General features: G+C 59.7%; 209 protein-coding genes, 2 tRNA genes, 8 pseudogenes and 1 riboswitch (2 of these 220 running past the window's edge). Of the genes and pseudogenes, 89 read left to right on the top strand and 130 right to left on the bottom strand.

The window, feature by feature from the left end; all coding sequences use genetic code 11:
- From WDN02_RS02440 to phaZ, 5 genes are all read right to left on the bottom strand, one after another.
- Positions 1 to 141 carry the beginning of a hypothetical protein gene (locus WDN02_RS02440; protein WP_337291993.1) on the bottom strand. It extends 369 nt beyond the left edge of the window, so 141 of the gene's 510 nt are visible here — the first part of the coding sequence; it begins with the start codon at positions 139 to 141; its stop codon lies off the left edge, out of view.
- A 13-nt stretch (positions 142 to 154) separates the two neighbouring features.
- Positions 155 to 376, bottom strand: a complete 222-nt coding sequence (locus WDN02_RS02435) for a hypothetical protein (RefSeq protein WP_337291992.1) — start codon at positions 374 to 376, stop codon at positions 155 to 157.
- 68 nt (positions 377 to 444) lie between these two features.
- Positions 445 to 1185, bottom strand: a complete 741-nt coding sequence (aqpZ, locus tag WDN02_RS02430; protein WP_337291991.1) for an aquaporin Z — start codon at positions 1183 to 1185, stop codon at positions 445 to 447.
- Positions 1186 to 1553: 368 nt separating this feature from the next.
- The gene (locus WDN02_RS02425; RefSeq protein WP_337291990.1) at positions 1554 to 2018 is read right to left on the bottom strand and encodes a cupin domain-containing protein; all 465 of its coding nucleotides are present in this window, start codon (positions 2016 to 2018) and stop codon (positions 1554 to 1556) included.
- A gap of 45 nt (positions 2019 to 2063) precedes the next feature.
- Complete coding sequence (gene phaZ, locus WDN02_RS02420; protein WP_337291989.1) at positions 2064 to 3278, bottom strand: polyhydroxyalkanoate depolymerase; 1215 nt, start codon at positions 3276 to 3278, stop codon at positions 2064 to 2066.
- A gap of 84 nt (positions 3279 to 3362) precedes the next feature.
- Here phaZ and WDN02_RS02415 point away from each other — a divergent pair, with 84 nt between their 5' ends.
- Together WDN02_RS02415 and WDN02_RS02410 are read left to right on the top strand one after the other, a co-directional pair.
- On the top strand, positions 3363 to 4019 hold the full coding sequence (locus WDN02_RS02415; protein WP_337291988.1) for a glutathione S-transferase family protein: 657 nt from the start codon (positions 3363 to 3365) through the stop codon (positions 4017 to 4019).
- Between the two features lie 351 nt (positions 4020 to 4370).
- Complete coding sequence (locus WDN02_RS02410) at positions 4371 to 5609, top strand: tlde1 domain-containing protein (RefSeq protein WP_337291987.1); 1239 nt, start codon at positions 4371 to 4373, stop codon at positions 5607 to 5609.
- A 16-nt stretch (positions 5610 to 5625) separates the two neighbouring features.
- On the opposite strand, the gene WDN02_RS02405 is transcribed toward WDN02_RS02410, so the two are convergent.
- Entirely contained in the window at positions 5626 to 6003 is a 378-nt protein-coding gene (locus WDN02_RS02405) for a hypothetical protein (RefSeq protein WP_337291986.1), read from the bottom strand.
- A 122-nt stretch (positions 6004 to 6125) separates the two neighbouring features.
- Between WDN02_RS02405 and WDN02_RS02400 the strand changes: the two genes are divergently transcribed.
- Positions 6126 to 7436, top strand: coding sequence for an MFS transporter (locus WDN02_RS02400; protein ID WP_337291985.1), 1311 nt, complete (start codon positions 6126 to 6128; stop codon positions 7434 to 7436).
- A 10-nt stretch (positions 7437 to 7446) separates the two neighbouring features.
- On the opposite strand, the gene WDN02_RS02395 is transcribed toward WDN02_RS02400, so the two are convergent.
- Positions 7447 to 7650, bottom strand: a complete 204-nt coding sequence (locus WDN02_RS02395) for a hypothetical protein (RefSeq protein ID WP_337291984.1) — start codon at positions 7648 to 7650, stop codon at positions 7447 to 7449.
- Between the two features lie 75 nt (positions 7651 to 7725).
- Positions 7726 to 8166, bottom strand: coding sequence for a YkgJ family cysteine cluster protein (locus WDN02_RS02390; protein WP_337291983.1), 441 nt, complete (start codon positions 8164 to 8166; stop codon positions 7726 to 7728).
- Positions 8167 to 8243: 77 nt separating this feature from the next.
- On the opposite strand from WDN02_RS02390, the gene WDN02_RS02385 reads away from it, so the two are divergent.
- The 3 genes from WDN02_RS02385 (at position 8244) to WDN02_RS02375 (ending at position 9297) form a co-directional block, all read left to right on the top strand.
- Positions 8244 to 8798 (top strand): GNAT family N-acetyltransferase, encoded by a 555-nt coding sequence (locus WDN02_RS02385; protein ID WP_337291982.1) that lies wholly within the window; start codon positions 8244 to 8246, stop codon positions 8796 to 8798.
- A gap of 64 nt (positions 8799 to 8862) precedes the next feature.
- Positions 8863 to 9099: a DUF1902 domain-containing protein gene (locus WDN02_RS02380; RefSeq protein ID WP_337291981.1), complete on the top strand. Its 237-nt coding sequence runs from the start codon at positions 8863 to 8865 to the stop codon at positions 9097 to 9099.
- Positions 9100 to 9297: a type II toxin-antitoxin system HicA family toxin gene (locus tag WDN02_RS02375; protein ID WP_337291980.1), complete on the top strand. Its 198-nt coding sequence runs from the start codon at positions 9100 to 9102 to the stop codon at positions 9295 to 9297. It begins immediately after the preceding gene.
- Between the two features lie 12 nt (positions 9298 to 9309).
- On the opposite strand, the gene WDN02_RS02370 is transcribed toward WDN02_RS02375, so the two are convergent.
- The 8 genes from WDN02_RS02370 to rplU all read right to left on the bottom strand — a co-directional run bounded on the left by WDN02_RS02370 (position 9310) and on the right by rplU (position 15745).
- A complete protein-coding gene (locus WDN02_RS02370) occupies positions 9310 to 10077 on the bottom strand; it encodes an alpha/beta hydrolase (protein ID WP_337291979.1) in 768 nt (255 codons plus the stop codon).
- 73 nt (positions 10078 to 10150) lie between these two features.
- Positions 10151 to 10966 carry an LssY C-terminal domain-containing protein gene (locus WDN02_RS02365; RefSeq protein WP_337291978.1) on the bottom strand — a complete coding sequence of 272 codons (816 nt, stop codon included), beginning with the start codon at positions 10964 to 10966 and terminating at the stop codon, positions 10151 to 10153.
- Positions 10967 to 11001: 35 nt separating this feature from the next.
- Positions 11002 to 11922 carry a restriction endonuclease gene (locus tag WDN02_RS02360; RefSeq protein ID WP_337291977.1) on the bottom strand — a complete coding sequence of 307 codons (921 nt, stop codon included), beginning with the start codon at positions 11920 to 11922 and terminating at the stop codon, positions 11002 to 11004.
- Positions 11923 to 11925: 3 nt separating this feature from the next.
- Positions 11926 to 13080, bottom strand: coding sequence for a glutamate 5-kinase (gene proB, locus WDN02_RS02355; RefSeq protein ID WP_337291976.1), 1155 nt, complete (start codon positions 13078 to 13080; stop codon positions 11926 to 11928).
- On the bottom strand, positions 13068 to 14108 hold the full coding sequence (obgE, locus tag WDN02_RS02350; RefSeq protein ID WP_337291975.1) for a GTPase ObgE: 1041 nt from the start codon (positions 14106 to 14108) through the stop codon (positions 13068 to 13070). Before obgE ends, proB begins: the two co-directional genes overlap by 13 nt.
- A 49-nt stretch (positions 14109 to 14157) precedes the next feature.
- Positions 14158 to 14826 carry a GNAT family N-acetyltransferase gene (locus WDN02_RS02345; RefSeq protein ID WP_337291974.1) on the bottom strand — a complete coding sequence of 223 codons (669 nt, stop codon included), beginning with the start codon at positions 14824 to 14826 and terminating at the stop codon, positions 14158 to 14160.
- A 176-nt stretch (positions 14827 to 15002) separates the two neighbouring features.
- Positions 15003 to 15278: a 50S ribosomal protein L27 gene (rpmA, locus tag WDN02_RS02340; RefSeq protein ID WP_337291973.1), complete on the bottom strand. Its 276-nt coding sequence runs from the start codon at positions 15276 to 15278 to the stop codon at positions 15003 to 15005.
- Between the two features lie 158 nt (positions 15279 to 15436).
- Positions 15437 to 15745: a 50S ribosomal protein L21 gene (gene rplU, locus WDN02_RS02335; protein WP_337291972.1), complete on the bottom strand. Its 309-nt coding sequence runs from the start codon at positions 15743 to 15745 to the stop codon at positions 15437 to 15439.
- A gap of 380 nt (positions 15746 to 16125) precedes the next feature.
- On the opposite strand from rplU, the gene WDN02_RS02330 reads away from it, so the two are divergent.
- The 4 genes from WDN02_RS02330 to WDN02_RS02315 all read left to right on the top strand — a co-directional run bounded on the left by WDN02_RS02330 (position 16126) and on the right by WDN02_RS02315 (position 21015).
- Positions 16126 to 18111: a M23 family metallopeptidase gene (locus WDN02_RS02330; protein WP_337291971.1), complete on the top strand. Its 1986-nt coding sequence runs from the start codon at positions 16126 to 16128 to the stop codon at positions 18109 to 18111.
- Positions 18112 to 18310: 199 nt separating this feature from the next.
- Entirely contained in the window at positions 18311 to 19054 is a 744-nt protein-coding gene (locus WDN02_RS02325; RefSeq protein WP_337291970.1) for a hypothetical protein, read from the top strand.
- Between the two features lie 46 nt (positions 19055 to 19100).
- Positions 19101 to 19802, top strand: a complete 702-nt coding sequence (locus WDN02_RS02320; RefSeq protein ID WP_337291969.1) for a hypothetical protein — start codon at positions 19101 to 19103, stop codon at positions 19800 to 19802.
- Between the two features lie 253 nt (positions 19803 to 20055).
- Positions 20056 to 21015, top strand: a complete 960-nt coding sequence (locus WDN02_RS02315; protein WP_337291968.1) for an IS5 family transposase — start codon at positions 20056 to 20058, stop codon at positions 21013 to 21015.
- A 134-nt stretch (positions 21016 to 21149) separates the two neighbouring features.
- Here WDN02_RS02315 and WDN02_RS02310 read toward each other — a convergent pair whose 3' ends face one another.
- The gene (locus WDN02_RS02310) at positions 21150 to 22292 is read right to left on the bottom strand and encodes a type III PLP-dependent enzyme (protein ID WP_337291967.1); all 1143 of its coding nucleotides are present in this window, start codon (positions 22290 to 22292) and stop codon (positions 21150 to 21152) included.
- Positions 22293 to 23004: 712 nt separating this feature from the next.
- On the opposite strand from WDN02_RS02310, the gene WDN02_RS02305 reads away from it, so the two are divergent.
- Positions 23005 to 23718, top strand: coding sequence for an RDD family protein (locus tag WDN02_RS02305; protein ID WP_337291966.1), 714 nt, complete (start codon positions 23005 to 23007; stop codon positions 23716 to 23718).
- 3 nt (positions 23719 to 23721) lie between these two features.
- On the opposite strand, the gene WDN02_RS02300 is transcribed toward WDN02_RS02305, so the two are convergent.
- On the bottom strand, positions 23722 to 24531 hold the full coding sequence (locus tag WDN02_RS02300; RefSeq protein WP_337291965.1) for a creatininase family protein: 810 nt from the start codon (positions 24529 to 24531) through the stop codon (positions 23722 to 23724).
- A 125-nt stretch (positions 24532 to 24656) separates the two neighbouring features.
- On the opposite strand from WDN02_RS02300, the gene WDN02_RS02295 reads away from it, so the two are divergent.
- The 7 genes from WDN02_RS02295 to lptB all read left to right on the top strand — a co-directional run bounded on the left by WDN02_RS02295 (position 24657) and on the right by lptB (position 30501).
- Positions 24657 to 25652 (top strand): ABC transporter substrate-binding protein, encoded by a 996-nt coding sequence (locus tag WDN02_RS02295; RefSeq protein WP_337291964.1) that lies wholly within the window; start codon positions 24657 to 24659, stop codon positions 25650 to 25652.
- Positions 25649 to 26404 carry an ABC transporter ATP-binding protein gene (locus tag WDN02_RS02290; protein WP_337291963.1) on the top strand — a complete coding sequence of 252 codons (756 nt, stop codon included), beginning with the start codon at positions 25649 to 25651 and terminating at the stop codon, positions 26402 to 26404. Before WDN02_RS02295 ends, WDN02_RS02290 begins: the two co-directional genes overlap by 4 nt.
- Positions 26401 to 27177 (top strand): ABC transporter permease, encoded by a 777-nt coding sequence (locus tag WDN02_RS02285; protein WP_337291962.1) that lies wholly within the window; start codon positions 26401 to 26403, stop codon positions 27175 to 27177. The genes WDN02_RS02290 and WDN02_RS02285 overlap by 4 nt, the downstream gene beginning before the upstream one ends.
- Before the next feature lie 61 nt (positions 27178 to 27238).
- Positions 27239 to 27853 carry a ribonuclease D gene (locus WDN02_RS02280; RefSeq protein ID WP_337294843.1) on the top strand — a complete coding sequence of 205 codons (615 nt, stop codon included), beginning with the start codon at positions 27239 to 27241 and terminating at the stop codon, positions 27851 to 27853.
- Between the two features lie 214 nt (positions 27854 to 28067).
- Positions 28068 to 28778: an LPS export ABC transporter periplasmic protein LptC gene (gene lptC, locus WDN02_RS02275; protein WP_337291961.1), complete on the top strand. Its 711-nt coding sequence runs from the start codon at positions 28068 to 28070 to the stop codon at positions 28776 to 28778.
- Entirely contained in the window at positions 28778 to 29407 is a 630-nt protein-coding gene (locus WDN02_RS02270) for an LptA/OstA family protein (RefSeq protein WP_337294842.1), read from the top strand. Before lptC ends, WDN02_RS02270 begins: the two co-directional genes overlap by 1 nt.
- A complete protein-coding gene (gene lptB, locus WDN02_RS02265; RefSeq protein ID WP_337291960.1) occupies positions 29404 to 30501 on the top strand; it encodes an LPS export ABC transporter ATP-binding protein in 1098 nt (365 codons plus the stop codon). Before WDN02_RS02270 ends, lptB begins: the two co-directional genes overlap by 4 nt.
- A 54-nt stretch (positions 30502 to 30555) precedes the next feature.
- Here the strand turns inward: lptB and dapE are convergent, their stop codons facing one another.
- The 10 genes from dapE to rpmH form a co-directional block, all read right to left on the bottom strand.
- Positions 30556 to 31716 (bottom strand): succinyl-diaminopimelate desuccinylase, encoded by a 1161-nt coding sequence (gene dapE / locus WDN02_RS02260; RefSeq protein ID WP_337291959.1) that lies wholly within the window; start codon positions 31714 to 31716, stop codon positions 30556 to 30558.
- A 32-nt stretch (positions 31717 to 31748) separates the two neighbouring features.
- Positions 31749 to 32069, bottom strand: coding sequence for a DUF805 domain-containing protein (locus WDN02_RS02255; protein ID WP_337291958.1), 321 nt, complete (start codon positions 32067 to 32069; stop codon positions 31749 to 31751).
- Positions 32070 to 32151: 82 nt separating this feature from the next.
- Positions 32152 to 32637, bottom strand: coding sequence for a hypothetical protein (locus tag WDN02_RS02250; RefSeq protein ID WP_337291957.1), 486 nt, complete (start codon positions 32635 to 32637; stop codon positions 32152 to 32154).
- A 127-nt stretch (positions 32638 to 32764) separates the two neighbouring features.
- A complete protein-coding gene (gene dapD / locus WDN02_RS02245; RefSeq protein WP_337291956.1) occupies positions 32765 to 33619 on the bottom strand; it encodes a 2,3,4,5-tetrahydropyridine-2,6-dicarboxylate N-succinyltransferase in 855 nt (284 codons plus the stop codon).
- A gap of 49 nt (positions 33620 to 33668) precedes the next feature.
- Complete coding sequence (locus tag WDN02_RS02240) at positions 33669 to 34385, bottom strand: pyrimidine 5'-nucleotidase (protein ID WP_337294841.1); 717 nt, start codon at positions 34383 to 34385, stop codon at positions 33669 to 33671.
- 71 nt (positions 34386 to 34456) lie between these two features.
- The gene (gene argB / locus WDN02_RS02235) at positions 34457 to 35353 is read right to left on the bottom strand and encodes an acetylglutamate kinase (RefSeq protein ID WP_337291955.1); all 897 of its coding nucleotides are present in this window, start codon (positions 35351 to 35353) and stop codon (positions 34457 to 34459) included.
- Positions 35354 to 35476: 123 nt separating this feature from the next.
- Positions 35477 to 36130: a ribosome biogenesis GTP-binding protein YihA/YsxC gene (yihA, locus tag WDN02_RS02230; RefSeq protein WP_337291954.1), complete on the bottom strand. Its 654-nt coding sequence runs from the start codon at positions 36128 to 36130 to the stop codon at positions 35477 to 35479.
- A gap of 135 nt (positions 36131 to 36265) precedes the next feature.
- Positions 36266 to 38089, bottom strand: coding sequence for a membrane protein insertase YidC (yidC, locus tag WDN02_RS02225; RefSeq protein WP_337291953.1), 1824 nt, complete (start codon positions 38087 to 38089; stop codon positions 36266 to 36268).
- Positions 38090 to 38099: 10 nt separating this feature from the next.
- Positions 38100 to 38504, bottom strand: a complete 405-nt coding sequence (gene rnpA, locus WDN02_RS02220) for a ribonuclease P protein component (protein ID WP_337291952.1) — start codon at positions 38502 to 38504, stop codon at positions 38100 to 38102.
- Positions 38505 to 38556: 52 nt separating this feature from the next.
- A complete protein-coding gene (gene rpmH, locus WDN02_RS02215) occupies positions 38557 to 38691 on the bottom strand; it encodes a 50S ribosomal protein L34 (protein WP_337291951.1) in 135 nt (44 codons plus the stop codon).
- A 287-nt stretch (positions 38692 to 38978) separates the two neighbouring features.
- On the opposite strand from rpmH, the gene WDN02_RS02210 reads away from it, so the two are divergent.
- Positions 38979 to 39221 (top strand): hypothetical protein, encoded by a 243-nt coding sequence (locus tag WDN02_RS02210; RefSeq protein WP_337291950.1) that lies wholly within the window; start codon positions 38979 to 38981, stop codon positions 39219 to 39221.
- 45 nt (positions 39222 to 39266) lie between these two features.
- On the opposite strand, the gene WDN02_RS02205 is transcribed toward WDN02_RS02210, so the two are convergent.
- From WDN02_RS02205 to rsmI, 7 genes are all read right to left on the bottom strand, one after another.
- The gene (locus WDN02_RS02205) at positions 39267 to 41630 is read right to left on the bottom strand and encodes a TonB-dependent receptor (protein WP_337291949.1); all 2364 of its coding nucleotides are present in this window, start codon (positions 41628 to 41630) and stop codon (positions 39267 to 39269) included.
- Between the two features lie 281 nt (positions 41631 to 41911).
- Positions 41912 to 42763, bottom strand: a complete 852-nt coding sequence (nadC, locus tag WDN02_RS02200; RefSeq protein ID WP_337291948.1) for a carboxylating nicotinate-nucleotide diphosphorylase — start codon at positions 42761 to 42763, stop codon at positions 41912 to 41914.
- Positions 42763 to 44274, bottom strand: a complete 1512-nt coding sequence (locus WDN02_RS02195; RefSeq protein WP_337291947.1) for an L-aspartate oxidase — start codon at positions 44272 to 44274, stop codon at positions 42763 to 42765. The genes nadC and WDN02_RS02195 overlap by 1 nt, the downstream gene beginning before the upstream one ends.
- 10 nt (positions 44275 to 44284) lie before the next feature.
- On the bottom strand, positions 44285 to 45268 hold the full coding sequence (gene nadA / locus WDN02_RS02190) for a quinolinate synthase NadA (protein ID WP_337291946.1): 984 nt from the start codon (positions 45266 to 45268) through the stop codon (positions 44285 to 44287).
- Positions 45269 to 45327: 59 nt separating this feature from the next.
- Positions 45328 to 46428 carry a hypothetical protein gene (locus WDN02_RS02185; RefSeq protein ID WP_337291945.1) on the bottom strand — a complete coding sequence of 367 codons (1101 nt, stop codon included), beginning with the start codon at positions 46426 to 46428 and terminating at the stop codon, positions 45328 to 45330.
- Between the two features lie 75 nt (positions 46429 to 46503).
- The gene (locus WDN02_RS02180; RefSeq protein WP_337291944.1) at positions 46504 to 46902 is read right to left on the bottom strand and encodes a YraN family protein; all 399 of its coding nucleotides are present in this window, start codon (positions 46900 to 46902) and stop codon (positions 46504 to 46506) included.
- A gap of 51 nt (positions 46903 to 46953) precedes the next feature.
- Entirely contained in the window at positions 46954 to 47868 is a 915-nt protein-coding gene (gene rsmI, locus WDN02_RS02175) for a 16S rRNA (cytidine(1402)-2'-O)-methyltransferase (protein ID WP_337291943.1), read from the bottom strand.
- A 227-nt stretch (positions 47869 to 48095) separates the two neighbouring features.
- Between rsmI and WDN02_RS02170 the strand changes: the two genes are divergently transcribed.
- A complete protein-coding gene (locus tag WDN02_RS02170; protein ID WP_337291942.1) occupies positions 48096 to 49355 on the top strand; it encodes a penicillin-binding protein activator in 1260 nt (419 codons plus the stop codon).
- A 1-nt stretch (position 49356) separates the two neighbouring features.
- Here WDN02_RS02170 and hemW read toward each other — a convergent pair whose 3' ends face one another.
- A complete protein-coding gene (hemW, locus tag WDN02_RS02165; protein WP_337291941.1) occupies positions 49357 to 50520 on the bottom strand; it encodes a radical SAM family heme chaperone HemW in 1164 nt (387 codons plus the stop codon).
- Between the two features lie 293 nt (positions 50521 to 50813).
- Between hemW and WDN02_RS02160 the strand changes: the two genes are divergently transcribed.
- Complete coding sequence (locus WDN02_RS02160) at positions 50814 to 52145, top strand: glycosyltransferase (protein WP_337291940.1); 1332 nt, start codon at positions 50814 to 50816, stop codon at positions 52143 to 52145.
- Here the strand turns inward: WDN02_RS02160 and WDN02_RS02155 are convergent.
- Positions 52096 to 52923 carry an AraC family transcriptional regulator gene (locus tag WDN02_RS02155; RefSeq protein ID WP_337291939.1) on the bottom strand — a complete coding sequence of 276 codons (828 nt, stop codon included), beginning with the start codon at positions 52921 to 52923 and terminating at the stop codon, positions 52096 to 52098. The genes WDN02_RS02160 and WDN02_RS02155 overlap by 50 nt on opposite strands.
- Before the next feature lie 409 nt (positions 52924 to 53332).
- Complete coding sequence (locus tag WDN02_RS02150; RefSeq protein WP_337291938.1) at positions 53333 to 54226, bottom strand: AraC family transcriptional regulator; 894 nt, start codon at positions 54224 to 54226, stop codon at positions 53333 to 53335.
- A 167-nt stretch (positions 54227 to 54393) separates the two neighbouring features.
- Here WDN02_RS02150 and WDN02_RS02145 point away from each other — a divergent pair, with 167 nt between their 5' ends.
- On the top strand, positions 54394 to 54834 hold the full coding sequence (locus tag WDN02_RS02145; protein ID WP_337291937.1) for a MarR family transcriptional regulator: 441 nt from the start codon (positions 54394 to 54396) through the stop codon (positions 54832 to 54834).
- A 59-nt stretch (positions 54835 to 54893) separates the two neighbouring features.
- Here WDN02_RS02145 and WDN02_RS02140 read toward each other — a convergent pair whose 3' ends face one another.
- Positions 54894 to 55931 carry a zinc-binding alcohol dehydrogenase family protein gene (locus WDN02_RS02140; RefSeq protein WP_337291936.1) on the bottom strand — a complete coding sequence of 346 codons (1038 nt, stop codon included), beginning with the start codon at positions 55929 to 55931 and terminating at the stop codon, positions 54894 to 54896.
- Positions 55932 to 56043: 112 nt separating this feature from the next.
- Here WDN02_RS02140 and WDN02_RS02135 point away from each other — a divergent pair, with 112 nt between their 5' ends.
- On the top strand, positions 56044 to 56442 hold the full coding sequence (locus WDN02_RS02135; RefSeq protein WP_337291935.1) for a nuclear transport factor 2 family protein: 399 nt from the start codon (positions 56044 to 56046) through the stop codon (positions 56440 to 56442).
- A 43-nt stretch (positions 56443 to 56485) separates the two neighbouring features.
- Entirely contained in the window at positions 56486 to 57364 is an 879-nt protein-coding gene (locus tag WDN02_RS02130) for a hypothetical protein (RefSeq protein ID WP_337291934.1), read from the top strand.
- Between the two features lie 13 nt (positions 57365 to 57377).
- On the opposite strand, the gene WDN02_RS02125 is transcribed toward WDN02_RS02130, so the two are convergent.
- From WDN02_RS02125 to WDN02_RS02110, 4 genes and pseudogenes are all read right to left on the bottom strand, one after another.
- A complete protein-coding gene (locus tag WDN02_RS02125; RefSeq protein WP_337291933.1) occupies positions 57378 to 58484 on the bottom strand; it encodes an alpha/beta hydrolase in 1107 nt (368 codons plus the stop codon).
- A 193-nt stretch (positions 58485 to 58677) separates the two neighbouring features.
- Positions 58678 to 59826 carry an ABC transporter permease gene (locus WDN02_RS02120; RefSeq protein WP_337291932.1) on the bottom strand — a complete coding sequence of 383 codons (1149 nt, stop codon included), beginning with the start codon at positions 59824 to 59826 and terminating at the stop codon, positions 58678 to 58680.
- A gap of 14 nt (positions 59827 to 59840) precedes the next feature.
- Positions 59841 to 62659, bottom strand: a pseudogene (rbbA, locus tag WDN02_RS02115) (ribosome-associated ATPase/putative transporter RbbA).
- Between the two features lie 147 nt (positions 62660 to 62806).
- On the bottom strand, positions 62807 to 63790 hold the full coding sequence (locus WDN02_RS02110; protein WP_337291931.1) for a secretion protein HylD: 984 nt from the start codon (positions 63788 to 63790) through the stop codon (positions 62807 to 62809).
- A gap of 1083 nt (positions 63791 to 64873) precedes the next feature.
- Between WDN02_RS02110 and WDN02_RS02105 the strand changes: the two are divergent.
- Together WDN02_RS02105 and WDN02_RS02100 are read left to right on the top strand one after the other, a co-directional pair.
- Positions 64874 to 65941: pseudogene (locus tag WDN02_RS02105) on the top strand (IS630 family transposase).
- 195 nt (positions 65942 to 66136) lie between these two features.
- The gene (locus WDN02_RS02100) at positions 66137 to 66577 is read left to right on the top strand and encodes a nucleoside deaminase (protein WP_337291930.1); all 441 of its coding nucleotides are present in this window, start codon (positions 66137 to 66139) and stop codon (positions 66575 to 66577) included.
- A 1-nt stretch (position 66578) separates the two neighbouring features.
- On the opposite strand, the gene WDN02_RS02095 is transcribed toward WDN02_RS02100, so the two are convergent.
- The 3 genes from WDN02_RS02095 to WDN02_RS02085 all read right to left on the bottom strand — a co-directional run bounded on the left by WDN02_RS02095 (position 66579) and on the right by WDN02_RS02085 (position 68649).
- Entirely contained in the window at positions 66579 to 67076 is a 498-nt protein-coding gene (locus WDN02_RS02095) for a flavin reductase family protein (RefSeq protein ID WP_337291929.1), read from the bottom strand.
- Between the two features lie 715 nt (positions 67077 to 67791).
- Positions 67792 to 68052: a hypothetical protein gene (locus tag WDN02_RS02090; RefSeq protein ID WP_337291928.1), complete on the bottom strand. Its 261-nt coding sequence runs from the start codon at positions 68050 to 68052 to the stop codon at positions 67792 to 67794.
- Positions 68053 to 68379: 327 nt separating this feature from the next.
- Positions 68380 to 68649: a hypothetical protein gene (locus WDN02_RS02085; protein ID WP_337291927.1), complete on the bottom strand. Its 270-nt coding sequence runs from the start codon at positions 68647 to 68649 to the stop codon at positions 68380 to 68382.
- Positions 68650 to 68859: 210 nt separating this feature from the next.
- Here WDN02_RS02085 and WDN02_RS02080 point away from each other — a divergent pair, with 210 nt between their 5' ends.
- Together WDN02_RS02080 and WDN02_RS02075 are read left to right on the top strand one after the other, a co-directional pair.
- A complete protein-coding gene (locus tag WDN02_RS02080) occupies positions 68860 to 69516 on the top strand; it encodes a hypothetical protein (protein WP_337291926.1) in 657 nt (218 codons plus the stop codon).
- A gap of 54 nt (positions 69517 to 69570) precedes the next feature.
- Positions 69571 to 70353 (top strand): STN domain-containing protein, encoded by a 783-nt coding sequence (locus WDN02_RS02075; RefSeq protein WP_337291925.1) that lies wholly within the window; start codon positions 69571 to 69573, stop codon positions 70351 to 70353.
- A gap of 37 nt (positions 70354 to 70390) precedes the next feature.
- Here the strand turns inward: WDN02_RS02075 and WDN02_RS02070 are convergent.
- A pseudogene (locus tag WDN02_RS02070) lies at positions 70391 to 71951 on the bottom strand (ISL3 family transposase).
- 166 nt (positions 71952 to 72117) lie between these two features.
- Between WDN02_RS02070 and WDN02_RS02065 the strand changes: the two are divergent.
- Positions 72118 to 72534: pseudogene (locus WDN02_RS02065) on the top strand (IS630 family transposase); the annotation flags it as partial.
- 4 nt (positions 72535 to 72538) lie between these two features.
- On the opposite strand, the gene WDN02_RS02060 reads toward WDN02_RS02065, so the two are convergent.
- Positions 72539 to 73786: a HipA domain-containing protein gene (locus WDN02_RS02060; RefSeq protein WP_337291924.1), complete on the bottom strand. Its 1248-nt coding sequence runs from the start codon at positions 73784 to 73786 to the stop codon at positions 72539 to 72541.
- A complete protein-coding gene (locus WDN02_RS02055) occupies positions 73779 to 74111 on the bottom strand; it encodes a helix-turn-helix transcriptional regulator (protein ID WP_337291923.1) in 333 nt (110 codons plus the stop codon). Before WDN02_RS02055 ends, WDN02_RS02060 begins: the two co-directional genes overlap by 8 nt.
- Positions 74112 to 74357: 246 nt before the next feature.
- Here WDN02_RS02055 and WDN02_RS02050 point away from each other — a divergent pair, with 246 nt between their 5' ends.
- The 5 genes from WDN02_RS02050 to WDN02_RS02030 all read left to right on the top strand — a co-directional run bounded on the left by WDN02_RS02050 (position 74358) and on the right by WDN02_RS02030 (position 78107).
- Positions 74358 to 74513 (top strand): hypothetical protein, encoded by a 156-nt coding sequence (locus WDN02_RS02050; protein ID WP_337291922.1) that lies wholly within the window; start codon positions 74358 to 74360, stop codon positions 74511 to 74513.
- A gap of 400 nt (positions 74514 to 74913) precedes the next feature.
- On the top strand, positions 74914 to 75720 hold the full coding sequence (locus WDN02_RS02045; RefSeq protein ID WP_337291921.1) for an exodeoxyribonuclease VII large subunit: 807 nt from the start codon (positions 74914 to 74916) through the stop codon (positions 75718 to 75720).
- Entirely contained in the window at positions 75705 to 76499 is a 795-nt protein-coding gene (locus tag WDN02_RS02040; protein WP_337291920.1) for an exodeoxyribonuclease VII large subunit, read from the top strand. The genes WDN02_RS02045 and WDN02_RS02040 overlap by 16 nt, the downstream gene beginning before the upstream one ends.
- Before the next feature lie 66 nt (positions 76500 to 76565).
- On the top strand, positions 76566 to 76796 hold the full coding sequence (gene xseB, locus WDN02_RS02035; RefSeq protein ID WP_337294840.1) for an exodeoxyribonuclease VII small subunit: 231 nt from the start codon (positions 76566 to 76568) through the stop codon (positions 76794 to 76796).
- 480 nt (positions 76797 to 77276) lie between these two features.
- Positions 77277 to 78107: an AAA family ATPase gene (locus WDN02_RS02030; RefSeq protein WP_337291919.1), complete on the top strand. Its 831-nt coding sequence runs from the start codon at positions 77277 to 77279 to the stop codon at positions 78105 to 78107.
- 275 nt (positions 78108 to 78382) lie between these two features.
- On the opposite strand, the gene WDN02_RS02025 is transcribed toward WDN02_RS02030, so the two are convergent.
- A complete protein-coding gene (locus tag WDN02_RS02025) occupies positions 78383 to 83140 on the bottom strand; it encodes an autotransporter domain-containing protein (protein WP_337291918.1) in 4758 nt (1585 codons plus the stop codon).
- Positions 83141 to 83503: 363 nt separating this feature from the next.
- On the opposite strand from WDN02_RS02025, the gene WDN02_RS02020 reads away from it, so the two are divergent.
- From WDN02_RS02020 to WDN02_RS02010, 3 genes are all read left to right on the top strand, one after another.
- The gene (locus tag WDN02_RS02020) at positions 83504 to 87280 is read left to right on the top strand and encodes a tetratricopeptide repeat protein (RefSeq protein ID WP_337291917.1); all 3777 of its coding nucleotides are present in this window, start codon (positions 83504 to 83506) and stop codon (positions 87278 to 87280) included.
- A gap of 170 nt (positions 87281 to 87450) precedes the next feature.
- Positions 87451 to 88281 carry an IS5 family transposase gene (locus tag WDN02_RS02015; RefSeq protein ID WP_337291686.1) on the top strand — a complete coding sequence of 277 codons (831 nt, stop codon included), beginning with the start codon at positions 87451 to 87453 and terminating at the stop codon, positions 88279 to 88281.
- A gap of 388 nt (positions 88282 to 88669) precedes the next feature.
- Entirely contained in the window at positions 88670 to 89311 is a 642-nt protein-coding gene (locus tag WDN02_RS02010; protein WP_337291916.1) for a DUF4239 domain-containing protein, read from the top strand.
- A 314-nt stretch (positions 89312 to 89625) separates the two neighbouring features.
- Here WDN02_RS02010 and WDN02_RS02005 read toward each other — a convergent pair whose 3' ends face one another.
- On the bottom strand, positions 89626 to 89835 hold the full coding sequence (locus WDN02_RS02005) for a cold-shock protein (RefSeq protein ID WP_337291915.1): 210 nt from the start codon (positions 89833 to 89835) through the stop codon (positions 89626 to 89628).
- A gap of 390 nt (positions 89836 to 90225) precedes the next feature.
- On the opposite strand from WDN02_RS02005, the gene WDN02_RS02000 reads away from it, so the two are divergent.
- Both WDN02_RS02000 and WDN02_RS01995 read left to right on the top strand, forming a co-directional pair.
- Entirely contained in the window at positions 90226 to 90453 is a 228-nt protein-coding gene (locus tag WDN02_RS02000; protein WP_337291914.1) for a hypothetical protein, read from the top strand.
- Positions 90454 to 91037: 584 nt separating this feature from the next.
- Positions 91038 to 91310: a hypothetical protein gene (locus tag WDN02_RS01995; protein ID WP_337291913.1), complete on the top strand. Its 273-nt coding sequence runs from the start codon at positions 91038 to 91040 to the stop codon at positions 91308 to 91310.
- A 126-nt stretch (positions 91311 to 91436) separates the two neighbouring features.
- On the opposite strand, the gene WDN02_RS01990 is transcribed toward WDN02_RS01995, so the two are convergent.
- Positions 91437 to 91868: a hypothetical protein gene (locus tag WDN02_RS01990; protein WP_337291912.1), complete on the bottom strand. Its 432-nt coding sequence runs from the start codon at positions 91866 to 91868 to the stop codon at positions 91437 to 91439.
- A gap of 77 nt (positions 91869 to 91945) precedes the next feature.
- A complete protein-coding gene (locus WDN02_RS01985; RefSeq protein WP_337291911.1) occupies positions 91946 to 92248 on the bottom strand; it encodes a helix-turn-helix domain-containing protein in 303 nt (100 codons plus the stop codon).
- Positions 92249 to 92327: 79 nt separating this feature from the next.
- Between WDN02_RS01985 and WDN02_RS01980 the strand changes: the two genes are divergently transcribed.
- A complete protein-coding gene (locus tag WDN02_RS01980; protein ID WP_337291910.1) occupies positions 92328 to 92519 on the top strand; it encodes a hypothetical protein in 192 nt (63 codons plus the stop codon).
- Positions 92520 to 92559: 40 nt separating this feature from the next.
- Entirely contained in the window at positions 92560 to 92877 is a 318-nt protein-coding gene (locus WDN02_RS01975; RefSeq protein ID WP_337291909.1) for a hypothetical protein, read from the top strand.
- 231 nt (positions 92878 to 93108) lie between these two features.
- On the opposite strand, the gene WDN02_RS01970 is transcribed toward WDN02_RS01975, so the two are convergent.
- From WDN02_RS01970 to mnmA, 4 genes are all read right to left on the bottom strand, one after another.
- Positions 93109 to 93185, bottom strand: a tRNA-Met gene (locus WDN02_RS01970).
- Between the two features lie 106 nt (positions 93186 to 93291).
- A complete protein-coding gene (locus tag WDN02_RS01965) occupies positions 93292 to 94914 on the bottom strand; it encodes an L-lactate permease (RefSeq protein ID WP_337291908.1) in 1623 nt (540 codons plus the stop codon).
- A 154-nt stretch (positions 94915 to 95068) separates the two neighbouring features.
- Entirely contained in the window at positions 95069 to 95809 is a 741-nt protein-coding gene (locus WDN02_RS01960) for a class I SAM-dependent methyltransferase (protein ID WP_337291907.1), read from the bottom strand.
- Complete coding sequence (gene mnmA / locus WDN02_RS01955) at positions 95809 to 97026, bottom strand: tRNA 2-thiouridine(34) synthase MnmA (protein ID WP_337291906.1); 1218 nt, start codon at positions 97024 to 97026, stop codon at positions 95809 to 95811. Before mnmA ends, WDN02_RS01960 begins: the two co-directional genes overlap by 1 nt.
- 381 nt (positions 97027 to 97407) lie before the next feature.
- Between mnmA and WDN02_RS01950 the strand changes: the two genes are divergently transcribed.
- A complete protein-coding gene (locus WDN02_RS01950; protein WP_337291905.1) occupies positions 97408 to 97683 on the top strand; it encodes a DUF1153 domain-containing protein in 276 nt (91 codons plus the stop codon).
- A gap of 30 nt (positions 97684 to 97713) precedes the next feature.
- Here WDN02_RS01950 and WDN02_RS01945 read toward each other — a convergent pair whose 3' ends face one another.
- Together WDN02_RS01945 and WDN02_RS01940 are read right to left on the bottom strand one after the other, a co-directional pair.
- Positions 97714 to 98778 carry a UPF0104 family protein gene (locus WDN02_RS01945; RefSeq protein WP_337291904.1) on the bottom strand — a complete coding sequence of 355 codons (1065 nt, stop codon included), beginning with the start codon at positions 98776 to 98778 and terminating at the stop codon, positions 97714 to 97716.
- A 191-nt stretch (positions 98779 to 98969) separates the two neighbouring features.
- On the bottom strand, positions 98970 to 99377 hold the full coding sequence (locus WDN02_RS01940) for a flagellar export protein FliJ (protein ID WP_337291903.1): 408 nt from the start codon (positions 99375 to 99377) through the stop codon (positions 98970 to 98972).
- Between the two features lie 340 nt (positions 99378 to 99717).
- Here WDN02_RS01940 and WDN02_RS01935 point away from each other — a divergent pair, with 340 nt between their 5' ends.
- Complete coding sequence (locus tag WDN02_RS01935; protein ID WP_337291902.1) at positions 99718 to 100419, top strand: response regulator transcription factor; 702 nt, start codon at positions 99718 to 99720, stop codon at positions 100417 to 100419.
- 53 nt (positions 100420 to 100472) lie between these two features.
- Here the strand turns inward: WDN02_RS01935 and WDN02_RS01930 are convergent, their stop codons facing one another.
- The 6 genes from WDN02_RS01930 to WDN02_RS01905 all read right to left on the bottom strand — a co-directional run bounded on the left by WDN02_RS01930 (position 100473) and on the right by WDN02_RS01905 (position 106350).
- Positions 100473 to 101327, bottom strand: coding sequence for a protein-glutamate O-methyltransferase CheR (locus WDN02_RS01930; RefSeq protein ID WP_337291901.1), 855 nt, complete (start codon positions 101325 to 101327; stop codon positions 100473 to 100475).
- The gene (locus WDN02_RS01925; protein WP_337291900.1) at positions 101324 to 101980 is read right to left on the bottom strand and encodes a CheB methylesterase domain-containing protein; all 657 of its coding nucleotides are present in this window, start codon (positions 101978 to 101980) and stop codon (positions 101324 to 101326) included. Before WDN02_RS01925 ends, WDN02_RS01930 begins: the two co-directional genes overlap by 4 nt.
- A 54-nt stretch (positions 101981 to 102034) precedes the next feature.
- The gene (locus WDN02_RS01920) at positions 102035 to 102412 is read right to left on the bottom strand and encodes a response regulator (protein WP_337294839.1); all 378 of its coding nucleotides are present in this window, start codon (positions 102410 to 102412) and stop codon (positions 102035 to 102037) included.
- Positions 102413 to 102454: 42 nt separating this feature from the next.
- Positions 102455 to 102946, bottom strand: coding sequence for a chemotaxis protein CheW (locus tag WDN02_RS01915; protein WP_337291899.1), 492 nt, complete (start codon positions 102944 to 102946; stop codon positions 102455 to 102457).
- Between the two features lie 2 nt (positions 102947 to 102948).
- Positions 102949 to 105477 carry a hybrid sensor histidine kinase/response regulator gene (locus WDN02_RS01910; RefSeq protein ID WP_337291898.1) on the bottom strand — a complete coding sequence of 843 codons (2529 nt, stop codon included), beginning with the start codon at positions 105475 to 105477 and terminating at the stop codon, positions 102949 to 102951.
- A 201-nt stretch (positions 105478 to 105678) separates the two neighbouring features.
- On the bottom strand, positions 105679 to 106350 hold the full coding sequence (locus tag WDN02_RS01905; RefSeq protein ID WP_337291897.1) for a histidine phosphotransferase family protein: 672 nt from the start codon (positions 106348 to 106350) through the stop codon (positions 105679 to 105681).
- Positions 106351 to 106685: 335 nt separating this feature from the next.
- On the opposite strand from WDN02_RS01905, the gene cysQ reads away from it, so the two are divergent.
- From cysQ to WDN02_RS01885, 4 genes are all read left to right on the top strand, one after another.
- Positions 106686 to 107540, top strand: coding sequence for a 3'(2'),5'-bisphosphate nucleotidase CysQ (gene cysQ / locus WDN02_RS01900; protein ID WP_337291896.1), 855 nt, complete (start codon positions 106686 to 106688; stop codon positions 107538 to 107540).
- 123 nt (positions 107541 to 107663) lie between these two features.
- Positions 107664 to 108260 (top strand): DUF1134 domain-containing protein, encoded by a 597-nt coding sequence (locus WDN02_RS01895; RefSeq protein ID WP_337291895.1) that lies wholly within the window; start codon positions 107664 to 107666, stop codon positions 108258 to 108260.
- 124 nt (positions 108261 to 108384) lie between these two features.
- On the top strand, positions 108385 to 109554 hold the full coding sequence (locus WDN02_RS01890) for a hypothetical protein (RefSeq protein WP_337291894.1): 1170 nt from the start codon (positions 108385 to 108387) through the stop codon (positions 109552 to 109554).
- Between the two features lie 55 nt (positions 109555 to 109609).
- Positions 109610 to 109685, top strand: a tRNA-Glu gene (locus tag WDN02_RS01885).
- Here the strand turns inward: WDN02_RS01885 and WDN02_RS01880 are convergent.
- The gene (locus WDN02_RS01880; RefSeq protein WP_337294838.1) at positions 109645 to 110211 is read right to left on the bottom strand and encodes a tyrosine-type recombinase/integrase; all 567 of its coding nucleotides are present in this window, start codon (positions 110209 to 110211) and stop codon (positions 109645 to 109647) included. The two genes, WDN02_RS01885 and WDN02_RS01880, sit on opposite strands and share 41 nt — an antisense overlap.
- A gap of 261 nt (positions 110212 to 110472) precedes the next feature.
- On the opposite strand from WDN02_RS01880, the pseudogene WDN02_RS01875 reads away from it, so the two are divergent.
- Positions 110473 to 111698: pseudogene (locus WDN02_RS01875) on the top strand (IS3 family transposase).
- A gap of 415 nt (positions 111699 to 112113) precedes the next feature.
- Here the strand turns inward: WDN02_RS01875 and WDN02_RS01870 are convergent.
- The 3 genes from WDN02_RS01870 to WDN02_RS01860 form a co-directional block, all read right to left on the bottom strand.
- Positions 112114 to 112380, bottom strand: coding sequence for a hypothetical protein (locus WDN02_RS01870; RefSeq protein ID WP_337291893.1), 267 nt, complete (start codon positions 112378 to 112380; stop codon positions 112114 to 112116).
- A gap of 213 nt (positions 112381 to 112593) precedes the next feature.
- Entirely contained in the window at positions 112594 to 113001 is a 408-nt protein-coding gene (locus WDN02_RS01865) for a hypothetical protein (RefSeq protein ID WP_337291892.1), read from the bottom strand.
- A gap of 40 nt (positions 113002 to 113041) precedes the next feature.
- Complete coding sequence (locus WDN02_RS01860) at positions 113042 to 113236, bottom strand: hypothetical protein (protein WP_337291891.1); 195 nt, start codon at positions 113234 to 113236, stop codon at positions 113042 to 113044.
- Positions 113237 to 113733: 497 nt separating this feature from the next.
- Here WDN02_RS01860 and WDN02_RS01855 point away from each other — a divergent pair, with 497 nt between their 5' ends.
- On the top strand, positions 113734 to 114567 hold the full coding sequence (locus WDN02_RS01855) for an SMR family transporter (RefSeq protein ID WP_337291890.1): 834 nt from the start codon (positions 113734 to 113736) through the stop codon (positions 114565 to 114567).
- Between the two features lie 352 nt (positions 114568 to 114919).
- Here the strand turns inward: WDN02_RS01855 and WDN02_RS01850 are convergent, their stop codons facing one another.
- The 3 genes from WDN02_RS01850 to WDN02_RS01840 form a co-directional block, all read right to left on the bottom strand.
- Positions 114920 to 115219: a hypothetical protein gene (locus tag WDN02_RS01850; RefSeq protein WP_337291889.1), complete on the bottom strand. Its 300-nt coding sequence runs from the start codon at positions 115217 to 115219 to the stop codon at positions 114920 to 114922.
- Positions 115220 to 115391: 172 nt separating this feature from the next.
- Entirely contained in the window at positions 115392 to 115601 is a 210-nt protein-coding gene (locus tag WDN02_RS01845; protein WP_337291888.1) for a hypothetical protein, read from the bottom strand.
- 162 nt (positions 115602 to 115763) lie between these two features.
- Complete coding sequence (locus WDN02_RS01840) at positions 115764 to 116864, bottom strand: IS5 family transposase (protein WP_337291887.1); 1101 nt, start codon at positions 116862 to 116864, stop codon at positions 115764 to 115766.
- A gap of 126 nt (positions 116865 to 116990) precedes the next feature.
- Here WDN02_RS01840 and WDN02_RS01835 point away from each other — a divergent pair, with 126 nt between their 5' ends.
- Together WDN02_RS01835 and WDN02_RS01830 are read left to right on the top strand one after the other, a co-directional pair.
- A complete protein-coding gene (locus tag WDN02_RS01835) occupies positions 116991 to 117236 on the top strand; it encodes a DUF3761 domain-containing protein (RefSeq protein ID WP_337291886.1) in 246 nt (81 codons plus the stop codon).
- Between the two features lie 31 nt (positions 117237 to 117267).
- Entirely contained in the window at positions 117268 to 118149 is an 882-nt protein-coding gene (locus WDN02_RS01830) for a nucleotide-binding protein (protein WP_337291885.1), read from the top strand.
- 539 nt (positions 118150 to 118688) lie between these two features.
- On the opposite strand, the gene WDN02_RS01825 is transcribed toward WDN02_RS01830, so the two are convergent.
- The 4 genes from WDN02_RS01825 to WDN02_RS01810 form a co-directional block, all read right to left on the bottom strand.
- The gene (locus WDN02_RS01825) at positions 118689 to 118964 is read right to left on the bottom strand and encodes a hypothetical protein (RefSeq protein WP_337291884.1); all 276 of its coding nucleotides are present in this window, start codon (positions 118962 to 118964) and stop codon (positions 118689 to 118691) included.
- Positions 118961 to 119197: a hypothetical protein gene (locus WDN02_RS01820; RefSeq protein ID WP_337291883.1), complete on the bottom strand. Its 237-nt coding sequence runs from the start codon at positions 119195 to 119197 to the stop codon at positions 118961 to 118963. Before WDN02_RS01820 ends, WDN02_RS01825 begins: the two co-directional genes overlap by 4 nt.
- A gap of 682 nt (positions 119198 to 119879) precedes the next feature.
- Positions 119880 to 120731, bottom strand: coding sequence for an oxidoreductase (locus WDN02_RS01815; RefSeq protein WP_337291882.1), 852 nt, complete (start codon positions 120729 to 120731; stop codon positions 119880 to 119882).
- A 443-nt stretch (positions 120732 to 121174) separates the two neighbouring features.
- Entirely contained in the window at positions 121175 to 121612 is a 438-nt protein-coding gene (locus WDN02_RS01810; protein WP_337291881.1) for a Spy/CpxP family protein refolding chaperone, read from the bottom strand.
- Positions 121613 to 122115: 503 nt separating this feature from the next.
- Between WDN02_RS01810 and WDN02_RS01805 the strand changes: the two genes are divergently transcribed.
- Positions 122116 to 123675, top strand: a complete 1560-nt coding sequence (locus WDN02_RS01805; RefSeq protein WP_337291880.1) for an FAD-dependent oxidoreductase — start codon at positions 122116 to 122118, stop codon at positions 123673 to 123675.
- A 179-nt stretch (positions 123676 to 123854) separates the two neighbouring features.
- On the opposite strand, the gene WDN02_RS01800 is transcribed toward WDN02_RS01805, so the two are convergent.
- The 5 genes and pseudogenes from WDN02_RS01800 to WDN02_RS01780 all read right to left on the bottom strand — a co-directional run bounded on the left by WDN02_RS01800 (position 123855) and on the right by WDN02_RS01780 (position 127921).
- On the bottom strand, positions 123855 to 124850 hold the full coding sequence (locus WDN02_RS01800) for an SDR family oxidoreductase (protein WP_337291879.1): 996 nt from the start codon (positions 124848 to 124850) through the stop codon (positions 123855 to 123857).
- Positions 124851 to 125098: 248 nt separating this feature from the next.
- Entirely contained in the window at positions 125099 to 126904 is a 1806-nt protein-coding gene (locus WDN02_RS01795; RefSeq protein ID WP_337291878.1) for a molybdopterin cofactor-binding domain-containing protein, read from the bottom strand.
- Positions 126901 to 127080 (bottom strand): annotated as a pseudogene (locus WDN02_RS01790) (2Fe-2S iron-sulfur cluster-binding protein); the annotation flags it as partial. The gene WDN02_RS01795 and the pseudogene WDN02_RS01790, both read right to left, overlap by 4 nt.
- Before the next feature lie 12 nt (positions 127081 to 127092).
- Positions 127093 to 127296, bottom strand: a complete 204-nt coding sequence (locus WDN02_RS01785) for a 2Fe-2S iron-sulfur cluster-binding protein (RefSeq protein ID WP_337291877.1) — start codon at positions 127294 to 127296, stop codon at positions 127093 to 127095.
- Between the two features lie 13 nt (positions 127297 to 127309).
- The gene (locus tag WDN02_RS01780; RefSeq protein WP_337291876.1) at positions 127310 to 127921 is read right to left on the bottom strand and encodes a nitroreductase family protein; all 612 of its coding nucleotides are present in this window, start codon (positions 127919 to 127921) and stop codon (positions 127310 to 127312) included.
- An 881-nt stretch (positions 127922 to 128802) separates the two neighbouring features.
- Here WDN02_RS01780 and WDN02_RS01775 point away from each other — a divergent pair.
- Together WDN02_RS01775 and WDN02_RS01770 are read left to right on the top strand one after the other, a co-directional pair.
- Positions 128803 to 132222 carry an autotransporter domain-containing protein gene (locus tag WDN02_RS01775; protein ID WP_337291875.1) on the top strand — a complete coding sequence of 1140 codons (3420 nt, stop codon included), beginning with the start codon at positions 128803 to 128805 and terminating at the stop codon, positions 132220 to 132222.
- Between the two features lie 233 nt (positions 132223 to 132455).
- Positions 132456 to 133799: pseudogene (locus WDN02_RS01770) on the top strand (IS5 family transposase); the annotation flags it as partial.
- A gap of 874 nt (positions 133800 to 134673) precedes the next feature.
- On the opposite strand, the gene WDN02_RS01765 reads toward WDN02_RS01770, so the two are convergent.
- Positions 134674 to 135288 (bottom strand): hypothetical protein, encoded by a 615-nt coding sequence (locus tag WDN02_RS01765; protein WP_337291874.1) that lies wholly within the window; start codon positions 135286 to 135288, stop codon positions 134674 to 134676.
- A gap of 461 nt (positions 135289 to 135749) precedes the next feature.
- Here WDN02_RS01765 and WDN02_RS01760 point away from each other — a divergent pair, with 461 nt between their 5' ends.
- The gene (locus WDN02_RS01760; protein ID WP_337291873.1) at positions 135750 to 136775 is read left to right on the top strand and encodes a lipase family protein; all 1026 of its coding nucleotides are present in this window, start codon (positions 135750 to 135752) and stop codon (positions 136773 to 136775) included.
- 246 nt (positions 136776 to 137021) lie between these two features.
- Here the strand turns inward: WDN02_RS01760 and WDN02_RS01755 are convergent, their stop codons facing one another.
- Entirely contained in the window at positions 137022 to 137579 is a 558-nt protein-coding gene (locus WDN02_RS01755; RefSeq protein ID WP_337291872.1) for a cytochrome P460 family protein, read from the bottom strand.
- Between the two features lie 308 nt (positions 137580 to 137887).
- Between WDN02_RS01755 and WDN02_RS01750 the strand changes: the two genes are divergently transcribed.
- Positions 137888 to 138640: an acetoacetate decarboxylase gene (locus tag WDN02_RS01750; protein ID WP_337291871.1), complete on the top strand. Its 753-nt coding sequence runs from the start codon at positions 137888 to 137890 to the stop codon at positions 138638 to 138640.
- Positions 138641 to 139015: 375 nt separating this feature from the next.
- Here the strand turns inward: WDN02_RS01750 and WDN02_RS01745 are convergent, their stop codons facing one another.
- Complete coding sequence (locus WDN02_RS01745; RefSeq protein ID WP_337291870.1) at positions 139016 to 139597, bottom strand: hypothetical protein; 582 nt, start codon at positions 139595 to 139597, stop codon at positions 139016 to 139018.
- A gap of 35 nt (positions 139598 to 139632) precedes the next feature.
- Positions 139633 to 141597: a TonB-dependent receptor gene (locus WDN02_RS01740; protein WP_337291869.1), complete on the bottom strand. Its 1965-nt coding sequence runs from the start codon at positions 141595 to 141597 to the stop codon at positions 139633 to 139635.
- A 105-nt stretch (positions 141598 to 141702) separates the two neighbouring features.
- Positions 141703 to 141893, bottom strand: a riboswitch (cobalamin riboswitch).
- A 111-nt stretch (positions 141894 to 142004) separates the two neighbouring features.
- Here WDN02_RS01740 and WDN02_RS01735 point away from each other — a divergent pair.
- Positions 142005 to 142145, top strand: a pseudogene (locus WDN02_RS01735) (DUF1289 domain-containing protein); the annotation flags it as partial.
- An 18-nt stretch (positions 142146 to 142163) separates the two neighbouring features.
- The gene (locus WDN02_RS01730; RefSeq protein ID WP_337294988.1) at positions 142164 to 142910 is read left to right on the top strand and encodes a hypothetical protein; all 747 of its coding nucleotides are present in this window, start codon (positions 142164 to 142166) and stop codon (positions 142908 to 142910) included.
- A gap of 25 nt (positions 142911 to 142935) precedes the next feature.
- Here WDN02_RS01730 and WDN02_RS01725 read toward each other — a convergent pair whose 3' ends face one another.
- Complete coding sequence (locus WDN02_RS01725; RefSeq protein WP_337291868.1) at positions 142936 to 145317, bottom strand: PAS domain S-box protein; 2382 nt, start codon at positions 145315 to 145317, stop codon at positions 142936 to 142938.
- Positions 145318 to 145726: 409 nt separating this feature from the next.
- Between WDN02_RS01725 and WDN02_RS01720 the strand changes: the two genes are divergently transcribed.
- On the top strand, positions 145727 to 146053 hold the full coding sequence (locus WDN02_RS01720) for a hypothetical protein (RefSeq protein ID WP_337291867.1): 327 nt from the start codon (positions 145727 to 145729) through the stop codon (positions 146051 to 146053).
- A gap of 288 nt (positions 146054 to 146341) precedes the next feature.
- Positions 146342 to 149803 (top strand): pyruvate carboxylase, encoded by a 3462-nt coding sequence (gene pyc, locus WDN02_RS01715; RefSeq protein WP_337291866.1) that lies wholly within the window; start codon positions 146342 to 146344, stop codon positions 149801 to 149803.
- Here the strand turns inward: pyc and WDN02_RS01710 are convergent.
- The 6 genes from WDN02_RS01710 to WDN02_RS01685 all read right to left on the bottom strand — a co-directional run bounded on the left by WDN02_RS01710 (position 149761) and on the right by WDN02_RS01685 (position 157431).
- A complete protein-coding gene (locus WDN02_RS01710; protein ID WP_337291865.1) occupies positions 149761 to 151326 on the bottom strand; it encodes a DHA2 family efflux MFS transporter permease subunit in 1566 nt (521 codons plus the stop codon). The genes pyc and WDN02_RS01710 overlap by 43 nt on opposite strands.
- 160 nt (positions 151327 to 151486) lie before the next feature.
- A complete protein-coding gene (locus WDN02_RS01705; RefSeq protein ID WP_337291864.1) occupies positions 151487 to 153778 on the bottom strand; it encodes a TonB-dependent receptor in 2292 nt (763 codons plus the stop codon).
- Positions 153779 to 154062: 284 nt separating this feature from the next.
- Positions 154063 to 155187, bottom strand: coding sequence for an FAD-dependent monooxygenase (locus WDN02_RS01700; protein WP_337291863.1), 1125 nt, complete (start codon positions 155185 to 155187; stop codon positions 154063 to 154065).
- Positions 155184 to 155906, bottom strand: a complete 723-nt coding sequence (locus tag WDN02_RS01695) for a methyltransferase domain-containing protein (protein WP_337291862.1) — start codon at positions 155904 to 155906, stop codon at positions 155184 to 155186. The genes WDN02_RS01700 and WDN02_RS01695 overlap by 4 nt, the downstream gene beginning before the upstream one ends.
- Entirely contained in the window at positions 155906 to 156979 is a 1074-nt protein-coding gene (locus WDN02_RS01690; RefSeq protein WP_337291861.1) for a type III polyketide synthase, read from the bottom strand. The genes WDN02_RS01695 and WDN02_RS01690 overlap by 1 nt, the downstream gene beginning before the upstream one ends.
- 29 nt (positions 156980 to 157008) lie before the next feature.
- Positions 157009 to 157431: a hypothetical protein gene (locus tag WDN02_RS01685; RefSeq protein ID WP_337291860.1), complete on the bottom strand. Its 423-nt coding sequence runs from the start codon at positions 157429 to 157431 to the stop codon at positions 157009 to 157011.
- A 199-nt stretch (positions 157432 to 157630) separates the two neighbouring features.
- On the opposite strand from WDN02_RS01685, the gene WDN02_RS01680 reads away from it, so the two are divergent.
- Both WDN02_RS01680 and WDN02_RS01675 read left to right on the top strand, forming a co-directional pair.
- Entirely contained in the window at positions 157631 to 158323 is a 693-nt protein-coding gene (locus tag WDN02_RS01680) for a response regulator transcription factor (RefSeq protein WP_337291859.1), read from the top strand.
- Positions 158310 to 159716, top strand: a complete 1407-nt coding sequence (locus WDN02_RS01675) for a HAMP domain-containing sensor histidine kinase (RefSeq protein ID WP_337291858.1) — start codon at positions 158310 to 158312, stop codon at positions 159714 to 159716. The genes WDN02_RS01680 and WDN02_RS01675 overlap by 14 nt, the downstream gene beginning before the upstream one ends.
- 13 nt (positions 159717 to 159729) lie before the next feature.
- Here the strand turns inward: WDN02_RS01675 and WDN02_RS01670 are convergent, their stop codons facing one another.
- Positions 159730 to 160566 carry a uroporphyrinogen-III synthase gene (locus WDN02_RS01670; protein ID WP_337291857.1) on the bottom strand — a complete coding sequence of 279 codons (837 nt, stop codon included), beginning with the start codon at positions 160564 to 160566 and terminating at the stop codon, positions 159730 to 159732.
- Between the two features lie 125 nt (positions 160567 to 160691).
- On the opposite strand from WDN02_RS01670, the gene WDN02_RS01665 reads away from it, so the two are divergent.
- The gene (locus tag WDN02_RS01665; RefSeq protein WP_337294837.1) at positions 160692 to 162134 is read left to right on the top strand and encodes an NAD-dependent succinate-semialdehyde dehydrogenase; all 1443 of its coding nucleotides are present in this window, start codon (positions 160692 to 160694) and stop codon (positions 162132 to 162134) included.
- A 4-nt stretch (positions 162135 to 162138) separates the two neighbouring features.
- Here the strand turns inward: WDN02_RS01665 and WDN02_RS01660 are convergent, their stop codons facing one another.
- Entirely contained in the window at positions 162139 to 162411 is a 273-nt protein-coding gene (locus WDN02_RS01660; protein WP_337291856.1) for a phosphopantetheine-binding protein, read from the bottom strand.
- A gap of 243 nt (positions 162412 to 162654) precedes the next feature.
- On the opposite strand from WDN02_RS01660, the gene WDN02_RS01655 reads away from it, so the two are divergent.
- Entirely contained in the window at positions 162655 to 163878 is a 1224-nt protein-coding gene (locus tag WDN02_RS01655; RefSeq protein WP_337291855.1) for an acyl-CoA dehydrogenase family protein, read from the top strand.
- On the top strand, positions 163875 to 164807 hold the full coding sequence (locus tag WDN02_RS01650; protein ID WP_337291854.1) for an amino acid--[acyl-carrier-protein] ligase: 933 nt from the start codon (positions 163875 to 163877) through the stop codon (positions 164805 to 164807). Before WDN02_RS01655 ends, WDN02_RS01650 begins: the two co-directional genes overlap by 4 nt.
- Before the next feature lie 10 nt (positions 164808 to 164817).
- On the opposite strand, the gene WDN02_RS01645 is transcribed toward WDN02_RS01650, so the two are convergent.
- From WDN02_RS01645 to WDN02_RS01635, 3 genes are read right to left on the bottom strand one after another with little or no spacing between them, the layout of a single operon-like run.
- Entirely contained in the window at positions 164818 to 165552 is a 735-nt protein-coding gene (locus WDN02_RS01645) for an SDR family NAD(P)-dependent oxidoreductase (RefSeq protein ID WP_337291853.1), read from the bottom strand.
- Entirely contained in the window at positions 165545 to 166927 is a 1383-nt protein-coding gene (locus tag WDN02_RS01640) for a fatty acid--CoA ligase family protein (protein WP_337291852.1), read from the bottom strand. The genes WDN02_RS01645 and WDN02_RS01640 overlap by 8 nt, the downstream gene beginning before the upstream one ends.
- Positions 166911 to 167159, bottom strand: coding sequence for an acyl carrier protein (locus tag WDN02_RS01635; protein WP_337291851.1), 249 nt, complete (start codon positions 167157 to 167159; stop codon positions 166911 to 166913). Before WDN02_RS01635 ends, WDN02_RS01640 begins: the two co-directional genes overlap by 17 nt.
- 76 nt (positions 167160 to 167235) lie before the next feature.
- On the opposite strand from WDN02_RS01635, the gene WDN02_RS01630 reads away from it, so the two are divergent.
- Positions 167236 to 168129, top strand: a complete 894-nt coding sequence (locus tag WDN02_RS01630; protein WP_337291850.1) for an acyl-CoA acyltransferase — start codon at positions 167236 to 167238, stop codon at positions 168127 to 168129.
- Positions 168126 to 169790: a thiamine pyrophosphate-binding protein gene (locus WDN02_RS01625; RefSeq protein ID WP_337291849.1), complete on the top strand. Its 1665-nt coding sequence runs from the start codon at positions 168126 to 168128 to the stop codon at positions 169788 to 169790. Before WDN02_RS01630 ends, WDN02_RS01625 begins: the two co-directional genes overlap by 4 nt.
- Here the strand turns inward: WDN02_RS01625 and WDN02_RS01620 are convergent.
- The gene (locus tag WDN02_RS01620; protein ID WP_337291848.1) at positions 169787 to 170659 is read right to left on the bottom strand and encodes a branched-chain amino acid aminotransferase; all 873 of its coding nucleotides are present in this window, start codon (positions 170657 to 170659) and stop codon (positions 169787 to 169789) included. The two genes, WDN02_RS01625 and WDN02_RS01620, sit on opposite strands and share 4 nt — an antisense overlap.
- Before the next feature lie 104 nt (positions 170660 to 170763).
- On the opposite strand from WDN02_RS01620, the gene WDN02_RS01615 reads away from it, so the two are divergent.
- On the top strand, positions 170764 to 171693 hold the full coding sequence (locus WDN02_RS01615; RefSeq protein WP_337291847.1) for an alpha/beta hydrolase: 930 nt from the start codon (positions 170764 to 170766) through the stop codon (positions 171691 to 171693).
- Here the strand turns inward: WDN02_RS01615 and WDN02_RS01610 are convergent.
- Complete coding sequence (locus WDN02_RS01610) at positions 171668 to 173449, bottom strand: long-chain-acyl-CoA synthetase (RefSeq protein WP_337291846.1); 1782 nt, start codon at positions 173447 to 173449, stop codon at positions 171668 to 171670. The genes WDN02_RS01615 and WDN02_RS01610 overlap by 26 nt on opposite strands.
- Positions 173450 to 173661: 212 nt before the next feature.
- Here WDN02_RS01610 and WDN02_RS01605 point away from each other — a divergent pair, with 212 nt between their 5' ends.
- Positions 173662 to 174957, top strand: a complete 1296-nt coding sequence (locus tag WDN02_RS01605) for an O-acetylhomoserine aminocarboxypropyltransferase/cysteine synthase family protein (RefSeq protein ID WP_337294836.1) — start codon at positions 173662 to 173664, stop codon at positions 174955 to 174957.
- Entirely contained in the window at positions 174954 to 175916 is a 963-nt protein-coding gene (locus WDN02_RS01600) for a homoserine O-succinyltransferase (protein ID WP_337291845.1), read from the top strand. Before WDN02_RS01605 ends, WDN02_RS01600 begins: the two co-directional genes overlap by 4 nt.
- A 5-nt stretch (positions 175917 to 175921) precedes the next feature.
- Here WDN02_RS01600 and WDN02_RS01595 read toward each other — a convergent pair whose 3' ends face one another.
- Both WDN02_RS01595 and WDN02_RS01590 read right to left on the bottom strand, forming a co-directional pair.
- Positions 175922 to 176545, bottom strand: coding sequence for a MarC family protein (locus WDN02_RS01595; RefSeq protein WP_337291844.1), 624 nt, complete (start codon positions 176543 to 176545; stop codon positions 175922 to 175924).
- A 93-nt stretch (positions 176546 to 176638) separates the two neighbouring features.
- On the bottom strand, positions 176639 to 176896 hold the full coding sequence (locus WDN02_RS01590; RefSeq protein WP_337291843.1) for a GlsB/YeaQ/YmgE family stress response membrane protein: 258 nt from the start codon (positions 176894 to 176896) through the stop codon (positions 176639 to 176641).
- Between the two features lie 340 nt (positions 176897 to 177236).
- Here WDN02_RS01590 and WDN02_RS01585 point away from each other — a divergent pair, with 340 nt between their 5' ends.
- From WDN02_RS01585 to WDN02_RS01575, 3 genes are read left to right on the top strand one after another with little or no spacing between them, the layout of a single operon-like run.
- The gene (locus WDN02_RS01585) at positions 177237 to 178121 is read left to right on the top strand and encodes a Ku protein (RefSeq protein WP_337291842.1); all 885 of its coding nucleotides are present in this window, start codon (positions 177237 to 177239) and stop codon (positions 178119 to 178121) included.
- Positions 178122 to 178135: 14 nt separating this feature from the next.
- Complete coding sequence (ligD, locus tag WDN02_RS01580; RefSeq protein ID WP_337291841.1) at positions 178136 to 180754, top strand: DNA ligase D; 2619 nt, start codon at positions 178136 to 178138, stop codon at positions 180752 to 180754.
- Positions 180755 to 180813: 59 nt separating this feature from the next.
- Positions 180814 to 180996 (top strand): hypothetical protein, encoded by a 183-nt coding sequence (locus tag WDN02_RS01575; protein WP_337291840.1) that lies wholly within the window; start codon positions 180814 to 180816, stop codon positions 180994 to 180996.
- A gap of 69 nt (positions 180997 to 181065) precedes the next feature.
- On the opposite strand, the gene WDN02_RS01570 is transcribed toward WDN02_RS01575, so the two are convergent.
- Positions 181066 to 181446 carry a calcium-binding protein gene (locus tag WDN02_RS01570; RefSeq protein ID WP_337291839.1) on the bottom strand — a complete coding sequence of 127 codons (381 nt, stop codon included), beginning with the start codon at positions 181444 to 181446 and terminating at the stop codon, positions 181066 to 181068.
- A gap of 420 nt (positions 181447 to 181866) precedes the next feature.
- On the opposite strand from WDN02_RS01570, the gene WDN02_RS01565 reads away from it, so the two are divergent.
- Complete coding sequence (locus WDN02_RS01565; RefSeq protein ID WP_337291838.1) at positions 181867 to 183036, top strand: alpha/beta hydrolase; 1170 nt, start codon at positions 181867 to 181869, stop codon at positions 183034 to 183036.
- On the opposite strand, the gene WDN02_RS01560 is transcribed toward WDN02_RS01565, so the two are convergent.
- From WDN02_RS01560 to WDN02_RS01520, 9 genes are all read right to left on the bottom strand, one after another.
- Complete coding sequence (locus WDN02_RS01560; protein ID WP_337291837.1) at positions 183037 to 184329, bottom strand: c-type cytochrome; 1293 nt, start codon at positions 184327 to 184329, stop codon at positions 183037 to 183039. It lies immediately after the preceding gene.
- A 41-nt stretch (positions 184330 to 184370) separates the two neighbouring features.
- Entirely contained in the window at positions 184371 to 186527 is a 2157-nt protein-coding gene (locus WDN02_RS01555) for a molybdopterin cofactor-binding domain-containing protein (RefSeq protein WP_337291836.1), read from the bottom strand.
- Between the two features lie 10 nt (positions 186528 to 186537).
- Entirely contained in the window at positions 186538 to 186990 is a 453-nt protein-coding gene (locus WDN02_RS01550) for a (2Fe-2S)-binding protein (RefSeq protein WP_337291835.1), read from the bottom strand.
- Positions 186991 to 187052: 62 nt separating this feature from the next.
- Entirely contained in the window at positions 187053 to 187577 is a 525-nt protein-coding gene (locus WDN02_RS01545) for a DUF302 domain-containing protein (RefSeq protein ID WP_337291834.1), read from the bottom strand.
- A 201-nt stretch (positions 187578 to 187778) separates the two neighbouring features.
- Entirely contained in the window at positions 187779 to 187913 is a 135-nt protein-coding gene (locus WDN02_RS01540) for a hypothetical protein (protein ID WP_337291833.1), read from the bottom strand.
- A gap of 145 nt (positions 187914 to 188058) precedes the next feature.
- A complete protein-coding gene (locus tag WDN02_RS01535) occupies positions 188059 to 189111 on the bottom strand; it encodes an NAD-binding protein (RefSeq protein WP_337294835.1) in 1053 nt (350 codons plus the stop codon).
- Positions 189112 to 189511: 400 nt separating this feature from the next.
- On the bottom strand, positions 189512 to 189658 hold the full coding sequence (locus WDN02_RS01530) for a hypothetical protein (protein ID WP_337291832.1): 147 nt from the start codon (positions 189656 to 189658) through the stop codon (positions 189512 to 189514).
- A 179-nt stretch (positions 189659 to 189837) separates the two neighbouring features.
- Positions 189838 to 191280, bottom strand: coding sequence for an aldehyde dehydrogenase family protein (locus tag WDN02_RS01525; RefSeq protein ID WP_337291831.1), 1443 nt, complete (start codon positions 191278 to 191280; stop codon positions 189838 to 189840).
- 112 nt (positions 191281 to 191392) lie between these two features.
- Positions 191393 to 192976, bottom strand: a complete 1584-nt coding sequence (locus tag WDN02_RS01520; RefSeq protein WP_337291830.1) for a carboxylesterase family protein — start codon at positions 192974 to 192976, stop codon at positions 191393 to 191395.
- 417 nt (positions 192977 to 193393) lie between these two features.
- Between WDN02_RS01520 and WDN02_RS01515 the strand changes: the two genes are divergently transcribed.
- The 6 genes from WDN02_RS01515 (at position 193394) to WDN02_RS01490 (ending at position 199074) form a co-directional block, all read left to right on the top strand.
- Complete coding sequence (locus WDN02_RS01515; protein WP_337291829.1) at positions 193394 to 195052, top strand: UbiD family decarboxylase domain-containing protein; 1659 nt, start codon at positions 193394 to 193396, stop codon at positions 195050 to 195052.
- Positions 195049 to 196023, top strand: a complete 975-nt coding sequence (locus WDN02_RS01510; protein ID WP_337291828.1) for an ABC transporter substrate-binding protein — start codon at positions 195049 to 195051, stop codon at positions 196021 to 196023. Before WDN02_RS01515 ends, WDN02_RS01510 begins: the two co-directional genes overlap by 4 nt.
- A 104-nt stretch (positions 196024 to 196127) precedes the next feature.
- On the top strand, positions 196128 to 197099 hold the full coding sequence (locus tag WDN02_RS01505) for a carbon-nitrogen hydrolase family protein (protein WP_337291827.1): 972 nt from the start codon (positions 196128 to 196130) through the stop codon (positions 197097 to 197099).
- Positions 197100 to 197113: 14 nt separating this feature from the next.
- The gene (locus WDN02_RS01500; RefSeq protein WP_337291826.1) at positions 197114 to 197899 is read left to right on the top strand and encodes an ABC transporter ATP-binding protein; all 786 of its coding nucleotides are present in this window, start codon (positions 197114 to 197116) and stop codon (positions 197897 to 197899) included.
- Positions 197900 to 198736 carry an ABC transporter permease gene (locus tag WDN02_RS01495; RefSeq protein WP_337291825.1) on the top strand — a complete coding sequence of 279 codons (837 nt, stop codon included), beginning with the start codon at positions 197900 to 197902 and terminating at the stop codon, positions 198734 to 198736.
- Positions 198737 to 198867: 131 nt separating this feature from the next.
- Positions 198868 to 199074, top strand: a complete 207-nt coding sequence (locus WDN02_RS01490) for a hypothetical protein (RefSeq protein ID WP_337291824.1) — start codon at positions 198868 to 198870, stop codon at positions 199072 to 199074.
- Between the two features lie 27 nt (positions 199075 to 199101).
- Here WDN02_RS01490 and WDN02_RS01485 read toward each other — a convergent pair whose 3' ends face one another.
- Genes WDN02_RS01485 through WDN02_RS01450 form a run of 8 tightly spaced genes read right to left on the bottom strand, consistent with a single transcriptional unit; the run spans position 199102 to position 207015 of the window.
- Positions 199102 to 199965, bottom strand: coding sequence for a fumarylacetoacetate hydrolase family protein (locus WDN02_RS01485; protein WP_337291823.1), 864 nt, complete (start codon positions 199963 to 199965; stop codon positions 199102 to 199104).
- Positions 199966 to 200013: 48 nt separating this feature from the next.
- Entirely contained in the window at positions 200014 to 200940 is a 927-nt protein-coding gene (locus WDN02_RS01480; protein ID WP_337291822.1) for an ABC transporter substrate-binding protein, read from the bottom strand.
- On the bottom strand, positions 200937 to 201947 hold the full coding sequence (locus WDN02_RS01475) for an ABC transporter substrate-binding protein (protein WP_337291821.1): 1011 nt from the start codon (positions 201945 to 201947) through the stop codon (positions 200937 to 200939). Before WDN02_RS01475 ends, WDN02_RS01480 begins: the two co-directional genes overlap by 4 nt.
- A complete protein-coding gene (locus WDN02_RS01470) occupies positions 201947 to 202894 on the bottom strand; it encodes an MBL fold metallo-hydrolase (RefSeq protein ID WP_337291820.1) in 948 nt (315 codons plus the stop codon). The genes WDN02_RS01475 and WDN02_RS01470 overlap by 1 nt, the downstream gene beginning before the upstream one ends.
- Positions 202891 to 204303, bottom strand: coding sequence for an amidohydrolase family protein (locus WDN02_RS01465; protein WP_337291819.1), 1413 nt, complete (start codon positions 204301 to 204303; stop codon positions 202891 to 202893). Before WDN02_RS01465 ends, WDN02_RS01470 begins: the two co-directional genes overlap by 4 nt.
- A 13-nt stretch (positions 204304 to 204316) precedes the next feature.
- Positions 204317 to 205345, bottom strand: a complete 1029-nt coding sequence (locus WDN02_RS01460) for an ABC transporter substrate-binding protein (RefSeq protein WP_337291818.1) — start codon at positions 205343 to 205345, stop codon at positions 204317 to 204319.
- 35 nt (positions 205346 to 205380) lie between these two features.
- Positions 205381 to 206199 carry an ABC transporter permease gene (locus WDN02_RS01455; RefSeq protein ID WP_337291817.1) on the bottom strand — a complete coding sequence of 273 codons (819 nt, stop codon included), beginning with the start codon at positions 206197 to 206199 and terminating at the stop codon, positions 205381 to 205383.
- On the bottom strand, positions 206200 to 207015 hold the full coding sequence (locus tag WDN02_RS01450; RefSeq protein WP_337291816.1) for an ABC transporter ATP-binding protein: 816 nt from the start codon (positions 207013 to 207015) through the stop codon (positions 206200 to 206202).
- Positions 207016 to 207203: 188 nt separating this feature from the next.
- On the opposite strand from WDN02_RS01450, the gene WDN02_RS01445 reads away from it, so the two are divergent.
- On the top strand, positions 207204 to 208715 hold the full coding sequence (locus WDN02_RS01445; protein WP_337291815.1) for a PLP-dependent aminotransferase family protein: 1512 nt from the start codon (positions 207204 to 207206) through the stop codon (positions 208713 to 208715).
- A 29-nt stretch (positions 208716 to 208744) separates the two neighbouring features.
- Positions 208745 to 209149: a RidA family protein gene (locus WDN02_RS01440; RefSeq protein ID WP_337291814.1), complete on the top strand. Its 405-nt coding sequence runs from the start codon at positions 208745 to 208747 to the stop codon at positions 209147 to 209149.
- Positions 209150 to 209184: 35 nt separating this feature from the next.
- Here WDN02_RS01440 and WDN02_RS01435 read toward each other — a convergent pair whose 3' ends face one another.
- The 4 genes from WDN02_RS01435 to WDN02_RS01420 are packed head-to-tail and all read right to left on the bottom strand — an operon-like array spanning position 209185 to position 213980.
- Positions 209185 to 210828 (bottom strand): asparaginase domain-containing protein, encoded by a 1644-nt coding sequence (locus WDN02_RS01435; protein ID WP_337291813.1) that lies wholly within the window; start codon positions 210826 to 210828, stop codon positions 209185 to 209187.
- 26 nt (positions 210829 to 210854) lie between these two features.
- Positions 210855 to 211532, bottom strand: a complete 678-nt coding sequence (locus tag WDN02_RS01430; protein WP_337291812.1) for a hypothetical protein — start codon at positions 211530 to 211532, stop codon at positions 210855 to 210857.
- A 43-nt stretch (positions 211533 to 211575) separates the two neighbouring features.
- A complete protein-coding gene (locus tag WDN02_RS01425; protein ID WP_337291811.1) occupies positions 211576 to 212787 on the bottom strand; it encodes an FAD-dependent monooxygenase in 1212 nt (403 codons plus the stop codon).
- The gene (locus WDN02_RS01420) at positions 212784 to 213980 is read right to left on the bottom strand and encodes an amidohydrolase family protein (RefSeq protein ID WP_337291810.1); all 1197 of its coding nucleotides are present in this window, start codon (positions 213978 to 213980) and stop codon (positions 212784 to 212786) included. The genes WDN02_RS01425 and WDN02_RS01420 overlap by 4 nt, the downstream gene beginning before the upstream one ends.
- Before the next feature lie 452 nt (positions 213981 to 214432).
- On the opposite strand from WDN02_RS01420, the gene WDN02_RS01415 reads away from it, so the two are divergent.
- The 3 genes from WDN02_RS01415 to WDN02_RS01405 all read left to right on the top strand — a co-directional run bounded on the left by WDN02_RS01415 (position 214433) and on the right by WDN02_RS01405 (position 217969).
- Positions 214433 to 215815, top strand: coding sequence for an NAD-dependent succinate-semialdehyde dehydrogenase (locus WDN02_RS01415; protein WP_337291809.1), 1383 nt, complete (start codon positions 214433 to 214435; stop codon positions 215813 to 215815).
- Positions 215816 to 215901: 86 nt separating this feature from the next.
- On the top strand, positions 215902 to 217326 hold the full coding sequence (locus WDN02_RS01410) for a UbiD family decarboxylase (RefSeq protein ID WP_337291808.1): 1425 nt from the start codon (positions 215902 to 215904) through the stop codon (positions 217324 to 217326).
- A 37-nt stretch (positions 217327 to 217363) separates the two neighbouring features.
- A complete protein-coding gene (locus tag WDN02_RS01405; RefSeq protein ID WP_337291807.1) occupies positions 217364 to 217969 on the top strand; it encodes a UbiX family flavin prenyltransferase in 606 nt (201 codons plus the stop codon).
- Between the two features lie 18 nt (positions 217970 to 217987).
- On the opposite strand, the gene WDN02_RS01400 is transcribed toward WDN02_RS01405, so the two are convergent.
- Entirely contained in the window at positions 217988 to 218677 is a 690-nt protein-coding gene (locus WDN02_RS01400; protein ID WP_337291806.1) for a GntR family transcriptional regulator, read from the bottom strand.
- Positions 218678 to 218991: 314 nt separating this feature from the next.
- Between WDN02_RS01400 and WDN02_RS01395 the strand changes: the two genes are divergently transcribed.
- Entirely contained in the window at positions 218992 to 219576 is a 585-nt protein-coding gene (locus WDN02_RS01395) for an amino acid synthesis family protein (RefSeq protein ID WP_337291805.1), read from the top strand.
- Positions 219577 to 219602: 26 nt separating this feature from the next.
- On the opposite strand, the gene WDN02_RS01390 is transcribed toward WDN02_RS01395, so the two are convergent.
- Positions 219603 to 220217, bottom strand: coding sequence for a MarR family transcriptional regulator (locus tag WDN02_RS01390; RefSeq protein WP_337291804.1), 615 nt, complete (start codon positions 220215 to 220217; stop codon positions 219603 to 219605).
- A gap of 178 nt (positions 220218 to 220395) precedes the next feature.
- Between WDN02_RS01390 and WDN02_RS01385 the strand changes: the two genes are divergently transcribed.
- Genes WDN02_RS01385 through WDN02_RS01375 form a run of 3 tightly spaced genes read left to right on the top strand, consistent with a single transcriptional unit; the run spans position 220396 to position 223486 of the window.
- Positions 220396 to 221889 (top strand): 4-hydroxyphenylacetate 3-hydroxylase N-terminal domain-containing protein, encoded by a 1494-nt coding sequence (locus tag WDN02_RS01385; protein WP_337291803.1) that lies wholly within the window; start codon positions 220396 to 220398, stop codon positions 221887 to 221889.
- A 4-nt stretch (positions 221890 to 221893) separates the two neighbouring features.
- On the top strand, positions 221894 to 222424 hold the full coding sequence (locus tag WDN02_RS01380; RefSeq protein ID WP_337291802.1) for a flavin reductase family protein: 531 nt from the start codon (positions 221894 to 221896) through the stop codon (positions 222422 to 222424).
- A gap of 60 nt (positions 222425 to 222484) precedes the next feature.
- Positions 222485 to 223486 (top strand): LysR family transcriptional regulator, encoded by a 1002-nt coding sequence (locus WDN02_RS01375; protein WP_337291801.1) that lies wholly within the window; start codon positions 222485 to 222487, stop codon positions 223484 to 223486.
- Here the strand turns inward: WDN02_RS01375 and WDN02_RS01370 are convergent.
- The 5 genes in view from WDN02_RS01370 to WDN02_RS01350 are tightly spaced (at most 25 nt apart) and all read right to left on the bottom strand, a layout consistent with a single transcriptional unit that may run on beyond the window.
- Positions 223460 to 224500: an AbrB family transcriptional regulator gene (locus WDN02_RS01370; protein WP_337294834.1), complete on the bottom strand. Its 1041-nt coding sequence runs from the start codon at positions 224498 to 224500 to the stop codon at positions 223460 to 223462. The two genes, WDN02_RS01375 and WDN02_RS01370, sit on opposite strands and share 27 nt — an antisense overlap.
- A gap of 25 nt (positions 224501 to 224525) precedes the next feature.
- The gene (locus WDN02_RS01365) at positions 224526 to 225887 is read right to left on the bottom strand and encodes an amidase (RefSeq protein ID WP_337291800.1); all 1362 of its coding nucleotides are present in this window, start codon (positions 225885 to 225887) and stop codon (positions 224526 to 224528) included.
- A complete protein-coding gene (locus WDN02_RS01360; RefSeq protein WP_337291799.1) occupies positions 225880 to 226077 on the bottom strand; it encodes a hypothetical protein in 198 nt (65 codons plus the stop codon). The genes WDN02_RS01365 and WDN02_RS01360 overlap by 8 nt, the downstream gene beginning before the upstream one ends.
- On the bottom strand, positions 226064 to 226807 hold the full coding sequence (locus WDN02_RS01355) for an Asp/Glu racemase (RefSeq protein WP_337291798.1): 744 nt from the start codon (positions 226805 to 226807) through the stop codon (positions 226064 to 226066). Before WDN02_RS01355 ends, WDN02_RS01360 begins: the two co-directional genes overlap by 14 nt.
- Positions 226808 to 226830: 23 nt before the next feature.
- A protein-coding gene (locus WDN02_RS01350; RefSeq protein ID WP_337291797.1) for a hypothetical protein crosses the window boundary here: on the bottom strand, positions 226831 to 227066 show its final stretch. 649 nt of this gene lie beyond the right edge of the window; only the last 236 of its 885 coding nucleotides appear in the window; its start codon lies off the right edge, out of view; the stop codon is at positions 226831 to 226833.

Genomic DNA, 227066 nt, shown 5'->3' with positions numbered 1-227066 from the left:
CGTGGCGAGCAGCGTCTTCTCATGGTCGAGCGGCCATTTGAAATGGTCGCAGCCCGTTGGCTCCGCGGCCAAAACGGGCAGGCTAGCGGGCAGGGCGGCAAGCGCAATGAGCGCGGTGGCGAAACTGCGGAATGTCTGCATGGAAATTGATGCCTCAGGCCGGTCCGGACTCTTGTTTCATGCGGTGATCGAACCAGGCCTGCACGTCTTCCATCGGCACGGTTTCTTCATCCGGCCCTTCGACGGCGGTGATCTCGATCCCGTCCTGTTGCGCGAGGTTCCACGCATCTTCCAGCGCTTCTTCCTCGGTTGTCCATTCCTGCGACAGCAGCTCGTGCTTCAGCGCCTGATCAATGTAACGAACGTGCCAACCCATAACGCACTTCCCCCGACAAGATGGGCATCACCGCTGTGGACCCGGCGGTGATGCCCGGAGTGCATATATTAGGCGACGCGGCGCTCTTCCACCACAATCGTATCGGCGATGCTTTCAGGCTCATAGAGCCAGCGCGCCAGAAGTCCGGCGATGACGGCGCCCGCGAGCGGCGCCAGCCAGAACAGCCAGAGCTGCGAAATATAGGCGCCGCCGGCGAAGAGCGCCGGTCCGGTGCTGCGTGCCGGATTCACCGACGTGTTGGTGACCGGGATCGTAATGAGATGGATCAGCGTCAGGCCAAGGCCGATCGGGATGCCGGCAAAGCCCGCCGCGGCACCCTTCGATGTCGAACCGATGATGATGAACAGAAAGAAGAAAGTCGCAAGGAATTCTGTCAGGGCGGAGGCCCCCAGGCTGTACTTGCCAGGGCTGAGATCGCCGTAGCCATTGGAGGCGAAACCACCCGCCACCCAGCCGGCTTGACCCGATGCGATCACATGCAAAACCGCCGCCGCGGCGATCGCACCGAGAACTTGCGCGATAATATAGGGCACGACCGTATCGGGGCCGACCCGGCCGGCCGACCATAGGCCGACCGTCACGGCCGGGTTGAAATGGCCGCCGGAAATGTGGCCGACGGCATAAGCCATGGTCAGAACCGTGAGACCGAAGGCGAAAGCAACACCGACGAAGCCGATGCCGGTATGCGGAAAGGTTGCGGCAAGGACGGCTGCGCCGCAGCCGCCGAAGACGAGCCAAAACGTGCCGAAGAATTCGGCGGTGACGCGCCGGACGAGATCGTTTTGCATAGGCTACCTCGTGGAATCGCTGGAGACGTTGCATCTCTGCCGGTTTGCAAATCCGGTTCTGAGACGGGGAATTTTCTTATGACAATCTGCGAAGCGTACAGACTCAGCCTCGCGGCGCGGAGAATGCTTCGCGTCCGGACCCAAGTCGAGTCACAGACGCTTCAAGACGCGGTCGCGCTCAAGCATGGCGCTCTCAAAAGTTGCGTTGGGGAAGCTGTTTGCCGCTCTGAGTGAAGGCGCCATGCGGCGTGAAGAATGCCGCAGAAAAACCTGTGGAATCCGCGGCGTTAACCGTGATTCACGGCGAAGCCGGCCGTCAGTGCCGGCCGGCTTCAAAAAGATCGGCGATGATCGCGAAAGAGCGCCGCCTATTTCCACGGGGTCGGTGCCGGCACCTCGGCCGCGGCGGGCGCCTCGACAGTGCCGAAATCCGCCGGGCCGACGATTTCGAGATATTCCATGTCCGGCGAATAATCGAACAGGTAATGCGTGATGCCGGGACGCTGGTGCACGACATCGCCAGCCTCGACGAGCGTTTCCTTGTCCTCGTACATGAATCTCGCCCAGCCTTTCGTCATGATGACGATCTGGAAATCGGCGATGTGCTTATGCCAGCCCGTGCCGGTGGTCGGCGGCATATTCGCCTTGACCAGATGCGCGATCACCTGGCCCTTTGTCGCTTTGGCGACGCCGAGGTCGCGATAAAGGAAGAAGTCACGCAGGCCCGACCCCTTGAACTCGGTGTCACCCGGTTTGACGTGCGAGAACTCGGTTTCGTGCTCTTTTGGCGGCACGAAATCTTTTTCTAAAACGGCAGCATGTCCCTCTGTCATATCTAACCTCCTGCGTTCGACATGTCCGCGGCCCATTGGGCCAACTCAATTCATTGCGAGAACCAGATTGCGGATTTGCGGGTAGATCTGGCCGTTCCAGCGCCGGCCGCTGAATGTGCCGTAGTGACCTACGCCGACCTGATAATGATGGCGCTTCAGATGCGGCCGCAGACCATCACAGAGCAAATGCGCGGCGGCCGTTTGGCCGACAGAGCAGATGTCGTCCCGCTCGCCCTCAACGGTAAGAAGCGCCGTGCGGCGAATGGCGCGCGGGTTCACTTTCTTTCCGCGATAGGTCAACTCGCCTTTTGCCAGCGAGGCGTCCTGGAATACGGTCTTGACCGTCTCGAGATAAAATTCCGCCGGCAGATCGAGGACGGCGAAATATTCGTCGTAGAACGCCATGATCGCCTTGGCTTCGGCCTCGCGCCCGGCGCTGAGATGTTCGTAGAGATCGCGATGCGCCTTGAGATGGCGTTCCGGGTTCATCGACACGAACGCGGTCAATTGCACGAAACCCGGATAGACCCGTCGGCCACCGCCCGGCAGGTGATCCGGAACATGGGCGATCAGATTGTCTTCGAACCATTGCATGGGCTTCGACGTCGCAAGCTCGTTCACCTTCGACGGATTGACGCGCACGTCGACCGGGCCTGCCATCAGCGTCATGCTGCGCGGCTCGGCGGGGTTGCGTTGTTCGGCCATGATCGAGACGGCGGCGAGGGTCTGAACGCAAGGCTGACAGACAGCGATGACATGGGCGCCGGGGCCGATCAGCTCCAGACAGCGGATGACGTAATCTACATAATCGTCGAAGCCGAAGGGCCCCTCCGACAAAGGCACGTCACGGGCGTTCTTCCAATCGGTGATATAGACCTCGTGGTCGCGCACCAGGGTGCGCACCGTCTCACGCAGCAGCGTCGCGAAATGGCCGGAGAGGGGCGCGACGAGCAGCATTTTCGGCAGCGGTAGGGCGCTCTCTTTACGAAAGCGCACGAGGTTGCAGAAGGGAAGCGAAGCGGCGATATCCTCGTGAACCGGCACCTTCTCGCCGTCGATCGTCACGCTCTCGACGCGATAGTCCGGCCGAGCGTGCGACAATCTGGTGCGGGAAATCAATTCCAGCGCCGCGGTGAAGTGTTTGCCGTAAGTGGCTTCACTGAAGCCGGTAAACAGCGGGCCAAGGCTCAAGCCAGCGCGCGCCATCATCCGCATCGGCTCAGAGGCTTCCGAATAAGCCTGGTATGCGCGGTACAACATGTGCTTCAAGGCTAAAGTCTTTCGTTTTGCGCCGCAATATCGGCGTGTGCTTAAAGTTTAACCCGTTCGCGTCCAGGAGCGGTCATGTCGCGTCCCGTTCTCACCATCTCAAGCAAAAACTACTCCTCTTGGTCCCTCCGCGGCTGGCTGCTGTGCCAACTCGCCGGATTAGAGGTTGAAGAGCAGGTCATCAGCCTCGACGATCCGTCGAACCGGGCCGAATTGCTGCTGCTGGCGCCGTCGGTGCTGGTGCCGCGGCTGTCCGAGGGCGACGTGAGCGTGTGGGACACGTTGGCGATCGCCGAATATCTCGCGGAGCGAAACCCGGAAGCGGGCATGTTGCCCAAAGATAAGGCGGCGCGCGCGCATTGCCGTTCGATCTCGGGTGAAATCCATTCCGGCTTTCATAATCTCCGCTCGGCCCTGCCGATGAACCTGAAAGCCCAACACTCGCATTTCAAAGTCTTTGCCGGCGCGCAGCCAGACATCGACCGCGTGCAAACGATCTGGCAGGAATGCCTGACGCGGTGGGGCGGCCCATTTCTTTATGGCGCGACGCCGACCATTGCGGACGCGATGTACGCGCCCGTCGCGACGCGATTCCTTACCTATGGGGTCCCGCTCAACCCGGCCGCCAAAGCCTATTGCGCGACGATCATGGATTGGCCGCCGATGCAGGCGTGGGTCGCCGACGCCAAGGCCGAACCCGAGGAAATGGCCGAACTCGAAGTCGAATTCTGACTTCGAGACCCCCTCATCGATTGTTGCATCAAAGCCGCGGCGGGGCCGGATTCGGTCGCGCGACCCACGGATTCTGCCGTTCCGGGCTTGTCCGCGCGATTTTTTTTTGGAAGGCTGCCGTGGAGAGCGAAGGCAAGAATAATCAACGAAAATAATCGCCAGCCTTAGGACCGCAGGGGAATTGCCCTGCCAATGCCGCAATCGGCACTATTCTGAAAGAGAAGGTCATTAATCGGCATTTAACTAAAAACGTCCTCAAATAAAGGCCTCGGCATTCGGGCAACACCTCAGGGTGGTCAAGTCCCGGCAAGCCAGAAGGCGTAAATTGTAGCGCACAGGACGCGGGGTGGGATGACATACTGGACTTACGCGCCGCAGGATTTTGCCTCGTACGGTCATAAACGGGGTTTCTTCCGCAAACTTCTTTCCGAGGCCGCGCCGGGCGCGGTTGTCCTTGGACTCGCGGTTTTAGCGGGCGCGTGGATCGTCTACGTACACCCCGATGCGCAAATAAAAGTCGTCGAGATGCCGGCCGAACTGCCGACTCTCGAAGCCCCTACACTCCTCAAGCCGCAACTTGCTCAGGCAGTTGAGGTTCCCGCTCCCGCCCCGCATGTCGCGGCGAATGTCTATAGCCCCTTCATCGACCCGACCTTTTCGCTGAAAGCCGCGCGGGAATCTTTTGCCGAGAGCGCGCCGCTGGCGCCGACCTTCGGCGCTGACCCAGAAGCCGCATCGCCGGCCCAAGTCGCCGCCATGCCGACGCAGGTCGCCTCGGTTCCGCTGCCCCCCGTCGAGCCGCAAGCCCTGACCGCGCGCATTCCAGGCGATGAAGTCGCCTCGGCGCAGGATGAAACCCCGGCGAAAGACAACGTCCTGCCGATGACGGGGGACGAGGATCTCGCCGCCAGCGCACCGCTGCCGCCCTCGTCGCGTACGGTCGCGAGTGTGCCGCTGCCGGCACCGCGCCCGACCGGTCTCGAAGTTCCCGAGGCCGAAGATCATGCCCGCGTCGCCGTTCGCCAGGCGCCGCAGCCCCCACAACAGACAGCCGAAGTCGCCTCAGAGCCGCCGTCACCGCCTCCGCCGCACAATTCGTTCTTTGACAAGCTCTTTGGTGGCATCAACCATCAAGGACAGGCGCTCGCCTATGCCGAAACGGAAGATGGCGTCGTCGAAGGCACGCGCCCGTCCGCGGCGGTCGTGCCTTACGATCAATATACGGCGGTCTATAATATCTCGACCCACACCGTTTATTTGCCGAACGGGCGCCGCCTTGAGGCGCATTCGGGCCTCGGCGACGCCTTCGACGATCCGCATTACGTACGCGAGAAAATGCGCGGACCGACACCGCCCGGCATCTATGATCTGCAGCCGCGCGAGCAACTCTTCCACGGTGTCGCGGCGCTGCGTTTGCTGCCGGTCAACGGCGATCCTTATGGCCGCGTTGGTCTCCTCGCTCACCGGTTCATGCTTGGGCCGCGCGGCGATTCCAACGGCTGCGTCTCCTTCCGCAATTACCAGGCCTTCCTCGATGCCTATCGCGCCGGCCAGGTCAAACGCCTGGTTGTCGTCGCCGGGATGAACTGAGCGGCCAGCCGCCTTATCAAACCTCCCGCTGATCGGGATTGCGGCGCAAAGCGTAAACCGCCGCGAATTGCAGGATTGCGAGCACAAGCGGACCAAGCGCCTTTCCGGCGTCGTGCTGGGCGACGCCGACGAAGAAATCCAGAAACTGGATTGTGCCGGCGAGGATGCCGAGGACGATCAATGTCTGCCGCCAGTTTTTGAAAATCGCGATCAGCACGAAGATGGCGAGCGGAAGCGTCCGCGCCGCGGCATACACGGCAAAGATCGCCGAGCCCGGCGTCGGAGCTTCACCCGCCGGCAAAACTGCTTGCGGATGAAAGAGACCGGCCAGCGCAAAGCCGCTTGCAACCAGCACATCGAGCGCGGTGATCGCCTTGGCGACCGAAGAAGACATGCGTATCAACCGATTCCCTTCCTTGTCGTTTGCGCTGATATAAGCGCCGCAGCCCGGTGCTGACAGGCAAATGTCAGAGAGATGCGGTAACGCCTGAATGTTGAGTCGCCGGATCGAGGCCGATGCAGGAACAAGCTCTCCCCGCAAATTCGTCAACCGCGCGGTCGCTGCGCGATCTCGCCGCCGATCCGCGCATCCGCGCCATGCTCGGGCTCGGCTTCAGCTCAGGCATCCCGTTTCTGCTCGTCTACATCACGCAATCGGCGTGGCTGTCGGAAGCCAACGTGCCGCTCGGCATTGTCGGCCTGATGAGCGAACTGACGCTCGCCTATAAGTTCAAATTCGTCTGGGCGCCGTTTCTCGATCAATATGACGCGCCGATCTTCAGCCGCCTTCTCGGCCGCCGGCGCGGCTGGATCATCGTTTCGCAGATCGGCGTCGCTCTTGCGCTCGCCGGCGTCGCCTTCGGCAATCCGGCGCATTGGCTCGCCTGGACGATCGTCTTCTCGCTGACGTTGGGTTTTGCCGGCGCGACGCAGGATATCGTTATCGACGGCTGGCGCATCACCGTCGCGCCGCCGGAACGCGCTGGCCTCATGTCGTCATGGTCGGAGATCGGCTGGCGCATCGGCAATCTCGTCTCCGGCGCTGGCGCGCTTTACCTCGCCGATGCCTATGGCTGGCGCGCGGCCTATCTCTGCATGGCGGCCTGCATGGGGCCGGGCATGATCGCCGCGCTCATGGCGCCGGAGCCGCCGTCCGATCTCAAAGCGCATGTCGCGCAGGGCAATTTCGTCGAGACGATCTTCACGCCGATCAAGGAATTGCTCACGCGGCTTGGGACGATGGGTATCCCGATCCTGCTGCTCGTCGCTGGTTTCCGCATGCCCGGCTATGTGTCGAGCGCGATGGCATTCCCTTTGTTCAAACACTTACACTATTCGGATTCGGATATCGCCACGGTCACGAAGCTTTTCGGCTTCTGGGTCGCGCTGGGCGGCACATTCCTCGCGGGCCTCGTCATCACGCGCATCGGGATCATGGCGACGCTGCTCATAGGGACGGTGTTCGCCTCGGCCTCGCATCTGGCGCTCGCCTATCTCGCGGCGCGCGGCGGCCACGGCCATGACTTCTGGCTCTTCGCCACGACAGTAAGCATCGACAGTTTTGCCTATGCGTTCGCCTCGATCGTGCTCATCACTTACATGTCGACGCTGACCTCGACCGCATTTGCGGCGAGCCAATATGCGCTTCTGACGTCGCTTTGCGCGTTGCCCGGCAGTTTTCTCGCCGGCACGTCAGGCTTCATCATCGATCGATTGGGCTTCACCAACTTCTTCGTCGCGACATCGTTCATCGGTGCGCCCGTCGCGCTGCTTGCCTGGTACGTTTGGCGGAAACATCTGATCGAGAAGGTCGAGGCCGCAGCCTAACGCCGGCGTCTTACTTCTTGTGCAATTCCTTGTCGGCCTTGGCGTCGATTTTGGATTCTTCGGCCTTGCTCATGCGGCCGGCTTTGACGGCCTGCGAGGCACGGGCCTTGGCATTGCGCGCATGGGCGGCATCCTCGACCGGATAGGAGCGGCCGGGGCCGGCAAAGTTCTTGGCGGGCAGCGAATCGCGGCCCTTGCTCGAAAGTTTGCTCATCGGATCATCCTCCTGTTCGCGCCGCGCGATGAGGCACCCAAGGAAATGCGGCACGGCGCAGCTTTGTTCCGCAAGTCAGGCGCGTTTGACTTCGAGCGTCTCGCCCGGCCGCACGATAAAGGTGCGGTCGCCGCGGAAGATGCGCACCAACGTACGCGGGTAGGCGGCGAGGCGTTCGAGGTCGCCGATATAGGGCTCGCGCCGCCAGGGATCTGCCGCGGCCCGCTCGACGTGCACATCGACGAACTGGTCGTAATTCGCGTCCTGGACGGTGACGACCTGCACCAGCATTTTCGCCTTCTGCGGGAACCAATGCTCGCCAAAGCTCGCATCCGCGAGCCAATGACAGGAAAAGCTGCGGCAAGGCTCGGGCCGCGTCTCGTAGATCGTGCAGCCGCCAGCGCCCGGCCGGCAATGCACGCACCAGCGATCGTGCGGCTTGTCCAGCGCGGCGATCGGCAACAGTTTGCAGCAGAGCGAGCAGGCGCCGCAGGCGCGGGGCAGGGTTTCGGCCATGCGACGAACCTAACACGGATGGCCGGTGCGATTTGCCCAATATCGGTGTCCGGCCCGGCTTGGTATGACCAGTTCGCATGTGCGAGAAGCTGACCGATTTTTCAAAACTGTCGCTGCCGGTCATCCTCGATGACGGCACGCCTGTCACATTACGCGCCGTGCGCGATGACGACGCGCCGAAAATCCGCCGCGCTTTCCACACGCTCGGGCCGGGGACGATTCATGCGCGCTTCTTCGATCAACGCGCGGAAGTCACCGAGGCGGAGCTTCTGCACATCATCGGCGTCGATTTCCGTCGCGACGCCGCGCTGCTGGTCACGATCGGCGCGGGCGAAGACGAGATCGTTATCGGTGGCGTCAGCTATTTCGCGCTCGACGGCGGCGATCCGCCGCTTTCGGCCGAGCTCGCCTTCACCATCGTCGATGGCTATCAGGGCCGCGGCATGGGCAATCTGTTAATGCAACAGATCGTCGAGATCGCTCGCGCCAACGGGCTGACTTATCTCGAAGCCGACACGCTCGCCGACAATCTGGCCATGCTCCACGTCTTTCAGCATATCGGCCTGCCGATGGTCCAGCGCTGGGAGGGCGATACAGTGCACGTGCGGTTGCATGTGAAGGCGCAGCCGTGACTTTAGCCTAAGCCTCCCGCCGTTTCGCATAATGTGATAAATACCGGGAGTCGGAGTAAGCGAAATGTCAAAGCCGGTGATCTTTACGATTTCCTCTGTTTGGGACGATGAGGCGAAAGTCTGGAGCGGGCATTGCGACGATGTTCCGGCAGCCGCCGATGCGCCGACGCTCGACGAGCTGTTGGCTAAGATTTCTGCAATGACGCTGGATCTGCTGCCGGATAATCACCCCGGCATCGATCCGAAGGACGTGTTTCTGCAAATCACCGCCCTGCGCGAAGCTGAGCCGGCGATGGCCTGAGTGGCACCGCAATTTGATAAGCCGCTACGCGATTTGCTGCGCGAAGCAGGCTGCGTGCTCGTTCGGCAAGGCAAAGGCAGCCATGAAATCTGGCACAGCCCGATTACGCAGCGAAACTTTCCAGTGCCAATAGGCATTCCGAGCCGCCACACGGCCAATGCAATTCTGCGCCAAGCGGGATTGGCCAAGGCCTTTTGAGAAACCGTCTACCTAAACGTATCCCGCCGCCTCCAGAATGAGATCGGCGATGGCGTCGGGGTGCGAGATCAGCGACAGATGGCTCGACTTCAGCTCGATTGTCGTCGCCTTCATCCGCTTTGCCATGAAGCGTTCGAGATCGGGGTTGATCGTCCGGTCCTCGGTCGAGACGGCGTAGAAGCTCGGCTTCACGCGCCAGGCGGCGTGTTTGGTCTTTCCTTGCAGCAAAGCCTTATGAAACGGCTCCTGCACGGCGTAAAGCACCTTGGCTTTCGCCTCCGGCAGATCGCCGGCGAAATCCCGCAGGAACGCCGCTTCCGTCAGTCGGCCCTCATCACCATCGAAAACAATGCCGGCCGAAGCTGGCGGCGTCGGAAATTTCTTCGCCAGCGCCGGATAATCCTCGCCGGCGTCGGGCGCGCGCGCGGCGACATAGACCAAGGCCGTGACCTTCGGATGGACGCCAGCCTCGGTAACGATCATGCCGGAGAAGGAATGGCCGACGAGCACCGTCGGGCCGTCCTGCCGGTCGAGGACTTTCTGCGTTTCGGCGACCGCGGCGTCCAGCGTCGTCAGCGGATTCTGGACCGAGGTCACATTCAGGCCCTTCGGCTGAAGCCGCGCGATCACCTCCGACCAGCACGAGCCGTCCGCGAACAAGCCATGCACCATGACGATGTTCGTCGCGCGGGGGAGGGACGCCGCTCTCGCGCCGGCCGGGAGCAGAGAGGTAGCCGTCATGGCCGCGGCGGCCCCGGCAAAAGTGCGGCGTGTCATCATGTCAGGGCCTCCAAGCTTTATAATCGTCCCGAAGCGATTTTGGGCGGATGGGACTACATTATGACGACACGCTTCACGTTGGCGTCAGTTCGGCCAAGGCGACATCGCCGTCTGTGACGTAATGGTTCACCGGCAGGTGTTGGCCGGCCTTGTAGAGCATCGTATCGCCGATGGTGCCGCAGGCCGCCAGCGCGCCGATGATATAGGTGCGTTCCGCGTTAGTATCGGAATCGGTCGCATGGGTGATCTGGAAGGTCATCCGCGTCAGGGAAAATCCGGTGTCGCGCGTGGCGGCGCCGAGCCAGATGACGCGCTCGTTTTCATCCGGCCGATCCTTGTTGAGCCAGAAGCGCGACGATGTGACCTCCGCCTGCGTCTCAGCAAGGCTCTTGGCCCAGAAGCGCACATGATGCCGCTTGCGCGGACTATCGCCGATTGCCTGCTGGAAGCCCATGTCCAGGCTGCGGCCGAAAAGATAGAGCGGGCTGAACGGCGCCGTGGGATAGGGTCGATTGAAAACGAACGCCCGGACCATGCCCCACGAAGACTTGAGGTCGAGAGGGTCCGCGCCCGACCATCCGGCGGCGGCAAAAGCCGCGCGAAGCTGCGCCAGATCGCCAACGAGCGCCAGATTGACCGGATCGCCCGGCAAGCCATCGCCCGTGATCGTGTAGCGCGGCACATGCTTGCGATGCTGGATTTTCAGCCCCATGCGAACGGCATAGGGCAGGATGACATAAGCCGCCGCGAGATAGGTCGCGCTGAACGCGAGGATCAGCGGCAGTTTCTGATGCGCGAAACGGAAGATGACGAAGACGATCAGCCAGACCGCGAAGGCGCCGAGAGCCAGAATCGCTACGCGCTGCAAGAGGCGGATCAGGTGTCGCATGCGAATCCCATGATTTTGAAGTATTTGCTTCCAGACTAGGATACCTTTTCGCGTAGCCATGACAAAAGGCCGGCATCCAGTACCATCCGAGCAAGCTCCGCAGGCCCTACAAGAGTAATTCGTTTAGAAACTTCGCTGGCATCAATATTTCCACTGTGCCAGACAAAGAACATGCAATCAAAAGCTTCGGTGCTTTCGAAGCGTTCCGAATAATCTTGGAGACTGGAAGACCTTGCTTCAGATTTAATTTGCACAAACGCGCGTTGTGACGTTGTCGGTAGCATAAGTTCAATATCTACGGTCTTTTGCGTCCCTCCAACGCGACTAATTCGACGCCATCCGCTGGTTGAGAACACTAAGTCAACGAGCGACTCGAAGTCTTGCCAAGTGAGGAGGCGCATAAGTCCGACTATGGCGCTCCTAAGCTTACTCTCGGCCTCCTCAGCAACAACAATCTCGGGAGAAAGTTCGTCGTTAAGTTTTCTCAACAGGTAATCGAAGGGTCCAACTTTACAGATCGTGCCGCGAAACATTTGCACCTTTAGCAAATTTCCAGACAATCGATCCGTGGTTAGAAGCGTTCCGCCGACGCTCGTGTTATGCCATCCGTCGACAGTGCGTCTAATGCGACTTGCATCAGGCAATAATTCAATCGAGGTCCCAATTTTGCACCAGTACAAAAAACCGCCTGAAAAAGTAATGAAGAGCGTGTCGCTCGGCGCTTCATAAAAGGTCCGTATCTGGCTGACATCGCGAGTGGCGACGCCGCGGTTCCCACGCTTTTCCATCCAAATTTGCCGGATGGCTGCCCAATCGTCGTCGAGACAAAGATTATGCGGCGTGGCGTGGTAGCCAAATCGAAGCGTTCCGTCGCGTAGACACTCGCTCTCCCATTCACCTTTCTCGCCCAACTTGATGAAATAAGCTTCATCCTTGTCAGTTGGCGCGTCGGTCATCCCTCAATCCCCCTTCAGCACCATATCATCGCGATGAATGAGCGCCGCCCGTCCCGGCGTGCCGAGCAAGTTTTCGATCTCTGCTGAATTGTGCCCGGCGATTTTTGCGGCGTCGTCGGCGTCGTAATTCGCCAGACCGCGCCCAAGTTCGTGGCCGTCCGCATCGCGGATAATCACACAGTCACCCCGCGCGAATTCCCCTTCGACTTTGGTGACGCCCGCCGGCAGCAGGCTTTTGCCGGAGACGAGCGCCTTGGCCGCGCCGTCATCGACGCTGAGCGCGCCGCGCGCGAGAAGCGTGCCCGCGATCCATTTCTTGCGCGCCGTCACCGGGCTTGAGCCGGTGAGGAACCATGTGCAGAGGCCACCCTGTTCGATGCGCGCGACCGGATGCGCGATGCGCCCGTCGGCGATCAGCATATGCGTGCCGCCGCCGGTCGCGATCTTGGCCGCCTCAATCTTGGTGCGCATGCCACCGCGCGACAGGATCGACGCGGCGCCCCCCGCCATCGCCTCGATCTCCGGGGTGATGCGCGCCACGACGGGGATGAGCCGCGCGCCGGGATTGTCCGCAGGCGGTCCATCGTAAAGCCCGGCGACATCGGACAGCAGGATCAACAGATCGGCCGACGCCATCGTCGCCACGCGCGCCGCAAGGCGATCGTTGTCGCCGTAGCGGATTTCCGACGTCGCAACCGTATCGTTCTCGTTGATGACCGGCACGGCGCGCAGATCGAGCAGGCGATCGATGGTGGCGCGCGCATTGAGATAGCGCCGCCGCTCCTCGGTGTCGTGATAGGTGACGAGGATCTGCCCGGCCTTGATGCCGTGCGCGCCAAGCACTTCCGACCAGAGACGCGCAAGCGCGATCTGGCCGACGGCGGCGGCGGCCTGACTGTCTTCGAGTTTCAGCGCGCCACCTGGCAGGCCGAGCACGCTGCGCCCGAGCGCGATGGAGCCCGACGAGACGACGAGCACATCGGCGCCGATCTTGTGCAATTGCGCGATGTCGTCGGCGAGGCCCGCGAGCCAGTCGCGTTTCACTTCGCCGCGCGCCGGATCGACGAGCAGCGACGAGCCGACCTTGATCGTAATGCGGTGGAACTGGACGAGTTTTGGTGTGAGTTGCGCGGCGTCAGCGAGCGTCACGGCTGCCATTCCTCGGAAGGCAGCGCGGCGGCGGGGTCAGCCTCTTTGCGCTTCACGTCGATCTCTTTCAGCAGCGCGCGCAGAACCTCCTGCACATTCTGCCCCGTCGCAGAGGAGAGCGCGAAGGGCTTGCACTTCGCGGCGCGTTGCAGCTTCGCCATCTGGCTCTTCAGCGTCTCGGCATCGACGGTATCGACCTTCGAGAGCGCGACGATCTCGGGCTTGTCGATGAGACCGGCTTCATAGGCCTCTATCTCGTGGCGCACAGTCTTATAGGCATTGCCCGCGTGCTCGCAGCCCGCATCGACGAGATGCAGCAGGACCTGACAGCGCTCGACATGGGCCAGGAATTTATCGCCGAGGCCGACGCCTTCATGCGCGCCTTCGATGAGGCCGGGAATATCGGCCAGCACGAATTCGTGCCCGTCGCTGGCGACGACGCCGAGCTGCGGCGCGAGCGTCGTGAAGGGATAATCGGCGATCTTCGGCTTCGCGGCGGAGACGGTGGCTAAGAATGTCGATTTGCCAGCATTGGGCAGGCCGACGAGGCCGGCATCGGCGATGAGCTTCAGCCGCAGAATCAGCGTGCGCTCGATCGACGGTTCGCCGGGGTTGGCGCGGCGCGGCGCGCGATTGGTCGAGGATTTGAAATGCGTATTGCCGAAGCCGCCGTTGCCGCCTTTCAGGATGCGCACGCTCTGGCCCACTTCGGTGAGGTCAGCGATCAGCAGATCGTTGTCGGCATCGTAGATCTCGGTGCCGACCGGGACTTTCAGCACGGCGTCGGGGCCGCGCGCGCCGGCGCGGTTCTTGCCCATGCCGTGGCCGCCGGTCTTGGCCTTGAAATGCTGCTGGTAGCGATAGTCGAGCAGCGTGTTGAGGCCGTGGACGCAAAGCGCCACGACATCGCCACCGCGGCCGCCGTCGCCGCCGTCGGGGCCGCCGTATTCGATGAACTTCTCGCGCCGGAACGAGACGCTGCCGGCGCCACCGGCACCGGACTTCACATAAATCTTGGCTTCGTCGAGAAATTTCATGGGTGCGTTGACCAGCGGGACTTGGCTTTCGGCCAAATCCCGCCGTGGGTCAATATTCCAGCGCCTTTGCCTTTGGATCGGCCAGGGATTCGCTCAGTACGGCCGTCGCCGGCGCCTGCTGCGTCATCGCCGGCAGGGTGCGCAGGCCATGGAACGATGTCCGCCATTTCGCGCGGGTCAGCTCGAACCGGTCGCACGGGTGCAGTCCGCCGCGCGCTGGCAACAGGTCGAGCCCGCTGTCGATATAGACGAAGCCGGACTTTTCGAGCACGGCCCGCGAGCGCGGATTGTTGACACGCGCATTGGCGACGATCCGCCTTGCCTGGGTCAGCCCGAACACGGTGTCGATGACGATCCGCGCCGCCTCGCTGGCATAGCCTTCGCCCCACATCTCGGGCGCGATGATATAGCCGACCGCGATCTCCCCCGGCGCCTCGATGACCGCCGAGACGAGGCCGAAGACGGCGCGTGGGCCGTTTTTACGGGTGAGCGCGAAGTGCAGCGCCTTGCCCGCGGCATTCTCCGCCCGTGCGTTGAATATGAAACGGTCGGCCTCGCCCGCCGGGTAAGGGTGGGGGATGGCATCCGTCATCTGCGCCACTTCGGGCAGCGAGGCGAAAGCGGTGATCGCCGCCGCATCGGAGGCGCGCGGCCAGCGCAGCCATAGCCGCTCGGTTTCGAGGCGGAAGATGTCGTCGCGAGTCAGGTCCGGGAACATTTTAATCTCCGGGGGCCCTGCCGGGCCCAAAAATAAAGGGGAAAGTGGTCTCCCACTTCCCCCTATCAAAAACCCTGCCGGGTTTTTCGGGACCTGGCCCTTTGCCTTGCGGCGTGAAGGACAACGTCCACCGGGTTCACTGGGAGCCGGTGGAAGTCCTTCTCGGAAATCCACCGTTATTCGGCAGCCTCGGCGTGTTGGACCGGGACGACCGTCACGCTCGCGCGACAGGTCGCGCTCGATTTAAAGAGCACCGTTCCGTCGACGAGAGCGAACAAGGTATGATCCTTGCCGATGCCGACATTGGCGCCGGGATGCCACTTCGTGCCGCGCTGGCGCACGATAATGTTGCCGCTGATGACGGATTCGCCGCCGAACTTCTTCACGCCGAGACGACGGCCTTCCGAGTCGCGACCGTTGCGGGACGAGCCGCCTGCCTTTTTATGTGCCATCTACCTGGCTCCGAAATTTCTGTTCCAGACCGCCTGTAGGCGTCATCAAGGAACATGCTGATTCTAAAACTTTTCCGCCAATGGCGGAAGCGGTACTTTAGGTCAACTGTCACATAATTCTTCCCGAAAGGTCTGCAACCTCTCGGGAAATGATGCGATCAGGCGACGCTGGTGATCTTCACCCGGGTCAGATCCTGCCGGTGGCCGCGCTTGCGCTTCGAGTTCTGCCGGCGGCGCTTCTTGAAGGCGATAACCTTCGGACCGCGCTCGTGCGCGACGATCGTGCCGACGACCTTTGCGCCCTCAAGGAACGGGGCGCCGAATTTGGTCGTCTCGCCATCGACGAGCATCAGGACATTATCAAACGTCACGTCATCGCCGGGCTCGCCGGTCAAGGTCATGACGACAATCTCATCGTCGGCGGCGACGCTATATTGCTTGCCGCCTGTTTTAATCACTGCGAACATCTTTACCTCGTGTTCGACCCGGCTCGGAGCATTGTCCGGCCGGCTTTTTGGCAGTTAAGTGGGTTGGTTCATGGAAATCTGGCGAGCCGCCCAATTCCAATGAAAAAGCGCGGCATTAGCCGCGCGTTGGGCGAGAGAATTAGCCGCCGGCGGCTAATCTGTCAACCGCGTTCCGGCGAGACTTGCCGGGCGCGACCGCGCCGCATTTGGGCCATTTTCCGCAGGCTTCGTCGCCACCCTATGCAAATCTTTTATCCGGCGTAATAAAGTGTGACAGCCCGGCGCCGAATTTTGTCGTCGCGCCATGCAGTTGACGCAGCCACCGGATAGACGCAAGCCGCGCGCCGGCCTGCCAGCACGAGGGGAAACTTGTCAGGCATATGGATGCGCTGACCGCTCATAACCGCCTCGAAATTCTGCCGGCTGCCGGGGACCTCGGTCTGGAGCCTGCGATCGAGATCGGCGGCCATCGGCAAAGCCCCCTCGACCGGCGCCGCGTCTCGCTGCGATGGCTGGGCGGGACGATTTTGACCGCCTTCGCCGGGGCGGCGCTCATCGGCGCCTCGATCTATGCGGCGCTCGATTGGCAATCGAATTTTGCCGAAGCGCCGGTGCCGGCGCAATTGATCCATAAAGACGCGCAAACAGGCGTCGATCCAAGCAAAGGCGACCGGCTGGTCAAGGCCGTCGATATCGTCGCCGACAAGCAGTCCTTCAAAGAGCCGACAATCATCAAGGTCGGGGACAAGGAAGTCGTCCGCGTCCATTCCTTCACGCATGTCGCCACGACTCTGGTGACGGCGGAAGCCGGCTTTGCCGACGAGGTGCCGACCTACGATCCGCTGAAACTTCTTGCCGACGCCCGTACCCCGGTCAACGAACCCATCATCGCCGATGAGGGCGATTCCGATGTGTCCTTCACCATCCACGATCTGCCGACGGACAGACTCTCGCAAACGGCAGTTCTGTCGCTGTCGGACGTGCAGGCGGAGGTCACCGAAGAGGTAAATTCGGCGCAGGCGGCAAGCGGCGACCAATTGTCGTTGCCGCCGCAGCTTCTCTTGATGCACACGAGCCGCGCCGAAGGGATCGACGCGCTGCCCTACGCCAATCCCGACGATCCGCTGTCGTCGTCGCCGTTCTCGCAGATCCAGGTCCGGATGGTGCCGGAGAATGTCACGGTCGTCCCGCGTGCGCAGTCGCTCCAGCAGCCGACGGAAATGGAGGAGCGCCTGATCGTCATTCGCCACGATCAGACGCTGGAGCAGGCGCTTACGGGCGCCGGTATTGACGAAGCCACGGTCGCCGCCGTGGCAAACGCCTTTCAGCCGAAGCCCGGCCAGCCGGCTGTGCCGGAAGGGCGGCGCTTGAAATTGCTGCTGGCCGATCTCGATGGAACCGGCCACGGCCTGACGCTCGCGCGTCTCTCGGTCTATAATGACGAAACCTTGGAAGCGACCATCGCGATTACCGATACGCGCGATTACGTCCGCGTCGACAATGACGAGGAGGCTGACGAGAAGCCGGCAGACCAAAACAATGGCGACGACGAAGGCGGGATGCGGCTTTACGATTCGCTTTATGAGACCGCGCTCAAGCAGAACATTCCAAAGTCGATCATCGACGATCTGGTTCGCATTTTCGCCAATGATGTCGATTTCCAGCGGCCGGTGACGGGCGGCGATTCCTTCGAGGCCTTCTATGACAACGGCGAAGAAGGCGAGCAGCGCAACGAATTGCTCTACGCTTCGATCGTCGCGCGCAACGAAGTCTTCCGCTATTACCGCTTCCAGACGCCTGACGACAATGTCGTCGATTTCTACGATCCGAATGGCAAGTCCTCTCGCAAATTCCTGATCCGCACGCCGATCGTCGGCGCCCGGATGACGTCGCCGTTCGGAATGCGGTTCCATCCGATCCTCGGCTATACGCGATTGCACAGCGGCGTCGATTGGGGCGCGCCGATCGGGACGCCGATCTTTGCCGCCGGCAATGGCGTCATCGCCTCGGCCGGTTGGGATTCTGGCTATGGCCGGCGCGTCGTCATCCAGCATGCCAATGGCTACATGACGACCTATAATCATATGTCCGGGTTCGCGCGGGGCGTCACCGATGGCGAGCACGTCCACCAGGGGCAGGTGATCGGCTACCTCGGCGCGAGCGGCCTCGCGACCGGGCCGCATCTCCATTATGAAGTTCTGGTGAATGGCCACTTCGTCGACCCGATGCGTGTGCGTCTGGCGCGAACGCGCGAGTTCGACGGTCGCCTGCTCTCGCTCTTCGATCGCGAGCGCGACCGTATCGACGCGTTGATCGCCAAGGCGCCTAACGGCGGGGCCTTCGCCACGGCCCGCGAAGACAAGTAGGAATTTCCCCACTTTGCCCGCTAAGTTGCGGATACGGCACCATTAACTAAAATTCTGCTCTGATTGGCGCACCGGTAAAAGTGCTGTATATCGGCGTATGGCTCGCAAAATTAAATCTTTGAGGCGGGTGGCCCGAACGCAGCGACGAAAGCCGTCGGAAACCGCAACAGAGGCGCAAGATTCCGCGCGAGCACCGGGAATGGGGCACAACCAGATGAAGCCAACGCTGATCATGGTCGGCGCCGACAAAGGTGGGGTCGGCAAGACAACTGTAGCGCGCTCGCTCCTCGATTTCCTCGCAAGCAATAACGTCATCGTCCGCGCCTTCGACACCGAGACGCCGCGCGGCACGCTCCAGCGATTTCATCCCGAGATCACGCAGGTCGTCGACATCAATCAGACGCCGGATCAGATGCGTATTCTCGATACGCTGAACACCTCGCAGGTGAAGGTGACATTGATCGATACCCGCGCCGGGGCGCTGGCCTCAAGCCTGGCGGCGCTGCGCGATGTCGGCTTTCTCGATGCGGCGAAGGCGGGAGAGTTCAATTTCGTTCTCTTCCACATCCTCGGGCCGTCGATCGCATCGCTGTCGGAAATCAACGAAACCGCGCCCTATGTCGCGGACGCGCATTATTTCCTCGTCAAGAATTACGTCAACGACTCGACGTTCTTCGACTGGGATCCGGCGACGTTGCAGACCTATTTCGGCAAGGTGAAAAACGCGAACGACGTGACGATCCCGAAGCTCAACGCGATGGCGTATGAGCAGGTCGAACTTGCGGGCACGCCCCTATCGACGTTCGTCGCCGACAAGACTGCATCCGGCGAGCCGGCGAACCATTCTTTTACTCTGCGTGGCTACGTGCGTACATGGCAAAACAAGAATGCGGACGAGTTCAACCGTATCCGCTTGCTCGATCTCGTGAATGGCCGCGGCTAACCTGCGCCATTAAGACACTGCGCCTCGCTTTCGCGGTCATCATCCCATGACCGCGAGGACCTTCGTTTTTGTCGTTTGTTCGCTGTCCGGCCATGCCGGTAAGACGACTGCGGCGCGCCTCCTCGGCGATTACTTTCTTGCCAGCCGGCGCACATTTCGCGGCTTCGACACTGACGCGCACGAGCCGGATTTTGCCCGTCGCTTTCCCGACGAGGCCATTGTCGCAGATATCAGCACCATCCAGGGCCAGATGGCTTTGATCGATCCGCTGCTCGAGAACGATTCAATCCCTAAAATTATCGATCTCTGGCACCGCTCGTTCGAGGCCTTCTTCACCCTCATCGATCATACCGGCTTTATCACCGAGGCGCGGTCGCGCGGCGTCGAACCGATCCTGCTTTACGTCGACGACGGCTCGCCGCGTGCGGCAGATGTCGCGGCACGGATTGGGGAACGCTATCCCGGCCTGCAGGTCATAATGGTCCAGACTCAGATGACGAGTCCCGAGGCTGCGGACGAGCCGGGCGGGCCGGCCTTGCGGAGTTTCAAGATCGGCCGCATCGATCCCTTGCTTCAGGCGACGATCGACAAGCCCGGCTTCTCGCTTTCGCAATTCATGCGCGCGCCGCCCTCCGACATGTCGATCGTGCTGCGCGCCGGGTTGCGCGATTGGGTGTGGCGCGTGTTCTCGCAATTCAAGAGCTTCGAACTGCGCATGACGCTCAGCGAGAGCGAACATCTGGGCTGAAGGAAACTTCAATAAAAAGGGCGGAGATGTCTCTCCGCCCAAGGCATGCTTATATTTTCCATCGCATCGGACTTGTCCGAAAACCGCTTCGCACTTTTCGGTCCGATGCTCTCATTTCTTTTGACGCGTTTTCTTTACGCGAACTGGTTTCCACTTCGCTTGAAAACGCTTCAGATGAGACCTGTGCGCGGGTCGCTGGACGAGGGTTGGCATTTATGATTCCATTGGTCTGAACAATGGATTGAGGAATGCGATGGCACGTCGGCGCATTGGTCAGGAGAGATTTGGTTTTGCCACTGATCGCGACCAACGCTCCTCGCTGGATGATCTTGTCGAACTGATCGACTGGACGCCGATCGATTGTGCCCTGCGTGTGATTTCCTGTGCTGCCAAGGGAGAGCCGGCCTGGCCGCCACTGTCGTTGTTCAAGGCGATGCTGCTTTCAATCTGGTACGACTTGTCAGACGTCAAGCTTGCCGAGGCGCTGGATGACAGAGGCTCGTTCCGACGCTTCTGCGGATTTTCGGTTTCGGAGCCGACACCCGAGCGCACGGCTTTTGTGCGTTTCCGAAAGGCCCTTGTTGGCCATGGCTTGGACAGGATCCTGTTCGAGGAAATCACTCGTCAGCTCAAGGCAAAGGCGATCCGTGTGAAGACCGGCACGCTTGTCGATGCGACGATCATTGCCTCGACCAGCGAGGGTGACGGCGAAGCGCATTGGGTCAAACACAAGGGCAGACCGGCGGTTCATGGTTTCAAGGCCCATGTCGGCGCCGATGCCGATACTGCCCTTGTCGAGGAACTTGCCGTCACGCCTGCCAATGTCAACGATGGCAGGGCTGGCCCCGATGCTCTGCCGGCCAATCCCGGCGAGGTGTTTGCCGACAGTGCTTATCGAGGAAGCCATTTCGCGGCGGCCGTGCGTGCGAAGGGCGGGACGCCTCGTATCGTCGCCACCGGCATGTGGGGCCGTGACGAAGCCGAAACATCGGCACGCCTTCATGCCTGGAACCGGCCCATTCACCGCATCCGCGGGCGGATCGAGAAGATCTTCGGGACCTGGAAACGCAGCTACGGTCTTCGACGCATGCGATGGCGAAGGACTTGCCAAAGCTGCTGTGCAAATCCATTTCACCGCCATCGCCTACAATATGAAACGCACGCTCACGATCGCCGCCAAGGCTTGAATCAAAGGCTTGAATCAAAGGCTTGATCACAAGAAACCATCCTCAATCGAGGCTCAACGGCTGTAGCGGGACAACAGTCCGGCGGTCGAAAAGCGGAACAACGATAACCACGCCAAAAGTCAGCTAATTCAATAATAAAGGCTGCCCGCGCACAGGTCTCTCAGATGACGTACGACTTCAGCGGTGGAAAGCCGTTGAAGCCGACGGCCGAATAGGTCGTCGTATAAGCGCCTGTTCCCTCGATCAGCACTTTGGCGCCGATCTCTAGGCTGAGGGGGAGCGGATAGGGCTCCTTTTCGTAGAGTACATCGACCGAGTCGCACGATGGCCCGGCGATGATGCAGGGCTCCATCGTATCTTCGTCGAAGGCGGTACGAATCGGATAACGGATCATCTCGTCCATCGTCTCGGCAAGTCCGTTGAACTTGCCGATGTCGAGATAGACCCAGCGCATCTTGTCGTCGTCCGACTTCTTCGAGATGAGCACGACCTCGGCCTCGATCATGCCGGCGTTGCCGACCATGCCGCGACCCGGCTCGATAATCGTCTCCGGAATACGGTTGCCGAAATGCTTGCGCAAAGCCCGGAAGATCGCCTGGCCATAGGCCCGCACCGCCGGCACGTCCTTCAGGTACTTTGTCGGAAAGCCGCCGCCGAGGTTGACCATCTGGAGCGAGATACCGCGCTCGGCGAGATCACGGAAGATCGCCGCTGACGCCTGCAGCGCCGCGTCCCAGCTCTTCGGGTTGCGTTGCTGCGAGCCGACATGGAAGGAGAGGCCGTAGGCGACAAGCCCCAGCCGATGGGCGTGTTCCAGCACCCGCGCTGCCATCTCCGGCACGCAGCCAAACTTGCGCGATAGCGGCCATTCGGCACCGTCGCCGTTGCAAAGGATGCGGCAGAACACCTTCGCACCGGGCGCGGCGCGGGCGATCTTCTCGACTTCGGCTTCGCAATCGACCGCGAAGAGGCGCACGCCCAGCGCATAGGCGCGGGCGATGTCACGCTCCTTCTTGATCGTGTTGCCGAAACTGATGCGATCGGGCGTCGCGCCAGCGGCAAGCGCTTGCTCGATCTCGACAACGGAGGCCGTGTCAAAGCACGAGCCAAGGCTGGCGAGCAGCGAGAGCACCTGCGCGTCGGGATTCGCCTTGACGGCATAGAAGATGCGCGTGTCGGGCAGCGCCTTGTTGAACGCTGTGTAATTGTCGCGCACGACGTCGAGGTCGAGGACAAGGCATGGGCCATCCTCGATGCCTTTCTGGCGTCGATCACGCAGGAATTCTTGGATACGATCGGTCATCGCGGCATCCCCTCGAAGCGCGGTTCCCCACGCAGAAGCGAAACAAGCTTGGGATGATGACGAAGGTGGATCCTGGCGCATTGTGGAGACGCCACCGCTCACCGCTCCCGTCATCGCTGGATGCCACCCCGCGAGGAGACTCGCGTTGCGGAAACCAGATGCTGCGCCGTCGGCAATGCGGTTCGCACGGCAAATTGCCGTTATGAAACCTCATGGCCTTCGTTTGGAGATGGGATGGAGTCCCGCTCCGCACGCCCGGCAAGAAAGACTAGCCTCTTCGGTAAGCCAGTTTTGGAAGCTGGCAGAGACGAAAAAGCCCGGTCCGTCGTTGCTTTAAGTCGTGTCCCCCGTTTGGCGGGGTTCACCGGTTCGCTCCGGCTGCCGATTTTTGGCGGCGGTTAACCGGCCTCTTGTCCGGATCCCCGCCAATCGACACACGACCACAGGCACGTGCGATTTGGGCAAGCCCACAAATAAGAAGATTCGCGGGCTTTACAAGGATTTTTTTTGCCTGACGGGCCAGGAAACGACGGCGTGTGTCCGCGAGCAACTTTCACACTCAGTTAAGAACGTCTCGCGCTGGTGATGACGCTTCGCTTCCGGCGTCGCCGCGCGTCGTCTTATAATTGAAATGCATCGCCAAAATATTGCCTGCGTTGACTTCGCCGCGCGCGCGCCTGCTAGTTTGCTTCGAAGCTTCAAGGAGACATTGATGGCGTCCGATATTCCGCCGCCTATACCGCCGAAACATCCGTTCGAAACGAATTGGTACGTGCAGGGTCCGGCGCAAGCGGACGGTCCTTTCACGGGCTATGTGCTCAAAGACATGATCGCCAAGCGCGAGATTGGCGCCGAGACCCATGTCGCCGAAGTCGGTGCAACGGAGTGGCAACGGCTCGCCGACGTCCCGGTCTTCGCAGCTCTGCTGCCGCCTGCGCTGCCGGACGCCGGGGTCGCGGCCATCGGCGATGTCCAATATGCCGGCTTCTGGGTCAGGCTTCTCGCCTACATCATTGACGTGATTGTGCTTGAGCTCTTTTCTCTCGCCATCGGCGCGGTACTCGGCATCGTCCTGGCGCTTGCCGGCGTGCTCGGGAAGGTCCAGCCACCCGCGGGCGGCGCGCCGCTGCCGCATAGTTTCGTTGCGCTGTTCTGGATCGTCGGGTTTGCTCTGACGATCGGCTACAATGTCTATTTCAACGCCGGCACCTGGCAGGCGACGCCGGGCAAGCGCCTGCTTGGCCTGCACATCATTACCGTGACGGGCGAACCCGTCGGTCCTTGGCTCGCGTTCGGCCGCTGGCTCGCCTACATTCTCGACGGTCTTACGCTTTACGTAGGTTTCATGATGATCGGCTGGACGCGGGAGAAGACCGGCCTGCACGACATTATCTGCGGCACCAGAGTGGTCCACGGCAAACTCTAAGGATCAGTCCTTGCCCGGCGCATCGCGCAGACGTGCGAGGTCGAAGGCTTCGACATCCTGCAAAAGTTCGATGAAGGCGGTGACGCCGTAATCCGCCGAGGCTTCACCTTTTTCCGCCGTCGCTTCGGCCGCATTGCCCATGGCACCGGATGCCGACAAATCCTGCGACATCCAGCCGAAGCCGGTCGGCCGGCCGGTGCGTAGCCAGGTGAAATCAGATTCAATCGATTCAGCTGCCGAGGCGAAATTCTCGCGCTCTTCATCGCGCACGAGATCGGGACGGAAACTCAGCATCAGCGAGGTTTCAACGTCGCCGGCATGAATGCCGTACTTCAACTCCTCTTCGGAAAAGAGCCCGTCCGGGTAACCGAAGCGGTGCCACGTCGCCTTGACGGCGAGGAGACTATGCTTCGCGCGGAGATCCTGCGCAGCCATGTCGAGGAGGGGCACGTTGCCACCGTGCGAATTGAGCAGCACGAGCTTGCGTACGCCCGCGCGGGCAACGCTCGCGCCGATGTCGTTCAGAATGTTCAGAAGGCTTGCCGGTGAAAGGCTCAGCGTGCCGGGAAAATTTTCGTGCTCGGTCGAGACGCCGACAGGCTGAACCGGCAGAAACAGCACCGGCAGTTCGTCCGGCAGACGATCGACGACGCGCTCGATATAGCCTTCCATGAGCATCAGATCGACGCCAAGCGGCAGATGCGGCCCATGCTGCTCGACTGCGGCGACGGGCAGCACGGCAATGGTCTCCGCGATTTCCGGCGCCTGAAAATCGTGCCAGGTCATTTCCGCCCAGAAGCGTGTCGGCAGCATTCTTTCCTCAGCGCTTCGCCAAAACTACGCCGCTACTAGGCCCGAAGGCGAGCCGCGGGGCAAGCCCTTGCGCCACAACGCCGTCCGGGCGAAACATGCGGCCAGAGCGGAGGGGCCAAGCAGACATGAGACGGTTTTTGGCGGCGCTATGCGCGCTTCTCGGCTTTGCGGCGCCCGCTCTCGCTCTCGACAAGGTGACCTTCGGCACGAACTGGCGCGCCGAGGCCGAGCACGGCGGCTTCTATCAGGCGCTGGCTGACGGCACCTATCGCAAATACGGCCTCGACGTGACGATCCTGCAAGGCGGCCCGCAGAGCAACAATCGTCTGCTGCTCGCTGCCGGGCGCATCGACTTCGACATGGGCGCAAACATGATCCAGGCGTTCGATTCGGTTGCGCAGGACGTGCCGATCGTTGCCGTTGCGGCCATGTTTCAGAAAGATCCGTTCATTCTGATGTCGCATCCGAATGCGGGCTACGATCATTTCAGCGATCTGCCGAAGGCAACCGCCATCGTCGGCAATGACGCGCTTGTTACCGTCTATCAATGGCTGAAACTGACCTATGGCTTCAGCGAAGACAGAGTGAAGCTCTATACGTTCAATTCGGCGCCTTTCATCGCCGACAAGGCTTCGATCCAGCAGGGCTATGTGACATCCGAGCCCTATGCCATCGCGCAACAGGGTGGCTTCACGCCAAACGTCTTTCTCGCTGCCGACTTCGGCTATCAATCCTATTCGACGATGATTGAGACGCGGCGCGATCTGATCGAGAAAAATCCTGATCTTGTCCGCCGCTTCGTCGAGGCCTCGATCATCGGCTGGTATCATTATCTCTACGGCGATAATTCCAAAGCCAATGCGCTCATCCGGCAGGACAATCCCGACATCACCGACGCCCAGCTCGCCTATTCCATCGCGGCGCTGCGCAAATATGGCATCGTCGATTCCGGCGATGCGCTGAAACTCGGGATTGGCGCGATAACCGATGCGCGGATGAAGGCCTTCTTCGCGCAGATGGTTGCCGCGAAATTGTTCAAGCCGGACCTCGATTACAAAAAAGCTTATACGCTTTCCTTCGTCGATCAGGGTGTCGGATTGGACTTGCGCCCGAAGCCATGAGCGAGACGCTGGTCGCGCTCAGCGGCATCGCCAAGACTTTTCCCAACGGCACGCAGGCACTCGATGGCCTCGACCTCGCGGTCCGCGAAGGCGAACTGTTGACCCTGCTTGGGCCGTCGGGGTGCGGAAAATCCACAGTGCTGCGGCTGATCGCGGGGTTGGAACGGCCTTCATCCGGCGAGGTACAAGGCGCTGTCTGGCGTCCGGGCGATATCGGTTTCGTATTCCAGGAAGCGACGTTGATGCCCTGGGCTGATGTCCGCGCCAATGTTGAATTGCCGCTGCGTCTGCAAAGGCTGCCGAAGGCCGAGGCCCGTCAACGTTGCGACGAGGTTCTCGCGCTCGTCGGCCTTACGCAATTCGCCAAAGCGCTCCCGCGCGAATTGTCCGGTGGGATGCGGATGCGCGTTTCGATTGCCCGCGCCCTCGCGTCCCGCCCCAAACTGCTGCTGATGGATGAGCCGTTCGCCGCGATCGACGAAATCGGCCGGTTTCAACTCAACGACGACCTGCTGCGATTGAAGAAAGAATTGGCGACGACCATCGTCTTCGTGACGCATTCGATCTACGAGGCGGTCTATCTCGCGACCCGCGTCGTCGTGATGGCACCGCGGCCGGGCCGCATTGTCGAAGAGATGTCGATCGATCAGGGCTTTCACCAATCGCCGGAACCGCGGGCAAGCGCAGCCTATCTTGAAGATTGCGCGCGCGCCTCGAAAGCCCTGGCGCGCGCGGCGGGGGCGGTGCAATGACGTTCTTGCGTCGCGTCATGCCGCCAATTCTCGCCTTCCTCGGCTTTCTTGCCGCCTGGGAGACGATCGTCCATGTTTGGCATATCCCGCCTTATATTCTGCCGCCGCCGAGCGTCATCGGGGCGACGCTCGTCGCCGACCGCGCGATCTTGTTGCCGGCGCTCTGGGTCACTCTGTCGATCACGCTCGAAGGTCTTGTCGCGGCCACTTTGGGCGGCGTGCTCATCGCGATTTTGTTTGCGCAATGGCGATGGCTGGAACGGGCGTTTCTGCCGTTCGCGGTGATTTTGCAGGTGACGCCGATCATTGCCATCGCGCCGCTGCTGCTGATTTATTGCGCGCCGGCTTTGGCGGTGCTGCTTTGCGCCTTCCTCGTCGCCTTCTTCCCAATTCTCGCCAATACGACGCTCGGGCTTGCTTCGGCGGGGCGTAATTTGCGCGATCTCTTTGCTCTTTATGGCGCTTCACGCTGGCAGACCTTGTGGCGTCTCAAAATCCCGGCGGCGCTGCCGCTCTTTTTCGCCGGCCTGCGTATCGGCGGCGGTCTCGCCCTGATCGGCGCCATCGCTGCGGAACTGACGGCAGGCACACAGGGCGGCCAATCCGGCCTCGCTTTTCGCATCGTCGAGGCAGGCTACCGGCTGAATATTCCGCGCATGTTCGCGGCGCTGGCGCTCGTTGCGGTGACCGGCATCGCCATCTATGTCGCGCTCGCAGCCTTGTCGCATTGGGTTTTGCGCCGTTGGGATGAGCGTGCGTCCGACGCGACATGAGCTTGCTAAGCGTGACGCCGGATGCTACCCGGCGCTGACAATTCCCGCGCCGCTGAAGTCCATGACGATCAATTTCCATAAAGGTGATCTGCCCGACGGCCTGAGCTTCGGCGACAGCGTCGCGATCGATACCGAGACGCTCGGCCTCGTGCCGTATCGTGACCGGCTGTGCGTGGTGCAGCTTTCGGCTGGTGACGGCGACGCCCATGTTGTTCAGATCGCGGCGGGGCAGACGGCGGCGCCGAACCTGACGCGGCTCCTGGCCGATCCGGCTGTGACCAAGCTATTTCATTTCGCGCGTTTCGACATTGCGGTGCTTTATCGGGCCTTCGGCACAATGGCAGCGCCGCTCTATTGCACCAAGATCGCCTCGAAGCTGACCCGTACCTACACCGACCGTCATGGGCTGAAAGATCTCGTCCGGGAGCTTTTGGGCGTCGATCTCTCGAAACAGCAGCAATCCTCGGATTGGGCGGCCGACAGCTTGAGCGAGGCTCAGCTCGCCTACGCAGCCTCCGACGTGCTGCATCTGCACGCACTCCGCGGCAAGCTTGACGCGATGCTGGCGCGCGAGAACCGTACCGAACTCGCGGCATCCTGTTTCGAGTTTTTGCCAACCCGCGCCAAGCTCGATCTCGCCGGCTGGCCGGATTCGGACATTTTTTCACACGAATAGGCCTCCGCGCGGCAGTCAAGCCGCGTACGGATAGCCCCGCTTAAGCACCGTTCACGGGAATTCCCGTGGATTTGAAAGGGCATGGCGCCGCACCCATGCCATAGGATAGAATAGGCTAAGATTTGTGAGGAATACACCGGCCGCCGCCAGCCTTATCGGGCAGGGTCGTGAATTCGGCAAAATTGCCGCTTAGCCGCTGGACATGGATTTGCGGATGACGGATCTCACGCGGGCACCCGCGACGGGTACAAGCCGGCTCGATCTTTCTGCGGGCGCGTCACGCCATGCTGTGCGGCGTGCCCGTTGGCACTCGATCTTCGTTCGCTACCTGCGCCATTTCATTATCGCCGGCGCCGCGCTGGTTGTGCTGATCGTGGGTTTTCTGATCCTGTTCAATCCATTCCGGCAGCTTCAGAAAAATCTGACGAGCGGCGCCGTGGGGATCAACGGGACCATTGTCACCCTGTCCACGCCGAAGATGCAAGGCGTCCGCCAAAATGGGCAACCGTTCGAGCTGACCGGCGCCTCCGGCACGCAGGACATCCTGAACCCTTCCGTCATCAAGCTCGCCGGTGTCGATGCCAAGGTTGGGCTCGATGATCGCACCACGGCACGAATCACCGCCCTCTCGGGTGTTTATGACAGCACGCGTGACTATGTGTGGCTCAACCACAATGTCCGAATCAAGAATACCGACGCGGGCTACGACATGTTTACTCAGAAGGCCGAAATGGACTTCGTCTCCGGCAAGATGATTACGGATACGCCGGTTAAGCTTCTGCTTTCGGGCGGCAGCGTGGTGAATGCCGATCACATGGCGATTTCGGACGACGGCCACAAAATCTCGTTCCGCGGGCATGTCAATTCGGTCGTCGATCCTGGCGACGCCAATACTGGCGCGGCGGCGCCGGAACCGCAGCCGTGATGCAGCCATTGGCCCGCAATTTCCTTCGTCGTGCTGTGCTTTGCGGTTTCGCCGGCCTATGTGGGCTCGGCGGGGGCGGCGCTTTCGCCAATGCAGCTTTTGCCAAGAGCGCCGATCAAACGCCGATCAACATCGTTGCCGCCCAGCTCGATTACTTCGATAAGCAACAGAAAATGATCTACACCGGCGATGTCGTTGCGACGCGCGGCGATACGATTTTGAAGACGCCGAGGCTCACGGTCTTTCTCGCGCCCAAAGCGGGGGGCACGAATGCGCCGAAGACGTCCTCGTCGGATCGCGTCCGCCGCATGGAGGCGGTCGGCCCGGTGACCTTGATCTCCAAGGATCAGGTCGCAACCGGCGATTCCGGCATTTATCAGAAGGGCGAGAACAAGGTTTATCTTGACGGCAACGTCCGGCTCACCCAGGGACCGAATGTGACGCTGGGTGACCATATCGTCTATGATCTCAAGACGACACAGGCTGTGGTGACAGGCCATGTGCGTAGCCTGTTTATTCCTGACAGCGACAACAGCACGAGCAGCACCGATACAACCGATCCCGCGAAGCCAAAGCCGAAAAGATTGCATAGGGCCGGCGTTCACCGCCCGGAGTCTGCGGAACAATGACGACAGGTTCGGGGGGCGACTTTCGTGCCAATCCTAACTCCATGGCGACAACGGGCTCAGCCGCACATGAGGCGGGCGTGACGACTTGGCTGCGGGGCATTTTCGGCCGCCGCAATGGCGCGTCAGCGGCCGCGCCGGCGCATAGCGCGGAGGAATTGCTTTTCAACAGTCCGGAAGGCGCTGAAGCACAAGAGGCACTGTCACCGGACTGGCTGCCGCAAGACCTCGAAAACTGGGGCACGACATGGACCGAGCCGCCTGCGGCGCTCGATGAAGCGCCTGCGCCGCGCCGCGAGTCGTCAAACGCAGCGCGGCCACGGACTGCAGCGCCTGCTGCGTCGGCAGACAGGGAGGCTCACCCCCCGCGGCCGGACGGCTCACTCATCGTTCAGGGGTTGAGCAAGGCCTATCGCAAACGCCAGATCGTCAAAGATGTCAGCCTGATGGTCCAGCGCGGCGAAGCGGTTGGCCTGCTGGGGCCGAACGGTGCCGGCAAGACGACGCTGTTTTATATGATCACCGGGCTCATCCGGCCCGATTCCGGCCTGATCATGCTCGACGATTATGACGTGACCGCGCTGCCCATGTATCGTCGCGCCCGGCTCGGCATCGGCTATCTGCCACAGGAGGCGTCGATCTTTCGCGGCCTGACCGTCGAAGAAAATATTCGTGCCGTGCTCGAAATCACGCAGCCGGACAAGACGAAGCGCGCTGACGAACTCGAGGCGCTTCTCGCAGAATTCGACATTGCCCGGTTGCGTAAAGTGCCGGCGATCGCACTTTCCGGCGGCGAGCGGCGCCGCTGCGAAATCGCCCGCTCCCTTGCCGGCCATCCGTCCTTCATGCTGCTCGATGAGCCGTTCGCCGGTATCGATCCGATTGCCATCGGCGACATCCGCCAGCTCGTCCAGCATTTGAAGCGGCGCGGCATCGGCGTGCTCATCACCGACCATAACGTGCGCGAGACGCTCGATCTGATTGATCGCGCCTATATCGTCCACAGCGGCGGCATTCTGACCGAAGGCTCGCCCGAAGAGATCGTCGCCAATGCCGACGTGCGCCGCTTCTATCTCGGCGAGAGCTTCAGGATGTAGCATTGAACCGGAAAGCGGGAGCCGCCTTCGGATTCATTCGACGCATCAGAACAATCACGCGAAATAGCGATCCAGTATCTCGCGGTAGATCGCGGTGAGCGTATCAATATCGGCGAGCGATACATGCTCGTCGATCTTGTGCATTGTCTCGCCGACGAGACCGAATTCGATGACCGGGCAATAGGCGCGAACGAAACGCGCGTCGGAGGTGCCGCCCGAGGTCGAGAAATGAGCGATGCGCCCGGTATGTGCGGCAATGGCCTCGACGGCAAGATCGGTGAAATGATCGGCTTCGGTCACGAAGGCGAGCGCATTACAGGGATGGAAGCTCAGCTCGTAGTGGCCGCCATCCGTCACGGCCGTGCAGCGTCGCGCGATCTCGGCTTCCAAGGTCTCCGGCGTCCAAAGATCGTTGAAGCGAATGTTGAAGCGCGCATGTGCCTTTGCCGGAATGACATTCGTTGCCGGATTACCGACATCGACGGTGAGAATTTCGAGATGGCTCGGATCGAAACGCTGCGAGCCTTCGTCGAGCGGCGGTTCGGTCAAAGCCGCGAGCAGGCGCAGCATATGCGGGATGGGATTGTCGGCGCGCTGTGGATAAGCAACGTGGCCTTGCGTGCCATGGACGATCAATTCGCCGGTGAGCGATCCGCGCCGGCCAATCTTGATGGTATCGCCGAGCGCTTCGGTATTGGTTGGCTCACCGACAATACAATGGTCGAAACGCTCGCCTTGTCCGTCCGCCCATTGCAGCAATTTCACCGTGCCGTTGACGGCGGGTCCTTCTTCATCGCCGGTGATGAGAAGGCCGATCGAGCCTTTGAAGGCCGGATTTGCGGCGGCATAATCGAGCGCGGCGGCGGCGAAGGCCGCGACAGCGCCCTTCATGTCGGCGGCGCCACGGCCCCATACCTGACCGTCGGCGATCTCGCCCGAAAAGGGATCGAAACGCCAGGCGGCCGTGTCGCCCGGCGGCACCACATCGGTATGTCCGGCGAACACGAGGTAAGGCGCGCCCCTCCCGATCCGCGCGTAAAGATTGTCGATGTCCGGCGTGCCTGTCTCGGTGAACCGCAGCCGGTGCGTCGTGAAGCCTGCCGGTTTGAGGCGTTCTTCAAGCAGGCCAAGCGCGCCGCCGTCCTGCGGCGTCACGGAAGGGCAGCGGATCAAATCGCGCACGAGCTGGCGCGCGGTTTCGGAGTGTGGCGACATGCGAAACTTAGTGGAAGCGACAGCAACCGCCGTCAAGTCGGATCGTAGCGATTGGGTCCATCGGTGCCCGGCAGGAAACCTGCGTCGATCAGATACCAGAGTTCGCCGATAAGCGGGACCAGCACGATCAGCACCCACCAGCCGGATTTGTCGCGGTCGTGGAAGCGCTTGATGCTGATGTTTACAAAAGCGTAGAGCAGCGGCAGTTCGACGGCGAGAAAGAAGACATGACCAACGGAGCTATGGTGTCCGAAGACCAGCAGAAAGAACAGCCGCAGGACGAGAGAGATAATGAAAAGGACAATCAGGCCGGTCCAGAATGGCTGGCGGTCGAGCCGGCCAGCACTGCTCAAGAAAAGATCTCCCCAATCCATCGTCCCCTCCAAATTTTCTCAGAAGCTCAATGCGCCACGTTCGCAATTCACCGCAAAAGGGTCAACGCCGCAGTGCCGTAATGCGCGCACGAATATCGCCGAGTTCTATGACACTCCAAAGGAAAATACCGGCCAGGACGATGTCCGCGGCGACGATCCAATAATATGGCAGGTCCCCCTCGACGCGCGGTTCAAGCCAATAGAGCGCCGCGGTGATGGCGGCAGCCAAAGGCAGGATTCCGGCGAAACTCGACGGGCGGCCGAGATTGCGCCAGCGCTTGGCGCTAAGATTATAGAGGCAAATCAGCAGCAGCACGCAGATGAAGCCGTAGGCAAGGCGATAGAGATTGCCGGTCAATACGACGATCGTGCCGATGACAGTGGTCGCCAGGCTCTTGTCGGCAAAGGGCTCGATCAGGATCCAGCCGAGCGTGAGAACGGCAAAAATGCCGGTGAGCATCAAGGCGCCGCGCCACCAGGTCGCCGCATCGATCTCGCCTTCGTCCGAGCGATAGAGAAAAGAGAGGTCGGAGCGGTGGGTGTTCATATGAATCGCTCAACACCTTTAACTTTTTTAATCGCATCGGATTTATGCCGAAAACCGCATCGCTGGCGATCTATCGCAACAGCGAGATCGCAATGCACTTTTCGGTCCGATACTCTGGGTTGCGTCATCAATCTCTCAAAAGCTCGTTGATGCCCGTCTTGGCACGGGTCTTGGCATCCACCGTTTTGACGATGACAGCGCAGGCAAGCGAAGGGCCGGGCGTGCCATCGGGCAATGGCTTGCCGGGCAAGGCCCCGGGCACAACCACGGAATAGGGCGGCACGTGGCCGTAGAGGACATGTCCGGTGGCCCGATCGATGATCTTCGTTGAGGCAGAGATGAATGTCCCCATCGCCAGCACCGCGCCTTCGCCGACGACGACGCCCTCGACGACTTCGGACCGCGCGCCGATGAAGCAGTTGTCCTCGATGATCGTCGGATTGGCCTGCAACGGCTCAAGCACGCCGCCGATGCCGACGCCGCCGGAGAGATGCACGTTCTTGCCGATCTGGGCGCAGGAACCGACCGTCACCCAAGTGTCGACCATCGTGCCTTCATCGACATAAGCGCCGAGATTGATGAAGGACGGCATGACGACGACGCCCGGCGCCACATAGGCGGAGCGGCGCACGATGGCGCCCGGCACGGCGCGAAATCCCGCAGCCCCGAAAGCGGCGGCATCCCATCCCGCGAATTTCATCTCGACCTTGTCCCACCAGGTCGCCCCAGCGGGGCCGCCGGGGATCAGCTCTGAATCGTTGAGCCGAAACGACAGAAGGATGGCCTTCTTGATCCATTGATTGGTGCGCCAGCCCGCTTGGCCCGTCGCGCCCGGCACACGTGCAACGACCCGCAATTTGCCATGGTCGAGCCCATCGAGCACCGCCTCGACCGCCTCGCGAACCTCACCCTGGGTCGCGGCGCTGACGTTGGCGCGATCCTCGAAGGCGGTTTCGATAATCTTTTCGAGATTTTGGCTCATCGGTCACTCCGCAAAACGTGGCGAGGTTTCGGCCGTGCGGGCGGCGGAGTCAATGGCTCGCGCTTGCTCTTTCGGCAAGGATTTCGGCAAGGAACCCGCCAAGGTCGCTGGTGACGAAATGGACATGCGGCAACGCGAGCGAGCCAGGAATTTCAAACGGCTCGCGATGGTCTGTCTGGCCGGGCCTCGGCGTGACAAGCACCGTCTTCATGCCGCGCTGATGCGGGACGATGAGATTGCGCTCGATGTCTTCGAACATCACCGCCGTCTCAGGATCGACATTGTGTTTGTCGAAGAAGCGCTGGTAGGTGCGCAGCTCGGGCTTCGGCACAAGCTCGGCGTCGATAATGTCGAAAATGTCCTCGAAGCTGGCGCCGAGGCCAAGCGCTTCTGTCGTCAGCATGGCGTGTTTGCGCGACCCGTTGGTGAGGATCAGTTTGCGGCCGGGCAGGGCCGCAATCGCTGCAGCGAGTGGCGGGTTGGGCACCAATGTCGAGCGGTCAATGTCGTGGACATAGGCGAGGAATTCGACGGCGCTGACCCCGTGGTCTTCGATCAGCCCGCGCAACGTCGTGCCGTAATATTGGTAATAATATTTTTGCAGTGCACGCGCCGAAATGCCGTCGAGCCCGAAGAGGGCGATCATGAACTCGGTGATGCGATGATCGATCTTCGGCCAGAGATCGGAATCGGCGGGATAAAGCGTATTGTCGAGATCGAAAACCCAGGTCTCGATATGTCCAAAGGGGCCACCGCCGGGCGCCAATGCTTGCGGCCCGGCGCCGCCGAAAATCTCTTCCGGCGGACGCCGCGTCTTGTTCCTCGTGATCTTCGTTGTCACCTTTTGATCAGGGTTCCCGCGCCGTGGTCGGTCAGAAGCTCGATGAGCACGGCGTGCGGCAACTTGCCGTCGAGAATCACGACGCCTTCGACGCCCTGCTCCAGCGCATAGATGCAGGTCTCGACCTTGGGGATCATACCGCCCGTGATCGTGCCGTCGGCGATCAGCGCACGGATTTCATCCATCCGCAATTCATGGATCAGGTTACCATCGCGGTCGAGTACGCCGGGCACATCCGTCAGGAAGAGCAAGCGCTTGGCGCCGAGCGCGCCGGCGATGGCCCCGGCGAACGTGTCGGCATTGACGTTGTAGGTCTCGCCCTCGCTGCCTTGTGCGATCGGCGCGAGCACCGGGATCAATTCGCGGCCGAGCACCTGATCAAGAACGGTGGTGTCGACTTTGCTCGGCTCGCCGACGAAGCCGAGATCGACTTCCTCCGGCTCGCCGGTAAAGGGCGATTCAACTGTGTGGACGAATTTCCGCGCCGTAACCATGTTGCCGTCTTTGCCGGAGAGGCCGATGGCGCGGCCGCCTTGGGCATTGATGAAGCCGACGATCTGCTTGTTGATCGAGCCGGCGAGCACCATTTCGACGATCTCGACGGTGGCGCGATCCGTGATGCGCAGCCCGGCGGAGAACTCCGACTTGATGCCGAGTTTTTTCAGCATGGCGCCGATCTGCGGGCCGCCGCCGTGGACGACGACCGGATTGACACCGGATTGTTCGAGCAGAACCATATCGCGGGCGAAGCTGCGGGCGACGCTCTCGTCGCCCATCGCATGGCCGCCGTATTTCACCACGACGATCGCGTCGTCGTAATGCAGCATGTGCGGCAGCGCCTGCATCAGGATTTCGGCTTGCCGCTGTGCGCTTTCCTGCGCTGATTCTGACATCGTGCTCATCCGAGTTGGAGCGGCCTTTTAACGCCGGAGCGAAGGGAGGAAAAGTGCGAAGCGGTTTTCCGCGCTCATTCGATAAATCATCAGAACCCGTCGCTTAGACCGGGAGACGTGACCTTACGATGAATGTTCGGCCAGCAGTTTCGCGATCGCCCCGCGAAGGTCGGCAATTCCGGCGCCGGTCTCGGCCGAGGTCAGGATGATCTCGGGAAAGGCGGCTGGCCGCTTGGCAAGGGCTGCAATTGTGGCGGCGAGCCGTCGCTCCCGCTCGGAGATTTTAACCTCGTCCGCCTTGGTCAGGATGATTTGATAGGAGACGGCGGCCTTGTCGAGCTGGTCGAACATCTCATTGTCGATCGGCTTCAGACCATGACGTCCGTCAATCAGGACGAAGACGCGCATCAGATCGGCACGGCCGCGCAGATAATCGTGCATCATTCCGGTCCAGGCGGCGACCTTGGCTTTGCCCACCGCCGCATAACCATAGCCCGGCATATCGACGAGTCGCAGCCGCGGCGGCTCACCGAGCGCGAAGAAATTCAGGGCTTGCGTGCGTCCCGGCGTATTCGATGTACGGGCCAGGGCATTGCGGCGGGTGAGGGCATTGAGCAGCGAGGATTTGCCCACATTGGAGCGACCAGCGAATGCGATTTCGGGCGTGCCCGGCGGTGGCAATTGCGCGGCGTCGGTCGCGGCCCAGATAAAATCGCAAGGTTGCGCGAAAAGCTTACGCCCGGCCTCCTGAAAATCTTCGGTCTCGGCGTCGGGCATAGCTACACTTTGCGGGTTGCAGGTCATTGCGAGCGAAGCAATCCAGCCTTTATTTTCTGGATTGCTTCGCGCACTTGCGATGTCGCTGTTGCGAAACATCGCCAGCGACGCCTCGCAATGACGTTGCGCGAACGATCAGGTCGTCGCCTTCTTGCGGAATATATTGGCGAGATTGTCCCACAACTCGATTTTGACGCCCGCACGCGCCATGATCAGCGATTGCTGAAGCACGGACAACGAATTGTTCCAGGTCCAGTAGATCACGAGACCGGACGGGAACGAGCCGAGCATGAAGGTGAAGATCACCGGCATCCAGGTGAACATCTGCTTTTGCACCGGATCCGGCGGCTCGGGGTTCATCTTCATCTGGACGAACATCGAGATGCCCATGATCAGCGGCCAGATGCCGATGTTGAGGAAATGACCGACCAGCGGCAGCACCGTCGGATCGTAGTGGAGAAGACCGAACAGGGTGAAGATATTCGTCGGGTCGGGTTGCGACAGGTCTTTGATCCAGCCGAAGAACGGCGCCTGACGCATTTCGATGGTGATGAACAGCACCTTATAGAGCGAGAAGAAGACGGGGATCTGGATAATCATCGGAAGACAACCCGAAACCGGATTGATCTTCTCGCGCTTGTAGAGATCCATCAGCTCTTGCTGCTGCTTGATCTTGTCGTCGGCATAGCGCTCGCGGATCGCCGTCATCTGCGGCTGCACCGCCTTCATCTTCGCCATCGACAGATAGGAACGATTGGCCAGCGGGAAGAAGACGGCCTTGATCAGCACGGTGACGATCAGAATGGCGATGCCGAAATTGCCGACGACTTTGTAGATGCTGTCGAGCAGCCAGAACATCGGCTTGGTAATGAAGTAGAACCAGCCCCAGTCGATCATCAGCTCGAAGCGCTCGATGCCGAGGTCTTTCTGATAGGCGTCAAGCAGCCGCGTTTCCTTGGCGCCGGCAAAGACGCGCGAGGTCACATTGCTCGAAGCCCCCGCCGCGATTGTGATCGGATCGGCGCGATAATCGGCTTGATAATCCTTGTGGCCGTTGTCGTCCCAGGCGCGGAAGGCGCCTTGATAGTTGACGTGCTGGTCAGGAACGACAACCGCGCCCCAATATTTATCTGTGAAGCCGAGCCAGCCGCCCGTGCCGGACAGCGTCTGCGTCGCATTCGCTTCCTTGAGGATCGAATCGTAGGTTGGCTCCTGCACGCCGGAATCGCCGACAACGCCAACCATGCCTTCGTGCAGAACCGAATACCCTGATGTCTTCGGTTTGCCGTGGCGCGTGACGAGCGAATAGGGATAAAGCGTGACGGCCGCGCCGGTCTTGTTCTCGATCGTGTCGGTGACGGTGAACATGTAATGGTCATCGACGGCGATGCGGCGATGGAAGATCAGGCCGTGACCATTGTCGGCGGTCAGGGTTACCGGCGTCTCGGACGTCAGTTTGCCGCCGTCGGATTTCCAGACAGTCGTCGCGCCCGGCAGCGGCAGACCTGCGGTGGCGCTGACATAGCCTATCTCCGCATAATAGGGCGTGGGCGCGGAGGAGGGCGAGAGCAGGACGATGTTCGGGCTCTTGGGATTTGGCGTTTCGCGATAGGCCTTGAGCGAAACATCGTCGATCCGCGCGCCGGTGAGGTTGATCGAGCCGAACAAAGCCGTGCTGTCGAGCGGCACGCGCGTCGTTGCCGCGAGCGCCGCGTCGCGGGTCATGATCGCCTGCGGCGTTTCATTCGCCGGGCCGCCCTGCGGTGGGGCGTTGGGTGAACGCGGCGGCAAGGAATTGGGTGAGCCCGGCGCCTGTTGGACCGGCTGCCCCTGCTGTTGCGCCAGCTGGGCCGAATGCTCTTTCTGATATTGCGGGGCGGCGAAGAAATAATTCCAGCCGATGATCACGAGGATCGAGAGGGCCATCGCCAAGACGAGGTTGCGATTATTTTGCGGCATGGCGCGGAAACTAGTCCTTCATCAATGGCGTGCGGCGCTTGCGTGGCGGCGCGTGAATGTCGGCAATGGCCTGGCTGATCTGTAACTGCAACGCGGCGAAATCTTCGGTCAGCGCGGCTGGCTGCGCGAGGATTACATAATCATGGTCTGGACGTCCGGAAAGCGCCGCCCCGCGCCGCAGGGCTTCTTTCAGGCGGCGGCGAATGCGGTTACGTAGCACGGCATTGCCAAGCTTCTTCGTCACCGTGAAACCGAAACGCGGCGGTTGTGGCTCTGACAAGGCCGTCCGGGCCATCATCTGAAGGCTGAAACAAGGCGTGCGCAAGCGACGCCCCTTGGCGGTGCGGACGAACTCGGCCCGCGTCCTCAGCCGAGCTGGCGGATATTCGCGGCCGGCGATCTCGGACTTGTGCATGGGCCGTCCTGAGGCGGCATGCCTCAAAAATTGAGGAGCGGAGCGGCGCGGCTCAGGCCGAGAGCCGCTTGCGGCCGCGTGCGCGCCGGGTCGCGATCACTTTGCGGCCGCCGACCGTCGCCATACGGGCGCGAAAGCCGTGGCGGCGCTTGCGCACCAGCTTGCTGGGTTGATAAGTCCGCTTCACTTTTTCGCTCCGTCACGAATATTTGGCTGCGCCGTCAACGCGAAATCCGCCCGCCGGCAACGCCGGATCGGGAGATTAACAAGCGGGGAAGACACAGCCCTCAAGCATGGCCCTGAAAAATCGAAGACTTCTCAAAGTCGGCCCTGCATAAAACAGCCAAGCGCGGTTTATAAGGGCAACGCGGCCGGAAAGTCAATTTGCGCCAACGTCGCGCAATGCCTTTTTAGCGAACCAAGCTTATATTGAATACATTGCCAAGTTACGGAGTTGGATGGAAGGATCGCGCAATGTCCAGATGGGTTTTGGCTTTGGCTGCGGCTGCGTTGTTAGGCTCGGCGAGCATGGGATTCGCCCAGCAATCGACGAATGATTGGGCTTACCCACCGCTCCACGTCCATGGTCATCATCATTGGCATTCAGGCTACTACAATCGGCCCTGTTCGATCGACCAGCGCGACTATGCCTATATCAATCAGTGCGGCGAATTGATCCCGAGCATTTGGGACCGGACTCCGGTGATGGGCGGTTAGCGGAAAATAGCCCGCCACGGCTGAGGGGTTTGAGGCGGGGCTTCCTCAAAATGACAGTCTGAAGCCGCCGTAAAAGCCCCGTGGATTGCCCGCAAAGATCGATCCGGTATGTGCGGCCAATGTCGCGGCATCGCCAACTTGACCATTCGCCCCCAAGGTATCTGTGATGTTTGAGGCAGAGCCGACGTAGGTTTTGTTGAGCAGGTTCTCGACCTCGAAATAGATATGCACCTTATGGAGCGGACCGGCCTCCACAGGCGGGTCATAGTGAAGGCCGGCGTTGACGATTTCGTAGCCCGGCGCCTGAAGCAGGTTGGCGTTGTCGAGATAAAACGAGCTGCGGTAGACGAGTTCGACAAATCCGCCGGCGCCCTTGAGCGGGCCATGGTCTTCATCATAGAGGAAACGCGCGTCGAGGAAATGCGGCACCACGCCGGGAATTGCGTTGCCGTTGCGGCCAAAGCTCGCCGTCGTGGTTGCATTCGAGAGCGTGTCACTGAAGTTCGTGTAGATCTGGTTGTCGTAAAGATAGGACAATTGCAGGTGCGCCTCCGGCAATTGCTGCGGCAGCGGCTGCCAAAGTGCCGCAAGCTCGACGCCGCGATGCTGCGAGGCCGGCGCGTTGAACGTGAAATTCTGCAAGCCCGCGCCGGCGCTCTGCGTAATTTGCTCGTTACGGAAGAATTCGTAGAACCCGGTCGCCTGAATGCTCACGGAATGCAGAGGCGTCCATTGCGCGCCAAGATCGAACCCGACGTTCGACTGCGCCTTCAATTGCGTGTTGTTGCCAAATGTACCCTGCGGCGTGGTGAACAAGGCGTTTGGCTGCGGCGTGCCGTAGCCCGTGCCGACGCGGCTGTGCAACGTCCATTCCTGGTTGGGCGTGTAGATCAGCGAGGCTTCCGGCGCGAGATTGAAGAAGCTGCGATCGGCCGGGATGATGCTTGAGGCCGCATCGCTTGGCAGGCTCGTGTTGAAATTTGTTTCGGTGCCATTGATGTGGGTGAATTCGCCGCCAAGGCCGGTGACGAAATCCCAATTCTTTGCGAATTGCTGATCTTCCTGAAAGCGCGCGCTGGCGTTCCACTCGTGGCCGAACAATGTTTGCGACAGTGGGCCGACTGCGGCGTCGCCGGTCGGCAGCAAATTGTGGAAATGGTCACCGAAGTCGAGATAGTTGAAATCGATGCCGGCGAAGGATGTCAATGGCCGCGAGAAGACCGCGTTATTGTTCGTGATGTCCGAACGCACATCGACGGAATCGAAATTGCCAGCCTCCGACACCGCCGTATTCGGTTGATCGATCTTCAGCCGATCGTAAGTCACCTGCGTGCGCACGAGCGTATTGGCATCGATATCGTGTTCCCAGCGTACGCCTTCGAGCATGCGCCAGTCGTCGCGCCGCAATCCGGCCTGTTCAGGGCTGACATTGACCGTCGCGCCGGCGGCACCATTGCGAAGCAAGGTGACGCTGCCGCAGCCGGCGCTTTGCAGGCCGGCGCAGCCTTTCTGAAAGGGGTTGATCTCGAATTGATCAAGCGACAGGCGGACCGATTGATCGGTGATCGTATTGTTGTTGATGAGTTTGAAGATGAAGCGATCGGTGGGCGAGGCATCGACCCGCAGCAGGACGTTTTCCGTGGGCGTGTCATATCGCGTGTGCGCGATGCCGGTTTCGCCGCGCACGTCGCTGCCGAACATGAAGAGCTGATAGTTTTTGCCGGTCTCTCCGATCGTGACGTGATTGTTGATCGTTCCAAAGCTGCCGAAATCGCTGCCGATTTCGATGCCATTGATATCGGCCGGATTACGTGTGTGGAGGAAGAGCGCTCCACCCGTCGCGTAATTGCCGTAGAGCGTCGAGGCGGGCCCCTGGAAGGTGTCGATAGAGCCATAGGCATGCGGGTCGATCAGGTCCGCCCGGGCGCGTCCGTCCGGCTGAACCAGCGGGAAGCCGTCTTCGAGAATCTGAATGTTGCGGATGCCGAAGGCCATGTGGTCGTTGGAGCCGCGGATGGAGATCGAGAGGTCGCGCGGTCCGTTGCCGGTCTGAAATGTCACGCCCGGCGTTTGCGACAGCATGTCGCCGATAGTGAGCGCGGGCTTGTCGTCGTAGCTATCGCGTGACTGCGTGTAGATTGTTTCGCCGGCCGGCTGTTCGAGAGCGGGTTGGGGTGCGGGCGTTATCGCGCCCGTCGCTTGCGACGGCGCTGCATTGACATTGATTGTCGGCAGGGCGTCGGTGACAGCCGCGCCACTCTGAGCAGCGGCGGAATTTTGCCAGCCCGCGAGACCGAACAGAAAGGCAAACGCCCTTAAGCCATTGCGATCCAGATGAAGAGAATGGCCGCGATTTGCGCGCGCAGCACCGGACCGTGCCCACGATGGACACAGCATTAAAGATGACATCGAAATTTCCCCAAACCAGCTCGCAGCCGCGGAAACGGCTGCTTTGATACGGCGCCGAGCGTCGCACCCCCGATGCGATTGGCGGGTCTTAAAACCTTCCGATCCGAGCATTGGCAGGCGCCAATGCAGCTCGGTCCGATCGCTAAGATGATTCTTTATTTGCCGCCGATAGCAACCGCAAATGACTTATAAGTCATTGTTATAGATAGAACTATTCAAAAAGTATCATACTTCAGGTATAGTTGCGGGCGGCGCCGTTGGACGGTAATTGGCGCGATTGGTCAGTCGGGAAAATCAAGCCCGATATCGAGGGTCGGGGCGCTATGCGTGAGCCAGCCGATGGCGATGAGATCGACACCACTCGCCGCGACCGCCGCAGCGGTCTCTAGCGAGACGCCCCCGGACGCCTCGGTAATGGCGCGGCCATCAATGATCTTTACGGCCTCCGCCAATTGCGCGGGGGTCATGTTGTCGAGCAGGACGACATCCGGCTTTTCGGAGAGCGCCTCGCGCAATTGTTCGAGCGAATCGACCTCGATCTCGATTTTGACCATATGGCCGACATGCTGCTTGGCCCGCCGGAGCGCCGCCGTCACGCCGCCAGCGATGGCGATATGATTGTCCTTGATCAGAACCTCATCATAGAGGCCGAAGCGATGGTTCTGGCCGCCACCAGCGCGCACCGCGTATTTCTCGATTGCGCGCAGGCCCGGCGTGGTTTTCCGCGTGCAGACGATCTTCGCCTTGTGGCCTTCGACAGCTTTGACGAATTTAGCAGTTGCCGTGGCGATGCCGCTCAGATGGCCGAGAAAATTCAGCGCCACGCGCTCGCCGATGAGGATCGGCGCCGCCTTGCCGCTGACGGTCGCGATCGTCTCGCCAGCCGCGACATGTGTACCGTCGGGCTTCGCGACGGAAAAGGTCAGCGACGGATCAACAAGTTCGAGGCTGAGTTTCGCCAGATCGAGGCCGGCGACGACGCCCGGCTTGCGCGCGACGAATAGCGCCTGTGTTTCGACTTCGGGCGGCACGATCGCGTTAGTCGTGATGTCGCCGGCAAGGCCGAGATCCTCGACGAGCGCCGCGCGAACCAAGGGTTCGAGGATGAGCCGCGACAGGGGCGCCAGATTCATCAGGCGACGTCGGCGAGAGAAAGTTCACGCGCGACGCCAAAAGCCTGCGCAACGTCTATGTCGCGGGGCCATGTTGGCGCGGCGTCCTTCTGCGTAAAATCGAGCCGGTAATGTGCGCCGCGGCTTTCCTCGCGCCGCAAAGCGGCGGTGACGATCATCAACGCAACGAGGGCTGCATCATTGGTTGCGGCGAGCGGGTAAAGTTCGCCCGCGGCGCGGCGTAGATCTGTGCCATCGCGCAATACACCAGCCACGCGCGAGACGATGGCGCGAACCGATTGCAGATCGTTCGGGCGCATCGGCTGGGCAGCGGGCGTGGCCGGCGACGCCCGGCGCCGGGCCGCCTTGAGACTATCGGCAACGAAGCCCGCACAGACCAAAGCTTCGAGCAGTGAATTGCTGGCCAGTCTGTTTGCGCCATGAAGACCGGTGGCGGCGGCTTCGCCGACCGCCCACAGCCCATCGATATTCGTGCGGCCTTCGATGTCCACCTTGATCCCGCCCATATGATAATGCGCCGCCGGGCGCACCGGAATCGGATCGCGCACCGGATCGACGCCCACGGCGCGGCAATGCTGTGTCACACCGGGGAAGTGCGATGGCAGGTCCTCGATATTGCGCGCGTCGAGAAAAGTGCGATGTCCGGCGCGCAATTGCGCCCAGACGGCGCGGGCGACGACATCGCGGGGCGCAAGGTCCGCCCCGGCAACGCTGGCCATGAAGCGTTCGCCATCTTCGTTGACGAGGATCGCGCCCTCGCCCCGCACCGCCTCGCTGATGAGGCTGACTTGCGGCCCCGCGCCATCGAGCGCGGTCGGATGGAACTGCACGAATTCCATATCGCTCAATATGGCGCCTGCGCGCGCCGCAATCGCAAGACCCTGGCCCGAGGAGCCGACGGGGTTTGTGCCATGCGCGAACAATCCGCTGACGCCGCCGGTCGCAATCACGACACGGTCGGTGCGGAAGAAAACGGGTCCGGCGGCGCTTTCGGCGATGAGGCCCGACACCGCACCATCTTCGACATTCAAACGGCGCGCGGCAAAACCTTCGAGGATCGTAACAGATGGCGCTGAACGGACGGCGGCAGCCAAAGTCAGTGTGATCTCGCGGCCGGTCTTGTCGCCGCCGGCATGAATGATGCGGTGACGGCTGTGCGCGGCCTCAAGCCCGCGCCGTAAATTGCCGTTCGCGTCGCGATCGAACGGCACGCCAAGACGCACGAGGTCTGCAATCGCAACCGGGGCCCCGGCGATAATCTTCTGGACAACCGACGGGTCGCAAAGCCCATCGCCCGCGGCGAGCGTATCGGCCACTTGCAACGCCACGCTGTCGTCAGAGCCGATGCAAGCCGCAACGCCGCCCTGCGCCAGAATGCTCGACGTGTCTTCGCCGATGGGGCCGCGGCTCAATACCACACAAGGTTCGGGTGCAAGCTTCAGCGCCGTCATCAGCCCGGCGATACCGCCGCCGACGATCAGCACGCGCCCTTCGAGATCGCGAATGTCCATTAGCTTTGCCTTAAGAGACCGCCAACATGCGTTCGACCGAAAGCCGTGCCCGTACGGCGGTCGAAGGATCGATCTCCACCTCGTGCTGCATCGTCTCCAGCGAACGCCGGATGTTCGACAGCGTGATCCGCTTCATGTGCGGACAGAGATTGCACGGACGGATGAATTCAAGTTCCGGATAATGCACGGAGATATTATCGCTCATCGAACATTCGGTCAGCAGCGCAACTCGCTCTGGCCGCTTCTTCTCGACGTAATTGGCGATCGCCGCGGTCGAACCGGAAAAGTCCGCAGCCTGGACGACGTCGGGTGCACATTCGGGATGTGCGAGAATGACGACGCCGGGATAATCCTCGCGCAATTGCGCGACTTCCTCGGTGCCGAAAAGCTCGTGCACTTCGCAATGGCCCTTCCAGGTGATGATCTCGACGCCCGTCTCGGCGGCGATGTTCTTCGCCAGATATTCGTCCGGGATCATGATCACGCGCGGCACGCCGAGCGATTCGATAATCTTGCGCGCGTTGCCGGAGGTACAACAGATATCGGATTCAGCCTTCACGGCCGCCGACGTGTTGACATAGGTGACGACAGGCACGCCGGGATAGCGGCGCCGCAGTTCGCGCACGTTCTCCGGCGTGATCGAGTCCGCCAGCGAACAGCCGGCGGCCATGTCCGGGATCAGAACTTTCTTCTTGGGATTGAGGAGCTTTGCCGTTTCGGCCATGAAATGGACACCGGCGAGCACGATCACGTCGGCATCGACATCCACCGCCTCGCGGGCAAGCGCCAGGCTGTCGCCGACGATATCGGCGACGCAATGATAAATTTCCGGCGTCTGGTAATTATGCGCCAGGATCACGGCATTGCGCTCGCGCTTCAGCCGCTGGATCGCCTCGATGTCGCCGGAGAAGAACGGCCACTCGATCGCCGGAATCCGATGGCTCACCTTGGCGTAGAGCTCGTCGCTCCTTGTCAGCAAATCCATCTCGGCCATCAGATTATACTCCCTCTGAGCATTACTGAGTAATATGCTGGGGTTGAGCATAACGTTTGTCAAGACCGAGAAATGGGCAGTTTCGTTCCGACGAGGGCGCGCTCAAACAAAACTTCCCGGCGGAAGCGGAAGAGTTTTGCCGGCCGTCCGCCTGTCTCCTGGCTGGATTGCCCTGTTTCTTCAACGAGTTCCTGCTGTTCCACCAGGCGGCGGAAATTCTGTTTGTGGACGAGCCGGCCGGCGAGAGCCTCGACGCAGCGTTGCAATTGCAGCAGCGTGAAAGTGTCGGGCATCAGCTCGAACACGACCGGGTGGTATTTAATCTTGGCGCGTAGCCGGGCGATTCCCGTCGCCAGAATGCGGCGGTGATCGAGGCTCATGCTGCGGCCATGCACCAGAGCAGGATGCGAAAAAGTGGATGCCGGTTTTTCGCGTAAATCCCGCTCTGAATTTTCAGAATCGATCACGATGGCTTTGGATCGATCCAATCCAAAACCATCGTGATCTGGCGCGGCGCCCGCATCCGCCTCTCCTCGCCGCGCTTCGGGGATTAGGCCCGCTTCGTAGAGCAATTCGTAGCGCTGGAGCACGAATTCCTCGTTCCACGGGCGGCCGTCGGTGCCGAAGGTGGCGGCGATCCGATTGGCGCGGTCGTGCCGCAAGGCAATGTTGGGCGCGGCTTTGGCAAAAGCGCGTAGGGCGGGCAGGATCACGGCGTCGATCATAGGAGGAACGCCGACGCGGCGGTCTTCCCATGGCAGATAGAGATACCAATCCTGCCAGCTCGTCTGGTCGCCGGGGCCGGGCGGCCGCTCGCGGGTCAGACCGAGATAGCTGACAGAGATGACGCGTTGTTCGGGGCCAAGGCCGCGGTCGCGATCTGCGAATGTGTAGAGTTGTTCGACATAGCCAACGGGATGATGCGTCTGCCGTTCGACCCAGGCGCGCAGGCCTGATTGCAGAGACCGGTGCGTCAGCTCAAAAGCGCCGGAGGGCAACAGGCGCGCGTCCTGCAAGGTCAGCACACGCGGCTCGCCGCCCGTGACGGCGACGAGGACGGCGACAAGATCAGCCGCGATGCCGGCGGCCGATGCGACGCTCGGTTGGGCCGCTTCGCCGGCCGCGCGGGGAACCGTTGTGGCGGATTCGGCCGTGTTCATTCCCGTCATTTTCCTCGCCGCCGAAATTTGCGGCGGCTTTTCGCCGAATGTCTAAGGCGCAGATGCAACAATTATTCAATCGAAATCGAGCGCCACGGCGGCGATAGCATGGCGTGGCCATTGGCGCGGGGCGAGATAGACAGCGTCGCCGCGCAGCGTCAAGGCTGCCGCCCAAGGGTTGGCTGAGAGCCAGACGCGGGCGGCGCGCGAGACGCGCTGGCGTTTCCATGTGTCGATCGCATTCATCGCCGCGATCAGCGTCGGACGATATTTCACCTCGACAAAGACGATGTTCGATCCGCGCCGCACGACGAGATCAATCTCACCGCCGCGCACGCAATAGCCCCGCGCCAGGATCCGATAGCCTTTGAGCCGCAAATAGAGCGCCGCCCAATTCTCCGCGCGGCGCCCGGCAATACGGGCACGCTGGCGACGGGCTTCGGCTGTTATCGGTCCGCCGAGTTTGGCAACCATGATCGCTCTCGGTTCAATTCGCTCCGAATTTGCGCGCGTTTACGCTTTGCTTCAACGGTTACGGGCGGAGAGTTCCACAGCCCGTGCGTAAACTTTGCGTCGTGGTTGACCGGTTTCAACGGAAATGACGGTCGCCGCTTCCTTGACCGACAGGGTTTCGAGCGCCTTGGCGAGCCGGCGGTCGAGTTCTTCCGCGTCGATCTCAAGCGCGCCATCCTGTGGCGGCCCGACCAGAAGAACGATCTCGCCCTTCGGCGGCGGTTCGGCGGCAAAGGTTTCCGCAAGCTCCGGCAGCGTGCCGCGCCGGACTGTTTCGAAAACCTTGGTCAGCTCGCGCGCCAACGCCGCGTCGCGCGGTCCCAGAACCTCAGCCAGATCATGGAGCGTCTCGGCCACGCGATGTTGAGACTCGAAAAAGACCAGCGTGCCGGGAATCGGTGCGAGTACTGCGATCCGCTGCCGCCGGGCCGCGGATTTCGGCGGCAAGAATCCCTCGAAGAAAAATCGGTCCGTCGGCAGGCCGGCGACGACGAGGGCTGTGAGTACGGCTGAAGCGCCCGGAACGGAGGTCACGGGCAGGCCTTCGGCCAGCGTCGCGGCGACGAGTTTATATCCCGGATCGGAGATGAGCGGCGTGCCAGCATCCGAGACAAGGGCGAGCGCTGCGCCATTGGTGAGCCGGGCGACGAGGTGCGGGCGCATGACCGCGGCGTTGTGCTCATGATAAGCGACGAGAGGCGTCGAGATGCCGTAATGGGCGAGAAGCACTTTCGTGACTCGCGTATCTTCCGCAATCACTGCGTCGGCCGCCGCAAGTGTCGAGAGTGCGCGCAACGAAATATCGCCGAGGTTGCCGATCGGAGTCGCGACGACATGGAGTCCGGGCGATAATTTCACCGCCTCCGCCCGTAAGCCGAAGGCGGTGAACATGGGGGCGCCCTCTAGGGCGTTCTGATTTTCGCTCATCTTCCGCCGATGGTTGGAACGAGTGTTCTATATATCGTCCTAATATTCCATATATAGAACGCGCCAGAAGCCCGCAAGCTAGTGGCGGCTGCGGTCCAATTTCCGAGCCGCCTCAAATCAGATATAATGTGTTCCTAGTTAAACTGCCTTGGCTTATGCGGCCATGCCGCGAGCCCGCGAATTCCTGCAGAGCCGCTTATGGATATCGCGGCTGGAGGGGGTCTTTCTTGTTTCAGAGCTTCGGGCTTGCCCGGCATTTCGGCCGGCGCCTTGGCGCCAGGGTTGGCCTTGCGTTTACGCTGCTCGCGACGCTTGCCTTGGGCGCCTGCGAGGAGGTCAATCCCAGCGCCTCGAGCAATAACAATTCCGATTCGTTTTCGGCTTCGGCACCTGTGACGCCAGTCCAAACGCAGCCGCTTCCTGGTGCGCCGTCGGGGCCAGCGGGCAGCAGCAGTGTGCGTGTCGCGATGATTCTGCCGCTGACGCAGGCGTCGGGTGCCCCGAGCGTTGTCGGCGTATCGCTCAAAAATGCCGCCGATCTCGCGGTCTCCGAAAGCGGCGGCAATGCCGTGACCTTCTCCTATATGGACGATCATTCGACACCGGACGGCGCCAAGACGGCGGCGCAACAGACGATCACCGAGAACGACGATATTATTCTTGGGCCGCTTTTTTCCCCGAGCGTCCGTGCGGTCGGTGAAATTGCGCAGGCGGCGCATAAGCCGGTCATCGCCTTCTCGACCGACACGTCGACCGCGGCTCCCGGCGTCTATCTCCTGTCGTTCCTGATTGAGAATTATGTCGATCGCATCGTCGATTACGCGGCGAGCCAGGGAAAGAAATCCTTCGCCGCTCTGATCCCGAATAACGATTACGGCCGTGTCGCCTCGGCGGAGTTTCAGCAGATCGCCGCGCAACGCGGGCTGCGTGTCGTCGAGATTGAGAATTACACGCCGCAGACGCTCACGAGCGCCGTCGGCAAGGTCGCGGCCTTCGGCAATCAGATCGACGCGCTGTTCATCCCTGAACAGGCCGACGCGATGCCGGCCATGGCCCATGCGCTGCGCTCCGCCGGGCTCGATTCGCACAAGGCGCAGATTCTCGGCACGGGCCTCTGGAACGATGCCCGCGTGCTCGGCCTTGCGCCGTTGCAGGGGGCCTGGTTCGCGGCGCCGGACAATGGCGGCTTCCAGGCGTTCGCGCAGCGCTATCGTACCAAATATGGCAGCGATCCGACGCGGATCGCGACGCTCGGCTATGACGCGGCCTCACTCGTCATCGCGCTGGCGAAACGCGGTGGCGGCGACAAGTTTTCCGACAATGTGCTGACCAACTCGGGCGGTTTCAACGGCGCCGACGGCGTGTTCCGGTTCAAGCCGAACGGCCAGAATGAGCGCGCTCTGGCGATCTTCGAAATCGAGAGTGGCAGTGCCGTCGCACTAAGCCAGGCGCCGCGCAGTTTTGCGGGCAGAGGCTCGGCGACCTGATTTAAGCCGCCAAATCCGCCACGACGGCGTCGAGCACCGGAAAGCCTTCGGGGCTGACACGCAGCCGGCCGGCAGCGGTCATCTCCACCATGCCGTCGGCGAGGAGCGAGGCGATACGGCCGGGATCGAGTCGGCGTCCTGCGACCGCCTCGAAACGGGCCGGCTCAATTCCCTCCGAGAGCCGCAGCCCCATCAGCAGGAATTCGTCGCCCTGTTCCTCGGTCGATAGCAATTCGTCCTCGACGAGGGCATGGCCGTCCGCCTCGACGACGGTAAGCCACATTTCGGGATGGCGCTCAGTTGCGTGCGCCCGGCGCCCCTTGGGCGTAATGATCCGGCCATGTGCGCCGGGGCCGACGCCGGCATATTCGCCATAGCGCCAATAGATGAGGTTATGGCGGCTCTCGGCGCCGCGGCGTGCGTGGTTCGAAACCTCGTACGCGGGGAGGCTGGCCATTGCGGTCAGTTCCTGCGTCGCATCCCAGAAGGCGCGACCAAGATCGGAATCCGGTACGGCGAGCTTTCCGGCATTGTGAAGCCGCTCGAACATCGTGTCGGGTTCGATGGTGAGTTGATACAGCGAAATATGGTCGCGCACGCGGGTGAGTGCCGTCTTCAGTTCCGCTTCCCAGGCTTTCACGGTCTGGTTGGGCCGGCCATAGATCAGATCGAATGAATAGCGGTCAAAAACTTGCGCCGCGACATCGATGGCATTGCTCGCCTCGGCTGCATTGTGCAGTCGGCCGAGCGCCTTGAGGTCGGTATCGTTGAAAGATTGCACGCCGATCGAGACACGGTTGACGCCCGCGGCGCGATACTCGCGAAAGCGCGCCGCCTCGACACTCGACGGATTGGCTTCGAGCGTGACTTCGACATCGGGCGCCACCGGCCAATGTTTGGCGATGGCCTCCAACACCCCGGCGACGCTTTTCGCCTGCATCAGCGAAGGCGTGCCGCCACCGAAGAAGACCGAGCGAACGGTGCGGCCCTTGGTGAGGCTGGCGCGATGGGCGAGCTCAGCCGCCATGGCGGCAACAAATCGCCGTTCATCCACCGCCTGCGAGCGGACGTGGCTGTTGAAATCGCAATAGGGGCATTTCGAAAGGCAGAACGGCCAGTGGACGTAAACCCCGAAGCCCGGATCGGAAGCGGTTTGGCGTGCCATGCCGCCTTATGTCACGAGCAAGTGATTCGGTCATCAGGGCAGGGGCGCCTACCCACATTTTGTTGAGCGCGATGGTGAAGCCGCGTTTTTCGGGCAGAATTTGCGTTTTTTCCAGAAACGGCGTCCTGAAACTGCTTGCCACGGAGCGTATATGGCGCTCGTAACTCATCCATAGTCAGGTTTTGAAGTTTCGGAGGCCGGTCGCGGATGCTGCCGCGAACCTTTCGGCCTACATAGTTCTGGCGTAATGGCGCGCAGACTGGGCGCGCGTCTTTGAGATAGATCTCCTCGATATGGCCGGCACCCGACAATCGCATATCAAAGCGGCAGCGCGCAGCGATATCCTCCTCGTCAACGCGTTCCAGAAGCAGGGCGGTGCGGCCCGAGCTGCTTATCGCATCTTTGAAGGCATCAAGCGTTTTTATCCGAACGCGCATTATCTCACGCTTTTCAGGGACGATACCCGTAGCGATATTTCCGGGGTTCGCCGGCGCTCGCTGCTTGGCTGGCTTGCCGATCGCTTGTCGGTGATCGAGTCGCGCCCGGTGCGGAAATACCGCAAGCACAGCGAGCCGCGCTTCACGCCGGCGTTCTGGGCCAATCCGCTGCGCATTCCGCTCGCGCGTTTGAAGCCGCGTCTGGTGCATTTGCATTGGCTTGGCGCCGGCGTCGCGTCACTCGACGAACTCGCGCAACTCGATGTACCAGTGATCTGGACCTTGCACGACGCATGGCCTTTCACCGGCGGCTGTCATTATGCGGGCACCTGCAACGGCTACCAGCGGCACTGCGGCGCGTGTCCGCAACTCAGCAGCGCTGAAGTGGATGATCTCTCACACAGCGTTTGGCAGCTCAAACAGCAAGTCTACAAAAAGATTGCGCCGGTGATTGTTGCACCGAGCCATTGGCTGGCCGAGATTGCCGGCCAGAGTAGCTTGCTTGCCGGGCGCCGTATTGAGGTGATCGCAAACGGGCTCGATCTCAGGCTTTTCAAACCTGCGGATCGCGCGCGCGCACATTTTGGCCTGCAGGCAAACGAGACGATCCTGCTCTTCGGCGCGCATCAGCTAACCGATCCACGCAAAGGCGGCGATCTCTTGCAAGCCGCGCTGGAGCGCATCGACTTCCCTTGCCGTTTGGTGACGTTCGGGTCGGGGACGCTTTCACTCGCGTCGACGAAATATGTGACGGTCCAGGCATTAGCGCCTGTGGACGACGATGCCGAACTGGCTTTGCTCTATTCCGCGGCGGACGTTTTCATCTGCCCATCGCGCGAAGACAATCTGCCGAACATGGTGGCGGAAGCACTCGCCTGCGCGACGCCGTGTGTTGCCTTCGCAATCAACGGGATTCCAGAAATGATCTGTCACGAAAGGAACGGCTTTTTGGCGCAGCCTTTCGCTGTCGATGAATTCGTCGCCGGGATCAGATGGGTTGCCCAGCATCCATCGCCGCAGGCCTTGCGCGACGCGGCACGGCGCAAGGCTGTCGAAAGCTTCGATCAGGACAAAATGGCTGAACGCTATGCTGCGCTCTATAGCGAATTGCTATCCGCGCCTGCCGCACCACGTGCGGCTAGGGATTGCGAATATTCTGGCGCCAGCGATGCGGCGTGTCTCCGATAATTTTCTTAAAGACTTGCGTGAAATGCGCCTGGCTGGAAAAGCCCAGCAGCAGTGCAATGTCGACGATTGAGAATGCCTGATCGAGAAGCAATTGTTCGGCGCGTTCTACCTTTCGTTTGATGATGTAGGCGTGCGGCGAAACCCCTGTCGCGAGTCGGAATTGTGCTGCGAAATGCATCCGGCTCAGCCCCGCGGCTTCGCTCAAATCCGACAGGGATATTCTGTCTGAGAGGTGCGACTCGACATAATCCACCACCCGCTGCAGCCGCCACGGCGCCAAAGGCGTCCTCACGGTGGGCGACGGGTTCACGCGGCGATTCAGATGGAGCGCGACGAGGCGCGACGTCAGGGCCAGGCCGATTGAATCGAGGAATGTGGGGCCGAAGGGACCGCCGTCTTCATCAATTCCCACGAGGCTCATGGTGAGCTGGCGGACAATCCTGTCGCTCAAGATCTGTGGTTCAAACAGGATGATATCCGAGGGCGGCCTGTGCATTGTGAGTTCAGCGTAGCATTCCTCGATCAGGCCGTGCGGCAGATAAATCCTGAAAAACTGTGCCGGCCTGAAAAATATCCCGCGAAAGACGCCTCTGTTCGGTCCGGTGATCAGGATGCTCGAGGCTTCGATATGGCCCTGGTTCGGATTGACGCCCTCGAAGCTGAACTCTCCGCGCGAAGTCGTGAAAGAGAAGGTCAGGAGATGCGAGTCGCCGGGCGCGTCGGTGCTGACTTCGTAAGGGAATGCCGTCGCCGGCGTCGACCAATGAGTCAGGCTCATGCGCGGCGGAGCTTTATCCGCGGGCTCGATGAGCGCCGGCTTCTTTCGCCATTGTGTCTCGGGCAGTATGAGGGCTGTCCGCTGCTGACTTCCCACGCTGACGCGACTATCGGGAACGGAGTTGGCCTTGGTCTTAGACCGTGACACTTGAATACCGGTCAGAGTCGAGGATCATTCGAGACGATGGTTTCGGATCGCCGTCCAGACGCGCTGATATTGTCAACGACGTCCCATGTCTGCCATGTCTGGAGGGCTTGGATGTTTGGCGTTCTCGCGAGAGCCTCCCAACGGGTTGAAAGGCGACGCAAGTCGGCGCGATCTTATCGAAGCATCGCGCGCTTCGTTTGATCCGCATTGCCGTTCTTTTGATCGTACTTGCTATTTCCCTCATGCAGACGCGGGATGTCGGCTAGCGGACGAGCCGCCGGTATTCGCCCGGTGTCATTCCTGTTGCGCGGCGGAAGGCGCGCGAGAAGGCCGCTTGCGATGAAAAACGCGATTTGTGGGCGATCTCGTTCAAGGAGAATTTGTCGCGCGCCAGCATCGCCATTGCCGTCTCAAGCCGGCGGCGGCTGACATATTTGCGCGGTGGCTGACCCATGGCCGCGGTGAATAGCCGTGTGAAATGAAAGACGCTTAACGCCGCGACATCAGCAAGCGCTTCGACACTTATGTCCGTTTCAATATTCGCTTCGATATAGTCGAGCACGCGCCGCAGACGGGCGCCTTCCGGCCTTTCGCGGCCGCCGCCCGGTTTCAGCAGGTCCGCGCCGGAATAGCGATGTGAGAGCTGGGCGGCCAGCATGATCGACGCACTTTCCGCCAACATGCGGCTCGTCGATGTTTCTGCGAGCATTTCAGTGAGCAAGGCGATGCCAAGCTGGCGGATCAGCTCATCGTGCAGGCCGCCCAGATATTGCAGCGCTTGGCCTAGCGAGTGCGGAAGGTTGTATTCCTCCGCAAGGCGGCTGAATTGCCGTCCCGGCAAATAGAGATGCAGTGTTTCAGCCATCGGCGCGGTGAGGATGATTTCCTCGCTGCCGACGCCGATCGGCACAAGCCAGATCGTGCCTATGGAAGGCTGGCTTTGCTGCCGGCGTCCGGCACCGATCCGGGTGACGGAGCCCTGATCCGCGCCGCGCAATGCGATGACGATCTCGACGTTCTGCTGGACGGCGGAGGCGATATGGCCCGCTGGATGATCACGCAGCTCCGCATAAATCGTCGTCCAGCCGCGATTGGCGGATGAGGCGATCAATTTCGAATTTGGATATTTACGGGTTCCGTCAGCACGCAGATTCATCGGGCTTACCTCAGGCCGACAGTTTACGATTATTATCGTAAACGATTAGATCGTATACGATCAAATTAGGTGCTGCTTCCGCCTCGGTCAATATCTTGCGATCTAATCGCGTGCGATTTATCTAGGGATGCGCCAACTGGCCGCATTCATGCGCAGAAGGATGATTTATGGCCAGCAAAGCCCCAGTGCCTGACGATTTCATCTGTTTTGCGGTCTATTCGACCAGCCACGCGTTCAATCAGGTCTATAAGCCGCTGCTCAAAATATTGGGCGTCACCTATCCGCAATATCTCGTTCTCGTGTCGCTCTGGGCCAAGGACGATCAGACCGTCGGCAGCCTTGGTAATCTGCTTTTCCTTGAATCCAATACGCTGACGCCATTGCTCAAACGGCTCGAAGGTCTCGATTTGGTGATGCGTAACCGCGATCCCGACGACGAGCGCCAGGTGCGTGTCCAGTTGACGAAGAAGGGCGATACATTGCGCGACAAGGCGCGGGATTTCCCGTCCTGCGTCGATGGTGCGACGGGCCTCGCGCCGGACGCGCTTCGGCAATTGCGCGAGGCGATCATCTTGGTGCGCGCGACATTGCTCAAAGAGGCCGGCTGAATTCGCGCAGAGGAAGAGCTGGCGATACGCTCAAGTCGCGAGCGACCGCAGGGACTACTTTAGAGCGTCAGGATCACGCGGCCAAAGGGGCGCTCTTCGACGAGATAACGGAGGGCCTCCGGCGCCTCTTCGAGCGAAAAGGTCTTGGCGATGACGGGCACGACTTGGCCGCTCGCCAAAAGCGGAATGATAGTCGTCCAGGCTTTCGCCCAATCCGCCGGCGATTTGGAAAAGAGCAGAAAGCTTCTGATGCTCGCGCCTTTCCAGATGAGATTGGTGACGTCGATAGTCGATTTGCGGCCGGCCGAATAGCCGAGGCTCGTCAGGCTGCCGCCTTGGGCCAAAGCACCAAGCGCCTCGCTCAGGACGTCGCCGCCGATGCCGTCGATGACAATGTCGACGCCATAGCCGTCGGTCAGCCGGCGAATCCCATCGGCCAGGCTTTCCTTGCTGAGATCGACGATTTCATCGAAGCCTAATTCCTCCGCCTGCTTCGCCTTCGCCGGATTGGTCGTCGTGGAGATGGCATGTTTGGCGCCCATGGCGCGCGCCAATTGCGTCGCCGCATTGCCGACCGAGCCGCCAATCGCGGGAGCTAGGACAGATTTACCCTTTTCAAAGCCGGCATCGCTAAGCGCGAGATAAGCTGTCAGATAGGCGATGGGAAGGCCCGCCGCCGTCGTATCGGATATTCCTGCAGGAATCACGCAGAGATACTCCTTCTTGACGGCGACATACTCGCTGTAGGTGCCGTTCTCGAAGACGCCATACGGGCCGGTAAACATGACGCGGGTGCCGGTGGGGATCTCCTCGTCACCCTCTTCGACCACGCCGGCACCCTCGTTGCCGAGCACGAGCGGCGGATTGGCAAGTGGAAATTGACCCGACAAGATTGTGTGGTCGAGCGGCGTCACCCCGGCCGCGGTTATGCGCACGAGAACACGACCTTCGCCGGCGTTCGGCTTGGGAAGGTCGGTCAATTTTAAATCGGCATAGCCGCCAAAGGCTTTCGCCGTCATCGCGCGCATCTTGGCTGTCCTGGCATTCTTCGGGATGCGGACGTGACCGCACAATTCGCCCCAAAAAGAGCGCAACATCGCAGCCGCGTAATCCTATCCATTGGTATAGACGCGATCATGCCGCAGGCTGATGGAGTCGACCTGGTGCTCGTGCGACTGTCACGAGGACGTTGCGAAGCCCGAGGCAAAGATGATCGAAGCCGAAACCATCATCCGGCACTTTTATACGGCGTTGGCGCGCGGCGATAGCGCCGCCGCTTTCGCCTTGTTCAACCCCGCGATCGAGTGGACCAGCGCCGAGCGTTCACCCTATTATTCCGGAACTGTGACGGGCACCGAAGCGATCGTGACCAAAGTCTTCGCGCCGATCCGCCGCGACTTCGATGGTTTCGCCTGCACGCCTTCAGACTTCGTGTCACGGGACGATCGCACTGTGTCATTCGGTGTTTATACAGGCCGGGCTAGGAATGGCGACGGCGCGCTCAAAGCGCCGTTCGTTCATGTCTGGACCGTACAGGACGGGCGCATCATCCGCTTTGTTCAATATACAGAGTCGGGCGCCTGGGCCGAGGCGCTGGGAAAAGAATAGCGGAGTTCAACCGGCCAAAGCCGGCAAAACATCGGAGCTTGTCATGCATGACGGTCCAGTGAGAATTCTTCTGCAGACAACGATTCCTCCGACGGAGGACGATTGGTCGATCGCGCGCTTCAGCCGTCTCGGCGCCTTGCTGACCGCCGCGAAGGCGCCATCGGGCGATCCGATGTACGAGGTGACGATGCGGGACCGCGATCCGCTCGGCAGGCCTGACGGCGTTCTCTCCAAGCTCGACCAGAGCGACTATGACGAACTATGGCTCTTCGCCGTCGATATCGGCGACGGGCTTACGGAGTCGGATTGCGAAGCGATCTCAAGGTTCCGGCGCCAGGGCCGCGGGCTTCTGGTGACGCGCGATCATATGGACTTGGGTTCTTCAATCTGCGGCCTGGCGGGCGTCGGAAAAGCGCATCATTTCCATTCGCGCAATGTCGATCCGGTCGTGGAAAACTGTCGGATCGACGATCCCTATTCGACCAATATCAGCTGGCCGAATTATCATTCCGGTGCGAACGGCGATTTTCAAATCGTGGAGCCGGTATTGCCGCTGCATCCCGTATTGACGGACTCGGAGTCGTCCGACGGCTATGTGCAATTCTTGCCGACCCATCCGCATGAAGGGGCAATCGCGGCGCCAGATGACGAAGATGCGCGCGTGATCGCCAGAGGCAAAAGCCAAATATCTGGCCGCGTGTTCAATCTGGCGGTTGCATTCGAGGCGTCGAACAGATCGGGTCGCGCGATCGCTCAAAGCACATTTCATCATTTCGCCGACTATAACTGGGACACTTCTTCCGGATGCCCAAGCTTTGTCGACGAGCCGCCGGGCGATTCTCTTGCCCGGACGCCGACGGCCGTCGCTTCTACGCATCGCTATATGCTGAACGCCGCGGCCTGGCTTGCCGGCCGCGGCTGAATCAGAGACCGCCTTATTCTCCGATGTGCTTGCGGATGCTTCCCGCGACCTGATGGATCATCGCTTTGGTCGTCGGCAGATCGACGAGCGCGTCCAGCAAGCCAAAGTCGTGGATGGTTCCGTTGTAGCGAACGAAGACTGTCGGCACGCCCGCATCTTGCAGACGGTGACCATAGGCTTCGCCCTCATCCCGTAGCACGTCGTTTTCTTCGGTGATGACCAAGGTCGGCGGGAGGCCTTGCAATTCGCTCGTGCTGGCGCGCAGAGGCGAAACATACGGGTTTTCTCGTTCCTTCTCGGTCGGCGCATAACGATCCCAGCCATACTTCATAAACGCGCGGCTCAGGAAGCGGCCGTTGGCATATGTTTCGTAGGAGCACGTATCGACACCGGCATTGGTCGCCGGCCAGAGCAGAACCTGATAGCTGATCTTCGGCCCCTTCCGATCCTTGACCATCAGATTCAAGGCCGCGGTCATGTTGCCGCCGACCGAGTTTCCAGCCACCGCGATCCGGCTTCCGTCCGCGCCGAATTCCGATGCATGCGTGGCGATCCATTCAAGTGTCGCGTAAGATTGGTTCAGCGGCACCGGATACTTTCCGGCCGGAAGGTTTGTAATTTCGGGAAAGACGGCCGGCTGCCCGGATTCGACGACGAGATCGCGCACAAGCCGCTTATGATTTTCAAAGTTACCCGCAAGCCAAACGGCGCCATGGATAAAGAGAATGACGCCCGGATGCCCTTCGACATGATCGGGCTTCACGATAAACAGCTTTATCGTGCGACCATCGACGGTGAGCGATTTCTCCGAGATCGTCACGCCGGACATGTCGACCGGAGTCTGGTTCTGCAGATCGGTTACAACCTGCTGTGGTTTGGGCTGAGGCTGTTCCCAAAACGGGCTGGGGTCCTTGTCGAGCGGGATCAGAAATTTGCGGACCGCAGGATCAAGATTTGGATCATCGGCGATGTCGGCAGGGGCGACGGTGACATGCGTCGAGCAAGCTTTAGGCACATAAGGCGCAGCGGGATTACTTGCATCCTGGGCATAAGCTGCCGTGAGACTTAGGACAGGCGCCACGAAGGCGACGCTCGCCAACAAATTTCTCATTCTACGCATAATCGATCTCCAAGTGATCGCGATCGAATCCGGGCCTGATCAGACCGCACGAAGCTTCGATCTGGCGATGCACCCGGTTAGCGCATATTCGTTGCGCTCTCTTCCAGATCACTATGCCTGTTTACATAATCGCACGTTAGCCTTGTGCGGGCAAAAGTGGCGCGGATCTGACTGCGACGAAAATCCAGGTTCGTTACCCCGCCTGAACCGCCACCGTGCGAAAGCGCATGAGCGCGATCGCCAGGAATAGGCAGCCGACGAAGGCGACGAAGAGAAACTGCGGCCAGACAATGGAGAATCCCGCGCCACGAAAGAGGATTGACTGCGCGAATAATACGAAATGGGTTGAGGGCGAGAACATCATGATCGTGCTCAAAACCGGTGGCATGGATTCGAGTGGCGTGTTGCTGCCAGACAGGATATTCATAGGCATTGCGACGAGAATATAAAGCAGGCCGAGCTGCGGCATCGACCGCGCGATCGTCGCCAGAAAAATACCGATCGCGGTCGCAAAGAACAGATAGATGCTGACGCCGGCAATGAACAAAGGCACCGAGCCGGCGATCGGGATTTTGAGAACTTGCCGAACGACGATTTCGAGTGACAGGGCGGATGCCACGGCAATGACGAGGCCATTTGCCCAGATCTTGGACATGGCGATTTCAAACGGCGTGACCGGCATGACGAGCAGATGATCCATTGTACCATGCTCGCGTTCACGGACGATGGCCGCGCCTGCCAGGATGATCGCGAGCATCGTCACATTATTGACGATCCCCATGACGCTCGTGAACCAGGATGTCATGACATTTGGATTGAAGACGACACGCACGGAGAGCGTGATCGGAGTCTTTTGGACATTCTGAGACCGTGAAAGATACGTGCCCTCGTTGCGCGAAACGAAATTGTCGATCTCCGTCGTCAGGATTTGCTGAATATAACCGTAGCCAAGCCCGGCCGTGACCATGGCCGTCGCGTCGACATTGACCTGAACCTCGGGGCTGCGCCCGGCGAGAACGTCCTTCTCGAAATCCGGCGGTATCACGATGACGAATGTATAAGCCGCGGTATTCATCAAATGGTCGATATCGCTTTCGGAGATTGGAACCGGATGCTTGAAGTAAGGCGGCAGAAAAACCGCCATCATCCTGCGTGATAATTCCGATTTATCGTCATCCACGTAAGCGACGGAGCCGTTATATAATTCCTGCGCGTTGCTATGCCCCTGCACATAGATCGCAAAGGAAAACGTGTAGATCACAAGGCCGAGGAGCACGACGTCGCTGAAGAAGCTGCGAAGCTCCTTTGTGCCGAGCCAGAAAATATTGCTGAGCCTGCTCATTCTCGGGCTGCCTTCTAACTTTCCTGCTTGCGCAGAAAGACCAGGCTGAGAATCGTCAGGATTGGAATGAAGACGGCGACCTGCAGCAATGTCACGGAAAGATCCTGAAAGCCGAGCGCTTTGGTGAAGGTGCCGACGCTGATCTTCAAAAAGTAGGTCATCGGGAATCCGATGCCCATCAAGGCAGGTAAACCCGTGAGCGAAGAGACGGGCGTGAGCATTCCGGAGAACGTCGTCGCGGGCAGCATCGTGAGGATCGCCGCGCCGAACAAAGCCGCGATCTGCGTTTTGCAAAAGGAGGATATCAGCATTCCGATTCCGGTCGTCGCGGTCACATAAAGCAACGCGCCGATAAGCAGGACCAGGAAATTTCCCCTGATTGGAACACCGAATAGGAAAACCCCCATCAGGCAGAGAATCCCGAAATTGATCATGGCAATCATGATGTAGGGGATTTGTTTGCCCAACAGGAATTCGATGCGCGTGACAGGTGTCACATAAAGATTCGTGATTGAGCCAAGCTCCTTCTCGCGAACGATCGCGAGTGCCATCAAAATGGCGGGAATGATGACGAGCAGCAGAGCGATGCTGCCGGGAACCTGGGCATAGATGCTTTCAAAATCTTGATTGTAAAGAAACCTCGTTTCGATCCGGGCCGGTTCCGCGGGGTTTATGTTCGGAGTTTTGAACATTGAGATATTGTTATTACGCACGGCTTCGCGGATATCGTCCGGCGTGTCGTCGGCAGCCTTGCCGTTGCGGACCGCGTAATCGGAGAGAAATTGTTGATGCGCCGCCTGGAGATAACCGCGAATCGTTTCGGCGCGAAACGGCATAGCGCCGTCCACCCACGCGCCGACTTCAGTTGGCACATTCTTCTTGATGTCGCGCCCGAAGTCCGGGGGGATTTCGATTGCGGCCTTTATGTCCCCGGAGCGAAGGCGCTGTTCCATGTCGGCGGGCGTCGCGATCGGCGGCTTTTCGATAAAATAGCTCGAGCCGCGTAACTCTTCGAGATAAGCGCGGCTTTCGTGTGAATTGTCGCGATCGAGAACGGCGAAAGATAAATTATTCACGTCAGTCGATATTCCAGCCCCAAAGACGGCCATGAGAAAAGCGGTGCCGAGTAGGGCGAACCCCATACGGATGGGGTCTCGCAAGAGTTCCAGCCCTTCGCGGATGGCATAGGCGAAAAGGCGGCGCGGACTGAACCAGATTTTCGCTGGTCCGCGAGCATTGACTGCGGGCAGCGCCACTTTCGCTTGAACGGGCGCACCCGTTGGACCTTGCCCGGAGGCGCGGGTCTCGTTCGCTTCTTCGAGATAGGAGATGAAAGCCTCTTCGAGGTTGGAAGATCGGCGCGCCTCGATCAGGTCAGCCGGTGTTCCCATCGCGAGAACGCGCCCTGCATCCATCAACGCGATATGATCGCAACGGGCAGCCTCGTTCATAAAATGCGTGGAGATGAAGACCGTCATGCCGTCGTTGCGTGAAAGGTCGGCGAGGAGATCCCAGAAGGCGTCGCGCGCCAGCGGATCGACGCCCGATGTCGGCTCGTCGAGTATGAGGATCTCGGGCTTGTGGACGATGGCGACGGCCAGCGAAAGCCGCTGACGAATGCCAAGCGGAAGGTCGGCGGCGCGCTGGTCGAGATAAGGGGCAAGCCCGAAGCGGGTGACGAGCGCTGCTATGCGCTCATGGGCGTGCTTGCCGAGATGAAACAGATGTGCGTGGAGGCTAAGGTTCTGCCTGACGGTGAGTTCGGTATAAAGCGAAAAGGATTGCGACATATAGCCGACGCGAAACCTGGCCCGCATATCTGTGGTATCGATTGGCTTGCCGAACAGAAGCACTTCGCCGGCACTGGCGGGAAGGAGACCCGTCAGCATTTTCATCGTAGTCGTCTTGCCGCAGCCATTCGACCCGAGGAAGCCAAAAATCTCGCCGCGTTTGATCGCGAAGCTGACATTATTTACGGCGGTGAATATGCCGAAGCGGCGCGTCAAGTTGCGCGCGACAATGACCGGCATTTCGTCGTCAGCCACTCGTGGCGGAATCGAAAAAGCCTTGTGGCCGCGCCGCGTTTCTTCCGGGAGAAGCGCGATGAAACTCTCTTCGAGCGTTTGCGATCCCGTCTTCTCTTTAAGAGAGGACGGCGATCCGGCGGCGAGAACGCGGCCGGCGTTCATCGCGATCAGCCAATCGAATTGCTCGGCCTCTTCCATATAGGCCGTCGCGACGATGACGCTCATGCCTTCGCGCTCGGCGCGCATACGGGAAATGAGACTCCAGAATTGCCGCCGCGAGAGCGGGGTCGACGCCTGTTGTCGGCTCATCCAGAATCAGAAGATCTGGATCATGGATGAGCGCGCAACAGAGCCCGAGCTTTTGGCGCATGCCACCCGAGAGCTGGCTTGCGAGCCGATCTGGGAAACGGATCGAGCCCAGTCGCTTTCAAAAGCGACGCGATACGATAGTCACGCTCGCTGCGGGATTGGCCGAAGAGGCGGCCAAAAAATTCGATGTTCTCGCGCACGCTGAGATCGGGATAAAGATTCTTTCCGAGACCTTGCGGCATATAAGCGATCTGCGGACACACGGCGGCGCGATGGCGCGCGTCGCCGAGATCGCCGCCAAGAACATGGACCTCCCCGCTCTGGATGCGACGGGCGCCCGTGAGCAGCGCGAGGAGCGAGGATTTCCCGACGCCGTCGGGACCGATCAGCCCGACCATCCGGCCTTTCGGGATCGAGAGCGTCACGTCATCGAGCGCAATCGTCTTGCCGTAGCGCAGCGAAACTCCGCAAATTCTGCCGACCTCGGCGGCGAGCATCATTGCGCCGGGCCGGGCAGCGAAGCCGGCCAAATGGTCTTCCGGTCGACACGCACAAAGGCTCTGCCCGGCAGTCCGGTGCGCACGAGCGCGGCACGCGGAAGCAGAAACGCTGGATCGACGCGAACTTTGACGCGAAACATCAGCTTATCGCGTTCGTCTTCGGTCTCGACGGCCTTCGGCGTAAATTGCGCCTGCGTGGCGACAAACGAGACATGTGCCGGAATCATCACATTCGGATAGGAATCCAGCACGATACGGGCGTCCGCCGCCGATCCGCGCCCGCCCAGCTTCCACGGTCGGCAGGTAAATATCCATATAGACGTCCGTGAAATCCAGCATCGTAAACACCTTGCCGCCCGCCGGGAGAACTTCGCCGACGTTGGAAATGCGGTATTGGATGCGCCCGCTGGTGGGCGATACCAAAGTGTCGTCAGCGATGTTCACTTTATAAAGCTCGACATCATGCGTGGACGCATCGAGCGCCCGCTCGGCCTCTCCCACGCGGTCGTTGGCGGCGCTCAATGCGTCGTTCGCGCCATTGAGCGTTTGCTGGCGTTGATCCAGAAGTTCGTAGGTCGCAAAACCGCGCGCGACGAGGGCCTTCGTACGATCAAACTCCTGCTGCGCGAAGACGACTTCGGTCTGCTGCTGCGCGACATTGGCGTGGGCTTCGTCAAGGCTGCGCTTTGCCTCCTCAACCTGCGCCTGGGCCTTTCTGAGCGAAGCTTCGACATCGCGTATATCCATCCGTGCGAGGATCTGGCCTGGCACAACATAATCACCTTCGTCCGACAAGCAGCTGTGCAACCCGCTCAGCAAATTTCGCGTCGATGTCGATTTCTTGGGCTTCAATACGCCCGTTGCCGGAAACGATACCTGCCGGCAAACCCGCCGGACGCATATGCCACCAGTAAAACCCGCGCCTGCTGCGCCGAGTGCGACGAGCGCGATGGCGACAAGCCGCCAGCGCGATCTCTTGCGGATTGACGGATTATCGACTGGGACTAGCGCCGCCGACTGGGCAGCAACGAGAGCATTTGCGCCGGCCGGGAGGACTTCACCCTCGAGAGGTTGGGCTTTATCTGGATCATCGGACACAACCTTGATCTCAGGGTTGGAGCTGGTCACGGTCAGTACCCATCGGCTTGGTTGCAATATGCCAGGAGCACGCGGGGCCAACCGTGTGCACTGCACTCTAAATCAATAAATAGCGTCGAAGGGATGTGAACTACTTGATCTCGATCAACCGGGAACTAGCAACAGCCTCAGGGTGCGGTCAGGAATCGTCGACAGGAGTGTGTCTGAAGACAGATGCGCCAACGGCGGGAGGCCGGCGCGCTGACGATTGTTCGCGTCGTGCCCGCTCTGAACAAAGCCGGGCGTCTGCAGATCGCCGACGCCGCGGGCAACAGCGTTTTGAGTTAGCCGCGCAATTGATGAGTCAGCTCCTACGCTCGGGCGCCGATGAGGCATGGCGTGGTCGGCTAATTGATGTGCAAACCCCGGACAAAAAAAACGGCTCTCCAATTCGATGAGAGCCGTTGTTAGAAAAGTTAGCGCTGGGAGGCCAATGGCGTGCCTAAACGCAGATTATGAATGCCACAGATGTTCCTAAATAAAATTGCGAATATTAGGCTTCGTCCGGTAAAAGCTCCTCTTGATGCAGCGCTAGTTAGTATTAACTTTCCCAGATTAAAGGATTAGCATTCGATTGGGTGCGTAACCACGCTGCCTCAATTGGTCGACAGGGGTTCAATGATCTTCGGGAAGAGCCTAACGGCGGGGCGCGAAACGTAATAGGAGTTCACGGGATGGCGTGTCTGCCATGATAATACTCAGACGCCGAGCTATGGTGATCCTTCGCGATGTGCTTTGCGTCAGCGGCTGAAGTTAGCAAAAATGCCGAGCCAGTACCGATCAGGAATGCCAACGTAAGGTAAGTGATTTTGGATGTAATCATTTCCATTACCTCTTCCAAAGTGTGGTTGGCCACACTCATCAATTAGATCATGTCACCCTTAAGCCATCCTCGCAAAATAAAAGCGCGCCGGTTATAGCGGGCCCTTAACCGGCCTTCTTCCGTGAAGCCGGACGCGCGCTTCTTGCCCGCAGAACGGGTAATACCAGCGGCGCGAGGGGATGACTCGGGTGGGAATTCCCAAGGGTGCGAAATTCTGATTCGATCGGCGACGGTGGAATTGGAGGCGTGTGATGGCTGGGATTGCAGTGACTCGTCTGGATTTGTCAGCGTCCTGAGCTGCGGCAGGCGTCAGCGCGATCGAAGAACGCGGCGGCCGCACGGCGGATGCTGGCGCTGGCGCTGGTGATGGAAGGGGCGGATCGAACGACAGCAGCGCGCAATTGTGGGATGGATCGGCAGACGCTGCGCGATTGGGTTCATCGGTATAATTCGGACGGACTTGCCGGCCTGGAAAACAAGATCCCGCCGGGCCGCTCATCGAGGCTGACGGCTGAGCAGAAGCAAGGCCTTGATCGCGTTGGTGGAGGCGGGTCCGCAGGCCGGCAAAGACAAAGTCGTGCGGTGGGCGGCGCGCTGATTTGCGGGATCGGCTTAAGCAGGATTTCGGGCTCGTCTTGCACGAACGCACGGTTGGAAAGCTTCTCGACGCACTTGGCTATCGCCGGCTTTCGGTACGTCCATTCAACCCCAAGGCGGACCCGGCCGCGCAGGAGGTTTTTAAAAAGAGTTCGCAGCCAATGTAGCCGCGGCTTTACCCGAACACGCGCGCGGTAAGCCGATCGAGATCTGGATGCAGGACGAAGCGCCGGGTCGGACAACAAGGCACACTGACGCGGGTCTGGGCAAAGCGCGGCAGCCGTCCGCCTGCACCACGCGATCAGCGCAGGATCTGGGCCTATATCCTGGGTGCGGCGTGTCCGGCGAAGCGAGAGGCGGTGGGCGTGGTGCTGCCCTTTCTCAACGCTCGGTCTGTCTCGGTCCACCTCGATCTTATTGGTCGCAAAGTTGCGGACGACGCCCACGCGGTCCTGGTTCTCGACGGGGCCGGATTTCACATCGCAAAAGATTTGAATGTTCCGGCAAATATGACGCTGATGAAGCTTCCAGCCTATTCGCCCGAATTGAACCCGATTGAAAATGTCTGGGAATATCTGCGCGGCAACAAGCTTTCGAATACGGTGTACGAAACCTACGACGAGAGCGTATCTACGTGCTGCGACGCCTGGAACTTCTTTGCCAACGATCACGAACGGGTGGCCTCGATAACCACCCGGTCATGGGCAACGGTCAAAACCTAGGGCCGTTGGTATAAGTCGGTGAAGATGTTCATGGTGCGTGTTCCTAAGCGAGGCTGTATCTCGTCAAGCCGAAACGATCAGGAAGGTTGCAGAGTATTCGAGTCTTGCCGCCGATCGAAGCCGAGTTCGGGATGAGCGAAGGACCGCACGCAGCTTCATGAATGTCGCCGAGGCATCCGGCATATGGTGACTCTTATGGCGTCGATTCCCGAGGACGAAATTTTCATGCGAATGGCCATCGCCGAGGCCGCGCAAGGAGACTTGCCATTCGGCGCGGTCATTGTCGGCAACAAAAGGTCCTTGAGGTCGGGGCGCAACCTCGCCGAGACGACAAACGATCCGACGGCGCACGCGGAAATGGTGGCTATTCGAAGATTTGTGGCAACCCGACCTGCCAGCGACTTTAAGGGCGCCACCCTTTATAGCTCGGGCGAATCCTGCCCCATGTGCATGGGCGCTATTCTGTGGTGCGGCATCAGCCGCGTGGTGTTCGGCGCCTCGATCGACCAACTGTCCACAAAGATCGAACAGATCATGCTAACCGACCGGATGGTGGCGGAGGCTGCGCCTTTTGCTAAAATAGCTATCATGGGTGGCGTGCTGGCCGCTGAATCGATGGCCTTGTTTTCAAAGTGAATTATGACCACGACGCAGGATAGAGAGCAGACGCGCCATCCATGGAACCTGTTTCGCGATAGAGCATCGGCCCGGCTTCTGAGTCTAACATCTCGCCATTCATGACTTTTCCTAGCACCAGCACGTGGTCACCAGCAGGATGCTCACTCATGACCTCGCACGCGAACCAAGCTAGTGCTTCTCGCAGGTGGGGTAGGCCAGAACGATCAGCAATCCAATCGGTGGAGACAAATTTATCGGTTTGGGCCGGCCGGCCGTAATGTTCGGCCAGATCCAGGTGACGCTTCTTAAGCACGTTGACGCTGAACGACTGACCTTCCTTTAGCAGCCGATAGCAGGAATGGTTTGGGTTGATGCTCAAGGCAAGCAACAAGGGATCGAAAGAAACTTGCATGACCCACGCGGCAGTGAAAGCATTGCGCGTTTCGATATGGGCCACACCTATTACGTAAACACCTTGCGTCAGGCGTTGAAATAACGCTGCAGTGGGTTCGCTCATGTTCGCCCCCGCAAAAAATTGAGTATCGCTTAATCCTTATTCCCGCGCCCCCGGGTCAATGTGTATCTACCTCAAAACGAGTTGCTCACCTTCGCCTCCTCCTCAATTTCACACCCGAGGCCTCGCCGTCCTCGGGCGCGAAATAATGCGGAGGCCATCGCACCGTTTCATCTCGGCCCATGCCGGAGCCTTTCGATTTCCGATGCCGTGTAGATCGCGCCATCTACTCTAATCGTTGCTACTTCCTGGTCCCGGGAAGGCAGCTTGTGCCAGGCAATTATCGCTTCCTGGAGCGTGGGGTATGCTGTCGTCTCACCACTGATGTGCAGCGTGGCCGGCTGGCCGGCGTCGACATAAATTGGAACGTCATCCTCGGTCATTTGCAGTACCCTCGCCAAGGCGTAGCCGGGGATCATCACCCAAGCATCGGCTATACGGCAAGGGGAATGATTTAAGTCGAGTTCCCCAAGCGCACGACGCCAATCGCGGCGGTCGTTGTTGCTGACGAATTCAATGCCTGCGGATCAACATAACAATGCGGATCAACATAACAAAGTGCATGCGTCGCGCTGCGACGCGTTTGGTAGCGGAGGAGGGACTCGCTACGCCTAGCCCGTAAGTCGTTGAAATTACTGAATATAGAAACGCGCGGCTGACACGGAGAGATGTAGCATACCTCCATGACTTTGTCATCGGCAGCTTTAACGTTAACCGATTACTTCATACCCTCCGGACGCAGGCGAGGCTGCGACAAGTCGGGCTTCGGCGGGAACGGTTGTGCCGGACGCGCCGCACGGGGCGACTCATTCGGCGTTGCTGGCGTCGGGCCATTCGCCGAAGCCGTAGACTCCGGCGTCGGTGCGGCCGTCATGGTCGCGGCAGCCGTTTCGGCCTTGGCCTCGGTTGCGCGCTCGTCGGCGCGGCGCTTGGCCGACTCGGACTGCTTGGCGCTGGTCGCTTCGCGCTTGGTCTTCATCGTTCGTGGCCCAGCGGATCTAAACCGGTTTTCTTGATTGCGATTGGCGCAGGGTTTTGACTCATCAAGACTCACTCTTGGACGCATTGCTGGAATTGCCACGCCCAAGCTGACGCGCGCCTAGCAACGCGAGAATTCATTACGGGCACTGGTGCACGCGGAAACAGGCGGGGTTGATAGAATAGCAAGAGAAGAACGAGCGGCCATACATTCAGTTGCCAGATTGTCTAAGCGTCAATCGCTCTAGCCTGCGCTCATTCGGTGGGGGCTCCGAGACGCTCAAAGCACCGGATCGTCCTGCCGGGATGGCGTCTCCGGCGTGCCGATTTATTTTGCCTGAGCCTCATCATCCGACGTCACGACTAGCGCGCCGCTCATTTCGCTCGCATCGAGGAATTGCGCTTCCGCGTCTCTATATCCTCGGGTCGTCGACTGATCGACGACGAAAAGCAGCGACTGATCCGGCCAGTCCCGCTGGGCGGCGTCAATAAGTTGCTGCAGGGTACCGCAATCGAGCGGCTCGTCGTAATGCGGGCCGACTTCTGCCAGCCAACGACCGTCGGTATAGGCGACATCGACTTTGCGCGGCTCAACCATGCCGCAACAATGCCCTCGCCCTTCGCTTGGTTGCATCGAAAGTCTCACCTCAGCCCCGCCAGGCCGCCACCCTCGATTGCTTCCCCGCGGCACAGGTGAGCGAAAAGTTCGCGGCGATCTTATCTGCAACCGGCTCCAATGGCGGACATTTCAGGCAAATTTGGGTGCGCCGCTAACGTCGTGTTAGCCCGCTTTGTTCACGATGGGCGCATGAATATCGATCGTCAGCCCGATTTTGGGCGACGCGGACGTGAGATCTATGCTCGGGCCGCGCAAGCTGATCGCTCGCCAAGATCGGCGCGCGTTATCAGCCGCGTCCTGTGTCTGTTTGGTTTGACGAGCCTTTTACTGGCCGTCGTCGGAGCTATTTTCTGGACACTGCTGAATATCAAAACGCTCAATGCAGAAACTTCGCGCGCGGAGCAGGGAGTCATCGAAACTGTCAATCAGCCGATCGCGCATCTGCCTCGCTCCGGGCCGGTGGGTTTGTTTTCACCAGGCTGGTTTCACCCGGGCGCTATAAAGCCGGATTTCAACAGCGTTGATATCCGCGCCACGCAAGAGTTCCCGTATGACGGGTTCAACCATGTCACATCAGACATGAACCCCACCGAAATGTTCGTGGGAAGCGAACTCGAATTCAACTCGATGACCAAATATTTCTATACCGACCTAACGTTGCCGAAGAGGCGACTGTCCGATGCCGAAATGGTCGAGATTAACGGCCTCTATCGTGTTATCGGCCGGGATGAACAGGCGTTGTCCCACCCAATGGTTGACGATCGTGGGGCTGGTTGCGGCCGGCTTTTGTTTGGGATCCGTGGAGCTCCTGCTGATTTTAACGCGCTCTCGCCTGCTCGACGCTAAAAGAAACGGTAGTCTATAATTGGCTAATGCCCGAGGGGCCGTCCGCCGACCGGGATGATCGCGCTCGATTCATGCCTCGTTCGCGGCAACCCGCTTGTCCGTCTGATATTGCCCAAGGGCGCATTCATAAATCTGTCAAGACTCGGCGCCAAACCCGAAATCTCTCCATCGCGATTTTTTTGGAAAATGCGGCCAGTCCGGAATTCATTCTGTATCTTTATTGTCCTTGTTGAACTCTGTTGCGCCATATCGGCGGCACGAGCGGGCGAGGGCGCGTCCGCCGCTATGAAGTCGATGTTTTTCGATCTTCCAAGCGAACCCCTCGCACAGGCTCTGCAAGCCTATGGTGAAAGAACCGGGGTGCAGGTCCTTTATGAGAGCCACTCGGCAGCGCGCCGCAGGTCTGCCGCGCTCAAAGGCGTCTTTTCGCCAGATGTCGCTCTCGCGCGTTTATTATCTGGAACCGATCTTCAGGTACGCCATACCAGCGCGAACGCGATCACGCTGGCCCTTCGGCCGGATCAGGACGAATTGTCCCTTCCTTCGGTTCCGGGCAAAGCAGATTTGGAGCTCGGGACTTTGCTGGTGCATGGGGGCTCTGCAAACGACGACAATCAATCCCGTTTGCGGGATTATAGCGAGATGGTGCAGCTGGATGTTCAGAATGCGTTACTGAGAGATGTATCGACCCGTTCTGGTACTTACCGCTTCGTCGCGAAGCTCTGGATCAACAATAATCATCAGGTCACTCGCGCTGAGCTTTCGCAATCGACGGGCGATCATGATAGGGATGGCGCCGTGATCGACGCCTTGGAAAGCCTTGTCAATCGGCGTTGAACTTTGGCTCTGGCTCACTTTTGCTGAAGGCGATCAGTCATGTTGCGCCGGTCAACCGAGCCTGTAACAGATCAATTTTGGCGCGCCCGTACATCTGGCGCTTGATCAGCTTCAGGCGCGTGATTTGGCCTTCCGTTTGTCCGTTGGACCAAGGCGAAGTTATCGCATTCCGGACGGCGGCTAGGTCTTTTTCAACACCATTCGCGAAAGAGCTAACAAGGGTGTCCTTCGCAACTTGAAGCCAAGCTTCTAGCTTTGCGGCCGCCTTTGATCGGATCATGGATTGGAACTCCAAGATAGTCTCGCGAGCGGTGACGAGGTCCTGAACGTTTCCTTCAATGGCCGCGACGAGCATGGCTTCCGACCTTGTCAAGTCGTCGCGGGCGGATGTCATCAGGCGGGCGATGATCCGAGCTGACGGCGTTCGCGCCAGTCCGTTTTGGCCTGCCTTTTCGGCAAGGCGACGGCGTTGCACCCCATTGTGACACCACGCCACTTTGTCCAAGGAAGCCCGCTGCACGCATTTCGCGCCAAAGCGCCAGGGCATTTCGCTCTCCTTGCTCCCAGCGATCATTCAGCCATGGCGACCAACTATCTAACGAACTTGGTTTTGTCCGGAAAATATCGCTCCGCTGGCCGCGCAGAACATCGCGCACAAGCTTACGGCTATGTCCCGCCTCCCTCACAATTTGTCTGATCGGCGTTCCTTGCTTTGCCAATTTGAGAATGGCCTCATTCGTCTCCTGCCGCCGCAGGTATCCCTCGTACTGCAGCCGCTCAGCGTAAGTGAGGAGCTTGGGATCGATCACGCTGCTGCCGACAGCCCTTCTGATCTGCCGCATCGATTTGCCGACCGCATCAAGAAAGGCGCGGCTTGAGTTCTCCAGGAGATGCCAACGATCCGCGACTTGATCAGCGTGCGGCAAGCCTTTGGCGATGGCCTCGCCATAACCGCCGCCTCGATCTCGTGCGACCGTCCTTATCGAGGGGCGCTCAGCCAGCCACGCTCGAGACGTCTCCAGCGTCCTGTTCGGCAGCAAAGTCACAGGGCGACGGCGTACAAGATCGCAGACAATCGTTCCATAGGTCTGGCCACGTCGGAAGGCGAAGTCGTCGATGCCGATGACAGTGAGCTCGGATGCGCCAGTCTGAACGCTGCGGCGACGCACGACACGTAAAAGCGTGTCGTTGCTGATAGGCATCATCAGACGAAGGGCGAATGCCGCCGCGGGTCTGCCGCCCAGCGCCAGACCGAGATGGTGGACGATTGTCTCAAGCCTCCCAGTGCGCCGGCTGTAGGGAGAGAGGACACCAGACTCAAATCGCTCGCAGAAGATGCGGCGCACGCACAAAACCGCGTCGCACCAGAATCGGCGCGCAACGACGACCAGTTCGACTCGACGGCCGCCGAGCGGAAGGTCTGCGGGGCGGCGCAAATATCGGCTCTGAACCCGGCGACTTCGTCGACCGCAATCCGGACAACAACCAAACTGCTGGAGAGACCGCAACAAGATCTGGACGCGAGCGCCCTCGACCGTGACGCCATCAACCGCAAAACCATCTGGCGCCAGCCTGGCGCGCGGAAATTGCCGACCCATTGGTAGCTCCTCCGACGAATCGGAAGGAGCCTCGAGCCTAACCACAGCAAATCTGAGTCAGAGCCAATATTCCACGCCGGATCACACTTCCATCTCGGACGCCCTCCTTCAAGTGGCTCTCAAACGCCGCCACCTTGGCACATTGATGCCGTCGAGGGGGCGTCCACCCCATCACTGGAAGACGACAACCTTTACCGCCGGATTGCGCTCGGATGCTCTTGTCGCGCCGCTTGTTCTGGACGGTCCCATGGATGGCGAGGCTTTCCTGGCCTATGTCGAACAATTACTCGCGCCATCGCTGCGGCCGGGCGACACCGTCATCTTGGACAACTTGCCCGCTCACAAGGTCCATGGCGTGCGAGAGGCCATTCAAGCCGTCGGAGCAAGCCTGCTCTATCTCCCGCCCTACAGCCCGGACTTCAATCCGATCGAAATGGCCTTCTCTAAATTGAAAGCGCTGTTGCGTGCCGCTGCCGCGCGGACATTGCCGGACCTCTGGCAAGCAATCGCCCACGCTCTCAAGCGCTTTACGCCAGACGAATGTCGGAACTACCTCGTAGCTGCAGGATACGATGCGACGTGATCGGCTATCGCTCTAGCGCCCGCTTAAGATCGTCGTGCTCGAAGGCGCTGGCCATGCGGTTGATCTCGGCCGATTTGGCGCCCACCGCTTTGGCGGTCTCACGCCAGGTCGCCGTAGCGATGGCGACCTCTTTGATGATGGCGCGCGCCTGCGGCAGCGTGAGCCCAAAATACTCCGACGCCGCCTCCAGCAGGTCGATCGAACAGGTGCCTTCGTCCAAGTCGATATTCGTCGTGAGCACACGCGCTTTGAGATCGGTGGGCACGGGGTTGAGGTCGTAGGCGGGGGACAGCGACCAACCCGCCTTTCCCAGCCACAGGAAACCGTGGTTGCGGAGGTGGTCGTCGACATTCGAGATCAGTACGTTGAAGACAACGCGCCGATAGAGACCATAGGCGTCTGTCTTCCCTTGGGCGCCATGCTGCGCAAGGGCGTCAACGATTTCCGGGTAACTGCCGCGTTCTCCGTCCCGTGCGCCCATCATCGCCATAGCTGAGAGGAAGGGAATTCGAACGGTCCCGAGGCGATCGAAGCGCCGCGACAGTAGCACTGCCTTACCAGCGACCTCTATCAACTCGTGTCTCGGCGTGGCGATGCCGGCGCGCCCGGCTAACCGCAGAGCGATCTCCTCCCAGGTCTCCATGCTGTAGTCGTCGGTTTCCTTCGGAAACTTGGCGATTGAGAGATGCCCGTGCTGATCAATGACGGACGCCTTGGGTCGTGCGCCGCCGAGGGACGATCCGGGGGCGAAGATGAGCCGGAGATCCTCGTCTGTTTCCTCGTCACGCAGAATCCGTTCGGTGATCTGCAGGAGACGGCCGAGTTCGATCAGCGCGGGAACGCCATTGCGGACGTGAGCTTGGAATGCATCTTCGCCCGGCCAGCGGAAGCGGAGCGCTCCGAGACGAGTCTCGTCGGCGACGCCAAGCAGGTAATCGCACTCCGCCAGCGTGCGAACGGCGCGGCTCTCGCGTTCGGCGAGCCGACGTTCGGCGCGTTGCATCAGGCGCCGTCCCCACGTGTCGGGCGCGGAGTCGCCGATCGAGCCGAAAATGGCTTGGCCGGGTAGGGGCGCGAATCCGCCGCGCGTCAGCGTGAGGGCCGGCTCGATCGAAAAGCGGTCAGGATCGGCGAGCCATTCGGGACTATAGTCGAAGACGACGGTTTCGTTGCCGCGGACGCGGTTGCTCCTAGCTATGCCGACCGGGCGCGTGCGGCCATTGAGATCGATATGAACCTCGAAGTCAGCCATTGTCGGTTCCGGCTGCTCGCTTGAGGTGGACGTGCTTGGGCAGCTTGGCGCTGGCAAGCGCCTGTCCGACGCTGTCGTTGCTGATGTCGGCGATCTGGCTGAGGCCCTCGAGAAGGCCGAGCGCCTGTAGGACGGCGGCATAGATGCCTATGCTGACGCTGGTGTCGCCGGCCTCGACTTTTTGAAGAGTCGAGCGGGATGTGAAGGCCCGTTCCGCCACAACCGCCATCGGCAGGAGCCGACGACGCCGGGCGTCGTGAATATCCGCGCCGAGCTTTCGCAGGGCCCGGCGCACGGCGGCAGGAGGATTGTGTGGTGTTGGCATTTGTAACCTTCACACTACAGATTTACAGGATATGTAGCACGAAGATTACAATTTATCCAGGGCCTGTAAGCGCCCAGCCCGGTCATTTGGGGCTAATCGCGCCAGACTGAAGCAGACGCGGGCGTCCAACACGCGGATTGGCCGACGCTGGCAGAACCCACCAGTTTGCAACGAGAACGAAATCAGGACCGTTCAATTGTGACCGGTACCTCTTGTACTTCACGATATGTGGTTAGGCTGCACCCTATGCAGCCGCGAGGCCAATACCGCCTGACACGGCCTGAGGCAAAATACACCTCGGGCATCGAAATGGACGACCCGCTCGAATATCTCACCGGCGATTGCGCTTACTGGCGATCGCGCCATCCGTATCGTCCCGGCTTGCGGTGCCTGTTTCTGTGATCTCGGCAGCGGCAACCCGCCTGACTTGCCGCCGGGCGTCCTCTTATTGCCAGCGAGACAGAAGACAGGATGGATCGGTGCAGGTTTCTCCTTCTGAAAGTAACCGCAACGCCCAAGAGCGTGGACCAGCCTGCAGCAGAAATTACATATAGTCAGTCTCGCCGCGTCAAGGTCCCCCCTCGGAGCTATCCGGCTCACAGGGATAGATATCAATCAGAGTATTTTGGTTTATTCCCCCAAGAAGATTATTCGTTCATCAGCATCGTCCTCGCGCCGCGTGACGCGCCCGTTGGCTGAGACGCATGTAAGTACGTCGAGCTCGAGCAAGTTTTAACCCGAGCAGAGATAGTACAGTTTCAATTCAATCCCCCCAAAAACCCCAAGAATAAACGGACATATCATGACAACACCCGACATAACGTCGGATGCGATCGGCTGCGCCTCATTGAATGAGGTTGCTGCCGCTCCCATCCCAAGCCTCAGCCTGAGGAACTTCCTCGAAGAGGCCGGCCGTGCGATCCGAAAAAATCTGCCGCCGGAAGCCTGGGTCGACGCCGTCGTCCTCAATGTGAAGCAGACGCGATATGGGCTCTCGCTGGAACTCGTTGAGCCCGATGTCGAGAATACGTCGAATGGCGCATACTTGCGTGCGTTTGTCGGCAATTCAGCGGTTCGCGATATTCAGGACCAGGTCGGCCTGACGCTCGATTGCGATCTCTTGAAAGGCGTGCACGCGCGCCTCCGGATCAGCCCGAAATTCGACGTCCATTATCACCTCCAAGGCAATGTCCTGGGCCTCGATCCGGCACTGGCGGACAGTCTGATGGCCAAGCGCATCGCGGCCATTCGTGAGAAGCTTGCGATCGAGGGCGTTCTCCAAGCTCAGAAAGCTTACGGGCCGCCGGATGAGATTACCCGCATTGCCGTCATTCATCCGGATCAATCCGCGAGCTGGGCCGACCTTAAAGGCGAGCTCGCCCGCCTCGAAGGATTGGGATTGCTCAAGGCCTCTTCGCTGCCCGCGACCTTCGAGGGACCGCGCGCCGCGGCGAGCCTTGTTGAGGCGCTTCTCAAAGCCCGGCACATGGTCGAATACGAGGATGTCGATCTCGTTCTTATCGTTCGCGGCGGCGGTGCTTCGGCCGGGCTCGGCGCATTGACCCATGTTAGTATTGCCCGGCCATTTGTCAGATGCCGGTTCCGGTGATCACCGGGCTCGGTCATGCGTCAGATCATTCAATTCTGGACGAGGTCGCCTGGCGCTCCGCCGATACGCCCTCCAAGGCGCTGCAAATTGTCAAGACGATCCTGCGCCGGCGCGCCGCGGCAGCGACCAATTGCTACGCGACGGCTTTAAGCGATCTCGACCAAATTCTGGAGCAGATCGTCCGGCCGCGTCTTGCGGCCAAACAAGCCGAACTCCTCCATAGTTTCGAAATCACGCTGGCCAAGCGCCGCGACGAGTTGCGGGACGCCTGGTTGGCGGTCAAGGAGCATCTGCTCACATTCCGGGGTGAACTTGGTCACCTCGCGATCGGCCTCGATCAAGAAGCGCAGAGCCTGCTCGCGCGGGCCGGTGCGTTGCCAGGCCAGGTCGGTCGCGAGACAAAATACCTGCACGACCGGATCGCGCAGGGCGCGCGCGACCGTTGGCATGTCCTCGCCGGAAAACGACCTTCGCCCCGGGTGCCGGCCGATCTCGCCGACAGCCTTGTTGCGAGGCAGACACTCGACCTCGAACGACTGTTCAGTACCATCGAGATCGCTGCGCGGCGCCGGCTCTCCAATGAAGGCGATCGGCTTGGTCAGAGGCGTCAGGCGCTGGATGCGCTTGGGATCGACAATACGCTGACGCGGGGCTTCGCGCTGCCACTTGATCACCAGCGGCGCATCATCCGCAGCGCCGATGCTGCCCGCTCAATCGCAAGCTTCGAACTCATCTTCCGTGACGGCGCCGTGGCTTGCCGTGCGGAACCTCACGCCTAGCCACACATCGAAGAAAGGAAAATCCATGCTTGAACTAATCCCAAAACCGAGACGCCGAAGTCGCAGATCGCCTCCTCGCGCCTCTATGCTGAGAATTACGCCGTGCTCCACGACGTGGCAGAGCGGCTTCGCAACGGCGGTCCGGAAGATATCGACAGTCTGGTCGCCGACTTCCGCCGCGCGATGCAGGCCTATCAGGTCTGCCACAAGCGTCTCGAAACGATCCGCCGTGAAATCGATGCCGAAGTCGATCGCATCCAGGTGACGCCAAACGCGGCGGAGCCCGCCGTGAGCTAGCTTACCTCTGCTGTATAGAGCCGACTTTACTTTGCTTTCTGCAACCTGACGGGCGCCCGACCTCTCGGTCCTCCTGCGCCCAACCTCCCTCAACAAACCGCAACGGTCCGCCCTGGGTTCATCACCCGGGACGATGTCGCGCGCCCGTCATCACCCCCATCCACACGATTGGAGATCGATTCATGCCCAAAAGTGGCATCGAGCTGGATTTTAGTGAACCTGCGCCCTGGGACCTGCCGCAGAACCAGGGACAGGCAGACGAATCTTCGGAAACGTTTTTTGCCATTTACGACACCGCCGCCATCGAACGCGAAATCCAGAAATTCGCGCCGCCCCTAACTTTAGACGATGCGGAACGAGCGGAGAGTCTCCCCTCTGAAGACACTCTTCGCGTCAGAGTTCTGCGGCAGATACTGGCTGATCCGCGCGGACCCAAACGTCCACTTCTCTTCGGTAGCACCGCCATGGCGGGGCGGATCCGTGCCATCGGCGCCGCATTTCTCCGATGTGACGGAACTGATCGCCCGAGCCGTGCTTCTGTCCGAAGTGACGGCAACCTCGTTGCGGCTGCCCCCGATCTTGCTCGTCGGCGCGCCGGGAATCGGTAAGACCTACATGAGTAAGCAACTGGCCCGCGCGCTCGAGACCGATATTGTCGAAATTGCCGTCAACATCATCGATAGTTTTCGGCTGCGCGGCATGAATTCATCCTGGAAGGGCGCAAAAATGGGCCGGATTGCGGCGGCGCTTCTCGAAAGCCGGACGGCGAGCCCCATTATTCTGCTCGACGAATTCGACAAGCCAGTGCGGATAAACTCCTACGAAAATCCGCACGACGTCTTTCACACGCTGCTCGAAGAAGAAAACGCCCAAAGTTTTGTTGACGATTATCTCGAGTTCCCACTGCGCGCCGAGAGAATCATCTGGATCGCCTCGGCCAACGACATTTCCGATCTCGCGCCCTCGATCGTCGACCGATTTCTTGTCCTCAACGTTCCCGATCCATCTCCTCAAGATCTCGCGGCGATTATCGACAACATCTACACCCTCGCCAACGTGCGTTATGGCAACGTTTTTGAGCCCGAACTTACGCTAGATGTCCGCGCGCGACTCACGGGATTTAATCCGCGCCGTATCAGCCGTCTGCTTGATTTGGCGTTCGCACATGCCGCTGCGGAGGGTCGCCGGGACTTGGTTATGTCGGATATCGTTCGGGCGGAGGAAGTCTCGCTTGCGGACTTGAAGTTCCATCGGACAATTGGATTTATTGGGCAACAGGGCAGAGAACGGCAGGGCTGCAGTTCGAGATGACCGCGAATTTTGCCCTTTCACGGCAAAAACAGGGGTTCGATTCCCCTTGGGCGCGCCAAATTTCGGCCATTCTGAATACGACTGCGAACACGTTCATTTCTATGGGGCGACATATAGGTTCGCTTCCGACTCAAAGGCGAGCCGCCCGCGAACGGTCTAGCGACCGCTTCGCGCCAATCATTGCCGTTTGGGGTCAACATCCGCTCCGCTTGAAAGCGGGCATACCTGAGCAGATATTTTACAGCTTCTCGCGTCGTGGCCATCTTTTCGTGGCGTCACCACACTTTTCGGAGGACACCTGTGCCACCGACGATTGTGCTGTTGCCGGAGAATTCGCCGTCGAATTTAGCGAGCACGGACCAGCCGGCGCCGAGTTTATATTCGAGGCCGGCGGTCACGAGCGCGGAATTGTCGTCGGGCTTGGCGGAGTCGATGATGAAACTCCCGGAACCGGGCAATGACTGGAAGAGAGCTGTCGCCGACCCCTCATTCTCGAAATCATGCGCGAAGGCGGCGCGGCCATAAAGCTTCACGTTGCCGCTGAAGAGCGAGGGGAGGTCGGTATCGAACCAGGCGCCGACTTCGGTGCGCGTGTCGGTCGTCGTGCGGCCATCGTAGGTCAGCGCGAAAGACGAAGCGCCGGCGGCGCCGACTTCGCCGTAGGACGGCAGGAACATGGTCTGCGATTGCACGGCACCGTAGGGCGTCAGCGTGATCGCGCCAAACGGCAGGTGATAGCCGCTCTCGATGCGCCCTGAAAGGACGTTGGCGACGAAATCGCCGTGCAGCGGATCGGACGTTCCGACCTCGGCGTCGCGCGAATTGCGCACGTCCTGTAACGAATAGGCCAGTGCGCCGGAAACATAGGCCGGGCCGAAGAGGCGTGTGCCGTAGGCGCCCATCTGGAACAGGCCGGACGAGCCGCCGCCGAGCTCATTCAATTGCCAGTTTGTGCCGCCGCCGCCGATTGCCAGGCCAAACATCGTATCGGGCGCGATGTGATCGTCCGCACCGGCCGCGAAGCCATAAATCTGGCTCGTCGCGCTCGAGGCGCCAGTCGCAACATTGCCCCCGATTGTGCCTTCGCCGCCATAGGCCGAGGCCCAGAGTGAAATGTGTGGCGCAAAGCCAATCGCTGCCGGCGAAAGCGCGCTGGCGAGCGCCTGATAGGCCGCGGGCTTGGCCTCATCCGCCGCGTAGGCCAGCCCTGAGCCGGGGGATGGTGAATCGAATTCGCCCGCCGCCTCGCGCCCGTCGACAAAGGGATTGAGCAGCAGATTGAGAAACATCGTGCCGGCGTCGAAACCGACGGGAACGAAGGATCCCTGCGTCTGGCCGGCCAGACTATTGGCGGCATTGTTCAAAGCAACGCCGGTGAGATTGGCCAGGCCTTGCAAGCCGACTGGCAACGTGCCGCCACCGACAATGAACTGATTGATCGCGCCCGCGACATGCTGCGCATTCGTCGGCGCATTCGATGGCAGAGCGAGGGTGACGGCGAAGTCCGGCAACGTCAGGAGAACGCTGTTGCTCGTTTCAGCCAGCACGACGGCGCCAAGTGGATCGAATTGCTCGGCGCTCGTTCCTTCGAATCTGAATGCCACAGCGGGATTGAACTGATTGCGGGCACCGAGCGGATTCGTGGTGGTGAGAATCGTTTCGGTGCTCCCGGTATGGCGGCCGAGCGCAAAACCGCTCAATGAGGCGACGACCCGCGCGCCGCCGAGCATCACGCTGCCATCGACTTGTGTCAGCGAGTTCTGCCCCGGTGCAACCGCGACCGAATAGAAACCGCCCGGATCGAAAGCAAGATTGCCGTCGATCGTCAGTGTGCCGATCGAGCCGCCCGGCGCCAGCGTGCCGCCGTTCTCGATCGTCGCGCCGCCGATGATTGTGCCGTGGCCAGCGAGCGTGCCGAAGACATCGATCGGTGTCGTGCTGGTCAGGGTCGCGCCGAGGTCGGCCGCGTCACCGACTTCCAGCGTGCCGCCTTCGACGGTGATATTGGTAGCGCTGTTTGTGCCATCAAGAATCACGAGGCCGGAGTCGACATTCACTTGATTGACGGTCGAAAAACCGAAGCTACTGGCATAGGTGAACGTGTTACCCGCAGCGGGCACGAAATTGATCGTATCGCTCGTCCCCGACCCGATAATGCTGCCATTGATCGTGCCGCCGGAAATGTTGAGCACGTCGGCATTGGCCGAGAGTTTTATGGCACCCGAGATCAGGCCGCCGGTCTGATCGATCGTGACGGGACTTGTGGCATTTACCAAGCTTATTGCCGCCGTCGTGCCGGTGAGCGTCCCGGAATTGATAATGGCCACGCCGGACGCAAAGGTCACGCCGCCTTCGATAGCGATAGCATTGGCAGCGCTGATCGTGCCCGAATTCGAAATATTGCCCGAAAACGCAGAGATCAATTCAACAAAAATACCGTTGGCGCTAGCCGAAATCGTGCCGGAATTTGAAATCCCACCGGAGAAATCGGAATCGAAGAGAAGCGCTATACCGGCGCCACCGGAAATGGCCCCGGAGTTGGAAACGCCGCCGGAAAAACTTGTCGCCGCCGCGATGGCAATACCGGTGTCAGCGGCGCCCGCCATGATCGCGCCGCCATTGCTGACGCCGCCGGTGAAGGTGCTTGCGCCGATTCCGATGCCCTGGGTTGCGGCCGATATTGTGCCGGTGTTGAAGACCCCGCCTGAAAACGTCGAGACGCCATCAACGCTTATGCCGGCCTCACCCGAATTGATCGTGCCGGTATTTTCAATGTTGCCGGAAAAGGCGCCAAGGTTGCCTAGATTGATGCCGATATCCGCAGCCGTGATAAGGCCGCCATTCCTGATATTCCCGGAAAAGCTGCTGACAAGACCGACGGCGATACCGGTGCCGATGGCAAAGCCGAAAAGAGTCGATATTCCTCCCGCGGAAAGTGTACCGGAATTAGTGATGCCGCCGGAGAAGGCCGATATCGATGAAACGCTAATGGCCGCTCCGGTCGATGCCGATATGGAGCCAGAATTGGAAATGCCGCCTGAAAAGTTGTTGGCCGGCGACGGTAAAAAGTTGGCGGTTTGGACAAGGATGCCGTTGGCGCCGCCCGAAATCGTGCCGGCATTGCTGACGCCGCCGGTAAAGGTCGTGCCGGTTACGACGATCGCAGCGATGCCCGTCGCATTGATCTCGCTCTGACTGTCGATCTCAATGCCGTGGTTCGCCGCGTTGATCGTGCCCGAGTCGACGATCGCGCCGTTGATCGTGCTGCTGCTTACCGCGATACCGGTAGCAGCCGAAATCGTGCCGTCGTTGCTGATACTGCCGGAAAAGTTCGTGACGCCGGAGATGAAAACGCCGTCGTTTGCGGCCGAGAGCGTGCCAGCGTTGGTGATGCCGCCGGTGAAGGTCGGGCCGATGACGGAAATGGCCGTATGCGTCGCGTTGATCTGGCTCTGACCGTCGATCGTGATGCCGTGACTGGTCGCCTCGATCGCGCCGGAATCGATGATGCCGCCGGTGATCGTGCTGCCCGCGATGGCGATGCCCGTTACGGCCGAGATCATGCCGGAATTGCTGATGCCGCCGGAGAAGCTTTTGACGTCGTCGATTGAGATGCCGTTGTTAAACTGTCCATCCAAAGAAATCGTGCCGGAATTGCTGATCCCGCCGGAGAAAAGCGAGACGCTACCGACGAAAATGCCGTTGCCGTCGTCTGACCCACCAATCGTCCCGGAATTGCTGATGCCGCCGGAGAAAGTGTTGACGTTGAGAACAGCTATGTCGCTTTCGGCCGAAATTGTGCGGGAATTATTGATACCGCCGAAGAAGTTTTTGACGTCATCGACGAAGATCGCGTTGTTCCCCGAGATCGAGCCAGAATTATTGATGCCGCCGGAGAAGCTTTCGACATCATTGACGAAGATGCCCCCCAGGATCGTGCCTGAATTATTGATCCCGCCGGAGAAGGTTGAGATCGTGACCAGGGGCTCGGCGATGCCTTGCGCCTCAGTGCCGCCGACGAGGATACCGTGACCATTCGCAGTAATCGTGCCGGAATTGCTGATGCCACCGGAGAAGGCCGAGATCGTGACGGCGACGGCTTGGCTGATACCAAAACCGCCGACCACGATACCGTTGCTGCCAGACGTAGAAATGGAAATCGTACCGGAATTGGTGATTCCGCCGGAGAAGGTGGAAATGGTGACTGAGGCTTGGGTGTTTTCTAAGCCGCCGACGAAAATGCCGCTGCTATCCCTTTGCGAGATAGAAATCGTGCCGGAATTGCTGATCCCGCCGGAGAAGGTCGAGATGATGACGGGGCTTTCGCTCAAGGCGCCGCCGCCTACGAGGATCCCGCCGCTTAGCACTCCCGACGCAGTAATCGTGCCGGAATTGCTGACGCCGCCAGAGAAGGCCGAGATCGTGACGGAGGTTTGGGTGTTGCCAAAGCCGCCGACGAGAACGCCGTTGCCCAGTGATCCCGACGAAGAAATCGTGCCGGAGTTGCTGATGCCACCGGCGAAGGTCGAGATCGCGACTGGTGCGCCGTTTGCAAGGTCGCCGACGAGAATGCCAGAGCTCAGCTCGTCCAATGGAGAAATCGCGCCGGACTGGCTGTTGCCAAGGTCTCCCGACACAGAAATCGTGCCGGAATTGCGGACGCCGCCGCTGATCGTGGAATTATTCTCGACGATGATGCCGACGCCGGAGGTCGCTGTGATGGTGCCGGCATTGCTCACCGTGCCGCCAATCGAACTATTGTTGATCGTAATGCCCGCCGTGGTCGGCGAGGTATTGCCGGTCGCGGTAATGGTGCCGCCAACCTCGTTGGTCACATCGCCGCTGACGGTCGAGTTCTGGACGTTGATGCAATTGATCGAACTTCCGCTCGAATTGCTCACCGAGGCGGCCGGACCGACTTGATTGATAGCGCAGGCAGCCCAAGCCGGAGTGCCAGCGGCGATCAGCAGCGCGGCGATTGAACTTGAGGCGAGGAGGTGACGTCGGCCGCTCCTAATTGCAATGCGAGGCACTTCGTCACCGCCGATAACAAACTCAGGATACGGGCTATTATCCGCTTCTACCCCGACGCAGCTAGAGCCGAGCCTCATTTCGGCGCGCCGTAACGCATGATTGTTTTCACTTGTTGCGGCGAAAACACAGGCGAATCAACTTGTTCACGCGACCGTGATGCATGTCAAGAATGTCGGGAAATACGTCGGCGTGAGAGTTTCATTGCGTGCGAAGGTGATCAGGCCTGAAAAAATGCCCTGATGGTTCGCTGCCTGTCATGCGGGACAATGTTGCCCGTCGCGCACTATTTCAAAGCCGTGACAAGCGATCAGATTTGCGGCAATAATTTTAGCCTCGCAGATCGCGCGCAATCGAGGATGACTATGGGGCAAGTGCAGAGCGGCGCGGCGGCGCTCGTTCCGCTCGGCGAAGCGCTTGCTTATATCGAGCGCTGCCGCGGTGAGGGCCGGCTCATCGAAGCCGAGGCCGTATGCCGGCAAATTCTCGACGCGCAGCCAAATTTGCCCGAAGCCTGGCATCTCCTCGGCATTACGGCGCATCAGGCCGGGCGGCTTTCAGACGCTATCGCTCACCTGACGCGGGCAACGCAACTCTCGCCGCAAAATGCGCTGTTCCTCAGCAACCTTGGCGAAATGTATCGGCAGGGCGGGCAGCTCAAGCGCGCAATCGAGACCGGCCGGCGCGCCGTTGCCGCTGATCCCGCTATGGCCGTTGCCTGGAGCAATCTCGGCGCCGCGTATTTCGAATTGAAAGACTACAAAGATGCCATCGAGGCGAACCAACATGCAATCGCCGCCGATCCAAATCTGGCGCAGGGTCATTGCAATCTCGGCAATGCGCTGCATGGCCTGAAGCGCTTCGACGAAGCGATCATCGCCTATCGCCGCGCGGTCGAGATAAATCCTTCCTATGTTGATGCTTTGGCCAATCTCGGCACGGCGCTGCATCACAACGGTCATTACGCCGAGGCAATGGCGGCGCTGCGCCGGGCGATCGCGCTTTCGCCCGAGCATGCCAATGCCCATTCGGGCCTTGGCATATTGCTTTTAATGCAGGGCGACTTTGCCGAGGGATGGGCGGAATACGAGTGGCGGCTTCGTTCGAGCGAACGCAAAGGGCCACGCTTTCCCGTGCGTGGCTGGCAGGGCGAGAGTCTCGTCGGCAAGCACATCTATGTGCAGGCCGAGCAAGGGTTCGGCGATACACTGCAATTTGTCCGTTATATCCCCTGGCTTGCAAAGCGCGCCGGCAAGGTGAGCCTGCGGGTGCATCAGGAACTCCTGAGTCTGATGCGCGAGAGCTTTCCCGGCATCGATGTTTATGGTGACCGCGGCGACCCCGGGCCTTTCGATTGCGACATTGCGCTGATGAGTCTGCCGCAATTTTTCAAAACACGGTTCGAGACGATTCCGTCGGAGGTGCCTTATCTCCGGGCGTCTGTTGCGACTACAGAACGCTGGGCGCAGCGTCTTGCGCCCATGCACGGGCTCAAAGTTGGATTGGTCTGGGGCGGTAATCCCGAACATGTCAACGATAGGCGCCGCTCGCTCGACATAGCCCATTTCGGACCGCTCCTTGATGTGCCGGGCGTTTCCTTCGCGAGCCTGCAATTCGGGCCGCGTGTGATGGATTTGAAGAAGCTCAAGGGTACATCGAAAGTCCTCGATCTTTCGCGCGAACTCGGCGACTTCGCCAACACCGCTGGCGCGGTCATGGCGCTCGATGTGGTCATCACGATCGATTCCTCATCAGCACATCTCGCCGGCGCTTTGGGCAAGCCGGTGTGGACGCTGATTTCCGATATCGCGGATTGGCGCTGGCGGCTGAATATCGAGGACAATGTTTGGTATCCGAATATGCGTCTCTTCCGCCAGGGACCAGGCGAAGATTGGTCGCATGTCGTCGCGCGGATCGAGACAGCGTTGCGGTTGGCCGGGGCCGGCGACACATCCGCTCTTCTGCCGTTCTGGGAATTGGGCGCGGGTCGCGCGGCTGACGCGCGAACAATTCTAGAAATAGAGACGCAGCGCGCACGGATTCCGTCGGCCGTTGCTGCACCGGAAAGACCAACGTCGCCTGGCCATCTTCTTATCCTCGCCGAGCGGAAGCGCCGCGCTGGCTTCCTCGGTGATGCGGAGGAATTCTCGCGCCGCGCAATTGAGTCTCAACCAGGGAACGCCGAAGCGATCCATAATCTCGGACTTATCGCGCACCAATCAGGCAAAGCGCATGAGGCGATCGCGCATTTGCGTCGGGCGATCGCACTGGCGCCGGATCAGGCGCTTTATCATGCCAATCTCGGTGAAATGTGCCGCCTCGCCGGCCTCACGGATGAGGCGATCAGCGAGGGGCGGCGCGCCGTCGAAATCGACCCGAACTATCCCAGTGCGCTGAGCAATCTTGGCATCGCGCTTTTCGACCAGAACAAGTTTGAGGATGCGCTCGACTATCTTGACCGCGCCGTGGCCTTGCAACCCGATTTTGCCAAAGCCCACAGCAATCGTGGCAACGCGTTGCTAAGACTACGGCGCTTTGCCGAAGCTGAACCGTCATATCGTCACGCCGTCGAACTCGAACCGGATTTCGCCGACGGGTGGAATAATCTCGGCACATGCCTGCGCGAGTTAAAGCACCGTGAAGACGCTGAGGTTGCCTATCGCAAGGCGCTCGCCTTGAAGCCGCACGATCCCGACATCCTCGATAATCTGGCGCTTGCGCTCAAGGATCTATCGCGGCTTGACGAGGCCGCCGAATGCGCGCGCCGCGCGCTGGCAATCGAAGGACGCGATCCGAAACTTCACATCCATGCCGGCGTCATTTTCCTCGACCAACATAAAATCGACGAAGCTGGCACGGCCGCGGCGCACGCACTCGCGTTGAACCCCAACGATCACGATGTGCTCAATCTGATGGGGCGGGTCGCCTTCGAACGCGAGAAACTCGACGAGTCCGTAGACTATTACCGGCGCGCGCTCGCGGTGAAGCCCGATCTTGCGGACGCCCACAACAACATGGGCAATGCGTTGAAGGAATTCGGCCGGCTCGATGAAGCACGCGAGGCCTATATCAAGGCCATCGATCTCGATCCTGCGTCGACGGGAGCCTACGTCAATCTCGCCGATTCTATGAAGTTCGAGCTTGGTGACCCCATTCTCGCAAGGATGGAAGCGCTCGCCGACAAAACCGAGAGTCTTTCGCAGATCGACCGGATTCATCTCGATTATGCGCTGGGCAAGGCCTATGCCGATCTTGCCGACCATAAGCGTGCCCTCACTCATTTCATCGCTGGCAGCGCCGCAAGACGTCAAATGATTTCTTACGACGAAGCCGCCGCGATGGCATTCTTCGACAGGATTGAAAACGTCTTCACGGCCGATTTGATTGCGGAAAAATCGGGCGACGGGGATAGTTCAAAGCGGCCCATCTTCATTCTCGGGATGCCGCGCTCGGGTACGACACTGGTCGAGCAGATCCTCGCCAGCCATCCGATGGTGCATGGCGCGGGCGAACTCACCGAGTTCAACGAGGCCGTTGACAGCATCAAGGGGCTGGATGGCGCGGCGCTCACTTATCCAGAATTCGTGCCGCCGCTCGGTGCGTCAGCCTTGCGACAATTGGGCGGACGCTATCTCGAATTGGTGTGCAAGCGTTCGCCGTCCGGCGAACGCTTGACCGACAAAATGCCGTCGAATTATTATTTTCTCGGCCTCATCCATCTCGCGTTACCGAACGCCAAGATCATTCACACGGTGCGCGATCCGATCGACACCTGCATTTCCTGCTTCTCGAAATTGTTCTCAGCCGAGCAGAACCACACCTATGACCTCGCCGAACTGGGCCGTTACTACCGGCGCTACGAACAATTGATGACGCATTGGCGTCGGGTTCTGCCGACCAAAAGCTTCCTTGACGTGCAATACGAGGATGTCGTCGCTAACCTCGAAGGCGCGGCGCGGCGGATTATCGCCTATTGCGGCCTCCCCTGGGATGATCGGTGTTTGGCGTTTCATGAAACGAACCGTCCGGTGCGAACGGCGAGCGCAACGCAGGTGCGCCAACCCATTTACAAAAACGCAATTGGCCGCTGGCGTGTGTACCAAGAGTTCCTTGGACCTTTGCTAACAGCGCTCGAGCGTTAGCCGCGCCGGTTGATCTGGGATGTCGAACCCGGCCCTTTCTCCGGGAAGGGTGGTTGGCGACAGGGCAGCCGAATGGCCGCTTCGGCATCTAATGAGACCTGTGCGCGGGTCGCTGGACGAGGGTTGGCATTTATGATTCCATTGGTCTGAACAATGGATTGAGGAATGCGATGGCACGTCGGCGCATTGGTCAGGAGAGATTTGGTTTTGCCACTGATCGCGACCAACGCTCCTCGCTGGATGATCTTGTCGAACTGATCGACTGGACGCCGATCGATTGTGCCCTGCGTGTGATTTCCTGTGCTGCCAAGGGAGAGCCGGCCTGGCCGCCACTGTCGTTGTTCAAGGCGATGCTGCTTTCAATCTGGTACGACTTGTCAGACGTCAAGCTTGCCGAGGCGCTGGATGACAGAGGCTCGTTCCGACGCTTCTGCGGATTTTCGGTTTCGGAGCCGACACCCGAGCGCACGGCTTTTGTGCGTTTCCGAAAGGCCCTTGTTGGCCATGGCTTGGACAGGATCCTGTTCGAGGAAATCACTCGTCAGCTCAAGGCAAAGGCGGTCCGTGTGAAGACCGGCACGCTTGTCGATGCGACGATCATTGCCTCGACCAGCGAGGGTGACGGCGAAGCGCATTGGGTCAAACACAAGGGCAGACCGGCGGTTCATGGTTTCAAGGCCCATGTCGGCGCCGATGCCGATACTGCCCTTGTCGAGGAACTTGCCGTCACGCCTGCCAATGTCAACGATGGCAGGGCTGGCCCCGATGCTCTGCCGGCCAATCCCGGCGAGGTGTTTGCCGACAGTGCTTATCGAGGAAGCCATTTCGCGGCGGCCGTGCGTGCGAAGGGCGGGACGCCTCGTATCGTCGCCACCGGCATGTGGGGCCGTGACGAAGCCGAAACATCGGCACGCCTTCATGCCTGGAACCGGCCCATTCACCGCATCCGCGGGCGGATCGAGAAGATCTTCGGGACCTGGAAACGCAGCTACGGTCTTTGACGCATGCGATGGCGAGGACTTGCCAAAGCTGCTGTGCAAATCCATTTCACCGCCATCGCCTACAATATGAAACGCACGCTCACGATCGCCGCCAAGGCTTGAATCAAAGGCTTGAATCAAAGGCTTGATCACAAGAAACCATCCTCAATCGCGGCTCAACGGCTGTAGCGGGACAACAGTGCGGCGGTCGAAAAGCGGAACAACGATAACCACGCCAAAAGTCAGCTAATTCAATAATAAAGGCTGCCCGCGCACAGGTCTCATAAGGCGTGAACCGCTTTGGCTGTCCGGACTTTTCCTCGTTGGCCTGACAAGCGTTCTTGCCTGTTTTGGGCCTCTCATCGTCCGCCGCTTTGTCGCTCTCGAAAAGCTGACGACAAACAATGAGGTGGCCGGCTTTAAGTTCGCGACAGTCGGCGTGCTTTACGCAGTGCTTCTTGCCTTTGCGATCATTCTGGTTTGGAAAAAGTACGCGGACGCCGACAACACTGTTGAGAAAGAGGCCGGTGCCGCTGCAGCATTGTATCATATCTCTTCCGGTTTAGAGTCGAACGAAGCTTCGGCCCTGAAGACCGCTTTGACGGCATATCTGCGGTCGGCTGTTTCCAATGAATGGCCGGCGATGGAAGGCGGTGGAGAAAGCAAGAAAACGCATACTGCGTTGGAAGCCCTCTACAATGCGGTTTCCATGTCAGCAAAATCCCAGGGTAGCAGCCCTATTGCATCTGAAATATTCCGGCAGATCGACGATCTAACTCAGGCGCGGCGCGCAAGACTTGAGGCGGCGGAGGGTGCGGTGCCAGGCGTAGTTTGGGCGGTTCTTCTCGTTGGCGCAGTCTTGACGATCAGCTTCACATTTTTCTTTGGCACTATCAATTTGCGAGCGCAGATGCTTATGACCGCGCTGCTTTCGGTTTTGATTTTTTCCGCGCTTCTGGTCGTCGTGGTTTTGGATCGCCCGTTTTCGGGAACGGTTAAGGTCGGCCCCAATGCCATTACCGAAGTTATTGCCGATCATGCTGACCCCTGAGGCAACAGGGGTCGAATGGGCTACCGTTCGCAAAACAATCTCGACGAAGCCGAGCGCGAAGCCTGGAAGCGCTCGCCTTGGCGCGAGCGATACGACTGGCGCTTTTGGCTGTTATCGCGTTGGCGCTGACAGCGTTTGTGATGGGACTGGTGGTGCGGTTGAGGTAGGCGGTCCATGACCGCGAACGACCCTTAACTGGTTCTCTTCGTCGTCAATGAAATGCCGCCCGGCCGGGTGAAAACCCGGCGTCGTTTCGCAAAAAAAAGGCCGGGACAAGCCCGGCCTCCTTCGCAAATGATGTGAATGTTTATTCGTTACGTGGCTTGCAGATTGACCGCAGCCAGCTTGCCCGAACGGCGATCTGTCTCAGTCTCGAAGCTCACCTTCTGACCTTCTACAAGGCCGCGAAGGCCGGAACGCTCTACAGCGCTCACATGCACGAAAACGTCCGCACCACCGTCGTCTGGCTGAATAAAGCCGAAACCTTTTTGATCGTTGAAAAACTTTACTGTGCCGATGGTCATGACGATTCCTTTCAATCAGTCACGGGATTTCAACTCAGCGCGCCACCCGGCGCGACAAGCGGTTCAGATCACGATTTTGAAAGAGGAAGACCGTCGATGGCGCGCGTAGCGCGATAACAAGGTTCGACAACAAGATCGGATGTCGCGGCGTATAAGAGAAAAATCCACCATAGGCAAGATGCAATTACGGTTACGCAGACCTAGGGTTGACAAGCCTTGGCCAAACGAGAGCGGACGCCGAATTACGATGACGCGCCTGATACTCGGCCTCGTGACGATGTCGCGGCATACTAAAATGTAACGTCAGGGCAGCATCGCGAGCCGCTTACGCTGTTAGCTTGATACTAACGATTTGATGACTATATGCCGACTTTCCAAAGGAGGATCCGAATGGTCAAGAAGGCAGCAACGAAGAAAACCGTGGCGAAGAAAGCCGCGCCCTCGAAATCAGCGCGCCGCGTCATCAAGCCGTGGACGAAGGATGATGTCCGTAGTCTCAAGGCACATTCAAAGGCCCGCACCCCGGTCGAGAAGGTTTCAAAGCAAATGAAGCGCACGGTTGGCGCGTTGCGTCGCCGGGCGGGGATCCTTGGTATTGGCTTGGGCCAATATCACTAACAGCGACTGCCGTTGTTTGTAAGAAGCCGCCTTTCGGGCGGCTTTTTTATTTACTGAGCTGACCGTTCTCTCGGTGCAAGAGCGGGTGATTATCCCATCCCGACCAGTGAAGGCGGCGCTAGACACGCAACAATAATAATGGCTGCAATGACCACAGCGGTGATGGCCATGGCAAAATCGTCCCTTTGTGTAAGATCGCCCAAACGGCGAGACGAAGCGTGTTGATGATGCGAAACCACGAACATGGCAGCCTCCGATCTATCGGACAACTAACGTGAAGGTACCGTAAGCAGTTGCATCCTTAAAGGGCGCTTCGAGAATATTTGCAGGCCGTTAGCAAGGTTGCGCCGCAACCAACATACTTCGTTTCGCATTGCACGATCGGTGAAGGTGACGCTTATCTTGTCGTTTATTCACTTCGCATTCATTCGCTTCTCGTCACCCGTTGCTTCCTAGTTGTAGGGAGAGCGCAGATGAAGAATGTTATGAAGGTTGCAAGCGCATCGATTTTGGTCGCAGGACTTTTCGCAACATCGGCGATAGCGGCACCAATGCCTGATTCGAATTCCATTAATCGCGTAGTGATGCCCGAACGTAATATCGAGTTGGCGCAATTCCTCTTCGGCGGCCACAATTATTGTTGGTACGATTCTGCGTGGAGTGGCCCGGGCTGGTATTGGTGCGGTTATGGGCAGCGCCGCGGTTTAGGTTTCGGCGGCGGCGCGGGATTCCACGGATGGAGTCGTGGCGGCGGTCACGGAGGTTATGGCGGCCATGGTGGCCATGGAATGCACGGTGGCGGCATGCACGGCGGTAACCGCGGTGGTCATGGTGGCGGGCACGGCGGCCACAAATAATAGTTAGCTTCGCAGGCGCGAAGATCATGGCACCAGGCGTCACGCGCCTGGTGCTTTCGTCGTGCCGCGCTCGTCGACGCTGGAGGCAGTGAGAGTGTCGCTGCCCTGACGTGCATGCAACGTGAATCAATCTACATCATCACCGTCTGAGCTTGAGCCTTCGCCGTCGTTGCTTGTGCTATAAATAGAGAATTCCAAGTCAATTCCAAATTTCCCGATGATTGCGGCCACGTGGCTTGCCAATCCAATCGAAGCTGTTGCCATCCGGTCATCGATCGGAAAAGCCATGTCTATTACCGCAGAGCCTATTCGGCGGTCCGTCTGCAGCGCCAATATGCGGGCCCCAAACTTTTGTACAAAATTGCTCACGTCATCCCAAGCACTACGTGCAATAGGAATATTAAGCTGCGCAAAAAAAGACGAACCGTCGCGACGAAGTTGGAATCGTTCGACTTGGCTTCCTAATGCCAATTCTAGTTCGGCCTTCTCGGTCGTGATCTGATCGATACGAAGAACCGCAGAAAGAGGATTTGTGACGAATTTCTCTTTGACACTCATCGCTTGCCGGCCTTTCAGCCTTCGCTGGCAACCTGACGACGCCTTCGCCGCGGGTGTTGAAACACTGTTCGCTTTTGCTAGGTGCTGGTCTGAGTTTTCAGCGCCACGCCCGGACCAACGGCAGAATCGTTTGCTTCGAGAAACTGCACGCCGGCCTTTTCCAAAGTGGTTTTGATCATCATAGCGGTCGATAGGCGAGGGTCGGTGACGCCCCTCTCGATGTTTTTGATGCTCTGCCGAGCCAGGCCGCTCGCTTCGGCAAGTTCATCTTGGGAAAGGTTGAGCAGGGCGCGCGCCGCGCGAATCTGGGCTGGGGTGAGCATGCCCGTATTGGCCACGATGCCGACCGGGTTGTCAACAAATATAATCCTATAGATCATAAATGTGGTTGACGAGCTTAGCTGTGTCGTGCCATTTCTGATCTGTTAGATCATACTAATGACTTACGGGGTTATTGAAATGCGGAAGAACACCGTTCGGGCAAGCTCTATCGCTTTGCCCAATGCCAACCTTGAAGAACCCGCCTTTACCCTTACCGACGCCGGCCGCGCCTACCTGCTTCTTGAAGACATCGCCGCCGCCAGCGTCGACTTGACGCCCGATATCGCCGCCGAGTTGGCATCCTTCACGGGGAGGCGAGCCGATGTGTGAGCGGTGTGCAGAAAACCATGAAGCCAGCGAACTACTGCAAATGCTGATCAGCAAGATCCACGCAAGCAATAAAGACGGCGGTGCGCGGCTTCGGATTGATCTCGCCGAAAGCGAAATGGATCGGCTTTGCGCGTGGCAAGCGGCCGGCGAAGGCGAGACGACTGACGTCGCGGGCCTTCTTTGGCGGCGGGGCGAGCGCGTTATCGTCGAAATCGGCGAGACTGAAATCGTCGGAACGGTGCGCGCTCACAAACTCGGCGCAGATTGGCCGCGGTACGTAATCGGCCTTGAGGACCTAGCCGGCGCGACGCTTGAAGTTGATTCTTGCTGCGTCTATCCCGCGAAAGACGCCGCGTAGCGCCGACGCCCCCCGCAGCTAACGATGAAGGGCAGGGCGCTTCACCGCGGCGCTCGATGCCAAGCAAAGAAGGCCCGCTTCGCGCGGGCCTTTTTCATGCAAACCATGTTGCAGTCATGTTGCACGGAATAAACCGCAACACGTGTAAACCATTGATATTGCTAGATAGCCGACGCAACACGTTGCAACATGATTTCGGAGCTAATTCTAAGCTAAGTACTTGAAATCATTTGGTAGCGGAGGAGGGACTCGAACCCCCGACACAAGGATTATGATTCCTCTGCTCTAGCCGGCTGAGCTACTCCGCCCCGTTGCGCGAAAGCCTTAAATAGCCCGCGCGGCAGCGGCCTGCCGTATAGGCCGCCGCTCGCGCGAAAGTCAAGGCGCGGCGGCGCGGGTGTGGCGCAGTCAGCCTCAATGGCCGGTGGGAAGGACCGGGATGATCCAGGGGATCAAATATTGCTGGATTGCGACCAGAATCCCGAGGACGACGGTCAGAATGATGCTGTGCCAGAACGTCCGGGCAAAAACGACGCCTTCCTGTCCTTTCAGCTTCGTAACCGCGACGCCGGTCGCGATATTCTGCGGCGACACCATTTTGCCGATCACGCCGCCGGACGAATTGGTCGCGGCAAAAAGGATCGGGTTCAGATTGAGTTGCCGCGCCGCGACGACTTGCAGATTGCCGAAAAGCGCGTTGCCCGAGGTGTCGCTGCCGGAAAGCAGTACGGCGACCCAACCGAGGAAGGGTGACAAGAACACGAACAAATGGCCAGTCGAAGCAACCGCCTTGCCGAGCGTATAGGCCATGCCGGAATAATTCATGAGATAGGCGAGGCCGAGGATCAGCATCACGGTGACGACGGCAATCCAAGCCTGGCGGATCGTGTGGCCGATGCAAGCGAAGAAACGATTGATCGGCAGGCCGATGACCAGCGACGTGATGAGCGCGGCGAAAAGGATCGCCGTGCCGGTCGCAAGCGGCTGGAAGTTCCAGACCGCGGCATAGGGCTTATTATTATAGAGCGTGATGGCGATGGCCTTGTCGAGGCCGGGCCAGTGGATTGCCTGTGCGCCGACGGTCGCAAAACTGAAATGCGTCCAGATGATCACGACGGCCGAAACGATGAGCCAGGGTATCCAGCCTTGCCAAGGCGCAATGGGCTGCGCCTCGGTCGCCCTTTTCTCGGCGGCGTCGGAAATCGCAAACTCCGGATCGGGTGCCGGCTGCCAGACCTGCAGGAAAAGCAGCGTGCAAACGAGCGAACCGAGCGCCGCGAAGACGTCGGTCAGCGCGTAGTCGAGATAGTTCGAGGAGATGAATTGCGAGACGGCAAAGCTGCCGCCCGCGACCAGCAACAGCGGCCAAAGCGCTTTCAGCGACCGCAGGCCGCCATAGAGGGCGATGACGTAGAACGGCAAAAGCAGGGCTATCACCGGCAATTGGCGGCCGATCATGGCGCCGAGCGTATGCGCCGGCAATCCGGTGACGGCGCCGAGAACGGTGATCGGCGCGCCGAGCGCGCCGAAGGCAACAGGCGCCGTGTTGAAGATCAAAACAAAGACGAGGGCCTCAAGCGCCGGAAAGCCGATGAGGATGAGCAGCGAGCTGGTGATGGCGACTGGCGTGCCGAAACCGGAAATGCCTTCAAGCAGGCAGCCAAAGCAAAAGCCGATCACGACCAGGACGACGCGCTTGTCCTGCGGCACATGATTGATAAGCCAGGCGCGAAAGGCGTCGAAACGGCCTGACTCGACCGCGATGTTGTAGAGAAGCAGCGCATTCAGCACGATCCACATCACCGGCCACAGCGCGAAGACCGCGCCGCTGACGACGGAATTGACGGCGAGACTGGGCGGCATCTGCCAGACGGCGATGGCGATGATCAAACCGACGACAAGTCCGGCTAGGGCCGCCTGCCACCCGGGCCGGCGCAAAAGTCCGAGCAAAACGAGCACGGCGAGCACCGGCAATATCCCGACGAGGAACGACAGGCCGAGATTCCCCGCAACGGGCGCTAAAAGCTGGTGGAACACCTATGTTTCTCCCCATCGACATCGTTATTCTGGCTTAGGTCGAGATGGGAGAGTTAACTTCTTCCGCTATACTTCACAAGCGCTTGTCGAAATCAAGCATTGGAGAGAATTTTTATACTGCATTGCAGCAAATAGATTCGATCTAGATTTGATTTCACCGTTTGGCGATGCGCACCAAAGTAAAAAAGCCGAAGGGCGGCAGTCCGCGGCGCTCGATAAGTGTCAAATCGTCGTGGCCGGCGAGCCAATCTGCCAAAACGCGCCACGGGAATTCTGGCCGCCAGCCGAGAGCGGCGCTGCGCTCTGCCAATTTCGCTTCCACCCAGGCGAGCGGCCCCCCCGTCGCGCCGATGTGGTTGACGAGAACGATTTCGCCGCCGGGTTTGAGGACGCGCACCCATTCGTCGAGACTTGCCTCCGGTTTTGGCAGCACGGTGAGAACATAAGGCGCAACGATCACGTCGAAGGTCGCCGTCGCGAAAGCGAGGTGACAGGCATCCATCACCGAAAGACCGGCGACATGGTCTAGCGATGTGTCGGCCACGCGGCGCGCGGCGCGGCGCAGCATCGGCTCCGAAAGATCGACTCCGACGACACGACTCGACGGATCGAACATCGGCAATTCGAGCCCTGTCCCGACGCCCACGTCCAGGACGAGCGCGCCCTTGTGGCGTCCTGCGACCGCGGCGGCGATCTTGCGGCCCGGCCGCATGGCTTCGGAAAAAGCGAGATCGTAGACCGGCGCCCAGCGTGCGTAGGCGCTGGCGACAGCGGCATTGTCAAAAGCTCTGGCGCGATTTGCGTGCGCGGCTACGGGGCCGCGCTGGCGAAGGCGTCCGGTCTGGCCGGACGGGCGCGACGGCAGAAAGTGGTGGCTTCCCTCGTTTTTGTTCATCAGCCGTCGGCAGCGGCGAGCGAAACATCGGTCGGCGAGCGCGCTTCCAATGACAGGCCGGATTCGGTCGCGCAGATGAAACCGCCGCCAAGCATGCGGGCGTCGGTACGATCGCCGTCGTAGAGAACGCAAGCCTGTCCGGGGGAAACACCGTCTTCGTTGCTGGCGAAGGCCACGCGCGCCTCGCCGTTCTCGATGTGCAGCGAACCTGCGATAGGCGCCTTCGTCGAGCGGACGCGCACGAACACATCGCGGCCTGTCGGGCCGATATCGGCGAGCGACCCGTCACCAATCCAGTTCAGATCGCGCAAAGTCACGCGTCGGGTCGCCAAGGCTTCGCGGGGACCGACAATGACCCGCGCATGCGCGGCGTCGAGCCGCACGACATAGAGCGGAACGGCAATTCCAGCATCATTGAAGCTGATGCCGAGGCCGCGGCGCTGGCCGACCGTATAATTGATGACACCAGCATGGCGGCCGAGCACGCGCCCATCCAGATGCACGATATCGCCGGGCTGCGCCGCATCCGGACGCATCTGCTCGATGAAATTGCTGTATTTGCCGGAATGGATGAAGCAGATGTCCTGGCTGTCAGCTTTATCGGCAACAAGCAGACCATGGCGGCGCGCAATTGCGCGCACCTCAGACTTGTCGAGGCCGCCCAGCGGAAACCGCAGGCTCTTTAATTGTTCGGGCGTGGTCGCGAACAGGAAATAGCTTTGATCGCGGCTTGTATCTTCGGCGCGAAACAGTGCGCGGCCGCCAGCGCCATCCGGGCGCGAAACGATGTAATGCCCAGTGGCGAGAACGTCGGCACCCAGCGACTTCGCCGTATCGAGAAAATCGGCGAACTTGATATCGCTGTTGCAGGCGACGCAGGGAACCGGCGTCTCGCCCTCGACATAGCTCTGGGCAAAACGGTCGATGACCTTTTCGCGGAACCGCTGCTCATAATCCAGAACGTAGTGTGGAATATCGAGCCGCGCCGCGACCTGGCGCGCGTCGTGGATATCCTGACCGGCGCAGCAGGCGCCCTTGCGGTGTTCCGCGGCGCCATGATCGTAAAGCTGCAGCGTCACACCGATCACGTCATAGCCCTGCTCCTTGAGCAGCGCCGCGACGACGGAGGAATCGACGCCGCCCGACATCGCGACAACCACTCGCGTCTCGGCGGGCGGCTTCGGCAAATCGAGGCTGTTGAGCGGTTCGGAACTCATGCGGCGATCGGATCGGTTCGGTAAACGTCGGCGGTCATACCGCTCATATAGTCGTCTCCCGGCGCGTTCACATGCTTGGCGATGCGCCGGGGTTGGACAACGCACTATTCTAAATCACCCCTCTGCCGGGTTGGCAACGCCGGTGTCGCTATCAGAGCAAGCGAGACCCTTGCTGTCCCGCTTTCGGGCACTCGTTAAGGTTTCGCCAAGAAACGGGTAAGGTCCGTGTAGAATTCGTAAATGGCTTATTATCGTATTCATAGAAATTATACTAATTTGCGACCCGCGAGTTAAGCTAAACATGGTTATCTCGCTTAGGTGAATCTTAAGCTCGCTTATTTAGTCTTGGAGGGTGAGTTAGTCAGTATGTGAGTTGAGATCATGGTCGAGTTGCACCGCCCGAGGGCTAAATACGTCATCGGGCCAGACGGGAGCCCCCTCACCGTGGCAGATCTTCCTCCCACCACGACCAAACGCTGGGTTATCCGGCGCAAGGCCGAAGTTGTGGCCGCCGTGCGCGGTGGGCTCATTTCGTTGGAAGAGGCTTGCAATCGCTATACGCTGACGGTCGACGAATTCCTGTCCTGGCAGATGTCGATCGACCAACATGGGCTCGCCGGCCTGCGCACCACGCGCATTCAGCAATATCGCATGTAAGCCCACAATAAGCGTCTGTGGCCGGCCGCCTCAAGAATCGGCGTGGCTCGCGGGCTCTTTGGCTATGCGAGCCGATTCCGTCTCGGTCTTTTCACTTTCAACTCGCGAATCACCGCTGGCCGTCTCCGGCATATCATCGGCATGCAGCGCTTCGCTCAGGCGACGGCGCTCGAAGACGACCACCACCACGCCGGCAAAGATGAGCGGCAAAACGAGATAGAGGAGCCGGAACACCAAGAGTGCGGTGAGCACCTTGTCATGTGGCACCGCCGGCATGGCCTTGATGAAGAGCAGTTCGAAGACGCCGAGCCCGCCTGGCGATTCGGACGCCAAAGCGACGGAAAACGACGCGATAAAAACACCGAGAATAACGAAATAGCCGGGATTGGCCTGCTGCGGTAGGGCAAAATAAATGATGCCGGCGGCGCCCATCAATTCCGCCGATGAGGCAGCCACTTGCCGCAAGGCGATGTCGGGATGCGGATATTCAATGCGTAGGCGGCCGATGACGAGAGGCTTCAGCCGCAGCGCCGAGCCGATGATATAAGCCGCAACAAGCCCGAGACAGATGAGGCCGATCACCCGCGCGGTTTCCGGTTGGGTGAGCGCGTGCGGCAAGAGATGGCCGAGGCGTCGCAATTGCAGGGGTTCGGCGACCAGCACAATCCCGCCGAGGAACAGGACGCCGAGCATAAAAGTCAGCGAACATATGCCGACGAGAAGGGCGATCTGCGCCGTCGAGAGCCCTTTGGTGGAATAGGCACGATAACGCACCATGGCCCCGGAGAGGACCGAGGCGCCGATATTATGGGCGAGTGCGTAGGTCGTGAACGAGCATAGAGCTATAAAGCGCCAGGAGATATGTTTGACGCCGAGATGCATCAGCGCGATTCGGTCGTACCAGGCCAGTGCGGCGTAGGCGACGAGGGTCGAAAGAATCGCCAGCCCATATTGCGGCAGCGGAATAGTTTTAAGATCGGCCATAACCTTTGGCCCGATCGCTTGGCCATGGAACTGCTGATCGAGAAGCCAAATCGATACGACGAGTGCGACAACACCGATGGCAGGCCAGACAAATTCGGTGAGCCTTTTCATGTCTCTCCTGAAATCCGCGCGCCACGGCGGGGCGATCAACCGCCCCTCGCTTCCGGCCTGTGGAGACCGTAAAGCGTCCTACAAAGCAAGCGCTCATTTTCCGCCAGGGAGGCGACAATTTGACGGCGCGCCCGAGGCTTGGCCGTCATCGCGGTTTTAACGATGCCGGGCTCGATCAGCCAATGAGGGTTTTAGGCGCGGGCGACGCGCAGGTCAAAGTTGACCACGGGCACGCCTTGATCCAGCGCCTCATGGCCCCGCTCAGCGGCTTTCTCGCGTCCTTCGAGGCTCGTGGCCTTGCTGAGATCGGCGACGGCTTCGTCAAAGAGCGCTTTGGCCGCCTCAAGCTGCTCGCGCAATTCGCCGCTTGAGCGCTGGAGGTTGTCGCGCCGCGTTCGCGCTGCCCGGGCGTAGGTTGGATAGGCAAAATGCGCCATATCGGAGATGCCGGCGCGCTGCTCTTCGAGTGCGATTTCACGGTCGAGGTCGGCAACCATGCGCGCAAATTCGGCGATCATCGCCTCGATTTGGGCCATGCGGCGGCGACGCTCCTCAACTTGGAAGCGCTTGAGACGGATGAGCGAATCCCGCGACTTCATATTTTGTTACTCCGAAACGCCAGCCTGATCTCGATCTGTTTAGTCAATTTTTCTGCGAGACGAGTGCGAATATGACCTATTAAAGTTTCTGCTTTCTTACGCTTGTCGTCTTTACGCTTGGGGTCGCGCCGCTGGCGGTTCGGTGATGATCGAGTATATTTTATCGTGTGCCTGATTCGGACGGGGGTTCTGGGGCGTTCGGAATGATTTTGTTAACCAATGCCCGTTAACTTTAAGAAAGTGGTTCGGCAGATTTATTCTCGCTGACTCCCGCGCTGGGGCGGAGGTCTTGAGACTGGTTTCGCGCGCCGACCGACGAGGGGAAGGCTGAGGGCTCCACATGCGCGTGCTCCTGATAGAAGACGACAGCGCCACAGCGCAAAGCATCGAACTGATGCTCAAGTCGGAAAATTTCAACGTCTACACGACGGACCTTGGCGAAGAGGGAATCGATCTCGGCAAGCTCTACGACTACGACATCATCCTTCTCGACATTAATCTTCCCGACATGTCCGGTTATGAAGTCCTGCGGACGCTGCGGGTTGCCAAGGTCAAGACGCCCATCCTCATTCTCTCCGGTCTTGCCGGCATCGAGGATAAAGTGAAGGGGTTGGGCTTCGGCGCCGACGATTATCTGACCAAGCCCTTCCATAAGGATGAACTGGTCGCCCGCATCCATGCGATCGTCCGCCGTTCCAAAGGCCACGCTCAATCGGTCATCGCGACCGGCGATCTGATCGTGAACCTGGATCAGAAGACCGTCGAGGTTTCTGGCAACCGTGTGCACCTTACCGGCAAAGAATATCAGATGCTGGAGCTCCTCTCCCTGCGGAAGGGCACGACCCTGACCAAGGAAATGTTCCTGAATCATCTTTACGGGGGCATGGATGAGCCGGAACTGAAAATCATCGACGTCTTTATCTGTAAGCTGCGCAAGAAACTCGCCAACGCGAGCCGCGGTCGCAATTACATTGAGACGGTCTGGGGCCGCGGCTATGTGCTGCGCGAACCTTCGGAAGACGAGGAATTGGTTTCGGCATAAGACAGCCGCAACGAAATAAAAAAAGGCCCCGCCTCGAGCGGGGCCTTTTTGTTTCAGCTCGCGACGAGCGTCAATGACGGCCGCGCCGCGGGGAAGGCGGCTGTGCGGTGAATATTGATTGAACGATGCAACGGATGCGGCACCATCATGTCTGTTAGCCCGACAACCGTTTCCGCCGCGCCCATGACGAAGAATCCATCCGGGGCAAGGGCGCCAGCCATGCGCTCCAAAACGTCTTTCTTGTTTGGCACGTCGAAATAGATCAACACGTTGCGGCAGAAAATGACGTCGAAACGGCCCAGCGCGGCATAGCTGGAAAGCAAATTAAATTCAGTGAAGCGGATGCGCGACCGCAGATGCTCGTTGATGCGCCAGCGTTCTCCATCCTGCCGGAAATAGCGCAGGAGCTGGGCGATCGGGAGACCGCGTTGCACCTCGAATTGCGAGTACACGCCTTGACGCGCGGCATTGACGACGGCGCGCGATAGATCGGTTGCTAGAATTTCAATGCTCCAGCCGGCCAGCCGGTGCGCTTCCTCGTCGAGCAGCATCGAGAGCGAATAGGGTTCCTGGCCGGACGAGCAGGCTGCGCACCAGATGCGGATCTGACGGCTTTCGCGACGCGCCTCCAATAGATGCGGGAGGATGACTTTCCGGAAATTGTCGAACGGCACGCGATCCCGAAAGAAAAAAGTCTCGTTGGTCGTCATCGCCTCGACGACCTCGCGTTCGAGGTCTTCATGCGCGCCGGAAAGCAGCATTTTGACGAGGCCGCCCAGCCCCGTGAGTCCGAGCTGCTGCACGAGCGGCTGCAACCGGCTTTCTGCGAGATAGGCCTTCTCCGCATCGAGCGAGAGCCCCGAACGCCGGTTGAGCAATTGGCGAAGCACGTCAAAATCGGAATTCATGATTTTTGCTCTCGAAACTGTGCGTGGCGAACGAGACGGCAGACCGAAACGCCGATTTCCTTCAGCGGCAGGACCGCCTGCGCGAGTCCTTCGCTGGCGACAAGACGTGGCATACCCCACACGACGGACGAGGCCGCGTCCTGTGCGATGACTTTGGCGCCGGCAGCGACGATGGCGCGCGTCCCGGCGAGACCGTCGCTGCCCATGCCCGTGAGCACAATGCCGATGACCGCCGGACCGAACACTTCCGCAGCGGAGCGGAACAAGACATCGACCGACGGTTTGCAGAAATTTTCCGGCGGCGTATCGAGCAACCGGATGATGGCCGCGTTACCGTCTCGGGCGACGCTGATGTGCGAGTCGCCAGGTGACAAGTAGACATGTCCGGGCAGGAGTTTTTCTCCGTCACGCGCGATCTGCGCTGGAACGCCCGCGATCGATTGGATCCGCGTTGCGACCGTGCGGGTGAACTCGGCTGGAATATGTAAAGCAATGAGAATGGGTAATTGAAGTCCGAGTGCAAGATCTTTGATAACGATCGGAAGTGCCTGCGGGCCGCCCGTCGAGACGCCAATCACGATCGCTTCGGGCGCTACGGAAAGTTCAAATCCCATGAGCGGATGCAAAGTTGCCGGCGCAGATATTTCGCCCATGGCACCAAAATCCATATCGCTGCCGTGTTGTCTCATGCCGGCGGGACCACTGTCTCACGCGGCCGCGTCGAGCAAGCCAATTTCTTCAAGCTTGGACTGCAGGATCTGCTTGTCGAAGGGCTTCATGATGTATTCGTCGGCCCCGGCATGGATCGCGCGCGCAATATGCGCGACGTCATTTTCCGTTGTGCAGAAGACGACTTTGGGCTTCAAACCTTCCGGCATCTTGCGCAGTTCGTGCAAAAACTCGAACCCGTCCATGACCGGCATGTTCCAGTCGAGCAAAATTGCATCCGGCATGAAGAAACTGCAGGCGTTGAGCGCCTTGCGGCCGTCCTCAGCTTCGACAGTCTGGAAATTCATGCCTTCAAGGATGCGTCGCGCCACCTTTCGGATGACGGTCGAATCGTCGACCACCAAAATCTGCTTCATTGTCGTGTCCCCGATCTCTTCCATTTGACTCATTCCGTTGCGTCATACGTGGCGCGGGAAATCGAAAATCGCAGCCACATCGAGCAACGACAGAATTCCGGTTTCCAGACGATACGCGGCCTTGGTAAACTTTGCCCTGCGATCGTTGAGATGTGGCGGCAGCGAGATTCGCGACTGCGGGTTGAGATGCAGGACATCGCCGACCTCATCGACGACGAGGGCAAAATTTTCGCCACGGTAGTCCATCCCGACCGCGAGCATCGAGCGTGTGTCGGCCGGATCGGGCAAATCCAACCGCCGCCGCAGACTGACCGCGGTAACGATTTTGCCGCGCAAATTGACGAGACCGATAATTTCCCTCGGCCCGAGCGGTACAGGCGTGACCGCATCGATTCCGAAAATGGTCTGCACGTAATCAACGCAAAGCCCCAAGGGCTCGCCGCCGACGAAGACGACGAAACAGCGGATTTGCGCTTCGTCCTCGGCGCCGGCGGGGGCGTTTGACGATCGTGCAGGATCTTGTCTGTGGTCCATGGTCATGCTGCAACCGATCCGATGACGCTTCTCTCAAGCTCGTGTCTGTTGAGGTGACGCACCTCGAGAATTTCGCCCAGTATCCGGATCAGCGCGGTGCGATCGAATTTTCCGACCGCGCCATACATGCCGCTTTCCTTTGCCGCCTGCAGAACGTTCGGCGAAGCATGCGCTGCAAGCGCGATGATCGGCAGACCTTGATGACGCGGTTCTTGCGTCAGTTGGCGCGCCATCTGGTAGCCGCTCATGTCGGGCATGTCGGTATCGGTCACGACGGCGTCGAATTGCGCGCCCTTCTCGAACATCGCAAGCGCTTCCGCGGCCGAGGCGGCGGTGTTGACCCGATAACCCGCGGCGATGATCAGCGGCGCCAGCATGTCGCGAAAGAAAGGTTTGTCGTCGACGAGCAGCACGCGAAACTGGTGCGCGACGCCGCGTGAATATGCGGCCGGGCGGCCGATCTGCAAGAAATAGGTCGCGTCGAGGACTTCGGCGATCTCGCCGCGGATTTCGGCGGTGCCGATGATGCCCGGCGACATACTGCTGATCTCGATATTCAGAGGCGCGTCGATCACATCGATGATTTCTTCGATCAAAAGCCCCATGCTCTCGCCGCCGACGCCGAGCACGAGAACCGGATTGACATCTTGCAGACGGGATTCAGCACCGGGGGAAAGGGGCACGAGCGGCATCAATTGCGACTGATGCTGGACGACCATGCGGCCGTCGGACGTATGAATGTTTGCGGCCTGAATCGACTCGATCCGCACGACCAGGGAGAGCGGCAGCGCTTTCGGCGCGCCCGGGCCAGCCCGGAACAACACAAAGCGTGTCATTTCATCGGCGGGAACATAAGTTTCGACAGCACGGCCGACCGCGTAATCGCTGACACTCTCGAAGCCCATCCGCGAAGCAATGCCGCTGGGGTCAAGGATCAGCACCACGGAGCCATTGCCAAGTATCGTGTGCCCGGAAAAGGCACGAAGGTCGGACAACGAACTGCCGAGCGGCTTTACAACAATCTCCTGCACGTCCAATACCGCATCGACGAGAATGCCGAATACGCGGTTATGGACCCGCATGACGATCACGAGTTCGCCAGCGGCTGCTGGCGCGCTGTCGTCAAGCTGCAGAATGGATTTGAGCGACGTGACAGGTAAAGTCTCGTCGCGCAGCCGAAGAACGAGACTGCCTTGCAAAAGCTCAAGCGCGTGCGGGCCTGCCTCTTCCAGACTAACCGCCTCAACGACGGAATGCTGCGGCAGGGCGAAACGGTGGCCGCTGGCCTCGACGATCAACGCCGGTGTGATTGCCAGGGTGAGCGGAATTCTGAGCGTGAAGCGCGTGCCTTTGCCGGCCATTGTCGTCAACGAGATCGTGCCGCCGATCGCCTCGATATTGTCGCGCACGATGTCCATACCGACGCCGCGGCCGGAAATGCTCGTGACTGTCGCGGCGGTCGAGAAGTCCGGCGCGAAGATGAACCGGCTTATGTCTTCATCGGAAAGCTCACGGAGCTCCGCCGCGGATACCAAGCCCTTGGCCACGGCCTTCTCGCGAATTTTCTGCAGGTCGAGACCTCGGCCGTCGTCGGAGATATCGATGGTAATGTAACCAGCCTCGTGCGCGGCCGCGACTCGGATAGTGCCTTCCTCGGGCTTGCCCTGTGCGACGCGGTCTTCCGGCGATTCGATGCCGTGATCGGCACAATTGCGCAGAAGATGTGTCAGAGGATCGCGGATAAGCTCGATGAGCTGGCGGTCGAGTTCGGTTTCGGAGCCCTCGGTGACCAGCCGAAATCTCTTTTTGAGATCGACAGAAAGCTCGCGGATAAGCCGGGGAAGACCCGCGAAAACGCGTCCGACGGATTGCATGCGCGCACGCATGACCGCATCTTGCAGATCGCTTGTAAGACCGGAGAGACGCTGCAGTGGCGTCTTGATGATTGCATCTTCCTGATGCCGGGTGATCTCCAGAAGCTGGTTGCGTGTCAGCACCAGTTCGGAGACGAGGATCATGATCCTCTCCAAAGCGCCGACCGACACGCGGATGCTATCGGCGCGGCTCGATGGCATGGTTCGCGGCGACGGATTTTTGTTGGCGCCCGCGTCCGTCTTGGGCTGGGCTGCGAGCGGTGCATTTTCAGGTGCGCGAGACGTCGCGCTCGCGTCGGATTCCAACGCCGCGATTAAGTCCCGATCGTCGCCGTCAGGCTCTTTGCCGACGTCCGTGAGGTTAGCGAGGATGGTTTTCACACGATCGACCGCAGTCAAAATCAGCGAGACGGTCTCTGACGTCGCCGGCGCGCCGTCGCGCAATTTACTGATCAGACTTTCTGTAACGTGCGTGAGCAGTTCGAGCCGCGAGAGGCTGAGAAAACCGCAAGTTCCTTTGATCGTGTGGAACAGACGGAAGATGCGGATGATGGCTTCGCGATCGGAGGGATCGCGCTCAAACAGAACAAGCTGTTCGCCGGCGGCGTCGATTTGCTCGCTGGTTTCGATAAGGAAATCGCTAAGCAGGTCATCCATAGCTGCGCCAAGTCTCCAGCCAAGGACAAGCCCCGGCGAAGAATTATTGCGCTGAATGGGTTAAAGAGCGTTGAAAAAACGCGGCCATTCAAAGCCGCTTACGAATAAAAGACGCAATAATTTCGCGCAAATATTAGCCGGTTCGATGCCGTTTCTATCCGTACGAAGGAAACAGCCCACGACGGCTTATGCGCGGGATAGTTATGCTAATGTATCTGCTAAAGCATCGGTTGTGGCTGGGTGAGCCTCGATGCGAACTTTTTCGGGTTCGGCCGTTACGTTTAGCGATAATTGCGCCGCGCGTGCGATCAGCCCCGTATAGAACGCCTGAATGCCATGCGCGTCGACTTGGTTATTTTCCGGCGCGCAAGCGAGCAACTGCGGAACATGGCTCGCAAGGCGGGCATTGGTTCCATTGGCTTCGACATCGATATGCGGCGTGGGTTCTCTCGTATCGACATTCACCGTGATCACGCCGCCGCGCGGGATTGCCGCTGCGGCGATCAGGCAAAGATTCAAGATCAATTTCACCTTGTCCTTCGCCATCAGAATGCGCGGCACGTTCCAACTCAATTTGGTGCGATCATCTTCCAGAAGACCGCGCGTGACCTTTTCGGCATCGCCGGTATCGATGGCAGCCCCCGCTGAACCCGCTGCGCCAAAAGCCAGCCGGCAAAATTGCAGCCGCGCGGAAGCCGTGTGGGCGCTCTTCTTCACGAGATCGAGCGCGAAGCCGCGCATCTCGGGATCCTTTTCCTCATCGAGCATTTCGAGTCCGTTGACGATGGCCCCGACCGGGCTGATGACGTCATGGCACACGCGCGAGCATAAGAGAGCCGCAAGATCGAGAGAGCCGAGGGCGAATTCTGTCATGTTCCGTCCTTTGGAGTACAGCGAGGGGCCTTCAGTCCAAGCTCTGCGAGAGACCCCGTTCAGGAGCCGGCGGGCTAAACTTTAGAATGGCCACCGCCCGATCGAATCTGTTCTGTTGCAGCGCGGCATAGCGGCGTAGATTCTTCGCAAGTGCAAGATAAATCTCGACATTGCGACAGAAACCCGCGGCGAATCGACTTGCGCAGCGACGGCTTTTTGTTACACCCAGCAAGGACGTTTGCAACCATTGCGCCGATAGGCCTTTCATTAGCCGCCGGGAAGCCAATATCTTCACCTCATAAGCGGCGTGTGAGTCGCGGGGTCTGCAGGATCCAATGTCAGTCCAATTAAGCTCAAAGCCATTGAGCCTGAACTATCAGGCGATCGCCGAGGATTTCGCCGAGCTCGCGGTCGCCGCCGGCGCTGCGATTATGCTGTTCTATAACAATGACAGTAACGCGCGGCAGAAAGGCGACACGAGCCCGGTGTGCGATGCCGATCTTGCAGGCGAGGCGGTCATTCTCGCAGGCCTCGCGGCGCGGATGCCCGAGCTGCCGGTGGTCTCGGAAGAGGCCGCGGCGGCGGGTGCCCAATCGACCGACGATGACACGTTCATCCTGGTCGACCCTGTCGACGGCACGCGTGAATTCCTGGCCGGGAAGGGCGAATTCACGGTCAATATCGGGCTCATCGTGCGTGGAGAACCAAGGGTCGGCGTCGTCTATGCGCCGGCTCTCGAACAGATGTGGCTCGCGGGCGATCATGCCGTCACGTTTCCGGTCGCGCCTGGCGCTAAATTGCCGCCGCCGACAGAGCGGACCAGAATCACAGTTCGCAAACAGGATCGCGAGAACCGCGTCGCCCTGACAAGCTGGTCGCATACGGATCCGCGAACCACGGCCTTTTTGGACCATCTGAACATCAAAGAACGCCGGATGATTGGGTCCTCGCTGAAATTCTGTGCACTGGCTGATGGCTCGGCCGATATCTACCCGCGTTTCGGAGCCACGATGGAATGGGACACGGCTGCCGGCGATGCAATTTTGCGCGCGGCAGGCGGCATCGTGCTCGACCGGGACGGACAGCCGCTGCGCTACGGCAAGACGGCGACCAAATTCATGAATGGCTCTTTCGTCGCATGGGCCGATCCCGATACGAGCGTTGTCGTTGCGGGCCCAAGAACGGCGTAATCTTTCGTTAACCATAGAGGTTGACAGTCGAGGCGCGATTCGCGGCCCCTCGGCGTGTCTTCCGCTTGGCGAAAAGATGTGCCGATTGACCATGCCGTGCGCCGGCTCATTCGGGAGATGACCATGAGACCCACTTCGCGGCGGGAATTTTCAGCGAAATTGGCGTTGATGGCGGCCTCTGGCTTGGCCCTGGGCTTGCCGAAGGCCGCGCTCGCTGTGAGCGAGGACGATCGTCCGGGTGAATTCACCGGCGACGAACTCATGCAGGCCGGTCATCATTTCTTCGGCACGCTGTCGCGTGGCCTGGCCCAGGTTGTAGAAGAGGCCTCGCGGCGTTGGGGCCGCCCGAACGGCTATATTCTCGGGCAGGAAGCCGGCGGCGCCTTCATCGGCGGCCTGCGCTATGGCGAAGGCCTGATGTACACGCGAAACGCCGGCGACATGAAGGTCTTTTGGCAGGGACCTTCGCTCGGCTTCGATGCCGGCGCGGACGGTGACCGCACGATGATGCTCGTTTACGGGCTGCCGGCGGTCCGCGCGGTGTTTCAGCGCTTCGCCGGTGTCAACGGCTCGGCCTATTTCGTCGGCGGATTTGGCATGACGGCGTTGACCGCGAATGATGTGGTCGTGGTTCCCGTTCGCACCGGGCTTGGCGCCAGACTCGGCGTGAATGTCGGATATCTGAAGTTCACCTCGCACCCCACTTGGAATCCCTTCTAAAGGCGTCTCAAGGCGGCACCAGCTTCTTCGTAGCCGATTTGTGTCCATTTTGATCTCTCGGGCAGAGGTGTCATAATCCAGCGCATGACAATCCGGCGGGTGAAGCTGCGTGATTGAGCAGGCGATGATCTTTGCGCTTGGGTTCCTGGTGGCAGGACTCATGGCGCTTGCTTTTGCACCGGCATTCTGGCGCCGCGCGCTGCGTCTGACGCGCCGCCGGCTGGAAACGCAAGTTCCGCTCTCCGTTGAAGAAATTCTGGCTGACCGGGACCATCTGCGGGCCGAATTCGCGGTCGAGCGCCGCCGTCTCGAAATCCGCGTGGGCGAGGTGGCACAGGCCCATGCCGTAGACCGCAGCGAACTTGGCCGCCGCGCCGCGGAAATTCTTGCGCTCAAACAAGCGGTTGAAAGCCATCAGGAAGAGGTCCGCGGGAGAGCCGAGGCTTTGGCGAAAGCCGAAGCGGAGATTGCCGCCCTTTCCAGCGAGCACGGCGCGCTATCAGCGGCGCTATACGATGCTGACGGGCTCTATAAGACCAAACAGGAACAATTGGCGAAGCTCAATCAAGCGCAACAGGCCCTCTCGACGCTCGCCGATCAGAGACTTGCCAACCATGCCGCGGCGGACGCGCGTGCGTCCGGCCTCGAGCTTCGGCTTGGCGATGTCAGCCGGACCCTGGTCGAGGCTGAGCAGCGTTTCACCGAGCGCACCGCACATGCGGCACGGCTCAACGATGCCCTCGTCGTAGCCAAGAGCAATCTCGAAGTGCTTGAGACGAATTATGCGATGTTGCAGCGAAGATTCGATGCCGAGGCGGCGCGCGCAGCTCAACTCGGCAAAGACCTTGATGAATTGCGTCAGCAGCGCGATGCCGACCAGGGAAAGCTGCGGGCCCTGAACATCAAGATCGGCGTCCAGGATGCGGCGCTCGAAGATGCCAAGCAGCGCGAAACGCGGATCACGGCGCAGCGCGACCAGCATGTCGAGAAGTCGCGCGAGTCAGCGCGCGCGCTGAGCGAAAAATATGAAGGTCTGCGATCGGAATCGGCAACGCTTCAAGGCGCGCTCGATGCGGCGCGGCGGCGCTGTGAAGCGCTTGAATCGGAATTGTCGCAAACGCGCGCCGGCCGCGGCTCGCCGCCGTCCAAAAGTGAGGCGGAGGAAAACGCCTCACTGCGCCAGGAAGTGAGCGAAATCGGCGCGGCTATCGCCCGTCTGGCGCCTCCGGCCCTCGCGGCAGACGGGGAGGCCCGCGACGCAAATCTCGAAATGACAAACCAGACTGGAACCTGAGAACGCCTTGTGCCCTTGCGGACGCGTTGCGTGCGCGCTAGAAGCCTCGCTTCCCGCTCCCTTCGTCTAGCGGTCTAGGACGTCGCCCTCTCACGGCGAAAACAGGGGTTCGAGTCCCCTAGGGAGCGCCAGCGCCGCCAAGTGCGCTTGTTTTATCAAATCTTTTTCGTCTTCTTGTCCCACCTCAATTTGCGGTGGGACAATCTTCGCGGCGGACGTTTGCAATTTCAGCATCGCCGAGTCCGCCATTCCTGGCTTGCGGGCAGCCCGAGTATAGTTCTCGACTTCTTCCAGCGTGCGGTGGCCGGTAATCGACATAACTTCGTGCGCGGTGGCCTGACTTTCCGCGAGTCGTGCAGCCATCGCTTTTCGTAAGCCGTGCGCGCGACCGGGCACACGCGCCTCTATGCATTTCTCACGAAACCAATTGCCAAAGCCGTTAGCGGTGTGGGGCTGCCCAAACTCGGTGACAAGGAAAGTTTCAACACCGCAAGGCCCGACATCAATCGCAGCTTTGAGGTGCGGATGCGGCGGCATGTCCATTTCTACTGGCGCGCGGTCCTCATTCTTCGCCTGCGTGAAGCGAATGCGCCCGCCTTGAATGTGCTTCGGGCCGAGTCGCACGGCGTCCTCGCGCCTACCTGCCGTGTAAAGCATCAACGCCATCGCAAGCCTCGGCTTCGTGCCCAGCGGAAAACGCCGCTCAAATATTTCGACCTCTTCAATCGTCCACGAATGGTGGCCTTTGGTTTTGTATTTGATGAGCTTGACGTCGCGAGCCGGATTAAACTTCGCCTCTTCGGCTTCCGTCGCCCAACTGAAAAGCGCCTTAAGAGCTTTCAATCGTTGATTCGCGGCACCGACTGATCTGGCCCCCGTTTGAACCGGACACTCAAGCCTAACTGGGGACTTGGGGATATCCTCAAGCATGGGCTTATGTCTGATATTGAAATCATCACCGACGGTGGGCGTCGCCGGCATTGGTCAGCGGCGGATAAACTCCGGATTGTCGAGGAGACGCTCGACGACCGCGCCAGCATCTCGGTTGTCGCTCGGCGGCATGGTGTGGCGCCGAACCTGTTGTATCGTTGGCGCCGGCTGATGCTTGAGGGCGGGAGCGTGGCGGTGGCTGATGACGGCGAAGTGACCGGCAACAAGACAGTCCGGCAGATGGAAGAGCGGATCCGCGAACTGGAACGCCAGCTCGGCAAGAAGACGCTTGAAGTCGAAATCCTGAAGGAAGCGCTGGATAAATCGCGCTCAAAAAAACAGATCTTGCTGTCGGGCTCGTCGCAGAAGGACGGTTTGCGATGAAGGCGGTCGCTGACACGCTCGGTGTTGCTCGCTCGAACCTCTACGACCGGCTGAAGGGCGAGACCCGTCCGCGCCGTCGCTATCATAAGCCCGGTGACGTCGAGCTGCTGCCGCGGATCGAGCGACTGGTCACCGCCCGCCGACTTATGGCTACAGGCGGGTCACTGCGGTCCTGAACCGCGAATTGCGCGCCGAAGGCCTATCGCCCGCGAACCATAAACGGGTCTACCGCATCATGCAGATGCATCAGATGCTGCTAGCGCGCCGTTACACAGAGCGCCCCGACCTCGTCCATGACGGCAAGGTCATCGTGATGCGATCGAACCTGCGTTGGTGCTCTGACGGCTTCGAGTTCACCTGTTGGGATGGCGCTATCGTCCGCGGCGCCTTCATCATCGACGCGCACGACCGCGAGATCATCGCCTGGCGGGGCGGTGGTGAACGCCGGAATCAGCGGGTCCGACGTGCGCGACATGATGCTGGAGGCGGTCGAACGACGCTTCAGCAGCTATCGGGCTTCCGCGGCGGTCGAAATCCTGAGCGACAACGGCTCGCCCTATATTGCTCGGGAAACCAGGATCTTCGCCGCTCAGCTCGGCCTAAAACCCTGCTTCACGCCGGTGAAGAGCCCTCAGAGCAACGGCATCTCGGAGGCCTTCGTCAACACGCTGAAACGCGACTATGTTCGCGTCACACCAGTCCCGAATGCGGAGACCGCCCTAAAGGCGATGTCCGCCTGGTTCGAGGATTACAACGACCATCATCCACATTCAGGTCTGAAAATGCGCTCGCCGCGCGAGTTCAGATCTGCTCAAATCGCAACCGCTTGAGTGTCCGGCCAAACGGGGGCCAGATCACCGACCTTGTCCGCAAGCTCATCCCGAAGACGGCGCACATGGCGCGATTCCATCTGGTCGAGGGGCAGGATGGCCTTAGTCTGGCAAATCAACTCAAGCGCGCGCCGTCGCCAAGATTTGGTACTCCAATCAAGGCCGCGAAATTCGGGGCTCGCATAATACTTTACGCAAAGCGCGCGGAAGCTTCCAGGCACGATGCCCTCGACCATTTTCTTAGGCGCAGCGACCGCCTTGCCTGAGAGTGCGTCTTGGTACGAAGCCCAAAAGGCGGGCGTACCGTATTCCTCGCGCAAACGAACCTTGGCGCGTCCGCGCGGTCTGACATACCAGCGCACGTTCCCATGGCGGTCGACGTCGCGGCTTAGATGTGGTGGGTTAGTACGCGCCATTACGCGGCGGCGTCCCATGGATTCGCGTCGGCATTGGATTCGTAGGAAAGAGCCGAGAAGTATTCGTCGACCTGCAATCGGTCCCAGACGCGCCGAGAGTTGATGGCCTTCGGCTTCGGCATTCTGCCATCCGAAACAAGCTGGTCGAACAGCGAAGGCGACACGCCGATGTATTTGGCGGCAACCACGCGAGATAGACCACGCGGCGCTAATGAAGCGGGCAGGGCGCCTGTTCGATTATCGTTCGCGGGTAATGTCGGCGGCATCTGGCAACCATAGTTGCGGGCGAAACGGGCGCGTAGCCCGCCGACAACCCATTATGTGAATTTCGAAACTAAAAGCAAATCCTTGCGCGATTTTGCGACGATCTGTCCGATCGGCGTGGCCTTTCGGGCATGAAGGTTGGCGGCGGCCGTGTGGTGCCCGGCCGCCTATTCGTGACTCCGACCTGGCTGCGGGGCACCGTGTTGGCGTCGGTGCTACGCGGCGTCTTTGGCCGGGTAGACGCAGCAAGAATCTACCTCAAGCGTCGCGCCGGGCGGTTCGCTGAGTTCGATAGTGTATCGCGGCCAATCTGCGCCGAGTTTGTGAGCGCGCACCGTTCCGACGATTTCAGTCTCGCCGATTTCGACGATAACGCGCTCGCCCCGCCGCCAAAGAAGGCCCGCGACGTCGGTCGTCTCGCCTTCGCCGAATCTGACCCGGCAATCTGATTCGAGGTGCTCGCTTTCTTCGGGGGAGCCGTCATCCTCAGGTGGATCGTCGTCCTCGACGTCCTCGTCGGCCGCGTCCCACGCGCAAAGCCGATCCATTTCGCTTTCGGCGAGATCAATCCGAAGCCGCGCACCGCCGTCTTTATTGCTTGCGTGGATCTTGCTGATCAGCATTTGCAGTAGCTCGCTGGCTTCATGGTTGTTTGCGCACGCTTCACACATTCGCCTGCCCTCCTGCTGTGAGCGTCGCGAGTTCAGCAGCTATCTCGCACGGCAGTACGATGGCTGCGTCGGCGATATCTTCTAAAAGCAGGTAGGCGCGGCCAGCGTCGGTTAATTCGAAGGCTGGTTCACCTAGGTGGGCAAAAGGCAAGCCGGTAGCGGCTGCCGGAACTGTGTTGTTCGGCATTGGGGTATCCCCGTAAGTCATTAGTGTGATCTAACGGATCAGTTTTAGCTTAAAAAAGCTAAGCTCGTCAACCACATTTATGATCTATTAGATCATTATTGTTGACAACAGGGTCGGCTCCGTGGCCTCTGAGCACATGCTTACCCCCGCCCAAATACGCGCTGCGCGTGCCTTGCTGAATTTGTCTCAGGACGAATTGCCCGCGGCGAGCGGGCTGGCTCGGCAGAGCATAAAAAACATTGAGAGAGGCGTCACCGACCCTCGCCTATCGACCGCTATGATTGATCAAAACGACGCTCGAAAAGGCCGGGGTGCAGTTCCTAGAGCCAAGTGATGTAGCAATCGGTCCCGGTGTGGCGCTGAAGGCGAAGTGAGGCCGGCGAGTTCTCGAAGCCGCCGTTGAGTGAAGAGCGGCCGGGCGAAGTTGGGAAAGTGGATTGACCTACTCGGCGCTGCGATAGAAAAGCGAGAACAAACGCACTTTGAAAAGGAAGGTCATGTCGACCTCGGTTTTTGTTGTCGTTCTGTTAGCCGCCGCCTTGCACGCTTCCTGGAATGCCGTAGTTAAGGTTGGCAAGGACACAGACGCCACCGCTATTCTAGTGAGTTCAGCCGCCGCGTTCATTGCCCTTTTGGCGTTACCCTTTCTGCATCGTCCAGCAATTGCTAGTTGGCCGTTTTTGGCTACGTCTGCGATCATTCATATTGCGTATTTTTTGCTGGTCGCGCGTGCCTACCGCACAGCCGATATGGGACAGGCTTATCCCCTCATGCGCGGTGCGGCTCCTATTATCGTGGCGGTCGTCAGCACGACATTCCTTGGGGGACGTCTCTCGCACCCAGCTATGGTGGGAATCGCTCTTATTTGTTTTGGTGTTGCAGGGATGGCGTTTGGTACTAAACGTGAGCACTTTCGCGGAACGGCATATGCCGTAGGAAATGCGGTTGTGATCGCTTCCTACACCCTCGTCGACGGTCTTGGAGCACGCAATTCCGGCTCCCCGTTCGCCTACGCATTCTGGATATTCCTGTTAAGTGGTGCCCCTTTAGGGCTTTGGCTCATCACGGTGCGACGGGAATCCATGAACCGCTTGCAATCTTCCAGCCTGTGGCGCGCATTTTTGGGTGGCGCGGCTTCGATACTTTCATACTCCCTCGTCCTATGGGCCATGACAGTTGCATCGATTCCCACGGTCGCCGCGCTTCGGGAAACGGCAATCCTCTTCGGGGCGGCCATTTCGATCTTAGTGTTGAAGGAAAATGCTCGCCCAATCCGAGCCGCAGCGTCCGGAGTGATCGCGGCCGGCGCGGCCATGATACGGCTTGCCTAGACACTTTTGAACTGCCGCGCTTCCGGCGTCGACGTCACGGCAAAAGAACAAACCCACAATCGCTGATTCGTGCCGGTTCCGTGCTGCCTACAGTCCGCAATTCCCGAAACAGGACGAGCGCACACCGAGCACGCGCAACATTCGCTTAATACTTACTTCGCGCGCTGATCCTTTAAACAGACAGGCTCGCCTTGAGGCACGTCAACGCAATTCCAGCCCGCGCCAAAACCAAATGAAGTAGTGCGCGCATTGCGATATCTGGTTTCGAAAAACGCGACTAAAATCACTAGCGCGACCAACGCCAGAGCGATTCCGATCGTCTCTTTCGGTGGCGGCAGTTGGTATGGCCAGTTCATCGCTTCGTCTTAGGAGTGCGATTGTTCGCCACGATTTCTCGGACGAAAAGGGATCGCCGGTAAAAGTTAGATTGCTCGATATCATCGTCTCTCAAGTGAGCCGTGAGAAATCGATTCTGCTCTTGCAGCTCGACTTCGATCCTCTCTATGCGTTCGATGCCAGCCAACGATGAAACGTCGGTCCCAAGATAGGCGGCCGCCGCTTCAATGTCGGTGTCGCTGATGCTTTCCGGGGAAGGACGAGCAATGCCCACCGTAAAATTTTCGAGCAGGTGAAACGCGGCGCTGAATTCCATTTCTGTCCACCGACGGAATTAACGGCGACCTTCACAGCCTTCCGCCTAAAACTCAATAACTCACCCGCACCAGCAGCCCCGCCGCAAACGCCGCAGCGATAATCACAACAACCGCCAGTAGCCGTCAGTCGTATCGCTCGCGCCGGGGCAACTTCACTATAAGGCCATCAAATTATTTGTCGGGATTCAGATCAGGATACCGATCAACTATAGGAAAGATTAGCTCTTTTGCGACGTGCCCCATCAAGTCGCCGATAGCTTTGTCAAATTTCGCTTTTATTGCAGGATCCGAAAACCTGCGTGTCTCAGCGTACATCTGTCCGACCGGACCGTCGAGCGACACAGCGAGAGACAACAGGGCTTGTGCAACTTCCTTTTCCATCGTCGTCTCATTACTTGCTAGCTTGCCTCTCAAGCCTAGCAGGCTGCTGAAAAATTGCGGTGCTTCAGGCGCGGAGAGAGTTGCTGCTGACTTTCCGAGAATGGCTTTGTCGATGATGACGGTCGGCGGATGTGGCTGTGATGAGCGACGCCTTAGGTGGCATCATGGTGTCATCTCCTCAATCAATTTCGGTAGTCTGACGAGGTTGTAGGCTGCGGCGGCGAAGGCGAAGGCGAAGGCCCAGCCCACGCGATCGACGCCGCGAAACTTCGTCTTGCGCTGCCCGGCGATGGTCTTCATCCAACCAAAGGCCTCCTCGATCCGTTTACGAATGCGCTGGCTCGCCGAATAGGCCTGATGGCGCGTTGTTCGCCGGTCGATGGTTGAACGCCGGCCGCTGATATTTTGCGCGATGTGCGGACGCACATTCATGGTTCGCAGTTCATTGACGAAATCGGCCGCGTCATAACCCTTGTCGGCGCCGAGCGTGATGGCTTTTGGCCGATCGGCGCGCGGCTCGATCATGGCCAGCGCCGCGATGCGTTCGCCATGGCCGTTGGCGGGCGTGAGACAGGCATCGACGATGAGGCCGCAACGGTTCTCCATCAAGGCGTGGCCGAGGAAAGCGAGTTTTGCTTCCATGCCCGGCCCCTTGCGATAAAGTCGGGCCTCGGGGTCAGTGGTCGAGGCATGTGTCTCGTTCGAGCGCTTCTCACCCTTGAAATCCGCCTCGGCGTTGCGGCCAGGACCTGACGGCGGCTGATCCCCTGAACCGTCCTTCGGCTTGAAGCTTTTCATCGAGGCCCAAGCCTCGATCAGCGTGCCATCGACGGAGAAATGATCCGACGAGATCAGCCTTTTGACGCGCGGCTGGGCCAGCACGGCGGCGAGGAACTTCGCGGCGATCGCCCCATCGAGCAGACGATCGCGGTTCTTGGAAAACACCGTCGCATCCCACACCGGATCGTCGATGGCGAGCCCGACAAACCAACGAAACAGCAAGTCAGTATCGAGCCGCTCCATCAACTGGCGTTCCGAGCGAACTGAATAGAAAGCCTGCAACAGCATCGCCCGCAGCAGCCGTTCCGGCGGGATCGACGGACGGCCGACCTTCGAATAGAGCGCCGCGAAATCCGCCGCCAGGGCTCCGAGCGCCTCGTTGGCGATCGCGCGGATCACTCGCAACGGATGATCACGGCGCACCCGCGCCTCCAGATCAACATAACTGAAAAGCTGTCCCGAACCTTCGTCACTGCCGCGCATGCTGCTGTCTCCCAACGAAATGGAATCACGATCAGCCCCGCAAAGGAAGAGGGTTTTTCAGCAGCCTGCTAGGCTGTGCCGTAATACCCTGTCAACGCCGTTAGAGCGCTGCCGGGAAGGAACGCCATGAGCCTCTTAAGGACCGCCCTAATTGCCGGCGCTCTAGTGTCGCCCGCTATCGCATCCGCCGCGACCTGCCACGACACCCCCGGCTCTTATACTGACGTCGATGGCGATACGGTACACCGGCCTGTTTGCGCAACCACGCATCAGGCCGGCGAAACCGCTATCTGCAATGACGGCTCGCACAGCTTCTCGCGCCACCACACCGGCACGTGTTCGCACCACGGCGGCGTGGCGGAATGGGAGTGAAGTCGGTCTGAATTAATAGGAAAGTATTTCAATGGCTCGGTCACCAAGTTCAAACCCGCGGCGAGCAGCTGCAAATTTAAACTCTGATCAGATGCGCACTGGAATTACACGCCTCAATAGGAGAATCGAAGAGCTGCAGAACTTTGACGTGAATTCCATTACTAAAGGTGGCGATTCTCGAATCTTGGCCTTTGAAAAGTCGATCGAAGAGACCTTAGATCGAGTATTCGGCCCGATGACTATCGAACAAGGCCGGTACGCGCAGGCAGCCGTCCTTCATCAGGAATGGGGCGTCGCTCTGCAGTACGCCGCCAGAAATATGACTCCTCCACCGAACGAGCTTCAGAGCGAATTTGCGCCACTGAGAGACCGCTCAATCGCTCTATTGAAGCAAGCGGTGAGCGGCCTTGAGGAAGAGCTTTCACACGACGAGGAAAATAACACTTCTTTAATCGTCGGGATGAGCGAACTTGGTCGCCGGGTGTTTCTTGTTCACGGTCACGATGAAGGCATCCGGGAATCGGTCGCGCGGTTTTTGGAGAACATTGGATTTCAGCCAATCATCCTACATGAGCAAGTTAATCAGGGCCGCACTGTGATTGAAAAGGTCCAAGCGTACGGCGATGTAGGATTTGCAGTAGTCCTCCTGACGCCGGACGACGAGGGAGCGACCAAAGGAGGCACACCATCTCCGCGCGCTCGACAAAACGTCATTTTGGAACTGGGATATTTCATTGGCCGCTTAGGCCGAAAACACGTCATCGCCTTGAAGCGTGACGAGGTTGAATTCCCGTCCGATTTCGGCGGAGTCGTCTACGAGGTGTATGATGCGAATGGCGGCTGGAAGCGAGCGCTTGGTCGTGAATTGCAAGAAGCTGGCTACGACATTGACTGGAATAAAGTCATGCGTTGACAAGCCCGTACAAAGTTACCTTCCCCCACTCGGCACAACCGGCCGCCACACTTGCCTATTCGGGATTGCCGCTTGTATAGGCTTGCGAGAAATCGGCCGTGACGGACATTGATCGCGCATCATCGGCAGTCGCCTTCGCGTTTATTTGCCTGATCGCGAAATCCGCTAAGCCCCGAACGTCTGATTTGCCCGCGCTCGCTCGGTGAACAATTGCCGACGCGATGATCTCGGTGCGAGGGTCATTGCGATCTATACCAAGTTCTATAAGGGCGACCTCATAAGCCGCTGTCATTTTAGAAATTTCTTGCGGGCCAAAGGTCGAATTTCTGAGGATTCGATAGATAGCCATAACGTAGCCTCTAGGTTCCTTTTAAAACTCCCAACCTCGCGAACACGACGAGCGGAAGCCGTTTCGGGTTTTGCAAGTAAAGATAAGTCGAACCGCCAAACGCACAATAGCTTTTGCTAATTTTCGTCGTGGTTCCAGAGGCGTTAGATCGTGACGTTTGTCATTGCAGCGCAGCAAGCCCCCGTGAGCTTCACCTCGGCTTCGGCCCTTCACCGTGCCAGAGCGCTTTCGTGAAGTGCGCGCCGCAAACGCGGATCGTCGATAAGGGTGGATGGTGCTCGCAATCGGCGCTAATCGCATTGAGAAAGCTGGTGCCGTCCATTTCAGCCCCGTATTTCGCGATCATGTTGGCGACGCGATACCGCCCGCGACGCGGGCAATGCCAGCAGGCGATGTATAGAAACTCGCCTTTCATCGCGCCGACCGTGTAGGCTTGCATGCCTTCGGGGCTGCGCGCCTTGCTCATTCCACCTTGCCTCGCGCATAAGCGCGAAGCTGATCGAGAATCGGCTCTTTGGGATCGAGCTTGAAAGCGCAGTTGAACCGCGGGTTGGTCGCTTTATAGATGCGTTGAATGATGGTCTTGAGCGCATCGCGGTCTGGTTCAGGGACCGAAGATCGCCAAGCGATCGGGGATGAGGCCGGCAAGCCATCGGCGCTGTTCGCGGTCAGAATCCAGATCGCGTGATCGGCGCGCATCGCAGATATTCATCTGGGAACCGGCACGCGTTTTCAGGCTCAAGCACTGAATGGAGACAAACGAGAGGTCTTTCGCCGGGATGGGTTGGACTAACCTTCCCGACCTCGTCGAGAAAGAAGATCGGACTCGCCGTCTTTGATTCAGGGAATCCCGGTGCAATGCGTCCCGGCCGCGCAGCCTTCCAGGAGAGGGACAGCCCGATCGGCGCGCCGTAATCGCTCAACATGTCCATGGCGACCCGTTCTAGACGCGTGCCAATAGCTTCCGCCAAAGATTAGGCAAAGAAGCTTCTCCGATCTCGGGGGCGCCGAGAAGCACGATCGACGGGATCGCGAGCTGAGATTTCGTGACGAGGGACAATTTAAAGGTATGCAGAACAATACGGGCCTGCGCCGGATCATATCGCAGAGTGTTTGGTCGTTCAGGGCTTCAAGTATCGCCGATTTCATTGCCAAAACGAAACCATACTCGATGGATGGCATCGCTGGACAGATTCGATGCCCTGCCTCGTTATGGAGGCTGAAGGTGATATGTTTCTTCCCGGCCAGCCGCAAACGCAGCAAGGGAGGCTATGCTGTCATCGATCAATAGACCTTGGTTTCATTTCGATCGAGACGATTGCGCATGCCATCTGTCATAGCGGGCATTCTCATAAATCGACGGAATTGGAATAGTTGTCCGTCAGACAGCCGGATAATCGGCCGCAAGGCTGGTCTCTTTCCAGAGATTGACCTCGTCAAGCATCGCCCGCAGTTGACTTTCGACGTTTTCGAAACCTTCGCGACCCAGGACGAGATGCCGCGGCGGGGCCGCCGATTGGACAGCGCCGATAATGACTTCAGCGGCGCGGGTGGGATCGCCTGGCTGTTTGCCGCTATATTCTGCGGTCGCAAGCCTGCGCTTGTCGGCGCTTTCTTTGTAATCGCTGATGAAATGCGGGGATTGTTTCAGCGAGCGGCCAGCCCAATCCGTACGAAACGGTCCCGGTTCGACCAGTATCACATGCAGGCCTAAAGGCTCGACCTCCTTGGCAAGGGACTCGGATAGGCCTTCGACCGCGAATTTCGTCGCGGCATAATAGCCGGATCCGGCAAAACCGATGACGCCTGCGACCGAAGTAATATTGACGATCGTCCCCTGCCGCCGTGTCCGCATCTGAGGCAAGACCGCGCGCGTTACGGCAGCAAGACCGAAAAAATTTGTCTCGAAAAGCTCGCGGACTTCCTTGTCATCGCCCTCCTCAACGGCGGCCAAATACCCATAGCCAGCGTTGTTAACGAGGACGTCGATGTGGCCGAATCGACGGATGGCCTCATCGACCGCCCGCTTGATCTGATCAGGTTTGGTCACGTCCAGCGCAAGGGCGATTGCCTGGTCCTTGTTTTGCTCGCCGATATATTCGAGGGCCTTCGGATCTCGCGCGGTCGCGACAACATGAAATCCATGTGCAAGAGCAGCTTTCGCAAGCTCGCGGCCAAAGCCGGTCGAACATCCGGTAATGAACCAGACGGGCTGCTGCGTTTCTTTCCCCATGAGTACCGCTCCTTCGGAATATTCATCCTTACGCCTGAACGGATCGCACGGACGTCGGTTAAACTAGGGGAATTTGGACGACAGATAAGCTGAGGACATTAATATAGATCAATCCAGCGGATGCGCCGCAGTGCTTATCCGCTGTTGATTCAGCTCTTCGGATTTCAGCGTGGGATTTTCTAAAGCAAATCCTTTTGTCATCCGGTTGCGCGGCGCCGGCCTGAGCACGGATCTGGACGGATAAACCGTTCGGGTCGATGCTTTAAGCCGAGGTGCCTGACCGTATAGCCTGATACGATTGCCAAGCGGGCCCGACCCCGAAGAAAACTCCGGGTGCGGGCAACGAACGCCAAGCTTCGCAGCTTTGATTTTTTCCGGGGGACGTCTTGTCAGGAAGCGACTTTGACGGAATCAAATAAAGTCTTCGCGCTAGAGTTCGCGCTCTAGCGACGGTGCAGCTGGTCGCGAATCCTCTCGAATTTTTTCTGCTGCCGCGCGTCGAGACTTTTGTAAAAAGCAATCAGCTTCGGATTCTCCAGTTTCAAAGCATCAAGCCGAGCCGCATAAAAATCCTGCCCGAAAATGAGACGCCCTTCAAACGTAGACAGATCCGGCTTGCTCGCGCAGAGCTTGGTCTTTGAATCGGCGAGCGCCTTCGCACGCGCGGCCTGAAACTCTTCGAAAGTGGCCTTCTGTGCGTCATTAAGATCCAAGCGTCTCGCCAACCAATCGGCAAATGCACCCTCATTCGATAAGGGGGTACGCTCCGAGCAGAGGCGTTCAATGGTCGAGTCTACTTTCGGCGCCGCCTCAGCCTGTACTAAGGGCGAAGCAAAAGTCACACATGCAACGATTAAAGCTAAAACTTTCAACTTCCGCATTTCATTCTCCTGGTGTTGATTTCTGCCGAGAACTGACCCGGCTTTTTATGTTCCCGAGGTCAGGTTTTGGTCAATGCATTGGCCTTCTCCCTTCGTTCTTTTGCGATTGTGTTGCTAGCCTTGAACCGGAAGTCATCGACAGATCGATGTCAGCCGGGTGTGTTGGCTTTCACGGCCAAGGCTGTAGTGGAATTCATATATCGGCCTTGTCACCTGCTTTACCAAATAAATATGAACTCACACAATTTTGCTCTTATGGCGCTTTGCACGTGATCCACGACGCGCATTTTCAGTTTGTCGGTGATTTCGCGTCGACTGAGAGCGTCGCGATTTGGTGACGGAGTCTTGAACGGACTTTGCATCTGCTTTGACGTGGATCAAACACCATTCTGCGGCGCAGCCGTACCAAAAGAATTGGTTCTTCGACAATCTGGATTGTGGACGCTGGATTGTGGATGTCGTGGACGTCGTGCGCTCGAGAAAAGCCAAGCGAAGAGGCGAAAATGACGACGAACGAATGGGCGCCGCATATGAGTCCTAGTGTCGAACGGTTCGTCGGAAGCTCAGCGGATCAAAGGCCGGCAACGTGGGATGACGAGGCCGATGTCATCGTAATCGGATACGGTTTCGCTGGAGTTGCGGCCGCGATTACCGCGCATGACTCCGGGGCGAAGGTGCTCATGCTGGAGAAGGCACCCGAGGCGCATAAGGGCGGCAATAGCCGCGTGTCGGGCAACATCGTCTTCTGGCCCGACAATGTGGAGAAGGCCAAGGCCTACTTGAAGGGCCTGATCGGACCCTACGGCGACAACATTTCTGAAAAGATGATCCAGGTCTGGGCGACGGAAATGCACGCCAACCGTGCCTGGCTTGAAGGCTTGGGCATGAAGCCCGTAGCGCTCGCCGCCGTGCCCGCCGAGTTTCCGGAACTGGACGGCTCCGATTGCGTGCAGATCTTGGTTCATGGCGACGGATCAATCGGCGACGAACGCCTGTGGCGAGGCGTCACCGAGCCGGCCATGGCGGCCCGCCATATTCGAACGCTTTATGAAACGGCGGCGGTCCGGTTGGTGAAAGACAAGGGCGAGATCGTCGGCGTCGTCGCGGACCGGCGCGGGACAACCATGGCCATCAAGGCGAATCGCGCGGTCGTCCTCGCCTGCGGCGGCTTTGAGAACAATCCGGCGATGATCCACACTTACCTGACTGGCCTGCCGCGCATCTATCCGTCGGGCACGCCCTACAACACGGGCGACGGCGTTCGCATGGGCTTGGAGGTCGGCGCCGACCTCTGGCACATGAGCAACATCTCCGGCCCGGTGTTTTTCTTCAAGGCGCCCGAGATTCCGGTTTCCGGCTGGATCAATACGCCCCACGCCGCAAGCTACATGTTCGTGGCGGGCGACGGCGCGCGCTTTACCGCAGAGGGCCAGCAGGCCATGGGCGCCGATCGCCACGGCAAGATCAAATACCACGGCGCGTGGATGCAGCAGCCCGCCCCGGTCCCGGTTTACTTCATCTTCGATGAGAGCGTGCGCAAGGCGGGGCCCCTCGGGCGGGCGCATGCGGATTGGGACGTCAGCCACGACGGCCGCTACGCTTGGAGCGACGACAACCTGCGCGAGGTAGAGAAGGGTTGGATCAGGACGGCCGAGACAGTGCGCGATCTCGCCGGGCTGATCCAAGTTCCGCCGGACGCGCTGGAAGCCTCCGTCGCGCGGTTCAACAGGTTTGCTGCCGCCGGCAGGGATGCCGACTTCGGCCGAAACCCGGCTTCGCTCGCAGCGCTGAAAACCTCACCTTATTACGCCATTGAATTGACGCCCACCTTCATCAACACGCAGGGCGGGCCGCGGCGCAACGAGGATGCCCAGGTGATCGGCGCCGACGGCCGGCCGATTCCGCGCCTCTACTCGGCGGGCGAACTCGGGTCGATCTACGCCTTTCTCTACCAGGGCGGCGGCAACATCGGCGAGTGCTTCGCCTTCGGCCGCATCGCTGGCGCGAACGCCGCGCGGGAAGAACGGCAGGAGGTCGAAGCGATAGCCGAGGTCAGCGGCTAGGTCATTTCCGCCAAGACAGCACGAAAGCGGCTCGCAGCGGTCACGTCATCCATCTTTCGGAAGCGTTGTTTTCGACTGGACAGAGCCCCAGACATTTCACGCTGCCCGCGCGGACGTCAGTGCAATCTAACTGGCTGCGCGCGCAGGTACGGAGGCCGACCGGGCAGACCCTCCTGTATCTATTCTGCTTCGCCCAGACGGGCGGCACGATAGACGTATTTGCCGCGCAACCCATCGTGGCCGTGGCGCAGCCTGAGCTTGCCGATGGGTTCGGCGCGGAGCGAATCGGGCACGCTTGTACCGATATCGCTCTTGGCCGGTGTTACACCGCCGTCCGCCAGCCACAGGGCGCCGGTTGCGTAGCTTGCATCGTCGGAGGCCAGGAAGGCAAAAATATTCGCCATCTCCTCCGGGGTGCCGCGGCGGCCGAGCGGCACCGTGTCACCGATCGATTCCTGGGCCGCGAGCGGGATCGGACTGTCGGCCCCGCGCGTCCAGGCCGTATCGATCGCGCCAGGCCAGACACAATTAGCGCGCACGCCGTAAGGCGCCTGCTCCAGCGCGACCCCCTTGGCGAAGGCGTGCAAAAAGCCCTTGCTGCCGCCGTAGGGTGTGAATCGCGGCGAGCCGTTGAAACCAGCCTCCGAGCCGGTGAAGACGATGTTGCCCAGCGTCTCCTGCAGATACGGCAGCGCGAATTTGGTCATCAGGAATGCGGTGCGCACGTTGTTCTGGATGGTCCGCTCGAAATCCTCGATGCGATAGGCTTCCGTATCCGCATTGGCGATGAAGACACCCGCATTGTTGATCAGGATGTCGATCCGGCCGAAGCTCTGCAGCGCCAAGCCGACACAGGCACGCGCCGTCTCAGGCTCGGATAAGTCGCCCAGAAATGCCACGGCTGCGCCCCCCTCGGACAGGATGGCGGCGGCAACGTCCTCCACCGGGTCGTCTGGCAGACCGGCCAGCACGAGCCTTGCTCCTTCCTGTGCAAATTTATGGCTGATAGCCTCCCCGATGCCCGTGCCGGCTCCGGTGACGATCGCGATCTTGCCTTCTAAGCGCATGAGTAAGCCCTCCACTTCTTGCGGCCAGACACTTCGGCGAGATGCCATGAGCCGGCGAATGCGTAGGGCATATCGGTGAAAAGCGCGGCTTGGCAGATTCCACGCCACCTTCGCCGCTATACCCCGGGTTTTGGTCCGGCATCATGGCCGCTATGCGTTGACGGGCGCAGTGCGGCCGCGATCGGAAGTCGCCGGATGCGCTGGCTACAGGCGGCAAAAACCGCATTAGCGATTGCGGCGGCCGTCGGCACCGAGCCTGGCTCCCCGACGCCCGTTGATGCCACATCCGGATCGCCCACGAATTGGACCTCGATCACGCGCGGCGCATCAAGGAAGGTCGCGATCGGATAATCCCGTCACGACGATGAGATCACGACGCCGTCTTCAACCTTGAGTTCCTCGAGCAGCGTCCAGCTCGCTGCCTGCTGCACGCCGCCCTCAATCTGGTTGCGGGCGCCGTCCGGATGCACCAGACGCCCGGCATCGACCGCGCACCAGACGCATTCGAGACGCACCGCACCGTCCGGCGCGACGCTGACCTCCGCCACCTCGGCGATGTAAGTGCCGTGGTAGATTGCGCAGGCCACACCGAGACCATGTCCTTCCCCGCGCGGCGCGTGCCAGTTGCTCATTGTGCGCACGGCTTCGAGCACGCGTCGCAGGCGGGGATCATTCGCCAGGGCGAGGCGGAAGACGATCGGATCCTGCTGCGCGGCATGGGCAAGCTCGTCGACGAAGGATTCGATCGCAAAGACATTCGGCGCTGCGCCGAGCGAGCGGAAGGATATGGTGGGCACGTCGCCGGGCTCCACGCGCAGGCGGATCTCGGCCTGCCCAAGGCGATAGGGTGGTTCGGCGGCGCGGCCCGCGGTTTGCTCCGGCACACCAGGCGCGAGGGCCTGCGATCCGACGATGTAGGAATTGGTCCGCACCCCGTAGCGCCAACCGACAATCGCGCCATGGGCATCGAGCCCCGCCTCGACCTCGGCGTCGAAGACGGGGCGGTGTGGGCTGAGGCGGAACTCCTCCGCCCGGCTCCATTGCACCCGCACCGGGCGCCGTGCCGCGCGCGACAGCCGGACCGCTTCGATCGCGACATCGTCGGCGTTGCCGCGCCCATACTGGCCACTCATCATCTGAGGATGGACATGGATCTGTCCAACGGGCAGCCCGAGCAGGGCGGCCACCTCGTCGCGCAGGCCGAAAGGGCGTTGCGTTGCCACATAGAGATGCGCGCCATCCCCACGCACATCGGCGACGGCCGCGCGCGGGAGGATCGAAGCATGCGCGATATGCGGCGCATGATAGGCGGCCTTCAGGCGTAGCGACGCATTCGACAGCGCGGCCTCCACGCCATCATCCTGCCGCATCACCGCCTCGTATGCCGTGTCCGGCACGACAGGGCTCGGGCCCCATTCGGCGACAAGCGCGTGGAGCGCATGGAACAGCGCATTCTCCCGCTCGGCGACAATGCCGATGAAATCGCCCTCGCGAACAACGGCCACCACGCCTGGTACCGCTCGGGCTGCGGCATCCTGCAGCGCAATCAGCTTCATGCCGGATCGCGGCGGATGCAGGACATGGCCGAACAGCATGGCCGGAAGCTGAATGTCGGCGGGATATTTCGCCTCGCCCGTCAGGATGGTGCGGGCCTCAAGGCGCAGCGGCCGATCCTCCGCCATGCGTACCGGCAGGTTGCCCGGCACGGCCCCTTCGGGAATGTCCCCGGTCAGCGGCTCGTCGCCGACAAGGTCCTCATACGACAGAGAACCTCCGTCGGGGGCGATCGCTCGCCCCTCCATCAGGGTCAGCGCCGAGGATGGGGCATCGAGCCGCGCAGTCGCGCGGTCGAGCAACAAGGTACGGGCCTGGATCGCGGCAGCGCGCAATTGCCGCCCATCCGTCGCTGTCGACATGCTGCCGGTGGTGCCCATGTCCCATGGCACGCTGTCCGTCTCACCGAGAACAATATCGACCTTCTCGACGGGAACGAATAATTCGTCTGCCACAATCCTGGCGAAGCCTGTGCGGATACCCTGACCGTACTCGACCTTGCCGGAGCGCCCGATCACACGCCCATCGCGCCCGATCGCGATCCGCTGCTCCAGTCGCTCCGAGGCGAAACGGGCGGGCCTTGCAGGCTGCGCAATCGGTGCCCTCATCGCGAGGCCCTCAGCACCGCGCGGATGACACGGCCATAGACCCCGCAGCGGCATAGATGCGGCGCGAGGGCCGCGCGAATCTCACCTTCATTGGGATGCGGCGTGCGCTCCAGCAGCGCCACAGCGGAAATGACCATCCCGGTGGTGCAGGCGCCACACTGCATAGCATCTTCCTCAAGGAAGGCCTGCTACACGGGATGCAGCACATCCCCCTGCGCAAGGCCTTCGATGGTGACGATCTCCTTGCCCACCGCATGTTCGACAGAAGTCACGCAGGCGGGAACGGGCCGCCGGTCGATCACCACATAGCAAGCGCCACAGGCGCCGTGGCCGCACCCGTAATGTGCGCCGGTTAATCCTAGACCGTCGCGCAGCAGGCTGAGCAGAGACAAGTCCGGCGCCGCCTCAACCAGACGTGTCGCGCTGTTGACCCTCAGACGGATTGGCACGGGTGTCACCGGCACCAAAGGATAGCGGGCTTCTCGCGCGGCGTCGGCGGGGAAGCGTCCTGCGATGGCCGAGAATGATCGGCGCCACAGGATGCCAAGCGACGGGGATGCCGAGCTCGGCCTTGGTCTTCGCATCATTCAGCCATAGTCGCGAGAGTCCGATCCAACAAGTGCCGACGCCCCCGGCATGGGCCGCCAGCATGAGGTTTTCGCCTGCCAGGCAGCAATCCTCAACCGACTGCGCCTCGTCGTTGACTGCACAGATGACAATAAGCGCAGCGGCACCGTGGAATATCTCGAAGGTCGGGTCCACGGCATGGGCGTGCAGGGGGGAGTCCGCGGGAAGATGCGCCGCCGCGTAGGATTTGGCTTCCACTCCTAGCGATTGCAGCTGCTCCCTTCCCCGCACCACAGCAAAGCGCCAAGGCTGCAGGTTGACGGAGCTTGGCGCAAGGATAGCAGCGGCGATCAACTCTTCGATGAGATCGTCGCCAACGGGCTCGGTCGTGAACTCGCGAATCGCGCGCCGAGTGCGCAATGCCTCCATCAAGTCGATGAAACGCTCCATAAGAGTTTAAAACTCAGATTATGGAGCGGGGCGGCAAGCGCATTGATACAGCGCAAGAGCAGCCCAGTTGGATCGTGCGAACGAGAAGCGGCACGTTCGATCGGCGGAAAATGCGCAGGCAGCCCGCTCCGACGCGTGTCGAAGTGAGTTAGTATTTAGCTTCGGAGATTGATAAAACCAGCACTGACCCTTTGTAAGAATGCGCGTTGCCCCAGCTCGCGCTTACAAGCGCGAGCGTCACAAGTGAAAAGCGTGAGCGTGACAAGCACAAAATGGATTTTCATAAACGTTGCCGTAAAAAATTACCCCTATAATGTTTACGGTGAATCGTAAGTGTTTGCTGCAGGACAAGTGATGACGAGAAATTCGTCTTGATATGTTGGAGTCGCTCTCACGAAATTGTGCGGTCATCGAAAACTGAGATGAGCGTATCCTAACCTCTCGGAAATGATTTGATCAGAGAGTCACTGCGCATTGTACCTGGATGAAGACCACCGTTCAGAGCGGCTAAGTTTCTGAGCATCGCGTCGACTTTTGCGAATAGACCGCGCACTTTCGAATTCTTCAATTGATTGCCGGACGCCCTGAGGGCGTTTCATCCCAATTCCATTTTTCACGAACGGCATAGCTAGAGGCGGCGGGCACCGAAGGGGGATCCAGCCATGACTCAACGGTTAAGCTTGTGCAGTTACCTGTTCGCGTGGGGCCGTCTGCCATGCGCTTGCGACGGGCGAAGTACGTACGTTCCAAGGGTAAACCCGGGACCGGTCGATGACGATGGCACATTGCCTGCTGGGATTACGTCGGCATGCGTCGCACGGAAGGCGCGCGGAGCGCGGCGTCTATCTGGAATTCTCGAAAAATGTCTATCAGTGTCTCTGATGGCCTTGTCTTCGGCGAGTATCTTACTGATTTGCGTGCCGCGCGCGATGGCGGTCGATGTTTCGACGCAGGCACAGCTCAACACTGCTGTCGCGGACGGCAACTCCATCAACATTACGTCTGGCGATTTGGCGCTATCTTCCGGCCAGACTCTTTCATCGACGGCGGATCTCGCGATTGCCGCGGGCGCGAGCTTGGATACGACGGCTGCCGGTAGTCAACAAGTCGGCTCATTGGCGGGTGGCGGTACCTTGACCGTTGGAACCACGACCTTCGTTTTTGGTGCCGACAACACGAACACAGCGTTTTCGGGCACCGTAGACTTGAGCAATCAAGCCTTCGACAGTCCTTCGGGAACCCTCGCCAAGATCGGAACCGGCACGCTTACGATCGATGGCGCAAGCTTCAATGTGGGTTCGACGTACATTGCGCAAGGCGCGATGGCACAGACGAGCGGCACGACGTCCATCAATTATCTTGCGGTGGGGGAGGGAACCGGCAGCACAGGAAGCCTTGATGTATCCGGCGGTACGCTGACCATTGGCACTGCTCTCCAGGTCGGCGATTTCGGCGGCCAGGGCGCCGTCAATCAGACCGGCGGTACCGTGCTCGTGACGCCTTTGTGCGGCGTTGTTGGGAGCTGCGCCTCAATCAACATCGGCAACCAGGGTGGTATCGGGACTTATGCCATCAGTGACGGTGAACTGGATATCGTCGGTGGCAACGACGTGATTGGCCGCGTGCAGGGCAGAGCAAATGCCTCGAGCTCCGGCGAACTCGATATCAGTGGCAGCGGCGAGGTTGATATTTCTGGAGCGGCACATTTCGTCCTTGGAAACACCGATACCTTATCATCGCAAGCGCAGGGCGCGATCAACCAAACCGGCGGCGTGTTGCGGGTGGAGAACGATTCGATATTGTTTTTGTCCGGCCCGAACTCCTTGACCGACGTCTATAATCTCGATGGCGGCACGTTGCAGATCGGCGGCTCTAGCCTGCAAGGACGCTACAACAACACGACGAGCACTTATGCGTTCAATCTCGGCGGCGGAACGATCCAGGTGATGGGGTCAGCGCTAGTGACCAATGTCAACGCGGCGCTGACGAGCGGCGTCTCGACGATCGATACCAATGGATTGGGTGCAACTTTCGGCGGTATTCTTTCAGGCAATGGCGGTCTCGCCAAAGTGGGCGCCGGGACCTTGGTTCTCACTGGCACCAACAGCTATGCGGGCGGAACCGACCTCAACGCGGGCATTATCCAGGTTGGCGCCGACGCCAATCTCGGCGCCGCGACCGGTCAACTCATCTTCGATGGCGGCACGCTGCAATATGCGAACGGCTTTTCCAGCGCCCGGTCTATCACTTTGAACACCGGCGGCGGCATCATTGACACGAACGCCAACAATGCGACCTTGAGCGGCGCGATCGGCGGCGCCGGCGGCTTGACGAAAACAGGCGCTGGCGCCCTCACGCTGTCTGGCGCGAGCAATTATTCCGGCGCAACGCTCGTCAATGCCGGCACCTTGCAGGCGGGCGCGACGAATGTCCTGTCGGCGATCAGTGCCTTCACTCTTGCGAGCGGCACGACGCTCAATCTGGGTGGTTTCGACAACACGATCGGCTCGCTGGCCGGCAGCGGAAGCGTCGCGCTCGGCGCCGCGACTCTGACGGCGGGCGGCGACGGGGCTTCGACGGACTTTTCCGGGACAATCGACGGCACCGGCGGATTGGTAAAAAGCGGGGATGGCACGCTGACCTTGACGGGCACGAGCAGCTATGTGGGACCAACAACGGTCGCGGCAGGTACTCTTGATGTCAATGGAACGCTGGCGTCGATCGCAACGGTCGATTCCGGCGCAATTTTAAAAGGAAATGGCACGCTTGGCGGCCTCGCGGTCGCGAGCGGCGGTGTCGTTGCCCCCGGAAATTCAATCGGCACGTTGAACATCGCCGGCAATGTCGCTTTTGCATCGGGGTCGATCTATCAGGTTGAGGCGAACGCGGCGGGCGCCGCCGATAAGATCTCGGCATCGGGGGTGACGACGCTCGGCGGCGGCCACGTGCAGGTGCTCGCGCAATCCGGCAATTACACGGCGCAGACCTATACGATCCTGACATCGGCGGCCGGCGTGGACGGTACTTTCACGGACGCCACCAGCGATCTCGCCTTTCTGACGCCGACGCTGAGTTATGATCCCGATGACGTCTTTCTGACGCTGACCCGCAATGGCGTCTTCTTTTCCGACATGGCCGAGACGCGCAACCAGCGCGGCGTGGCCGGCGCCCTCGATGCGGCGCCAACAGGCGACGCGCTTGTCACGGCAGTGGGCGGCCAGAACCCGGCGGGGGCGCGACAGGCCTTTGATGCACTCTCGGGCGAAATCTACGCCAGCACGGCGTCGAGCCTGATTACGGACAGCGTGTACTTTCGCGAGGCGATCCTGGGGCGGTTGCGGCAGGCCTCGTTTGCAGGCGCTTCGGATGCGACGGCGGCGCTTGGCCTTGGCGGGCCGGCCTTGGCTTACGCGGATACCGCGCCGGCGAGCGTTGGCAACGTTCCGTTCCCGATCCGGTCTTCGCGCGCGCCTGATCTGACCTGGTGGTCCGTAGGCACGGGCGCCTGGGGCCAGTTTGACGGCGATGGCAACGCCGCGGGCGTCGAGCGAAATCTGGCCGGCTACTTCACCGGCGTCGATCGCCGCTTCGGCGATAATTGGCTGGCGGGCCTGGCCGCGGGCTACACCAATTCCAGCCTCAGCATCGCGGCGCGCGCCAGCGGGGCCGATATCAATACGGCGCATTTCGCCGCTTACGCCGCCGGCAATTACGACGCTTGGAATTTTCGCTCGGGCGCCGCCTTCTCCTGGAGCGATATCAGCACCAACCGCATGGTTCTGTTCCCTGGCTTCTCCGAGGCGACCAACACAAACTACAACGCGGGGACCACGCAGGTGTTCGGGGAGGTTGGCTATGCCCGTTCGCTTGGCAACATTGCCATCGAGCCTTTCGCGGGTGCCGCCTATGTACATCTCGGAACTGCGGGATTTACCGAGGCCGGCCAAACGGCGGCGCTGAGCGGGGCAAACATCAACGAAGATGTGGGTTATTCGTCGCTCGGTTTACGCTTGGCGACCAATATCGCGCTGGAAAGCGGACAGGTTCTCACGCCGCACGCGTCGGCTTATTGGCAACACGCCTTCGGAGATGTCACGCCGGTGCAGACGCTGAGCTTCCTTTCGACCGGTACGGGCTTTTCGACGGCAGGCGTGCCGCTCGCTCAGAACACGGCCGTGATCGATACCGGGCTCGATCTCGCACTCACCCGCAACACCAAGATCGGCGTTTCTTATTTTGGCCAGCTCGGCTCAAACGTCCAGGACAATGCCGTCAAGGGCGACTTCCTCTGGCGATTCTGAGCGGGAAACGGCGGAAAGACAGTACCGCAAGTTCACGGCGTCAGGCGTCTTTTCGACGTTATTCTTGCGTCGTCCGTGAAGAACAACCAAGCTACTGATTAAGAGTGATTTTTGGGTCTCGGCCAGTATTGGTTTTTGCCGGATTTGGCGGCTTGGGGATGGGTTTTCTTGCAAATTGATCGGCGGCTCTGCTCGTGATTCTCTTCGTTTCGGGGACGAAGCGGAGGGTGATTCTGATGCGGCCGAAAGAGCAGCGCGAGACTGGGCAGAAGGATCTTTTCAAAGCCCGGCTCGACCAGATCGTCGACATGAGCCATCCGCTCGCGAAGCTCGCCGGGGCGATCGATTGGGGCTTTCTCGAAACAAGCTTCGGTACCGCCTACAGCGACAAGCCGGGACATCCGCCGCTGGCGACCAGGCTGATGGCGGGGCTCGCCATCCTGAAGCACATGCACGATCTTTCCGACGAGGTTTTGTGTGATCGTTGGGTCGAGAACCCCTATTATCAGCTGTTCTGTGGCGAGGAGTTTTTCCGCCACAAGCTTCGCTTCGATCGCTCCTCGATCACGCGCTGGCGGCAAAGGATGGGTGAAGAAAGGCTCGTCGCGCTTTTGCAGGAGAGCCTTGCAACGGCGCCGCGCGTTGGCGCAGCAAAACCCGCCGACTTCACCAAGGTCATTGTCGACACGACGGTGCAGCCGAAGGCGGTCGCCTTCCCGACCGATGCGCGGTTGATGCATCGTGCGCGCGAGCGGCTGGTGCGGCTCGCCAAGAAACATGGCGTCGGGCTGCGCCAATCCTATGTGCGCGTCGGCAAGTTCGCTTTGATCCAGCAGCAGCGCTATGCGCATGCCAAGCACTTCAAGCGGGCAAAGCGGGCGCTGAAGACGTTGAAGACCCAGCTCGGCCGCACCATCCGCGACATCGCCCGCAAGATCAAAGCCCACGCGCCGCTCGAAGACGCCTTCGCTAAGGAGCTGATGCTGGCGCGCCGGGTTCACGCGCAGAACAGGAACCTGCGCCGCATCAAAGGCACCCCGGCCGATGCCGATCTCCGCGTCTTCAGCCTGCATGCGCCAGAGGTCGAATGCATCGGCAAAGGCAAGGCGCACAAGCCTTACGAGTTCGGCGTGAAGGTCTCGGTCGCGACGACGCTCGCGCACTCGAAAGGCGGCCAATTTATCGTTCACGCCAAGGCTCTGCCCGGCAAACCCTATGACGGCCATACGCTTGCCACCGTCATTCCCGCCATCGAACGCATCGTCGGCGCCGCCCTTCAGCGCATTATCGCCGACGCCGGCTACAAAGGTCACAATGCGCCGCAGGAACATCGCTTCAAGGTCTATACCGCCGGCCAAAAGCGCCGCATGACCGATGCCATCAAGCGCGAGATGCGAAGACGCTCGGCCGTCGAGCCGGTCATCGGCCATGCCAAATCTGAACATCGCATGGGCCGCAATTATCTTGCCGGACAGGCCGGCGACGCGATCAACGCCGTGCTCGCCGCCGCTGGCTACAACTTCCGCCGCCTCTTGGCCTGGTTCAACCTTTTGTTGTCCGCAATCTGGATCGCCATCAGCCCCGCAAACGCCCCGGAAACACATTACGAAACCGCTTGGGACGCCTTCTTCACAGACGACTCTTGCTTTTGGCAGCTCACCCGCGGGGTGCCACCGTTGCTGAGGTAAGCCGCTCGTCCGCCTCCGGCCACTTCGGTCGCCAGGGATGCTTGCTTCCCTATGTCGGCTCGGGGCGCAGTGGAAAAATTCATATAGGGATTTCAATTATATAGGTGTTCGCAGTTTTGTTCTGAGTGGGCGCCAAATATTAGTAAGATAAGTCCGTAGTTTCCGGTTATCTGAGAAGCTTACCCTCCGTCATTTCTCCGAAAGCCATCGCCACGTAGCGCGAATTTTCAGAATCCCCAGAGGCTATTTTTGTGGGGACATTTTGCGTCCAATATTTTCGACTCGTCTGTGTCCTTAAAGGTCATTCCCGACGTGGCATTTCCGTTGACCACTATGGTTCCGACTTCTACCCAGGTGCCATCGCTATTATGCTTCCACGCGTCACACGGAACCTTGTTGAGGTCTTGCGGCCAGTTTTGAATGGTATAGGTGGCAGCCGAAGCCGAGCTAAGCGATCCGACAAAAATCAGAGCGGCTGCATACTTCCTCATGGCTGCCTCCAAGGTTGCCGAGCGCAAATTCCGGACACGCCGATCACCTTAGAAATTCGGGGACCTGCTGGCAGCTTAATTTTGCGTGAATCTGCGGCACGTTTCAGATCGGAGGCTTTGGCCGTCCGCTGTCACGACTTCCTCGTGTTCAAGATCGGAGCCATGCTAGGCGATTGGAGCAGGCGACTGGCTCCCCATGATCGAGCCAGGGTGAACCGAATTCGGCCTTGATCCACAGTCTTTTCGTAGCCACGGGTCGTTGTCGCGCTTACCTATGCGTGATCGGCCACAACATCCGCAAGGGCGCCTGGGCCGACCTTAACCGTCCCCGAAAATGGCTGATTCAAAGCCACGACGATCAGTAATTCGGAGCAGATGAGAAGGGCGAGCAACGCCGTCATGAGTATTTGCGACCGTAAATACATGGTTCCGAAGAAAAACGTGAAACCAATGGTTGCAGCCCCTCCAACGAATAGAACCGCCCAGAGTATGTCCGGAACCGTCCCCTCCGCGGCGAGTATTCGGCTGCGGCGCGCCTGCGTAAGGGTATCAACCTGATCGAAAAGTTCGAAGATCAATGCCACATTGCGCTGGGACGCCGCCGGCCCAAGAATGGCTTTATAGACCGCTCCGAGGGCCAAATGCGTCTTCCCGCTCTGTTTGCCGCTATCCATAGCCGGCCATTCATCCGAAATGGCGGACTGGAGATAGACGGTTAGAGCGCTGCGGAGCGGGGAGGCCTGAGCTTCCCCCAAGCCCGACGATAGATGGTACATTGCGGCGGCTGCGCCGGCCTCTTTCTCGACCATCTTCTCGGCGTCCGAGTATTTCTGCCATACAAGGAAAATCGAAAAAGCAAGAAGGAGTGCGTAAAGCCTGCCGACCATTGCGAACTTAAGGCCAGCGACCTCATTATTGGTCGGCAGCCTTTCAAATGCGACATAGCGATGAACGACGCGCTGGCCCAAAAATGCAATGAGGCTTGCCAGTCCGACTAAGATTAAGCCGGAAAGCCAAAGGGGCTCGCGGGTCAGGAATAGCATCGGATCTGCTTGCTATAGAGTCGGAAACGGTTTGATGCCCGTCCCGCAGATGAATACAAGATCAATCATTAATAAGGGTTTAGTAATTCGCGAACCGACCCCCGGGGGATGCTTAAACGTCCTTTTTAAATGCCGACACGTGCTCTCACCACGGCGGCGGAACGCCAGCAATGTGCACGGCGCGACGGTCGCTTCCATTCTTCGCCTTCGGCGAGGGCGTAATTGTTTTGAGTCAGATGGTCCTGAGCAGACCCTTGCCTTGAAAACGTAGGCGGTGCCTAATTCCGGATTAGGCAATAAGGGCCATGACGAAAGTAGCTATCATGCGGCGGTTGTTGACCGGGCTGCTGGCCTGCGCACTCCTTTGCCCCGCAATCGCATCATCGGCGGTCGGCGCCTACAACCGTTGTAAAACCAGACCACATATTAATCGGTTCGATTCAAGGCTAGCGACCGAATACGGAAATCTTATAGATCTGGCCTACCAGATGAGTGGTCGCGCAGCGCCGCCACACGAATTCACACCGCCATATGACGGTTTGCCGCCCGAGTATAACTTCATCGCCTGGGTTCGAATGAACGACTTCACCCCTAGAGGAAGAATTAGACCAAAGTTTTATGGCATAATCGTACAAAGAAAATCCGACCCTAATAGCTTCATTCTTGCGCTTCGAGGTACGAACAGCGGAATTGAGTGGTTTGATGATTTTATGTCGATCTTTCCGGTCGCGCTGCCTGGGTTTCCGGGCAAGATAGGAGAAGGGTTCGGGAGAATTTTTGGGTCGATGGAAGTTATCGGTGCCGACGGACAGCCCACGGATAAGTTTGGACACGGCTTTGTCAACGAATTCCGCGCTGCCATTTTAGGTAAGCTGATGCGTCGGGCTACGCGCATGGGCGCCAACGAACAAGCTGCGGTATTAGATCGCGTCAACGTTGAGGTGACCGGCCACAGCCTAGGAGCGGCGCTTGCCACGTTATACGTGGCAGCGAACGCACGTGATAGGCAATTGCGTATCTCGCGAATTTATACCTTTGCGTCCCCCTTGGTAGGCAACACTGAATTTGCCGCCGCATTCGAGAACCTGCGCGTGGATTCATGGCGGATTGCAAATCCTTTCGATGTCGTCACCGTGCTTCCGGCGATAGGTTATAGCCACGTCGATAGGTTGGAGCCCGTGAATTCAGGAAATTGGGTCAATAGAACGCCGATCTGCCTTCATTCGATGACTACTTATCTCCATCTGGTCCATCCGCCGATACTGCTCGATAAGTCTTGCGCGTGGGACCCGACTGTTCCTGGTCCAAATATTGGAGGCCACACGTCTTAGGCATCCAATTTCCACAGTGTGTCTTAAAGGCGAAGCCAGGATTCAAATCATTCAGGGCGCCCGTCGCGCTTGAATGCGGAGGCCGTCGCCTTCGCGGATGGGTGACCGGATGCCGCGCGAGTTCCAGAGGCGAAGATCATCAAGCAATTTGGAATTTTGCCGCCCGATCTGTTCGAGGGAAGCGGTGAACGACCTGGTTGACGACAGCGGCGTGCGTAGCGAGCCGCCCCCTCCGTCGGGACAGCGTTATCTCATTCCGTACTCCGTGAAGACGTAGTCTTTGTTCTTCACCAACGTGTGGCAGCCAAACCCACATTTCGCATTGTTATTCTGCGGCGGTTCGTCCGCTGTCGTGGCGAGCCTGAACGTAGAAGATGCGGCGTCATACTCAAACGCGGCCCATCCCCATCCGCCGCTATCCGCAAACCTCTTGCTATCTTTCACCATGAAATCGACGTCATGCTGAGCGCCCGGCACCATTGGCTGACCAGGGTATGAGTCCTGCTTTTTCGGAATCCAATGGATTTTTGCCATCTTCGCGCCGTTCGGGAAACCGTGACCATTGCCAGGCACGCCTTCCTTAAAGGCACCGATCATCGCCGGATTCCCCAAGATCGCGGCGATCTTGCCTCCGTTCTCGCTAATCGCGATCACCGACCAGTCTTCGTAGCCTCTGAACTCGGAGAATGCGAGACCGTTCCGAACTTTGAGGGTGTACTTGTCCTGAGCAGAAATCGCGGCGTCGACCGTCGCGACGGCGATTGCAGCCGAAATGCAGACACTGATCAGCGTAAGCTTTCTCATACCAGCCTCCCAATAATTTAACCTCGAAATGACCCATGTAATAAACCGGTGTAACTGGGAGCAACTCTTGAGGTCATAATCCCTAAAAAGGTATGCGCGGCCGCTTCGCGCAACCCTACACCCGGCGACAAATTCACGAATTCCTCAACGTCATCGGCGCGTCGCGGAATTTGCAGACGTTGCGGTTGGGGTTTTGACGGAACGGAGTACATGAAAATAAACTCGGTGCTCCCAAAGAAGAACCCAGCTGGCAGAACCTTAAGCTTAGTGTATTCTACGCCAATCGTTACGAAGTGGGAGTCCCGCCGATGAAAATCTCCGAAGTTCGCGACAAGGCGTTTGCGATGCCGCTTAACGACCCCGCGTATCCGAAGGGACCCTACAAGTTCTATAACCGCGAGTTCATCATCATCACCTACCGCACAGACATCGAGGCGTTGAAGGAAGTTGTGCCGGAACCACTGGAGGTCGCCGGGGATACGGTCAGCTATGAGTTCATTCGAATGCCGGACTCAACAGGCTTTGGCGACTATACCGAAACCGGCCAAGTTATTCCGGTGCGTTTTCGGGGTGCGGATGGGGACTTGCAAGAGGGCGGCTATGTCCATGCGATGTACCTTGACGACAACTCGCCTATTGCCGGAGGCCGAGAGATCTGGGGTTTTCCAAAAAAGCTCGCGACTCCGAAGATCTCTCATGAGAGCGAGACGCTGGTCTGTACGTTGCACTACGGTTCGGTTCTCTGCGTCAGCGCGTCGATGGGCTACAAGCACCGTGAAATCGATCACGCGCCGCTCCTGAAAGCATTGGCGCGACCCAATTTCATGATCAAAATTATTCCGCACGTGGATTGCACGCCGCGCATTTGCGAGTTGGTAAGATATTACGTTGAAGACGTTACGCTTAAAGGAGCTTGGTCAGGCCCCGGAGCGATTCAACTTTTCGAACACGCACTGTGTGATGTCGCGCGGCTGCCTGTCCGCGGCGTGGTTTCGGCTACGCATTATGTCACCGATCTGACGCTCGGCCTGGGAACCGTTGTGTACGACTACCTGAAATGAAGATTTTGGAGTTCAGAAACGCCCAAAAGCAGAGCCGACGCTAGCAAGCCTACGGCCCGCTTGTGCGATAGCGCACATCTTCAGCCCCCGGCGAAGGTAAGTTCGCCTTGTGGAGCACATCCCCCGCGCCACCAATTCGACCCCGTCGCCTTTGGCTACGGGGTTTTTCTTTATGGTGGCCCCTAAACAAAAATCGGGCTCTATCCGCAGAAAGTCGTTTCAACGAACGCTAATAATTTGCCGTTGCGGGTATTTCGCGTCCTTTAGGGTGCCAACAATCTCATCAGCTTACGATGAGATGAGATCGCCGCGTAGGTGGGGCAGATTACCTTCGCGATGCCCTCCCAGGCGCTTTTGCGTCGAAAAGATTGTAGTTCAGTCTTGGATGAAGGTCGTCGGCAACGGGCGGAATGGCGCTGTGGATTTTACGGCGGGTGTGCGGAGTGCCATCGCGATCCGACGAATCAACCACAATCCTGCGAAAGCCAATGCGTTTGTCTCAAGGATGCGCAGGATTATCGAGGGCGCATAGGCATAAAGCCCGCTTCTCGTCAGCAGCGAAATAAGGAAGAAGCCTCCTTCGTAACACGCAAAGGCAGCAACGAAAGTTGCGAGGACGGTGACGGTCGGATGTAAGCCAGCGCAGCGGCGTTTCGTCCAGAATGCCGTGAGAGTTGCGATGATCCCGACGAACAGAAAGGCCGGCGTCCAAGCGACAGTTGCCGCGTCGTGCGGATAATGCAGCACGGTGAAGCCAAGGATCTGGTTGGCCGCCACGATTCCGATGATAATTAGTAATCCCATTCTGCGGTCAAGCGTTAACGCGCCAAGCGCCGCGAAAGCCACAAGCGGCACCGCGCAGGCGAGGCCAAGGCTAAAAGCGACGCTTGCCGCCATCAGTGTTGCGAGCGAAAGCGGCTGCTGCCATTCGATAGCATAATGTCTGTTTTGCATCATTGTCTCCATTCGATTTCTTTCTATTTCAACGCATCCTAAAACGCGGAGAGCCGCATGCCACCGAAGACACCGATACCCGGACGCAGGAAGCCGAGCGGGTTCTCGTAATGCTCGTTCAGCAGATTATCGATGCGAGCGAAGAGATTTACGTGGTCGTCGACTTTGTAATTCGCCGCGACATTGACGACCACATAACCCGGTGTGAAATCCCCCGGCGCTGTATTTGAATTGTTGCGGTCGAAATCGTCGACCCATTTGCTGACCGCGATCAAAGTGCCGGATAAGGTAAGAGGATCAATCGGCGTCCAGAGCGCGGTGATACTGCCCTTGTCATATGGTCTGCGCTGCAATTCTAGACCGGTCGATTCATCCACCGCGCGCGTGTAGGTGTAATCCGTTCGCAGATGCAGCCGGTCGGTGACCGCCCAGTCGGCAAAGCTTTCGACACCCTGCGTTTCGGCATGGCCGATGTTTACGTAGGTCGTGTCGGTAGAATCGATCAGATTCGTGATGTTGTTGTGGAAATAAGTCGCCCCGAAGCTGAACCTGTCGTGGAATAAAGGCTGCTCGAAACCGGCGTCGTAGCCGGTCGATTCCTCCGGCTGAAGGTTGGGATTGGCGAAGAACAAGAAGGCCGGAGAATTCACGTAGAGTTCGCTCAGTGTCGGTGCCTTGAAACCGGTGCCGTAGCTAGCTTTGAGCTTCGTCTCTGTCTGCGGGACGATGAAAGCTGGCGCAACGCGATAGGTCACGTGACCGCCGAACGTGTCGTAATTGTCGTAGCGGACATTCGAGACGAGGAAGAAGCGATTATAGAAATTTGACTGCAATTCCGCATAGCCGCCAGCGTCATTACGATTTGCATCGACGTCGGGATCGTTCTGGAAGAGCGTTTCGGTCTCGTGGTCGGCACCGAGAACTATCGTTTCGCCCGGCAGTGCCGCGATCACGCTGCGCCAATCGAATTTGAGGCGCTGGCCCTGGTTGATTTCGTTATCGGTGCCGGGGCTGGCATTGAAGCTATTAGAGTCCGAATAATTGATGCCGAGATAATTCTTCAGCCGGTCGTCGAAGAAGGACGTTACCGCTTCGCCGCGGGTGAAAAAGTCGTGGTCAATTTGTAGACTTTGCGTTGACTCCGGAGCTTCCAGCCCGGTTGAAGGGTCGAACCCGTCGCCGGTGAAGAAATACGTGGAATCTGTATAACGGCCGACATAGTTCAGCGTCAGGTGCTCGTTGATGTCGGCGCCCAGCTTGGTCGAGAGGGTCCAATTCTCGTAGGAATCATTGTTACGCTGCTGGCCAGGTGGAAGCTCGTTCAACGGTGTCACCGGCGTGCTGGCCGCGAGATAATGGCTGATGTTGAATGCATAATTGAAGATCGAGTGCGCGCCGCTGGCGTTGAAGGTCTGGTTGGCCGTTCCGAATGAGCCACCCTCGATCGTTCCCGTCACCTTGAGCGGGCCTTGGCCCTTCTTGGTAACGATATTGATGACGCCGCCGATCGCATCCGAGCCGTAAAGGCCGCTCTGCGGCCCGCGCAAGATTTCGATGCGCTCAATGTCACCAGTCAGCAATTGGCCGAAGTCGAAGGAGTCATTGGGATTGCTCGGATCGCTGACGTCGATGCCATCGATCAAAACCTTGACGTGGTTCGAATTTGTCCCGCGAAGAAAGACGGAGGTCTGGCCGCCCGGTCCGCCCGTCTGCACGACATTGAGGCCGGGGACAGTGCTCAGCGCGTCGGGGACGGTGCGGTCTTGCTGCGCCGAGATCTGCTGGCTTGTGATGACGCCGATGCTACTTGCGACATCGCTCTCTGGCGTCGGCACCGTCGTCGGTGACGTCACGAGGACTTCTGGCAGGGATTGCGACTGATCGGCGGCTTGGCCGGTCGCGACCTGCGCCAAGGCAGAGGAGGAAAACGCTAGGGCGATGACGCTTGACGAAACAAAAAGCGCGCGGCGCACCGCCGCGGCGTTGGGTTGGGAGATGAGCATAATGCCTCGCAGCAACGTGACACGTCACTGCGAACCAAAGCGATCAATGCGAGCGATTTAGACGCGCATTCATCCCCCATCAGGACACCCCGCCCAATGTGTTCGCGCGTGACCACGGCGGATGGCAGGTCTCCTGGCTCACGGGTCTTTGCTTTGCGCCGCCTTCCCGGTTGCCCAGTGGCTTAATGGCGTTCAGCTCGCCGCTTACAGTTGCGGGGGCAGCCGCGGCATGGATCTGACGATCGCACCGCGTTCCCTTTTGATCCCCGAAGGGAACCATCACACTTATGATGAAGCTGAAGCCCGAATGCTGTCAAGTTCGATTTGCACAAGTTCGCAGCTTGCGGATGAATGCGTCCACGGCGTAAAGCTCCGCGCCAATATTTTCAGATCAAGCGGTGTCCGAGATGATTCCAAGCCCCTGCATTGGCGTATGCCGCATCCGCCCGTCTTCTGATTTCTGTATTGGTTGCGCGCGCAGCCGCGATGAAATCGCGAGCTGGCTAATCCTGACCGACGACCAAAAGAGCGCCGTTTGGGCGGCGCTGCCAGATCGGCGTGCGCAGATGGAACTTAGCATTTATCATCTCGGCTGGAGCACCGACGATTTACGAGCCTTCATAAGGGACACACTTCGCCCCGACGGCGGAACCTGGGTTTCCGGCGTGAACGGCGCAATCGCGGAATTTTGCATCGGCGCAGACGACGATTTGCGCGTGGAATTGAGCGATCGAACGATCAGTGCGCGCACGCAAAGTGGTGCGATGTCTCTTTCGTTGCAGGATCACGTCGCGGCGCTGGCAGTTGGATCGGCAGAATCCTCAAGCCGCGATGTTGTCGTGCTTGCCGTGCCGCGCGTTCTCACGCGGCAATTCCCCGGCGGCGGTTTAGCGAGCCTCGGAGAAGACACTGAAGCGATCCAACCAGATGAACGCAAGGCAACGCTCTATGATTTCGGTCTCGGGCGTGCCGCGGGCGCATTCTGCATGCGGACGAGTTCAGCAGCTCTCAAGGCGAGTCTCGATGCCTGTTTGGGCGCGGAATGGCAACAGGTGTTGAGCTTGAAGGGCGCGAATATTTTGGCGGAGTCGCCGGTCCGCGTCGTGCGCAATCCGATTGGGCGGATAGAGGTCTATAGCGGAATTCCGCAACCCGGCGGCGTCTCACCTGCAGGTCCGCACACGCATTTCTTGCCTGCTCAAATTGCGGCCGGCGGCGACTTACCTGCCACAATGCATATCCCGAACGCCTACATTCCCTGCGCCATATATTATCCGCCGCTCTCCGACGCGCGGTCGGATCACGACCACTAGCGCGTTTCGACGCTGATCCTCGACTTCAACTCTCAGGCTTCGCGCTTTTACGCGGCTGACCCAAACGGATAACGTTCGTCGGGCCTTGCGGTGAGGCCTCGGACTGGATACGGGCGATGACGCGCGCGAGGTCGGTGGCACTGAAGGGCTTGCGCAATACAATAAACTCATCGCGCGCTTCCTCTGAGCGATTGTTGTAGCCGGTGATGAGGATCATCGGCAAATTCGGATATTTCTCGCGAACCGTCCGCCCGAGGTCCACGCCGTCGATCGAGCCCGCCATGACGATGTCGCTGACGACAACCGAAATGTCCTGCTTTGCGAGGACTTCAAGGGCGAGTTGCGCGTTGCCAGCGATCTGAACCGAAAATCCCAGGTCTTCGATCAGTGAAGCCGTTGCCTCGGCCACGTCCGGATTGTCTTCGACGAGAAGCAATGTTCCGGTAGAGGCCAAATTCTGCGTGATATTCTCATCGCTTTCGCCGCCTCCGGACTTGCTGCGCGGGAGGTAGAGCGTGAAAACAGTTCCCTGCCGCAGTTCGCTCGTGACCGAAATTGCGCCGCCGGATTGGTGCGCGAAGCCTTGCACCTGCGCCAAGCCGAGACCAGTTCCGTTACCCGGACCTTTGGTCGTGAAAAACGGATCGAAAATTTTCTCAAGGACGTCTTGGGGGATCCCGCAGCCAGTATCCGCCACGCTAAGCGCAACGAAGTCACCAGTCAGTTGTTCCGGGGAACTTTTTCCATCCAGCTGCACATTCGCCGCAGAGATTTTAATCTCTCCGCCGTTCGGCGTCGCATCACGGGCATTCAGGACAAGATTGACCAGGGCAAGCTCGAATTCATCGGCATCGATCCGAACAGGCCACACATCCGACAGCAGGCCGAAGACCAGCCTGTAAGACGGCCCCATCGAGCTCTCGACCAACGTCCGCACGGAAGCGAGGCGGGCGGCGATTTCAACAGGGATGGGATTGAGCGTCTGCCGGCGCGAAAAGGTGAGAAGCTGTCGGGTCAGAGACTGACCGCGCCCTGCCGCTGCCTCGATGGCATCTAGCGAACGTTGGCCTTTGGTGTCTTCAGCGGGTACGAACTTTCGAAGCTGACGGATGTGGCCGCTCACGATCATCAGCAAATTGTTGAAATCGTGCGCGACGCCCCCGGTGAGCTGACCGAGCGCTTCCATCTTCTGTGCGCGGTTACGTTCAAATTGCGCTTTCTCGATCGCGAGCTCGTTTTCGCGCCGCTCTGTGACGTCGCGTGTGAGCTTGGCAAAGCCGATGAGAACGCCAGCTTCGTCGCGGATCGCGTCGATAACGACGCTGGCCCAGAAGCGCGAACCATCTTTTCGCAGCCGCCAGCCTTCAGCTTCGAAACGCCCTTCCTGTCCAGCCGTATGCAGGGCGCGCGCCGGGACGCCGGCCGAACGCTCAATTTCCGTATAGAACCGGGAGAAATGGCAACCGATGATTTCCTCGGAAGAATAGCCCTTGATGCGTTGCGCGCCTTTATTCCAGCTCGTGACGATGCCGTTGGGATCGAGCATAAAAAGCGCATAATCCGTCACGCCTTCGACGAGGAGTCGAAACTGGCGTTCACTCTCCCGCAATATATCTTGCGCCACCTTCCGCTCAGTGATGTCGCGTGTGATTTTTGCGAAGCCAATAAGCCGCCCCGCGTTGTCCTTGATTGCATCCATCACGACCGAAGCCCAGAAGCGGCTCCCGTCTTTCCTGTGACGCCAGCCTTCCGACTCGTAGCGACCGATGCGGGCGGCGGTTTCGAGCACATGGACGGGGAGTCCCGACATGCGCTCTTCCTTCGAATAAAATTGGGAAAAGTGCTGGCCGATAATTTCGCTGGCCGAGTAGCCTTTCATGCGTTCCGCGCCGGTATTCCAATTGGTGATGATGCCGTTCGGGTCCAGCATATAAATCGCGTAGTCGGACACGCCGTCCACGAGCAAACGGAAACGGCGCTCACTTTCGAGTAGAGCTTCCTGTGCGGCTTTCCGCTCGGTTACGTCGCGGGTGATTTTCACGAAGCCGATCGGCTCGCCGGCATCGTTACGAATGGTGTCGACGATCGCATTCGCCCAAAACCGTGCGCCGTCCTTGCGAATACGCCAGCCTTCCGCCTCGTAACGACCGTGTCTAGCGGCCTCGCGCAGGATCAGCGATGGCAAACTGTTGGCTTGGTCCTCGGGCGTAAAGAACCGAGAAAAATGCAGCCCGATAACTTCCGATTGGGAGTAACCCTTGATCCGTTCAGCCCCCGGATTCCAGGTGCGGACGAAGCCGTTCTCGTCGAGCATAAAGATGGCGTAATCGGTGATGGCCTCGATAAGAAGCGCAAATCGCCCCGCTTCAGCCAGATCGATAACGCTTTTGTGTTCGCCGATGGGCAAATTTATGTTCCCGATGTTTAAATAGTTTATAGCGATCGGATGGTCGCTTTCCTAAACGTAGCTCACCTTAAAATCCCGCGTTACTCTCAATAACCGCGAGCGATAACTTGAGTTCCATAAGAAATTTAGCATTTAGAGAACCAGGCCGGAGTGGGCTCGCCTTCAAACTTGCACCGCCCACCGGTGACGGTGACGACCCGGCAGAACTTCTTCCCTTCAGCCCACCGCTTCACGAACGGGAGGATTTGCCCTTCCGTGTCGAACTTTGGGATGCGGCCAAGCTTTCGGTCGAGCAAGTCCTGGCGGTTACTGCCAATGGCAGTATCGGCTATGCCGCCTATTTCGGTGCGACCCGAGAATATCCGACGCGCTATATTACACTGCGCCATAAGCATAGAATCTTATCCAGTTGGAACGGGCCGGGGCATTAACTCGATTTATGATTGTTCGCTTCTCCGCTCGGGTGGACGGGTTACGGAAAATGACCGATCGCGAACAAGCCGATGCGAAGCCGATCGAAGCGCCAGTGAGCGGCGAACTGAATGAAGCCGAAGATCTGCCCTATCGCGTCACGCTATGGCTTGAAGAAAACGAGCCTATCGGGAAGGTCCTCGCACGCGCGGCGAGCATTGTGCTGGCACGCGCGATTTATGTCGCGGCCCTCACCGAAAATCCCGGCCGCCGCATTACCTTGAATCGCGGACTGGAGACCATCAGCGATTCTCGGGAGCAATGAGGCCATCGGAGCTTCGAGTAGGTTCCGTCGGATATTAAACAGCTAATAAATGCGGCCTTTGAGCCCGGGGATATCGCCAGCGGCCGGTTTCCTCGCTTCCGATTCGGCGAATATGGTCGCCGGGCCTTTCTTCTGTGAGCGTCGTGGTCTTGTGTGCGGCGATTTAGGGGAGTTTGAGGAAACGGTCCCTCAGCGTAAAGTTCAGGTCCGGCTCGGAGGCTAAGCTTCCGATCGGCAACGTGGCCTTCGGTCTTGCGTTGGGAAATTTCTCTCCCGGGGGCCTGAACTTTGAGCGTCAAGCGGATTTTGGTCGCCAATCGCGGCGAGATCGCCATTCGGGTTTTCCGCGCCGCGACCGAAATGGGAATCGCGACGGTCGCGATTTATACCGAGGAAGACAAGCTCTCCCTGCATCGTTTCAAGGCCGACGAAGCCTACCAGGTCGGTCGCGGCCGCGGCGGCGAGCTTCGACTCGGCCCCTTGGAATCCTACCTTTCGATTGAAGAGGTGCTGCGGGTCGCAGTGACGGCGAAGGTCGATGCGATCCATCCGGGCTATGGGTTCCTTTCGGAAAGTCCGGAGTTCGCCGAAGCCTGTGCGGCGAAAGGCATCGTCTTCATCGGGCCATCGCCAGAAACGATGCGGACGCTCGGCAACAAGGTCGCAGCGCGCAATCTCGCGGTCTTCGTTGGCGTGCCGGTGATGCCAGCGACGGCGCCACTGCCGGACGATGAGGCCGAAATTCGCCGCCTCGCGTCGGAGGTCGGCTATCCGCTCATGCTGAAAGCGTCATGGGGCGGCGGTGGGCGCGGGATGCGGCCCATCGAGAGCGAAGATGGCCTGATTGACGCTGTGAAGAGTGCCAAGCGCGAGGCGAAATCTGCGTTCGGCAAGGACGAAGTTTACCTCGAAAAGCTGGTGCGCCATGCGCGGCACGTCGAAGTGCAGCTTTTGGGCGACAAGCATGGGCAGCGGGTTCATCTCTTCGAGCGCGATTGTTCGATCCAGCGCCGCCATCAGAAAGTCGTCGAGCGCGCGCCGGCGCCCTATCTCGACGCCGCCACGCGCGAGGCCCTCTGCAAGGCCGCACTCAGGATCGGCGACGCCACGAATTATGTCGGCGCGGGTACGGTGGAATTCCTGCTCGATGCAGATACAGGGAAGTTCTATTTCATCGAGGTCAACCCACGCATTCAGGTCGAACATACCGTCACGGAGCAGGTGACAGGGCTCGACATCGTCAAGGCGCAGATCAAAATCCTCGAAGGTGGCCGTCTGGGGCATATCGATGAGACAGGCATTCCACCGCAGGATCAGATCCGGCTTGAAGGGCACGCTTTGCAATGCCGGATCACGACCGAAAATCCCGACAATAATTTCATTCCAGATTATGGCCGCATCACCGCGTATCGTGGCGCTTTCGGCTTTGGCATCCGGGTTGATGGGGGCACGGCCTATTCCGGTGCAGTTGTCACGCGCTATTACGATGCGCTGCTCGAGAAAGTGACGGCGTGGGCGCCGAGCGAAGCCGAAGTCATCCAGCGGATGGAACGGGCGCTGCGCGAATATCGCATCCGCGGCGTTGCCACCAATCTCGCCTTTCTCGAAGCGGTGCTCAACCATCCGAAGTTTCGCGACGGCAGCTATACGACGCGTTTCATCGACGACACGCCGGAGCTTTTTGCGACGAAGAAGCGCCGCGACCGTGCGACCAAACTCCTCACCTATATCGGCGATGTCACCGTCAATGGTCACCCCGATACACGCAATCGGCCGAAGCCGCCGGCCTATGCGCGGCAGGCCGATGTCCCGCAATTTCCGTCGAGGCTCGCGCCTGAGGGGAGCCGCGATGCGTTTCTGCGATTGGGACCGAAAAATTTCGCCAAATGGATGAAAGCACAGCCGCAGGTTCTCATCACCGACACGACGATGCGCGACGCGCACCAGTCGCTGCTTGCGACGCGCATGCGCACCTATGACATCGCCGCCGTCGCTGGAGCTTACGCCCAGGGTCTACCGGAGCTTTTCTCGCTCGAATGCTGGGGCGGCGCGACGTTCGATGTCGCCATGCGCTTTTTAAGTGAAGACCCTTGGGAGCGGTTGCAGAAGATTCAGCAGGCCGCGCCCAGCATTCTGACGCAGATGCTGCTGCGTGGTGCCAATGGTGTCGGCTACACCAATTATCCGGATAATGTCGTTCGTTATTTCGTACGCGAAGCAGCGCGCGCGGGGATGGATCTCTTCCGCATTTTCGATTGCCTCAACTGGGTCGAGAACATGCGTGTCGCGATCGATGCCGTGGCGATAGAAGGCAAGCTTGTCGAAGGCGCGATCTGCTATACCGGGGACATTCTCGATCCCGATAGGGCGAAATATTCGCTCGCCTATTACGTGAAGCTGGCGAAGGAACTCGAAGCCGCCGGCTGCCATATCCTCGGCATTAAGGACATGGCCGGCCTGCTCAAGCCGGCTGCGGCGCGCGTGCTGATCTCGACGCTCAAGAATGAGACTGACCTGCCGCTGCATCTCCATACGCACGATACCTCCGGCATATCGGGCGCGACGGTACTGGCCGCGGTCATCGCTGGCGTCGATGCGGTCGATGCGGCGATGGATGCGCTCTCGGGCGCGACATCGCAGCCCTGTCTCGGCTCGCTTGTTGAGGCGCTGCGACATACTGAGCGCGACACGGGGCTCGACCCCGCAGCGATCCGGCGGATCAGTTTCTATTGGGAGAATGTGCGCCGCTATTACGCCGCCTTCGAGAGCGATCAGCATCACGGCGCGTCTGAAGTTTATCTGCACGAGATGCCGGGCGGCCAGTTCACCAACCTTAAGGAGCAGGCGCGCGCTCTGGGTCTCGATGCGCGCTGGCACGAAGTCGCGGAGACCTATCGCGTCGTCAACGATATGTTCGGCGACATCGTGAAGGTGACGCCGTCGTCGAAAGTCGTCGGTGACATGGCGCTGATGATGGTGAGCCAGAACCTGACCCGCGCCGATGTGGAGGCGCCGCATCGCGAGATCGCATTTCCGGCTTCGGTCGTTGACATGCTGCATGGCGATCTTGGCCAACCACCGGGCGGCTGGCCAGCCGCTTTGCAGAAGAAGGCATTGAATAATGAGCCGCCGATCAATGTGCGGCCGGGTTCGCTGCTGAAGGACCTCGACTTTGCCGCTGAGCGGGCAAATGCCGAGAAGGCCTGCGGACGGCAGATTGATGATCAGGAATTCGCCTCCTACCTCATGTATCCTAAAGTCTTTGTCGAATTCGCCGCCGGGCAACGCAAATACGGCCCGGTCGCCGTGTTGCCGACGCTGACCTTCTTCTACGGGATGAAGCTCGAAGACGAACTTTCGATTGAAATCGAAGACGGAAAGAGCTTGGTCGTGCGTCTCGTCGCGCTTGGCGAAACTGATGATGAAGGGCAAGTGCAAGTTTTCTTTGAGCTGAACGGCCAGCCACGCACGATCAAGGTTCCAAATCGCAGCGCGGTCGCGACGCGCCCGGCGCGTCGGAAGGCGGAAGACGGCAACGACAATCAGGTTGCCGCGCCGATGCCTGGCCTCATCTCGATGGTATCCGTCAAAGCGGGGCAGGCTATCAAAACCGGCGACGTCTTGCTCACCATCGAGGCAATGAAGATGGAGACGGTGCTTCATGCCGCGAAGGACGCGACCGTCCAGGAAATCCTGATCGCCGCCGGTCAGTCCGTCGATGCGAAGGATTTGCTCATCGTTCTTGCGTGACCCTCGCTAGATGGGCGTGCGAGGACCAGCGCGGCGGTGACGGCCAGCGTCAGGATCGCGAGCGCGAACCAGGCGTCATTGATTGAATCGGCGAAGGCGACTTTTTTCAAAAGTTCAGCCATCGCCGCGCGCTTGCCGGGATCAACAGCGGCCTGCATCAATGCGCCATGCGTCACCCCGAGGGTCGAGAGCGTGCCGGGATCGCCGGATACAAGACCATTGAAAAGATTCTGTGCGTGTTCGGGTGAACGGGTGAATATGATCGAGTCGATGATGGCGATACCGACCGCGCCACCGAGGTTGCGCATCAGGTTGAACAACCCGCTGGCATCCGGAATTGCTGCGGGAGAAAGATTGCCGAGCGCCAGTTCTGTGGGTGGCAGAACGCAGAACATGAAGGCGCAGCCACGAACGAGCTGCCCGGCAAACATTCCGGCGAAATCCGTGCTCTGCGTCTGGTTGGCGCTTAAGGCTGCGCCAAGCGTCAGCACGAGAAAGCCAAAAGCACTAAGAAATCGCACATCGAAGCGCCGCACGAGCATTGCGACAATCGGCGCGCAGGCGATCTGCGCGACGCCGGTGACAAGCATGATCTCGCCGATCTGCAACGCGTTATGGCCGCGCACATAGGCGAGAAAGACGGGCATGAGATAGATCGAGCCATAAAGCCCTATGCCGACAACGAAGCTGAGCGCGCAGCCGACCGAGAAGTTGCGATTACCGAATGTTCTGATCTCAACCAATGGATTAGTTGCGCGCAATGTCCGCCGGATGAAAATTGCCGTTGCGACGATGCAAAAGACGAAAAGACCGATGACCCACGGCGAGAGCCACCCGTGGTCCGGCGCTTCTTTGATGGCAATCTCCAATGCGGCGAGTGCTCCTGCACCAAATAGCAGTGAGATCACATCGAGGTCTTTGAGCTGATCGAGTCGCAGGGTTGCGCGGGGCAGGAGGTAGATTCCGGCAATCGCGACCACGACGCCGGGGATGACATTGATGAGGAAAAGCCACGGCCAGCTATAGGTCTGCGTTACCCAGCCGCCGACAAGCGGGCCGATGGTCGGTGCGAGAACGGCGAGAACGCTCGCGATCATCGTCGCCAAAGTTTGCCGGTGGAGTGGAAAGAGCAGAAAAACCGCGGAGAAGACCGCAGGGATCAGCGTTCCGCCGGCAAATCCCTGGCAGATGCGCCAGAGGATCAGCGAGGAGAAGCCCGCGCTGTTGGCGCAGCCGATGGAAGCCAGTGTGAAAAACGAAACCGATACGATGAACAGCCACCGGATGCCGAAAGCGCGCGTCAAAAGCCCAGTCAACGGGATCGAGATGATTTCCGAGATCAGATAAGCGGTCTGGATCCAGCTCATCTGATCTTCCGGGATACCCAGCGCGCGCTGGATGGTCGGAAGCGACGTCACAACCACCTGAGTGTCGAGCAACGCCATGAACATGCCGACGCACATCATGGCGAAGCCGCCCCAGAGCGCGATGCTTCGGCGACTATCGTCAATCGCAAGCGTCATGAAAACTCCGGCATGAATACCGCCGCGGACATGGTTGGCCATCTCCGCGGCGAGCATCCGGAAATTTAGACAGGTCCGTGCATGCAAAAAATTGAATTATGAGTCAGAGACTGTCTTATTTGTCAGGATTCTCCACGGTGCTTCATTTTCAGCGCTGACACTAAAATTTGACGTCGCCCTTGACGTAGAACGTGCGCGGATCGCCGACAAACGCCCCGGCCCCGTTGGCAGCGGTGAAATAAACCGCATCCGCAATGTTCTTGATACCGGCGCCAAGGTCCCATTTCGGCTGCGAATAAGTAACGTTCGCATCGAAGATCACATAGGAGGGGACTTCATCCGTGTTGAGCTGGTCGCCGAAAATCTTGCCGCGATATTCGACACCAAAACCCGTCGTGACGTCTGGAAGCCGCAACTGTCGAAGATTGTAGGTCGTCCAAAGATTGGCGATCTGCAACGGCACACCAATCGGCACGCGGCCGACGGCCGTGGGATTTGACGGATTCGCGGTCAGAACGGCCTGCTGCAACGTACCGTTGGCAATGATTTTCCAATCCGGCGTGACAGAAAATTGCAGGTCGGCATCGACGCCGCGGGTGTATTGGCTGCTGAAATTTGCTTCATCGTTGACAAGGGTGAAGACATTCTGTCGATCGACATTGAATCCAGAAAGCGTGAGCTCTAATCGATTGTCGAGTACATCGACCTTGACACCGGCCTCATATTGCAGGGCCGCTTCAGGTGCCTGAACCGACGCCGCAGGTGCCTCTGCGCTGAAATTCGCCAAATGGCTTTTCGACACGCCGAAATAGGGCGAAAGGAACGGCGTCAGCTTATAAAGCGCGCCGGCGCTCCAATCGAACGGCTGATCGTTGCGGGTAAACGTTTCGCCGGCGAGGAAGGGCTGATTAGGCCCGAAGGGTGGTTGGTTTGGCACCGTGACGTCCGGGGTCAAGGATGAGTTCCACCAATTCTGCCGGGCGCTGAAGCGCAGTTTCAGCTTGTCAGTCGCGTCGATCTGGTCGGTCGCGTAAAGTCCGAAATAATTCGCCATCACGCTGTCGATCAGGCCGCGTGATCCTGAGCGTGTAAAATTGAGATTGCCGGCAGATGTCTCCGGAATGATCGGCGAGAAAATATCCGTGATGTTCGGAAGCGCCGCGACGGCCTGATTCGTAAACAATGTTTGATGTTGCGCCTCGAATCCTGTCACTAAAGTATGCTCGGCTCCCCATGTGCCGAACTTCCAGACCGGCTCCAGCATATAATCAAAATCATTGATCGTGTCGTACTGCTGCCGGATGGCGCGGCCGGTGAACATATCGCCAATGACCGTGCCGCTGTCGTTGTTGCGCAGGAAACTCGCGTCGCGTCGCAGATAGGAGAAGCGGTTGTTCAAAGTGAGAAACTTGTTGATCGTCCACGCGTCGCTCAGATCGGTTCTCAAATAATCCTGGTCGACGTAACCGAACGGCGTCGAATATTTCGTATCGCGCGAGACGTCGATCGGGCTGCCGTGGAAATAGATCAGGCCATAGGTGTCGGGCGTCCCGATGATATGCCGCGCATCGACGGAAAATGTGATGAAATGGTCGCCGAGATTCCAGGTCAGCTCCGGTCTGATTTCGTAATCGTCGCTCTTGAGACCTCTGAAACCGTCGGAATGCGCCACCGTCGCATCGACGCGATAATTGAGGCCGTTCACCAGCGTTGGCCCGGTCAGCCAATAGTTCGAGTTGATCGTATTGAATGATCCATATTGGGCGCCCACGCCGCCGGAGAAAGTGGATGAAGGCAGGTAATGCGTGATGTTGATCGATCCGCCGGGTGGCCCGCTGCCGAGGAGCGCCGAGCCGGGCCCCTTCAGCACTTCGATGCTTTGCACGCCGTTGAGAGAATGCGGCAGGCCGTTGACCTGCTCGCCATCGGAGAAACCGTCCTCATAAATCCGCGCGTCGAGACCGCGGATCAGAAACCGGTCGAAGCCGCCGATCGAATCCGGTCCGCCGGTGCTCGTGCCGCTCACGTCGCGCAGCGCGTCCTTGACGTCCGTACCCCCCTGCTGCGTGACGAGCTGGTTCGGCACGACTATGACGCTCAGGGGCAAATCCGAGACCTTCGTCCCGGTCAGCCCGACTTGTGGCACCTGTTGGAGGGGCGGGGTCGATTGGATGTTGTCCCCTCCGGACTGCGCGGTCACGTCGATCTGGGGTAGGGCTTCCGTCCCGCCGGTGCTCGCCTGTTGCGCGCGGGCGGCGTTGAATTCGAATGTCGATCCGATCAGCGCGCCGAGGAAAATCGGGGCGACGATGAACGTGCGTCCACCTATCTTATGTTGCCGCGGAGGACGCGTTTCAGGAAAGTGACGGGCCGGCCGCGCAATGTATATCTGAGATAGTCTCGAGATAGTCTCGTAAAGTTCGCCGTAATACCGCGCCAATACACAGGTCATGTCCTTGCAGCCCTTCCAAAAAATTCGAGCACCAACGCCACGGCGTGGTGAGCATTGGGCTGATAATTTTGAAATACATGAACGGTCAATCGAAGTAGTCTGTAATACTTATAAGACTGACTTTCATGTCAGGTTTTGAATGACTTAAATCTTGCACGGAAGCTTTGCTTAATCAGCAGGCAAGCAAGAATTTGAGCGTGGATTCGGCACGCCCGGAGAATCGAATTCTGCGATGTGACTTTGAAATAAACGTCTGCGCCGTTGCGCGGCGGTAACACGCGGGCTCAGACAGGGCCGGCGCGCGCCTCGTCAACACGGTTTTGCGGAAGACGCGTCGCGCGAGCAACGACGCGCAGCAATAATGGCAACCGTTCGAGGGCTGCCATGCCGGCTTTTTGGCCGAGCGGCTGCAACAGCATTTGCGAAAGCAAGGTTGCGCGCTGCACCTGTGGCGCGACGTCTTGCGCAAGGCGCGCCTGGAAGCTTCGTGCGTCATGGCCTTGCGAAAAATATTGCGCGGCAAGCCGCGCTGAATGGAGCGCGATCGACATGCCGTCGCCGGAAAATGACGGCGTGCAGGCTGCCTGGTCGCCAAGCCGCCAGAGCCCATCCGTGCGACGCTGCACGAAGCCATAGGGGATGGCGCTGATCGCCAATGGTCGTGGCCAGCATGGCTGTGCGCCATCGAGACGCCGTCGCAGATGCGGGCAGCTTTTCAGCAGCGACGCGAACAGGGTTGGCCAGCTTTGTCCGCAGGCAAACGTTTGTCTGCGAACCACAAGGCAAAGATTGGCGACATCGTTCTCGACCCCTTCAAGTCCGGCATATCCGCCTGGAAAAAGAAACAGTTCGACCGCGCCCCGCAGGGACTGCATCTGCGAGACGGCAAGCCGCCAGTGCAATTTGAATCCAATGAGATCGTTTTGCGATCCGGGCGGCCGCTTCCAACCGCGCAGATCATGTTTGCCCGTTGCAAGGAATATTTCGGAGGCTGAAACGCTTGTTCCATCATCGAGCGAGGCGCGCCAACGATGTCCGTCTTGCTCGACCCCGAGCGCCTTGCGTCCACGCAACACCCGAGCACCGCAACGCGCCGCTCTGTTGAGCAGAGCCTCGTCCAGGGCATAGCGCGAAAGGCTTCGCGCCGAAAACGGCAGATATGCCGTGGCCTGCCTCTCGCCCGCGAATATGCCAACGCGATCAATTGAAACCGCGCCCAAGGCGTCGAGATCGATGCCAAGATCGCGCAGATAGAGCATGGCTTCGGCGCTGATGAACTCGCCACAGACCTTGTGTTGTGCCCGCGTTTCACGCTCGACGAGGGTAACGGCGCGTCCAGCGTTGGCGAAGCTCACCGCAAGCCCCGCGCCCGCGAGGCCGCCGCCGATGACCAGGGCGGGAGTGCTCATTTCGGCTTGATTTGCGACACGCAGAGCCGGAATGGCACATAGGCTTTGACGCGGGCGCCCGAGATATCCGCGGCGCCAAGAAGATGTTGCCAATCGGCGGCGCTGAAAGCGCGGGCAATTGAGACAGGTCCGTCGTGCTGGACGAAATGATGAAACCGCAGTGCATGGGAGGCGTGTTTGAAAGCATGATAGGCGAGAGGATGGCGCTGGAGATCGTTGACGAACCAGCCGATCCGTGTGTTCGCCTCCATCCAGCGCAGGAATTTCACGATGGCCTCGTTGTCGAGGTGATGCGTGAAGAGCGAGGAGATGACAATATCAATGGGCGCTGCCGGCCGATAATCGAAAATATTCGCGGTGATAAAGCGAAGGCGTGGATTTTCCTGCGTCAATTGCGCGGCGGTCTTCGCCGACCACGGGTTAAGGTCGATGCCGACGAGATCGAACTTATAACCCTCTGTTGTGGCCCAGAGGTCGATCCGGCGTAACATATCGCCGGAGCCGCTGCCTACATCGACGACGTTTACGGTGCGGTGACGTTGTAAAGCACCGCTCGCCGCGAGCCGTTTGAAGAACGACAGCGTTGGGCGATAGGCAAGCGTCAGCCGGTTGACCTTGGTGAGATCCACCAGACATTCCCGGAAGGTCGCAAAGTCCGTGTCCTCGGCGTCCATCATCTCGGACAATTGATTGCGTCGCGAGAAGTCGAGCGCCATCATCACGCTGCCATCCGGAACAGCATGGTTTCGGCCGTGAGGCCGGGACCAAACGCCAGCGCGCAGCCGCTGGCGCCGCGCTTGGTTTTGTCTCGCATGAGCCGCTCCAGCACGAACAAAATCGTCGCCGAAGACATATTGCCGTAATCGCGCAACACCGCGCGGGAGGCGGCAAGCGCCGAATCTTCCAGCTCGAACGCGCCTTCGACCGCATCAAGGATCGAACGGCCGCCGGGATGGACAGCCCAGATGTCGATCGCATCCATCGGCTTGCCACCGAGCACGCGCGCCGAGCTCTCGCGCAGCGCGCCGGTGATGGTAGAGGGGACGCGGCCCGACAACACCATGTCGAACCCCGCGTCGCGGATATTCCAGGTGATCTGGTCGGCTGCTTTCTGCACGAGTTCCGCATGGAAACTATTGAGGGCGATGCCATCCGGTGCCGCACTGATCAGCGCAGCCGCACATCCGTCGCCAAACAGCAGAAAAGTCAGCAACCGGTCGAGATCCGCTGTTTCCTGGAAGTGCAATGTGCAGAGTTCGAGACAGACGACCAGTACATTGGCGGTCGGCGTCGAACGCACGATGTGGTGCGCGATTTTGAGTGCGTTCATAGCGGCATGGCATCCCATGAAACCGATGACGGTTCGCTCGACCGATGAATTCAGCCCACATCGTTCGAGCAGTTCGAGATCGACACCCGGCGCCGAAAAGCCGGTGCAGCTTGCGACAATGAGATGGGTGATGCTCTTCCGCTCGTTATCGTCGAGGCCGAGCCTTTCGACGGCGGCGGTCCCAAGCGCAGGCGCGGCAATCTCATAGCGCGCCATACGATCGGCCGTGGAGGGGAAATGTCCGGGCTTGTAGAAGCCCTCGCCGTCGAGGACCTCGACGCCGCCTCTCGGCGGCGCGAGGCATGACCAACGACGCTCGATCTGCGCCCGGTTCGCCATGCGCTCAAACAAAGCGCGCGACGTGGAGTTTTGCAGAGTCTGGCCCGCGAAGCGGACGAAGTTCGCATGCACTTCGTGCCCGGGAACAGCGGTCGCAACGCGGTTGATGTATGCTGTCGTCATTGGTCAGGTCCTAATCGAGAACGGCAAGGTCAATTGCAGACCCATGCCGGCGTCCAGCCCCAGCGCGTCCAGACCTGGCGATAGCAGGCATCGTCATAGCTGCTGTCGTAATAATCGCCGTCGTACCAGAAGGGATCGCCGAAAAAGAAACCGTTGCGGGCAAAGCCGCGACCACGGAAATGGCCGTGAGAGAAATGGCCATCATGAAATCCCGGACGGCCGACGGCCGCGAAACGCCCGCCGGCGTGACCGAAACCACCGCCAGCGAAGCCGCCATGGCCGAAGCCTTCGCCGCCGAAGCCTCCGCCGTGAAAGCCTCCGCCGCCAAATCCACCACCACCAAAACCACCGCCGTGGCCGCCACCGCCGCCGCCACCGCGCGCCCACGCACTTGGCGCGGAAACGGAAAGCGCTGCGGCTGCCATCAATGCCAATGCCGACTTGCGTAACATGGTGCTCGCTCCATCACTCAACCCACCCCAAGACCCTCGTGGGTGCCGTTGCCAGAGGCGACGACGCCGCAGGCCGGATCGTTAGGTCGCGATGCAAAATAGGCAAATGACTAATGATTCAATTTCTGACTCAGATGTCAGTTTGCGAGACGGTGACCTGTGCTAAAATCACTTTCACGAATTCGAGAGACCAGGAAGCATGACGGAGAACCGGCGTCGCATATTGATCATTGAAGATGATCGCGAGACTGCAGAACAGCTCGTGGAATTTGTTGAAACGAACGGCTACGAGGTTGACCTCGCGTTGAATGGCGAAGAAGGGTTCGAGCGTGGCCGCTCACCCGACTACGCTGTGATGGTTATTGACCGGATGTTGCCGAGCATCGACGGCATCGCGATCATTCGCCGCCTGCGCGAGATTGGCATCGTCACGCCGACATTGATCATCAGCGCTTTGGGTGAGGTCGACGATAAAGTACGTGGCTTGCGTGCCGGTGGCGACGATTATCTGGTCAAGCCTTTCGCCTTTACCGAATTGTTGGCGCGCGTGGATGCTCTCGCGCGGCGCAGCACGGCTGCCGCCAAGGATTTGGTGCTGCGTGTCGGTGATCTCACGCTCGATCTCGTATCGCGGAGTGTCACCCGTGCAGGGCGCGAAATCGAACTGCTGCCGCGCGAATTCCAGGTGCTCGAATATCTCGTCCGTAACGAGGGCCACGTTGTGCCTCGCGCGATGCTTTTGCAGCATGTGTGGGATCTGCATTTCGATCCGACGACGAACATCATCGACGTCTATGTCGGGCGCGTGCGCCGTAAGGTTGACAGTTTGCGCGACTATCCCTTGATCCATACAGTGCGCGGCGTAGGGTTTTGCGTTCGTGCTCCTAGCTAAGACATTTCGCTCGCGCACATTCCGGATCGCGTTGACGGCGATTGCCGGTTTCGGGACGATCGTTCTCTCCCTGCTCGGCTACATCTATTGGTCAACGACGTCTTACGTCGCGAGCCGCTCCGACCGAGCGATCGCGGCCGAGCAATCGCTTCTGCAGACGGCGTATGACCAGGGCGGCCGCCGCGCGCTGGAGGCGGCGATCAAGACGCGGATCGCGGAGAAGGCTTTCAATGGCGGCCTTTATCTGCTCGCGGATCAGAATTTCAAACCGGTTGCGGGCGATCTCGATAGCTGGCCGCATGAATTGAGCGGCGCGCCCGGCTTCGGAAACTTTGGTGCGCCGGGCACGGGCGGCCGCTCCAGCTACCGCGTTCTCGTGAGTACGTTGCCCGACAACTCGCATCTGCTCGTCGGGCGCAACGCGGAGGACCTTGAATCGTTCAAGCGGACGATCGACACTGCTTTGGCCTTCACGCTATTGCTGATTGCTGTGCTGGCTGGCGCCGTCAGCATTCTTGTTACGCGCCGGACAGTCGGCCGCATCGAATCGATCAATGCCACAAGTCGCGCCATCATGGAGCGGGGTCTTGCGGCGCGCATTAGATTGCGCGGTGTCAACGATGAATGGGACGAACTCGCGAGAAATCTTAACTCGATGCTGGATCGTATCGAGGCCTTGATGCGCGAAGTTCGCGAGGTGACTGACAATGTCGCGCATGATCTTCGCACGCCTCTCGCGCGGATAAGAGGCAGGCTTGAAAAGGCCTCGGGCAGCCCGCGCAGTGCGGAATCGGATCAGAAATTGATCGACGATATGATCGGCGACCTCGACGACGTTCTGCGAATCTTTTCATCGCTGATGCGAATCTCGCAGATTGAATCGGCAGCCCGCACGGAGGGATTCGCAGTGGTTGATCTGGCGGCGATCGCGCGCGACGTCGTCGAGCTTTTCGACGCGGCGGCCGAGGAGAAGCCGATCAAACTATCTGTGGCCGGAGATCCATGCGTTGTGGTCACCGGGGATCGAGATCTTCTCTTCGATGCCGTGGCCAATCTCGTCGATAACGCCATCAAATACGGGAAAAAGAACGGGTTGGTGAAGGTGACGGTGCGGGCGCTCGAACATGACGCGCTGATCGCCGTCGCCGACGATGGACCGGGCATCCCATCCGATGAGTTCGCGCACATTTTCAAGCGTTTCTACCGGCTTGAGCGCAGCCGCTGCACTGCGGGCAATGGGCTCGGTCTCAGCCTTGTTGCGGCCGTGGCGCATCTCCATCGGGCGCGGATTGATCTGAAAGATAACCAGCCGGGGTTGGCGTTCCGGTTGATGATTCCTAACGGCGACGCGGCCTTCGGCGAGAAGGTGGGCGACGGCAACGTGCAGGGCTAACTTGGCGTCCAGCCTAGCTTTCAATTTGCGATATTGCCCGGTCCGCATTCCAGGCGGCGATGGTGCGCAGCAGAGGCTTCATATGGAAGGCGGCTTCCGGTTGCACCATTTGGACGATGCCATGGCGGTGCAGGGCTTCTTCCACGACTGGGCCTATCGAGGCTACGCTGACGTGGGCGAACGCCTCTTTTAGCTTTCCTCCGAGCCCGGCTTTCTCCGCGACATCGAAGAGGCGCTCCACTTGCGGCGTGCTGGTAAAAGCGATGACATCGATGCGCCTCGCGGCCATCTCTTCGATTGCCCAGACGACCTGCGCCGTCTCGGCCTGCGACGCATAGCGATAGGGTGTGACCGGCGTCAGCACCGCACCGCGTCCTCGCAAAGTCGCGAGCAACGCGTTGGGGCCGTTGCCGGGATAAAGCTGAACGCCGATCGGCCGTCCGGCGATATCTTCAGGCGCCAGCGCTTCGGCCACGCCTCCCGAAGTCGGCGTCGTCGCCGCGAGCCCGGGCGCAAGGCCGATCTCGCGCAGCGCCCGTGCCGGCTTCGGTCCGCGCGTGATCGAGCGGACGTTGCCGAGCGCCGCGATAAAGGCCGTTTCGCGCTCCGTGCGCTGGGCGATCACCAACAGCCGCCGTAATCCTTCACCGGTTAGCCAAATGATGTCCTGAAAACCGCCCGCGATCAGGGCGTCGATCCACGCTTCGGCGTCGCGGCTGTCCTCGAGATCAAGGATTTGCACCAACGGACAGCGGATCGCAGTTCCGCCTTGCTCCTCGATCATGTTCACGAAAAGGTTAAGCTGGCGGCTCTCGGGAACGAGGATGCGAAGACCATCAAGATTGCCCATATCGTCTCTTCGATGCGCGGCGTGTGCCGCTCTTTCCATTCGGGTCAAGAGAGCCGCAATTTATTCCAGCGCGCAAGAGCGATAAACTTGAGCGATAAGCTTGGCCGCCGCAGATGAGAGAAATGATGACGGAGACCTATCCCGATGTGCAGCTTCTGATTGACGGAAAATGGCGTCCGGGCGCCAGCGGCAAGACGATTTCTGTCGTCAATCCGGCGACGGAGGAGGCGATCGGTCGCGTCGCACATGCCGACATCGTCGATCTGGATCTGGCGCTCGATGCTGCGAAGAGAGGCTTCGCGGTTTGGCGCAACGTCTCGACATTCGAGCGCGGCAAGATTTTGCGCCGCGCCGGCGAGCTTTTGCGCGAGCGCGCCGAGCGGGTCGCGCTGTTGATGACGCTCGAGCAAGGCAAGCCGCTCACGGAAGCGCGGATCGAAGTCATGGCCGCCGCCGACACGCTCGATTGGTTTGGTGAGGAAGCGCGGCGCGCCTATGGCCGCATCGTTCCGGCGCGGGCGCCGAATGTCACCAATCTCGTCTTGAAAGAGCCGGTCGGCCCGGCCGCCGCCTTTGCACCATGGAATTTTCCGCTCAATCAGATTGTCCGCAAACTCGGCGCGGCGCTTGCCGCTGGCTGTTCGATCATTGTGAAAGCGCCAGAAGAGACGCCGGCCTCGCCGGCGGAATTGATCCGCGCCGTCATTGATGCGGGCGTGCCGGCTGGCGTCGTCAATCTTATTTACGGTGTGCCGGCGGAAATCTCCGAACATCTCATCCCGCATGACGTGATCCGGAAAATATCGTTCACCGGCTCAACTGCCGTCGGCAAACAGCTTGCGGCGCTGGCCGGCAAGCATATGAAACGCATCACGATGGAACTCGGCGGCCATGCACCCGCCATCGTCTTTGACGACGCGGATGTCGATGCGGCAGTCAAGCTGCTCGTCACTTCGAAATATCGCAACGGCGGCCAGGTCTGCACCGCGCCGACGCGCTTTCTCGTACAGCGAAAAGTCTATGGACCATTTTTGGATCGCTTTGTCGCGGCAGCGGAATCGTTGAAAGTCGGCGATGGCACGGCACCAGACACGCAACTTGGTCCCTTGGCCAATCCCCGCCGCATCGATGCAATGGAGGCACTTATTGCCGATGCGGTCGGCAAGGGCGCGGAGCTGCGCATCGGCGGCACGCGCCTTGGGAACAAAGGATATTTCTTCGCAGCAACTGTGCTGGCAAATGTGCCATTGGCGGCGCGCGCGATGAACGACGAGCCCTTCGGGCCGCTTGCGCTCGTCAATGCATTCGATGATCTCGACGAGGCTCTAGCGGAGGGCAATCGGCTGCCCTATGCGCTTGCCTCCTATGCCTTCACAAGTTCAGCCACGACGAGCGCGGCTTTGGCGGCGCGTCTTGAGGCCGGCATGCTCGGCATTAACCAGACGCAGGTTGCTTGGCCAGAATTGCCTTTCGGCGGTGTCAAGGACAGTGGTTATGGCCGTGAGGGCGGCAGCGAAGCCATCCAGGATTATCTCGTGACGAAGCTCGTCACGCAGGCGGCGGGCTAAATGTTCAGGGCGAAGCTTCTGCGGGCGCGGCAAGCCCGGCGAGCATGGCTTCGATGGTCGCAATCGAGCGGAAGTTTTCTGGCGTCAGCCCAGATTGGGGAATGGTGATATCAAAGGCGGCTTCGATCGCGAGCATCAGATGCACCATGTCGACGGAGGTGAGGCCCTGATTTACAAGATCGGCCTCCGCGTCAACTGGCCGCGTGACGCCGTTTCTCTTCAAAATAGGGGCGACGAGGTCTATCAACGTCTCTCGCGGTGTGGCCTGTCCTAGCATCAAAATCTCCGTAGAAATTATCTCGAACTTTTAGCGAAGAAAAACGCAGATACAAATAAAATCCTGGGCATTAACCATGAATGGTTACAATTGGTCCAGCAATTGCCGGAGGGTTAGTTAACTAAGGCTCAAGTAACAGAAATTCGTGAAGAGCGGAATTAATAGCTGAGTTGAGTATTTCCGCTAAATGAGACGAATTACGTCTCTCATTCGTGTGCGGCCGCTGGCGGACTGGATTTCTGAATGACGGTGCAAAATGTTCATCTGCGCGAGGCGCAAAGCGAGGGGCCGGCGACGGATGCTCGCGCCGATCTGGCATCGCGTGTCGCGCGTGTTGTCGAAATTGCAGCCACGCACGCCGCGGCCGTCGATGCGGAAGCGCGTTTTCCAACCGCCGCGATTGAGGCTATGCGCGAGGGCGGTTTGCTGAGCCTGATGGTGCCGCACGATCTCGGCGGCGAGGGTCTTTCGCTGAGCGCGATCGCCGATGTCTGTTATGGCCTCGGACAGGCATGTTCTGCCACCGCGATGATCTTTGCCATGCATCATAGCGCCGCCGCTTGTGTGATCCGCCACACTGGCGCCAGCGCCTGGCACAGGGACTTTCTACGGCAGATCGCCAACGCGCAATTGCTCCTCGCATCTTCGACGACGGAAGGCCAAAACGGGGGCAATGTCCGCGCCAGTGCTGCAGCAATTGAAGGGAGCGGAGATTCGATCACGCTCGATCGCGCCGCGACGGTCATTTCCTACGGCGCCGAAGCCGATGTGATCGTGACGACAGCGCGGCGCGCCGACGATGTGCCAAGCTCGGATCAGGTTCTCGTGACATTTGTTAAAGGCGATTACACGCTTGAGCCGCTGTCCGGCTGGAATGCGCTGGGAATGCGCGGGACGGCCAGCGCCGGCTTCACGTTCAAAGCGCGCGGTGACCGCGCGCAAATTCTGCCTGAGCCTTACGAGAAGATCCACGCGCTGACGATGCAACCGGTGTCGCATTTGCTCTGGGCCAGCGTCTGGGCCGGCATTGCCGCGAGCGCGGTGGGCCGTGCGCAAGCGTTCATCCGCAAAGCCGCGCGGCAATCAGGCGGCGCTTTGCCGCCGGGCGCGGCGCATTACACCAAGGCGCGCTCGACGCTGCAGATGCTGCGCGCGCTGATCTCGTCAAATTTGGCGCGCTTTGAAGCCGCGGCCGACGATCCAAAAGCGCTTGGCGCACTCGATTTCCAGACGGCGATCACGCTCACCAAAGTCGATGCGTCGGAGCTCGCTGTCGCGACCGTGTTGAGCGCAATGCGTGCCGCGGGCCTCGCCGGCTATCGCAACGATGGCGAGTTCACGCTCGGCCGGCATTTGCGTGATATTCTCTCGGCGCCGATCATGATCAACAACGACCGTATTCTTGCGAACGTCTCCACGGCGGCTTTGATGGGGTCCGTGCCGTCTTCATTACGAGGTGAGTCATGAGTGTGGCGCGCAAAAACAAGACACCCGCGCCGAAAATGGCGGACCCGCTCGGCGCCTTGGCTGAAAGCCTCTGGCGCCCGATGGGGGTGGAGGGTGTTTACGGCCGTACCGGCGCTTATGAAGCGATCGTCGAGAAACTGGCCGCGTTCATCTCGCAAGCCCGCGACCCGCATGCCGAGATCATGCGCTTTCCACCGGTGATGAGTCGGCGCGATCTCGAAAAGAACGGCTATCTGAAAAGCTTCCCGAATCTGCTGGGCTGCGTGTGTGCCTTGCACGGGTCCGAGGCAGACATTCGCGCCGCGGCGGGACGCGCGGAGCAGGGCGACGACTGGACGCAAGCTCTGTCCTCGGCCGATCTCGTGCTGACGCCTGCAGCCTGTTACCCAATCTATCCGATCGCGGCGCAACGCGGACCGGCGCCGCGCGGCGGCTATTGTTTCGATGTTGCCGCTGATTGCTTCCGCCATGAGCCGTCACAGGATATCGACCGGCTGCAATCGTTCCGTATGCGCGAATATGTCTGCATTGGCTCGGCGGATGAAGTGAGTGCCTTTCGCGAACGCTGGATCGAGCGCGCCAAGGGCATGACCGAGACGCTTGGCCTGCCATATTCAATCGCGCCGGCCAGCGATCCTTTCTTTGGCCGCACCGGCCAGATGATGGCCGTCGCGCAAATTCAGCAGGCGTTAAAGTTCGAATTGCTCATTCCGGTGCGCGCCGAGGATTCGCCCACCGCCTGCATGAGCTTCAATTATCATCGTGATCATTTCGGCGTGACATGGGGCTTGCGCGATTATACGGGCGACGTGGCGCACACCGGGTGTATCGCTTTCGGCATGGATCGGCTAGCGGTAGCGCTATTCCGCACGCATGGCATCGACCCGCAGACATGGCCGGCAAAGGTGAAAGAGGCGCTCAGCCTCTGAGCGCCAGAAATCAGGCGGTCGCGCCGGCATCAATTGTCATCACGGTGCCGGTGATGTTGCGAGCACCGTCGCCAAGCAGAAATTCAACCGCATTCGCGATGTCGTCAGTCTCCGCGAGGCGGCGTAACGCGCTACGCCGTGCAATCTTCTCGCGATCTTCCATCGTGAGATCGTGCGTCATCTCGGTGGCGACAAAGCCTGGCGCAATCGCGTTGACCGTAGCCCCGACGCGGCCCAATTCGCGCGCTAGCGAGCGGGTGAAGCCGATCAGCGAGGCCTTGGTCGCCGCATAAACAGACAGCCCGTTGAAACCGCTGAAGCCGACAATCGAAGCGACGTTGATGATGCGGCCGGCGCCGTCCGCGAGCATGGCGCGCGAAATATATTTGGTCAGCAAAATCGGCGAGAGCGTATTGAGTTGGATCAGTCGCACGATCTCGGCATCCGGCATCGTTGCGAGGACGCCGGCCGTCCCGATGCCGGCATTGTTGACGAGCCCATAAATCGGACCGAAGTGCTTGCGCAGCCGCGTCGCGAGCGCGTGGATTTTATCCGTCTCCGCGAGGTCGAAGGCCTCGAAGACAATTTCGCCGGTTCCGGTTGCACGGCATTCGGCCATCGCCTGCGAAAGTTCCTCGCTCTCGCGCCGGGCGAGGGCAATGACGCGATAGCCGGATTTGGCCAAGCGTCGCGCAATGCCGAGGCCGAGACCGCGGCTGCCGCCGGTCACGAGGACGTTAGCCATTCTGGCGCACCAACTTTCCCGCGGGCGTCATTTCGAGCGCCGCGACGAACTTAACGGCCGCCGGGACTTTGTGCGCCGGTAATTCCGCGCGGCAAAATGTGAGAATATCCTGTTTCAGGGCGTCGCTGTCGGGACCGGGCTCGACGGGTTTGTGCAAGACGACGTCGGCCACGACGATCGCGCCAGTGATCGGATTACGCCTTGCCCCGACAAGAGACATCTTCACGGCTTCGTGCCGATTGATGATTTGCTCGACTTCCTCAGGATGTACCTTCAGGCCGCCGACATTGATGATGCCGCCGCGCCGCCCGACGAAATAATAGCGGCCCTCGCGCTCAGCGACGACGTCGCCGCTGTCGATAAATCCGTCTTCGTCCATAAGTGTTTGCGGCGGAGAGCCGAGGTAGCAACTCGCGGTGCGCCGGGACCGGATGCGCAAAGTGTCGTCCACCACTTTAAATGACGGATCGCGAGTCTCACCGAGGATGTCCGCCGGAAAACCTTCCAGGCCATCGTTGACCTCAAAACCGACACCGGCCTCCGTCGATGCATAGGCGTGACCGACAGCCGCCGCGGGATATTGCCGTTTGAGAGCGTCGAGAATGGTCTGATCGGCGATCTCGCCCGAGAGGCGTACATAGCGAGGCGAGATCACGTTGCACTCTGAACTCATCAACACCCGGCGCCAGTGCGACGGCGTGCCGGAAATATGCGTGACGCCGTGCGATGCGAGGCGATGCAGGTGATCGGCGACCGGCTCGCCTGCGTCCGACAGCACCATCGACCTGTTGCCGAAGAGGGCACGCAACAAAATCTGCAATCCGCCGTAGCGGCGAATGTCGTAGAACGTCGCCCAGACGGGCGCCGCATCGCCCGATTGCGGCGGCTTGATTGCGCCGGTCAGCGCGGCAAGCGAATGGACGACCATTTTCGGCACGCCGGTCGTGCCGGAGGTCAAGAGAACCCATTCGGTCGTGATCGGCGCGGCGGCCTCGTGCGAGCGAGGAACAAGATCGCAGGCGATACGCGGCGGCAGATCGTGGCCGGCAAAGTCAGTCTCGTCGCGATCCGTGACGATGGCGTCGGCCCCGGCTTCAGCGGCGATCGCGGCGAGATGGGCAAAAGGCAGGTCCGGCGGACAGACGATGATGCGTTGCGCCATGCCATCGAGTACGACAAGCGCTTGGGCGGCGGCAAGCTGCGCATGCGTCGCCAGGACGATTGAGCGGCCGGAGACATCGCCGTCGCGGAACGCACTGCCTTCGGCGAGATCGGCCAGCGCAACGGCGCCGCGTGCACCCCACAACATGCGTTTGGCACCCGCCGCGCTGGCGAGAGCCTGACGCAATGTTTGGGGTTCAGGCTGTTGCGCCATTCTCATAGAACCTGACGAAATCGCCCAGCGTCACCGGAAAGCCCGCGTCAGCCGCCGTCGCGAAAGGGTCGTAGCCGAGCTTATCCTCAAGTCGAGCAACGAGGATGGCGAAGCAAAGCGAATCGAGGCCCGATTCGGAGAGGAGCAGATCGTCGCGAAGAGGCTGAATTTTGACCTTTTGTTCGGCCGCGATCTGTTCGATCTGCGAGTATATCGTTAACCTAATGGACACAGAGCGGGCACCTTCACTTGGCCAAGGCGGGGCATTACATTAAATTCAAAAGTTATTCAATTCGCCTCGGGGCCTCATGGTGAATGCCGTCTCGTCGGTACGTCCTGCGACTCTTGCTTGCCGGGAGATCGATGAGGCAGACCTCAGCGCGATTGCCGATCTGCTGACGCGCGGCTTTCCCGGACGGAACGCATCATACTGGCTGACGGGTTTCACGCGGATGGCGGCGTTGGCCCTGCCGCCCGGTTATCCACGCTTCGGCTATATGATGGAAAACGACGGTAAGCCGGTCGGTGTCATCTTGTTGCTCTATCGCCAAATGCCCGACGAGACCGGCGCAGGTTACATTCATTGCAATCTTTCAAGCTGGTATGTCGAGCCGTCGATGCGAAGCTACGCATCGATGCTGGTTTCGTTCGCGCTCAAACGGCCGGAGGTTACCTATATCAACATCTCGCCCGCGCCGCCGACGTGGCCGGTCGTCGAAGCGCAGGGGTTCAAGCGCTTCAGCGAAGGTCAATTCTTTGCCTTTCCGGCCCTGAGCTCGAAAGGGTTTGGCTTAAGCGTCGTGAAAGTCCCGTCGGCTGCTGAGATCGATGTGCCGGCGGCCGAACGAGCGATTTTAGCCGACCACGCGCGGTTTGGGTGCCTTACCCTTGTCTGCCATACGAAGAACGGCGATTTGCCATTTGTCTTTGCACCATTCAGCATCCGTGCCGGACGTATGCCACTTCCCTTTATGCGGCTGATCTATTGCCGTGACATGGCGGATTTCCTTCTTTGCGCGGGCGCGCTGGGCCGCTATCTTTTGAGGCATGGCGTTTTATCCGTGTTGCTTGATGTGAAAGATATGACGCCCCCTCTGCCCGGCATCTATTCTACGAAATTGGGCCGCAAATATTTCAAGGGGCCGCATCCGCCATGTCTCGGCGATCTTGCTTACAGTGAATATGCGGTGTTCGGGCCATGACGATGCGAAATGTGGCGCGGGTTCTTGTCGATCAGCTTGTGATCAATGGCGTCACCCATGCTTTCTGCGTGCCGGGTGAGAGCTTTCTGCCGGTCCTCGATGCCTTGCGCGACAGTCCGATTGAGGTCGTCATATGCCGGCAAGAGGGCGGCGCAGCGATGATGGCGGAAGCTGTTGGTAAAGCGACGGGACGCCCGGGCGTTTGTTTCGTGACGCGTGGCCCCGGCGCGACGAACGCCGCGCACGGCATTCATATCGCCCAGCAAGACTCGACGCCGATGATCATGTTTGTCGGACTGATCGAGCGGCGTATGCGAGAGCGCGAAGCCTTTCAGGAATTCGATCTGCGCGGCGTCTTTGGCAGCATGACAAAATGGACGAGTGAGATCGACGATGCGCCGCGCATGCCGGAAGTGCTCTCGCGCGCCTTCCACGCCGCGACAAGCGGTCGGCAGGGGCCAGTCGTTCTTGGCTTGCCGCGCGACATGCTGGATGAGCAGATCGCCGTTCCCGATGCTCCGCCCTTCGTTCCGGTCGAAACGGCTCCGGGCGACGACGAAGTGGCGCAATTCCACGACGCGTTGTTGCGCGCCGAGAAGCCGATCTTCATTCTGGGCGGCAGCCGCTGGAGCGAGCGCGCCTGGCAGGACATCCAGGATTTTGCCGCGCGCTTCGCAGTGCCCGTCGTCACAAGCTATCGGCGTCTGCCGCTGTTCGATCCGCTACATCCGAGCTACGCCGGTGATCTGGGCATTGGGCCGAATCCGAAGCTTGTTGCCGCGATCAAATCGGCCGATCTTATCGTTGCGCTCGGCGGGAGGCTTGGCGATATCCCGAGCCAAGGCTACACGCTTTTTGATATTCCAGCCGGGCAAAATCTCATTCACGTTCATCCCGGCGCCGAAGAACTTGGACGCGTCTATCGCCCCCAGCTTGCGATCAATGCGACGCCGGCGCGCTTCAGCGCCGCGCTCGCGAAACTCGCGACACCAAAGCAGGTTGCGTGGAGGGGTTTCACCGAGACCTTGCACCAGAATTATCGCGCCTGGACCGACGTGGCCACGCCACAACCCGGCGGTGTCAATCTTGGCGCGATCATGGTCTGGCTGCGCGAAACGCTGCCGCCCGAGACGATCCTGTGCAATGGCGCCGGCAATTACGCCGCCTGGATTCATCGCTTTTACCGCTTTCGCCAGTTCGGCACGCATGTCGCGCCGGCGTCCGGCTCGATGGGCTACGGTGTGCCCGCCGCAGTGGCCATGAAGCTATTGAAACCCGAACGCCTCGTCATCTCCCTTGCTGGCGATGGCGATTTTCTGATGAACGGGCAGGAGTTTGCGACCGCCGTCCAATACGATTTGCCGATCGTCTTCATTGTCTGCGACAACGCGAGCTACGGCACGATCCGCATGCATCAGGAGCGTGAGTTCCCCGGCCGGGTCGTCGGAACCGACCTTCGGAATCCGGATTTCGCAGCCTATGCGCGCGCCTTCGGCGGTTTCGGCGTAACGGCGGAAAAGACCGAAGAGTTTCCGGCGGCGTTTAAAGCCGCACGCGAGTCAGGCGCACCGGCGATCATCCATCTCAAGATCGACGTGGACGCCATCACACCCGCGACGAGCCTGTCGCGCATCCGTGAGCAGGCGCAATCGCGTCCTTAGCGGTGAGCGAAAGCCCAATAAAGCTCGCGCGCTTTGTGAAAGAACGGCCCGGGCTGGAGCAGCCGATCGTCGATTTTCGTGATCGGCATGACTTTCGAGAAATTGCCGGTCGAAAAGATTTCGTCGGCCTGTTCGAAGTCGGCGTAGTTGAGTGTCTTCTCGATTACGCTCACGCCGGCATCGCGCAACAGGCCAATCACGCGCCGCCGTGTAATGCCGTCGAGGAAAGTGCCGTTCGGTGTAGGCGTGTAGAGGATTCCATCTCTGGCCATAAAGACGTTGGCATTGCCCAGCTCGGCAATCGCGCCGAGCATGTCGCGCATCAGGCAATTGTCGAAGCCGCGTCGATGCGCCTCGATCAGCGCCCGCGCGTTGTTGGGATAATTGCAGCTCGCCTTGGCATCGACCGGCGCGCATTCGAGCGTCGGGCGCCGGAATGGCGAGAGCGTGATCGATAAGCCGCTCGGCTTCGGCATTGCTGCCTCGTAAAGGCAGAGGCACCAGCGCGTCGAATCAGGATCGAAGCGCACGCCGCCGCCGGTCGTGCCGAGATCGGCCCAATACATCGGGCGGATATAGAGTTCGGCCTTCGCCTCGAAGCGCTTCAACCCATCGCGGGCGAGGTCAAGCCAGTTTTCGACAGATACAGATGGTTTCAGCAGAAATCGCTGTGCCGACTCGTTGGCACGCTCGAAATGCAAATCGAGATCTGGTGTCACGCCCTCGAAAGCGCGGGCGCCGTCGAAGACGACCGAGCCGAGCCAGGCGCCATGGGTGCGCGGCCCCATGATGGCGACATTGCCCTCGTGCCAGTCACCTTCAAAAAAGGTCCAGGTTTTGGTCGGAGCGGTGCCTACAACACTAGACAAAAACGAGTCCTCGCTTATGGGATGAGCATTTTCGCCGCGCAGTCTTAAGGTACTTCTTATAGGATCGCAGGCGAAAAATTGTTTTCTCGAGAGTACAATCCTCTGTGACCGACCCTTTCGATCCTCATGCTAAACGCTTTCTTGATATGCTCGCGTTGAAGGGCGGTAGTGTCGCATCCTTGGACATCGAGGCGCGGCGTGTGGCTTTCGCGAACCTTCTGCGATTTTGCGCGCCGGGCCCACAAATCGCCGGTGTAGAAGAGATCGATGCCGCTGGGCGAACGGGCCGGCTTTACTGGCCGGAGGCTCGGTCGACAACGGCGATGGTCTTTCTCCACGGCGGGGGACTCGTCGCCGGCAGCCTTGAGACGCACGATGCCCTGTGCCGCACATTGGCGGCAGCAAGTGGCTGCAACATCTTCGCCGTCGATTATCAGCTGGCGCCTGAACATCCTTTTCCCGCGGCGTTGGACGATATTCTGGCAGCGCTCGAATGGATTTTTGAAAGGCCATCAGCTTATGGCGTCGAGCGAATCGGGATCGGGGGCGATTCGGCAGGCGCGACACTGGCCGCCGCCGCTGCCGCCGAATGGGGGAAGCAGAAGAAGCCGGACCTGGCCTTTCAACTTCTGCTCTGTCCCATTCTCGATTTAGCCGGCGAAACGCTGTCGCGCCATGCATTCGCATCGCCGGTTCTCGATCAAGCGACGCTTGACCACGATATCGCGCTTTATACCGCGGGTAGGGTAGAAGCTGACGATCCGCGCGTCTCTCCGCTGCGTGCGACGGATTTCTCCGGCCTGCCGCCGACATTTCTACATACGGCGCAATGCGACCCGTTGCGCGACGAAGGTGCGGCCTATGCCGATAAACTCCGTGCGGCGAGCGTCGAAGTTCATCATACATGCCATGCCGGCATGCCGCATCTTTTCTACGCTCTATCGGGCGTCATTCCTGCGGCGAAGGCCGCCGCCGCGGCGATCGGCGCCGAGTTATCGGCGTGGCTGGCTACAAGCGAATCTCGCCGGCGGTGATCCGCGCGAAAAGCGAGCCGTCGAGCGGCACATAGCCGGTCCCGTTGTCGAAATAGAGCTGATCCTCGATCTTGCCGGGATCGAAGCCCTCGCGTGCGAGCTGGGCTTTCTTCTGTTTGAAGGTTTCCGTGACCTCGATCTCTGCGCTGATCCGTATAAAGAGCGGGCGCGCATAAGAAGGCAACAGCGCGCTGAGCCGCCCGTGCAGGAGCTTCAGATCGAATCCCGGCGCGATCACGAGCGTCGCCATGCCGGCGCGTCCGTCCGCACCGGGAACCGTCGTGCCATAGGCGGTCGCATCGGTAACACCAGGAACGGCGTTAAGTGCCTCCGCGATCTCGAACGTCGAGACGTTCTCGCCTTTCCAGCGAAACGTGTCACCGATCCGATCGACGAAATAGAAAAAGCCTTTTGCGTCCTGCCGCATAAGATCGCCGGTCCGAAACCAGGCGTCGCCCGCAGCAAAAACATTGCGCAGAACCTTCGCGTCGCTGTCTTTGGCGCTGGTATAGCCCTCAAATCGCGCCCCGGCGCTGGCGCCGGACGCGATTTTACCGATCGCTTCGCCGATCTCGTCGGGCGCACAGGGCACGCAGAAGCCGTCGGAATCGCGGAAGGGCTCACCCCGCACGACGTCGAATTTCACCAATGCGGACGGAAAACGATGCTTCAGAAAGGCGGGAACGCGGCCGACCGCGCCGGGCTCGCCCTCGACATTGATCAGTGAAAACGTGCCCTCGGTCGCCGCATAAAATTCGACGATATGCGGGATGTTGAAGCGCTCTTGAAACGCGCTCCAGATATCGGCGCGCAGGCCGTTCCCGAAGGCGAGCCGCAGCCGATGCGCCCGTTCGTTGGCGTTTTCAGGCGCGTTGAGAAGATAGCGGCAGAGTTCGCCGATATATTGAAACAGGGTGCAATCCCACCGCACGACATCGTCCCAGAAGCGCCGTGTCGAAAATTTCTCTTGCAGCACGACCGAGCCGCCGCTGACGAGGACACTGCCGATGGCGACGATGCCGCCGACGCTGTGATACATCGGCAGGCAATTCATCGTCCGATCGGCGGGGCTTGTGTTCAGAATTCCGGCGAACCAATAGCTCCAGGTCATGATCCGCCGGTGGCTGACATTCGCCGCCTTTGGCAGGCCGGTCGTACCCGATGTGTAGATGCAGAGTGCGCGATCCGACAGGCTCACGCCGGTTTCTTCTTCCGGCGAAAGGGGCTCGGCCGCGAAATTTTTGATCTCGTCTTGAAAGCCCGCCAATTGGGTGTCGCCGTGAACCCAGACGATTGCCGACATCTGCGACTGCGCCAGAGCCGCGTCGAGCGTATCCTTCAAGCCGGCGTCCACGATGATATGCTCGGCGCCGGCAGCCTTGATACAATGCGCAAGGGCATCGCCGCGCAGATTGGTGTTAAGCAACGCGACCACGCCGCCAACGCGCGTGATGCCAAGCCAGATCGCCAGATAATCCGGCTGGTTGCGCATAAGGAGGCAAACCGTGCGGCCGGCGAGCCCATGCGCTCGCGTCCAGCGGGCGATGGCATTGACCCGCCCCGCGAGTTCGCCGAAGCTCAAAATGTGGTGATCGGAGAGCAGGGCAGGCGCGTCGCCAAAGCGCGCCGCAAGCTCGTCGATCACTTTCGGCAACGTGCGCTGTGGGTCTTGATCGATCCGCGCCGTCAGCTCCAGCGCCCGTAGCCACGCTTTCGAGGCAGAAAAGCGATCGCGGTCCGGCTCTTGGTCAGCCACTCGAAACATCCGGCGAAGAGGTTAAAATACTTTGCAATTATAGCCGACATGCCATGAGAAAGGCTAAGCTCTTCTTAGCCTCCATTGGCTATGACCGGCATGGTTTCTGCGCTGAGGCGCAGCAGGGCCCGACGGGAGATCATTCTGAGACGTGATGGGTCTCAGGCTGAGACAATAGTTTCGAATTGAGTGTGTCGATGTGGAAATCCAAATTGCGGCCGGAAACCATTGCGGTCCATAGCGGCTATACGAGCGAGCCGACGACGAAAGCCGTCGCGGTTCCGATCTACCAAACGGTTTCCTACGAGTTCGATAGCGCCGACCATGGCGCGGCTCTCTTCAATCTCGAGGTCGAAGGCTTCCGCTATAGCCGGATCAACAACCCGACCGTCGATGTGCTCGAAAAGAGGGTCGCCGCGCTTGAGGGCGGCGTCGCTGCGCTTGCGGTGGCGAGCGGCCAGGCGGCGCTTAATTTCGCGCTCGTCAATCTTGCTGACCACGGCGGCAACATCGTCTCTGTGCCGCAGCTATACGGCACGTCGCACACGTTGCTGGCGCATGTTCTGCCACGCCAGGGCATCCAGGGGAGATTTGCCGAAAGCGACGACGCGGCCGCGATCGAGCGCCTGATCGACGCCGACACGCGCGCCGTCTTCTGCGAGACGATCGGCAACCCGGCGGGCAATATCTGCGATATCGAAGCTTTGGCGCAGGCCGCCCATCGCCACGGTGTTCCACTGATCGTCGATAATACGGTCGCGACGCCAATTCTCTGGCGGCCGATCGAGCACGGCGCCGATATCGTCGTGCATTCACTCACGAAATTCATGGGCGGCCATGGCACAACGCTTGGCGGGGCGATCGTCGATTCGGGTAATTTTCCTTGGGCCGAGCAGAAGCGCCGCTTCCCGATGTTCAACGAGCCCGATGTTTCCTACCATGGACTCGTCTATGCCGAGCGTTTCGGCCCCCGTGCTTTCATCGAGCGCTGCCGCAGCGTTTATCAGCGTACGACCGGCGCGGTGCTCTCGCCGCATAGCGCCTTCCTGCTGTTACAAGGCATCGAGACCGTTGCGCTGCGTATGGAGCGGCATGTCGAGAATGCCCGCAAGGTTGCGGAGTTTCTCCGCGCTGATCCCCGTGTCGCCTGGGTGAATTACAGCGGCTTTCCGGACAGTCCATATTACGCACTGGCGCAGAAATATCTCGGCGGCCAAGCGTCGTCGCTGCTGACCTTTGGCGTGAAAGGCGGTTTCGATGCCGGTAAGACGTTTTACGATGCGTTGCGGCTCATCAAGCGGCTGGTCAATATCGGCGATACGAAATCGCTCGCCTGCCATCCAGCGTCTACGACGCACCGGCAGATGACAGCGGAGGAGCAGCGCAAGGCCGGCGTCAGGCCGGAGATGATCCGGATCAGTGTCGGCATCGAACACGCCACCGACATTATCGAAGATCTGGATCAGGCTTTGGCCGCTGTGCACGGCCAGAGCAGGGCGGCCGAATGAGCGCATCGGCCGATATAGCGATACAGACAAAGCCCGACGAAGAGCGGGCCGCGGGTGTGCAATGCGTCGAAATCGGCATCGTCAACAATATGCCCGACGCGACCCTGGCGGCGACCGAACGGCAGTTCAAGGCTTTGATCGATCACGCCGCGGATGGGCGCCGCGTGCGGGTGCGGTTTTTCGCGCTGCCTGGCATTGCCCGCGGCGAAGGCGCGGCGCGGCACATCAAAGAGACTTATGGCGATCTTGATGAGCTGACGCGCGACAAGCTCGACGGGCTCGTCATCACCGGCTGCGAGCCGAAGGCGGCGTCTCTCGCTGACGAACCCTATTGGCCGAGCCTCACGCGGCTCATCGATTGGGCGGCGGGCAATACGCGTTCAACGATTTTCTCCTGCCTCGCTGCGCACGCGGCAGTGCTACATCTTGATGGCATCAAGCGCGTCCGCGTCGCACAAAAATATTCAGGCATTTTTGGATGCACCGTCGTGGCGGACGACCCGCTGACGCGCGGTCTCAGTCCGATGCTGAGCATCCCGCATTCGCGGCTCAATGATCTTGATCTTGCTGCGCTGTCGGCGCGCGATTATCGAGTTCTCAGTACATCACCGAAAGTCGGCGTCGATATATTCGTCAAGCGAGCCGGCAGCCTCTTCGTTTTTCTTCAGGGTCATCCCGAATATGATGCGGAATCGCTGCTGCGCGAATATCGCCGCGATGTAACGCGCTTCCTGCGCGGCGAACGGCCGGACTTCCCAGCGTTTCCGGAGAATTATTTCGATGCTCCGATTGAAAGTCATCTGTCGTCCTTTGCGGAGCGCGTGATGGACGGGCGCAGCCGCCAGCCGCACCGCGAACTCACGAGTTTGCTTGACGGAGTGCATCCGGCCAAGACTTGGCGTGCTTCGGCGACCGGGCTGTATCGCAATTGGATGGACGGGCTCGCGACACGCACGTAGGCGCGTTAGCCGGTAATCGTCCGGATTCCGTCAATGACGAATTGTGCCGCGAGGGCCGCCAGTATCACGCCCAACATCCGGCCGAGAACCAGCGTGCCTGTTGTGCCGAAGATCCGCGCCACTTGCTCCGAAATCAGGAACACGATGTAGCACATCAAAATCACCACAAGGATGATGAGGATAAGGCCGGTTTGCTCGCGCCAATGACCGCTCGCCCGGCCGGCGAGCAGGATTACCGCGGTGATCGAACCGGGGCCGCTCATCAGGGGCATCGCGAGGGGAAAGGCGGCGAGATTGTTGACGTGGTCGATCGTCACCGCATCGGTCGCGAGTTCCTTCTTTCGCTGGCCGCGCTCGGCGAAAATCATCTGAAACGCTGTATAAAAAAGCAGAAGGCCGCCTGCGATTCGGAACGCCGGCAGGGAAATGCCAAGCGCTGCCATCACGGTGGCGCCGCCAAGTGCAAATATGAAAAGAATGGCGAAGGCGATGATGCTGGCGCGGACCGCGACTTCGCGTTTTTCGATCTTTGTCATGCCCAGGGTCAAGGCGATAAAGATCGGCGCAAGTCCCGGTGGGTCCAAAGTCACGAGCAGCGTGACGAAGGCCGTTTGAAAGAAGTCTGCCATGGCTTCGTTTCCGTCGCGACGCGGGGGTTGCACATGCAAAAGCCGCGACGCTTGTGTGTGCGCCGCGGCTCGAAGGCATGGTTGAAGCTTAGTTCAATAGCGCCGTCTGAACAAGCCAAGGATCAAGAGCAGCACGATCGCACCGATTGTCGCGGAGATGATCTGCGGTAGCAGATGCGCGCCAAGATGAATGCCAAGCTTCGGCAATATCCAATTACCGATGAACGCGCCGATAATCCCGATGCAGAGATCGGCGACGAGGCCGAAGCCAGTGCCGCGTAAAATCTGGCCCGCGAGCCAGCCTGCGACGACGCCGACGACGAGAATGATCAGGAGACTGTCTCCAGACAAGGCAAATCCCTCTTCATGTGAGTGAACGATAAGCCGTCCTATGGGCAGGACGTAGATAGCGGTGTGTCCCGCCGCACGAATGATTAACACATATCGCTAAGGAGTCGTAGCGTGTCCGTTGCTGCGACGCGATACTGCCGGATGATTAAACCCTGCGGAGGCGCCCCCCTCACGCGGCAGACGCCACGGAACATCTTAGCATGATTGACGTTGGCTCCACTGCGCGTCTTGGACGCTTTCATTCGCGTGGCGTTGCTTGGGCTTATGTGGTGTAATGGTCATAGTTTAGCGTAGTCGGGAGCGGCGCGCCCGCTTCCGATCAGTACCGAGGGTCTCAGCTGTGGCACCGCGTGCGAATTGGAAGGGCTATCTCAAGCTCTCGCTGGTTTCCTGCCCCGTTGCGCTTTTCCCGGCGGTCAGCCGGACGGAGCGCATTTCGTTTCACCTTATCAACCGTGAAACCGGCAACCGGCTTCGACAGCAATATATCGATTCCGTGACGGGCGATATCGTCGAGCGCGAACAAATGGTTCGCGGCTACGAAATCGGCAAGAACGATTACATCACGCTCGATGAAACTGAAATCGCCGAGCAAGCGATCGAGAGTACGCATACGATCGACATCGAGACCTTCGTGCCGCGCGATGAAATCGACGAAGTCTATCTCGACGGCTCTTATTATCTTGCGCCCGACGACAAAGTTGCCGACGAGCCTTTCGTCGTCATTCGCGACGCGATGCGCAAGAGCAACATGGTCGGCCTCGCGCGCGTAGTGCTGTCCGGCCGCGAGCGCATCATCATGATTGAGGCGCGTGACAGTGGCCTGCTCGCGACGACGCTGCACTACAAATATGAAGTGCGCGATGAAAAGCCCTATTTCGAATCGATTCCCGACGTCAAACTCTCGAAGGAGATGCTCGACCTCGCCGCGCACATCATCGATACCAAGCGCGGCAAGTTCGATCCGTCGAAATTCGAGGATCGCTACCAGGATTCGCTCGTCGATCTGATCCGGGCCAAGCGCGCCGGCAAGCCGCTCCCGGCAGCGCCGCAGCCGAAGACGCCGAGCAATGTCATCAATCTGATGGATGCGCTGCGCCGTAGCGTCGACGCTGAATCCGGCCGGCGCGGAACGGGCAAAACGTCCGCAAAGGCGCATAGCGCCGCGAAGAAAGCGGCGCCTGCGAAGTCCGCAACGAAGCGGCGTGTCAGCAAGGCGAGCTGAAAGGCGGGGCTTCCATGGCGCTCGAGGCCTATCACAAAAAGCGCAATTTTGACGTCACGTCGGAGCCGCGCGGCGCCAAGGGCCGCGGCAGCGGTCATTCATTTGTCGTGCAGAAACATGACGCGACGCGCCTGCATTACGATTTCCGGCTTGAACTCGATGGCGTGCTGAAGAGCTGGGCGGTGACGCGCGGGCCGAGCCTGGTCCCGGGCGAAAAGCGCCTCGCCGTTCATGTCGAGGACCATCCGCTCGATTACGGGGGCTTCGAAGGCACGATCCCCGAAGGGCAATATGGCGCCGGCGCCGTGATCGTCTGGGATCGCGGGACTTGGACGCCGGACGGCGATCCGCATGCCGGCTATGCCAAGGGCCATCTCGATTTCGTTTTGCACGGCCAAAAGCTGAAGGGCCGCTGGCATCTTGTCCGTATGCATCCGCGGCCGGGCGAGAAGGGCGACAATTGGCTCCTGATCAAGGGTGACGACGAAGAGGCGCGAGGACCGCGCGATCCGGATATTCTGAAAGAAGAGCCCAATTCGGTCGTTAGCGGGCGCTCGATCGATGACATTGCTGGCGACAAGAAAAGCCGTCGCTGGACATCGGGCCGGGCGGCACAGGGACGGATCGAGACGCTAGGTTCGCCACGTGCGCGTGCGCTGGCGCCGCTGGATAGTGTCGTCAAATCCGATCCGGCCTCGGCGAAGCGGCGTTCGGCGAAGCCCGCGAAAGCCAACGAGCCAGCGGGCAAGCCGGCTGGCAGAAAGACCAGCGGTTATGCTTTTACGCCGCCCAAGGGCGCAAAGCGCAACGCGCAGTCGGACTTTCTCCCGCCCATGCTCCCAACGCTCGCTGCGGCGGCGCCTTCAGGTACGCAATGGATTCACGAGCTGAAATTCGACGGCTATCGCATCGAAGCCGTGGCGAAAGCTGGCAGGGTCAGGCTGCGGACACGCACTGGCCTCGATTGGACGGATCGCTTTCCGACGATCGCAGTTGCGATCGCGGCGCTCGCTGGCAGGGAGTTCATCATCGATGGTGAAGTCGTCGTTGAGGAGGAAAACGGCGTCTCGGATTTCTCGGCCTTGCAGAATGCGCTGAGTGAAGGCGATGCAAGCGGCATGGTCTATTACGCCTTCGACCTTCTCGCTATCGACGGTTACGATCTCACGGCGCTCCCCATTGTCGAACGGAAGGAGACTCTGGCGGCGCTACTGATGACCGCACCGAAGGACGCCATTCTGCGCTTGAGCGAACATTTCGACGAGAATGGCGATCTGATGCTGCAGCACGTCTGCCGCCTCGGCGCGGAAGGCATCGTCTCGAAGAAGCGCGACAGCGCCTACATTTCCAAACGCACCACCGAATGGATCAAGACAAAATGCGCCAACCGGCAGGAGTTCGTCATCGCGGGCTTTGTCCCCTCGACGACGGCGCGCAAGGCGATCGGTTCACTGGTGGTTGGCTATTACGACAAGGGCGAGCTTAGACACGCAGGACGCGTCGGCACGGGCTATTCCAACAAAATGGCTGCCGACCTTTTTGCCGATCTATCGCGTGAAAAAGTCGCGAAGCCCGCGTTCAGCGCACCGCTCTCGGCGGAAGCACGCCGCAATGCCGTGTGGGTCAAACCAACACGGGTCGCGGAGGTCGAATTTCGCGGCTGGACGGCGGATGCGAATTTGCGCCAGGCTTCGTTCAAAGGTTTGCGCGAAGATAAAGACCCGAAAGACATCGTTCGTGAAAAGGCAGCGGCCATGCCGAACGACGCCAAGACACCGAAGACAAGCATAAAACTCACGCATTCCGATCGCGTCTTATGGCCGGACGCGGGCGTAACCAAGCAGGGACTCGCGGATTTTTACGCAATGGTCTGGCCGTTGATCGAGAAACATCTCGTCGGCCGGCCGTTGGTTCTATTGCGCTGTCCGAACGGCATCGCGCAGGGCGGCTTTTTTCAGAAACATCCCTGGGCCGGTATCGACGATCATATCCTCCAAATCGATGATCCGCACGAAAAGCAGCCGATCCTCGGTATCAAGTCGTTCGATGGGCTCGTGGCGCTCGTGCAATCAGCCGCGCTCGAAACTCATCCATGGGGTGCGCGCACCGACGATCTCGATCATCCAGATCGTTTGATCTTCGATCTCGACCCCGGCGAAGACGTTGCGTTTTCCGCTCTCATTGCCGGGGCGCACGAGGTCCGTCAGCGGCTTGCTGACAAGAAGCTCAAAAGCTTCGTCAAAACGACTGGCGGCAAAGGCCTGCATGTCGTCGCCCCCTTGAAGCCCGCTGCCGACTGGGCGGAGGTCAAGGATTTCTGCCGCGGTCTGGCTGAGGCCATGGCGCATGATGCTCCGCAGCACTACACCGCGACCGTCACCAAGACGCAGCGGACCGGGCGCATCTACGTCGATTATTTGCGCAACGCGCGCGGCGCGACAGTCGTATCGGCCTATTCGACACGGGCGCGGCCACAAGCTGGCATATCCACGCCGCTGACGTGGGACGAACTCGACAGCGTTCTCAGCGGCAGCCAATTCACGATCGGCAATTTCAGCAACCGGCTTCAGCGCCTCTCGGACGATCCCTGGACGGAGTTCTTTCGCTTACGTCAAAGCCTGCCGCGAAACTGAGGGCCATAATGCTGGAACTCGCGGTGAGGCGCAGAGTTGCTGTGCCAAAGGAGCCGCGCATGACAAACCATGACACGCGCTATCATTCGGGCACTGATGAACATCCGGTTGAGTTGAAGCCCAACCGTGCTCGCGCCGGCCGCAAAGACGTGCCTATTCTGTACGTTCTTCTGTGGAGCACAGCTCTCGCTGTCCTCGTTCTGGCGGCGATTTTATTCGGCTTCCACGCGATGGTGCATTAAACTCATCTAGCTATTCAGTTCTTCAGCACGGCCAAGGCAATGTCTTGGCCGTGTTTCCTTTTTACGAGCCTACTTTAGAAGCCGCTGAAGGGCGCGGCCGGCGCGGCTGCGCAATTCTCTGGCGTCGAGCGTGCCGTCGTTTTCGAGATCGGCGGCTTTGAAGAGCTTTTCGGCCATCGTGATATATTCGTCCTTGGTCAGCGAATTGTCCTTGTCGGGGTCCGCCGCGACGAACGCCTTTTTGCTCAGGCGGCCTTTGGCTTCTTTATATTCGAGGGTGGTGTCCTGATCCTTGTTGAGCCGATCGAATGCCGCGCCTGCTGCCGCTTCCATTTCGGCCAGATCGAGCGTCCCATCCTTGTCCGTGTCGTATTTGAGCGGATCGGCGAACGATGCGCCCGCGAGGCTGACGGCGAAAATTATCGATAGCAATCCGGCTTGCACGCGCATCGGCGTCTCCCATGTTCGCCGCCTTGTTCAACTGCACGCAATTTTAGCTGCAGCAGGCTTAGCCTTTGAAGCGGACATATTTCCCGTCCTGCCGGGAAAATTGGAAATTGCCATTTTGTTGGCGACCGACATCAAAATCCTCGTTGCAAATCGGCCACAAGACCAAAGAATGCGTCGAAACGATTCCAGCGTTGGAAAGTGTTTACCAAAAGAACATACTGCCGCGGCTCCAGCTCAATTTTATAAGCCTAGTGAAAACATTTGCTTAGAATCCCTCGGCGTCTGGCAGGTGGCGGGCGGGCTAAGAAGGCTACCGTCTTTCTGACGCGTGACAAAGGCAGGCGAACTCGACAGAGTTTTGGAAGGCCGCTGTCAGAAGCTCTTCGGCTTCCGGCCGCGGCATTTGCTCAGGGGGATTCGTTGTTCTCAAGTCTTGCGAGATTAGGGCTGCGACGCTGGCTTCCAGCCGTGCTTGCGCTCGTCTGCATGGACTTGATGATGGGTTGCGCGGCGCGGCCTGAGAGCGGCTTTCTGGCGACCACGGCCTACGAAGCGCCCAGCGCGACTGAGCATACGATTCTCATCGCTTCGACGCGTGAGCGCGACGCGCGGCCGGGCACATTGTACAGCGGCTTTCGCGCTGACTGGCTCGATTACGCGTCAGCGACCATGTCGGTGCCTCCGACGCATGTCGATGGGAAGATCGAATGGCCGCAGACGCCGCCCGGCGATCCGCGCCGCGATTTCGCGGTCCGCGACGCTGGCTATATCGATGGAGATCGGGCGTTTCTCGCTACGGTCAATGCCGAATTGGCGAAACGTCCGCCCGGCCATCGCAAAATCTTCCTCTTCGTCCACGGCTTCAACACGATGTTTGCCGAGGCGCTCTATGGCTTTACGCAGGTCGTTCACGATGCGCACACGGATCATGTGCCGGTGCTGTTCACCTGGGCTTCGCGGGGCAAATTGACGGACTATCTCTACGACAATAACAGCGCCACAGCGGCGCGCGATCAGCTTGCCCACACAATTCGCTTACTGACTGACAGCAATGCGGAAGAGGTCAACATCCTCGCGCATTCCATGGGCAATTGGGTGTTTGTCGAAGCGATGCGTCAGATCAAAATGCAAGGCGGTCTGAAACATCCGGAGAAGATCGGGCTGGTCCTTCTTGCAGCGCCAGACATCGATATCGACGTTTTCAAATCGGATTTGCGCGCTTACGGAAAGCTCAAAAAGCCTTATTACATCGTGCTCTCGAAGGATGATAAGGCTCTGGCCCTGTCAAAGTTTCTGGCGGGCGGACAGACTCGCGTGGGCGACGATGGAAACGTCCAAGATTTGGCGAAACTTGGCGCTGTGGTTATCGATTTGACGAACGTGCACGGCGACGATCCGACGGATCACAACAAATACGCACAGATCGCCGCGATCGCCCCGCAATTGGAGCACGTGCTTCAAAGCGGCATCGAAAAGAACCATGTCGCGACGTCTGACGCAGCGGATCAGATGACCAGTACACTTGGCGCGGTCGTCAGCGTCCCCGTGAACATTATGGGCAATTCGTTCTCGATCGTTTCCAGCCGCTGATCATTGCGAGGCTTCTTCCGTCTTCGCCGGAACGTCCCCACGCACTTTATGCACCTGATCCGCCGTCACATGGCAGGTGGTCTGACCAAATTGCGCGCAGGTGTAAGTAGCGAGCGCGGCGACCTCTTCGTCCGTGTAGGCGCTCGTGAACGCGTGCATGAACATCAGGCCCTGCGAAGTCTTAATCTGCGTTCCCTGAGCCAGCACTTGAAGCAGATTGTTGGCGTTGGGATCGGCGGTCGTGTGCGAGCCGGCCAGCGCCGCCCAGGGCGATTGGCGGCCGTGACCGCTCGGCAGATGGCAGCCGGCACAAGCTTCGACGAAGACATGCGCGCCAAGCGAAGGCTTTTTTACGTCGGTTGGCGCCCCGCGTCCGGCGGCAGGCGGCCCATCCGATTGGGGGGGGATGCTGCGCAGATAGGTGACCATCGCGCGGATATCGTCGGGCCTCAGATAGCGCAGACTAAATCCGATGACCTCCGCCATCGGCCCAGACGCCGGTCCGTGTCCTTCGGCGTGGCCGACCGAAAGGTATTGCGCCAATTGCGCGTCGCTCCAGCCGCCGAGCCCATGATCGGGATCGCTGGTGAGATTATAGGCGAGCCAGCCGACCTGTTTCGTGCCGGCAAACTTGCGGCTGTCATCCAATCCTTGCATCAGATTGCGCGGCGTGTGGCATTCGCCGCAATGGCCCAGAGGCCCGATGAGATAGGCGCCGCGATTCCAGGCCGCATCCTTTGAGGCATCGGCCTCGAAGCGATGGCCCGGGACGAACAGGAGCTTCCAAGCCCGCATGAGATAGCGCTGGTTGAACGGGAATTTCAGATCGTTGGCGGGCGGCGTCGCGGCGATCGGTTTGACGGTCGCGAGATAGGCCCGGATCGCCAGTGCATCGTCGTCTGACAGCAAGGCATAAGACGCATAGGGAAATGCTGGATAGAGGTCTTCGCCATTGCGGCCGATGCCGTGGTGCAGGGCACGTACGAATTCCGCATTGCTCCAGGCGCCGATGCCGTGTTCGCGATCCGGCGTGAGATTGGGGGCGTAGAGCGTTCCGAACGGCAGATCAAACCTACGGCCGCCGGCGAAAGACGCGCCGCCGGGATTCGTGTGGCAGGCTTCGCAATCGGCGGCCTTGGTGAGATATTCGCCGCGTGCAATCAGCGCGTCACCGCTCGGCTGCGCGGCGCTTGCCGCCACGGGTTCGAGCCCCGCGGGCAAGAAGAAGAATACGGCCGCGGCCACAGCGGCGAGCGCGGCGAGACCAAAGGCGAAAGCGAGCCATTTTTTCATGCGCGAGCGTCCATCCTCACAATGGGATCAGTTGCCGTCTGCTAGGTTCCGCTCAATTGTCCGCGCCCGAAGGGCAGGCGGCGCAATCTCTTTCCCGTGGCGGCGAAAATCGCATTGCCCAAGGCCGGCGCCGCGGCGGCCGTCCCTGTTTCGCCGATGCCGCCGGGCTTTTCGCCATTGCGGATCTGATAGACTTCGATCTTCGGCGCCTCGTTGATGCGCATTGCCCGGTAATCGTGGAAATTGCTTTGGTCGATCGCGCCTCCGGTCAGCGTGATCTCGTTGTACATGGCCGTGCCGAGACCGAGGATGAGACCGCCCTGGATTTGCGCCTCAACGGTGTCGGGATTGACGGTCATGCCGCAATCGACCGCGACGACAGCGCGGCGCAGGCTGATCTCGCCGGGCGGTGTCACTTCGACTTCGAGGATACAGCAGAGATAGCTGCCGAACGCGAATTGCAACTCGACGCCGCGTCCGGTGCCGCGTGGCAGCGGACTTCCCCAGCCGGACTTCTCCGCCGCGAGATTGAGCACCGCGAGGGCACGCGGATTTTTCTTGAGCATGCTGCGACGGAATTCGACCGGGTCCTGCTTGGCCGCATGGGCCAATTCGTCAATGAAACTCTCAACGACGAAGAGATTGTGCGTCGGGCCGACGCCACGCCACCAGCTTGTGTTCATCGCGCGTGGTTCGTTGCGGACATAGTCCACATATTCATTGGGAATTTCGTAAGGCGTCTCAGCCGCGCATAAGACGGCATCATCATCGAGACCGTTTTTAAAAGCGGGCGGCGCCCAGCGTGCGAGAATAGACGGGCCGGTGACACGATGCGTACGGCCGACGAGTTTCCCATCCGCATCGAGGCCGGCGGCGACACGGTCATAATAATAGGGCCGATAATAATCGTGGCGCAGGTCTTCCTCGCGCGTCCACACGAGCTTGACCGGATAGGAGACATGTTTGGCGATCGAGGCCGCGACTTCGACGCTATCGATGTCGAGCCGCCGGCCGAACGCGCCGCCCATGAGCTGGTTGTAAACCGTCACCTTGTCCTGCGGCAGGCCGGCGACGCTGGCGACCGCCTTTTGCGCCCGCACCGGAACCTGGGTGCCGAGCCAGATTTCAGCGCTGTCCGGCTTGATGTGCAGCGTGCAATTCAACGGCTCCATCGGCGAATGTGACAGAAACGGCGATTGATAGATTGCCGAAAGCTGCGTCGCCGCGCCCTTGATCGCCGCCGCCGCATCGCCCTCCTTTTTGGCGACGACGCCTTTGTTGTGCGACGCCCGATCCATCGCCGATATGATCGTTTCGAGCGTCACATCGCCGTTCTCTCCGGCGTCCCACTTGAGATTGAGCGCTTCGAGCCCTTGCTTCGCCGCCCACATGTGATCGCCGATGACGGCAATTGCGTCGCGCTCGTCGTTGCAGATGACGTCGTGGACGCCCGGTACCTGGCGTGCTGCCGCCTCGTCCATACTGACGAGCTTGCCGCCCTTGACGGGGGTGATCGCAACGGTCCCGAAACGCATATTGGGCACGATGATGTCGAGACCGTAGATGGCAGTCCCGTTGACCTTGGGCGGTGTATCAATCCGTTTGGCGCTGGTGCCGATCAGCTTGAATTGCGACGGATCCTTAAGCTTGACATTCGCGGGCACCGGCAATTGCGCGGCGTCGCTCACGACATCGCCGTAAGCAAGCGATCGACCGGTCGCGTCATGGATGATTCCGCGTTCGACCCGGCATGTCGCGGGGTCGACATTCCAACGCTTGGCCGCTGCGGCCACCATTAATGTCCGCGCGACCGCCGCAGCCTCGCGTAAACGCACCCAGTCGGCCCGTGTTGATACCGAGCCGCCTGTGGCTTCATCACCGAGAAGCGGATCGATGTAATGTTTGATATCCGGGGGCGCCGTCTCGACCGCAATCTGATCCAAGCCGACATCGAGTTCCTCGCCCATCAGCATGGCTGAACTTGTGTAGATTCCTTGCCCGAACTCGGTGTGCGGCAGGATGAGGGTGATTGTTCCCCGCGTATCGATACGCACGAAAGCGTTGGGTTCGAGATCTACGGCGGCGGGCGCCGCCGTAGCGCGCGCAAGGCTCGGCAGATGCAGGCCAAGCAACAGGCCACCGCCCGCCGCCGCGCCTGCTTTCAGCACAAATCGCCGCGAGGGCATGTCATATCCCATGGCTGCCTCCTTAAGCCGACGCGGCTGCGTGAATAGCCTCGCGAATACGGACATAAGTCCCGCAACGGCAGATGTTGCCCGACATCGCTGCATCGATATCAGCGTCGGTCGGATGCGGAGTCTGGTTCAAGAGCGCCGTGGCCGACATGATTTGCCCGGACTGGCAATAGCCGCATTGCACGACTTCTTTGTCGAGCCATGCCTGCTGGATTTTGTGGCCGTTCGCCGTCTGCCCGACGGCCTCGATCGTCGTCACCGGACGCGCGCCGATGGCGCTCACCGGCAACAGGCAAGAGCGCACGGGCTGGCCCGCCAGATGGACAGTGCATGCGCCGCATTGAGCGATGCCGCAGCCGAACTTTGTGCCTGTCATGCCCAGGACGTCGCGCAGAACCCAAAGCAAAGGCATGTCATCCGGCACGTCGACCTGGTGCGATTGTCCGTTGATCGAAAGAACTTTCATGCTTCCTGTCCTCGCGCGCTCAGCGCTTCATATCCAATATGATTCATTAGAAGCGTGGCGCTTCATTCGGCGGCTCGCCGCAACGCCTGCTCCAGCTCCTGATCAAGGTCGTGCGCGACTTTATCGACCTGCGGATCACCGAATTGTCCGAAAAGCGTAGATGGCTTGTCATATTCAAATGTCGCCGCACCATTTGAATTCTCGTAGAGCACGACGCGAAGCGGCGCGTAGAGCGCGGCCTGGAATTTGTGCCTGGTCATCAGCGATGCGGTGAGCGGATTGCCAATCTCGTATTGAATCGCATGACGAGCGCCGCCCTGCGCCTTGAGGAGTGCACCGTGATCGCGTTTCAGGAAAATAAAAAGCGGCACGCCACGCTCAAGCTTTTGCGCGAGCTCGGAATCGCCTGCGTTCAAGGCGGCGGCGACCGCTGGGTCGAGCTGTGGAACCTGTGATTCGAGCGCGGCTTTCGCCTGGGCGAACGTCTTTGCCGAGACGATCCGCACATGTTCGACATGAACGGTCTCGACGGTGATATTTGGATGGGCCAACGCAACCCCCGTCACGCCGACTGCTAAGATCGACAAAATGCTTAGCGACTTCCTGAACACATGCGGAGAATATCAGAAGTCGACCTTTCTGTAACCTCATGCGCAAGTATGATTTGCTATAAACGCAAGGGAATAGCTCCGCCGACCCGGCTTATCTTGCGACGTTACTTATCTGCGTCTCGAGATGTCTTGCCTGCGTTCTCGGCTCGTCTTCACGCGTGGCGGCTTCGTCGTTATTCAAGACGCGCGAAAGACGAGTTCGCAGGCAATGCCGATGGCCAAGAGCGTCGCAATGCAGATTCCAGATTCGAAAATGATTTGCTGGCCGACGCTCTCGTCCGCTTTGTCGCCGCGGTTATAATGATGGTCCATGTGCGATCGCCTTTTCGACTCCGATCGCGGAAAACATGGGCAGAAGCGCATATAAACTCGATGGGTCTCGGCGGCCCAAAATATATAGAACTGAGACGTTGGCGGCGTTCTATGCGCAGTATCTTCGACACGCTTCGCGTCGCAATCAGCTCACGGTCGACCGCGCGAAAACGGACACAACGGTTTGAGCGCGGCCTGGTCTGCCAACGATCGCAACGCCGTCGCCTTCTTGAATTGCAATATTTGCCGCTGGTTGGAGCAAGATTTCTCCGTTCTGTCGTTCGATTGCGACGACGAGAAAGGCGCCTGCGGCAGTCGCCTCAAGCTCGCCAATGGTGGTGCCGACACTCTGGCTGCCGGTTTCCGCGGCGACAAGTTCGATTTCAAGACCCAGGCGGCGCAGATCGCGGCCGAGCCGGTCGAGGTCCCCGGCTTTAATTCCAGACAAGACCTTGGCGACATTCTGGTACAGCAAAAGCTCAGCCATCCGTTCTGCGCCGATCCGTGTCGGCAGCACGACGCGATCGGCACCGGCCTGAATGAGCTTGCCTTCCGTAGATGCGGCTTCGCCCCGTGCGATGATCGTCAGCTCGCGGTTGAGACTGCGAGCGCTGAGCGTGATGAATACATTCGCCGCATCGTCTGGCAGAACGGTCGCCAAGGCCCGCGCGCGCGCGATACCTGCAAGCCGCAGGACGTCTTCATCCGTGGCGTCGCCCTGCAAGCTGAGGAAGCCCAGTTCGCGCGCGGCGGTCATGCGGCCATCGCCGCGCTCGACGATGACGAAGGCGGACTTTCCTGCTTGAAGCTCTCGCGCAAGCATCTGGCCAATGCGGCCGTAACCACAGATGATGACATGATCGGTGAGGCGGTCGATTTCTTTTTGCATGCGGCGAAATCCAAATAATTGCTGGAGCTGGCTAGCAGTAATCAACTGAATGAGTGTGCCGGTCAGAAAGATCATCCCGGTGCAGCCCGTGACAATCAATGCGATGGTGATCGCGCGCAATTCCGGCGTGTTGATCGGTATAACTTCGTCGTAACCGACCGTGTAAACGGTGAGCACGACCATGTAGAGCGCGTCGCCGAGCCTCCACCCGTTCGCCACATACGCCGCAGTCGCGCAGACCGAGACCACGAGCATGAACGCGAGGCCGGCAGCCAAATTCCGAAGCGGAGAGGATAGGAATTTAATCATCAATCAGAAATCGGGAGCGTATCGACACGAAGGCGGCGACCCGGACGTCCGCGGAAAAAGCCAACAGGAAATCTTTTGGAAGCAATATTCGGTCCCACCGATCAGGATGGAACGATTTCAACGAGGGCTGAACCGGCGACGAAATTCAATCGAAATTTTCTAAAGGTCCTGCGAGCTGGCACTTACGTCGAATGCTGCGCGCCGTCCGCTGGCAACCTTTACTGGGTGGGCGTCGGCCGTGATTGCTTGCGCAGTCCCGAGGGCGGCCAATGAAACATCTGGCCTCTTTGGAGAAGATGGAAGCTCGTGGGAGCGTCTGACGTCGCCGGAGGCGTCGTGAGGGAAGGAATATCGTGGCCGCCTCCCTCCTGGTTTATGGCCTCCTCGGTTTGAACTCTGATCAAATCGTGCGCAACGGCTTGTTTTGGAGCTTTGGGCCAAGCATCATTGTTCGGTTCTTCTCGTTACGCATGACGTGGACGAAGCCTTGCTGCTTGCTGACCGAGCCGTCGTCCTGGAGGGGGGACGCCTCCGAACCGAATTGCATATTCCGCTTGAACGGCCGCGCCGTCACTCTGATCCGAGATTTGAACAATTGCGCTCCGCGCTGCTCTTGGCGCTTGGCGTATGAGCGAACCAGTGTTGGACATGACGCACTAAGCGACAGTCTGATTGACGTCACTAATCATAAGCTCCCTCACCTGTCGCTCTACGCAATTCTCTTCGCTAGTGCCTCACAGTCTTGTTGATGTTGATCACCTGAAGGTTCATGGCGCCTTTGACGCCGTATTCCGCGTAATCCACGCCGATGCCCGATTGTTTGATGAGCGACATGGGAACGGAGGCGTCGAATCCACCATGTTGATTGACCAGACCTGTACCGACAGTCAGGCGTGATGCCAGCTCCGCCCCGCGATCGAGATCGGCGGTCCAGATCGAACTTGTGAGACCATAGGGGCCGGCATTGAGATTATCGATCACGTCGTTCAGGTCGTCATAGGGGACGATGGGAATGACCGGTCCAAACTGTTCCTCGTCGACGAGTCGAACGCCGTCGGTGAGGTCCGCCACCAATGTGGGCGGGTAGAAATATCCGTCGCCAGCTATGGGTTCGCCGCCGGTAAGAATGCGGCCGCCAGCGGCACGAGCGTCATCCACGATGGCGCAAACCTTGTCGAACTGAGCCTTGTTTTGGATGGGACCCATCTCGACGCCGGGTGACAGGCCGTCGCCGATCACAATTTTTTTGGCCCGCTCCGTCAAAGACTCGCAGACCGCTTCGTAAAGGTTGCGGGGCGCATAGATGCGTTTAACAGCGCCGCAGAACTGGCCGCAATTCACAAGGCCGGTCAGGGTCGCGGCCGTCGTCATGGCCTCGATCGATCCATCGGGCAGAAGGATTGCTCCGTCGTTCCCGCCGAGTTCCAGCGTCACGGGGCGCAGAAGCGTTCCGGCCTTGCCTGCGATCGAGCGGCCCGTCGCCGTCGATCCGGTGAAGGAGATTTTGTCGAAGCCGGGAAGTTCGACCAAAGCCGCGCCAACCGCGCGGCCCCCCGAGACGACGTTGAGAACGCCCGGCGGGAAAACCTTCCGGCCGAGTCGACCAAGCTCGAGGGTACAGAGCGGCGTTAGCTCCGACGGCTTGATGACGATCGTGTTGCCGCCGATGAGGGCAGTGGCAATTTTCGCCATGCCAAGTACGACGGGTGCGTTCCAAGGCGCAATGGCAGCCACGACGCCTTTTGGCGTCCATCGCTCGACAATTCGGCGGACCTCGTTGTCGACAAGGACGCGTGAAGGAAGCCGCACCGCCGCCAAGAGACGAATGTATCGGCAAGCTAATCCGATCTCGATGCGGGCGCCGGCCAGCGGACGCCCTTGTTCGAGCGTGAAAAGGTGCGCCAAGCGCTCGACATTTGTCTCGATGGTCTTGGCGAAGCTTTCCAGCGCCGCCGCACGCTCTTCCCAGCTTCGCGCGGTCCACGACGGCTGCGCGCGCCGGGCCGCCGCCACCGCGGCTTCCAACTCGTCCGTTGTGGCTACGGGCGCGCGGTGAAAGGGCCGACCGGTCGCCGGATTGATGACATCCTCAAAGACGCTCGCGGCATCGGTGCCATCAATCGTCTGCAGGAATTGTTCTTTCAGTAGCTCATCGATGAGGCTTAGCATTCGTTGTTCCGAGGGAAGCCAAGGCGGGAGTTTCGTCTGTATGGGCCGCCGGAATAGGCGTCTAGGTTACGATCCCGCAATTCAGTTATGTCGCGAACTCTGATGGATCGGATCAAAATGAAAGAATCGCGTCCCAAAGTTCGCAATCGTATTTCTTTCCATAGCCACCGGCGTTGCTCACGACCGACAGATCCAGCACTTGATAATTATCGGTTTGCGCATCGTAAGGCTTCCACGGCTGGCTTGAGCGGCTTGTGGGTCTGCCCGTCCGCGCGAAGCTTGTCCAATAATCCACCATCTGATCCGAAAGTTTCTCCTGCGCCGAGTTCAGCGCATGCGGCGTACCCTGGCCGCCGTGAAAGAGGGGGAAGATATATTGCAGTTCGGCCGTATGATATGCGCGCATCGGAAAGCTGAATTTGGGAAAATAGGACGGCGCCGTTTGGTCGCGGAATTCATAGGCATAGACCGGCGCGTATTTCGCCCAAGCTCGGTCAAGAAGGCGCGCGGTACATGATTTGAAGCCTTGCGCGACCGCTACTTCTGCCAAGGCCGGGCTCGGATATTTGTTCAACGGATAGCGGGCTGCGATTTTGTCTCGATTTTGATGTCCAAACGAGGAAACGAGCGCCTCATACTCCACCGGGAGCGCCGGTTTATGCGTCTTGAGTTCCGACATGAAGAAGCTTTGCTCGTCGGCAACAAGGCCCGTCATAACCGGAACGTGATTGAATGCGCCGTGGCTGAAAGCGTCGAACGCCGTTTTCGCGATGATTGTGCCGTCGATCGCTGGGAAGACGACAACGTGACGAAGAATCGGCGCCTGATGATCGAGGATTTGCTTGACGCTGAGTGCGCGTAGACATTTCGCCGAGTCCGCGCCGACACAGCCGACCGACTTGGCCAATTGCACACCGTCATCGAGAGACGCGGCCGGCGTTACGACCTGGATACTGGTTCCGCTTTCATTGATGGCTTTCTGAAACAAACCCTTCGAAAGCGGCGAGACCAAATTCGCCATTACGCTGGTGCCGCCACCCGATTGACCAAAAATCGTGACGTTGTTCGGGTCGCCGCCAAAAGCCGAAATGTTCCTCTGCACCCATTTCAGCGCGAACTGCTGATCCATGATGCCGTAATTTGCGTAAGGATGCCCCTCGGCGTTCAAGGCAGGATGCGAGAAAAATCCGAACACGCCAACGCGATAGTTCAATGTGACGACAATCACGTTGCCGCGGGCAACGAGTTTGCTCCCGTCATAATCATTGCTTTCACCGCTGAAGAGTCCACCGCCGTGAAACCACACCATCACGGGGTTGCGCGCCGCCGCGTTTGTTTCCCGTGGCGCATAAATATTGAGATAGAGACAATCCTCGTTTTGGCTTGGTGCTGCGAAGACGCCGCGCTGAGCCTGCGCGCAAGTTCCGCCAAATTTCGTCGCATCCAGAACCCTTGGCCACGGATGCACGGCGACTGGCGGTCGCCAGCGCAGCGCACCAATGGGGGGCGCCGCGTAAGGGATGCCAAGATAGCGGCGGACGTCGCCGTTGATCAAACCCCGGACGTCTCCCACGTCGGTATGAACAATGCCGGTCTGGTCGGGCGCGGCCACAAGATCGGAGGCAGAAAATCCGGCAATGCAAGACAATGCCAACCCTGCGACACGCCATACAAAGCACTTACGTGCAGCCATCATTCATTCTCTGAGTCGAGGGGAGGTTTTTACGAATTATGTCTTGGCAGTACCCGGAGCGACCGCGCCCAAACCGTAGGCAATAATTGGCGCCGCGATTAACAACCGCCCAAACACCGTGCAGATCAGTTTCACGAAGTCCCCGCATTTCGCCGACTAATCAACACGGCATCGGAAGGCAGTTTCCATGCCAAATCGTAAGGTTGTAAGACAATATTTTGAGAGCGGTCACTAACGCTGCAAACTGCGCAGGCCGGCCTGCTGGCGGGGTACAAACATCGCGACCAGAATGGCCTTGACTAACGTCGTCATACAATCTTACGCTTTTGGAGGTTCCAAAATAATGGCATCGGGTTGTGCGGCGGGCTGCGCTCGTCCCCGCGTGAGATATTGTGGTGCGTTGTGGCAATTTCGGATGAGATGAAATCAAAACTTAGTTGTTACGCGCGTGAAACTGCGTCGACTCACCTCTATCCAGATTTGCACGATCACGTGCGGAATCTTGCCGAAGCGGGCCTTCTCTTTGTCGTCGAAGAGCCTGTCAATAAAGATACGATCATGCATCCGCTGGTGCGGTGGCAATATCGCGGCAGCATTCCTGAAGCGGAACGGCGTGCTTTCCTGTTTCTGAATCCGACGGATTCAAAAGGCAGGAAATTCGATGCCGCCGTGCTGGTCGCAGGTCTCGCCGGCAGTCGCGAGATTTATCGTGTCGGCTTCGGTGCCGATCTCGACGCCATTCGCGACCGTTGGCTTAAGGCGCTCGCTACGCCGCTCGCGCCGGTCGTGGTCGAACATGCAGCATGTCACGATATCGTGACGCTTTACGATGAACTCGATCAGCCCGGACGCGGTCTCGAGTCTCTTCCTGTGCCGATCTCGACACCCGGATGGGACAATGCGCCTTATTTGACCGCGGGGCATTACATCACGCGCGATCCCGATACGGGCATTCAGAATGTCGGCAATTATCGCGGGCAGATCAAAGCGCCCCGCCGCATCGGCATGAATCCCTCTGTCGAGATCCGCCCCGGCATCCTTGTGCATTGGGAAAAACATAAGGCGCGTGGTGAGCGGCTTCCGTGCGCCATCGTCCTCGGATGTCCGCCGGCGGTCTCATATGCAGCCGTTCAGAAAATGCCGGAAAGCCTCGATGAGGTCTGGGTTGCCGGTGCCCTCACCGGGACGCCGATCGAGGTCGTGCGCGCGAAAACGGTCGATCTTCTCGTGCCGGCTCAGGCAGAGATCGTGATCGAGGGATTCATCGAAACGGACATGCTGGAGCCGGAAGCGCCCTTCGGCGAATCCCACGGCTATGTCAATTTGCAGGAATACAACGCCTATATGGAAGTGACGGCGATTACCCGGCGGCGGAACCCGATCCTGCCGTCGTTCATCAGTCAGGTTACGCCGAGCGAGTCGAGCGTCATCCGTCGCGCGGCGATGGAGCCGGTTCTTTTCAATCATCTGCGTTCGACAATGGGCGTTGCAGGCGTCAAACGGGTTCACATGCATGAGCCGATGACGAGCGTCATCGCGCTTTTCATCATCCAATTTGCTCGCAACACTTTGGAGACGGAGATCTGGCGCGCGCTTTATGGCGCGGCCTCCCTGCATCGCTATGCCGGCAAGTGGATCATTGCCGTCGACGAGGACATCGATCCCGAAAATGCCGACGCGATTTTCTGGGCGATGTGCTACCGCTCCCAGCCGCAGAACGACCTCAAGATTCTGGACAAAAAAGACCCGGGCCATGGCCCGCGCAACGAGACCAATTCCGCGGGCAGCGCATCCGTTTTGATCAACGCGACGATGCGCGGCGACTTTCCGCCGATCGCCCTGCCGAAGCAGGAATTCATGGAAGAAGCGCGTGAGCTTTGGAACAAGCTCGGGCTTCGCCCCTTGCAGCCGGAAAGCCCGTGGTTCGGCTACGATCTCGGCAATTGGCCGGATTGGCTGGAAGAGCAGGCGAAACTCGCAACGCAAAGTGAATATTTCAAAACTGGCGAGAGAATTGCCAAGCAGCGGCGAAGCGATGTCGAGATGAACGCGCCGATTTCAGGAAACCCGGACACATGATCAAAAAGATTTCTTACGCGCTGCTTCTCTTACTGGGCGCAGCGGGGACCGCCGATGCCGAGACGGTGACCTGGCGCCATGCCATCGTCGAACCAAAATCGGACTCTGGCATCGCGATGATGGCAGGCAAATCCGACATTGCCGGCAGGCATGGGCTCAATATCGAATACGTTCCGGTGAAAGGCGACGCCTTGGCTTTGAAGGCGCTCATCGCCGGCGATGTTGACAGCTACGAAGGGACCCCCGGGGGCGCGATTATCGCGGCGTCGCGCGGTGCCAATATCAAGCTCGTTGGATGCTATTGGCCGGGTCTGTCCTATGGGATTTTCTCGACTAATAAAATCGCCACTATCGATCAGCTTAAGAACGGAACGTTCGCGATCTCCAATCCTGGCTCATTGCCGGATCTGATTTCGCGCGGCATTCTGCGCAAGCACAACATCCCGCTTTCGGGCGTGCGTTTTGCGTCGCTCGGCGGTGATGCGGACCGTTTTCGCGCCTTGAGCCAGGGCTTGGTCGATGCCGCGGCGATTTCGACGGAATTCGTGCCCTTTGCCGCGGACCACCAGGTTCATCTCCTGTTTGACGCGCATCAGGAATTACCGAACTTCCTGCGGTGGTGCACCTATGTTTCCGCAAGCAAGATCGCGCAGGATCGCGCCGAGGTGGTGAACTTTGTTGCCGCACAAATGGACGGCGCGCGCTTCGCGATGGAGCACAAGCAGGCGTCCATCGACCTGACGGTCAAAACGCTGAACCTCAAGCCTAATGATCCACGCCCGGTCTATATCTATGACCAGGCTATCAAGTTGAATCTCCTCGACCCGACAATGAATGTACCGATGGAGAAGCTCGGCTGGATGAAGCAATTGCTCATCGACACGGGCAATCTCAGCGCGCCTATCGATATTGCGAACCTTGTTGATACGTCGATCCGCACGGAGGCGCTTTCGCACCGGCTCATCAAATAAGCTAAAAACGAAGGGGAGCGATGAAGCCCGAAAATCGTGCCGCGAAATGAGCAAATGCCTCTCAACTAAAGCGGGTCGAGTCCGTATCTCTGGAGATCGTTGATATGGGTGATAATTATCCGACTGTGCGTCTTGCAGCGGTTCAAGCCGCGCCGGTCTGGCTCGATCGTGATGCAACCGTCTCTAAGGCTTGCCGTCTTATTGAGGAGGCAGCCGACCACGGCGCGAAGATCATCGGATTTCCGGAAGGGTTTTTGCCCGGCTTTCCTGATTGGTTTCATTGGTTCATGCCTCGCAGTGCCGAATCGATAGCGCACAGTAAATCTCTCTTCAAAAATGCAATTGAGGTACCGAGCGCAGCGATCGATACGATTGGCGCCGCGGCCAGGAGAAGCAAAGTCTACGTTGCGGTCGGCGCCAACGAGCGCGATGTCGGTACGATGGGAACGCTCTACAATTCACTTCTGTTTTTCGGACCGGAGGGTGACCTGCTTGGGGTTCATCGCAAGCTCATGCCGACAATGACAGAGCGTCTCGTCCATGCGTCGGGTGATGGTTCGAGCATGCGAACCTATGAAACGCCCTATGGGAATATTGGAGGTCTTATCTGTGGTGAGAACACTAACAGCCTGGCACGCTTTTCCCTCTTGGCGCAGAACGAACGCATCCATATCGCTTCCTGGCCGGCTTTCCCCGCCGGGAAGCGAAACTTCGATGCGATCGACATTCGAGCAAAATATCATGCTTTCGAGGGGCGCGTTTTTGTCATCAGCGCTTGCGGCGTTTTTGACGATGCCTGCCTAGACGCAATGGGTCTGACGGCGGAACAGAAAGCCGCAATGCCATGCCGGGGAGGCCATTCTGGCATTTTAGCACCTGATGGTTCTTATATCGCGGGCCCGGTGGATGATACGCCGCAGATTGTCTACGGCGATGCGGATCTTGACAAAGTGCTCGAAGGCAAACTCAGTCATGATCTGACCGGCCATTATAACCGCTTCGATGTTTTCACTCTGCAGGTCCACACGGCGCGTCGCAAAGCATTAGAACGAGTCACTCCTAATTCCGGTAGTTAGAACGAAGGGCGCCGATGGCTGAGGTTTCATTTCATAACGTTCGGAAGTCTTTCGGTCGGCCGCGTCAGAAATCGGTCGATGTCCTGGCTGATCTCGACTTCTCGGTGAATGATGGTGAGATCGTCGCACTCTGCGGGCCAAGTGGCTGCGGGAAGACGACTGCGCTTCGGATCGCGATGGGTCTGGAGAAGGCGACGCAAGGTCGTGTATGCGTCGATGGGCGACCGGTACAAGGCTGCGGATTTGATCGCGGTATCATCTTCCAGCACGCCGAATTGCTCCCGTGGCTGACGGCACGCGCGAACGTGCTTTTCGGACTTGAGCTGAAGCGCGTCCCCAAAGAGGAGGCGCAGGAGATCGTCGAACGTTGTCTGCAATTGGTCGGCTTGAAAGGCTCGGCGGAGCGGCGTCCGCATCAGCTTTCTGGTGGTATGAAACAGCGGGTAGGCATCGCCCGCGCCCTTGCCATTGACCCGCAGGTTCTGCTGCTGGACGAACCCTTTTCGGCGCTCGATCCGCAATCGCGCGAAACGTTGCAGGTAGAACTTCTCGCGATACATGATCGCACGAAAAAGACGATGCTGCTTGTGACGCACGACATCGATGAAGCCGTGCTATTGAGCGACCGCGTTTTGGTTCTCGGCGCGGGCCGTGTGCAAAAGGAGATCAAAGTGCCGTTCTCGACCGCGCAACGCGATCCGATCGAGGTGCGCCGCACGCCGGAATATGCCGAAACCCGTTACGAAGTCTGGCAGGCATTGCACAATGCAGCGGCAACACAACGTAGCGAGAGCCATTAAGTGACTTACGAGCAAACCGACGTCCCGGCCAGACTCGAGGACATTCGCCCGAGAGAAAGCTGGCGCCGGGCGCGCGTGCCGCGCTGGGTCTATACCGCCGCGTCGCTTGTGGTGGTGCTCGTCGCCTGGCAGGCCGCTGGCAGTCACATCAATCCGATCCTCGGCTCTTATCCGACCGCGATTTTCAAAGCCTTCGTCGCGCTCGTTCAATCCGGTCAGCTAGGACCGGCGGCGTTGCAAAGCGGCGAGGCGCTGGTAATGGGTTACGTCCTGGCCGTGATCGTCGGCATTCCACTAGGTCTGCTGATCGGCCGCTCGTCGATTCTCGAAGCGACCGTCGGCATCTACATTATCGCCGGCTATGCCATGCCCTTGGTCGCCCTGATTCCGCTTCTGGTGCTGTGGTTTGGACTGGGTATGACGGTCAAGGTCGCCATCATCTTTTTGATGGCGGTCTTCCCAGTCTGCATTAACACCTGGGTCGGCGTGAACGCGGTCCCACGGAGCCTTATCGAGGTCGGTAAATCGTTCATGGCGAGCGACGCGACTATCATGCGGCGCATCGTGTTTCCGGCTGCACTGCCTTACATCGTCGCCGGCGTCAGGCTAGCCATAGGCAAGGCCGTCGTCGCAATGGTGATTGCCGAATTTTTCACCGCAATTTCTGGGCTTGGCGCGATCATCATCAATTCAGCGAACAGTTTCGATACGGCGACGATGCTCGTCCCGGTCATCATCCTTATGGCGGGGGCGACGCTGCTGGACGCCGGCATCGCGCGGCTTGAGCGCCGGCTTGCGCCCTGGCAGCAGGAAGTCGGGGGCAAGGTGTCCGACTAAACATCTGCCACGTCCGGCTTCGGCGGCGTTTAGGTGCGCGTCGGCAGGGTGCGCGGGCACCGATGGCACGCTATTTGATTGTATTACAATCAAGGTTCCGGTGAAGAGGCTGGAACACATCGGGAGCGCGCATGATGATTGCCCGTTTCTTTAGCTTTATCCAGATTCAACGCACCAAAGGCGCATCCTCGCAGCGCCACGACGGGCGTCAGGCGAAAGCGACGCCGGGCGCACCTGTGGTGAACTCCTTTGACGCCGCAGGCTCGCGCCTCTGCGCGATGAGTCGCGAACAGTTTCGCGAATATCTGCGTCGTCACGCAGAGATCTGGTATTTCTGAATGCGCTGAATGTAGGCGACTTAAGGTCTATTCGTCCGCGATTGAGTTGCGCAGACGTCCGATCGGCCCAAGATCTATCTCGACGACGTCGCCGGCTTTAAGAAAGACCGGCGGCTTGCGCGCATAGCCGACGCCGGAGGGTGTCCCAGTTGCCACGACATCGCCGGGCTCCAGCGTCATGCACTCCGATAGAATTTCGATCAGCGCGTCGACGGGGAAAATGAGATCGTCGATCTCGCCATGCTGCATTTCGACGCCATTCAGAATCGTGGTCAGCGTCAAGCCTGTGGCGCCTGCGGGAAGTTCATCGACCGTCACGAGGTCAGGCCCGAAGGCGCCGGTGCCGTCGAAATTCTTGCCGATCGTCCATTGCGTCGACTTGCGTTGATAGTCGCGCAATGTACCATCGTTGAAGAGCGTGTAGCCCATGACATAATCGAGCGCGTTCTCGCGGCGCACGTGACGCGCTCTGCGGCCCACGACAAAGGCAAGCTCGCCCTCGTAGTCGAACTTGTCCGAGCATTTCGGACGGATCATCGGCTGCCCATGCCCCGCAAGCGACGTGTTGCAGCGGGTGAAGAGGTCGGGATACGCCAGAGGTTCTGCGCCGCCTTCGCGGGCATGTGCTGCATAATTGCGCCCAACACAGATGAATTTCCCCGGCCGCTCCAAAACGGGCCGATAGGTGATTTCTGTTCCCGAAAGCTTCGCAGCTTCGGTGACTTCCGCGGTGGCCTTGTGCGCACGCGCCAGCCAATCCGTGCCGGAAGACATCAGCAGATCGAGGCCAGTCGGAAGATCGGGCGCCGCGACGCGCAGATCGTAAATGCCGTCGTCTTTGCGCACCGCGATCGTATCGTGGCCATTATGCCTTAGAGAGAGCAGGCGCATTTTCTACCTTTCATTGAAACCGTGTTGGCCGCCATGCGTACGTCGGAGCTATGGTCTTGCGCCAAGCTCAAGGATCGCACGGTCGTAATAATTCATGTCGAGAAAAGATGTGGCCTCGGGCACCGCCCCCTGCCATGTCCCGACGACCGATTCGCGAATGGCGAGGGTGTTTTTGAACCCCTCAAGATCAAGCCGCGCATCCGGGGCAAGACCGCCGTTTTGACCGAGCGCGGTTTTCAACGAAAGCGCCGCAATTCCTGGCGTGAGGTTCAGCCGTCCCTGAAGAATTTCCGTCGCTGCGATATGATTTTCAGCCGCCAGCGCCCAGCGCGTCCCGTCAACGAATGCCGCGAGATATTGGACAAGCGTGCCGCTATGGCTTTCGGCCCAATTGCGCAGCGCGAAGACACCATCGCCCTGGTAGGGACCGAGAATACTGACTGCAGAGCCGAAACTGCGATAGCCTTCGGCCTGCGCTTGCAGGCTGCAGGGCGGGTTGAGCATCGCCGCGACGTAATCCGGATTTTCCTGCATCGCTCGCAAGCGTTGCGGAGCGCCGCCGAGCGGCAGCACGTTATAGGAGCCGCGCTCCAACCCGTGCTTCGCCAGAATTGAATAGAGCAGGAAGGCATAGGCTGTCATCGCGGCATCGACGACGACCGTCTTGCCGCGAATATCCTCGTAAGACTGGATTTCCGGCCGCGCGATCAGGTCGTTCATACCTGTGCCGCCGCCGGCGACGATCACGATGTCAATTCCATCGATCGCCTTCATGTAAACGGCGTTATCGACGGCTGAGTGGATCACTTGCGTTGCACCGTCGCGCAGGCTGTCGCGCTGCTCGTCGGACCCGATTGTAATCTGGATATTGGCGTCGATCCCGCGCCGCACGAACAGGCCAAGCGCCTCAGCGGTGAAGAGGCCAATGTTTTGCGGGCCAGGAAAGACCTTCGTCGCGATTTTCGTTCGCATCATTGCATTGCGCTCCTTTCGTGCGCGGCATTGCCTTCGAGAAACTCCGGCGCGAAAATCTGGCCGAGCCCAGGCTCGTTCTCCGTCAACCCCTGTTCAACGGCCCAGCGCCGCATCGCGTCGAATTCGCGCCGGTTCGCCGCGACGCCATAGTGCCAGAAATCTGGTCCCATCACGGCCTGCGCGCGCGCGAGGTCGTCCGGCAACCAAGGCAGCATCGCGTAGAACGCGCCCTGATAGCGCAGCTGGGCCATCGCGATCTCGCGCGCGGCAGAAAATGCGTTGAATACGGCGGTCGCGAGCCAGGGGTGCGCTTCGACCAACGTGCGCCGAATGCCGATAAGATGCATCACCGGAAACAGCCCGGTCTTGCGGAAATAATTTTCTTCGGCTTCGCGAAAGTTTGGAAACAAGCGCGCAACATTCAGTACGCCATTGAGGAAGCAGGCCGGCGGCCGCGCCGCAATCACCGCATCTAGGTCACCCTTGGCGAGCATCGCGGATAAAGTGTCCCCCTCGGGGATCGGTTGCAGGTCAATCCCACGAAGTGCCAGCGGTACACGTTCCCCACCGCCCGGCGCGTCGAGGCCGCCATTGCGCCAGTGTATGTCGTTTGCCTGCACGCCGTATTCGTCCGCGAGGAGCCCGCGCGCCCACAGGGCGGCCGTCTGCTGATATTGCGGAACGCCGATGCGCTTTCCCATTAAGTCCGCCGGTGTGGCAATACCGCGATCGGTGCGAATATAGAAGGATGAATGACGAAAACTGCGCGAGACGAAAGCCGGGATGCCGACATAGGGCGAGGCGCCGCGCGCAATCGTCAAAAGATGCGAACTGGCTGAGAGTTCGGTGATATCGAAATCCTGCGTCGTGTAGGCGCGCGAGAATGCCTCGTCCGCCGGCATCGGATGCGTGTCGATGATGCAATCCGCGATTTTGACACGGCCGTCGAAGAGCGGCTGCACGCGGTCGTACGGTGCGCAGGCGAGCGATAAGGTGAGCTGGGTCATCAGCCGTCGCCACGCAGAGCGCGGTAGGTCGCACGCACGTTGAACGGCATCCACGCGTCATAGCGGGGCATGGATGCATATTGCGGCAGAAAGACTTTCGCCACTGCGGCGTCTTCCGAAAGGCCGGCCTCGACCGTCTCGCGGACGGCATCGTATGTCGCGGCTAGGAGCGCACGAAACGCGGCGACCTCCTGCAATGTCGAAGGCTGACCGTGACCCGGAATCACGGTCTTCACATCCATTTGCAGAACCTGATCCAGTCGCTTCACCCAGCCGCCGAGGTCGCAATCGCCGAACCAAGGAAACCGGCCGACGAATAGGAGATCGCCGAGAAAGACAACGCCGGAGTTGGGCAAATGGATGATGAGGTCGCCGTCGCAATGCGCCGGCCCCCAATATTCGCAACGCAATTCATCGTCCGAAATGTCGAACACGAATTTGTCGGCGAAGCTTTCGGTCGGCGCGCGGACTGTCATCGTGTCATAGCCAGGGCCGCTGACACGGCGCATGAACCATTCGACTCCTGCGCCATCTGAGGCGAGCAATTCTTCGATATTGGAACCGAAGAATAATTTGAGCTTGGTGACGGCGTCGCTGATCTGCCAGCCGCCTGCCGGTTCCTCGCCGAGCATCTCGCGGAGGATCCTGCCCGTGCGCTCGTGCGCCAGGATCGGCACATCATCGAAAGCGATGTTGCCGGCGATGTGATCCAGATGAAAATGCGAATTGACCAGCCGGATGACCGGCTTGCCGAATGTCTCTTCGATGGTCTGGCGGAAAGTGCGTCCCTGCGCCTCGGTTTGCTGCGCGTCGATGACGATCAGACCCTGCGGAGTCGTCACGACGCCTGCATTGGAATCGCCATTCACGCCAATCCAGGCGTAAACGTTCTCTGCGACCGGCACGAGAGACGGGCCGGTTTGCGCCTTGGAAGGAATGTTATTCATGATGCGTATTGAGCGCCGCTAAGCCAGGGGAGGATGGGCGCATGGCCTGTGGGTTTGCGCGGAAGGTAACGGCCGTTGGCCGGCGCGATGATGCGCCCGTCGCGGGCGATGATTTCGCCGGCCTTGATTGTGGCAATCGGCCAACCGCGTAATGTCTTGCCTTCGAACGGCGAGAAGTCGGACATGCCGTTCAGGTCTTCGGCACGCACCACGCGTTCGAGGTCCGGATCGACGACGACAAGATCAGCGTCGGAGCCGATCGAGATCGTGCCCTTTTGCGGATAGATGCCGTAGACCTTGGCGGGCGCACGCGTTGCGGCGTCGATCATCATTTCAAGCGGGACGCCGCGCAACCGGCCAAAGTGCAGCATCGACGGCAGATGCGTACCAAGAACAGGGTAGCCCGGCCGTGCGCCATGCAATCCGGCGCCCGGCTGCTTCGTGCCGCGTGTGCGCGATGTATTGTCGGTGCCGAGCGTATTGATCGTGCCTTCGGCAAGCCCGGCCCAGAGCGCGTCGCCATGTTCCTTCGCACGGATGGGCGGGACCATTTTGACGAGGAAACCGTTCTCATCGCTGCTGTCGAGGCTGAGATAGGGTGTCATCGTCTCGGCGGTGATGCGTACCCCTTCGCGCCGCGCCCGTCGCACCATATTGAGTCCATCCCGGCTCGAAACATGAACCACGTAGAGATGCGCATTCGCGATCTTGGCGAGGTAAAGCGCGGTCTGGATCGCCAAAGCTTCGGCCTCGGGCGGATGCGCCTCGGCCCAATCCGCCAGTGTCCCTTCCGGCTTGCGTTCTTTGAGGGAATTACGCGCCTGATCGACGAGCGCACCAGTCTCGCAATGAACACAAGCGATCGCGTCCGGCCCAAGTCCTGCAACCGTGCGGAAGCCTTCGAGAAGCAGATCGTCGGTGATCGAATTCACGATGCCCGGCATACCGGACATATAAAACTTGAAGGAGCGAATGCCGAATTCTTCGGAGTAGCCCGGAATCTCCTTGATCTGCTCGGGCGTGAATATCTGCGGATGGAAGACAGAATCGACATAGCTGCGCGTATCCATCGCCGCTCTGAAGGCTGGCAGATGATCGAAATAGGAATCTTTCAGACTGCGCAGGAAAATGCCGATGGTCGTAACGCCGCCGAGAATTGCGGCGCGCGTTTCGGTCTCCGCCTCTTCTTCGAAGGAACGCTCGTTGCCGATATGTGTGTGCGGATCGAAGATGCCGGGCAGAACAAGCTTGCCGCGGGCATCGAGAATGTCTTCCGCGGGTCCGAGATCGTCGCCAACGGCGACAATCTGACCTTTGGATATGCCGACATCGGCAGGGAATGTCCCAACGCCCGGCACGACCAGTGTGCCGCCATGGACAAGCAAATCGAACTTTTTACTCTCGGCCACCAGTCCGCTCCGTTCAGCTCAGGAAATCGTTGGTGTAGAGATCGTGGATTGGAACTTCGGATTTCAAATCCATGTACTTCGCGATGAGGTTGGCAGTCTCCTGCATCTTGCTCTCGGTCATGACGCCGAAGCCATGCTTTTTGGTGTCCTCGCTTGTGCTGAGCCGCGCAAGAATCGGCAGTTCTTTGAGCGCCGTGTCCGCATTGAGTTGCGGCTGATGTTTCTTCATCAGGGTAACGGCGTCCTGCGGATGGGCGGCGGTGTATTCAAACCCTTGTTTCACGGCTTTGACGAATCCACGAACGACATCCGGATTGGCCGCGATATAATCTTCCATCGCGACGATACCATTGGCGTAGAAATTCGCGCCGAAGTCTGAATAGACGAAGGTGCCGATCTGCTCGCCGTTCTGCGCGGATTTTTGAAGCACCGGCAGGGTGAAAAGATAAGTCAGGATGACGTCGGCCTGATGATTGAGCAGAAGCGAGTTCAACGAGTTCGGATCAGCAGCAAGCCAGTTGAGCTTCGACTGGTCGATGTGATTGGCCTCGGCGAACGCCGGGAACATGATCTTGGGTGAATTGCCGGCCGAAAAGCCGAGCTTCTTGCCTTCAAGGTCTTTCGGGGCCGCGATGCCTTTTCCCTTGATGAAGAAAGCCGTGTGGGGTGCCTTCTGATAGACGCAAGAGACAGCCTTCATTTTCAGGTTTGCACGAACGCGGGCTGCGATCATCGAACCGATGTCTTGAAAGACGAATTGCGCGCGGTCGGCGGCGAGATAGCGAAAGCCCGGCATGGCGCCGGTGCCTTGCTCGATATTCACGTCGAGGCCGGCTTGGGAGAAGTAGCCCTTTTCGAGCGCGACATAATACGGAACGTGACGTCCGTAGGCGATCCAGTCGAGTTGGAAGGTAATTTTCTTCAACGGCGCCGCGCGGAGCGGGCTTGCGCCGGCTGCGAGCGCCGCTCCGGCGCCCAGCGCCGTCTGCAAAAGGCCACGTCGGGAGAGCGGCGTTGCCGAGAAATTCTTTTCGTGGGTCACGGTCAGGTCCTTCTGGAAACGGGGCAGCGATGGGATCAATGGTCGCTTTCGAATGCCTGGGTTTTGACGCGGCCGCGCAGGATCGCGCGCTCCAGGCCTTCGATGGCGAAATAAAAGGCGAGCCCGAGAGCCGTCAGCATGAAGACGCAGGCGAATACGAGCCGCGTATCGAGGTTGCCGTTGGCGACGAGGACCAGATAACCGAGGCCTTTATCGGCGCTGACGAATTCGCCGACGATCGCACCGACGACCGCGAGCGTGCTGGCGATTTTCAGGCCGCCGAAAATTGCGGGCAGGGCATTCGGGAAGCGGACATAGCGGAAAATGTCGAACGCGTTGCCGCCCATGGACCGGACGAGATGCACGGTTTCTTCTTGTGCAGAACGTAGTCCAATCGCCGTATCGACCACGATAGGGAAAAAAGCGATGGCAAAGGCGATCACCGCTTTGGAGGTAAGACCGGTGCCGAGCCAGACGATCATGATAGGCGCGATCGCGGGCTTCGGAATGCTTTGGAAGGCAACGAGCAGCGGGTAGATGGTGAGCCGTATCGGCCGCGAATAGACAATGAGCGCGCCAAGCGGCAGCCCAACGAGAACAGCCATAACGAAGCCAAGCAGAAATTCGGCGGTCGTCGCCACGCTCATGGACAAGATGAGCGAGAAATTGTCGGCAAGCGACCGGAAAATTTGGGAGGGGGCGGGCAAGAGAAACGAGGAGATGATTCCGGTGGCGACAAGCGCCTCCCATATGAGCAGCAAGGCGGCAACGGCGCCGACCGAATAGACAAATCCCGGAATTTCAAACTTGCGCATGAACTTTGCGGGTTCCGGCGCTGCGTCGATGGCCACCACTTAATCCTCCACCAGCATGCCGTATGATTGAAACTGTTCGCGGATCTGCGCCGAATATTCGCCGAATTGCGCGGTCTCGCGTATGGCGAGGCGGCGCGGACGGGGAATGTCGATCTTGATTTCCTTGGCGATGCGGCCAGGACGCGGGCTCATGACGATCACGCGGTCCGCGAGGAAGACGGCCTCCCAAATGCTGTGCGTGATGAAGAGGACTGTCTTCTTCTGTTCGAGCCAGATTTTCTGCAGATCGACATTCATCTGCTCGCGCGTCAGCGCATCGAGCGCACCGAACGGCTCATCCATCAAAATCAGCGATGGATCATGAACGAGCGCGCGGCACATGGAGGCGCGCTGCCGCATTCCGCCTGAGAGTTCGCGCGGATAGGCGTTTTCGAAACTGCCTAGGCCTGCGCGTGCGAGGAGGGCGCGCGCCTTATCGACATAGTCGCGTCGCTTCAGACGGCGCACGTCGATTTGCAAGAGCACGTTGTCGAGAATCGTGCGCCATTCCAGAAGTGCATCGCGCTGAAAGACGATGCCGACATTCGTATAAGGCGTTGCGACACGCGTGCCACCGATCCTGATTTCGCCGCCGGTGTAGGGGACGAGGCCGGAGACCATCATCATCAATGTGCTCTTGCCGCAGCCGGAAGGGCCGACGATGGAGACGAATTCGCCCGGCATGATGTCGAGCGACACGCGATCAACCGCGAGCGTTGAGCGGCTTTGGCCGGGATAGGCCTTCACCACATCCTGCACGCGGATGAGCGGGTCGGTGGCGCCAGGGGACGTAGAGTGTTCCGCTACAAAAGTCACTTTGTACGCCTCATGGACAAGTACAAACGTCAGACATTAAGACAAACGCTACTCCCCCTTTTCCGCCTGTTCAATGTGAAAAAATAGCCGTGTTTGCATCAATTTAGGACAAAAACGCCTAATTCATGAGCTTTCCCAAACGGCTTTGTAATAGTACAAATAGAAATACAATATTGCGAAAAGGGACCATGGCAAACGTGCGCCGAAATCCACGTGCGCAAGCGCCGACCGAGATAAATGTCGAAGTGACGCGACATGTCGGTGGCCCGCTGTTTGTGCAATTGCGTGAACAGATTCAGGCGCTGGTCGCGCGTGGCGCACTGGCGCCGGGCGATCGGCTGCCGCCCGTGCGGGCACTTGCGGCGCAGCTCAATGTCAATCAGATCACGGTCGCGCGCGCCTATAGCGAGCTGTCCGATCTCGGGGTGGTCGAAGGGCGCCGTGGCGGCGGCACATTCGTTTGCGAGCGCGCCATTGTCGTGGCGAAAAAGCCTCCAGATCGGAATCTCGAAGGGGCTTTCCGCCCGCTTCTCGCCGATCGCCTATTCGAATTGAGCCGCGCTCCGGGCGTTATCGCTTTCACCTCGAACTATCCTTTTGTCGGCACCGATATGATCGAGGAATTTCGCGCCTGCGTGCGGCTTGCCGCGGGGCGCGATTTCGAAAATTGCTTTCATTACGAGCCGCCGCTCGGTCGCCTCGCCACCCGGCAGGAAATATCCCGCTATCTGGATCGCCGGGACATGGACGTCGATCCGGAAAAGATCGTCGTGACGTCGGGCGCTCAACAGGCCATCGATCTCGCCGTGCGGAGCGTGGTCGAGCCGGGAACGCCCGTCATCGTCGAGCGGCCGGCCTATTACGGCGCGTTGAACGCGTTACGCGGCGCTGGCGCACAGATTCTGGAAGCGCCACTTGATGGCGACGGGATCGATTTGCAGAGCGTCGAAGCGCTTCTGATCAAACATCAGGCCCGTTTGATTTACGTCAATCCGACGTTTCAGAATCCAACCGGCCAGACGATGAGCGAAACGAAGCGCCGCGATTTGCTGGCGCTCGCCCGCCGTTTCGATGCTGTCATTCTTGAAGACGATCATTCGTCCGATTGGCGGTTTGCCGGCCGCCCGGTGCCTGCGATCGCCGCGCTGGCAGGGCCGGAACATCGGGTTTTCTATGCTTACAGCTTCGGCAAGACCTTGCTTCCGGGGCAGCGATTCGGCTTTCTCGTCGTTCCGCCGGGCTTGCGCCGCGTCGTGCTCAACCAGAAAGCGGCGCTCGATCTGCACGGACCATCGTTCTTGCAGGAAGCCCTTGCGCACTTTCTCCTGCGCGGCAATCACGAGGTCTTCTTCGAGGGCGCGCGGACGAGTTACGGCGAGCGTCAGAAAAGCTTGCGCCAGCGCTTGTTGGCGCAAATGCCGGCCGGAACAAAAGTCAGCGCGCCAGATGGCGGTTTGAGCTTTTGGATTACCTTGCCAGAAGGCGCGGAGGTTTCGGAGCTTTATTTCCGCGCCGTACGCCGCGGCGTCGCCTTCGTACCCGGCGAAGCCTTTTTCGCGACGAAGCCGGACATCGAGGCTCTGCGCGTGAGTTTCGGGCTCGTACCGGAAACCGAGATTTCAGAAGGTATCGACAGGCTCTGTGCTGTCGTCGGTGATCTTCTTACGCCGCGCCGCGAGCGCAGCGTCATCCTGACTTGAGTTCGTGCCATGAGGGGAACAGACAGACTATGACGACCAAGACGATTATCCAGCCGCGCGGAATGGCTGAGGCGGTTGGGCCTTTCTCACGTGCGATCCTGATCGGCGATCAGCTCCATATCGCCGGCACGACGGCGCTCAGCCATGTCAGCGGCGATTATTATGATCGCAAAGTCCCGGAGACAATCGAGGAGCAGACGCGCTTGACGCTCGACAATATCCGGCTTTGCGTCGAGGCGGCGGGCGGCACGATGGCCGACATCTTCAAGGTCGTGGTGATGTTGAAGAACCCGTCCGAATATAAGCGCATGAACAAGGTGCGCGCCGAATATTTCCCCAAGGATCCGCCGATCAGCACATGCTTCCGCGCCGAAGTCATGCGTGACGATATTCTGGTCGAGATCGAAGCGGTCGCACTGATCAACAAGAAATAATCGCAAAGTGGGCGAGCCGGCGACGCCGGCTTGCTTCAATGCGACAGAAAGACCGCCTGATAGGTGGCAATCGCGGCGCGGATTTCCGTCAGTTCGTCGGCGGTCGGATTTTTCGGGTCCTTCGCCGGCGGCAGGCTGCCAAATTTCATCAGGCAGGCCATTAGCAGCAGCCGGGCTTTCGTCGCTGTCAGGTTCGATGCGGCGATTTGGTAAGGATGCGGGTCCGCGAAGCCCTGCCCTCCACGTCCGACGCGGCAGACAGGCAGGCCGCTGTATACTGCCTGAAGCATGACTTTCTCGCGCGCCGTCGAGGCGCTGTGGCCATAGGGCGTGAGCCCTTCGATGACGAAGCCTGTGAGCCGATTCAGACCAAGCTTGTGCGCGATCGAGGCGTGCAGGTCGGTCTCCAGCGCCGGGTCGTCACCATAATCGAGCGTCGAATACGCGCCGTCCTTGACGATCGAAACGACGGGGATAGCGTCGGCCAACAAGCCGTTCTTTGCATCCTTGACGGCGACCTCAAAGCTTTCGATCGCGCCGTTATCAGCTTTGCGAACGGCGTGCGTGACCGCCGGCAATCGATTGATATTCACCTCGGAAAGATAGGTGTGCTTATAGGCCGGCAGATAAGTCAGCGAGACCACGCCGAAATGGCCGACGTGGCCGAGAATGCCGCCCGAGCCGCCTGTGACGATATAGCCGCCAGGACGCGCGTCGCCCTTGGCGACATCGCGCGCGGCAAAAATCTGCTGTTCCTGAATGACGACAGTGCCGCATTTGTTGCGGCCTCCGGCGTCCGCCCAGGCGCGCGACGCAATGAAACGCGTCGAATCGGCGATGTTCTTCGGCCCATCATTGCTCATCTGCCCATGCGTGCGCTGCGCGGCGTTGCAGCAGATCGGCAAAGTCGTGTCGATGAGCAGATTGAACCAATAGGACGTTTCTTCGACCTGCGGGCTGCCCTGCGTCCAGATGAGGCCATCCTGCGCGCCGCTGTCAGCGATGCGCTGTATTTCATTAGTGATCGTCGCTAGTGCCGGCCGCGGCGTTTGCGCGCCGAGATGTCTTGGCTGGTAGGCGAAGAAATCCTTGCCGCGCTGTTCTGGCGCGGCACCGCCGGACGGCGCGGCGCGATAGAACGAGACGGTCGCCATCGACGAGATCGAATTGGCCATGCCGTCGCCACCGACGGAGAGCCTGTCGATCTCTTCGAAAAGACGCGACCCGTCGGGGAAAAACGTCTGGCGCGCCTGTTCTTTTGGCGCGCCGGGGACAGCGCATTCCTGCTCCCAGGGCGCGCCATCCGCCTGAAACGCCATGTAAGGCAACGGGTAGAGGCCGTCTTCGGGGCGAAGTTCGATCTCGTAGACCGGCTTGTCGCTCGCGTTCTGCCGCTCGCGATGGAAGACGCCGTCTTCGCCGAGATAGCCGTCCGGCGCCGCGTATAGATTGGCGGCATCGCTTTCGAGCGGATGCGCGGAAAATTGCTCGACATAGATGTGCGCTGGCGCGGCGAGGCGCTGCGGGCGTAGCGGATCAAACGCGGGCTGCGAACCGTCGGGATTGAGGCGCGGGGGCAATCCCTGCTTTTCCCGCGCCTTGTTCGATGTGACGAGCGGCGGCGTATTCTGAATCGTGGCCGTCGGGCCGGCGATATGCGCGATGCGCACTTTGCTCATGATCTGCCTCCGCTCGGTTTAAAGGTTCAGCGCAGGCGGCCGATCTGCCGTGGGCCGTGTTTCTCGAACAACTTGTAGCTGCCTGAGAACCAGGGCAGGGCAGCAAGCCGGTCGCGCCAAGGCGTCTTGCGCGCGGCGGCGCGCTCCGGCGACTCAAGTGCCGCTTTGTCGGCGAGATAATGCAGGGCGAGGCGGTTGGCCTTGGTCGGCTCGCCGTCGACGACGCGGAAGCGGCGGACCATCGACCAGTCCTTGGAGCCCATGAGCAACGGCACATGGTCGAGTTCGTACCAGGCATCGAAATCCGCGAGCGCGCTTTCCGGCACTTCGAACCACACGGCGAAGAGCAGCGGCGCGTCGAGTGCGGAGACGCCACTGTCGTTTGGCTGCCGTTTGACGCTGGTTTCGGCGGCAATGTAGCGGGTGAAACCGGAGACCGTGCCGAGCATTTCGCGCGTCGTCTCGCTCGGCTTCGTCTTGACCTCTTGATAGGCGGGGGTCTTCATCACGGCGGGATGTGTCATCTCATAAACGGCGAGGTAGCCCTTCGCATTTTCGCTGAGATCACGATAACGCTGTGCCGAGACGAAACCGGGCACATCCATGCGCAGCGGAATATGCTCCTCGTCATACCAATTATGAAAGCGCTGCTCTTGGCCAGGCGGCGGCGTCATTTCAGAAAACAGAACCGATGCACCCTGCATAATATCTCCTTGTCGCGGCAGAATGCCGACGATTTCGATTTGATCAGGCGACTTCCGCGGCTTCGCGGACGCTTTCGATGAGCGACGAACGCAGGAGGAAAGCACGCGCGCGCACCGTGTCGGCGGCTGTCGCACGCAAAGCGTCCAGGCTCGCCTTGCGCGCCGCGGAATCTCTTTCTTCCAAGCGCTTCTTGTTAGCGATGGTTTGCTCTTGCACGAATTTCACATTCAGCAATCGGCGTCGCCGCGAATAATGATCGAGCGCCGCTGAATCTTCCCCGCGTAACGCCACAGCGGAAAGTGTGGCGACGGCATCTGTCGCATCATGAACACCGAAATTGAGGCCCAGACCACCGATCGGATTGTTCACATGGCCGGAGTCGCCGGCGAGCAGCACGCGGCCCACGCGGAATGTTTCGGCGACCCGCTGATGGACTGCATAAAGATTCTTATGCACGATTTGATAAGGACGCTCGAGCGGGTAGAGCCCCTCGAGGCGCGCCAGCGCGCGCGCGTCCGAGAGCGCCTCTTCATCGCTCTCATCGACTGCGGTCGGGAAGACAGCGCGCCAGCGACCCTTGCCGTCGTCACCGGCGACCTTGAACAGATTGGCCCATTCACCGATGCCGGCGAAGTAACTGCGGAAGGCGAAGCCGCCGAGGGCGTGCATATCGTCGAGTATGGTCAGAACGATGAAGCGTTCCGGCCACGTATAGCCGTCGAAGGACACGCCAAGCGATTTGCGCATCGCGCTGCGGCCGCCATCAGCAGCGATCACCCAATCGGCAACGAGCGTTTCGGGGCCTTCAGCGGTTTCGACCTCGACGGAGACATGATCCGCATCTTGCGTGCAGGAGACAGCGCGTACGCCGAAACGGACGTTCACACCGGATTCACGCAGCTTGTCGAGGCCCATACGCGCGAGTTTGTGCTGTTCGGTCTGAACGACGAAAGGAAAGCGCGTGTCGTTGCGCAGAAGTTCGTGATCGAAGGTCGCGACCAAAGTGCCTGTTTCACGGTCCCAGAACTGAAACTCGCGTGCCACCAGGCCTTCCGCGATGAAGCGATCGAGAAGCCCGATTCTGTCGATCATTTCGAGTGTTGAAGGATGTGTGGTCGAGGCGCGCGGCCGTGTATCGATCTCAGTCGCGGCTTCGATCAATTCGACGTCGAAACCCGCTTGCGTTGCGGCAACGGCGGAAACAACGCCGACGGGACCACCGCCGACGACGAGAAGTTTAGGCGCCTTGGTCAATGATCAGCTCCTGAAAAGTCCATGGGTAAACGGCATTCGGCGACGCGGACGCTGCGGATGGTGGCGGGCGTATTGCGGCTTCGTCCGACGAAGCGCGGAACGCCAGCCGTAACGACGGCGCCGACCGCAGTGACATCGCCATTGCGAAGCGCGGACAGAGCATCACCCTGGGAGCCGCCTGCGCAGGCATCAATAAGGACAATATCCGCGTCGCGCCCATTTCGCAGGAAGCCTGAATTCAGCCTGTAGACTTCGGCGTTGTTTCCGGTCGCTGCGGCGATCGCGAGTTCCGGTGCGAGATCGGTGAGGCTGGCGAGATGTGAGATCGTATAAAGCATCCCGAGCGGCATGATACCGCTGCCGGTTGGCGTGTCGGTTGCGATCAACACGCGGTGGAAGGCATTCGCTTTGCGTGCGAGATCGGCAACGAGCAATGTCGTGCGCAGATTTCCCGCAGTGCAGATTTGCAGCGCGATCTCGGATTCCTCGACGAGACGGGGAAAGTCCTTGTCCGGCATCGCAACGGGGCCACCGTTCACATGGAACGAGACATGCGGCTGCACGGCAAGAAGATGATCCGCCCAAATGCCGGACGAGCCCGGAATGGACGAACCGCCGGTGTGCATCGTCGTGATCATGCCCGCCTGTTTGGCCCAAGCGACCTGCTCGGCATAGTCGAAGGGCGTTGCGAACGCGCCGAAACCGGCTTTGGCGAGCCAAACACCGTGATTTCTCAGTTCGGCGAAGTCGCTTTCGTTGAGGCCTGGCTCGAGAATGACAGAGCCGGCATGGACCCGCATGCCCCCCGGGCGATAGGTCTTGAAACAGCGCGCCGCAGCAACCGCGAGCGCCTTGACGCCAATCGGGTCTTTTGGACGGCCCGGCACATGGACCTCGGACGCCGAGATCGCGGTCGTGACGCCGCCGTGCAGATAACTTTCCAGATAGCCGACCGTCTTCTGCCGCGGCGTATAATCACCGAAGGTAATATGGACGTGGCTGTCGATCAGGCCGGGAATGGCGGTGGCGCCGTCGGCATCGATCACGACATCCGCGGAGCTCACGTCCTGCGTCGACAGGGTGCCGACCGATTGGATGATGCCATCTTCACAAAGAATTGCATCGCCGGGCTCAAACGGCGATTTCCAATCGCCGCTGACGATCTGGCCGATGTTTACGATGGCAGTCTTCATCCGTCGCTCCTCGATGTCAGCGCAATGCCGCAGGCACGCTAAAGCCCGGCAGAGGGTGACGCGAGAGCCTACTCCTCGTCGCCGCGTGGGCTAGGTCGTACCAGAGGCACACACGTCTTAGCGCCGCGAAGCGACCGATGTCGATCAAACCTGTTTGTAAGAGGCTGCCAAACAGCATTGCGGCCAGTTTCAGATCGGAGTCCGGTCATTTCAAGCGAACACAACGCGTGCGCTGCACATATTGTAAGACGATCTTAAAATCTTGGCAGTCGTGCCGTCAAGTTGTAGGCAGACTAATATCTAATCAGAATAAGCAAGGCTTTTAGGCATGTTGCCGCATACACGGACGACTATGGCGCCGTTGAATGATATTGACATATTGTATGACAATATAGTTGTTGATTTGCCGCCATTGCAGTAGTCGGCCTACCGGGAAGCCAGAGACCAAGAGCATGAGAGCAAGCGACCAGGCGATCTCGATCAATCCTTATACCGAAGAGACGATCGAGACATTTTCGGATCTGAGCGACAACGGCGCCGAGCAGGTGCTGGCCGCCGCCGCGCGCGCTTTTGGCTCCTGGAAGACGATGCCGGTTGCGCGGCGAGCCGAAATCATCCGCAAAGCCGGCGCATTACTCCGGCATAATGTCGACAAGTTCGCCAAGGCGATTACGCTCGAAATGGGCAAGACGATCGGCGAGGCGGAAGCCGAGGTGCTGAAATGCGCCGCGCAATGCGAATGGTATGCGGATAACGGCCCGGCGATGCTCGCCGATCGGCCGATGCCGGTCGAAAGCGGCGCGGCTTATATTTCCTATCTGCCGCTGGGGCCTGTCCTTGGTGTGATGCCGTGGAATTTCCCGCTCTGGCAGGCGATCCGCGCGGCCGTTCCGATCTTGCTTGCGGGCAACGCCTTTATTCTGAAGCCGGCGCGCAACGTCCTGCGTTCGGCGTTCAATCTTGAAGACGCATTCCGCGAGAGCGGCATGCCTGGTGGCTTGTTTTCTGTTCTTAACATTTCGCAAGACAAAATATCGGGCGTCATTGCCGACCGGCGCGTGGCTGCGGTTACAGTGACGGCTGGTGTGAGAGCGGGAGCGGCGGTTGCGTCCCAGGCAAGCGCTTTGTTGAAGAAATCCGTGCTGGAGCTCGGCGGATCGGACGCGTTCATCGTACTGAAGGATGCCGATCTCGACAGGGCGGTTTCGGTCGGAATCAAGGCACGTTTCCAAAACAACGGTCAGGTCTGCATCGCGGCGAAACGCTTCATTCTTGAAAAGCCGATCGCGGCGGAATTTACCGAACGCTTTGTCGAAGGCGTTCGCGCGCTGAAGCTTGGCGATCCGCTCGACCGTGCGACGCGTTTGGGGCCGATGGCGCGCGCCGATCTGCGCGATGGTCTTCACAAGCAAGTCGAAGAGTCAAAACACACCGGCGCCCGGCTTTTGGCAGGTGGGAATTACGTTGAATCCAAGGGCTATTTTTATCAGCCGACGATATTCGACGGCGTTACGCCGGGAATGCCAATCTTCGACGAAGAGACGTTCGGGCCCTGCGCAGCGCTGACGTTGGTTAACGATCTGGATGAAGCGATTGCGCTGACCAATCAAAGCGAATATGGGCTCAGCAGTAATTTATGGACGAACGATCTTGATCTTGCGGCAAAAGCCGCGCGGCGTATCGAGGCAGGCGGCGTTTTCGTCAACGGGTTCTCCGCCACCGATCCGCGTGTCCCAATTGGCGGCGTCAAGCTGAGCGGTTATGGGCGGGAACTTTCCTCGTTCGGCGTGACCGAATTTGCAAATATCCAGACCGTCTGGCGAGAGAGAGCCTAAATTGCGACGGGCGAATTTGCCGGAAGGTGGAACGGTTTTTGCGGCATGAGCGCCCGGTTTGAATCTAACGATAAAATTGGAGCGATATGAGCGTCGCCTATCAGGACCTTCGGGAATTCATCGCACTGGCGGATCAGTTGGGTGCAGTACGGCACATTTCCGGCGCGCAAGTCTTTCACGAGATCGGCGGCGTTACCGAAGTTGCTGCGGGCCTAGCGCACGCGCCGGCGCTTCTCTTCGATAACATCCCGGGCTATCGCAGCGGATTTCGTGTCTTCACGAACGCGACGACGAACGCGCAGCGTGCAGCGCTGGCGTTGGGACTCGATCCAACGTTACGGCCACTCGATGCTTTGAAGCTCTGGAAGGAGAAGCGCACCGGGTTGAAGCCGATTGCGCCCGCCGTCGTCGGCGATGCTCTATTCATGGAAAATTCGGCGCGGGGCGACGACGTTAATCTCGCTGTTTTTCCGGCGCCGCATTGGCATCCAGAGGACGGCGGCCCGTATATCGGCTCTGGTGCGCTGATCGTCAGCCGTGATCCGGACGAAAACTGGGTCAACGCTTCGATCTACCGCGTGCAGGTTCATTCGCGTAATCGCGTGACGATCCAGTTCGATCACACCGGGCGCCACGGCTCGATGATTGCGCAAAAATATTGGTCGAAGGGGCAGGGGTGCCCAGTTGCAATCGTCATCGGACAGGATCCGGCGCTCTTCATCGCAGGTTTCGAATACCTTCCCGGGGGGCAGTCAGAATACGATTTCGCCGGCGCGATCAAAGGCGTCCCGATCGAGGTGACGAAGGGGCCTGTCACCGGCCTGCCGGTCCCGGCGCGGGCGGAGATCGTGCTTGAGGGCGAACTGTTGCCATTCCCGGAGAATAGTCTTCCAGAAGGCCCGTTTGGCGAGTTCACCGGCTATTACGCGGCTGACAAAAGGCCGGCCGCCGTGATGGAGGTGACGGGCATGCATTATCGAAACAACCCGATCCTTTTCGGCTCGCCGCCATTGAAGCCGCCAAGGTTTCACTTCGGGCTGCCGTTCCGTGCCGCCGGCATCTGGGCAAATCTCGAAGCGCTGGGCGTTTCCGACGTCGTCGGCGTGTGGCAGCACGTCTCCCAACTCATGACCGTCGTGGCCTTGAAGCAGCGGTATGCCGGCCACGCCAAGCGGGCTGGTCTGATCGCCGCCGCCAACAGCTATATGGGCCGCGTTGTCGTGGTGGTAGATGAAGACATCGACCCGTCCAATCTCGCCGACGTCATGTGGGCGGTGACAACGCGGTCGGAGCCTTCGGAATCCGTCGATATCATTCGCAACGGATGGAGTTCTTCGCTCGATCCGCGCTTGAGCGCTGAAGCCCGGGCGCAGGGCGCGACGGCGAATTCGAAGATGATTATCGACGCCTGCAAGCCTTATCATTTGATCGCCGAATATCCCCGGGCGAGTGCTCTGTCTTTGGCGGCAGCGCGAGTGATCGAGGAGAAATGGGGCGCAGCGCTCCGCTGACCGAAATTTATCGAGCCGCCGTCATGATTGGAAAGCGATGAGCAGCAAAACGAAATCCGCCGATCTTATCGTCGCTCTCACCGGAGCCAGCGGCGCGATCTATTGTATCCGGCTTCTCGAAGCCCTGAAGGAAACAGAAATCCGCACTCATCTGGTGATGAGTAAATGGGGCATCCAGACTCTCAAATACGAGACGTCCTTTACAGCGGCTTCGGTGCGGCGTTTGGCGGATGAATGCTATTCGGATAATGACCTCGGTGCGACGATTTCCAGCGGATCGTTTCAGACGATGGGCATGGTCATTGTGCCCTGTTCCGCCAAGACTCTCGGCTCCATCGCGCACGGGCATGGCAATGGTCTTATCCAGCGCGCGGCGGACGTCGTCCTGAAAGAACGCCGCAAGCTCGTCCTGGCGGTGCGGGAAATGCCGCTGAACGACATCCATCTCGAAAACATGCTGAAGCTTTCCCGGATGGGCGCGGTGATCTGCCCGCCGGTCCCGGCGTTTTATACGCTCCCCAAGACGATCGACGATATCGTCGATCAAACCGTCGGACGGATCGCCGACCAGTTTGGCATCGCGCTTCCCTTGGCGGCGCGCTGGGCCGGGACGCCGCCGGTCTTTGAAACCGCGGAATGCTGACGCAGCGGAAACGCTACGTCAGGCGCTGGTTTTTGTGGTCTTTTCTGCGATCTTGTCTGCGGAATAGGCTTTGACGGCGGCGTTACAGGCTTGGCGAACGTGCGCCACGGCGGCGGTCCGCGCTGCCTCCGTATCGCCCGACGTAATCCCCTTCAGGATCGCCCGCATCTCGCGTGCGCTCTTCTGTGCGCGGCCCGGAAGCGACATGGACTTCGAACGCAGGAAAGTGATCCGGGCGCTCAGCGTATCCAGCACTTCGAAGATCACGCGGTTGCCGCAGCCCAGCAGCATCGGCTCGTAAAATTGGCGCGTCGCCCTGATCTCTTCGGTCAGATCGCCGCTTTTGACGGCAGCGTCGAATGCTTCCAGAGCGGAACGCATGGCGGCAATTGCCGAGGGCGGTGCGTGGGCCGCAAAAAGCGCCGCGGCTTCCCCTTCGAGCAAGGCGCGGACGTCGTAAATCTGCCGCGCCATGTCTACGGTCAGAATCGGAATCATGGGCCCGCGATTGGGCACGATGACCACGAGACGTTCCGCTTCGAGACTTCGCAGCGCTTCGCGGACCGAAGGGCGGCTGATGCCCAGCCGTGTGCAAAGGTCCGATTCCACGAGACGGTCGCCGGGCCGAAAAATACCGGTCACGATCGCGTCGCGTAATTTGCTGACCGCCTGTCCCTGCACGCTCTGAGGCAAGACTTTGAAATCCATTGAAACTCCGGATGAATTCAAGATTCGCAATGCCGAGGCTCACGACCGGATTCAGTCATGCCCTGAGTAGACTAGTCCGCCAATTGCTTTTTCTGTTCTCTGCAATCGCGAGCCCCACCCGGGTTAAGCATAAACGAGACCATGGCATTCCTCAAGATTTTGCGAGGTGGCCTAAAGCAGGGCCTTTATCCCGCTGGCGCCGCACCGCCGTTCATTCGAGACTGTGAAATAGCGCCACATTCTGGCCTATTGACAGGTTGTCATACAATATGAACAGTGAAGGTGACTGACGAGCGATGGGTGGGCAGATATAGATGGATATGCAGATTCGCAGAGTTGCGACAATCATAGAGGATCATTTCTACGAAGCGGGGCGGCGGGCTGAAAGGCCGTTGAGAAAAGTCGCCACGATCATGGTGCTCAAAAATCCTTACGCCGGTCAGTACGTAGAAGATCTTTCCGCGCTCACCGAGGCGAGTATCGGCCTCGGAAAGAAAATGGGTGCGCAGGCGGTTGCCGTGCTCGGTGGTGCGCCTGTTGAAGCTTATGGCAAGGCTGGCATTGTCGGCCTGAACGGCGAAACCGAACACGCGAATGCGCTGCTGACCACGGTTTTCGCCAACCCCATTCGCGATGCGATCGGCGGCGGCGACGCCTGGATTTCGTCGGTGACCAAGGTTGCCGCACCCGGTACGATGATCGATGTGCCGATGAACTCCATCGACGACGTCTATATCCGCTCGCATTACGGGACGATGAGCCTGGTCCTGCCCGACGCGCCGTTACCCGACGAGGTCGCCTTGATCTTCTGTTTCGCGACAGGCGGCCGGCTGAATGCGCGCGTCGGCGGCATCACGGTGGAAGAAGTGCGGAAGCAACGCGCGACGGCCAAGGCCTAACGCCAAGATCTGTCGCCGGGCTGAGATCAATCCGGCGTTTTGGCGCTTCGCCGTTTTGCTGGTCTCTTTGTCGAATTGATCCTGGTCAAGGCAATTTCACTATTGGTCGCGAAGCGCCGGAAGAATTGCAGGATCGACTGCAATTCGTCGCGTGTCACACTGTCGAAAAGCTGATCGTTGACCGAACGCACGAGAGGCACGACGGCGCGAATGGCTTTTTCGCCTTGCGGTGACAACCGGACCAGGACGCTGCGGCGGTCTTCGTTGTTCGGGCGCTTTTGAAGCAGACCCAGCCTTATCAACCTGCCGACTTCGGTGGTCACATGGGTCGGCGCAAGATGCACATGCGTTGCGAGCGTCCCGATGCTCACACCTTCCACGCCTTGCGTATAAGCGGTGCCCATCAGGACGGCGAATTGCGGGCTCGTCAGATCCATTGCCCGGCCGAAGGCTTCACGGAATGTGTGAAGCTGGTTCAGGCATAAAACCATCAGATAAAGCGTCTCGCGCAGCCAATCGTCGCGGCCATCGACCCAGAACGTTTCGTTCGAGATGGTGACAGGCGGCACAAAAAGAGGCTGCTTCGGCCTCTGTCGCGGGGCGGCGTCGCCACGGACCGCTTCTTGCTTATTTCTGGTCAAGTGGCCCTCGTCAGGTCGCAAATTCGACCTTCAGCGATACGCGCTGCGACTGTTTAACGTTGAGCGTCGGCGTAATTCAACAGTGTGATTTGAATTGACGGGCCTAAATATGTACAATATGTACATATTGTTAACGCGTGAACATGCCGCTGGCGTGCGGCCCACTCAGGAGAGCTTGATGACCGTCGCTGAGTTTTCGAAAGCCGTTCGGGCCTCCACAACGCGTGATTTGCGTGCGGGCGCGGAGTTTTTGCAGGGGCTCGATGACGGACGCGCCGTCTATTTCGACGGGGAGCGTGTGAAAAACGTCGCGACGCACCCGGCGTTTTCCGGCGCGGCAAAATCCTCCGCGCGTCTTTTCGACATTGCTGCTGATCCCGCCAATCGTGAACGCATGACCACGACGTCGCCGTCGGGAAAGCCGATGTGGCGTGCTTATCAGATCCCGCGGACGCATGCGGACCTACGTGCCAAGCGTCTGGCCTCGGAAATGTGGTCGGAAGCGTCGTTCGGACTTATCGGGCGCTCGCCCGATCACGTCTCGGGATTCTTTACCGGCTTCGCCGCCGTGCCCGAGGTTTTTGCCGAAGGCGGCCAGCAATTCGCCGACAATGTCGTCTCGTTTTATGAGCATTTACGCGACAATCATCTGTGGGCGACGTATGCAATCGTGCCGCCGCAGATCGACCGCTCGAAGCCCGCGCATCAGCAAAAAGACCCGACACTTTATGCTGGTGTGGTGAAGGAAACAGACGGCGGCATCGTCATTTCCGGCGCGCAGCAACTGGCGTCCGCTGGAGTCTATTCCGATTATATCTATCTGAGTTGCATCCACCCGCTGAAGCCGGGCGATGAAAATTATGCCATCGGCGTTGCGATTCCGTTGAATGCCGAGGGCCTGCGGCTTTACCCGCGGCGCCCCTTCGCGACGCAGGCGTCGAATACATTCGATCATCCTCTATCGAGCCGCTTCGATGAATCCGACTGTCTTGTCGTGCTGGATAATGTCGTCGTTCCCTGGGAGCGTGTGTTCGTTTACCGCAACCTTCAGGTCTGCTGGAATCAATGGTGGAAGACGCCGTCGCATCTCTACGGCAACCTTCAGGCGCAGGCGCGCTACGCGACCAAGCTTCGCTTCATGATTGGGCTCGCCAAGCGTATCAACGAAATGACCGGCAATGATGGCGTGCCGCCGGTGATGGTGGAAATGGGCGAGCTTGCGGCATTTGTCTCGATCGTCGAGACGATGCTCGAAGCGCAGGAGGTGAAGGCGCATATCGACGAAAAGGGCGTCGTCTGGCCGTCGCGGCAGGCGCTCTACGCCGTTATGGCGCTGCAATCTGAAATCAACCCACGCATGCTTGAGATCGTTCGCGAGTTGAGCGGTGCGGCGATGATCACATTGCCGTCCTCGGTGAACGATCTCGAAAGCCCCGAGACCGCGAACGACATGGAGCGCTTCATGCAAAGTGCCACTGTCGGCGCGCGCGAGCGCGTCCAGCTCATGCGCATGGCTTGGGATTTCATCGGTTCGGAATTCGGCAACCGCTCGGCGCAATATGAGAAGTTCTACGGTGGCGCGTCCTTCCTGGTGAAGCAGAACATGTTCCGCGCTTATGATTTCTCGCGCGCGACGGAGCTCGTCGACACTGCGCTCGCGTTGCCGGGCTGAGGGGATGACTTCGCAGTCGGCTTCCCCTTTCACAGCACGCGAATTCCGCGACGCACTTGGTCTTTTCCCGACGGGCGTCGCGGTCGTCACGGCACTGAGCGGCGCGGGGGAAAAGCTTGGCGTGACGGTAAGTTCGTTCTCGTCCGTTTCGCTCGATCCGCCGCTTGTCTCTTTCGGGCTGGCAAAGTCGGCGCACTCATTTGACGATTGGGTGGCAGCACCGCATTTCGCCATCAATGTGCTGACCGAAGAGCAGGAGCATCTATCGACGAAATTCGCGCGCGCACTCAGCGACAAATGGAGTGGCCTGTCGCCACGCCGAGGAACGGCCGCTGAAGTGCCGCTGCTCGACGAGGCATTGGCGTGGTTTGAATGCGCCAAGTTTGCGCAGCACGATGCCGGCGATCATCTGATTGTTCTTGGGCGCATATTATCTTTCGCGCGGACGCCGCACGAAGGGCGCCGGCCACTCGTTTTTTTCAGGAGTGCCTATCATCGGCTGCACGGGTCCGAAGCTGTGAAGCCAGCGGAATAGGCATCATCCGGGACTTGGCACGTATTTCGCGTCGGTTGCGAATATGTGTGAGTGCCGAAAATGATAGACGTTCAGCAGCTTGAATGCTTTTGCGCCGTCGTCCGCAGCGGCAGTTTTTCCAAGGCTGCCGCGGCGATGTCGATCGGCCAGCCCGGTCTGAGCCGCCATGTGCGCCGTCTCGAAGAACAGCTCGGCTCGAAATTGCTTTATCGCAACGGTCGCGGTGTTGCGCTGACGCCGGCTGGGAGCCAATTTCACGCGACCGTGTCGGTTCTCATCACTCAGCTTAAAGAGGCCTACGACACGGCGGCGCAAGATAGCGACGCGCCTGCTGGCCAGGTGACACTCGGCCTGCCAACGTCGATGGCTGGACTGGTCGGCGCTCCGGTGTTACGCGCCTTAAAGGCACGCTATCCCCATATCGAGCTTAGCCTGATCGATGGCTTCTCCGGGCATATCCACGAGTGGCTTGTGTCCGGCCGCGTCGATATGGCGATTTTACACGATGCGCGCCACGCGCCCTCGATCGCGGTTGAGCCGCTCTCGTCGGAGGACCTGTTCCTCATCGGGCCGAAGACTCCGCCGGGCGCGCTTGTGCGCGGCAACGAAACCATAATTGCGCTGCGCGATATCGCGACTCTGCCGCTCGCGATCCCTGGTCCAGATCACGGCCTGCGCCGGCAAATCGATCGCGTCAGTGCGGAGGCCGGCGTGAAATTGAGCGTGGAAAGCGACGTCGATTCGCTGACGGTCATTAAAGAGCTGATCAAGGACGGTGGCATTTACACGATCCTGCCGATCGGCTGCGTGTATCAGGAAACGCTGGCCGGTACGCTGCGTGTCTGCCGCATTGTCGATCCGCCGATCGTCAATACGTTTGTTCTGGCAGCAGCGCAAAACCGGCCGTTCACGGCGGCAATGCGCACCGTAAGAAATGCATTACGCGATCAGGTCGCCATCACTTTCACGTCCGAGGGCGGGCGGAAGCCCGGCGATAAACCGCAGCGGCCCGCGAACGTTGTGCAGATCGCGGCTTCAAGGCGACGCCTTGCGTCCGCTTAGCCTGCGCGTCGCCGCGTAAAGCGGCAGGCTGCTAAGCGCCACAATCAACGTGCGCGCCAGATGAAAGGCAACGACGAGGCTGACGTCGGCCTTCAGAGCGATTGCGGTCAGGCTCATTTCCGCAAGACCGCCGGGCGATGTGCTCAGAATGGCCGTGGTCAACCCTGCGCCCGTCAGCGCCGCGAGACTCAGACCAAGCACGAGATTGCCGGCCAGCAGGAGCGCCGTAGAGGCAATCGTGGTCGGGAGCAGGCGGCGATGGCTGCGCAGGGCCTTTCGCCGCAAGCGCGCGCCCAGTGAGGTTCCGATCAATATCTGCGCGAGGTCGAGGCTCCAGGTTGGGACGCTAAATCGCGTTGCTGTTGTCAGCGCCGCGCCAGCGCCGACAGCCATTGCGCCGAGGAGCCATGCGTTCGGAATGCGCCGCTGCATGAGAATCCAGGACAGAATCGTTGCAAGGGTGGCGAGGAGGGCAAGGAGGCCGGGCGTCGCTAGCGTTCCCGCCGCGAGAGGCGCGTGATGACCCGCACTGTGGCCGAAGACTCGCGCCAGAAACGGCACGGTCAGCACGGCCATGAAGATGCGCAACGTCTGGGCGATTGCGACCGCAGCGACGTCGCCGCCATAGCGTTCCGCCAGATTGGACATTTCAGCGACACCGCCCGGAACGCTGGCGAAGAAGGCTGTCGTGGGATCGAGATTTGCGGCGCGTGCAAGAAAGCCAGAAAGCGCAAGGCCCAGGCCGATCGAGATGAAGACCCCGCCCAAGATATAGGGCGTGAACGTCAGTGCGTGACCCAGAAGAACCGGCGTCAGCGACAAGCCCGCGGACAGGCCAATGACCGTCTGGCCGAGATAACGCAAGCCAACCGGAACGCGTGCCTGATCGTAAAAACAGCACAGAGTGCCGGTGAAAACCATCGCGCCGATCAGCCAGCCAAGCGGAATGTTCAGACCGGCCGCAATGGTGCCGCCGAAGGTCCCGACGGCGATTGTCAAAAACGGCCACGACACGGCGCTCAATAAATCTCTCATCGGCTTAGCGCGCCGCGAATTGGAGAGACGGAATCGATGATGGTAATTCGATAGTGGCTGCGACGCGGCAGATGAGCGCCTCATCGTGGTAGCGTCCGGCGATCTGCAGTGAGAGTGGTAGGCCGGCGTTGCTCATTCCGCTGCGTAACGCGATCGCTGGATGGCCGGTCACATTGAACGGCGTGCGTGCCTGACGTCCATAGGTACGCGCAATTTCGGCCTCGTCATCGATCCGACAAGCGGTTTCCATCGAACTTGCGGTCAACAGAACGTCCACATCGCGGAAGGCAGATTCGACAGCCTCAATCAATTGGCGTCGTTGCCGCTGCGCTTGAATCAAATCCTCAGCCGAAAGAAAAATGCCCGGCAAGATGCCGCGACGGCTAAGGCGACAATAGGCTTCGGGCGTCTCGCGCAGCCATTTGCCATGCACGGCAACAGCTTCCGATTGAAGAATGATGCGATTGACGGCGGCGAAGGCGAGCAGGCTTGGAAGGGTGATTTCGCGGACCTCGGCGCCAAGATCGACCAGACGCGTGGCGGCGGCATCGAGCGCGTCGGCGACTTCTGCATCCGCAATCATATCTGCGGTGTGGAAGTGTTTGACGTAGCCGACTTTCACACCGCGGATCGGCTGGCCGATTTGATGCGTGGCGGCGGCACGTCCTTCGGCCATCACGTCACACAACAGCGCGGCGTCCGCGACTGTTCGGGCCAGGCTGCCGACATGGTCGAGCGAAAAGGCGAGGGGAAATACACCGGAACGGGAAATCGCGTCGTAAGTCGGCTTCAATCCGACAATGCCGCAGGCGCTCGCGGGATGGCGCACCGAGCCGCCGGTGTCGGTGCCGATGGCTCCAGGGAATAACCCGGCGGCGGCGCCCGCGCCGGAGCCGGACGACGAACCCCCCGGATGATGTGCGATATTCCACGGATTGCGCGCGGGCGGAAAGGGAAGATCGAAAGCAGGACCGCCGATCGCAAATTCATGCGTCGCCGATTTTCCCAGGATGATCGCGCCAGCCCGTCGCAACGCCGCGACCGCGGCTGCGTCGCCAGCAGCGATATTATCTAAAAGTAGGCGTGAATAGCACGTCGTCGGCAGGCCAGCGACATCGATCACATCTTTGATCGCGACAGGAATGCCGTCGAGTGGACCGCGCGGCGCCCCAGCAGCATAGGCCGCATCGGCCTCGATGGCGGCGGCTTTCGCACGCGCGGCGTCGATAGCGACCATGCTGTGAATTGCGTCGTCATACGCCGCAAGCCGTGCGAGCAGGGCGTCGAGATAATCGCTCGGCTTCAATGAGCGTGCGAGGAAACGGGTTTTGACTGCCTCGATGCTGAGCTCATACAATTCAGTCATCGTGCGGGCATTGCATCGGCGGCCAAGGCTCGCAGGATGGATCGTCCGGTGCCGTCAGCGCAGCGCGTTCGTTCGCCGCCCGTTGTGCCGCTTCGAGTACATCGTCAGGGAAAAGCTCGAAGGCGCGACCAAAGTCGAGCACACGGGCTTGCCTCTCTACGTCCATTTCCGAGCGGTCAGAAGCGCTCAAAGATCAATCCTTGCCCATAAAGCTTGTCGGTGATGCCCATGCGCCGAAGCGCATCCCAATAGGTGACGACATTGATGCACAGCACCGGCTTTCCCAGCCATCTTTCCGCGGCAACACCCATATCTTTCATCGGCAGATTGGTGCCGACTTGAACAATAGCCTCTGCATCGACGGCAGCGAGTTCGTGCAGCGCGCCACGAATTTCATCCGTGCTTGTCGTCGCAATCGATTGTGGCGTCCCGCGCTTCATGCCGATGAGTTTGACGATATCGAACCCGGCCTCTTCGAAGTAGAGCCGGACCATCTCGTCGCCGCGCGGCAGATGTGGCGTCAGGATTGCGATGCGCCGGATGCCGAGAGCCTTGAGGGCGTGAACGCTTGCGCTGCCGCCCATCGAAACGCCGAGCCCGGTGTGCACTTCGAGATCGTGCTGAAGCTTGTCCGCTTGGGCGACGCCGCCCCAAAAGGCTTCCAGTGCGACACCCATGATGATGTGGCTGGGGGAGCAGGTCATGACCTGATCTATCGCGCCGATGATGCCGGAGCGCATCGCCTGGACATGCTCCATGAAGGCTTGTTCTGTGTTCAATGGACGCTCGACGACCGTGATGCGTGCGGCATGATTGGTGACGCCGGGCGGCGCGAGCATGGCGCTTTCCGTCTCGATGACGGTGTTGACCGATGGAAAGACGATTCCGATCTTTCCGCGCGAGCCGTAGATGCTGGTCATGAACCTGTCCTGTGCCAAAGTTTTTATTGTGCGAGCGCTGGCGTTCGCGACTCTGTCGCCGCCTTGTACCAATCCATAGTTTCGGCAGGCATCGTGAAGACGACATCCGCTCGCGACTGGAAGAGATCGAGGATCTGTTGCATCTCATGCAGGCGATGGGGGACGCCCATCAGGTGCGGATGCAGACCCATCGAAATCACATGCGGCCCCGGCTCAGTCTCGTAAGCGGCGAGCGTGCGCGCAATCCTGTTGAGGAATT

Source organism: Methylovirgula sp., assembly GCF_037200945.1.
Taxonomy (GTDB): Bacteria; Pseudomonadota; Alphaproteobacteria; order Rhizobiales; family Beijerinckiaceae; genus Methylovirgula.
The sequence above is the reverse complement of the archived record's forward strand: the minus strand, read 5'-3'. Positions and strand labels throughout refer to the sequence as shown.

What these genes read in the sequence shown, in the direction of transcription:
- WDN02_RS02435 (WP_337291992.1), bottom strand. Translation starts at nt 376, where the DNA reads ATGGGTTGGCACGTTCGTTACATTGATCAGGCGCTGAAGCACGAGCTG.
- aqpZ (WP_337291991.1), bottom strand. Translation starts at nt 1,185, where the DNA reads ATGCAAAACGATCTCGTCCGGCGCGTCACCGCCGAATTCTTCGGCACG.
- WDN02_RS02425 (WP_337291990.1), bottom strand. Translation starts at nt 2,018, where the DNA reads ATGACAGAGGGACATGCTGCCGTTTTAGAAAAAGATTTCGTGCCGCCA.
- phaZ (WP_337291989.1), bottom strand. Translation starts at nt 3,278, where the DNA reads ATGTTGTACCGCGCATACCAGGCTTATTCGGAAGCCTCTGAGCCGATG.
- WDN02_RS02415 (WP_337291988.1), top strand. Translation starts at nt 3,363, where the DNA reads ATGTCGCGTCCCGTTCTCACCATCTCAAGCAAAAACTACTCCTCTTGG.
- WDN02_RS02410 (WP_337291987.1), top strand. Translation starts at nt 4,371, where the DNA reads ATGACATACTGGACTTACGCGCCGCAGGATTTTGCCTCGTACGGTCAT.
- WDN02_RS02405 (WP_337291986.1), bottom strand. Translation starts at nt 6,003, where the DNA reads ATGTCTTCTTCGGTCGCCAAGGCGATCACCGCGCTCGATGTGCTGGTT.
- WDN02_RS02400 (WP_337291985.1), top strand. Translation starts at nt 6,126, where the DNA reads ATGCAGGAACAAGCTCTCCCCGCAAATTCGTCAACCGCGCGGTCGCTG.
- WDN02_RS02395 (WP_337291984.1), bottom strand. Translation starts at nt 7,650, where the DNA reads ATGAGCAAACTTTCGAGCAAGGGCCGCGATTCGCTGCCCGCCAAGAAC.
- WDN02_RS02390 (WP_337291983.1), bottom strand. Translation starts at nt 8,166, where the DNA reads ATGGCCGAAACCCTGCCCCGCGCCTGCGGCGCCTGCTCGCTCTGCTGC.
- WDN02_RS02385 (WP_337291982.1), top strand. Translation starts at nt 8,244, where the DNA reads ATGTGCGAGAAGCTGACCGATTTTTCAAAACTGTCGCTGCCGGTCATC.
- WDN02_RS02380 (WP_337291981.1), top strand. Translation starts at nt 8,863, where the DNA reads ATGTCAAAGCCGGTGATCTTTACGATTTCCTCTGTTTGGGACGATGAG.
- WDN02_RS02370 (WP_337291979.1), bottom strand. Translation starts at nt 10,077, where the DNA reads ATGATGACACGCCGCACTTTTGCCGGGGCCGCCGCGGCCATGACGGCT.
- WDN02_RS02365 (WP_337291978.1), bottom strand. Translation starts at nt 10,966, where the DNA reads ATGCGACACCTGATCCGCCTCTTGCAGCGCGTAGCGATTCTGGCTCTC.
- WDN02_RS02360 (WP_337291977.1), bottom strand. Translation starts at nt 11,922, where the DNA reads ATGACCGACGCGCCAACTGACAAGGATGAAGCTTATTTCATCAAGTTG.
- proB (WP_337291976.1), bottom strand. Translation starts at nt 13,080, where the DNA reads ATGGCAGCCGTGACGCTCGCTGACGCCGCGCAACTCACACCAAAACTC.
- obgE (WP_337291975.1), bottom strand. Translation starts at nt 14,108, where the DNA reads ATGAAATTTCTCGACGAAGCCAAGATTTATGTGAAGTCCGGTGCCGGT.
- WDN02_RS02345 (WP_337291974.1), bottom strand. Translation starts at nt 14,826, where the DNA reads ATGTTCCCGGACCTGACTCGCGACGACATCTTCCGCCTCGAAACCGAG.
- rpmA (WP_337291973.1), bottom strand. Translation starts at nt 15,278, where the DNA reads ATGGCACATAAAAAGGCAGGCGGCTCGTCCCGCAACGGTCGCGACTCG.
- rplU (WP_337291972.1), bottom strand. Translation starts at nt 15,745, where the DNA reads ATGTTCGCAGTGATTAAAACAGGCGGCAAGCAATATAGCGTCGCCGCC.
- WDN02_RS02330 (WP_337291971.1), top strand. Translation starts at nt 16,126, where the DNA reads ATGGATGCGCTGACCGCTCATAACCGCCTCGAAATTCTGCCGGCTGCC.
- WDN02_RS02325 (WP_337291970.1), top strand. Translation starts at nt 18,311, where the DNA reads ATGGGGCACAACCAGATGAAGCCAACGCTGATCATGGTCGGCGCCGAC.
- WDN02_RS02320 (WP_337291969.1), top strand. Translation starts at nt 19,101, where the DNA reads ATGACCGCGAGGACCTTCGTTTTTGTCGTTTGTTCGCTGTCCGGCCAT.
- WDN02_RS02315 (WP_337291968.1), top strand. Translation starts at nt 20,056, where the DNA reads ATGGCACGTCGGCGCATTGGTCAGGAGAGATTTGGTTTTGCCACTGAT.
- WDN02_RS02310 (WP_337291967.1), bottom strand. Translation starts at nt 22,292, where the DNA reads ATGACCGATCGTATCCAAGAATTCCTGCGTGATCGACGCCAGAAAGGC.
- WDN02_RS02305 (WP_337291966.1), top strand. Translation starts at nt 23,005, where the DNA reads ATGGCGTCCGATATTCCGCCGCCTATACCGCCGAAACATCCGTTCGAA.
- WDN02_RS02300 (WP_337291965.1), bottom strand. Translation starts at nt 24,531, where the DNA reads ATGCTGCCGACACGCTTCTGGGCGGAAATGACCTGGCACGATTTTCAG.
- WDN02_RS02295 (WP_337291964.1), top strand. Translation starts at nt 24,657, where the DNA reads ATGAGACGGTTTTTGGCGGCGCTATGCGCGCTTCTCGGCTTTGCGGCG.
- WDN02_RS02290 (WP_337291963.1), top strand. Translation starts at nt 25,649, where the DNA reads ATGAGCGAGACGCTGGTCGCGCTCAGCGGCATCGCCAAGACTTTTCCC.
- WDN02_RS02285 (WP_337291962.1), top strand. Translation starts at nt 26,401, where the DNA reads ATGACGTTCTTGCGTCGCGTCATGCCGCCAATTCTCGCCTTCCTCGGC.
- WDN02_RS02280 (WP_337294843.1), top strand. Translation starts at nt 27,239, where the DNA reads ATGACGATCAATTTCCATAAAGGTGATCTGCCCGACGGCCTGAGCTTC.
- lptC (WP_337291961.1), top strand. Translation starts at nt 28,068, where the DNA reads ATGACGGATCTCACGCGGGCACCCGCGACGGGTACAAGCCGGCTCGAT.
- WDN02_RS02270 (WP_337294842.1), top strand. Translation starts at nt 28,778, where the DNA reads ATGCAGCCATTGGCCCGCAATTTCCTTCGTCGTGCTGTGCTTTGCGGT.
- lptB (WP_337291960.1), top strand. Translation starts at nt 29,404, where the DNA reads ATGACGACAGGTTCGGGGGGCGACTTTCGTGCCAATCCTAACTCCATG.
- dapE (WP_337291959.1), bottom strand. Translation starts at nt 31,716, where the DNA reads ATGTCGCCACACTCCGAAACCGCGCGCCAGCTCGTGCGCGATTTGATC.
- WDN02_RS02250 (WP_337291957.1), bottom strand. Translation starts at nt 32,637, where the DNA reads ATGAACACCCACCGCTCCGACCTCTCTTTTCTCTATCGCTCGGACGAA.
- dapD (WP_337291956.1), bottom strand. Translation starts at nt 33,619, where the DNA reads ATGAGCCAAAATCTCGAAAAGATTATCGAAACCGCCTTCGAGGATCGC.
- argB (WP_337291955.1), bottom strand. Translation starts at nt 35,353, where the DNA reads ATGTCAGAATCAGCGCAGGAAAGCGCACAGCGGCAAGCCGAAATCCTG.
- yihA (WP_337291954.1), bottom strand. Translation starts at nt 36,130, where the DNA reads ATGCCCGACGCCGAGACCGAAGATTTTCAGGAGGCCGGGCGTAAGCTT.
- yidC (WP_337291953.1), bottom strand. Translation starts at nt 38,089, where the DNA reads ATGCCGCAAAATAATCGCAACCTCGTCTTGGCGATGGCCCTCTCGATC.
- rnpA (WP_337291952.1), bottom strand. Translation starts at nt 38,504, where the DNA reads ATGCACAAGTCCGAGATCGCCGGCCGCGAATATCCGCCAGCTCGGCTG.
- WDN02_RS02210 (WP_337291950.1), top strand. Translation starts at nt 38,979, where the DNA reads ATGTCCAGATGGGTTTTGGCTTTGGCTGCGGCTGCGTTGTTAGGCTCG.
- WDN02_RS02205 (WP_337291949.1), bottom strand. Translation starts at nt 41,630, where the DNA reads ATGTCATCTTTAATGCTGTGTCCATCGTGGGCACGGTCCGGTGCTGCG.
- nadC (WP_337291948.1), bottom strand. Translation starts at nt 42,763, where the DNA reads ATGAATCTGGCGCCCCTGTCGCGGCTCATCCTCGAACCCTTGGTTCGC.
- WDN02_RS02195 (WP_337291947.1), bottom strand. Translation starts at nt 44,274, where the DNA reads ATGGACATTCGCGATCTCGAAGGGCGCGTGCTGATCGTCGGCGGCGGT.
- nadA (WP_337291946.1), bottom strand. Translation starts at nt 45,268, where the DNA reads ATGGCCGAGATGGATTTGCTGACAAGGAGCGACGAGCTCTACGCCAAG.
- WDN02_RS02185 (WP_337291945.1), bottom strand. Translation starts at nt 46,428, where the DNA reads ATGAACACGGCCGAATCCGCCACAACGGTTCCCCGCGCGGCCGGCGAA.
- WDN02_RS02180 (WP_337291944.1), bottom strand. Translation starts at nt 46,902, where the DNA reads ATGGTTGCCAAACTCGGCGGACCGATAACAGCCGAAGCCCGTCGCCAG.
- rsmI (WP_337291943.1), bottom strand. Translation starts at nt 47,868, where the DNA reads ATGAGCGAAAATCAGAACGCCCTAGAGGGCGCCCCCATGTTCACCGCC.
- hemW (WP_337291941.1), bottom strand. Translation starts at nt 50,520, where the DNA reads ATGGCACGCCAAACCGCTTCCGATCCGGGCTTCGGGGTTTACGTCCAC.
- WDN02_RS02160 (WP_337291940.1), top strand. Translation starts at nt 50,814, where the DNA reads ATGGCCGGCACCCGACAATCGCATATCAAAGCGGCAGCGCGCAGCGAT.
- WDN02_RS02155 (WP_337291939.1), bottom strand. Translation starts at nt 52,923, where the DNA reads ATGAGCCTGACTCATTGGTCGACGCCGGCGACGGCATTCCCTTACGAA.
- WDN02_RS02150 (WP_337291938.1), bottom strand. Translation starts at nt 54,226, where the DNA reads ATGAATCTGCGTGCTGACGGAACCCGTAAATATCCAAATTCGAAATTG.
- WDN02_RS02145 (WP_337291937.1), top strand. Translation starts at nt 54,394, where the DNA reads ATGGCCAGCAAAGCCCCAGTGCCTGACGATTTCATCTGTTTTGCGGTC.
- WDN02_RS02140 (WP_337291936.1), bottom strand. Translation starts at nt 55,931, where the DNA reads ATGTTGCGCTCTTTTTGGGGCGAATTGTGCGGTCACGTCCGCATCCCG.
- WDN02_RS02135 (WP_337291935.1), top strand. Translation starts at nt 56,044, where the DNA reads ATGATCGAAGCCGAAACCATCATCCGGCACTTTTATACGGCGTTGGCG.
- WDN02_RS02130 (WP_337291934.1), top strand. Translation starts at nt 56,486, where the DNA reads ATGCATGACGGTCCAGTGAGAATTCTTCTGCAGACAACGATTCCTCCG.
- WDN02_RS02125 (WP_337291933.1), bottom strand. Translation starts at nt 58,484, where the DNA reads ATGCGTAGAATGAGAAATTTGTTGGCGAGCGTCGCCTTCGTGGCGCCT.
- WDN02_RS02120 (WP_337291932.1), bottom strand. Translation starts at nt 59,826, where the DNA reads ATGAGCAGGCTCAGCAATATTTTCTGGCTCGGCACAAAGGAGCTTCGC.
- WDN02_RS02100 (WP_337291930.1), top strand. Translation starts at nt 66,137, where the DNA reads ATGGCGTCGATTCCCGAGGACGAAATTTTCATGCGAATGGCCATCGCC.
- WDN02_RS02095 (WP_337291929.1), bottom strand. Translation starts at nt 67,076, where the DNA reads ATGAGCGAACCCACTGCAGCGTTATTTCAACGCCTGACGCAAGGTGTT.
- WDN02_RS02090 (WP_337291928.1), bottom strand. Translation starts at nt 68,052, where the DNA reads ATGAAGACCAAGCGCGAAGCGACCAGCGCCAAGCAGTCCGAGTCGGCC.
- WDN02_RS02085 (WP_337291927.1), bottom strand. Translation starts at nt 68,649, where the DNA reads ATGGTTGAGCCGCGCAAAGTCGATGTCGCCTATACCGACGGTCGTTGG.
- WDN02_RS02080 (WP_337291926.1), top strand. Translation starts at nt 68,860, where the DNA reads ATGAATATCGATCGTCAGCCCGATTTTGGGCGACGCGGACGTGAGATC.
- WDN02_RS02075 (WP_337291925.1), top strand. Translation starts at nt 69,571, where the DNA reads ATGATCGCGCTCGATTCATGCCTCGTTCGCGGCAACCCGCTTGTCCGT.
- WDN02_RS02060 (WP_337291924.1), bottom strand. Translation starts at nt 73,786, where the DNA reads ATGGCTGACTTCGAGGTTCATATCGATCTCAATGGCCGCACGCGCCCG.
- WDN02_RS02055 (WP_337291923.1), bottom strand. Translation starts at nt 74,111, where the DNA reads ATGCCAACACCACACAATCCTCCTGCCGCCGTGCGCCGGGCCCTGCGA.
- WDN02_RS02050 (WP_337291922.1), top strand. Translation starts at nt 74,358, where the DNA reads ATGCAGCCGCGAGGCCAATACCGCCTGACACGGCCTGAGGCAAAATAC.
- WDN02_RS02045 (WP_337291921.1), top strand. Translation starts at nt 74,914, where the DNA reads ATGACAACACCCGACATAACGTCGGATGCGATCGGCTGCGCCTCATTG.
- WDN02_RS02040 (WP_337291920.1), top strand. Translation starts at nt 75,705, where the DNA reads ATGCCGGTTCCGGTGATCACCGGGCTCGGTCATGCGTCAGATCATTCA.
- WDN02_RS02020 (WP_337291917.1), top strand. Translation starts at nt 83,504, where the DNA reads ATGGGGCAAGTGCAGAGCGGCGCGGCGGCGCTCGTTCCGCTCGGCGAA.
- WDN02_RS02015 (WP_337291686.1), top strand. Translation starts at nt 87,451, where the DNA reads ATGGCACGTCGGCGCATTGGTCAGGAGAGATTTGGTTTTGCCACTGAT.
- WDN02_RS02005 (WP_337291915.1), bottom strand. Translation starts at nt 89,835, where the DNA reads ATGACCATCGGCACAGTAAAGTTTTTCAACGATCAAAAAGGTTTCGGC.
- WDN02_RS02000 (WP_337291914.1), top strand. Translation starts at nt 90,226, where the DNA reads ATGGTCAAGAAGGCAGCAACGAAGAAAACCGTGGCGAAGAAAGCCGCG.
- WDN02_RS01995 (WP_337291913.1), top strand. Translation starts at nt 91,038, where the DNA reads ATGCCCGAACGTAATATCGAGTTGGCGCAATTCCTCTTCGGCGGCCAC.
- WDN02_RS01990 (WP_337291912.1), bottom strand. Translation starts at nt 91,868, where the DNA reads ATGAGTGTCAAAGAGAAATTCGTCACAAATCCTCTTTCTGCGGTTCTT.
- WDN02_RS01985 (WP_337291911.1), bottom strand. Translation starts at nt 92,248, where the DNA reads ATGATCTATAGGATTATATTTGTTGACAACCCGGTCGGCATCGTGGCC.
- WDN02_RS01980 (WP_337291910.1), top strand. Translation starts at nt 92,328, where the DNA reads ATGCGGAAGAACACCGTTCGGGCAAGCTCTATCGCTTTGCCCAATGCC.
- WDN02_RS01975 (WP_337291909.1), top strand. Translation starts at nt 92,560, where the DNA reads ATGCTGATCAGCAAGATCCACGCAAGCAATAAAGACGGCGGTGCGCGG.
- WDN02_RS01960 (WP_337291907.1), bottom strand. Translation starts at nt 95,809, where the DNA reads ATGAACAAAAACGAGGGAAGCCACCACTTTCTGCCGTCGCGCCCGTCC.
- mnmA (WP_337291906.1), bottom strand. Translation starts at nt 97,026, where the DNA reads ATGAGTTCCGAACCGCTCAACAGCCTCGATTTGCCGAAGCCGCCCGCC.
- WDN02_RS01950 (WP_337291905.1), top strand. Translation starts at nt 97,408, where the DNA reads ATGGTCGAGTTGCACCGCCCGAGGGCTAAATACGTCATCGGGCCAGAC.
- WDN02_RS01945 (WP_337291904.1), bottom strand. Translation starts at nt 98,778, where the DNA reads ATGAAAAGGCTCACCGAATTTGTCTGGCCTGCCATCGGTGTTGTCGCA.
- WDN02_RS01940 (WP_337291903.1), bottom strand. Translation starts at nt 99,377, where the DNA reads ATGAAGTCGCGGGATTCGCTCATCCGTCTCAAGCGCTTCCAAGTTGAG.
- WDN02_RS01935 (WP_337291902.1), top strand. Translation starts at nt 99,718, where the DNA reads ATGCGCGTGCTCCTGATAGAAGACGACAGCGCCACAGCGCAAAGCATC.
- WDN02_RS01930 (WP_337291901.1), bottom strand. Translation starts at nt 101,327, where the DNA reads ATGAATTCCGATTTTGACGTGCTTCGCCAATTGCTCAACCGGCGTTCG.
- WDN02_RS01925 (WP_337291900.1), bottom strand. Translation starts at nt 101,980, where the DNA reads ATGGGCGAAATATCTGCGCCGGCAACTTTGCATCCGCTCATGGGATTT.
- WDN02_RS01920 (WP_337294839.1), bottom strand. Translation starts at nt 102,412, where the DNA reads ATGAAGCAGATTTTGGTGGTCGACGATTCGACCGTCATCCGAAAGGTG.
- WDN02_RS01915 (WP_337291899.1), bottom strand. Translation starts at nt 102,946, where the DNA reads ATGGACCACAGACAAGATCCTGCACGATCGTCAAACGCCCCCGCCGGC.
- WDN02_RS01910 (WP_337291898.1), bottom strand. Translation starts at nt 105,477, where the DNA reads ATGGATGACCTGCTTAGCGATTTCCTTATCGAAACCAGCGAGCAAATC.
- WDN02_RS01905 (WP_337291897.1), bottom strand. Translation starts at nt 106,350, where the DNA reads ATGACAGAATTCGCCCTCGGCTCTCTCGATCTTGCGGCTCTCTTATGC.
- cysQ (WP_337291896.1), top strand. Translation starts at nt 106,686, where the DNA reads ATGTCAGTCCAATTAAGCTCAAAGCCATTGAGCCTGAACTATCAGGCG.
- WDN02_RS01895 (WP_337291895.1), top strand. Translation starts at nt 107,664, where the DNA reads ATGAGACCCACTTCGCGGCGGGAATTTTCAGCGAAATTGGCGTTGATG.
- WDN02_RS01890 (WP_337291894.1), top strand. Translation starts at nt 108,385, where the DNA reads ATGATCTTTGCGCTTGGGTTCCTGGTGGCAGGACTCATGGCGCTTGCT.
- WDN02_RS01880 (WP_337294838.1), bottom strand. Translation starts at nt 110,211, where the DNA reads ATGCTTTACACGGCAGGTAGGCGCGAGGACGCCGTGCGACTCGGCCCG.
- WDN02_RS01870 (WP_337291893.1), bottom strand. Translation starts at nt 112,380, where the DNA reads ATGCCGCCGACATTACCCGCGAACGATAATCGAACAGGCGCCCTGCCC.
- WDN02_RS01865 (WP_337291892.1), bottom strand. Translation starts at nt 113,001, where the DNA reads ATGCTGATCAGCAAGATCCACGCAAGCAATAAAGACGGCGGTGCGCGG.
- WDN02_RS01860 (WP_337291891.1), bottom strand. Translation starts at nt 113,236, where the DNA reads ATGCCGAACAACACAGTTCCGGCAGCCGCTACCGGCTTGCCTTTTGCC.
- WDN02_RS01855 (WP_337291890.1), top strand. Translation starts at nt 113,734, where the DNA reads ATGTCGACCTCGGTTTTTGTTGTCGTTCTGTTAGCCGCCGCCTTGCAC.
- WDN02_RS01850 (WP_337291889.1), bottom strand. Translation starts at nt 115,219, where the DNA reads ATGGAATTCAGCGCCGCGTTTCACCTGCTCGAAAATTTTACGGTGGGC.
- WDN02_RS01845 (WP_337291888.1), bottom strand. Translation starts at nt 115,601, where the DNA reads ATGGAAAAGGAAGTTGCACAAGCCCTGTTGTCTCTCGCTGTGTCGCTC.
- WDN02_RS01840 (WP_337291887.1), bottom strand. Translation starts at nt 116,864, where the DNA reads ATGCGCGGCAGTGACGAAGGTTCGGGACAGCTTTTCAGTTATGTTGAT.
- WDN02_RS01835 (WP_337291886.1), top strand. Translation starts at nt 116,991, where the DNA reads ATGAGCCTCTTAAGGACCGCCCTAATTGCCGGCGCTCTAGTGTCGCCC.
- WDN02_RS01830 (WP_337291885.1), top strand. Translation starts at nt 117,268, where the DNA reads ATGGCTCGGTCACCAAGTTCAAACCCGCGGCGAGCAGCTGCAAATTTA.
- WDN02_RS01825 (WP_337291884.1), bottom strand. Translation starts at nt 118,964, where the DNA reads ATGAGCAAGGCGCGCAGCCCCGAAGGCATGCAAGCCTACACGGTCGGC.
- WDN02_RS01820 (WP_337291883.1), bottom strand. Translation starts at nt 119,197, where the DNA reads ATGCGCGCCGATCACGCGATCTGGATTCTGACCGCGAACAGCGCCGAT.
- WDN02_RS01815 (WP_337291882.1), bottom strand. Translation starts at nt 120,731, where the DNA reads ATGGGGAAAGAAACGCAGCAGCCCGTCTGGTTCATTACCGGATGTTCG.
- WDN02_RS01810 (WP_337291881.1), bottom strand. Translation starts at nt 121,612, where the DNA reads ATGCGGAAGTTGAAAGTTTTAGCTTTAATCGTTGCATGTGTGACTTTT.
- WDN02_RS01805 (WP_337291880.1), top strand. Translation starts at nt 122,116, where the DNA reads ATGACGACGAACGAATGGGCGCCGCATATGAGTCCTAGTGTCGAACGG.
- WDN02_RS01795 (WP_337291878.1), bottom strand. Translation starts at nt 126,904, where the DNA reads ATGAGGGCACCGATTGCGCAGCCTGCAAGGCCCGCCCGTTTCGCCTCG.
- WDN02_RS01780 (WP_337291876.1), bottom strand. Translation starts at nt 127,921, where the DNA reads ATGGAGCGTTTCATCGACTTGATGGAGGCATTGCGCACTCGGCGCGCG.
- WDN02_RS01775 (WP_337291875.1), top strand. Translation starts at nt 128,803, where the DNA reads ATGGCCTTGTCTTCGGCGAGTATCTTACTGATTTGCGTGCCGCGCGCG.
- WDN02_RS01765 (WP_337291874.1), bottom strand. Translation starts at nt 135,288, where the DNA reads ATGGTCGGCAGGCTTTACGCACTCCTTCTTGCTTTTTCGATTTTCCTT.
- WDN02_RS01760 (WP_337291873.1), top strand. Translation starts at nt 135,750, where the DNA reads ATGACGAAAGTAGCTATCATGCGGCGGTTGTTGACCGGGCTGCTGGCC.
- WDN02_RS01755 (WP_337291872.1), bottom strand. Translation starts at nt 137,579, where the DNA reads ATGAGAAAGCTTACGCTGATCAGTGTCTGCATTTCGGCTGCAATCGCC.
- WDN02_RS01750 (WP_337291871.1), top strand. Translation starts at nt 137,888, where the DNA reads ATGAAAATCTCCGAAGTTCGCGACAAGGCGTTTGCGATGCCGCTTAAC.
- WDN02_RS01745 (WP_337291870.1), bottom strand. Translation starts at nt 139,597, where the DNA reads ATGATGCAAAACAGACATTATGCTATCGAATGGCAGCAGCCGCTTTCG.
- WDN02_RS01740 (WP_337291869.1), bottom strand. Translation starts at nt 141,597, where the DNA reads ATGCTCATCTCCCAACCCAACGCCGCGGCGGTGCGCCGCGCGCTTTTT.
- WDN02_RS01730 (WP_337294988.1), top strand. Translation starts at nt 142,164, where the DNA reads ATGGAACTTAGCATTTATCATCTCGGCTGGAGCACCGACGATTTACGA.
- WDN02_RS01710 (WP_337291865.1), bottom strand. Translation starts at nt 151,326, where the DNA reads ATGACGCTTGCGATTGACGATAGTCGCCGAAGCATCGCGCTCTGGGGC.
- WDN02_RS01705 (WP_337291864.1), bottom strand. Translation starts at nt 153,778, where the DNA reads ATGACCTGTGTATTGGCGCGGTATTACGGCGAACTTTACGAGACTATC.
- WDN02_RS01700 (WP_337291863.1), bottom strand. Translation starts at nt 155,187, where the DNA reads ATGAGCACTCCCGCCCTGGTCATCGGCGGCGGCCTCGCGGGCGCGGGG.
- WDN02_RS01695 (WP_337291862.1), bottom strand. Translation starts at nt 155,906, where the DNA reads ATGATGGCGCTCGACTTCTCGCGACGCAATCAATTGTCCGAGATGATG.
- WDN02_RS01690 (WP_337291861.1), bottom strand. Translation starts at nt 156,979, where the DNA reads ATGACGACAGCATACATCAACCGCGTTGCGACCGCTGTTCCCGGGCAC.
- WDN02_RS01685 (WP_337291860.1), bottom strand. Translation starts at nt 157,431, where the DNA reads ATGTTACGCAAGTCGGCATTGGCATTGATGGCAGCCGCAGCGCTTTCC.
- WDN02_RS01680 (WP_337291859.1), top strand. Translation starts at nt 157,631, where the DNA reads ATGACGGAGAACCGGCGTCGCATATTGATCATTGAAGATGATCGCGAG.
- WDN02_RS01670 (WP_337291857.1), bottom strand. Translation starts at nt 160,566, where the DNA reads ATGGGCAATCTTGATGGTCTTCGCATCCTCGTTCCCGAGAGCCGCCAG.
- WDN02_RS01665 (WP_337294837.1), top strand. Translation starts at nt 160,692, where the DNA reads ATGACGGAGACCTATCCCGATGTGCAGCTTCTGATTGACGGAAAATGG.
- WDN02_RS01660 (WP_337291856.1), bottom strand. Translation starts at nt 162,411, where the DNA reads ATGCTAGGACAGGCCACACCGCGAGAGACGTTGATAGACCTCGTCGCC.
- WDN02_RS01655 (WP_337291855.1), top strand. Translation starts at nt 162,655, where the DNA reads ATGACGGTGCAAAATGTTCATCTGCGCGAGGCGCAAAGCGAGGGGCCG.
- WDN02_RS01650 (WP_337291854.1), top strand. Translation starts at nt 163,875, where the DNA reads ATGAGTGTGGCGCGCAAAAACAAGACACCCGCGCCGAAAATGGCGGAC.
- WDN02_RS01645 (WP_337291853.1), bottom strand. Translation starts at nt 165,552, where the DNA reads ATGGCTAACGTCCTCGTGACCGGCGGCAGCCGCGGTCTCGGCCTCGGC.
- WDN02_RS01640 (WP_337291852.1), bottom strand. Translation starts at nt 166,927, where the DNA reads ATGGCGCAACAGCCTGAACCCCAAACATTGCGTCAGGCTCTCGCCAGC.
- WDN02_RS01630 (WP_337291850.1), top strand. Translation starts at nt 167,236, where the DNA reads ATGGTGAATGCCGTCTCGTCGGTACGTCCTGCGACTCTTGCTTGCCGG.
- WDN02_RS01625 (WP_337291849.1), top strand. Translation starts at nt 168,126, where the DNA reads ATGACGATGCGAAATGTGGCGCGGGTTCTTGTCGATCAGCTTGTGATC.
- WDN02_RS01600 (WP_337291845.1), top strand. Translation starts at nt 174,954, where the DNA reads ATGAGCGCATCGGCCGATATAGCGATACAGACAAAGCCCGACGAAGAG.
- WDN02_RS01595 (WP_337291844.1), bottom strand. Translation starts at nt 176,545, where the DNA reads ATGGCAGACTTCTTTCAAACGGCCTTCGTCACGCTGCTCGTGACTTTG.
- ligD (WP_337291841.1), top strand. Translation starts at nt 178,136, where the DNA reads ATGGCGCTCGAGGCCTATCACAAAAAGCGCAATTTTGACGTCACGTCG.
- WDN02_RS01575 (WP_337291840.1), top strand. Translation starts at nt 180,814, where the DNA reads ATGACAAACCATGACACGCGCTATCATTCGGGCACTGATGAACATCCG.
- WDN02_RS01570 (WP_337291839.1), bottom strand. Translation starts at nt 181,446, where the DNA reads ATGCGCGTGCAAGCCGGATTGCTATCGATAATTTTCGCCGTCAGCCTC.
- WDN02_RS01560 (WP_337291837.1), bottom strand. Translation starts at nt 184,329, where the DNA reads ATGAAAAAATGGCTCGCTTTCGCCTTTGGTCTCGCCGCGCTCGCCGCT.
- WDN02_RS01555 (WP_337291836.1), bottom strand. Translation starts at nt 186,527, where the DNA reads ATGGGATATGACATGCCCTCGCGGCGATTTGTGCTGAAAGCAGGCGCG.
- WDN02_RS01550 (WP_337291835.1), bottom strand. Translation starts at nt 186,990, where the DNA reads ATGAAAGTTCTTTCGATCAACGGACAATCGCACCAGGTCGACGTGCCG.
- WDN02_RS01540 (WP_337291833.1), bottom strand. Translation starts at nt 187,913, where the DNA reads ATGGACCATCATTATAACCGCGGCGACAAAGCGGACGAGAGCGTCGGC.
- WDN02_RS01535 (WP_337294835.1), bottom strand. Translation starts at nt 189,111, where the DNA reads ATGATTAAATTCCTATCCTCTCCGCTTCGGAATTTGGCTGCCGGCCTC.
- WDN02_RS01530 (WP_337291832.1), bottom strand. Translation starts at nt 189,658, where the DNA reads ATGCAATTCGGTTCGGAGGCGTCCCCCCTCCAGGACGACGGCTCGGTC.
- WDN02_RS01525 (WP_337291831.1), bottom strand. Translation starts at nt 191,280, where the DNA reads ATGCTAAGCCTCATCGATGAGCTACTGAAAGAACAATTCCTGCAGACG.
- WDN02_RS01520 (WP_337291830.1), bottom strand. Translation starts at nt 192,976, where the DNA reads ATGATGGCTGCACGTAAGTGCTTTGTATGGCGTGTCGCAGGGTTGGCA.
- WDN02_RS01515 (WP_337291829.1), top strand. Translation starts at nt 193,394, where the DNA reads ATGAAATCAAAACTTAGTTGTTACGCGCGTGAAACTGCGTCGACTCAC.
- WDN02_RS01510 (WP_337291828.1), top strand. Translation starts at nt 195,049, where the DNA reads ATGATCAAAAAGATTTCTTACGCGCTGCTTCTCTTACTGGGCGCAGCG.
- WDN02_RS01505 (WP_337291827.1), top strand. Translation starts at nt 196,128, where the DNA reads ATGGGTGATAATTATCCGACTGTGCGTCTTGCAGCGGTTCAAGCCGCG.
- WDN02_RS01500 (WP_337291826.1), top strand. Translation starts at nt 197,114, where the DNA reads ATGGCTGAGGTTTCATTTCATAACGTTCGGAAGTCTTTCGGTCGGCCG.
- WDN02_RS01490 (WP_337291824.1), top strand. Translation starts at nt 198,868, where the DNA reads ATGATGATTGCCCGTTTCTTTAGCTTTATCCAGATTCAACGCACCAAA.
- WDN02_RS01485 (WP_337291823.1), bottom strand. Translation starts at nt 199,965, where the DNA reads ATGCGCCTGCTCTCTCTAAGGCATAATGGCCACGATACGATCGCGGTG.
- WDN02_RS01480 (WP_337291822.1), bottom strand. Translation starts at nt 200,940, where the DNA reads ATGATGCGAACGAAAATCGCGACGAAGGTCTTTCCTGGCCCGCAAAAC.
- WDN02_RS01475 (WP_337291821.1), bottom strand. Translation starts at nt 201,947, where the DNA reads ATGACCCAGCTCACCTTATCGCTCGCCTGCGCACCGTACGACCGCGTG.
- WDN02_RS01470 (WP_337291820.1), bottom strand. Translation starts at nt 202,894, where the DNA reads ATGAATAACATTCCTTCCAAGGCGCAAACCGGCCCGTCTCTCGTGCCG.
- WDN02_RS01445 (WP_337291815.1), top strand. Translation starts at nt 207,204, where the DNA reads ATGGCAAACGTGCGCCGAAATCCACGTGCGCAAGCGCCGACCGAGATA.
- WDN02_RS01440 (WP_337291814.1), top strand. Translation starts at nt 208,745, where the DNA reads ATGACGACCAAGACGATTATCCAGCCGCGCGGAATGGCTGAGGCGGTT.
- WDN02_RS01435 (WP_337291813.1), bottom strand. Translation starts at nt 210,828, where the DNA reads ATGAGCAAAGTGCGCATCGCGCATATCGCCGGCCCGACGGCCACGATT.
- WDN02_RS01430 (WP_337291812.1), bottom strand. Translation starts at nt 211,532, where the DNA reads ATGCAGGGTGCATCGGTTCTGTTTTCTGAAATGACGCCGCCGCCTGGC.
- WDN02_RS01420 (WP_337291810.1), bottom strand. Translation starts at nt 213,980, where the DNA reads ATGAAGACTGCCATCGTAAACATCGGCCAGATCGTCAGCGGCGATTGG.
- WDN02_RS01415 (WP_337291809.1), top strand. Translation starts at nt 214,433, where the DNA reads ATGAGAGCAAGCGACCAGGCGATCTCGATCAATCCTTATACCGAAGAG.
- WDN02_RS01410 (WP_337291808.1), top strand. Translation starts at nt 215,902, where the DNA reads ATGAGCGTCGCCTATCAGGACCTTCGGGAATTCATCGCACTGGCGGAT.
- WDN02_RS01405 (WP_337291807.1), top strand. Translation starts at nt 217,364, where the DNA reads ATGAGCAGCAAAACGAAATCCGCCGATCTTATCGTCGCTCTCACCGGA.
- WDN02_RS01400 (WP_337291806.1), bottom strand. Translation starts at nt 218,677, where the DNA reads ATGGATTTCAAAGTCTTGCCTCAGAGCGTGCAGGGACAGGCGGTCAGC.
- WDN02_RS01395 (WP_337291805.1), top strand. Translation starts at nt 218,992, where the DNA reads ATGGATATGCAGATTCGCAGAGTTGCGACAATCATAGAGGATCATTTC.
- WDN02_RS01385 (WP_337291803.1), top strand. Translation starts at nt 220,396, where the DNA reads ATGACCGTCGCTGAGTTTTCGAAAGCCGTTCGGGCCTCCACAACGCGT.
- WDN02_RS01380 (WP_337291802.1), top strand. Translation starts at nt 221,894, where the DNA reads ATGACTTCGCAGTCGGCTTCCCCTTTCACAGCACGCGAATTCCGCGAC.
- WDN02_RS01375 (WP_337291801.1), top strand. Translation starts at nt 222,485, where the DNA reads ATGATAGACGTTCAGCAGCTTGAATGCTTTTGCGCCGTCGTCCGCAGC.
- WDN02_RS01365 (WP_337291800.1), bottom strand. Translation starts at nt 225,887, where the DNA reads ATGACTGAATTGTATGAGCTCAGCATCGAGGCAGTCAAAACCCGTTTC.
- WDN02_RS01355 (WP_337291798.1), bottom strand. Translation starts at nt 226,807, where the DNA reads ATGACCAGCATCTACGGCTCGCGCGGAAAGATCGGAATCGTCTTTCCA.